Here is a 209,568-nt window from a genome sequence, read left to right on the forward strand (position 1 = left end):
GATCAACAGGCAAGGGGCACAACCCCGATCGGTGAACCAGTGGTGGCATGCAGGCGCCGGAGACCCGAATTCTCACCCCGGCCGGCCGTGCCGGGCGAGGGCTTCGAGCCCGTCACCGAGTTTGAATGATCGGTGACCGTCGCCAGATCGGCGGTCCAGGAACGGATCGCCGCGTCCGAGCGGGTCTGGGTGTCCAGCAGTGGCCCGATCTGGTCGAGCAACTGCTTCGTCGGTTCGGCGTTGGCCTGCGCTTCCTGCACCAGCAGCGACGCGGAGTCGATGAACCGCTGCAGATCCGGTCCGGCGCCGTTGAAGGCCAGGAACGCCTCGTCGATGACCTGCCGCAGCCGGGTGTCCGCGACGCTCGACAGCAACCGGTCGGCCTGGTCGAGCAGCGCGCCGACGTCTTGCGGCAGCTTGGTGCGCTCCACCGGGATCACGCTGCCGTCGCGCAGGTTTCCGCCCGTGCGGTTCTCGGCGGGCACCAGGTCCACGTACTGCTCGCCGACCGCGGAGACGCTGCGCACCCACGCGTCGACGTCGGCGGGGATCTTGTAGTCGCTGGCGATGGACAGTCGCGCGTCGACGCCTACGGGTGTGAGCCGGACCTCTTTCACCACACCGACGTTCGTGCCGCGGTAGGCGACGTTCGCCGTCGGGTAGAGACCGCCCGTCGCGGCGAGCTGCACCGTGACCTCGTAGCGCCCGATGCCGAACATCGCGGGCAGCTTCACGTATGTCCCGCCCATGATCACCAGGCCGATCACCGTCAGCACGGAGAAGATGATCAGCTGGGTACGGACGAACCGGGTGAGCTTCACTGTCCCGGACCCCCTTGTGGCGCGGAGTTGCCCGGCAAGGGCACGGTCAGCCCGGGAATGGCGGGCAGGCCGGGTATCGGCGGCAGACCAGGAATGGTCGGAGCGGGCTGGCTCTCCGCGGGCGGCGGCGCCTGCAGCGGCCCGGTGGCCGGGTCGCCGTTCTGCGCGGCCGTGCCGGGCGCGAAGCTGCCGAGGGCGCCTTCCACCCCGCCGAACCGCCCGCCCAGCGGCGTTCCGGTCAGGAAGTTCGAATCCAGGCGGCGTCCGGTGATGTCCACGGTCATGAACAGGTTGAGGTAATCGCCCTTGATCGCGTGGTCCAGATTCTTCATCGGGAAGGGGAAGGTGGCCAGGATCTTCAGCGCCTCGGTCAGGTTGCCGCCCGTATCCGACAGCGACTTCAGCGCAGGCACGAGGCTGCGCAGATTGGCCTTCAGGTCGTTGCCGCTGGCGTCGACGATGCGCCGGACTACGTCGCTCAGCTCGCCCAGCGCGCTGAGCGCCCTGGTGATGTTCGCCCTGCGGTCGGCCAGCACGGTCAACGCGGGATGGATCTGCTCGATGGCCGCCGCCACCACGTCACGCTGTTCGGCGAGCTGGCCACCGAGCCGGTCCAGTCCGCTCATGGCGGCGATGATGTCGCCGGTCTGGCGATCCAGGTTCGTGGTCAGCGCGTCGAGCTGCGGCAGCAGGTCCCGGATGGCCTCCTCCCGCCCGGTGAGCGCGGAATTGAGTTCCCGGGTGATGGTTTCCAGCTGTGCGACGCCACCGCCGTTGAGCACCACCGACAGCGAGGACAACACCTGCTCGGTGGTCGGGAACGTTCCGGCCCGCGCCAGCGGGATGACGTCGCCCGCCCGCAACCGCCCTTCCGGCGGCTGATCGACCGGGGCGGAGAGCTCGAGATGGTTGGATCCCAGCAGACTCGTCTGACCGATCTTCGCGACCGCGTTGGCGGGCAGGTCCACGTCCGGGTTGAGCGTCACGGTGACCAGCGCGTGCCAGTCCTCCACCTCGATCTTCGAGACGGTGCCGACCGTCACGTCGTGCACCCGGACCGGCGAGTTCCTGGTCAGTGTGGTCACGTTCGGCATCTGAATGCGCACCTGGTAGGAGCCGGGTGCGGTGCCCTCGGTACCGGGCATAGGCAGCGAGTTCAGGCCGTCCCACTCACAGCCGCAGACGCCGAGCGCCACCGCCAGCCCCACCGCGACGGCGGCGGTGCGGCGCATTCGCCGCGTCGGCATCATCGCACTCCTCCTGTCAGCCCCGGGATCGCCAGCCCGGCGATGCCGTCCGGCACGCGCACCGGAGCGGGCTGCGGCTGCGCCGGGGTCTGGCTCTCGACCCGCCCGGCCAGGCTGGGATCGCTGTACACCAGTTGGTCGGGGAAGGCGGTGACGCCGCTGGCCGGGTTCGTCATGATCGGCACGTAGTTCATGCTCAGGCTGTTGATCACGGGCGCCAGGTACTGCGCGCAGAGGTCGGCGCTGCGATCGGAGTCGTTGGTCTCCAGCGCGCGGACCGAACCACAGAGGAAGCCGAGCGGATCGGCGGGGTTGTTCAACGCGATCGCGCCGGTCAGGGTGCCTTGGGCCGGCTTGTAGATCTGGTAGAAGTTCACCAGCGCGGTCGGGCCGGAGTGCAGGACCCGTTCCAGTTCCGGCCGCTTGTCGACCAGTACCTGGGTGGCGTCGGCCAGCCGCTGCACACCCTCGGTGAGTTCGGCGCCGCTGCCGTCGATGAAACGGCGCACGTCGACTATCGCCGCGTCCAGATTGTCCAGCCCGGCGCCGAGATCGGCCGAGACGCCGGCCAGCACCGAGGACACCGACGCCAGCCGCCCGCCGAACTGCACGATCTGCTCGTTGCTCGCCGACAGCACCTCGACGAACTTCTGCAGGTTGCGCACGGTGCCGAACAGGTCGGTGCGACCGTCGGAGAGCGTGCTCAGCGTGGCCGACAGTTCTCGTAGGGTGTCGCGGAACCGCTGTCCGTTGCCGTCGAGGTTCTCGGCGGCGGTGTCGACGAACCGGCCGAACGAACCCTGCTCGTCGTCACCGACCGGGCCCAAAGCGGTGGCGAGCTTGGACAACTCGGCCTTGATGTCGTCCCACTCGACCGGCACCGCGGTGTGCTCGATCGGGATAACGCCGCCGTCGGTCAGCTTCGGGCCGCCGGTGTAGGCGGGCGCGAGCTGGATGAAGCGCGCCGACACCAGCGAAGGCGAGATGATCACCGCTTTGGGGTCGGCGGGGACATCGACACCGCGATCGAGGGTCATGGTCACCTTCACCCGATCGGCGCCGGGTTCGATCGAGTCGATCCGGCCCACCTGGACGCCGAGCACCCGCACGTCGTCACCGGCGTACAGGCCGGAGGTGGACGGGAAGTAGGCGGTGACCTTGGTGGTCCCGATCCGGGTTATGCCGTTCCACGCGACGGCGACCACCAGCGCGGCGACCACGACCCCGGCCACCACCAGCGCCCATCGGGGCAGTTTCCGTACGACGCTCAGCATGCGCATCCCCCCGGACGCGACTCCCCTGTCGTCGGGGCCGGTCGGTCGTCGGCTCGCGACGGGTGAAGGATGGACGGGTTGTGCCCACTCATCGCGGCGGCTCCTGTATCGCGGGTTCGATCGACGGGGGCGGCGTGAGGTAGCTCTGCAGATCGTGCGGCAGGTGCTGCGGCCACACCAGCGCGTCCACCAGAGGTTGCAGCGTCTTGCTCGCGGCGTTGATCACGTACGCCTGGAAGTACGGGCCGCTGCCGACCTGCTCGCCGAGCGCCGCCGCGAACGGGCCGAGCCCGACCAGTGCGTCGGCGAGGTTCTGCTTGTTGCGCTGCAACAGCGCCAGCACCGAGTTCAGCTTGTCCAGAGCGGGCTCGAGCTGCGCCTCGTTGTCGGCGACCAAGCCGGACAGCTGCTGGGCGAGCCCGTTGACGTACACGATCAGCTGTCCCAGCGCGGTACGCCGCCGGTCCAGCTCGCCGAGCAGCTCGTTGCCGTCCAGCAGCAGCGCGTTGATCTGGTTGCCGCGGTCGGCGAGGATCTTGGTCACGTTCTGCGCCCGGCGCAACAGATCCGACAGCGCCTGGTCGCGCGCGTTGATGCTGCGCGACAGCGCGGTGACACCGTCGAGCGCCGAGCGCAGCGGCGCCGGCGTGTCGGCGAACGTCGCCGAGAGCGCGTCGAGCGTCTGGTCGACCCGCTCCATGTCCAGGCCGTGCACCGTGCCGGCCAAGTCGCTCAACGCCTCGTTGAGCGAATACGGCGAGGTGGTGCGGTCGAGCGGGATGGTGTCGTCGGCGCGCAGCGCGCCGGGGCCGGACGGCGTCACCTCCAGCGACTTGCGTCCGAGCACCGTGTTGGTCTTGATCGCCGCGGAGGTCTTCTCCCCCAGCACGATCGATTCCGCGAGGGTGAACCGGACGAGCACTTTCGCGCCGTCCAGGCTGACGTCCTCGACCCGCCCGGACCGCACGCCCGCGACCTGGACCGCGTCGCCGGGCAGCAGTCCGCCCGCGTCGGCGAAGTAGGCGGTGAACGTGGCGCCGGAACGGATGAACGGCAGCCGGTCGAATTGCAGTGCCGACAGCGCCACCGCCACCGCAAGCACGATGCCGACGATGCCGATGGTGATGGCGGGTGATCGCTGCTCGTTCATCGGTTGTCCGCACACCTTCCGGTCGTCTGCGCCCCGGGCATGTTGATCTTCATCGTCTGTCCGTTCGGGCCGTCCACCAGGAAGTTCGTCGAGCAGACGTAGAGCTGGAGGAACGAACCGTAGGAGCCGATGCGAATCAGCTGCCGATAGGTCTCGGGCAGCCGCTGCAGCACCCACTCGACGGTGTCGGACCCGGCGTCGAGGTTGGTCGCGAGGCGTCCGGTCTGCTCGATGGTGCCCTGCAGGTCGGGACGGGCCTGGGCGAGCAAGTCGGTGAGATCGCCGGTGGCCCCGGCGATCCGCGGGATGGCGTCGCCGATCTGGTCCTTGTCGGCCGCCAAGCCGCTGATCAGGCGCTGCAACTCGGCGATCGTGGTGGCGAACTGGTCACCGCGCTGATCGATGGTCTGCAGGACGGTGTTCAGGTTGTCGATCACGCTGCCGATCAGCGCGTCCCGGTCGGCCAGCGTCTCGGCGAACGAGCCGCCGCTGTTGAGCAAGGACACCAGCGTGCCGCCTTGGCCCTGGAAGATCTGGAGCAAGGCGTTGGTCAGGTCGTTGACCTGGCCGGGATCCAGGCCGCGCAGCAGCGGACGGAACCCGCCGAGCAGCATGTCGAGATCGAGTGCCGGCGCGGTCTGTTCCTTGGTGATGGTCCCGCCGGGCTGTAGCACGCGGTTCGAGCCCGGCCCCTCCGCCAGCTCGAGATATCGGTCGCCGACCAGGTTCTCGTATTTGATCGCCGCGCGGGTGCTGGTGAGCAGCCGGTACTCGCGGTCGACGTCGAACTCGACGTGCGCCAGATAGTCCTTGCCGACCCGCACGGAAGTGACCGAGCCGACCGGCACGCCCGCGATGCGCACCTTCGCGCCGGGCAGCATGCCCGATGAGCTGGTGAACACGGCGTGGTAGCCGTTCTCCCGCGCGAAGCGCATCTGGCTGAAGACGATCGCCAAGCCGGCGAAGATCAGCGTCATCACCAGCGTGAAAATGGCCAGCTTGACGGTCGTCGCGGTGTTCCTCACGGGCGCGGCACCCCCGGTAGTCCGGCGAACAGGAGCTGGAAGATCTTCGGTGGGTTGACCGTCAGCGTCGTCGACGGTGTGTACACGAGTCCCTCCGAGGTATCGGTGACGACGTAGTCGGCGTGGCTGCCCGGCTCGCGGTCCAGCAGGCCGGCGCACTGCGGACCGCCGGTCGCGTTGACCTTGGGCAGATCCTCCGGATAGGTGTAGGGCTTCGCGCCGTACATGAAGCCGGTGTTGAGCGCGACGCCCTCCTGCAGACCGCCGAAGACCGCCTCACCCAGCGGAAGCGCCTTGCCGAGGCCGCCGATCAGGCAGTACAGCGCGGGCGCGTACTCCTCCAGCAGTCCGGTGGTCGGGCGCAGCAGGTCCAGCGCCGTGCCGAGTTGGTTCTCGTTCTCGCGCAGCACCGAACCGGTGGTGTCGGCCAGCCCGATGAGATTCACCAGGACGTTGTCCAGGCTGTCCTGCTCCTGGGTCAGGGTGTTGCCGGTGACCCGGAAGTTGTCCACCGTGCGCAGCAGGTCGTTCACCGTGTCGGCGTACAGGTCGGTGACCTCGCCGGTCTTCGCCAGATCCTGTTGCAGCGTGGGCAGATACGGGTTGATGTCGCGCAGGTAGGCATCGCTGCGCTCGAGCAGTTCGCCCAGCTTCTCGCCGCGTCCCTGCAGGGCGGTGCCCAGTGCGGACAGCGTGGCGTTCAGCTTCTCCGGCTCGATCTGGGCGAGCACGTCGGACAGGTGCTGGAACAGCGTGTTGAACTCGACGGTCACCCGCTGCGCCGTGACGACCGCGCCCGGTTGCAGCGATTTCGTCGACGGCTGCGGCGGCACGACGAAGTTGACGTACTTCGCGCCGAACACCGTGGTGGACCTGATGTCGACGTCCGCGTTGGACGGCACCAGCTTCAGCAGTTCCGGATCGAGGGCCAGCTTCAACCTGGCGCCTTCGGCGGTGTGGTCGACGGACGCGACGCGCCCGATCTCGACCCCGCGGACCTTCACCTTGGCGTCCGGGTCCAGCACCAGGCCGCTGCGCGGCGCGTCCACCGTCACGGTGGCCGTGGACGTGAATCCGCCGACGAACATGATCATCGCGACCGTCACGACGGCGACCAGCGCGAGCACCATCGCGGCCCCGGCCAGTTTCAGGCCGAGCCCGCCGCGCAGCGCCCGCAGAAGGCGGCTGTCTGTTTGCTTCGATTCCGCCATGTCGCTTATCCGGAGAGATGGAAGTTGCCGGAGGTGCCGTAGATGGCCAGCGAGATCAGCAGCGTCACCGTGACCACCGCGACCAGCGAGGCCCGCACCGCGTTGCCCACCGCGACACCCACGCCGACCGGCCCGCCCGCGGCGTTGTAGCCGTAGTAGGTGTGGATCATCATGACCGCCAAGGCCATGAAGATCGCCTGGGCGAACGACCAGAGGATGTCGCTGGGGATGAGGAACGTGGAGAAGTAGTGGTCGTAGACGCCCGCCGACTGCCCGTAGATCACCACGGTGGCGAACCGGCTGGCCAGGAACGAGGCGATCACCGCGAGCGCGTAGAGCGGGACGATCGCGATCATCCCGGCCAGCACGCGGGTGCCGACCAGGTAGGGCACCGGCCGGATCGCCATCGACTCCAGCGCGTCGATCTCCTCGGCGACCCGCATCGCGCCCAACTGCGCGGTGGCGCCTGCCCCGATGGTGGCGGCCAGGCCGATGCCGGAGATCACCGGCGCCGCGATGCGGACGTTGATGAACGCGGCGAAGAAGCCGGTCAGCGCCTCGACGCCGATATTGCCCAGTGAACTGTAGCCCTGCACGGCGATGGTGCCGCCCGCGAAGAGGGTGAGGAACCCGACGATCACCACCGTGCCGCCGATCACCGCCAGCGCGCCGCTACCCATGCTGATTTCGGCGATCAACCGGATGGTCTCGGTGCGATAGTGCAGCAGCGCCCGCGGAATCGAACCGATCGCCTGGGCATAGAACACGGCGTGCTTGCCCACCGAATCGAGCGAGTCCGACATCCGGCGCATCCGCCGGATGGTGCGGGGAAAGCGGGATTCGATTACGAAGGCCATCGCGTCACCGCACCGTGAACTTGATGCCGACGGCGGTGACCACCACGTTCACGACGAACAGGGCCATAAAAGCGAAGACTACGGTCTGATTCACCGCATCACCGACACTCTTGGGTCCACCTCTGACATTCAGGCCCAGATAGCAGGCGACCAGTCCGGCGATCAGCCCGAACAACCCGGCTTTCACCTCCGAAATGATCAGCTCGGGCAGATGGGTGAGCAGCGTGATGCCATTGACGAACGCACCGGGGTTCACGTCCTGCAAATACACCGAGAACAGGAATCCGCCGACGATGCCGATCGTGCACACCAGGCTGTTGAGCATCAACGCGACGAACATCGAGGCGAGCACGCGGGGCACCACCAAGCGGTGGACCGGATTGATGCCGAGCACCCGCATCGCGTCGATTTCCTCGCGGATCGTGCGAGCGCCGAGATCGGCGCAGATCGCGGTAGCGCCCGCCCCCGCGACGATCAGCACGGTGACGATCGGCCCGACCTGGGTGACCGAACCGAACGCGGCGCCGGCCCCACTGAGATCGGCCGCGCCGATCTCCCGCAACAGAATGTTCAGCGTGAAGCTCACCAGAACGGTGAACGGAATGGCCACCAGCAATGTGGGCACGATCGATACCCGCGCGATGAACCAGGACTGGTCGATGAACTCCCGCCATTGAAAGGGTCTGCGCACGCTCGAACGTGCGACATCGGCGGTGAGTTCGAAGAAGCCACCGACAGCCCGCAACGGCACGGCAAGGACCTCGTTCATCCGCGATCCTCCTTGCTCAACCGGCGTATACAGCAACACGGCGCGAATCTTCACCGTGGCCGCACCGCCGGTACGATTAGAACATGTTCACCGTGTTGCCGGAAGCACTTTTCACACTTTTGAAGTGCAGTTTCTCGAAAAATCGGCGTATTTATTTGAAACCGGTGTCAGAGGGAAATGATCCCACCTTTGTGAGGTAGGACATAACCCGTCCCTATGTCTACCAAGCACCGATCCCCCGATCAACAGCTGGACACTTGATCAGTAGCACACCGGCGGCAAGCCGCCGCCGCTCACCCCAGGTCGATCAGCGAAGATGCCGAGAAGGTCCGCCCCTCCGGACGATCGGCGAAGTAGCCGCCCAGCGTGTCGGCGAGGTCCTGAGCCGACCACTGCCCCGCGTCCGCGTCGAATCGGCGCTCGACGACCGGCGCCGCCATGAGCGCCACCATTCCCCCGTAGACGATGAACAACTGCCCGTTGACCGCATCCGCCGCAGGCGAGGCCAAGTAGGCGACCAGTCGTGCCACGTGCTCAGGCGACAGCGGATCGGGCTTCCCTTCCGGGGCCGGACTGAACACCGCCTCGGTCATCGCGGTGCGCGCACGCGGCGCGATGGCGTTGGCGCGCACGCCGTAGCGCGACAGTGCCCGTGCGGCCGAGAGGGTCAGCGCGGTGATGCCCGCCTTCGCGGCGCCGTAGTTCGCCTGCCCCTCCGGGCCGAGCAATCCCGCTTCCGACGAGGTGTTGATCAGCCGGCCGTAGACCGGCGCGCCCGCCTGCTTCGACTTGCCGCGCCAGTAGGCGGCGGCATTGCGCGACAACAGGAAATGCCCGCGCAGGTGCACCGCGAGCACCGCGTCGAAGTCCTCGTCGGACATGTTGAACAGCATCCGGTCGCGTGTGATGCCCGCGTTGTTGACCACGATGTCGACCGACCCGAAGGATTCCTGCGCGGTGCGGATCAGCGCGTCGGCGGTCGCGCGCTCGGCGATGCTGCCCGCGACGAACTCCGCCTTGGCGCCGAGCGCCCGGATCTCACCGAGCGTGTCGGCGACCGCGTCGGACTCCGAGAGGTCGTTGACCACCACCGACGCGCCGGCCCCGGCGAGCGCGAGCGCTTCGGCCCGCCCAAGTCCAGCTCCGCCGCCGGTCACGATCGCTACTCGGCCCGCAAGGCTCAGATCATTGCTCACGCGGCCGACTCTAGAACGTGTTCCAACTTACGGCAAGGGTCGGTCACTGTAGCCGCAGCGCGGCCTTGGGGCACTGCGCGACGGCATCCTCGACATCGGCGAGCCGATCGTCGGGCACGTCGGCGTTCGCGATGTGCAGCACGTCCTCGTCATCGAGTTCGAACACGTCGGGGGCGATTCCGACACAGATTCCGTTAGCTTCGCACTGGTCCGGATCGACACTGATCTTCATGGCAACTCCTTTACCACCACGTTGGCGGAAGCGTAACAAGCCGATCCGCTCCACCGCGGCGTCATCGGGGGATTCACTATCAATACTGGAACATGTTTCAGTCCATATGCAATGATCGGGGGAACCCGATCCAACGAAGGCTCGGCCCTGCCCACCCACGCCGACTCCGCAAGCTCGGTCGGCCGACCATCCCCAAGAGGTATTGCGATGCGCATTGCGTACACGCCCCGACAGGAGCAGCTGCGCGCTGAGCTGCGCGACTACTTCGCGCGGCTCATCACCCCTGAACGAAGGGCGGCCCTGAGCGCGCAGACCGGCGAGTACGGGCAGGGCAACGTCTACCGGGAGGTGGTCCAGCAGATGGGCCACGACGGCTGGCTGGCGCTGGGCTGGCCCAAGGAGTACGGCGGCCAGGACCGGCCCACCATGGACCAGCTGATCTTCACCGACGAGGCCGCGATCGCGGGCGCGCCGGTGCCGTTCCTGACCATCAACTCGGTCGCGCCCACGATCATGCACTACGGCAGCGAGGAGCAGAAGAAATTCTTCCTGCCCAAGATCGCGGCCGGTGAATTGCACTTCTCCATCGGGTACTCCGAACCGGGCGCGGGCACCGACCTGGCCAGCCTGCGCACCACCGCGGTCCGCGACGGCGACGACTACGTGATCAACGGCCAGAAGATGTGGACCAGCCTGATCGCCTACGCCGATTACGTCTGGCTGGCCGTGCGCACCGACCCGACGGCCAAGAAGCACAAGGGCATCAGCATGCTCATCGTGCCGACCACCGCCGAAGGCTTCTCGTGGACGCCCGTGCACACCATGGCGGGACCGGACACCAGCGCCACCTACTACCAGGACGTCCGGGTGCCCGCGAGCGCCCTGGTCGGTCAGGAGAACGGCGGCTGGGCACTCATCACCAACCAGCTCAACCACGAGCGGGTCGCGCTCACCTCGGCCGCGCCGCTGGCGCTGGCGCTGCGTCAGACCGTCGAGTGGGCGAGCGACACCAAGGCAGCCGACGGATCCCGCGTGATCGACCGGGAGTGGGTGCAGCTCAACTTGGCCAAGGTGCACGCCAAGGTCGAATACCTCAAGCTGCTGAACTGGGAGATCGCCAGCCGGGCCGACGCGGGCGGCGATGCGGCTCCGCGGCCGTGGGACGCCTCGGCCTGCAAGGTGTACGGCACCGAGTTGGCCACCGAGGCCTACCGGTTGCTCATGGAGGTGCTGGGTCCGCATGCGTACCTGCGCCAGGACTCCCCCGGCGCGCAACTGCGCGGGCGATTGGAACGGATGCACCGCGCCGCGCTCATCCTGACCTTCGGCGGCGGCACCAACGAGGTGCAGCGCGACATCATCGCCATGACCGCCCTCAAGCAGCCTGCCGCGGCGCGCTGATCGAAAGCAGGTACCCCACCATGGATTTCACTCCCACCGAAGCCCAACTGGATCTCGCCCGGCTGACCGGCGAGGTGTGCGGCAAACTGGTCACCGCCGACCGGCTGCGCGAACTCGACGGCAACCGTGGCGGCGGAGCGGAAGCGGACGCCGAGCGATTCGACCAGCCGCTGTGGCATTCGCTGGCCGAGACCGGTGTGCTCGCGGCGGCCCTGCCCGAATCGGTCGGCGGCAGCGATCTCGGCTCGCTCGAGCAGACCGCCATCCTGCGTGAGCTGGGCAAGCACCTCGCGGCCGTGCCGTATCTGTGGTCGATCGTGCTCGGCGCGGGCGCGCTGGCGCGATTCGGCGATACGGCGCAACAGGATCTGGCCACCCGGGCGGGCGCGGGCGGCGTCGTCCTCACGGTGGCGCTGGCCGAGGAGCGCAACTGGGAACCGGCCGCCCCGACCACGACCGCGGTAGAGACCGATGACGGCTGGCGGCTGACCGGCGCCAAGACCACGGTGCCCTTCGCCAACCGGGCCGAGCGAATCCTGGTGCCCGCCACGGTGTCCGGGACCGCCGCGGTATTCCTGGTCGATCCGTCGGCGGCGACGGTGACGGCGCAGCAGGTCGTCGACCGCAGCCCGGAGTTCGTGGTCGAACTCACCGACACGCCCGCCGAACTGGTCGGCACTGTATCCGGAGGCCCGGAGATCCTGGATTGGATCCTCGTGCGCGCCTGGCTCGGCCTGAGCGCCCTGCAGCTGGGCACCTTGGAACGCGCGCTCGAACTGGTCGCCGATTACGCCAGGGAGCGTGAGCAATTCGGCAAGGCGGTCGGCAGCTTCCAGGCCGTCGCGCAACGGCTCGCCGACGCCTATATCGACGTCCAAGGCCTGCGCCTGGCGGTGACCCAGGCGGCGTGGCTGCTGTCGGAGGACCTGCCCGCCGCCGAGGCGGTGCACACCGCGAAGTTCTGGGCCGCCGACGCCGGCCACCGCGTCGCGCACACCGTCGTCCACGTGCACGGCGGCGTCGGCATCGACCGCGACCACATCGTGCACAACTACTTCACCGCCGCCAAACACAACGAGTTCGCCCTCGGCGCGGGCACCGACCACCTGCGCGCGTTGGGCGCGCTGCTGGCCGGTAGCCCGGCCTGAGCGATTCCCAACCGGTCGGGCCCGCCACACTTCGCAGACCGACGGTTGTGGAGCGGATCAGCGGTTTCGCAGCGTATGTAATACGTAATAGGATTACTACGAACACACGTTGAGAGGACGCTGCGATGCTGCTGAACAGCAAGGGGCAAGTAACGATCCCCGCCCACCTTCGCGCCAAGCACAACCTTCGCGAGGGTGACGACGTGGAGATCGTCGAAATCGACGGCGCCTTACGAATCGTACGCACCGAAGGCGCCTCTACCCGAGGTCAACGTCTCGTCAACCGAATGCGTGGCACCGCGGGCAGCAGGGACGTCGAAGGCATGACCACCGACCAGATCATGGACTTGCTCCGTGGCGAGTAGCCCGACGCCTATACGTGGATCCGCCGTTCTGATCGACTCCTGCGTTCTGCTCGACGTCATGACCAATGACAAACGCTGGGCAGAGTGGTCGGCGGAACGGATAACCGACGCACTCGATTCCGGTCGAGCTGTCATCAACCCGATCATCTACGCCGAAGTCTCGGTTGGGTACGACACCGTCGAAGAACTCGATTATCTACTGCCTTCCGCTGAGTTCGAACGGGAAGCATTGCCGTTTCGAGCAGGCTTCCTCGCGGGCAAGGCGTACCAGCGCTATCGCCGAAACAGAGGTGAGAAGCGCTCACCAATGCCCGACTTCTACATCGGAGCGCACGCAGCGGCAGCGGGGTACCGCCTGCTGACGCGCGACGTCGCGCGGTACCGCGGCTACTTCCCAACCGTCGAACTGATTGCGCCCACTCCCTGAACCTCCGCTGCGGAGCCTGAGAGCTTTCAGTCCGGCGTCGACGTCAAGTAGCGCTGGAGAGTGGGCGCCACCTCGGCGATGATCTGCTCGCGAGTCAGGGCGACGACCGGGGGCAGGCACAGCACATAGCGGCACAGGGCCAGGCCGAGCATCTGGGTGACGATCAGGCCGCCCCTGCGCGCAGCGTCGGCTGGATCGCCGAAACGCAGGACGGCGGGCAATACCTGCTCGACGAAGATGGCGCGGACGCGGCCGGCGACCGCCTCGTCGGTAATGGACGACCGCAGCAAGGTCAGCAGCACCTCCTTGTTCGGCTGCTCTTCCCAGATCTCGAAGAAGCGGCGCACCAGCAGTTCGCCGAGGCTGTCCGGATCGGCGGAGCCGAGGTCCGGCAGCTCGAGCCGGACGTCGACCGCGGCCGCGAAAAGGCCGTCTTTACTGCCGAAGTACCGCATGACCATGGACGGGTCGATGTCGGCGTCGGCGGCGATGGCGCGGATGGTCGCCTTGCGGAAACCTTCGGCGGCGAACCGCGCACGGGCCGCCTCCAGAATCGCGGCGCGCGTGGCGTCGGAGCGGCGAACGGACGCCTGATCATGCCCTCCAGTCATGCCAACAAGTGTATGCCAACAACTGTTGACTTTGTAGACCGACCCCGGCTACGGTTATGCCAACAAACGTTGGCCCACAATCGTTGACCTGAGGAGTTCCGATGAATGCCACCCCGGACCCGCTGCCCGCCGAAACCTCCGTCGTGATCGTGGGCGCGGGCCCCGCCGGGTTGACCGCCGCCATCACGCTGGCCGACGCGGGCGTGGATTTCGTTCTGCTGGACCGGCTGAGCGAAGGCGCGAACACCTCACGCGCCGCGGTCGTGCACGCCAGGACGCTCGAGGTGCTCGAGCAGCTCGGCATCGCCGAGGAATTGGTCGCGACGGGTGACGTCGTGGCGCGCTTCACGGTTCACGACGGCGGCCGCACTCTGGCCACCATCGACTTCGACGGCCTGCCGACGCGGTATCCATACACCTTGATGACCCCGCAGGACACCACTGAAGCAGTACTGCTGAAGCGGCTGCGGAAGGCGGGCGGGGACGTGCGGCGGCCGTACCGGGTCAGCCGGGTCGTCCAGGAAGGCGAGGGCGTCACGGTCGATTACACCGGCGCCGCGGGCGCGCCAGGCAGCATCCGCGCCGACTACGTCATCGGTACCGACGGCATGCACAGCATCGTCCGCGAGCAGGCGGGCATCGGGTTCACCGGCGCGACGTACCCGGAATCCTTCGTACTCGCCGATGTGCGGATGGACTGGCCGATCGCGCGCGAGGAGGTGGCCCTGCACCTTTCACCGGAGGGCGTCACCGTGGTCGCGCCGCTGCCCGACGAGGACGAGCCGAACCGCTACCGCGTGGTCGCCACACTGGAAACGGCTCCCGAGCACTCGACCGTGGCGGACATCCAGTCCATCCTGGACGCCCGCGGCCCCGGCGGCGGTGTGCGGGTTCGCGAGGTGCTGTGGAGCTCGCGCTTCCGCGTGCACCACCGGGTCGCCGATCGCTACCGCAGCGGACGCATCCTGCTCGCCGGGGACGCGGCCCATGTGCACAGCCCGGCAGGCGGCCAGGGCATGAACACCGGCATCCAGGACGCCGCCGCACTCGGCCCCCTGCTGGCCCGTGTGCTCGCGGGCGAACCCGACACCCTGCTGGACGACTACGAAACCACCCGCCGCCCCGTCGCACTCGGCGTCGTCTCCTTCACCGACCGCATGACCAGAATGGCGACTCTGCGCCCACTCCCAGCCCGCACCTTGCGCAACCTCGCCCTCACCACCCTGACCCGCATCCCCGCCTTCCGCCAGCGCCTCGCCTACCAACTGGCCGAACTCGCCAACCGCTGACCACGGCAGACCGATCGCCGTTGCTGATGTTCATGGCGATGCCGAGTCTCGTGGCCGGTCACCGGCTGATAAATCGTGGCCGGCGACGACGGCGATGTCCTACTTCGCGCTCGCCTGGGCGTGCTCGTCGGCGGGGCGCGCCTGGGTTTGTTCTTTGGCCCAGCGGTAGTCGGGCTTGCCAGCCGGAGAGCGCTTGATCTCGTCGACGAACCAGAGGCTTCGCGGGAGTTTGTAGGGGGCGATCTCCTGGGTGAGCATGGGCCGGAGTTCTTCCAGGGTGGGGCGGGTCTCGCCGCGGCACTGCACGACCGCCACCACTCGCTGGCCCCAGCGCTCGTCCTCGATGCCGACCACGAGCGCGTCGAAGATCTCCGGGTGCGTCTTGAGCGCCCCCTCGACCTCCTCGGGGTAGATCTTCTCGCCGCCGCTGTTGATGCAGACCGAGCCGCGGCCGAGCATGGTGACCGTGCCGTCCTCCTCGACGCGAGCGAAGTCGCCGGGGATGGCGTAGCGAACGCCGTTGAACTCCTTGAATGTCGCCGCGGTCTTCGCCTCGTCCTTGTAGTAGCCGAGCGGGATGTGTCCGCGCCGGGCCAGGATGCCGACCGCACCGGACCCGGGCCGCACCGGATTGCCGTCCTCGTCGAGTACGTCGGTGGAGGCGTCGATCTTCACGCGCGGGCCTCCGGTGTGCGTTGCGCCCTTGGCCACGATGGAGATACCGCCGAAGCCGGTTTCCGAGGAGCCGATCGAATCGGAGATCATCCGGTTGGGCAGCAGTTCGAGGAACTGGTCCTTCAGCGTGGGCGAGAACAGCGCCGCGCTGCTGGCCATCACGTACAGACTGGACAGGTCGTAGGGCTGGCCGGTTTCCGGGTTGCCCTCGATCAGCGCGTCGAGCATCGGCCGCGCCATCGCGTCACCGGTGATGAAGATCAGATTGATCTTGTGCTTGTCGACGGCCTGCCACACGCCGTGCCCGGAGAACTCGGGAATCATGACGGCCTTGCCGCCGCCGAACAGACTGTGGAACGTGGCCCACTGCGCGCCGCCGTGGATCATCGGCGGAATCGGGAACCGCACCATCGGCGGGCTGCCCGCGCCGACCTTGGCCAATTCCCACTCGTCCTGCACGTACTCGCCGGTGATGAAGTTGATGCCCGCGCCGAGCACGCGCCACACGTCCTCCTGCCGCCACATCACGCCTTTGGGCATGCCGGTGGTGCCACCGGTGTAGACCATGTACAGGTCGTCCGGGGAGCGTTCGCCGAAGTCGCGCTCGCCCGAGGACTGCGCGAGCACCGTCTCGTATTCCGCCGAATCCGCTGCGGTGGGAATCGTGCCGGTCGTATCGTCGTCGACGACGACGACGGTGCGCAGCCGCAGAGTCTTCGGACGAACGCCGGCGACCCTGTCGCTGTAGCGGCGCTCGTGGATCAGCGCGACCATGTCCGAGTTGTCGAAGATGTACTGCAACTCGTTCTCGACATATCGGAAGTTCACGTTGATCATCACGGCCCGCGCCTTGAAGATCGCGACCATGGCCTCGACGGCCTCGATCGTGTTGCGTGAGTAGATGCCCACCTTGTCACCCGGCTGGACTCCCTGTTCTTGCAGGTAGTGAGCAAGCTTATTCGCTCGCTCCTCCAACTGGGCGTAGGTGACCTCGCGGCCGTCGTCGGCCAGCGCGACGCGGTCGGGCATCAGGTCGACGGCATGTTCGACAAGGTCCGCTATGTTGTAGCTCACAACCTTAAAAATAGAACGTGTTACTGTTTCTGACAAGGCTCGAAGTCAGGAGAATCAGCGATGCCGCACTGCCTCGTCGAGAAGCGCGACCATGTCCTCATCGTCACCATGAACCGGCCCGAGGCGCGCAACGCGCTGTCGGGGGAGATGATGGCGATCATGAAGGACGCCTGGAACCAGGTGGACGACGATCCGGACATCCGGGTGGCCATCCTGACCGGGGCGGGCGGGGCGTTCTGCGCGGGCGCCGATCTCAAGGGCATGACTTCCGAGCACCCCGGCGACACCATCGACGGCGGCGGCTGGAATCCGGCCAAGCTGGAGGCGCTGCTCAAGGGCCGCAGGCTGACCAAGCCGCTGATCGCGGCGGTCGAGGGACCGGCCATCGCGGGCGGCACCGAGATCCTGCAAGGCACCGACATCCGAGTGGCCGGTGAGAGCGCGAAATTCGGCGTGTCGGAGGCGCGCTGGGGCCTGTTCCCGCTGGGCGGGTCGGCGGTTCGGCTGGTCCGTCAGATCCCCTACACCGTCGCTGCCGAGATCCTGCTCACCGGCAGGCACGTCACCGCGGCCGAAGCCAAGGAGATCGGCCTGATCGGGCACGTGGTGCCGGACGGCACCGCGCTGGACAAGGCGCTGGAGATCGCGGGGCAGATCGCCGCCAACGGCCCCCTGGCCGTGCGGGCCATCCTGCGCACCATCCGGGAGACGGAGGCCATGCCGGAGGAGGACGCCTTCCAGATCGATGCCGAGCTCGGCATGACGGTTTTCCGGTCGGCCGATGCCAAGGAGGGCCCGAGGGCATTCGCGGAAAAGCGCAAGCCCTCTTTCACCGGAAACTGAGCCTCTGTGTCTGTTGGTCCGAGCCGAAAGCACAACGCCCTCGGTGTGCGCGCACCAACCAGTGCGCGCGCACCGAGGGCGACCCCTCGCCGGGCTCAGTTCGCGCCCGGGTAGTCCATCCAGAAGGGCTCCCACTGGTGGCCGTCCGGGTCGATGAAGGTGCGACCGTGCATGCCGACCTGCGCCTCCTGCGCCCGTTTGTCCTCGTTCACCTCTTCGGTCGCGCCCGCCGCCAGCGCGGCGTCGGTCAGGCTGTCGACCTCTTCGGCGCTGCCGAGCGCGAGCGCGTACGCGGCGTTGATCGCCGCCGTGGTGTCGGCCACCGGCCGCTTGCTGAAGGTGGTGAAGAAGTCCTTGGTGAGCAGCATCAGGCAGATGTTGTCGTCGACCACGATGCAGGCGGCGTTGTCGTCGGTGAACTCCTGGTTGACCTTCCAGCCCAGCCCCTCGTAGAAGGTCTTCGACCGGTTCAGATCGGCCACCGGGAGATTGATGAAGATCATCTTGCTGCTCATGGGCTCTTCCTCTCGAGCAATCCGTGCGTGTCACTGGTAATGACGGGACTACGACGGCGAACTCATCGCCGGAACATCCGTGACGCATTCCACAGCTCGGAAGGGTTTAGCGGCGCGACCCTCTCGCTTCGAGACCCTGTTTTGTGTCGGTGGCCTGTGGCAGGGTGACAGCCATGAACGACTCGTCCGGCTCCCCGACCGGCCTCGCTCCCGATCTGCACGCCGCGTTCGAGACCCACCGCAGGGAACTGTGCGCGTATGCCTACCGCATGCTCGGCTCCTCCTTCGAAGCGGAGGACGCGGTGCAGGAGACCTTGACCCGGGCATGGAAATCCTATGCCTCGTTCGAGGGCCGCGCCAGCCTCCGATCCTGGCTGTACAAGATCACCACGAACGTCTGCCTCGACATGCTCGACGGCCCGCAGCGCCGGGCCAGGCCGATGGATCTGTCCGGTCCGTCGCGGCCGGATTCGCCACTGCCCGCGCCCCAGCCGGACTACGTCTGGATCGAGCCCATCCCGAACGCGCTCGCCTTCGGCGCCGACCCGGCCGAGCATGCCAGCGCCAAGGACACGCTTCGCTTGGCTTTCGTGGCCGCCTGTCAGCATCTGCCCGCCACCCAGCGGGCGATCCTGATCATGCGCGAGGTCCTGCGGTTCTCCGCCAACGAGACCGCCGAGGTGCTCACCATGTCGCCCGCGTCGGTCAACAGCGCGCTGCAACGAGCCCGCGCCACCATGTCCAAGGTGCAGCCCGCGGCCACCGACACCTACGACGAGACCGACGCGGACCAGCGCAAACTGATCGACGATTTCGTCAAGGCGTTCGAGGCCTACGACATGGACACGCTCACCACCCTGCTGAAAACGGATGTGGCGCTGTCCATGCCGCCGATCGAACTGTGGATCTCCGGACCGGAGAACGTGGCCGCGTTCATGCTCGGCCACGGAAGCGCTTGCCGCGATTCGCGGATGGTCCGCCTGGAGGGCGCCAACGGCCTGCCCGCCTTCGGCCACTACAAGCCGGGCGACGAACCGGGCGTATGGGTGCCGTGGTCGATCACCGTGCTGGAACTCGACGGCGACACCATCGCCGGGCTGAACTTCTTCCTGGACACCGAGAAGTTGTTTCCCCTGTTCGGCCTCGCGCCGGAACTGCGCGAAGCTATCTGACCCTCACTCCTCGGCGTCGCCGTGCGGCCGGACCGAAGCCCCGGGACCGGCCGCGTGACAGGCTACGACGCCGGGATATAGCGGTCGCGCAGTTTGCGCTTGTAGAGCTTGCCGTTCGGGTCGCGCGGCAGTTCGGGGAGATAGTCGATCGATTTGGGCATCTTGTATTTCGCCAATTGCGTGGCGGCGAAGGCGAGTAGTTCCTCGGTGAGCGCGTCGTCGCCGGCTGCCCCGTCTGCGGGCTGCACGACCGCCTTCACCTCCTGCCCCCAATCCGGATGCGGGATGCCGAAAACCGCCACGTCGGCGACCTTCGGGTGGGTGATCAGGACGTTCTCGACTTCCGCCGGGTAGATGTTCACGCCGCCGGACAGGATCAGGTCCGAGCGCCGGTCGTGCAGGTAGAGATAGCCGTCCTCGTCGAGGTGCCCGATGTCGCCGACGGTGAACAGGTCGCCGACGCGCGAGTCCTCGGTCTTGGCCTTGTCGTGGTGGTACTCGAAACTCGACGCGCCCATGCGCATGTACACCAGGCCGGTCTCGCCGACCGGCACCTCGGAGCCGTCCTCCTCGCTCAGCACCTTGATCACCGACCACGGCCACGCCTTGCCGACCGAGCCCGGCTTGCGCAGCCAGTCGGTGCCGTTGATCACCGTGCCGCCGCCCTCGGTGGCCGCGTAGTACTCGGTGACCGTCGGTCCCCACCACTCGAGCATCCGCCGCTTGGTCTCCTGTGGGCAGGGCGCGGCCCCGTGCACCATGCTGCGTAGCGAGGACACGTCGTACTTGGCGCGTACCTCCTCCGGCAACGCGAGCAAGCGGTGGAACTGGGTGGGCACCATATGGCTGTGCGTCACCCGGTGCTTGTCGATCAGGCGCAACATGTCCTCGGCGTCCCAGCGGTCCATCAGAACGAGCTTGTGTCCCAGCTGGATCGAGATGGTGGCGAAGTTCAGCACCGCCGTGTGGTACAGCGGCGAACCGCAGATGTGCACGTGGTCGTCGTACGGCGCGAGCTCGAAGAGGCCGAAGAACGCGGTGGTGTGCGGCGGGACGACATCGGGATCGGCGCCGGTGAGCGGCCGCCGAACACCCTTGGGCCGTCCCGTGGTTCCGGACGTGTAGAGCATCGGCGCGCCGGTGCTGCGGTCGGACGGGCGTCCGGTGTCCGCGGCGCCGAGCCAGGCCACCGACTTGAAGCCCTCGATCTCGCCGACCGCGAACCGCGCCGGCGCGGGCAGCCCCGCCTCGTCGGCGGCGGCCTTGGCGGTCGCGGCGAAACGATCACTGGCGAGGAACGCCTTCGCTTCGCTGTCGGCCAGGATGTAGGCGACCTCCGGACCGGTGAGATGCCAGTTCACCGCGACGATGTACAACCCGGCCTGGTAAGCCGCGAAATAGGCCGCGATCGCCTCCACGCAGTTGTGCACCATGCTCACCAGCACGTCGCCGGTTTTCAGGCCGAGCCCCCGTAGGCCGGTGGCGTAACGATTGGCGAGCGTTGCCAATTCGCGATACGTCACCTCCCGGCCCCACGGATCGACCATCGCGATCCGATCGGGTTCGGCTTCGGCGATGTTCCACAGACCGAGAATTTTCACTGACTCCTGCATGGGGGAATGGTGAGGAGGCGGAGCCGACGGGGCGGGTGAGGCAGTCACCCCATTGAATTTAGAACGTGTTCTACTGTTCGACAAGGGGTGCCAGCCGATGCAATTGCGCGACATCGGGAACCGACACCAGCATCATGGTGACGCCCGCGGCCTCCCACACCCGCAGTTGCTTGCGGACATGCTCCTCGTCGCCGATGATCGCGGTGTCCAGAATCAGTTCGTCCGGGACCACGGCGGCGGCCTCCGCCTTCTTGCCCGACTGGAACAGTCGGCCGATCTCATCGACTTCGCGGTCATAACCCATGCGCCGATACACCTGGGCGTGGAAATTCAGCTCCGGCGCACCCATGCCGCCGATGTAGAGCGCCATGATCCAGCGCATTCGCTCCAGCTCGCTCGCCGGATCGTCGGTGATCACCACCTGGCAACTCGCGGCGATCTCGAAGTCGTCCCTGCTACGCCGCGCACCCGCCCGCGCGAAGCCTTCGTCGAGCCATTCGTCGTACATCCCGGCCAACCGGGGCGCGTAGTAGATGGCCAGCCAGCCATCGGCGATCTCGGCGGTGAGCGCCACGTTCTTCGGCCCCTCCGCACCCAGCCAGATCGGCAAATCCGCACGTAACGGATGCACGATCGGCTTGAGCGGTTTGCCGAGCCCGATGGAGCCCGGCCCGGTGTAGGGCAATGGATAGTGCGGGCCGTCGCTGGTCACCGGGGCTTTGCGCGCCAACACCTGCCGCACGATGTCCACATACTCCCGGGTGCGCCGCAGCGGCTTGGCGAAAGGCTGGCCATACCAGCCCTCCACCACCTGCGGGCCCGACACGCCCAGGCCGAGAATGGCACGGCCTCCGCTGAGATGATCGAGGGTGAGCGCGTGCATGGCGGTCGCGGCGGGTGTGCGCGCCGACATCTGCACCACCGACGTGCCCAGGCGGACCCGCCGCGTGGACGAACCCCACCAGGTGAGCGGACCGAAGGCGTCCGACCCCCAGGATTCGGCGGCGAACACGGCGTCGAACCCGGCCTCCTCGGCCGCCGCCACCAGTTCCCCCGCATTCGCGGGCGGCTGGGCCATCCAGTACCCGAGTTGCAATCCGAACTTCACGCCCGACCCCTTTCCGATCAACTGCTTGCCACCAGAGTTAGAACCTGTTCTACTCGATATCGTGACTCAGGGGAATACTGCATCCACGGCAATCGCTGGTGGTAGCGGCACAGCGGTGAACACGGCCGCCGTGCCCGAAGTACTCAGCGCGCCCCTACGGATGCGTTTCGATTACACCCGCTCCGTCGGACCCACCATCGGGAAATTTCTGACCAAGTTGCGCGACCACCGGATCGTCGGCGGGCGCGGCTCGGACGGCCGGGTGATCGTGCCGCCGCCGGAATACGACCCGATCACCGCCGAACCGCTGACCGAATTCGTCGACGTCGCCGACACCGGCACCGTCGAATCGTGGACCTGGGTGCGCGAGCCGCTGCCCGGACAGCCGTTCGACCGCCCGTTCGCCTGGGCACTGATCCGGTTGGACGGCGCGGACACCACGCTGCTGCACGCGGTCGACGTGGCCGCGCCCGAGGACATCAGCCAAGGCCTGCGGGTGACCGCCCGGTGGGCCGAGCAGACCGAGGGCAGCATCCGCGACATCCTCTGCTTCGAACCCGGCGAGAAGGCGGGCGCGCCGGTGGAGTCCGCCTCGGCCGACCCGGTCACCATGATCACCACGCCGGTCGATGTGTCCTACAAGCACACCGCGTCGCCGCAGGAGTCGGTCTATCTGCGCGGGCTCGCCGAAGGCAAACTGATCGGGGCGCGCACCGACGCCGCGGGCAAGGTGTACTTCCCGCCGCGCGGCGCGAATCCGACCGACGGCAGGCCGACCGACGACTTCATCGAACTGTCCGATCGCGGAACGGTGACCACCTTCTGCATCGTCAACGTGCCTTTCCTCGGGCAGCGGATCAAGCCGCCGTACGTCGCGGCCTACGTGCTGCTGGACGGTGCGGACATTCCGGTGCTGCACCTGGTGCTCGGCTGCGACGCGAGCGAGGTGCGCATGGGCATGCGGGTGGAGGCGGTGTGGAAGCCGCGCGAGGAGTGGGGCTACGGCCTGGAGAACGTCGACCACTTCCGTCCCACCGGCGAGCCGGATGCCGACTACGAGACCTATAAGCACCACCTCTGAGAGAGGCGCACGTTGACTGACAACGCCACCGACATCGCGGTCGTGGGCTTCGCCCACGCGCCGCACGTGCCGGAGACCTTCGGCACCACCAACGGTGTCGAGATGCTGGTGCCCTGCTTCCAGCAGCTCTACGACCGGCTCGGCATCACCAAGTCCGATATCGACTTCTGGTGCTCGGGCTCCTCCGATTACCTCGCCGGACGCGCGTTCTCGTTCATCTCGGCGATCGACGCCATCGGCGCGGTGCCGCCGATCAACGAATCGCACGTGGAGATGGACGCCGCCTGGGCGTTGTACGAGGCGTGGGTGAAATTGCGCTCGGGACAGGCGAAGACGGCGCTGGTGTACGGCTTCGGCAAGTCCTCCGCGGGCACACTGCGTCAGGTGCTCACCATGCAGCTCGATCCGTATCTGGTCGCACCGCTGTGGCCGGACGCGTGGTCCATCGCGGGCTTGCAGGCGCGTGCCGGTCTCGACGCGGGCCGCTGGACCGAACGGGACATGGCGGCCGTGGCAGCCGGCGGCTCCGAAGACGTCGACAGCCTGCTCGATCAGCCCTACGTCGCCGATCCGTTGCGCGCGCACGATATCGCGCCGATCACCGACGGCGCGGCCGCGATCGTGCTCGCCGTGGGCGACCGCGCCCGTGACCTGTGCGAACGTCCCGCCTGGATCACCGGCATGGCACATCGCGTCGACACTCCCGTGCTGGGGGCGCGCGATCTGTCCGTCTCCCCGTCGACTTCGGCTGCGGCCCATGCGGTTACCGGCGGTGACGTGACCGATTTCGACATCGCCGAGTTGCACGCGCCGTTCAGCCATCAGCAGTTGATCCTGGCCGAAGCGATCGGACTGAAGAACGGCACGAAGGTGAATCCGTCCGGCGGCGCGCTCGCGGCCAACCCGATGTTCGCCGCGGGCCTCGAGCGCATCGGCTTCGCCGCCGAGGCGGTCATCGCCGGCGCGGCGAATCGTGCGCTGGCTCATGCGACCAGCGGCCCCGCGCTCCAGCAGAACCTTGTGACCGTTTTGGAGACCCGATGACCTCGCCAGCCGCGGTGCTCGGCACCGGACAAACCCATCACGTGACGAAACGGACCGATGTGTCCATGGCGGGCATGTGCCGCGAGGCCATCGATCGTGCCCTCGCCGATGCCGGTCTCACCATCGCCGACATCGACGCCGTCGTGGTCGGCAAGGCGCCCGACCTGTTCGAGGGCGTCATGATGCCCGAGTTGTTCATGGCGGACGCGCTGGGCGCGACGGGCAAGCCGCTGCTGCGGGTGCACACCGCCGGTTCGGTCGGCGGTTCCACCGGCATCGTCGCCACCAACCTGGTGCAGGCGGGCGTGCACAAACGCGTGCTCGCGGTGGCATGGGAGAAGCAGTCGGAATCCAACGCCATGTGGGCGCTGTCGATCCCGGTGCCGTTCACCATGCCGGTCGGCGCGGGCGCGGGCGGCTACTTCGCGCCGCATGTGCGCTCCTACATCCGGCGCTCCAACGCACCGAGCCACATCGGCGCCATGGTGGCGGTGAAGGATCGCCGCAACGGCGCCAAGAACCCGCTCTCGCATCTGAAACAGCCCGATATCACGCTGGATTCGGTGCTCGCCTCGCAGATGCTGTGGGATCCGATCCGCTTCGACGAGACCTGCCCCTCCTCCGACGGCGCGTGCGCGATCGTGCTCGGTGACGCGGACGCCGCCGCCGAAGTGTCGGCGACCGGCCGGAAAGTCGCCTGGGTGCACGGCACCGCGATGCGCACCGAGCCGACCACCTACGCCGGACGCGACCAGGTGAATCCGCAGGCCGGCCGGGACGCGGCCGCCGCGCTGTGGGAGGCGGCGGGCATCACCAACCCGCTCGAGGAGATCGACGTGGCCGAAATCTACGTCCCGTTCTCCTGGTTCGAGCCGATGTGGTTGGAGAATCTCGGCTTCGTGCCGCCGGGAGACGGATGGAAGCTCACCGACAAAGGCGAGACCGAGATCGGCGGCACCCTTCCGATCAACCCGTCCGGCGGCGTGCTGTCCTCCAACCCGATCGGGGCGTCCGGGCTCATCCGCTTCGCCGAGGCCGCCAAGCAGATCATGGGACGGGCCGGGGACTATCAGGTCGAGGGTGCGCGCAAAGCGATGGGCCACGCGTACGGCGGTGGTTCACAGTACTTCTCGATGTGGGTCGTCGGATCGGAGCCGCGGTGAGCCCGCTGAAATTCACCGTCGGCATCGCGCTGAGTCCGCTGGACCAGCTGACGGAGCTGGCGAAAACGGCCGAAGAGTGCGGGTTCTCGTCCATCGCGCTGCCTGACTCGCTGTTCTACATGAAGTCGGCCTCGGCGAAGTACCCTTACACGGCCGACGGCAGCAGGTTCTGGGGACCGGACACACCGTGGGTCGACCCGCTCATCGGCGCGACCGCGATGGCGGCGGTCACCAGCCGCATCCGCTTCTACACGAACGTGCTGAAACTCGGCTCACGCAACCCGCTGCTGCTGGCTCGGCAGGTCGGCTCGGTGGCCAATCTGTCCGGCAACCGCTTCGGCTTCGGCGTCGGAATCGGATGGGCGCCGGAGGAATTCGAGTGGTGCGGGGTGCCGTTCGCACGCCGCGGCGCCCGGGTGGACGAGATGATCGAGGTCATCAAACTGGTGCTCGCCGGTGGGATGGTCGAGTACCACGGCGAGTTCTTCGACTTCGATCCGCTGCAGATCAGCCCGGCGCCTAGCGAGCCGGTGCCGTTCTACATCGGTGGGCACACCGACGCGGCGCTGCGGCGAGCCGCCCGGGTGGGCGACGGATGGACTTCGGCCATGATGACCTACGACGAGCTGCGACGCACCATCGGCAAGCTCGACGAGCTGCGCGCGGAGTTCGGCCGGGCCGACGAGCCGTTCGAGATCCAAGCGGTGTGCGTCGACCGTTTCGGCCGGTCCGGCTATCAGGACCTCGCCGACGCCGGCGTCACCGACGCGATAGTGGTGCCCTGGCTTGCCGACGGCATCGGTTTCGACGGCGAAGTCGCCGCCAAGCAGGACTCGCTGCGCAAGTTCGCCCAGCAGTACGTGGCCGATCCCATCGCAGCACGGTAGACCCAGTCGCCAGCCGAAGGAAGACCATATGAGCACCACCACCGAGCATCCGGCGCGGGCAGCGGGCCTGGCATCGCAGGCCGCCGTGCGAGCACGCGACAAGCAGGCCTGGGTCGCGCTGTTCGCCGAGGACGGCATCGTGGAAGATCCCATCGGTCCGTCGGGCTTCGATCCGGAGGGCAAGGGCCACCGCGGCACGGAGGCCATCGCCGCGTTCTGGGACAAGGCGATCGCGAAGACCGAGCTGATCGAGTTCCTGTTCGGCGACTCGTTCGCCTGCGGCGATGAGGTCGCCTTCACCGGCACGATCCGCAGCACCATCGGTGGTCACCGGATCGACGCCGACGGTGTCTTCACCTACCGGGTGAACGCGCACGGCAAGATCGCCGCGCTACGCGCGTTCTGGGAGGTCGATCGCGCCATGAAGACCGCCCGGCCGGTCGACTGACACTGCGAGCACAAAAATGGCCCTCGCACCGCGGTGCGAGGGCCATTTCCGTCTCTCAATGCGCGATCGGGCAGGTCTTGTAGTCGACCGGGAGCTGCTTGATCCCGTTGAGCCAGCCCGACCGCAGCCGCTTGGGGTCGGCGACCTTGGTGATGTCGGGCAGGTGATCGGCGATGGCGTTGAAGATCAGGTCGATCTCCAGCCGGGCCAGGTTCGCCCCGATGCAGAAGTGCGCGCCGGTGCCGCCGAAGGCCAGATGCGGGTTGTCCTTGCGCATGATGTCGAACTTTTCCGGCTGCTCGAAGACGTCCTCATCGAAGTTGGCCGAGCGGTACAGCATGACCACCCGCTGGCCCTTCTTGATCTGCACGCCGCCCAGCTCGGTGTCCTCCAGCGCGGTCCGCTGGAACGAGGTGACCGGAGTGGCCCACCGGATGATCTCGTCGGCGGCCGTGGCAGGGCGTTCGGCTTTGAACAGCTCCCACTGGTCCGGATTCTCCAGGAATGCCATCATGCCGTGCGAGATGGCGTTGCGGGTGGTCTCGTTGCCCGCGACGGCGAGCATGATCACGAAGAAGCCGAACTCCTCTTCGGAGAGCTTGTCACCATCGACGTCGGCCTCGATCAGCGTGGTCACGATGTCGTCGGCCGGGCACTGCTTGCGCGAGGCCGCCATCTGGTAGGCGTAACCCAGGATTTCGGCCGACGCCGCGACCGGATCGGCAGTGCTCTCCGGGTCGTCGTAGCCGGTCATGTCGTTGGACCAGGTGAAGACCTTCATCCGGTCTTCCTGCGGAACGCCGATCAGCTCGGCGATGGCTTGCAGCGGCAGTTCGCACGCGATCTGGGTGACGAAGTCCCCGGAGCCCGCTTCGGCCGCCGCCTTCACGATCGCTTCCGCGCGGGCCGACAGCTCGGCACGCAGACCGTTGATGGCGCGCGGCGTGAAACCGCGCGAGATGATCTTGCGCAGCTTGGTGTGCTCGGGCGCGTCCATGTTCAGCAGGACGATCCGCTGCAGTTCGATCTGCTCGCGCGCGATGTCGTCGTTGAACCGCGGGATGGCGGTGTTCTCGTAGCTGGAGAACACATCGCTGCGCCGCGAGACCTCTTTGACGTCGGCGTGCTTGCTGACCACCCAGAAACCGTCGTCGTGGAAGCCGCTGACGTCGGGCGATTGCGGATTCCACCAGATCGGCGCGGTCCGGCGCAGTTCGGCGAACTCTTCGACCGGAACACGCTCGGCGTAGATGTCCGGGTCCGTGACGTCGAACCCGTCCGGGAGATTCGGCCGGGCATTCCGAGTGTCTACCACCAGATGTCTCCTTCGACAAACTGAAACACGTTCTATAATCATTGAAGCACAGGCGGGAGAATGAGGAAAGAAACCGGACAGATCCGCCCTCGGCAAGTGCTATGAACGCGTTTCAGTTTTCTGTCCCTGAGGAAAGGTTGGACATGGGCACACCCGTGATCGTCGAGGCCGCACGGACCCCGATCGGCAAGCGCGGCGGCTGGCTGTCAGGGCTGCACGCGGCCGAACTGCTCGGCGCGGCCCAACGCGGGCTGCTCGAGCGCGCGCACCTGGACCCCGCGCAGGTCGAACAGGTCATCGGCGGCTGCGTCACCCAAGCGGGCGAGCAGTCCAACAACGTCACCCGGGTCGCCTGGCTGCACGCCGGGCTGCCGTGGCAGGTCGGCGCCACCACGATCGACACCCAGTGTGGATCGGCCCAGCAGGCCAACCACCTGATCGCCGGCCTGATCTCAGCCAGCGCGATCGACATCGGCATGGCCTGCGGCGTGGAGGCGATGAGCCGGGTTCCGTTGGGCGCCAACGTCGGCGAGAACGCCGGGCCGCGCAGGCCCGCGTCCTGGAACATCGACCTGCCCAACCAGTTCGAGGCGGCGGAACGGATCGCCAAGCGGCGTGGCATCACTCGCGCGGACGTGGACGCATTCGGCGCGCGATCGCAGCGCCTGGCGGCACAGGCATGGACCGAAGGCCGGTTCGATCGCGAGGTGCTCACCGTCACCGCGCCCGCCGTGGACAAAGAAGGCAACCTCACCGGCGAAAAGCTGGATGTGACACGGGATCAGGGCCTGCGCGAGACCACCGCCGAAGGCTTGGCGAAGTTGAAGCCGGTCCTGGAAGGCGGGGTGCACACCGCCGGAACGTCCTCACAGATCTCCGACGGCGCCGCCGCGGTACTGCTGATGGACGAAGCGGCCGCGCGGCGAGCAGGTCTGCGCCCGCGGGCACGGATCCTCACCCAGGCCGTGGTCGGCGCCGAGCCCGAGTTCCACCTCGACGGCCCGGTGCAGGCGTGCACCAGGCTGCTGGAGCGGTCCGGCATGAATATCGGTGACATCGATCTTTTCGAGATCAACGAAGCATTCGCGTCGGTCGCACTTTCCTGGGCTTCTGTACATCAGCCGGACATGGATCGGGTTAATGTCAACGGCGGCGCCATCGCCCTCGGGCATCCGGTGGGCTCCACCGGATCCCGCCTCATCACAACGGCTTTGCACGAGCTGGAACGCTCCGATCGCGAAACCGCAATGGTTCTCATGTGTGCCGGTGGCGCACTCGCGACAGGAACGATCCTTGAACGTTTGTGACTTCAACCATTTCCAGCGGGTTGGTTGAACGTTCATCCCCTAGGGGCGCAAACGTGTCGTACGCCACACAAACTCGAGTACCGCCGAGTCCATGAGACATCAGCTATCTTGCGGCTATCAAGACCCCTTGCGACGAGACCGCAGCGACGGGCCAGAACCGGTTCGTACCGCGGGTTCTCGAGAGGCCTTGGCGTGACCCGCAAACGCGACCGTCCCAGTACCTTCGCCGCCTTCCGACCTAGAAGCTTCAAGGAAATCCGGAATCAGGCGTAGGTTTTCAGTTACTGAGCCGCTAATATCAATGATACGTATCCGAGATAACGACTGTTAGTACAGCGAAGGGAATTGGGCGGCTCACAATGGCTGATTTCGCGGCGCGGCTGAACAAGCTGTTCGAAACCGTGCATCCCCCGGGGCGTAAGCCGCACACCAACGCGGAGGTTGCGGCGGCGCTGACGGCCTCCGGACATCCGATCTCGAAACCGTACCTGTCGCAGTTGCGGTCGGGACAACGGACGAACCCGTCCGATGAGACGGTGGCCGCCCTGGCGAAGTTCTTCAAGGTCAAGCCGGACTACTTCTTCAACGACATCTATGCTGCCAAGATCGATCACGATCTGGAGCTGCTGTCCCAGCTGCAGGGCTATGGACTGCGACGGCTGTCGAGTAGGGCGTTCGACTTGTCCGAAGAATCACAGAACCTGCTGACGTCCATGGCGGAGAAGTTGCGGGCGAGCGAAGGCTTGCCCGAAATTCCTCCGGATGGCACCGAATAGGTTCTTCTGCACGGCAGCACAGTGCGACCCAGCGGGTCGCACTGTGCTGTGTTATGCGCGCGTAAGCGGGCACAGCACACCACCGGCGCGTGTGCGTGCCCCGACAATTCGGGGCACGCACACGCGCCGGTAAGTGCTGTGGTCCGAATCACACGCTCGTATAACCCGTTTCGGCGCGGTTCGTCGGCGCTCGTTCGTGTCGTAGGACATTCCGATCCAACCGGTCTGTCCGAATAGTCCGATCAGTCACGCTTATTCGCGTCAGGATGATCGCATTCGCGCGAAGTCGATCAATTTCGAGCGGGCATGGACGCGGTCCTCCTATAGGCTCGCGCGATGGCCTGGACCCAGCCGCGAGGGCTAATGCCTTCTGGCGGAGCAATCCACCGGGCGTCCACCACGAACGCCCCCACCGGATCGCGCGCCCACCGCGCCACGCGCTCGGCCCGGTCCGTCACCGAGGCAGGTGGCTGTGCGAGTTCCGCCAGCACGAGGCCACCGCCGGACTGCAGATACAGGGCATCGATGATCTGCGCCACCTGGTCGGAAGCCGCGAGCTGCGTGGAGAATCCGCGCTGTTGGTATGTGACCACCTCGGGGAAACGGCCCACCATGGTCCGGTGCAACGGGCGGATCCTGCGCAGCAGCACCCGCGCGCGGACCCACACTTCGACTACGATCCACACCGCGCCGAGCGCGATGAGCAGACTCGCGATACCCCAGAGCGGCCATGCCCAGGCCGGATCCCCTGGCGCGACCCGGGGCGCATGCTGAAAATCACGCCGAATCCGGCTTGCGGCCAGCACCGCGACCAACGCGGTTCCCGCGGTGTAGAGCGCGATGCCGCGACCGAGCGCAGTCCAGTCGAGATTGCGCAGACCGGTGCCGACGACGAACAGGCATCCCGTGGTCACGACCACCCACCCGAGGGTGAACGACCAGGCCAGCGTGACCCCGACCGCGAGCAGGCCGACGCCGTGGATCACCAGGGCGAGCTGTCGCAGATTCCGCCGCGACACCACCGGCCAAGCCGCCGAGGCGATCACTGAAGTGGCCGTCGCGAACGTGACCCAGCCTGCGGTGACGACTCCGTCGGAGAGTCGGCCCGCGTGCACGCCGCCGGGCACGAGATTGTCCAAGGCGAGCCCGATCTCGGGTACCGCCACGGTGGCGGCGAGCGCGACGGCGGCGACCGCGACGACGATGGCCACCCTGGCCGTGGTCGCGGGCTTGACCAGGACACGTCCCACCCGCGCGCCGGCGGCCATCCAGACCAGCAGAGCCGTCCCCCACAGGATCATCCGAGCGCCTCGTCGAATCGCAGAACCGAGACGCCCGCGCCCCGGCTGTTGAACACGCGCAGCCGGGTCATCAGCATGGCGGCGAAAGTCTCTGCCTCCCACTCCGCGAGCTCGTCGGCGCCATCGTCGACGATCTGCTGATGCGCACGGCTGCTGAGCATGTAGGCGATCAGCTCGTCGCTCGCCTCCAAGGTCACCTCGAGCGCGGGCGTGCCTTCGTGATCGAAGACGATGTGACCCAGTTCGTGCGCGAGAGTGTGCTCGCGGCTCGGCAGCGTCTCCGCCAGCACGATCACGTCACGGTCGGGATAGCGGCGGCGCTGTCCGCAGATCCCGGGTCCCAGTCGCGCACTAACGATTTCGATCCCGCGGCGTCGCTCGCCCGCGATCGCGTGGACGACTTCGTCCAATGTGGTCGCGTCGAAGTCGGCCGCCACCGCGCACACCGCGTCGACGGCGGCGGCGACCCGGCGATAGGACCGCAAGCCAGTAGGTGCGCGGCTGTCGCTCATCGGCTGACCCCTCACGGCCTCGGGAAGAATTGGGCGCGAGCCGCGTCGATCCTGGCCTGGGCGGCCGCGGCGCTCCGGAAACTGAGCACGCCGGATCCCACGCCCGCGAGGCCGAGCGCGATCAGTCCGCCGATCACCGGCAACAGCTCCGGCGCGGGAAGGGTGTCGGCGGAGCCGGTCGAGCGGACCGAGGGTTCGGCAACGGGTCGCTGCGCCAAAGGCGGTGCGAGCGGCACGGATCGGGGCGCGGGGGCCGCTGGCGGTGAATTGCTCGGCGCCACTACGGGAATGGGCGAGGTCTGCGGCAACACGGGAACAGGTACCGGAGGAACCGTCACCGGTGGGAACGCGGGGGTGGGCGGAACGGTCGTTTGCGGGAGCGGAATCAACAACAGCAGCAAGGGGCTCGCGGAACCGGCAGCCGCCGAACCGACTGCGGCGGAACCCGTCCCAGCTGAACCCGTCCCAGCTGAACCCGTCGCGGCTGAACCCACAGTCGCAGAGCCGACCGCCGCGGAGCCGACCGCCGCGGAACCAGTGCCCAGCACGGCGGAGCCGGTGCCGGTCACGGCGGAGCCCGTCGCCAGTGCGGCCGAACCGGTGCCCAGGACGGCCGAACCGGTACCGAGCACTGCCGATCCGGTGCCCACGGCGGCCGAGCCGACAGCCGCTGAGCCGGTGCCCAACAGGACGCCGAGACCGGCTGAGCCGGAACCGAGGACGAGCGCGAGATCGGCGGCCTCGGAACCGAGCATCACACCGAGACCGCCCGAACCGGAGCCGAGCGCCACATCCGACCCAGGGGACCCTGCGGCCGCCGAACCCTCCCGGGCCGAACCGGTTCCGGCAGCAGGATGCGCCGGTACCACACCGACCTCCGACCGCTGCCCGGGCACGGCCAGCGGATACCAGGTATCGCCACTGTCGTAGGGCGGCGCAGCCGGGTCCGCGACGCACGATGGGCAGGAAGGTCGCGCGTCCGCGAAGGCGCCGCTGCCGAGCAGTGCGCAGCCCGCGACGGCGCCGGCTACCGCCAGCACACGGAATGCGCGACCTACCGCCATGCGCCGAGCCTTCCCCTCATCAGTCGAAGCGCAGTTCTGTGCCCGGTCGCCACTCTCACACGGGACTTTTCGAACGGATGGGTGCCCATAGTAAACCCCAGCTCGCGAACGCGCTCCCGGAAGGGGCGGGGCCGGTCAGGCCCCGTAGACCGGCTCCGGTGGAGTCGCTTTGGCGATCAGATCGGCTACGACGGCTCCGAGCTCGGCCGGATCCCAGCGGGCGCCGCGATCGACGGCGACGCCGTGCCGCCAGCCGTCGGCCAGCGCCACCTTGCCGCCTTCGACCTCGAACACCCGTCCCGTCACCGCCGCCGACTGCGCGCTGCCCAGCCACACGACCAGCGGAGACACGTTCTCCGGAGCCATGGCGTCGAAGCCGTTCTCGGGCTTGGCCATCATGTCCGCGAACACTGTCTCGGTCATCCTGGTGCGCGCGGAGGGGGCGATCGCGTTCACCGTCACGCCGTAGCGGGCGAACTCGGCGGCGGCGGTCAGCGTCAGGCTCGCGATGCCCGCCTTGGCCGCGCCGTAATTGCTCTGGCCGACGCTGCCCTGTAGACCCGCGCCGGAGCTGGTGTTGATGATCCGGCCGTCGACCGAACGGCCCGCCTTGGCCTCCGCGCGCCAGTATTCGATCGCGTGCCGCATCGTGGCGAAGTGGCCTTTCAAGTGGACGCGCACCACCGCGTCCCACTCGTCCTCGCTCAGGTTGACCAGCATCCGGTCGCGCACGAAACCGGCGTTGTTGACCAGCACATCGAGCTTGCCGAAGGCGTCGACGGCCTGGTGGATCAGCCTGCGCGCGCCCGCCCAGTCCGCGACGTCGTCGCCGTTGGCTACGGCTTCGCCGCCCAGCGCCTCGATCTCCGCGACCACCTGCTCGGCAGGTGTTTCCGCGGTGGCCGCGCCGTCCAGCGTCGAACCGATGTCGTTGACCACCACGCGCGCGCCGGCGGCGGCGAAGGCGAGGGCGTGCGCCCGGCCTATGCCACGGCCCGCGCCGGTGACGATGACGACGCGCCCGGCGCAGATCTGCTCGGTATCCATACTGTGTCCCTTTCCGATGTGAGCGGGCCCTCCATGGTCACGCTCCGCTGCCGCCTCCGGGCTTGATCGCTCATGCCCGGTGTCCCTTCCGATACGCGCGGGGCTCTGCGCACTACGCTCCGCCGCGCCCCACCGCTCATGCCCGTGTTCTTCTTCGTCTCCGGCGTGTTCAGGACTGCTGGTCGGCAGTGGAGGCGGCGAGGAAGGCGGGCAGCTCGCCGCCGCCGTGCACCAGCAGGGTCGCGCCGCTGACGTAGGCGGCCAGCGGCGAAGCCAGGAAGACGGCGCAGCGGCCGACGTCGTCGGGACGGGCCATGCGGCCCAGCGGGATGGTGCGGCCCACCGCGTCGACCCCGTCCTGATCGCCGTAGTGCAGCCGGCTCAGCTCGGTGTCGACCGGCCCGACCACCAGCGAGTTCACCCGCACTCGCGGCGCCCACTCGACGGCGAGCGAACCGGTGAGGCTGTCCATGCCCGCCTTGGCCGCGCCGTAAGCGGCGGTGCCCGGCGACGGGCGATGCCCGCTGACGCTGGAGACGTTCACGATCGAGCCGCCCTCGTCCTGCTTCTGCATCACCGCGTTGGCGGCTTGGGCCATCAGCAGCGGGGCGAGCAGGTTCAGCTCGACGATTTTGGTGTGGAAGTTCTTGCTCGCGTCGGCGGCGAGGGCGAAAGGAGCGCCCCCCGCGTTGTTGACGAGATGGTCCAAGTGGCCGTGGCGCTCGGTGATCGTCTCGACCAGCGCGCGCACCGCCTCCGGATCCCGCACATCGCAGGGCAGGTAGTCGATCGCGCGGCCGTCGACTTCGACGGGCGCGTCGGCAGGCCGTCGCGCGCACGCGACGACGGTGGCGCCCGCGGCGAGAAACGCCTTGCTCACGCCCGCGCCGACACCGCGTACACCGCCGGTCACCAGAACGACGCGTCCGGCCAGATCGATTTCGAGTGCCACCGTGCTAACCTACCAAGCAACTGCTTGCTTTGCCAATGCGCTGGTACACATGATGGGACTTGCCATGGGGATCAACCGCCACTCCGAATCGACCGGCATCAGCGTGATCACGGTCGACTATCCGCCGGTCAACGCCATCCCTACCGACGGTTGGTTCGCCATCGCCGACGAAGTGCGCGCCGCGGGGCGTGATCCGGACACCAAAGTGGTGGTGCTGCGCGCGGAGAACCGCGGATTCAACGCGGGCGTCGACATCAAGGAGATCCAGAGCAAGCCCGGCCACCAAGCGCTGATCGACGCCAACCACGGCTGCTTCGAGGCCTTCTCGGCGGTCTACGAGTGCCAGGTGCCGGTGATCGCCGTGGTCCAGGGCTTCTGCCTGGGCGGCGGTATCGGGCTGGTGGGCAACGCGGATGTCGTCATCGCCTCCGACGACGCCACCTTCGGGCTGCCCGAGGTCGACCGCGGCGCGCTCGGCGCGGCGACCCACCTCGCCCGGCTGGTGCCCCAGCACCTGATGCGCGCGCTGTTCTACACCGCTAGCACCATCACCGCGCAGCAGTTGCACCATTACGGCTCGGTCTACCAGGTGGTGCCGCGCGCCGAACTCGACGCCGCGGCCCTGGAGCTGGCCAAGAACATCGCGGCCAAGGACGGCCGGGTCATCCGGGCGGCCAAGCGGGCGCTGAACGGCATCGACCTCCAGGACGTGCACCGCAGCTACCGGTACGAGCAGGGATTCACCTTCGAACTCAACCTCGCCGGCGTCGCCGACGAGATCCGCGCCCGATTCGACGACGATCTCGCGGCGCGCAAAAGCGAGCAGTGAGACGCGGCGTGCACGACGGGCCCGGAGGCGGCAGCATGCGTGACCACGGAGAGCCCCGAGAGCGCCGCCAACAGGAGAGGAAATCACCCATGCGAGACAAGCGGATGTCGCTCGACGAGGTCGTCGGCGAGCTGCGCAGCGGGATGACCATCGGCATCGGCGGTTGGGGGTCGCGACGCAAGCCCATGGCCCTGGTGCGAGCCATCCTGCGTTCGGATATCACCGACCTCACCGTGGTCGGCTATGGCGGGCCGGACCTCGGGCTGCTGTGTTCCGCGGGCAAGGTACGCAAGGCCTACTACGGCTTCGTGTCGCTGGATTCGCCGCCGTTCTACGACCCGTGGTTCGCCGAAGCGCGTACTTCGGGCACACTGGTCGCCCGCGAGATGGACGAAGGCATGCTCAAATGCGGGCTGGAGGCGGCCGCTGCGCGCCTGCCGTTCCTGCCGATCCGCGCCGGGCTCGGCTCCGACGTGCCGAACTTCTGGGACGGCGAGCTGAAGACGGTCGAATCGCCCTACCCCGTCGACGGTACGCCGGAGACTTTGATCGCCATGCCGGCACTGGACCTCGATGTGGCGCTGGTGCACCTGAACCTCGGCGACGCACACGGCAATGCCGCCTACACCGGCGTCGATCCGTACTTCGATGACCTGTTCTGCCTGGCGGCCCGGCGGCGCTACGTTTCGGTCGAGCGCGTCGTGGAGACCGACGAGCTGGTGAAAACCGTTCCGCTGCAATCCTTGCTGCTCAACCGCATGATGGTCGACGGTGTGGTCGAGGCTCCCGGCGGCGCGCACTTCACCCTGGCCGGAGACGACTACGGCCGGGACGAGAAGTTCCAGAAGCACTACGTCGAATCCGCGAAGACGCCCGAGGCGTGGCAGCGGTTCGTCGACACCTACCTGTCCGGCTCCGAGGAGCAGTACCAGGCCGCCGTTCGCCGATTCGCCGAGGAGGCGTCATGACCAGCACCGAGACCGTCACCCGCGCCGAGATCTGCGCGGTCGCGTGCGCGGAGATCTTCAGCGGCGCCGGGGAGATCATGGCCAGCCCCATGTCGCCGATGTCGATTATCGGCGCACGCCTGGCCAAGCTCACAACCGAACCGGACCTGCTGCTGTCCGACGGTGAGGCGCTGCTGCTCGCCGAGACTCCCCCGCTGGGCGGCAAAGCACCGATCGAAGGGTGGATTCCGTTCCGGAAGGTTTTCGATGTGGTGGCGTCGGGCCGCAGGCACGTGGTGATGGGCGCCAACCAGATCGACCGCTTCGGCAACCAGAACCTCTCGGCGTTCGGCTCGCTGCGGCAGCCGACCCGTCAGATGTTCGGTTCGCGTGGCGCTCCGGGCAATACGATCAACCACGCCACCAGTTACTGGGTCGCGCGGCACACGAAGCGTGTGTTCACCGACAAGGTCGACATCGTCTGCGGTGTGGGATACGACAAGGTCGACCCGGCCGACCCGGCCTACCGCTTCCATCACCTGCACCGCGTGGTGACCAACCTGGGCGTCTTCGATTTCGAAGGTCCTGGGCACACCATGCGCGCCCGCAGTCTGCACCCCGGCGTCACCGCCGACGAGGTCGCGGAGAACACCTCGTTCGAGATCGCCGGTCTCGCCGAGGCGGGCGAGACACGTCAGCCGACCGCCGAGGAGCTGCGGCTGATCCGAGAGGTGCTCGATCCCAGGAAGGTTCGCGAAACCGAGGTGCCGTCATGAGCTCACGCCTGAGCACCGCGCTGACCGATCTGGTCGGCGTCGAGCACCCGATCGTGCAGACCGGCATGGGCTGGGTCGCGGGCCCGAGCCTGGTGTCGGCCACGGCCGAGGCGGGCGGCCTCGGCATTCTCGCTTCGGCGACCATGACTTTCGCGGAGCTGGAAGCGGCCATCGCGAAGACCAAAGCGCACACCGCGAAACCGTTCGGGGTGAACATCCGCGCCGACGCCGCGGACGCCCCTGAGCGCATCGACCTGCTGATCCGGGAGAAAGTGGCGGTCGCGTCGTTCGCGCTCGCCCCCAAGCAGGACCTGATCGCGAAGCTGAAAGACGCGGGCGTGGTGGTCATCCCGTCCATCGGCGCGGCCAAGCACGCGGTAAAAGTCGCGTCCTGGGGCGCGGACGCGGTGATCGTGCAGGGCGGCGAGGGCGGCGGGCACACCGGCCCGGTGGCCACCACCCTGCTGCTGCCCTCGGTGCTGGACGCGGTGGACATTCCGGTGGTCGCGGCGGGCGGATTCTTCGACGGGCGCGGCCTTGCCGCCGCCCTCGCCTACGGCGCCTCCGGTGTCGCGATGGGGACACGGTTCCTGCTCACCCAGGAGAGCACCGTTCCCGACGCCGTCAAGCGGGAGTACCTGCAACGACAGCTCCAGGACACGGTGGTGTCGCTCAAGGTCGACGGCATGCCGCACCGCGTGCTGAACACCGAACTGGTGCAGCGGCTGGAACATTCGGGGCGCTGGCGCGGGCTCACCGCCGCCGTCGGGAACGCTGCCCGGTTCAAGAGTATGACCGGCATGAAGTGGTCCACCATGATCCGCGACGGCCTGGCCATGCGGAAGACCAAAGACCTCAGCTGGTCCCAGGTCGTGATGGCCGCGAACACGCCGATGCTGCTGCGCGCCGGATTGGTCGAGGGCAACACCGACGCGGGTGTGCTCGCCGCGGGGCAGGTCACGGGCATCATCGATGACTTGCCCACGTGCAAGGAGCTGATCGAGCGGATCGTCACCGAGGCGGTGGCGCGGATCGAGACGATCTCGGCGCTCGCAGGCGACCCGCACCCGGCGGCGGCCGGGTCCGACTGAGGAGCGGCGGCCGGTCCAGACCGCGGCCGCCGTTATCGATATGGAACGGACCACTGCATCGGGACGACCGTGCCCAGGAGTCAGGGGCTCGCGACCGGAGCCTCGACTGGCGGGACCCAACTCAGTCGGTGGCGTCGGTTCGTCCGCGGCCGTCGATAACGGCATGTCGCCACCTGGCTTGGAGGTTCGCATGCAGCGGCCTACGCTGGACTGACAACGACATACCGGGTTCGCCTGGTATCCGTCGCCGTCGTGCGCCGGTTCGTCCCGCTCGGGTCGAGACAGGTGAATCACCGGACTCGATCACTGTCCCCTCCACTCGAGCGGAGGCCGCGATGCCCGCGACGAACGAAATCTCCGTGCGTAGTTCCGCTTTCGACAATGGCGACCCGATCCCGGTGGTCTACACCTGCAATGGCAGAAACGAGCCGCCGCCGCTGACCTGGACAGCTCCCCCACAAGCCGCCGACCTGGCGCTGATCGTGGACGACCCGGACGCCCCCAGCGGCCTGTTCACCCACTGGGTGGTCAGCAATATCCCGCCGACCACCACGTCTACCGACGAGGGGCAGACCCCGGCGGGCGGGCTGGTCAGCCTGAACAGCGCGAACCGTGCCGAATACTTCGGACCGTGCCCACCCGCCGGTACCGGCGTCCACCACTACCGATTCATCGTGTACGCACTCTCTCGCCCCGTACAGGTGGCCGCGGACACCCCACCGGACGAGGCGCGATCCGCGATAGTCGACGCGAGCCTCGGCGACGGACAGCTGATCGGCACCTATACGACCGACCAGTGAAGTCCTGAAGCGGTCGCCGCGCTGGACTACTGATCGGATTGTTCGACGCGGTAGGTCGTCCCGGTAACTGTGTCGCGGTGTCGTGGCTCGACAGCGGGAAGAGTCCGTGCGCCGATATCCTTGGGGCCGCCGACCGAACAGCCGCTGCAGACCATGGAGAGCCGCGATGACAGAGACGACCTCCAGCGCCGCGCAGGCGAGGATCTTCCAGGCGCAACGTCAGGACAAGCCATGGGGCCACGAGTCGATATTCGCCGTCGTCGATGGCAAATACGTCGGGAAGGTCTTGCATGTGCGCAGCGGGCACGCGTTGAGCCTGCAGAAGCACCTGCAGAAAGAGGAGACGATCTTCGTGCTCTCCGGCAAGGCGCGGGTCGATTACGGCCGCACCGAGACCGAGCTCACCAGCGAGTAACTCGGCCCGGACGACGTCATCCACATCCCGGCCGGGGCAGTGCACCGGGTGACCGCGATAACCGACGTGGTCATGCTCGAAGCGTCTACAGCCGACCACGGCTGGCGCGAGGACATCGTCAGGTTCGACGACAGGTACGGCCGTCAGGGCCGAACGGAGCCCTGACGCGACCTCGAGCCCGCCGAACCCGGACCGGCAGTGCCGAGCAGTTACTCTTCGGTGCCCTTCGGGCGCTACCAGCCGGGGTTCGCGCGAAGTTCAATGCACGACTGATCGCCGGCGCCAACGCGCCGCCCAAAAGGTTCGCCGGCGGCGGACATGGGCGATCGCGACTGACAGGTCGCATCCGATTACGCGAGACGGCCAGAATTCAGGTGGTTGCCTCGTCGGCCAGGCGTTGCAGGTAGGTGGCGAATTGACGGCGGTCGCGGGGGCTCCAAGTGGCGGTGAGTCGGTCGAAGCAGCGGCGTTGCCAGTCGTGGGAGGCGGTGAGGAGGTCGTTGCCGTCGTCGGTGAGGCTCAGGACTACGCGGCGGCGGTCGTGGGCGGAATCGGTGCGGGTCAGGTAGCCGGATGTGACGGCGTCGCGGACCATGCGGCTGGCTCCGGAATGGTCGAGGCCGAGTTGGGTGGCGACGGTGGTGACGGTGGCTTCCTCGGCGGTGCGCAGCGCGGCCGCCACGGCTTCGACGACTTGGACGTGTTGAGCCTGGCGCATGTCGTGGTCCGGTTCCGCCGGTACGCCGGTCAGCGCTTGATTGATCCAGCGGCGGGACCAGAAACGGACCAGTCGAAAGAGCGCGGGTCCGCCGTCGATCTCGGGAACGTCGGCGCTGGAGCGGTTCACGGCCGCCAACCTACCAGCACTCGGGTGCGGACATGGCTCGACATTACGTGCGATGTGCACCTATATTTGTGTGCGTATCGCACGCAAATGAACGGAGGGCACCATGTCCATCGTCCTGAATCACACGATCGTCCCCGCGGCCGACAAACAGGTGGCCGCGAGTTTCTTCGCCGAGTTACTGGGGCTGGAGGTGGCGGCTCCGGCGGGGCCGTTCGCGCCGGTGCGGGTCAACGAAGACCTGACCTTCGACTTCGATCAACGCGGGCAGGTCGAGCCCGGCCACTACGCGTTCTTGGTCGATGAGGAAACCTTCGACGCGGTGTTGGAACGCCTATCGGAATGGGCGGGCGTCGACTACGGGTCCGGCCCGGAGTACGGATGGGACCGGCAGATCAATCACCTCGGCGGAGGTCGAGGAGTCTATGTGCGCGATCCCAATGGGCACAGCTATGAACTGTTCACCGCGGTGCCGTGAGCTGAGCCCCGAGCCAACTCTCGACAGAAGCCGATCGCCCCGGAGCCGTATGGGTTCCGGGGGATCGTTGATCAACCACATTCACGCGTGGCACGCTCAGGCTTCTGTTCGCCTGAACTCCCCAGCGTGCAAGTCCACCGTGAACGCCTCCCACCCACCGGTGGTGAAGACGAGCGCGGAACCGGTCGGGTTCTTGGAGCCCCGCACGCCGACGTGGTCTCCGACCAGGAAAGCGACTTCGACGCAATCGGAATGGGTGCCGCTGCAGCTGCTTTTGAACCACTGAACCCCCCAACGAATCAGCACCGAACTGGTTGCAACCATTGGGACGGGGCCAGTAGCGTCGATCTCAGCTTGCAGGGGGCGGAGAAGCCGGTCCGGCCCTCGTCGATGCGGTACGGCACCGGCGGTGAGGAACCGATGACGAGCTGGGGGAAGGTTCTGCGCGGTGCCGCGCTCGCGGTCGGTGCAGTGGTCGTGCTGGCTGGGTGCGGGGACTCCACCGATGGTTCCACAACCACGACGTCAAACGAGGGGACGTCAGCACCCGTCGCTCCGAAGTCGACCGACGCGGACGCTGCGCTGTGGGACCCATGCGACCTTCCGGAATCCGCCGTCTCCGGGACCGGCCTCGACGCGGCCGCCAAGACGAAGGATGTCGCAGGCGTCGATTTCACCGGGTGGAAGGTGTGCAGCTGGCGAGCGACAGCGCGTTGGTACAGCCTTGGTGTCCTTTCCGGAACCCCAACAATGGACGACATCCGGAAACGCTCCGACTTCGAGGCCTTCTCGCCGCTGACGGTGGGCACGCTCCATGCCGTCCAGTTCTTGGATGTCGGCGATGCGCAACGTCTCAATTGCACGGTAGCAGTGGAGGTTCCGCGCGGGACGGTCATGTTCTACGTGACGACTCGCTATTCGGTGGGCAAGCAAGGAGATCCGTGCGTGCAGGCACGTGACCACGCACAAGATCTGGTCGAGTACCTGCCGGGAAGTTGAGGAGGAGCTGTGAACTTCGGCGTGAATCCAGCCGAGTGGCGGGGACTGCTCAACTCAGCCAACGCGGGTGAACTCACTTTGCACCCGGAGATCGGCAAGGGTCTGGACAAGGTCTGCGACGACTACCTCCACAAGCTCGACGGAATCTTGGAGTCGGCCGCATACGTGCGGCGCGTATCCGGATTCGGCACACTTCCGTCAGGTCAGGCACTCGAAGAAAAATTCAGCCTGAAGGCGACCGGAACAGCTCAATCCTTGGACGCCCTCCTCATGCAACACATCGACGCGGTGAAGATCGCGAAAGAAGTTGTCGCCAAAGCCATCGCGAACTTCGTTGAGCTGGACCAGTCCAGAGCTGACCAGTTCACCGGTTTGGACGCCATCCCATGACCTACGAGGAGTACCGCGATCGGATCATCGCCGCGCAGGAGCAGTGGAATCGGGAGCGCGACACGATCTACGACTTCACCAGCCGGTTGGGTTCGTCGTTTGAGGGGGAATACGAGCCGCCGCGGATTCCGGGGCCGGACAACTACGACAGTATGACGTTGGCGCAGATGGTCGATGCCGTGAACGCGATGCGGCCGGGGACGGTGCGGGAGGCGTCCGAGGCGTGGCTGAACATCGGGATGAATCTGACCGGTGCGATTCAGGCGTTCAACGAGCAGTTCGGCCGCACCGTGACCGGCGAGGGCACCAATCCGGGGTGGACGGGGCAATCCGGCAAGGCAGCCGCTGACGCGGTCACGAACTACCGGAACCAGTCGGAGACTCTGGCCGATGCCGCTGCCCTGGTGAGTTTCAAGCTGTCCGAGATGCATACCGGTCTCGAGCAGACGCAGGCGTTGATGCCGCAGGCCACCGAACGCCCAGAACTGACGGGTAAGACATTGCCCCAGGACGGCGTCATGAAGGCGGGCGATTACACCGAGGAGGAAGCCACGCAGGAGGCGCGGCGGATCCTGCGCACGGTGTACGGGCAAGTGGCCACTCAGACCGACCATGGCGTGCCCGTCCTTCCGACAGCTCCGCAGATCGTGGCGGATCCCGAGCCGCAGCCGGGTACGTCATCATCAGCTACATCGAATTCCGCTGGAGTACAGGCAACCTCCGCTTCCGACAGTTCCGAAGCGCAACCGGAGTCCACCGAACAGTCCGACGGCGACCAGCAGCAATCGGCCGAGACCGGCCCGGCCGCCACCACTCCGCACGCGGTCACCCCGGCGGGTGTGGACCAGCCGACGAGCGTGCAGCACACCACCTCGAACCCACCGTCGACCACATCGAACAACACCAATACACCGACTCCGGCCCTCAACACCGCGACCCCGACGGCCCCAGGCAGACCCGGCACGACTCGCCCGAACACTCCCCCGCGTCCCACCACCCCCAGCGCTCCCGGCACGCCGAATACCACCGGCACTCCTGCACCGGGCCGCAATGTCCCGGCCGGTCCGCAGCAGCCGAGTGTGGTTCCGGCCGCCACGGCAACGGGCCACCCGGCGGCTCGAGCCGGCGCGGCAGGCACGTCCGGCATCGCACCGGGTATGGCGGCTCGCGGCAAGGACGACGAGCGGGAGACCTCGGGAGTCAAGGACTACCTGATCAATCAGCACAACGGCGAGGAACTCACCGGTCTGGACTCCTTGCCGAAATCGGTTCCTCCGGTCATCGGTGGAGACAACCCGAATGGCTGACTGGCGATTCACCGGGCAGGAATTCGAGATCCTCTGGGCCGCCTACGGTCGAGACCGCCTGCCCTACCCGCTGCGATTCCGACCGGAAGAGATGGATTTCGCCGACCTGAAGCGTCAACGCGAGGCGGCGGTCGACGCGCTACTCGGCCGATACGCAGTCGACCTGGAACGGGCACTCGACGTATTACTGGAACCGGAGGTCCGCGTCGAGTCCAAAGGGATGGGTGGCCCGGACATGTCGATCGTCTTCCGTTTCCACGGGGCCGTGCGTGGGAGCATCGGCGCCACTCTGGTCCAGCTTCCCGGTACAGCGCCGGACACCGGCGGCGACGTGATCGTGAGTTATTGCGCCGCGCGACGAGTCGCCGCCAAAGCGGTTGCCGCGCTGCCCAAGATGCCGGCGGGCACGCACCCACCGATCGAGGTGCGCCGGGAAGAAGTGAGCGCCGACCGGGAGCGGCCGGTCCGCAAGCCGTATGAGATCGGCATCGTCGCGCAGTTGGACCGGATCTTCAAACGCGAACGCCTCGGCCTCGGTGAGGTCACCGTAGTCGCGGGCTCCGCCGTCGATGCCCGCCCGGGTTTCGGACGCGGGTTCTGGTGGATGGACTACGCCGACGGCCGCTACTACGTCAAGACCGGCGATCCCATCATCGCCAAGCCCCTCGAACCCGCCGCCATGGCAGCCGAGATCAACCGTCTCGCCGTGCTGACCCAGCGCTACTACCGAGAAGACCGCGAACACGACGAATATCTCCGGTCGCAGCAATAAGAACTTTCCGAACAAATCGGGTGTGCGTCACGGCGGAATGTCGACCTTGTCACGACGGCGATCAGGGCGCGGCGAGCCCGAGAAACCCCGCTCGCGCCGGTGCTAACTTCGCGCTGCTCCACCAACGAAACCGATCACCAGGGAGGTTTGGTAGTGGCGAAGTCATCCGTTCGAATCGCCGTGACGGTAGCGGCGGTCGCCACGGGCGCGTTGACCGTGGGACTCGTCGCGCAACCCGCCGCGAGCGAGACGAGTGGCGGCGGGCCGGTCGCGTATCTGGCACAGGATGAAACGCAGGGACCGCCCTCCGACGCGAGTAACGCCGACGAAGGCGAAGGCAAGGGAAAAGGAAAGGGGAAGGGAAAAGGTAAAGGCAAGGGAAAAGGTAAAGGCGAAGGCGGCGAGGGTAAGCCCGCCGCCCGCAGCGACGAAGAACCCGACTCCTCCGGGAACTCCGCGAGCCGCAACCCCATCAACGACGGTTCGTCATAGAGACAGTCGGACCACGAGGTGCAGTCCGACTGGACCCCGGCCCCGGCTGCGGCGTTGTAGAGACGATGCGTGCCGAGCGGCACGTTCGGCGACTAGATCTCGCCGAACGTGCCGCTCGTCGCAGATCAGCGGGGCAGGCGCTCGATGATGGTCGCGTTGGCCGTGCCGCCGCCCTCGCAGATGGTGAGCAGGCCGTAGCGGCCCTCGATCCGCTCGAGCTCGTTGAGCAGCGTCGCGAAAAGCTTTGCGCCGGTGGCTCCCAGGGGGTGCCCGAGGGCGATCGCGCCGCCGTTGACATTGACCTTCTCCGGGTCGGCGCCGGTCTCCTTCAACCAGGCCAGCACCACCGGCGCGAACGCCTCGTTGATCTCGATCACGTCGATGTCGTCGATAGTCAGACCGGTCTTCTCCAGCGCCCACTTGGTCGCCGGAATGGGTGCGGTGAGCATGAAGATCGGGTCAGCTCCGCGCGCGCTCACATGATGGATGCGCGCTCGCGGCGTCAGGCCGTACTCCTCGACCGCCCACTCCGAAGCGAGCAGGGTGGCGCTGGCGCCGTCGGAGATCTGGCTGGCCACGGCGGCGGTCAGCGGGCTGCCCTCGGCCAGCGGCGGCAGCGAAGCCATCTTCTCCAGGCTGGTCTCGCGCGGCCCCTGGTCGATCCAGAAGTCGCCGACCGGCACGATCTCGTTGTCGAAGCGGCCGTTCTTGATCGCGTCGCGGGCCCGGTCGTGGCTGCGCAGCGCCCAGCGCTCCATTTCTTCCCGGCTGATGCCCCACTTCTCGGCGATCAGCTGTGCCGCGCGGAACTGCGTCACCTCGCCGGTGCCGTAGCGGTGGTCCCAGCCTTGGGCTCCGACGAAGGGCGAGTCGAAGCCGTACTCCTTGCCCGCGAGCATGGCGGCGGAGATGGGGATAGCGCTCATGTTCTGCACGCCGCCCGCGACGATCACCTCGGCGGTGCCGCTCATGATGGCCTGCGCGCCGAAATTGATGGCCTGCTGGCTGGATCCACATTGCCGGTCCACCGTGACGCCGGGAACCTCTTCGGGATACCCGGCGGTCAGCCACATGGTGCGACCGATGTTGCCCGCCTGCGGACCGACGTTGTCGACGCAACCGACGATGACATCGTCCACGGCGCCCGGATCGATCGGACTGCGGTCCAAGAGACCGCGCAAGGCGGCCGCGCCCAGATCGGCCGGATGCACGCCCGCCAGCGCGCCGCCGCGCTTGCCGACCGGGGTGCGTACCGCATCGACCACATAGGCGTCCCGCAGCGGGGCATACGGACGGCGAGGCGCGGAAGGTGCTGACATGTAAGGACTCCTACGTGATGCGCCCGGGGACGGTGAGCCCGTCGAGCACGATGGTCAGGTACTGCTTTGCGAGGTTCTCGACGGTGATGGGCCCACCCGGCCGGTACCACCGCACCGCGACCCAGACCGTGTCACGCAGGAACCGGTAGGCCAGTTCGACGTCGAGCTCCGGCCGGAAGCTGCCGTCCTGGACGCCGTTGGTCAGCACCCGGTGCCACAGCTCGCGGAATTCGCGGTTGTAGTCGGCGATGTAGGTGAACCGTTCCGAGGCGCGCAGCCGCTTCGCCTCGGCTTGGTAGATCGCCACCGCCGCGTGCGACCGGTCGAACGACTCGTAGGACGCGAGCACCAGAGCTTCCAAGGTGTCTCGCGAACTCAGGCCGGAGGCGACGATCTCGCGGTAGCGGCCGAACAGGTCGTCCAAGAAGCCGCGCAGGATCTCGTCCACCATCGACTCTTTGGAATCGAAATGGTGATAGAGGCTCCCCGATAGGATTCCGGCCGCGTCGGCGATGTCACGCACTGTGGTGGCGCGTAATCCCCGCTCGGCGAACAGTTCGGCCGCCATGGCGAGCAACTCGCTGCGCCGTGCTGATTTCGAGGCGTCTGGTGCGGTCACACGGCCCATGATACAACCAAGCATTTGCTTGGGTCGAGTCCTCCTGCTCAACGCTCCGAATAGCGCAGCGGCGAGGAAACCGAGAGGTCGGCGAGCAGGCGATCGCAGATGACCACGGGCGAGACGCCAGCCCGCGCCATCCGCGCGACGAGCGCGAGACGACGTTCGCAGCTATCCCACTCCACGGTGAGCTGACCGCGGTCCGGACCGGCGTCCACCGTGGCCATCACCCGCGGCGGGCCGCCCCGCACCGGTTCCTCGCTCAGCTTGAGCACCATGCCGCGCTGCCAGGCGTGGTAGGTGTCCATGTCGGCGCCGATCACCAGCTTGTCGGTGGCGGCACACAGGCCCTGTGCGATCTCGTCGGCGAACGTCACCCGGTCGAAGCGGAATTCCCGGCATTTGGCGATCACCGCGAGCAGGTCGGCGCGCACCTCGCACAGCAGAGCCATCTGACGCTGCCTGCGCCGCTGCTGTTCGGTCTCGGCGCCCTCGGCGCTGAGGCCGATGCGCCGGGCACGCTCGTGGTCACGCGCCAGATCGGCGCGCAGCGCGCCGCGCGGGTCGCGGGCGACCTCCCCCTCATCGACGGCGTGCTGCTCGAGAATGCGCGCGGCGGCCGTCGCGACCGCACGTTCGGAGGTGTGCTCGATGAGCTCGGCACCCAGGGTGAGCGCAGATAGCACGAGGCTGTCCAATCGTCGCCTCGCCAGCACGACGTCGCGCACCAAGTCGAGTTCCAGTTGTTCGCGGGCAGGTGGGCGATCCAGGCCCATAGCCATCGCCCCCTTGGAGAGCGCGGATCCGATCGCATCCAGCATGGCACATCTGCGCGCCCTCCTGCTCGCCCTTTTCCAGCTGATCAGCCGCCCATTTTGTGCGGGACGACCAATGCGAGAAGGCGATCGCAATACGGCGCGCGAGGTCTCCCCCGACGTGCCGGACAAGCGGGTGCTCGACGGTCGCCGGGTGTGCTCGTCCGCCCGCGACGGAGCGGACGAGCTCGGGAGGGGCCTGGCTCAGGCGCGTTGACTACTGATCGAGACCACCTCGCCGGTCAGGTAGGTGGTGTAGTCACTGGCCAGCATGGCGATCGTCGCGGCGACCTCCCACGGCTCGGCCGCGCGGCCGAACGCTTCCCGCTCCGACAGCCGGTCCAGCAGCTCGGTCGAGCTGACCTTGTCCAGGAAAGCGTGCCTGGCGATGCTCGGGGCCACCGCGTTGATCCGGACGCCGAGATCGGCGGCCTCGATCGCACTACACCTGGTCAACGCCATCACGCCCGCCTTGGCCGCGGCGTAGTGCGCCTGGCCGTGCTGCGCGCGCCAGCCCAGCACGCTGGCGTTGTTCACGATCACGCCGCCGTGGCCCGCGTCGCGGAAGTAGCCGAGCGCGGCGCGGGTGCAGCGGAAGGTGCCGTTGAGGGTGATGTCGAGAACTCGCTCCCACTGCTCGTCGGTCATGTCGACCACCGGCGTCTCGCCACCGAGCCCCGCGTTGTTGACCATGATGTCGATCCGGCCGATGGCCTCGACGGCGCCGCGCACCAGCGCGTTCACCTGTTCGGTGCTCTGTACGTCGCAGGCGATCGAGGCGACCCTGCGGTCCGGGAACTCGGCGGCCAGCTCGGTGGCGGTCTCCGCCAGACGCCGCTCGTGCCAGTCGGAGACCACCACGTCCGCACCCTCGGCCAGCAGTCTGCGCGCGGTGGCCGAGCCGATGCCGGTGCCCGCAGCCGCGGTGATCACCGCGGTGCGGCCGGTCAGCAGACCGTGCCCGGGAGCGGGCGTGGGGGCGACCGACAGCGGGCCCGTCACGGACGGGCCTCGCGCGGCAGGCCGAGCACCCGCTCGGCGATGATGTTGCGCTGCACTTCGTTCGAACCTCCGTAGATGGTGTCGGCGCGGGTGAACAGATACAGCCGCTGCCATTCGTCGAGATCGTCCTCGCCCGCCACCAGGCCGCGCGCACCGAGCACGGCCATGGCCAACTCACCCAGGCCGCGATGCCAATTGGCCCAGAGCAGTTTCGCGACCGAGGCCTGGCCCGCGCCGTCGTCGACGCCCGCGCCCTCCATGGTGCGCATGGCGTGTGCGCGCAGCACCCGCAACCCGACCCAGGCCCGGTCGATGCGGTCGGCGATCAGCGGGTCGTCGGCCGCGCCGGTGCGGCGGGCCAAGGCCTCGATGTCGGCCAGCTCCCGGGCGAACCGGATCTGCTGACCCAAGGTGGAGATGCCGCGCTCGAAGGTGAGCGTGCCCATGGCGATGCGCCACCCGTCGCCCGGCTCGCCGACCACCAGGTCGGCGGCGGTGCGGGCGTTGTCGAAGAAGACTTCGTTGAACTCCGAGGTACCGGTCAACTGGATGATCGGGCGTACGTCGACGCCGGACTGCTTCATCGGAACCAGCAGGTAGGACAGGCCCTTGTGCCTGGTGGAACCGCGTTCGGTGCGGGCAACGACGAAGCACCAGTCCGCGACGTGGGCCAGCGAGGTCCAGATCTTCTGCCCGTTGATAGACCACTCGTCGCCGTCCAGGTGCGCGGCGGTGCTGATCGCGGCCAGGTCCGAGCCCGCGCCAGGTTCGGAATAGCCCTGGCACCACAGTTCACCGACCGTGCGGATGCCGGGCAGGAACCGGTCCTTCTGCGCCTCGGTGCCGAAGGCGAGCAGCGTCGGGCCGAGCAGTTCCTCGCCGACGTGCGAAACCCGCGCGGGCGCGTTCGCCTTGGCGTATTCCTCGTGGAAGATCACCTGCTGGCGCACCGTGGCCGCGCGGCCGCCGTACTCCTTCGGCCAGCCCAGGCAGGTCCATCCGGCCGCGGCCAAGTGCCGATCCCAGGCCAGGCGTTCGTCGAACGCCTCGTGTTCACGGCCGGGACCGCCGAGGCCGCGCAGTTCGCGGAATTCGCCGCCGAGGTTCTCCTCCAGCCAATCGCGCACTTCGGCGGCGAATCGCTCGTCCTGCGCAGCGGAAAACCGCCCGTCCGGCGCGGCGGTGTCGGATTCTGAGGTCTGGATCGCACCCACGCCGGTAGGATAACCTACCAAGCACTTGCTTTGTAGAGTCCACGCATAAGTGACTCGCGGACGGTGAGGACAACCGTGACAACCCCTGCACAGACGACACCGATGGCACTGCACCACGCCGCCCGGACCTTCGGCGACGCTCCCGCGATCGCCGACGGCACGGTCCGGCTGGACTGGACGCAGTTGCTCACGGCGGTCCAGGAAGTGGCGCGGGCGCTCATCGCGCGCGGCGTGCGGGCGGGCGACCGCGTGGCCATGTGGGCGCCCAACACCCACCACTGGGTGGTCGCCGCGTTGGCCGCGCACTACGCCGGTGCGGCACTGGTGCCGCTGAACACCCGCTACGTGGCCGAGGAGGCCGCCGACGTGCTCGGGCGCGTGCACGCGAAGGCGCTGTTCATCGCGGGGCCTTTCCTGGGTCGCGAGCGGCTCGCCGAGTTGCGGACCGCGGCCCCCGATCTGGCAATCGACACGGTGGTGGTGATCCCGGTCGAGCCGGGCACGGAGAACACCGATATCGCCGCGCTCGACTGGTCGGAACTCGCGACGGTGGCCGCCCAGGTCACGGTGGCGGAAGCAGAGGAACGCGCCGAGTCGGTCCGCCCGGAGGACCTTTCCGACATCCTGTTCACCTCCGGTACCACCGGCCGCAGCAAGGGCACCCTGGTCGCTCACCGGCAGGCGCTGTCGGTGGTGCGCGCCTGGGCCGAGTGCGCCACCTTGCGCGGGGACGACCGGTACCTGGTGGTGAACCCGTTCTTCCACAACTTCGGTTATAAAGCCGGCATCCTCGCCTGCCTGGTCACCGGCGCCACGATCATCCCGCAGGCCACTTTCGACGTGCCGGAGACGATGCGGCTGATCGGCGCCGAGCAGGTCACCGTGCTGCCCGGTCCGCCGACCATCTACCAGACGATCCTGGATTTCCCGCGGCGCGCCGAATTCGATCTGAGCTCGCTGCGGGTGGCCGTCACCGGCGCGGCGACGGTACCGGTGGTGCTGATCGAGCGGATGCGCTCGGTGTTGGCGTTCGACGTCGTCATCACCGCCTACGGCCTGTCCGAGAGCGCGGGATTCGGCACCATGTGCCGCGTCGACGACGACGCCGCGACCATCGCCAACACCTGCGGCAGGCCGATCGCGGATTTCGAACTGCGCATCGGCGCGGCGGGTGAGGTGCTGCTGCGCGGACCGAACGTGATGCTCGGTTACCTGGACGACCCGGACAGCACCGCGGAGACGATCGACGCCGACGGCTGGCTGCACACCGGCGACATCGGCACGGTCGACGACCGCGGGTACCTGAAGATCACCGACCGGCTCAAGGACATGTACATCTGCGGCGGCTTCAACGTCTACCCCGCCGAGGTCGAACAGGCGCTGGCCCGGCTGGACGGCGTGGCCGAGTCCGCGGTGATCGGCGTGCCCGATACCAGGATGGGTGAGGTGGGCAAGGCATACGTGGTGCGCAAACCCGGCTCGGCACTCACCGAAGAACAGGTGCTCGCCCACGCCGGCACCGTGCTGGCCAATTTCAAGGTGCCGCGGTTCATCGAATTCCGCGACCAGCTGCCCTACAGCGCCGCCGGGAAAGTGCTCAAGCGCCAACTACGTGAGGAGAAGTCGTAATGTCGGAACCGGCAACCCCGGACCAGGGTCCGGCGATCCCGGACGAAGGTTCGGTCGTCACCTACGAGCGGCGCGGTCGCGTCGCGATCGTCACGCTGAACCGGCCGGACTACCGCAACGCGCAGAACTCCGTGATGACCTACGCGCTCGACGCCGCCTTCGAGCGCGCCGTGGAGGATGCCGAGGTCGGCGTGATCGTGCTGGCGGGCAACGGAAAGCACTTCAGCGCCGGGCACGATATCGGCACGCCCGGCCGCGACCACCACGTGCGATACCAGAACAAGGCGGCGCTGTGGTGGGACCACGTGGACCGGGCCGGAGGCGATCAGCGCTTCGCCCGCGAGCTCGAGGTCTACCTCGGTATGTGCAGGCGCTGGCGGGAGATCCCCAAACCGACCATCGCCATGGTGCAGGGCGCGTGCATCGCGGGCGGGCTCATGCTGGCCTGGGTGTGCGATCTGATCATCGCCTCCGATGACGCGTTCTTCTCCGATCCCGTGGTCCGGATGGGCATTCCGGGCGTGGAGTACTTCGCGCACCCGTGGGTGATGGGGCCGCGCGCGGCCAAGGAGTTCCTGTTCACCGGCGACCGGTTCGGCGCGGCGCAGGCCAAGGAATGGGGCATGGTCAACCGGGTCGTTCCGCGCGCCGAACTGGAGACCGAGACCTTGGCGCTGGCCGAGAAGATAGCCGCGATGCCGCAATTCGGTCTCGCGCTGACGAAGAAGGCGGTCAACCAGGCCGAGGACCTGATGGGCATGCGGTCGGGCATGGACTCGGTCTTCGGCCTGCACCACTTCGCGCACGCGCACAACGCCGAAGTCGGCGCCGACTCACTCGGCGGCATGAACGCCAAGTCGATGAAGGCTTCCGCGAGCACCGCAGAACAGAACGGAACGGCGTAGTGGATCTGGATCTCGACCAGGCGAGTCAGGAATTCCAGCGGGAGGTCCGCGATTTCCTGGCCGCCGGCAAACCCTCGAAACCACTGCCTTCCATGGACACGAAGGCGGGCTTCGAGGCGCACCGCTCCTGGGAGCGAACCCTCGCCGACGCGCGGCTCTCTGTGGTCGCCTGGCCGGAGGAGTTCGGCGGGCGCGACGCCACACTGCTGGACTGGGTGCTGTTCGAGCAGGAGTACTACGCGGCGGGCGCGCCGGGGCGGGTCAGCCAGAACGGCATATTCCTGCTGGCGCCGACGCTCTTCGAACACGGCACGCCGGAACAGTTGGAGCGGATCATGCCGCGGATGGCGCGCGGCGACGACATCTGGGCACAGGCGTGGTCGGAGCCGGAAGCGGGCAGCGACCTCGCCGGTATCCGCTCGACGGCGCGGCGCACGCCCGGCGGCTGGTTGCTGAACGGCCAGAAGACGTGGAGTTCGCGCGCCGCCTTCGCGGACTGGGCGTTCGGACTGTTTCGCAGCGACCCCGAGGCCGAGCGGCACAAGGGCCTCACCTACGTCATGTTCCCGCTGACCGCCGATGGCGTGTCGGTGCGCCCGATCCCGCAACTGGACGGCGAACCCGGCTTCGCGGAGATCTTCCTCGACGACGTGTTCGTGCCCGACCGTGACGTGATCGGCGCACCCGGTGAGGGCTGGCGGGTGGCGATGAGCACCTCCAGCAACGAACGCGGCCTCTCGCTGCGCAGTCCCGGCCGGTTCAGCGCCACCGCGCAGCGGCTGATCGATCTGTGGCGCGAGGCCGGCGCGCAGGACAACACCGCGCAGCGCGACGCGGTGGTGGACGCCTGGATCGGCAGCGAGGCCTACCGGCTGCACACGTTCGGCACGGTCACCCGGCTGAACGAGGGCGGCAAGCTGGGCGCGGAATCCTCGATCACCAAGGTGTTCTGGTCCGAGCTGGACATCGCCATGCACGAGACCGCGCTCGAGGTGCTCGGCGCGGCGGCGGAGCGTTCCGGGCCGTGGACCGACGGTTACCTCTTCGCGCTGTCCGGCCCGATCTACGCGGGCACCAACGAGATTCAGCGCAACATCATCGCCGAGCGGCTGCTCGGATTACCGAGAGGAAACAGCCGATGAGATTCGCGCTCAGCCCCGAACAACTCGATTTCGGCGTCAGCCTGCGCAAACTGCTGGAAGCGGGCCGCGCGCCCGCCGCGGTGCGCGCGTGGGCCTCGGGGGACAACGGACCCGGTCGTGCGGTGATCCGGCAGCTGGCCGAGGCCGGGGTGCTCGGCTTGGCCGTCGCCGAGCGGCACGGCGGCATCGGCGCCGAACCGATCGATCTGGTCGTGGCGTTCCAGGAGATCGGCCGGGCGGCCGTGCCGGGACCCCTCGTGGAGACGGCCGCCGCGATCCCGGCCCTGCTGCAAGCGCTTCCGGACCAGAGCCTGGCCGCGCGATGGCTGCCCGGCTTCGCGGAAGGGGCGTCGCTGGGCACCGTCGCCTTCACCTCATCCGGTCACAGCAACGTCGCGCTGGACGCCGACACCGCCGGAGTGGTCCTGCTGGCCGCGGACGACCAACTCGCCACCGGACATCGCGCGGGATCGGTGCGCTCGGTCGATCCCGCGCGCCGACTGTTCACCGTCGCCGCGGACGAGACCGTCGCCGAGGGCGAGCAGGTCCGCGCGGCCGTGGCCGCGGGCTTCGACGCCGGCGCGCTGGCCTGTGCGGCGCAGTTGCTCGGCGCCGGAAAGGCCCTGCTGCACGCGTCGACCGAATACGCCAAGCAGCGCAGGCAGTTCGGCAAGCCGATCGGGGAGTTCCAGGCCGTGAAGCAGAAACTCGCCGACGTGCTGATCGCGTTGGACCTGGCCGAACCGCTGCTCTACCGAGCAGCGCTGACCACGACCGAACCCACTCGCGGGCGGGATGTCTCGGCCGCGGTGATCGCCTGCGGTGAGGCGGCCTATCGCGCCGCCCGCGCCGCCCTCCAGGTGCACGGCGCGATCGGCTACACCGCCGAGTACGACCTCTCGCTGTGGTTGACCAAGGTGACCGCCCTGCGTTCGGCTTGGGGCACGGCCGATCTGCACCGTGCCCGGATCGCCCAGGCGTTGCGCGAGGAGACCGACCGGGATCGCGCCGCGCGAGGCATCGCATGAGCGGCGGATCCCGCGGCCCGCGTACCGGCGCGAGACCGGTGAACCCGAAGGAGGGCGCGGCATGAGCACCGCCGAGCATCAGGAATTCCTCGCCTCGGTCCGGGCGCTGCTGACCAAGCACGCCGGGTCCACCGCGGTGCGCGCGGCGATGGACACCGAACTCGGCTACGACCCGGCTCTGTGGCGGCTGCTGTGCGAGCAGATCGGTGTCGCCGCGCTGGCGATTCCCGAGCAGTACGGCGGCTTCGATGCGAGCCTGGTCGAATCCCTGCTGGTGGTGGGCGAATTGGGCCGCACGCTTGCCGGGGTGCCCATGCTCGGGTCGGCCGTTCTCGGCGGGCAGGCCGTGCTGGCGTCGGGCGACGCCGTGGCATGCGCGCGGCTGCTGCCCGAGGTCGCGGCGGGTACGCGCACGATCGCGGTCTGCTGGGCGGGCGAGCGCGGCTGGGACGAGCCGGGCGTGCACGAGACGGACGGCGCCCTCACCGGGACCGCGCACTACGTGCTCGACGGGATGCCGGCGGACACCCTCGTGGTCGTCACCTCGACCGGCCTCTTCGAGGTCGAGCCCACCGCCCCGGGCGTCACCCGGCGCCACGCGCCCACGATGGACCCCACCCGCAAACTGGCCGAGATCTCCTTCGCGGGCGCGCCCGCGCGGCGGCTCGGCTCGGGCGATCCGGCCGTGGCCGTCGCCCGGCTGCGCGACATCGCCTGGGCCGCACTGGCCGCTGAACAGGTCGGCGCCGCGGACCGCTGCCTCGAGATGACGGTGGACTACGCCAAGTCTCGCGTGCAGTTCGGCCGGGCGATCGGCAGCTTCCAGGCCCTCAAGCACCGCATGGCGGACATGTACGTGCTGCTGGAGTCGGCCAGGTCCGCCTCCCTGGCGGCCACCGCGGCGGTGGCGGCGAACAGTCCGGCGGCAGCCGAAGACGTTTGGGCCGCCCGCGTGCACTGCTCGGAGGCGCTCACCGCCATCGCGGGCGAGACCATCCAGTTGCACGGTGGCATCGCGATCACCTGGGAACACGACGCGCACCTGTTCTTCAAGCGCGCCCACGGGGACGCACAGTTGTTCGGCACGCCGCACCGGCCGGTGACGCAGCCGGCTCGAGCCGAGGGCAGCGGCGCATCGATCGGGCCGACGGTGCGCCTGTCCTGACAGGCTGTCGGCGCTGGGCGCTATGAACTAAGATGTGATACGCGCCACAGTCGCCTATCGGGGGGCGCGTGTTTACAAGTGGCACCGCGGGTCGGGATCGGTGCCGTCGCGAGTCGGGGATACCGGCTCGTCTTCCAACGAGTCGTCGGGGCCCACCAGCCGGGAGGATGCCATGACGCGAACAGTGAATTCCGATCTCGAGGCATTACGGTCCACCATGGACGGGCCGGTCTACGGCCCAGCGGACGCCGGATACGACCGAGCCCGCGCCGTCTGGAACGCGGACATCGACCGGCATCCCGCGGTGATAGCCCAATGCCTGTCCTCCCGTGACGTCGCCGCGGCGTTGGCCTTCGGCAGGGACCGGATGCTGGAGGTATCCGTGCGCGGCGGCGGGCATGCCTACAGCGGGACCGCGGTCGGTGACGGCGGCCTGATGATCAACCTCAGCGCACTGAAGGGCGTCGTGGTGGACCCGGAGGCCGAGCGGGCCCGGGTCGGCGGCGGCGCGACGATGGCGGACATGGACGCCGCGACCCAGGCGCACGGGCTGGCGGTGACCGGCGGGGTGATCAGCGACACCGGAGTCGGCGGCCTCACCCTCGGCGGCGGCATGGGCTGGCTGACCCGCATGGCCGGGCTGGCGGCCGACAACGTCGTCTCGGCGCAGGTGGTCCTCGCCGACGGCCAGGTGGTGCGGGCGTCCGAGAGCGAGAATCCCGACCTGTTCTGGGCCTTGCGCGGTGGTGGCGGCAATTTCGGAGTGGTCACCGAATTCGAGTACCGCCTGCATCACGTCGGGCCGGAGGTACACCTCGGCCTGTTCTTCTGGGACATGCCGGACGGCACCGACGCATTGCGCCTCATCCGCGAGTTCATCCCCACGTTGCCGCGCCGGTCGGGGGCGCTTTTGGCGCTGGAGATGTCGGCGCCGCCGGCGCCTTTCGTTCCGGAGCGGTACCACGGCCGACCGGGTCATGCCTTGATCGTCGTCGGCTTCGGCACAGCAGAGGAGCACGTCGCCGCGGTGGCGCCGATCCGGGAGGCACTGCCGCCGCTGTTCGAACTCATGACCCCGATCCCGTATGCCGCTTTGCAGCAGATGCTCGACGTCGCGGCGCCGTGGGGTGCCCACGGCTACGAAAAGGCGCTCGACCTCGATGATTTCTCCAACGAGGTCATAGCGGTCCTCACCGAGAACGCCCCCAAGAAGACCGCCCCGCTGTCGTTCATGCCGATCTTTCCGCTCGGCGGCGCGTTCAGCTCGGTCGGTGCGGACGACACGGCGTTCGGCGGCGCGCGCACCCCGCATTATGGGTGCAATATCACCGCGATCGCTCCCGACACCGAGACGCTCGCCGTCGACCGGGAATGGGTGCGCACGACATGGGAGGCGTTGAGCCCCTTGGCTTCCAATCGCGGCGGGTATGTGAACTTCATGGCGGCCGGGAACCGCGACCGAGTTCGCGAATCCTACGGAGACGCCAAATACGCGAAGCTGGCCCGCATCAAGGCCCACTACGACCCAGGCAACGTCTTCCACCGAAACGCCAACATCACCCCGGGCTGACCCCGCGAGCGGGCTGCCGTATCCACCGGTGACTCGCCGCCCGTCGACTGCCGTGCCCACGGTCGGCCATCAAGACCTCGTCCAGACGGCTCGAGAAGCCGCCGGAGCGTTCCCGCGCGAGCCGCTTCGAGATCGAGTCCGTGGCCGACCTCACCACCGATAGATAGTTAGCCTATGTAATAATATTCCTGTGCAGCCGGCTTCGGTGAATACAGCGGATGACATCGTCGTCGACCTTCTCGTCACCGCGGGCAGGCTCACTCGGCTGGCCGGGGTGGTCAGCGGCGACGAGCTGCCGCGGGCCGTGTTGCGGGCACTGGCGGTGCTCGACGAACACGGCGCGCTGCGGGTCAGCGAATTCGCCAGGATCGACCGATGTTCACAGCCGGCGGCAACGGCGCTGATCGGCAAGCTGGTCGCGGAAGGCTTCGCGACCCGGCGTAAGGACCCGGAGGACTTCCGGGCCGTCATCGTCGAACTCGCCCCGGCCGGGCGGACCCGGCTGGCCGAGTTCCGCCGAGCATTCGCCACCGCGATCGGCGGACACCTTCCCGGCTTCGACGACGAACGCCTGATGCGGCTGGACACCGAATTGCACGACCTGCTGGAGGCCCTGAAACAGGCTGCGCGACAGCACGATCCGATCTCGAGGGAACATCGATGAGTACTGTGGCTCCCACCCGCGCCCCGGTCGCGGACAACACCAAGCAACCGAAGGCCGTCTGGGCGGTCGCGTTCGCGAGCGTGATCGCGTTCATGGGCATCGGCCTGGTCGATCCCATTCTCAAACCGATCGGCGAGCAGCTGCGCGCTTCCCCTTCCCAGGTGTCGTTGCTGTTCACCAGCTACATGCTGGTGACGGGTTTGGCCATGCTGGTCACCGGTGTGGTGTCCAGCCGCTTCGGCGCCAAGAAGACACTGCTGGCCGGATTGACGATCATCATCGTGTTCGCGGCGCTGGCCGGCCTGTCGGACACGGTGGCGCAGATCGTCGGGTTCCGCGCGGGCTGGGGCCTGGGCAACGCGCTGTTCATCGCCACCGCGCTGGCCACCATCGTCGGTGCGGCGAGCGGCGGCGTGGCACGCGCGATCATCCTGTACGAGGCGGCGCTGGGCATCGGCATCGCCACCGGTCCGCTGGTCGGCGGCATGCTCGGCGGGATCAGCTGGCGCGGGCCGTTCTTCGGCGTCTCGGCGCTGATGGCCGTCGCGCTGATCAGCATCGTCGTGCTGCTGCCGGAAGGACCCAGACCCACGCACCGCACCTCGATCGCCGCGCCGTTCCGCGCGCTACGCCACCGCGGGCTGCTGGTCGTGAGCGTCACCGCCCTGCTGTACAACTTCGGCTTCTTCACCGTGCTCGCCTACACCCCCTTCCCCCTGGACATGGGCACCTACGCGATCGGGTTCATCTTCTGCGGCTGGGGTGTGCTGCTGGCGATCGCGTCGGTGTTCCTGGCTCCCCGGTTGCAGCGCCGATTCGGTTCGCTGCCGATGATGGGTCTCGCACTGGGATTGTTCGCGGCGGATCTGGCGGTGATGGCGGTCTTCGCCGAGCACAAGCCGGTGCTGATCGCCGGAACGGTGCTCGCGGGCCTTTTCCTCGGCGTGAACAACACGCTGATCACCGAGGCCGTGATGATCTCGGCGCCGGTGGAGCGTTCCACCGCGTCGGCGGCTTACAGCTTCGTCCGCTTCGCGGGCGGCGCGTCGGCTCCCTATCTCGCGGGCAAGCTGGGCGAGCACAGCGTCGCGCTGCCGTTCTGGGTCGGCGCGGCGTGCACGGCGGCGGCGGTGGCCGTGCTCCTGGCCGGACGGGCGGCTCTCGCCCATATCGACGACCACGACCCCGCACCGCACAGCGTCGAGGAAGCGCGGGCCATCACCGTCGGCGACTGAGCCGAAGCCTGGTCGAAGGCCCTGGCGCGGGCCGCTGCGAGGAGTACGGTCGACAGATATGACCGAAGCGAACCGGGGCCGCGTCAGGGTCGAGACCAGCCAGAAGCGTGTGCGCGTCTATCTGGGCGGGCACTTGGTGGCCGACAGCGTGCGGCCGGTGCTGGTGTGGGAGAACCCGCACTATCCGACCTATTATCTCCCGGTCACGGATCTGCGCGCGAAGCTCGAGCCGAGCGAAGCCACCGCGCACTCTCCCAGCCGCGGTGACGCGACCGTCTACGACGTCATGGTCGACGGCACGACGGCCGGCGGGGCGGCGCTGCGGTACCACGACTCACCGCTCACCGCGTTGCGGGACCTCGTCCGGCTGGAGTGGGGCGCGATGGACGAGTGGTTCGAGGAAGACGAACCGATCTACGTCCATCCGCGCGACCCGTACTCGCGCGTGGACATCCTGGCCAGCTCCCGGCACGTGCGGGTGGAGATCGACGGCGTCACCGTCGCCGACTCACGCGCGCCGCGCATCCTTTTCGAAACCGGATTGCCCGCCCGGTATTACCTGCCGATGACCGACGTCCGCATGGAGTTGCTGTACCCGTCGGCCACCCACACCAGCTGCCCGTACAAGGGCACCGCCGACTACTGGACCGTCCGCGTCGAAGGCAAGGAATATCCCGATTACGTGTGGGGCTATCGCACGCCGCTCCCGGAGAGCCAGAAAGTCGCCGGGCTGGTCTGCTTCTACAACGAGAAGGTCGACATCTACGTGGACGGTGAACTCCAGCAGCGGCCCCGCTCGCCGTTCAGCTGAGCTCAGCGATACCCGGCGAGCCCGTCCCCCCCGTTCGGCGGCATCGCCGTCACGGTGGCCATCCAAAGCTTGCTCCCCTCGCGGTGGCCGCCGCTCTATCCGATTCCGAGCGCGGCTGATCGACGCCGGACATCGGGTTCCGGCCGCGATCAGACCGCGACCAGGGGCGTGCTGTCGGACGCTCGGCGGTACTGGCCCGGCGCGAGGCCGTATTCGCGTTTGAAGGCCTTCGCGAAGGCGAATTCCGAGGCGTAGCCGACCCGGCGGGCCACGGCGCCGAGGCTGCTGTCGGTGTCGCGGAGCAGACGGGCTGCGGTCAGCATGCGCCAGCGAGTGACATAGGCCAGGGGCGGTTCACCGACCGTCGCGGTGAAGCGGCGAGCGAGGGTCGCGCGGGAGACACCGGCGACGTCGCTGAGGTCGGAAACGGTCCATGCCCGCGCGGGCTCCTCGTGCACGGCCCGCAGCACCGTCGCGACCGCGGGGTCGGCGAAAGCCCCTGCCCAGCCGGAGGATTGCACGTCGGCCTGCTCATCGAACCAGGCGCGCAGGATGAACAGCAGCAACGTCTCCAGTATCGCGGGCACGGCCGCGTCGCTGCCCGGGCGCGGCTCGGCGATCTCGGCGGCCAGCAGATCGACGGCGCCGCGCAGCGCGGGATGCCGTCCGGGACGCGCGGGCAGGTGGATGAATTCGGGCAACTCGTCGAGGATCGGGTGGCTGCGGCTGCGTCCGAGTTCGTAGGCGCCGCACAGCAGCGCGGCCCGGACGCCCGGCCCCACGACCTCCCGGGGCTCGCCGGGTTGCGCCATCTCGGTGACCGCGCTGTCCAGGCTGTCGACCAGATCGTGGTCGGCGCCGCGCGGCATGAACAACACGTCCCCTACGCCGAGCGCCATGGGTTCGCCCTCCGGCGGCACCGCCCAGCACGAGCCCTGCAGGACGACGTGGAAACCCGCGCCGGGCACCACGGGATACCTACGACCCCACGGAGCATGCCGGATGAACAGACCGGAGGTGGGGCTGCCGGTGCGGATGGCCGCGATGGTTTCGCTGAGGATGTCCACCAGTTCACCGTAGCACTCTAACGATGAGCGTTTTGGACAAACGGTCGAGCTTCTTCGGCATTGTTCCGCTCAAATATGGGCAATAGATTTCTTCGCATGACAACGAAAGAAGCCTCCCCCGCCATCGCCGTCTACGGTGCCACCGGCCACACCGGTCGCTACCTGCTCGCCGAACTGCGCCGCCGCGGACTCACCCCGATCCTGGTCGGCCGCGACGCCGACCGCATCCGGGCCGCCGCCACCGCCGCACAACTGCCGGACGCCGACGTACGAGTGGCGGACCTGAGCGACCACGCGGCCCTCGTCACCGCGTTCACCGACGCGAACGTGGTGATCAGCAGCCTGCCCGCCTACGTGGAGCACGGCGCGGCGGTACTCGCCGCGGCGATCGAGGCGGACGCGCACTACACCGACATGTCCGGCGAGCAACTGTTCCTGAAGCGGGTCTTCGACGAGTTCGGGCCGCGCGCCGCGGCGGCGGGCGTCACCCTGGTCGCCGGCGTCACCGACAGCAACGTCCCTGGCGACCTGCTCGCTCATCTCAGCACGCGCCGGGTGACCGGGCCTGCCGAGGTGGTGCTGAGCCACCTGAGCAAGAGCGGTGGCCACGGTTCCAAAGGCAGCGCCAAGACTGTGTTCGCCAGCCTGGACTGGTTCCGCAGCGGTGGCTGGCACTACGCCGACGGTGAGCTGCGTACCGGTACCACGGCACGCCACGACAAGATGACCTTCCCCGGTGACACCGAGCCGACCACCGTCGCGAAATTTCCGCAGCCACCGGTCCTCACCATCCCCCGCCACTCGGATGTCTCCTACGTCGAAGGCGTCCTCGCCACATCGATCCTCGAGATGCTCAGCGAGTTCACCGCCGAGGTCATCGACGCGCTGCCCGACGAGCCCAGCTCGGATCTGCGCTACGACCTCGTCGTCGACACGTCCGGCACGGACGGGCGGCGGGTCCGCGGCGTGCTCAGTGGTGTCGACTCCTACCGCGATTCGGCGCTGATGGCAGCGCAGACCGCCGTCCGGCTGGCCGAGGGCGCCGCAGCACCAGGCGCGCTCGCACCCGCCGAAGTGTTCGATGCCGCCGATTTCCTCGATGCGCTGGCGCCGTTCGGAATCACCTGGCGTATCGAGGAGGGCTGAGCAGCGGCGGACATCGGGCATAGTCGAACGATGACCGACAAGCGACCACCGCTCGCCGTGACGCTCGATCTCGCACCTCACCCCGAGGGTGGCTGGTATCGCCAGACATGGCGCAGCCCGGTCGAATTCACGCCGGAGGGATACCCGGGTCCGCGCGCGGCGGCCACCGCCATCTATTTCCTCCTGCTGCCGGGCGAGCGGTCGGCCCCGCACACGGTGCGCTCCGACGAGCTGTGGTTGTGGCATCGCGGCGGACCGCTGGAGCTGAGCATCGGCGGGGAGGTGGTGATCCTCGGGCCTGATCTGGAGCGCGGGCAGGTGCTCCAGGCCGTGGTGCCGGGTGGTGTCAGCCAGTCGGCACGCCCCGCGGGCGCGGATCACGTGCTGGTCAGCTGCATCGTCGCGCCGGGATTCGATTTCGCGGATTTCCGGCTGGACTGACCGGGTTCAGCGCACCGGAACCGTGGCGAATCGGGCCAGCTCGTGCGGATCGTGCGCGCAGAACATCCGCACCCGGTCGCCGTGTTCGGCGTGTAGCGTGCGCAACCGCTCCAGGTTCTCCACCCGCGCTCGCCCCAGCGTGCCCGCGAGCACCTCGAAGACGCCGAGCCCGATCGGCGCACGGGCCTGCTCCGCCGCCAGCTGGCGGTGGTGGAAATAGGCGTCACCGCAGTGCAGCAACCACCCGTCGCTCTGCCGGATCGCCACCCCGCTGTGCCCTCTGGTGTGCCCGACCAGCGGAATCAGCATGATGTCCTCGAGCACCGGGACGGCGGTGAAGCCGAACCACGTGTCCGCGCCGGTTTCGTGGGCCAGCCAGCGGGGTCCGTGCTCCCACTGGCGCGGCTGGTAGCGCAACTTCTCACCGAGGGTGGGGCGCTGGATCGCCGCGTCGAGTTCGTCGGCGAAGACGTGCACGGTGGCGTCGGGAAAGTCCGACAGCCCGCCGGCGTGGTCGAGATCGAGATGGGTGAGCACGATGTGCCGGACGTCCTCGCGCCGGTAGCCGAGCCCGCGAACCTGGTGCAGCGCGGTGAGTTCCGGACGCAGCCGCGGCCGCAGCAGCCGCGCGGCGCCGAAGCCCAGCCTGCCGCGATCCAGCACGTCGGCCATGCCGAAACCGGTGTCCACCAGCACCAGCCCGGCATCGGACTCGATGAGCAGGCAATGGCCGACCAGCCCGCCGGTCAGCAGCCCGCCGCTGCCCAGCAGCGCGCGCCCGCCGACCGGGCACATGGTCGCGCAGTCCAGATGCCGCACCAGCATCACGGGAACTCCCTCCTGCGGTGCCGGATCGAACCCGATCCGGCACCACGGTTTTCGGTTCCCGTCAACGTAGCCCGAGCACGGCTCGGTCGCGACAGCGCGGTCACCACTTGGGCGAACCGGCCGGCGAACCGGCCGGGGCGGGCCGCCCCGAATACCGCGCTCTAGTCCGGAATCTCGAGCACGCCCTCGTCCACGGCCCAGGCGATGGTGCGCTCGAGGTGGGGACAGGAGTCCGGGCGGCCCGGCCCGTGACCGTTGGCACTCAGTTCGGCGAAGACCGGGCAGCGTTCGGCCGGATTGCCGGTCCACTGCACCGAGGTCTGGTGCGAACTGCTCTTGCGCACCAGCACCTGGCTCTGGCAGGCCTGACACCGCAGCGGAGTCAGGCCGTCGTCCAGGTACCGCTGTTTGTCGACCACCGTCTGGGCGCGCACTTCGGCCCGCCGAGCGGGTTGGTCGGCGAAATCGGGTGCCTTCGCCCAGGTGGCCGCCATCAGACGCTTGCCTCGGCTTCCTCGGACTCGCGCTTGCGCCGCAAGTTCTCGGCCACTTCGGCCTCCCACGCCTCGTTCGCCTTGGTGGTGTCCACCTCGAACTCGAAACGCTGGGTCATCTTCTCGGTGACGTCGGCCAGGTCGACGTAGAACTGGTCGTACCACCGACGCAGCTGGTAGACCGGCCCGTCCTCCTCGCACAGCAGCGGGTTCTCGACCTTGGACTTGTGCTTCCAGATCTCGACGTCCTGCAGGAAGCCGACGCTGATGCCCTCGGTCATCTTCTCCGCCAGCTTGGTCGCCATCTCGCCCTCGACGCCCTTCGGCTTCTCCAGCGTGATGCCCCATTGCAGGACGAAGGAGTCCTGCGTTACCGGGTAATGGCAGTTGATCAGGACGCTTTTGACCTCGTAACCGCTGTAGATGTTGATCAGCGGGTTGATCATGTACGAGGGCCCGAAATACGAGGCCTCGGACTTCAGCAGCGTGTCACCGCCGTACTTGGAGGCCATGCCGATGTCCGGCCTGCCCTTGGTCTCCAGGAACTGGGTGGCGATGTGCCCCTCGAAGACGTTCTTGAAGTACGTCGGGAAGGCGAAATGGATGTAGAAGAAGTGGGCCATGTCGACCACGTTGTCGATGATCTCGCGGCAGTTGGCGCCTTCGATCAGCATCGAGTTCCAGGTCCAGTCGGTCCACCCGCTGTCGAGCTGCTCGGTGGGGTTGCCGTCCGCGTCGGTGTAAGGGCCCTTGATGTGCGGGATCGTGACCTCGGGCGGCGGCTGGCTGCCCTCGTGGTCGTGCCAGACGAAAAGCTGGCCGTTGCGCTCCAGCGTGGTCCACTTCCTGGTGCGCGCCAACGGCGGCACCCGGCGCGCGTACGGGATCGCTGTGCACTTACCGTTGGTGCCCGACCAGCGCCAGTCGTGGAACGGGCAGGCGATGTCGTCGCCCTTGACCTCGCCCATGCTCAGGTCGCCGCCCATGTGCCTGCAGTAGGCGTCGAGCACCCGCAGCTCACCGTTGCTGTCGGCCCAGACGACGAGCTTGGTGCCGAAGACGTTCACCGCGTGCGGCTTGCCGTCCCGGAACGTCTTGGCCAGACCCAGGCAATGCCATCCCCGCGCATAGCGGGTGGGCACGGTGCCGACATCCAGTTCCCGGACCTTCGCGCCGCTCCGCGCCGGATCGACCGCCTCGCGGGTCCCTCCGTGGTTACGCACGCTGCCGCCTCCGGGCCCGTCGCTCGGCGGCGGTGGGGTAACTGCCATCGCGATTCCTCCTCCATCTGTACTAGAACACGTTACAAAACTGACGCTCCGGATGCCAGCGATTCACCTCACTTCCTGCATGAGCGCATGTCCGAGCGGGGGTGAACACCGGTTCTCGACAGAAATAGGAACCTGTTCTAGTCTCAGAGGCAAATGACATTCCCGACATCAACCGACCAGGCAGGAGCAGGTCCCGAGATGACGCAAGAAGTGACCGAACGGGTCGAAGCGCTGTTGCCGGCGTTGCGCGAACGCGCACAGGAGGCCGAGGACCTGCGGCGCATCCCCGACGAAAGCATGAAGGCGTTGCAGGAGACCGGCTTCTTCCGGCTGCTCCAGCCCAAGCAGTGGGGCGGTCACGCCGCCGATCCGGTGGTCTTCTACGACACCGTGCGCAAGATCGCCAGCGCGTGCGGCTCCACCGGCTGGGTGGCTGGCATTGTGGGGGTGCACAACTGGCACCTGGCACTGTTCGCGCAGCAGGCGCAGGAAGATGTCTGGGGCGAGGACACCGAAGTGCGGATCTCCTCGTCCTACGCGCCCATGGGCGCGGGCACGGTCGTCGACGGCGGTTACCTCGTCAACGGCGCGTGGGCCTGGTCCTCCGGCTGCGATCACGCCACCTGGGCGGTGCTCGGCGGCCCGGTGATCAAGGACGGCAAGCCGGTCGATTTCGGCAGCTTCCTCATTCCGCGCGACGACTACCGCATCGATGACGTGTGGAACGTGGTCGGTCTGCGCGGCACGGGTTCCAACACCGTCGTGGTGAAGGACGTCTTCGTGCCTTCGCACCGATTCCTCAGCTTCCGCGCCATGAGCGAGCTGAAATCACCCGGGCTGGAACAGAACACCGATCCGGTCTACAAGATGCCGTGGGGAACCATCCATCCCACCACCATCTCCACTCCGATCGTCGGCATGGCCTACGGCGCCTACCAGGCGCACGTCGAGCACCAGGGCAAGCGGGTGCGCGCGGCTTACGCGGGTGAGAAGGCCAAGGACGACCCGTTCGCCAAGGTGCGCATCGCTGAGGCTGCCAGCGACATCGACGCCGCATGGCGGCAGCTGTCGGGCAACGTGGCCGACGAGTACGCGCTGCTGGCGGCGGGCCAGGAGATTCCGTTCGACCTGCGCGTGCGGGCCCGTCGCGACCAGGTGCGCGCGACCGGCCGCTCCATCGCCGCGATCGACAAGCTGTTCGAGAGCTCCGGGGCCACCGCGCTGTCGAACGGCACTCCGCTGCAACGTTTCTGGCGGGACGCGCACGCGGGCCGGGTGCACGCGGCCAACGATCCCGAGCGCGCGTACCTGATGTACGGCACGCACGAGTTCGGCCTTCCCGTCACCGACGGCATGGTGTAGGAGGACGACGTGACCTCGACCGTGGAACTCACCGCCGAGTCGACCTCCCGTTACGCGCAGGTCCGGCCCGACCTGCGGCTGCACTACCACGAGGCGGGCGTCGGCAATGGACCGACGATCGTCCTGCTGCACGGCGGCGGGCCGGGCGCGTCCTCGTGGTCGAACTTCGCGCGCAATATCCCGGTGCTCGCCGAGCATTTCCACGTGCTCGCGGTGGACCAGCCGGGCTACGGCCGTTCGGACAAGCCGACCGAGCATCCGCAGTACTTCGTGCACAGCGCCTCGGCGCTGAAGGACCTGCTCGACCACCTCGAGATCACCTCGCGGGTGCACCTGCTCGGCAACTCGCTCGGCGGCGGCGCCGCGGTCCGGTTCGCGCTGGACTACCCGGATCGGGCCGGCAAGCTGGTCCTGATGGGTCCGGGCGGGCTGAGCACCAATCTGTTCGCGCCCGACCCGACCGAGGGCGTGAAGCTGCTCTCCAAGTTCAACTACGAGCCGACCAGGGAGAACCTGGAGGCGTTCCTGCGCATCATGGTCTTCGATCAGTCGCTGGTCACCGACGAGCTGATCGATGAGCGGTTCGCCTCGGCGAGCACGCCGGAGGCGCTGGCCGCGACCCGAGCCATGGGTAAGTCGTTCGCGAGCGCGGACTTCGAGAAGGGCATGCTCTGGCGCGACGCCTACAAGCTGCGTCAGCCGGTACTGTTGATCTGGGGTCGCGAGGACCGGGTCAACCCACTCGACGGCGCGCTGGTGGCGACCAAGCTGATCCCGCGCGCGCAGCTGCACGTCTTCGGCGGGTGCGGACACTGGGCACAGCTGGAGAAGTTCCACGAGTTCAACCGGCTGGCCGTTGATTTCCTCGCAGGCGTCAAGGAGAAGTGATGGGCATCCGTTCACTGGGCTATCTGCGTATCGAGGCGACCGACATGGCCGCCTGGCGGGAGTACGGGCTGAAGGTCCTCGGCATGGTCGAGGGCAAGGGCGCTGATCCGGAGGCGCTGTATCTGCGCATGGACGAGTTCCCGGCCCGGCTGGTGATCGTCCCCGGCGAGAAGGACCGGCTGCAGATCTCGGGCTGGGAGACCGCCAACGCCGAAGAGCTGCAGGACATTCGCAACCGGCTGGACGCGGCGGGCGTGCCCTTCAAGGAGGGCACCGCCGCCGAATTGGCCGATCGCCGGGTGTACGAGCTGATCCGGTTCGACGACCCCTCCGGCAACACGCTCGAGGCGTTCCACGGCGTGGCGCTGGAGCATCGACGGGTGGTGAGTCCCTACGGGCACAGGTTCGTCACCGAGGAGCAGGGGCTCGGGCACGTCGTGCTCAGCACCAAGGACGACAAGGCGGCGCTGGAGTTCTACCGCGACGTCCTCGGCTTCCGGCTGCGCGACTCGATGCGGCTGCCACCGCAGATGGTCGGCCGCCCGGCCGACGGCGAGCCCGCCTGGCTGCGGTTCTTCGGCTGCAACCCGCGCCATCACTCGCTGGCGTTCCTGCCCATGCCGACACCGAGCGGCATCGTGCACCTGATGATCGAGGTGGAGAACGCCGACGACGTCGGACTGGCTTTGGACCGTGCGCTGCGCAAGAAGGTCAAGATGTCGGCGACGCTCGGACGGCACGTCAACGACAAGATGCTCTCCTTCTACATGAAGACGCCGGGCGGGTTCGACGTCGAATTCGGTTGTGAGGGACTGGAAGTCGACGACCACGACTGGATCGCGCGGGAATCCACCGCGGTGAGCCTGTGGGGCCACGACTTCACCGTCGGCCAGCGGCAGCAGTGACCGAGAGGGCGAGCGAGACGATGACCGCGGACGGATCCGAGATCGATCCACGGCAGTTCCGTAATGTGCTGGGGCAGTTCTGCACCGGCATCACCGTGATCACCACCTTCGACGGCGAGCAGGCCCCGATCGGCTTCGCCTGCCAATCGTTCGCCGCCCTCTCCCTGGAACCGCCCCTGGTGCTGTTCTGCCCTACCAAGGCGTCCCGGTCCTGGGCGGCGATCGAGAAATCGGGGCGCTTCTGCGTGAACGTCCTCGCCGAACAGCAGCGCGAACTGTGCGCCCGCTTCGGCTCCCGCGAACCCGACAAGTTCGCCGGCGCCGCCTGGCACACCTCGGACCTGGAGCTTCCGGTCCTGGACGACGCCTTGGCCACCATCCAATGCAAGGTCGACACCGTCATCGACGGCGGCGACCACTACATCGTGATCGGCCGGGTCCAGTCCCTATCCGAGACCACCACCACCGGCCGCCCCCTGCTGTTCTACCGCGGCCAATACACCGCCATCGAGCCGGACAAGACCACCCCGGCCCCTTGGCGCGCCGACCTGGAGCACTTCCTCACCACGACGACGTTGGATACCTGGTTGTAGTAGCGACCGACAAGGCGCGCACCGGCTAGCTCGAGCCGAGCCACTGGTGTGGCTGGCCGGTCACCGCTGCAATGCAGTCGAAGTCGTGGTCGCGGTGCAGCAATGTCAGTCCGCGGAGCTCGGCAGTGGCGGCCACGACCAGATCGACCGGGCCCGCGCTGCGATGCAGACCCCGTTTCGTCAGCTCTCCTTGCACCGTCCAGGCTCGGTCGTACGCGCGATCATCGACAGGCTCCCAGCCGAAGATGGCCCGCACGTCATCGACCGCTTGCTCACGGTCCGCCATAGAGCGTGCGCTGAAGAAGAACTCGAGTTCGGTTATCGGGCAGATCGCGATAAGTCCGGCAGCGGCCGCACCCTGCCAGGCGAGCGCTTCGTCGTCCCGCCTGAAGAGGGGAACAAGGGCACTCGTGTCGATGAGGAACTGAGCCGCGCTCACCGACGGTATTTCCGCTTGTCCTCGAGCAGTTCCAGGTCAAACGCACCGTCGGCGGCAGCATCTTGAAGACGGGTGAGAGCCAGCGCCCGACGGCGAGTCTCCAGCACCTCACGAAGCGCGGCGTTCACCGTCTCCTTTTTCGTTCCGGTACCCAGGGCCTTTGAGACATCGGTCACTAGCTGGTCATCCAGGTCGATTACGGTTCGAGCCATGACGCACCTCCGTTGATATCTTAGACTGAATAAATGATATCATCCTAGATGCATCGCGGCCACCACGGTTGCCGACTCGCCAAGCTTCACAGACGACGATGTCGCGGGACAAAAGTGCTCATTCGGTGAGCACTTCAATGGGGATTATGAGGGTAGAACAGCTTCGTACCCCAGGAGAGCACTATGGATCGACTCGATGGCACCGAAGTCCTCTTCTGCGCCGGCACCGCGCAATGGGAGGACTGGCTTGCCGCCAACCACGACCGGGCTGAGGCGGTTTGGTTGAAAATCGCCAAGAAGGGGGCGGCGGACACCACGATCACCATCGCCGAGGCCCTCGACGGCGCGCTGTGCTTCGGCTGGATCGACAGTCACCGCCGCCGCCTCGATGACGGCCACTACCTCCAGCGGTACTCCCCACGCCGGCCGAAGAGCCCGTGGTCGCAGGTCAACGTCGCCAAAGCCGAAGCGCTGATCGCCGCGGGCCGCATGCGCGCTTCGGGCTTCGCGGCCATCGCCGCCGCGCAATCCGACGGCCGCTGGTCGGCCGCCTACGAACGTCAGCGCACGGCCACCTGCCCCGCCGACCTGCGCGACGCGCTCGCCCTGAACCCGCACGCACGCAGCAGGTTCGATCAGCTCGACCGTACCGCGCGGTACGCCTACTTCCTGCGACTGATGAAGACGCGGACCTCCGCCGAACGCACCGACCAACTGCGGCGGATGGTCGCCGAACTGGCGATGTAGCCACCATTCCCGTGGCGCGACACGGGCCGCGAACGGCGCTTCCGTTCGCGGCCCGGCAGCGGTCAGGCGGAGACGGTCGCCTTCTCCCGCTGCAGTTCCAGCGCGATGTCGATGAGTTGGTCTTCCTGGCCGCCGACCAGTTTGCGCTTGCCCGCGCGCACGAGCATTTCCGCGGCCGAGACGCCGTAGCGCTCGGCTTGGCGTTCGGCGTGCTTGAGGAAGCTGGAGTAGACGCCCGCGTAGCCCATCATGAGGGCTTGGCGGTCGAGCAGGCATTCCTGGGGCATCGCGGGGCGCACGACGTCTTCGGCGGCGTCGGCGATGGCGAAGAAGTCGATGCCGGTTCTGATGCCCAGCTTGTCGCACACCCCGACCAGGGCCTCGACGGGAGTGTTGCCCGCGCCCGCGCCGAAACGCCGTGCGCTGCCGTCGATCTGCGTGGCGCCGGCGCGGATGGCGTAGACGGAGTTGGCGACGGCCAGGTCGAGATTCTCGTGACCGTGGAAGCCGACCTGCGCGTCGTCGCCGAGCTCGGCGACCAGCGCCGCGACCCGGTCGGTAACCTGCTCCAGCACAAGCGCTCCGGCGGAATCCACGATGTAGACACACTGGCATCCCGCATCCGCCATGATCCGAGCCTGCTTGGCGAGCACCTCCGGCGGCTGGGTATGCGACATCATCAGGAACCCGACCGTCTCGAGCCCGAGTTCGCGTGCCAAGCCGAAGTGCTGGATCGACACGTCGGCCTCGGTGCAGTGGGTGGCGATGCGGCAGATGGACGCGCCGTTGTCCTGCGAGATCTTGATGTCTTCCTTGACCCCGACACCGGGCAGCATCAACACGGCGATCTTCGCCCGCTTCGCCGTCTCGGCGGCGATGGTGACCAATTGCTGTTCCGGCGTCTTGGAGAAGCCGTAGTTGAACGACGAGCCGCCGAGGCCGTCGCCGTGGGTCACCTCGATCACCGGGACGCCGGCGCCATCCAACGCGGCGACGATGTCACGGACCTCGGTGGCGGTGAACTGGTGGCGCTTGTGATGCGATCCGTCGCGCAGCGAGGTGTCGGTGACGCGGATGTCGAGTTCTGCTGAGTAGGCCATGTCGTGAGCTCCTTACACCCGGGCCGCTGTGATCTGTTCGGCGATGACCTCGCCCACCTGCGTCGCGGCGGCGGTCATGATGTCGAGGTTGCCCGCGTACGGGGGCAGGAAGTCGCCCGCGCCCTCCACCTCGACGAACACCGACACCTTGGCCATACCGCCGGAAACCACCGACGGCTCGTCGAACTGCGGCTCGTTCAGCAACCGGTAGCCGGGGACGTACTGCTGGATGTCGGCGACCATCCGATTGATCGAGTCGGCGATCGCGTCGGTGTCGGCGTCCTCGGGGATGGCGCAGAAGATGGTGTCGCGCATGATCATCGGCGGCTCGGCCGGGTTCAGGATGATGATGGCCTTGCCGCGCCGCGCACCGCCGATGGTCTCGACGCCGCGGCTGGTGGTCTTGGTGAACTCGTCGATGTTCGCCCGTGTGCCCGGCCCCGCGGAGACCGACGACACCGACGCGACGATCTCCGCGTAAGGCACCGGGACGACCCGCGACACCGCCGCGACGATCGGAATCGTCGCCTGGCCGCCACAGGTGATCATATTGACGTTCGGCGCGTCGAGATTCGCCCTCAGGTTCACCGGCGGCACGACGGCCGGGCCGACGGCGGCGGGAGTGAGGTCGACGGCGCGGATGCCCGCTTCGGCATAGCGCCCGGCCGCGGCGCGGTGCACGTACGCCGAGGTCGCCTCGAAGATCAGGTCGGGCAGTTCCGATCGGCCGAGCAGCCAGTCCACACCCTCGTGCGAGGTTTCCAGCCCGAGCCCGCGCGCCCGCTTCAGGCCCTCGCTGTCCGGGTCGATCCCGATCATCCAGCGCGGCTGGATCTTCTCCGAGCGCAGCAGTTTGTAGAGCAGGTCGGTGCTGATGTTGCCGGACCCGACGATCGCGGCGGTGACGGTCCCGTTCACGGACACGACAGCCTCCCTAGGTGAATTGCAGACGGACAGAACCGAGTCCGGCGAACTCGGCGTGGAACGCATCGCCCGGACGGGCGTCGATGGCGCGGGTGCACGAGCCGGGCAGCACGATGTCCCCGGCCTTCAAACGGACGCCGAAGCTCGCGACCTTGCGCGCCAGCCAGGCCACCGCGATCACCGGGTCGCCCAGCACGGCGTCGCTGCGGCCTTCGGCGACCACCTCGCCGTTGCGGGTGAGCACCGCGTCGATCGCCTTGACGTCGATGTCCTGCGGCGCGACGCGCTGGGCGCCGAGCACGAAACCGGCGGAGGACGCGTTGTCGGAGATGGTGTCGGCCAAGCCGATGTTCCAGTCCTTGATCCGCGAGTCGATCAGCTCGATCGCGGGTGCGAAGGCGACCGTGGCGTCGAGCACATCCGCTTCGGTGCATTCCGCGCCGGGCAGGTCCGCGCCGAGCACGAAACCGACCTCCACCTCCACGCGAGGGAACAGGTAGCGGCCCGCTTCGACCGGAACATCCTCGAAGACCTCCATTTCCGCGAGCAGGTGCCCGTAGTCCGGTTCGTCCACACCCATCATCTGCTGCATGGCCTTCGAGGACAGGCCCACCTTGTGGCCGACCACCCGCGCGCCCGCGTCGAGCCTGCGCCGGATGTTGATCAGCTGGATCTCGTAGGCGTCGACCACGTCGATGTCGGGACAGCGGGCGATCAGCGGATCGATCGCCACCCGCTCGCGCTCCGCGCGCTCGAGTTCGTCGGCCAGTTCGGTTCGTACCGCGTCGGACAGCACGCTAATTCCCTTCCACAGTTGCTTGTTCGAGCGCCGAGACCTGCTCACCCGCGGCGGACCGGCCTGCCCTGCGGCCGGAGAAGACGCAGTCCGACAGCGAAAGACCGCTGACGTAGGACTTGGAGCAGACGCCGATCGCGGTGCGCCCGGCCGCGAAGAGGCCGGGAATGTCGCGGCCCTCGATGGTCTTGGCCGCGCCGGTGCGCTCGTCCACGACGACGCCGCCGAGGGTGAGCATGGGGCACGGGTTGGTCAGGCTCGGTTTGATGCCCACATCCAACAGCCAGAACGGGCCGGTGCGGACCGGATTGGTGAACTCGGCGGGCTTGCCGACCGGATCGGGGTCTCCGGTCTCGATCGCGGTGTTGTGCGCCTCGACCGTCGCGCGCAATCCGGCTGGGTCGATGCCCGCCTTGACGGCGGCTTCCTCCAAGGTGGCGCCGCGGATCGCGGTGCGCCGCATCGTCTCGAACTGGCCGCGCTGGAACCATGCGCCCTGCTCGCCGATCTGGCCGATCGCGGTGCGCATCAGCGGGTCGTCGGCCAGCAGCCAGCCCTTGCCGTCGTGCTCGGTGATCAGCGCGTTGCCCACCGCGGCGCCGTAGCGCGTCTCGTCGATGACCCGGCGACCCGCGGCGTCCACCAGCAGCGCACCGGTGAATGCGCTGGGCGGGAGCAGGAACCGCCACGCGGAGACGTTGTCCATGCGGTCCAAGGCCGCGCCGACCTGCTGGGCCATCAGGATGCCGCTGCCGTCGTCGGCGGTGGTGCCGAGGGCGAGACCACCGTGGAAGGCGGGAGCGTACTGCTGAATCATGTCGCGATTGGCGATGAACCCGCCCGCGGCGAGCACCACCGCGCGCCGCGCGAGGACCCGGATCGTGCTGCCGTACCGGCGCTCCAGCCGGGCCAGCCGCTGTTCCAGCGACCGCCGCAGCGGCGGGTAGTAGATGCCTGGTTTGGCCGCGATCTGCGCCATCCGGGTGTACCGGTCCCGGACCCGGCCGGGCGCGTCGCGCAGCGTGTGGCATTCGACGCCGATCACCGCGCCCGCATCGTCGGTGAGCAATCGGGTCACCCGGGTGAGGGTTTCCACGCGCACACCCGCTCGGGCCGCCGCCGCCGCGAGCGGGCCGGTGAGCTTCTTCCCCGACGTGCCCCTACCCTTCACACGATGCCCGCGCTGAGCGGCGGGGATGTCGCGGAACGCGCCGGAGATCTCGCTGCCCGAGTAATACAAGTAGTAGCGGTCGTTGGGGTAGGAGGTCTTGTACGGGCACAGCGAGGCTTCGAACGGGACGCCGTGCGCCTTCAGCCACTCGATCAGCTCCGGACTCTCGTCGACGAACCGGCGCAGCGTCTCAGGGGTGACCGCGTCGCCGACCTCACGCTCGAGATAGGCGTACATCGCCTCCGGGGTGTCTTCCACCCCCGCCTCCCGCTGCACGGAGGTGCCGCCGCCCGCGTAGATGATGCCGCCGGACAGCGCCGACGTCCCGCCCCCGGCGAAGCGTTCGAGCACGAGCACCTGCGCGCCCGCCTCGGTCGCTTCCAGCGCGGCCGCCGCACCCGCGGCGCCGTATCCGACCACGACAACGTCGGTGGCCAGGTCCCATTCGAGGCCCATGTACTCCACTCCGGTCTGAAACTGAAACAAGTTTCCTCGACAAATGGAACGTCGAGCAAGTCTTCTGCCACACAACATAGACCAATGGCGCGTCCATTCTATAACGTGTTCTACATGACTGATCGGGAATACGACGTGGTGGTGGTCGGCAGCGGCGCCGCCGGCATGACCGCCGCACTCACCGCGGCCCATCATGGGCTGAGCGTGGTGGTCATCGAAAAGGCCGCGCACTACGGCGGGTCGACCGCGCGCTCCGGCGGTGGTGTGTGGATCCCGGGCAACAAGGCGCTGCGCGCGTCCGGTCGGCCCGACGACCGCGAGGACGCGCGGACCTACTTGCACAGCATCATCGGCGACGTCGTGCCCGCCGAACGGATCGACACCTACATCGATCGCGGTGCGGAAGCGTTCGACTTCGTGCTCGACCACACGCCGCTGAAGATGCGCTGGGTGCCGGGTTACTCCGACTACTACCCGGAGGCGCCGGGTGGACTCGCCGCGGGACGCTCGTGCGAACCCAGGCCCTTCGACGCCAAGATCCTCGGTGCGGAACGCTTCAACCTGGAGCCCGCCTACAGCAAGGCTCCGCTGAACGTCGTGGTCACCCAAGCCGACTTCAAGCAGCTCAACCTCATCCGGCGGCATCCGCGCGGCATGCTGCGCGCCATGCGGGTCGGCGCGCGCACCACCTGGGCCCGGCTGACCGGCAAGCACCTGCTCGGGATGGGACAGGCACTGGCCGCCGCGCTGCGCAAGGGCCTGCTGGACGCGAACGTGCCGCTGCTGCTGAACACCCCGCTGACCGGGCTCATCGTCGAGGACGACCGCGTGGCGGGCGTCGAGGCCGAACACGAGGGTGAGACCGTGCGCTTCACCGCCAGGTACGGCGTGGTGCTGGCCAGCGGCGGATTCGAGCACAATGCCGAGATGCGCCACGCCTACCAGCGCGAACCCATCACCACCGAATGGACCACCGGCGCGCCCGCCAACACCGGCGACGGCATCCGCGCCGGTCTCGAACTCGGCGCGGACATCGACATCATGGCCGACGCGTGGTGGGGGCCGACGATCTTCAAAGGCGGCAAGCCCTGGTTCTGCCTGGCCGAGCGCAATCTGCCGGGCTGCATCATCGTGAACGCCGACGGTGAGCGTTTCGGGAATGAGTCCGCTCCTTACGTCGAGGCCGTGCACACCATGTACGGCGGCGAGTACGGCCAGGGCGACGGCCCCGGCGAGAACGTGCCCGCGTGGCTGGTGTTCGACCAGCGCTACCGCAACCGCTACATCTTCGCGGGACTACAGCCCGGTCAGCGGTTTCCGTCCCGCTGGATGGAAAACGACCTCATCGTGCAGGCGCAGACGCTGACCGAGCTGGCCGCGAAGATCGGGGTGCCCGAGCAGAAGCTCGCCGCCACCGTCGAACGGTTCAACGGCTTCGCGGCCACCGGAGTGGACGAGGATTTCCACCGCGGTGACAGCGCCTACGACAAGTACTACGGCGATCCGACGGTCAAGCCGAACCCGTGCCTTGCGGCGCTGGTGGAGGGCCCGTTCTACGCGGCCGAGATCGTGCCCGGCGACCTCGGCACGAAAGGCGGTCTGGTCACCGACACCGCTGGGCGGGTGCTGCGCGAGGACCGGACCGTCATCGAGGGCCTGTACGCCTCCGGCAACGTCAGCGCCCCGGTGATGGGTCACACCTACGCCGGACCAGGCGCCACCATCGGCCCCGCCATCACCTTCGGCTACCTCGCGGTGCTCGACATCGCCAAGCGCAAGAAGGAGCAGCCCGCCGCCGCCACGGCGGGAGCCTGACGACGAGATCGCGGTGTGGGTCGCGGCCGCAGACCAGCCCGACCCGGACCGCGCCGTCCGATGCGGTGGCCACGCGAACGATCCCGCCGACCGGACGACGCACTGGCGAGCCGCGGTCCCACCGCGCAGGATCGTCGGAAGGGCGCCATCGTCTCCGGCGCGGCCTGGCTCGCCGGATCGATCCACATCCATGCACAAGGAGAACTGATGCCCATCGACCCGAAGATCGCGCTCGGCGCGCAGCTGCCCAGCCGGGAGTTCGCCTGGACCCCCTCGGACGTGCAGCTCTACCAGCTCGGCCTCGGCGCGGGCACGCGCTGGACCGACCCCGCCGAGCTGCGCTACCTCGATGACCGGGAACCGCAGGTGCTGCCGACCTTCGCCACCGTGGCGGCGACGGTGCACGAGACCGAGCCGCCCGAAGTGAAGTTCCCCGGCATCGACATCGACTTGGCGAAGGTTGTGCACGGCCATCAGGAGGTCGAGGTGCACCGCCCGATCCCGGCGGCGGGAAAAGCGACCAAAGCCAGTCGGATCGCCGAAGTCTGGGACAAGGGCTCGGCAGCGGTCATCGTCCAGGAGCACACGGTCACCGGCTCCGACGGCGCCCTGCTGTGGACCGAACGCTCATCGATCTTCGCCAAGGGTGAGGGCGGCTTCGGCGGCGAGCGTGGCCCCAGCAACAAGTCCTCCTTGCCCGACCGCGCCCCGGATTTCGAGGTCACCACACCGACGTTGCCGCAGCAGGCGCTGCTCTACCGGATGTCCGGCGACCGCAACCCGCTGCACTCCGACCCCGAATTCGCCCGCGCTGCGGGATTTCCCGCGCCCATCCTGCACGGGCTTTGCACCTACGGCATCGTGTGCAAGACCGCGACCGACACCGTGCTCGGCTCGGACGCGAGCCGCGTCACCGGTTTCCGCGCCCGGTTCTCCGGCGTCCTCTACCCGGGTGAAACGATCCGCACTCGGATCTGGCGGCAGGACGACCAACTGACCATCGCCGCGACCGTGGTCGAACGCGACGATGCCCCGGTGCTGGGCGACGTCACCCTGCGATTCCGCGCCTGAGGTTCGTTTCGTGCCGCGCGACGGCACGCTGCGCCTGGGCGGGGCGTCAGATTCCACTGGACGCCGGAAGTTCTCGGTCGTCACGGCCGCGTCGTGCGGCTACGCCCTGGATCACCAGGGCGTAGAGCACGACGACCAGCACCGGCGCGGCCAGCGGCGCCCAGGCCAGGCGCAGCGGGACGAGGGCGGCGCACACCGCCACCGCCGCGAAACCGACCGCTCCGGCCACCGAGGGGATCGTTGTCGGCACCACCCCGTGCGGGGCGGTCACCGTCGCGGCGTTGAGCAGATAGGTCGTGGCCACCAAACCCGTTGCGGCGGAGGCGAGCACACCGGCGTCGGCGATCGCCAGCACGCCGAGCGCGAGCAGCACCGCACAGACCGCGAGCGGCCGAAACCACCAGCCGAGCGCGACCAGGATCGAGGCGGGAATGCCGATCCACGGCTCCAGCAGTGCCACCGACGCCACCAGCAACACCCCGGACAGAACAGCGAGGAATCTGGTCATCGGCGCACCCGAACGGTCCGGCGGTGCTCCGGGAGCGCCCGCATGATCTGGTCCAGGCGGGCGTCCTGCGGCCATGCCACGATGTCGACGCCGACGGTGCCCATGTCCCGGTACATCGCCGCGCGCTCGAGCTGCCACATCTTGGCCAGGATCGGGTCGAGGTGCTCGTGGAACGGCGTGCCGCGCAGCACGTCCACCACGACCACCACGTGCCCGCGCTTGCGCAGGTCGATCAACGCGAGCGCGAACTGGGTATCCAGCAGCGTGGAGAAGGCCACCACGATCGCGCCGAGCGGTACGGCGGCGTGCGGTGCGAGGGTGCCGGTGGTCGGAATGTGCTCGTCGCCGACGTCCAGCACGGTGTCCACGATGCGGTAGAACTGGCGGCGCCCGATATCCGGCCGCAGCCAGCGCGGTTCCCGGCCGAGGCAGACCACCGCGGTGCGATCGCCCGCCTGCAAGGTCGACTGCACCACCTGCGCCGCGCCGCGCACCGACAACTCCAGCGAGTCGGTGGCCGGTCCCGGCGCCTGCTGGGAGGTGTCCACCAGCACCACGACGTCCGCGGAACGGTTGGTCAGCCGCTCGGTGACATACAGCCGCCCGCGCCGCGCGCTCACCGGCCAGTTCACGATGCGCAGCTGGTCACCGGGCGCGTAGGCACGGATGTCCGCGTATTCGACGCCGGGACCGTGCCTGCGGGTCAGGTGGGTACCGAGCCGCTCGGGCAGTTCGGTGCGCGGCAAGCGCATCCGCTGCGGATCGGTGATCGGGTACACGAACAGCTGGCCCGCGGGCAGCACCGCGGTGGCGACCGCGAGCCCGGCCGGGCTCAGCGCCGACACCCGCACCGATACCGGGTAGCGCCCCCACCTGCTCGCCGAGAGGGCCAGCCGCAGCCCGGCGGGCGCGACTCCGGAGTCACTGGCCTCCTCGACCTGGACTTCCAGCCCTGTAGCGCCTTCCGGTTTCAGGCGCAGCAGCGCATGTCCCTTCTCGACGAAGGCGGCGACGGTGAGCACCACTTCCTCGGTCTCGAAACAGCGCAGCGTGCCGCCGCCGTCGACCTGGATCCTGGTCGAGGACTGCTGCCACGGCGCGGTGGCCAGCACGCCGAGCAATGGGGCGGCGAACACCAGCAGCTGCCATCGGCCGAGGACCACCGCGAGCACCAGTGCCGCCGCCGCACATGCCGCGAGCATGAAGACCAGCGGCGCGGGTCGCCACCGCAATTCGATGTCGACCGCGGAGCTGGCGTCGCGGTGCCTCATGTCACGGTGGCGCGCGGGACGGGCAGACGGCGCAGCAATTCGGTGATCACGTCTTCGCCACGGATGCGGCGCACCCACATCTCCGGCCGCAGCGTGATCCGGTGCGCCATGGCCGGGACCGCCAGCGCCTTGACGTCCTCTGGGATCACGTAGTCGCGGCCGAGCAGCAGCGCCCGCGCCCGGGACATCTGCACCAGGTCCAGTTCCGCGCGCGGGCTCGCGCCGACCTCCACCTGCGGATGTCCTCTGGTCGCGGAGGCCAGGGCGACCACGTAGCTGACCACGTCGGGATGCACGGTCACGTATTCGACGGATTGCCGCATCTCCAGCAGCCCGTTGGTGTCCACGACCTGGTTGACCTGCGGCTGCTGTGCGCCGCGCTCGAGCCTGCGCCGGATCATCTGCGTCTCGTCCTGCTCGGACAGATACCCCAGCCGCAGCTGGATGGCGAACCGGTCGAGCTGGGCCTCCGGTAGGGGGTAGGTGCCCTCGTACTCGATCGGGTTGTCGGTGGCGAGCACGACGAACGGCTGCGGCAGCATGAACGTCTCGCCGTCGATGCTGACCTGCCCCTCCGCCATCGCCTCCAGCAGCGCGGCCTGCGTCTTCGGCGGGGTGCGGTTCACCTCGTCGGCCAGCAGCAGGTTGGTGAACACCGGACCGCGGCGGAAGGTGAACCGGCCGGAGGACATGTCGTAGATCGTCGAGCCGAGCAGATCCGCGGGCAGCAGGTCGGGGGTGAACTGCACGCGGTTGAACTGCAACCCGAGCGCGGCCGCGAACGATCTCGCGATGAGCGTCTTACCGAGGCCGGGTAAGTCCTCGATCAGCACGTGCCCACCGGACAGCACGGCGATCATGATCAACTGCAACTCGTCCTGCTTGCCGACCACGACCCGGGACAGCTCCCGGAGCACGGCCTCGCTGCGCTGGATGGTCACGTCCATCGGCATGGTCATCTGTGTACCCGCACTTGCCTCAACCCATTTCACATTCTCTGCAGGCGGCTCAGGATCTCGTCCAGCGCCGCACGTCCCGGTGCCCTGCTGGTCTGATCACGAAGGGCCGAATTTGCCGGGTCCACCCAGCGCCACAGTTCGGGCCCGAATTGATGGATGCCCGCCGCTTCGACCGCCCTGCGGTTCTTCGCGACCCGTTGGCCGCTGGACAGTTCGAACTCTTTCGCCAGCAACGGACGCAAGTGCCGGTCCCAATCGGCACGAGTTCCGTCCGCGCGGTCCGCGAGCATCTCCGCCCTGGCGTGCCAGCGTTGCAGCATCTCAGCGGGACCGTTCTCCATGTCCTCGATCGAGTCCTCGGCCCCGGCCCCGGAGCGCTCGCGCAGCGACCAGACCAGCCAGCCCAGTGCCACCGCCACCGGGATCCCGGTAACGATCAGCAGCAACCCGCGGGCGCGCTCGACTGCGACCAGCTCGATCAGCGCGACGACGATCACACAGGCGACCACCACCCCCATTCGATTCACGCCGCGTCCTTCCCCGGCCGACCGTTCACGCGGGAACCTCCCCTTGCAGATCGGCGAGCACGATGCGCAGCAGTTGCTCGGCCCGCATGCGCTGCCATTCGAGCATGGCGTGCGGGCTGAACCTCGCCTCCTCGAACAAGGCGACCAGCTCGCGGGCGGACGCGTCGTGCAGCGCGCCGCGTTCGAACGCTCGGGCCAGCACCTCCATCGGAGTGTCCGAGATCAGCGGGGCGGCGGCGCGATCGGAGGCGAGGCCGCGCTCCATCGCGACGTAGCAGGCGATGATCGCGGTGCGCGGGTCCTGACCGGGGGCGTTCATCGCGGCCAAGCCCATCTCGGCCGCGCGGGCCAACGAGTCGGCCACGGTGGGCGCCGCCGGAACCGACTGCGCCGGGGCGGGCACCGGCCTGCGCCGCGCGGACACCGCGACGACGACCAAACCGCTCATCGCCACCGTCAGCAAGCCCGCCGCCGCGATCGCGGCCAGCACCAGCGCCGTGCCGGTCAGCTCCGCCGGCGTCGGGTCGTATTCGGCGGGCGGCGGGGCTCCCTGCTCCGGCGGAGTGCCCGTGGTGGTGGCGGGCGCGGCCGGGCGCGCGGGCTCGCTCGGTGTGCTCGCGCCGATGAAGTAGATCGCCGACGCGGCCGCGAGCAGCACCGCCAGCAGCGCGAGCGCTCCGAGCACAGCCAGTCCGACCCGCCCGAGACGCCACTGTGCGCGCTCGTCCTCGCGTTCCGGCTCGGGCATGGCCAGCGGCAACCGGTGCTGGCTCGCGATCACCCCCGCCAGCAAGATCACTATCGACACGGTGAGCAGCACCGGCATGAGCGCGACCGACAAGGCGGAGGGAGCGTGCCTGCGCGGCTCGGCCTCGGTAATTCCTGGGATGTATCCGTGCAAGGCGATGGCGGCAAAAGACAGCAGCGTGATCAGCACGATCACGCGCGATATCGGCGCTCGCGCCCTGCTCACTGCGTACCACCAATTCTGAGTACTGCACAAAACAGCCACATAGTTACATGCCGGGCGGTCGGCTCGGGATGGAATGGAATACTTCGGAGTTCCTCCTCTTAAACCGCGACTGTGCACCGAAGGCGACAGGTCGCTCGTGGCGGCTGCGACTACCGGGCGATAGCGGGCAATGACTGGGACAATTCACAAAGTCGGCTCGTCAAACGTGATATATCCGGCACTTCCCGGACGTCGCGCACCAGCTCGCCGAGCGCCGCGGACGCGACGACGGTGAGTTCACGGTCGGTGTCGTAGAGAACATCGACCAGGTTCACGAAACGCATCGTCCAGTCGGGCGGAACTTCGCGCAGCGGTGGTACATCCCGTATTTCCCAGCGCAGAAATCGTTGGGCCAGTTCTACATAATCCGCAGCGGAGGTTGGGACTCCGCACAATGCGGCGAAGTCGACGACGAGCAGGTCGTCACCTTCGGCGATAGCGTGCAAACTTGCGGCGGCGAGGGGAATTTCGAGGCGCGGATCGTTGTCCTGTTGCGCCGCATCGCGTTTCCGAGCGTCGACGGTCGCATCCGGTGGCGTCTTCCGAGCCGCGCGCGGCCCCGGGGCCACGACGTACCGTCCCGCCGCGAATCCGGTACGGCAACCACGGGAAGCCAGGGCGCGATAATCGGTCCCGCCGTCGACGGCCACCACGTCCATGTTCGCGAGAATCAGCTCGATCGTCGGAACGAACCGGTCGTGGAACAGCGGATTCGGCAGCAGCGCGGCCGGCGGATAGTTCGAGGTCACCACCAGTGCGACGCGGCGGGCGAACAGCGCGCCGAGCAGTCGGGCGATCAGCATCGCGTCGCCGATGTCGTGCACATGGAATTCGTCGAAGCAGATCAGCAGGGCGTCACCGAGCAGGTCGTCCACCGCGGCGTCGATCGAGCCGTACCGGTGTGCGGCGGCGTGCAAGCGGGCGAAGAACTGGTGGAAGTGGAAGCGACGTTTGCGTTCGGAGGCCACCTCGGCGAAGAACCGGTTCATGAGCATCGTCTTGCCCCGGCCCGGCCCACCGTAGAGGTAGACGCCCCGATGACGCCGGACCGGCCTACCGCGCCGATCGACCAACTCCCGCAACCGCTGCGCCGCCCGCACCTGGTCGGCGTCCCAACCACTCACATCGGGTTCCATGCCATCTCCTTGTCCTCTACATTTGTAGAGGACGGGGCCGCGCGGCGGCCAGGAAGGGTGATCATGTCCACAGGCGACCGGCGCGTGCTCCTCGTCGACACGGCCATCGAACTGATCGCGACACGGGGACTGCGGGCGCTCACGCACCGGGCGCTGGACTCGGAACTGGGATTGCCCGCCGGATCGGCCTCCTACTACTTCCGCACCAAACGCGCCCTCGTCGAGGCCATCGTGGACCGGATCACCACCCGTTCCCGCGAGGATTTCGCCGCCGCCGAGTTCACGCCGACCGGCGCGCCGAATGCTCGATCGATCGCGGAGGCCATCGCCGCCTGGCTCGACCGGCTACTGGCCGAGCGGCGCGCACACCTGATCGCTCGCCACGCGCTACTGGTCGACCTGCTCGATGATCACGACCTGCGTCCCCGGCTCGTACACAGCCTCTTCTCCCCCGACCGCGCCCGGGACCTCTTCCGCGCCATGGGCGCACCCGACCCGGACAGCAGAGCCGACGACTTCGTCGCGGTCGTGGAAGGGGCCGTCTTCGACCGTTTCGCGGGCAATCGCAGCTCCCTGCGGCCGGACACGCCGGAGAGCGTGCGGCAGCTCGCCCGCCTGCTCGTTTCTCACCTGAGCGCGTGACCGCTGCGCTCAGTTCGGCCAACCCCGCTGGCTGTAGGTCTCGCCGGTGCGGTAGCCGCGGATGCCCGCGGCCGGATACGGGATGAGCGTGGCCGGAAGGTCTGTGAGGGGGAACCAGCGGAGCTCGTAGGACTTGTCGGGCTCGCGATTGACCGGCTCACCCGACCAGCGGCGAGTCTCGAAGAACAATCCGATCCGAGCTTCCCGCCCGGAACCGACGACGTGCGCGGTATGGACGTGCCGCAGAGCCGCCGGGTCGATCACCACGCCGACCTCCTCGCACGCCTCGCGAACCGCCGCGGCGAGCGCCGACTCCCCCGACTCCAGCTTTCCGGCCGGCAGATGCCACAAGCCGTCGAACTCGTCCGCGCTGCGCCGCCTGCTCAGCAGCAACTCCTCGCCGCGCAGCAACAGCACGTGCACATCAACCAGATGCCGATCCGCCACCGCCCTCAACCTACGCTCCCGGAACGTTCACCCGAAACGCTTCGCACACGCCGCACGTTCTCCGCACCGGCCGTGGCGGGTGCGAATCGAGCGGCGGCGTGTGCGAGGACGGTTCAGTCGGCGGTGAGGACCAGGCCGGAAGTGGGAACGCCGGTGCCCGCGGTGACCAGGATGTTGGTCAGGTCGGGTACCGGATTGACCGAGTTGCCGCGGATTTGGCGCACGGCTTCGGCGATGCCGTTCATGCCGTGGATGTACGCCTCACCGAGTTGTCCGCCGTGGGTGTTGAGCGGCAGCCGTCCACCGACCTCGATGGCGCCGTCGGCGATGAAGTCCTTCGCCTCGCCCCGGCCGCAGAACCCGAGTTCCTCCAACTGCATGAGGACGAACGGGGTGAAGTGGTCGTAGAGGACGGCGGCCTGCATGTCCTGCGGACGTAATCCGCTCTGTGCCCACAACTGGTCGCCGACCAGGCCCATCTCCGGAAGGCCGGTCATGGCGTCGCGGTAGTAGCTGGTCATCACGTACTGGTCCGCGCCGGAACCCTGCGCGGCGGCCGCGATGACGGCCGGGCGCTGCGGCAGGTCGCGGGCGCGCTCGACGCTCGTCACCACGATCGCCACGCCACCGTCGGACTCCTGGCAGCAGTCCAGCAGGTGCAGCGGCTCGGCGATCCACCGGGAATTCTGGTGGTCGGCCAGGGTGATCGGCTTGCCGTAGAAGAAGGCGGCCGGGTTCACCGCGGCGTGCTTGCGGTCGGCGACGGCCACTCGGCCGAAGTCCTCGCTGGTGGCGCCGTAGACGTGCATGTAGCGCCGGGCGACCATCGCCACCTGCGCGGCCGGTGTGCCCAGCCCCTGCGGATAGGACCACCCCGCGTCGATGCCCGAGGAGGTGGGCGCGGTGGCCAGCGCCGTGGAGAACTGCCCGAACCGCGACACCGACCGCTCGTTGAACGCGCGATAGGCCACGACGACGTCGGCGATGCCGGTGGCCACCGCCATCGCGGCCTGCTGGATGGTGGCGCACGCCGCGCCGCCGCCGTAGCCGATGTGGCTGAAGAACTTCAAGCGTGGAATGCCGACCGCCCTGGCGACGGCGGCCTGGGTGTTGGTGTCCATGGTGAACGTGGTCAGCCCGTCCACGTCCGCGGGCGTCAGGCCGGCGTCCGCCAGCGCGGCGGTGACCGCCTCGGCGGCCAGCCGTAGTTCGCTGCGTCCGGAGTCCTTCGAGAAATCGGTGGCGCCGATGCCAACGACGGCCGCGCGGCCGGAAATACCCTGCTCAGTCATCGGCCCGCCACAACGCGATGACGGCCGTGGCCGTGATGTGGTCGCCGAGGCTGTCCTTGCCGACCACGTCGATGTGGATGTCCTCGCCCTCCAGCGCGGTCACCGTGCCGGTCAGCGTCAGCGTGTCCCCGGCGTACAAAGGCACGCCCAAGCGCAGCGCGATCGACTTGACGACAGCGCGCGGACCCGCCCAGTCCGTGACGAAGCGCTGCACCAAGCCGGTGTCGGTGAGGATGTTGACGAAGATGTCCTTGGAGCCGCGGGCGACGGCCTTGTCCCGGTCGTGGTGCACGTCCTGGAAATCCCGGGTGGCCAGGGCGGTGCTGATCACGAACGTGGGGTCGGCATCGATCACCAGCTCGGGCAACACCGTGCCCACCCGCACGGACCCCGGTTCGACGGCGGCGGTCACAGTGCCTCCTTCCTCGCATGAGCGGAGCCCTGCGTGGTCACGCTGCGCTGCCTCCTCCGGGCTCGACCGCTCACGCCGGGTCCTTTCTGCGCATGAGCGGAGCCCTGCGTGGTCACGCTGCGCTGCCTCCTCCGGGCTCGACCGCTCACGCCGGGTCCTTTCTGCGCATGAGCGGAGCCCTGCGTGGTCACGCTGCGCTGCCTCCTCCGGGCTCGACCGCTCACGCGCGCACCACCCAGAGCGGCAGGGTTGCCTCGTCGTCGAGCTTCTCGAAGCCCACCTCGACCGGCAGGCCGATCTCCACCGCGGCGGGCTCGATGCCGCGCAATTCACCGAGCATGCGAACGCCCTCCTCCAACTCGACCAGCGCCACCACGAACGGCAACTGCCGCCCCGGCACCTTCGGCGCGTGGTGTACGACGTAACTGAACACCGTGCCGCGCCCGGAGGCGACGACGTAATCGGTGGGTTTCGACTTGTCCTGCCAGATGGCCGGGATGGGGGGATGCCGCAGCGATCCGTCCGGGAGTCGCTGGATGCGCAGCTCCCCGGCGTTGGCTCCCTCCCAGAAGAATTCGGTGTCCCAGGAGACCAGCGGCTTCACCCGCTCGCCCGCGGCGGGCACCTGCGCCGCGGTGCCCGGGGCGAATTTCAACAACCGGAACAGCATCTCGGCGACCACCTCTTCACCGACCCGCCAGGTGGTCTGAAAGGTGACGAACCACCCTTCACCCAGCGCGGTCCGCTTCGGGCCGCGGATGTCCGACAGCGTGCTGGTGACCGAAACCTGCTCACCGACACTGAGATAGCGGTGATAGGTCTGCCTGCAATCGGTGGCCACCACCGAGGTGTAGCCCGCGGCGTCGAGTAGTTCGGTGGCCGCGCCCATCGGATCGTCGGCGGGCCGCGAACCGTTGAGCCCGAACATGGTCCACACCTGCGCCATGGCGGGCGGCGCGACGATGCCGGGATGTCCCACGGCGCGCGCCGCCTGCTCGTCGACGTAGATCGGATTGGCGTCACCCAGCGCCTCGACCCAGTTGTTGATCATCGGCTGGTTCACCGGATCACGCCCGAAACGGGGCGCGCACTCACCCGCCGCCCGAATCGCTTCGGCTGCGGCGACGATCGCCTCCGGAGTAGTGGTTTCCGGCACGCGCGGCTCCTTCACTCGTTATCGGGGTACTCGCGGCAACCGCAGTCCGGACGAGGCGACCAGCTCCCGCATAACCTCGTTGACGCCGCCGCCGAAGGTGACCACGAGGTTCTGCTTCGTCCTGCGGTCCAGCCAGGTCAGCAGTTCGCCGGTGGCAGGGTCGGCCGGGTCGCCGTAGCGGCCGACGATCTCTTCGGCGAGCCTGCCCGCCTCCTGCAGCGATTCGGTGGAGTACACCTTGGTGGCCGACGCGTCGGCGATCACCTGGGACTGATCGCCGTCGACGGTCCCGGCCACCTGCCAGTTCAGCAGTTCGTTCAGCCGGACCATGGCGTGGATGCGGCCCAGCGCGCGCCGCACGTCGAGTTCGGCGAGCACGCCGCGCGGTTGCGCCCAGTCGCGCACCCGGTCGTAGAGCTGCTCGATCTTGCCGGACGGACCCAGGCTCACCCGCTCGTGGTTGAGCTGAGTCGTGATCAGCTTCCAGCCTCGGTTCTCCTCGCCGACCAGCATGCTCGCCGGGACGCGCACGTTGTCGAAATAGGTCGCGTTGGTGTGGTGGGCGCCGTCGCAGGTGATGATCGGCGTCCAGGAGTAGCCGGGATCGGTGGTATCCACGATCAGGATCGTGATGCCGCGGTGGCGCGACTCGGCCGAGCCGGTGCGGCAGGCCAGCCACACGTAATCGGCTTCGTGCGCGCCCGTGGTGAAGATCTTCTGCCCGTTGACGACCCAGTCCCCCGACTCGTCGCGCACCGCGGACGTGCGCAGCGCGGCCAGGTCGGTGCCCGCCTCCGGTTCGGAGTAGCCGATCGCGAAATGGATCTCTCCGGAGAGGATTCCGGGCAGGAACCGCTGCTTCTGCTCCTCGGTGCCGAATTGCTGCAAGGTGGGGCCGACGGTCAGCAGCGTCACCAACGGAAGCGGGACGTCGGCGCGGACCGCCTCGTTGAAGAAGATCTGCTGCTCGACCGGCCCGAAACCCTGCCCGCCGTATTCCTTCGGCCAACCGACGCCGAGCAGGCCGTCGCGGCCCATCCGGCGCACGACGGCGCGGTAGGCGTCGCCGTGCCGGTTCACCGCCATCGCGGCCTCCTCCTCGGGAGTCACGAGATCGGCGAAATAGGCGCGCAGTTCGTCGCGCAGCCGGCGTTGCTCGGTGGTCAGGTCGATGAACATCTGGCCCCCAGACGATCGAGCCGCAGCGACGCGCCGCCGAGCCAGCGGGCGAGGTCCTTGGCTTGTGAGTAGTAGCGGTGCATCGGGTGGGTCACGTCCACGCCGAGACCGCCGTGCAGGTGATGGCACTTCTGCATGGCCGCGGGCAGTTCCGCGGTGACGGTGTAGGCCAGGATCTCCAGGTCGTCGTCGGTGCGGTCGCGATGCTCCTGGCTCGAATCATCCTGAGCAAGTGCCCAGTTCGCCGAGACCGCGGCGACGTGCAGGGTTCGCGAGACGACGTAGAGGTCGGCGATCTGCTGGGCCACGGCCTGGAACTGGGCCAGCGGCCTGCCGAACTGGTGACGGGTCCGCAGGTGCTCGGCGGTGAGGGTGATCGCACCCTTGAGCAACCCATCGGCTACCGAGCCGATCGAGGCGAGCGCCAGCCGGTGCAGATCGGCCAGGCCGGTGCTCCAGTGCTGTTCGGCGGGTATCTCCACCTGGTCGAGGCGCACGGTGCATTCGGGGATGCCACCGGAGACCGGCGTGGGCGTCAGGGTGAGCCCTTCGGCCTGCGCGTCGACCAGGGCGATGCCGGAACTGGTCGGCACGAGCAGCCAGCTCGCCTCCTCGGCGTAGGGCACGGCCACTTTGTGCCCGCTGATACGCACGGTGTTCCCGCTGGTGACAGCGATGGTCTCCGGCTTGACGGTGAAAGGCGCAGCGGGTTCGCTCAGCGCTGCCGTGAGCACGGTTCCCTTGGCGACCTCGGGCAGCACTCGCGCTATCGCGCTCTCCGGCGCACTCGCCACCATCGGCAGCACGCCGAACCCGAGTGTCGCGAGAGCGGGAACCGCGACCGCGTCGGTCGCCAGCTCGGTCAGTAACGCCGATACTTCGAGTAGCCCCATGCCGTCGCCGCCGTGCCGCTCGGGTACCGCGACGACGAGCAGTCCGGAGTCGACCAATCTCGGCCACAGCTCCATATCGCGAGCGGGTTCTCGCTCCAGCAAGCTCACGACGACCTCGGCGACCGCGTCCTGGCCCTCGTCCCTGGTGAAATCCACGTTTTCTCCCGGTTGTCGGCGACTAGCTGTTCGCGTCACGAGGCAGCCCGAGAATTCGCTCACCGGCCACGGTGAGCAAAATCTGTTCGGTTCCACCAGCGATCGATAGACAGCGCGTGAGCAGGAATTCCTTCACCACTTCGGTATCCTGCGCGCCGGAAGGCCCTGTCGTCTCGACAGCGAATTCCGCGACCGCTTGGCGGTGGCGCACCCCGACCAATTTGCGAACACTACTCTGTGCGCCCGGGTCTCCCCCGGCAAGCAACTTCACTGCCGCGCGTTGTTCCAGCAGAAGTCCGGCGACGGCCTCGGCGACGAATCCGCCGAGCCGGTCGTTCACCAATTCTGTGCCCGGTCCCGTGGCGGGCGATTTCGCGATCAGCTCTTCGAGCACCGGACCGATGCCGTTGCCACCCATCGCGACCCGCTCGGTCGCCAGGGTCGAGCGGGCGATCTGCCATCCATTGTTCAATGCGCCGACCACACAATCGTCCGGCACGAACACGTCGTCGAGGAAAACCTCGCTGAAACGCGCCTCACCGGTGATCTGCACCAGTGGGCGGACTTCGAGTCCGGCGGCGTGCATGTCGACCAAGAAATAGGTGATGCCCCTATGCCTGGGCGCATCCGGATCGGTGCGCGCCAGGCAAATCGCCCAATTCGCCTTGTCGCCCAGTGACGTCCACACCTTCTGTCCGCGCAGCACCCAGCCGCCGTCCACCTTTTTCGCGCTGGTCCGCAGCGCGGCGAGGTCGGAGCCCGCCTCGGGTTCACTGAACAGCTGGCACCACACCACCTCGCCGCGCAAGGTCGGCCACGCGAAGCGTTCGATCTGTTCCGGCGTTCCGTGTCCCAACAGCGTGGGAATCGCCCAGCCGCCGATGGCCAGGTCCGGCGCCGTGAGCCCGGCGCGGCGCAGTTCCTCGGAGATCACCAGACCGGTCATCGGGTCCGCGGCGCGCCCGTACGGCCGCGGCCAATGCGGCATGACCAGACCCGCCTCGACCAGTGCGTCGCGCTGCCGCTGTGCGGGCAGAGCCGCGATCCGCGCGACCTCGGCGGCCAGTTCGCGCGCGCCCCTTCCCGCCACGGCCGAGCCCGCGCCGGGGACGGCGCCTTCGGCGAAGACCCGGTCGGCCCCGGTGGTGCGCCGCGAACCCTGACGGGTCAGCTCGGTGACCCGGGCCCGCCAGCGCGCCGAGCCGCCGAGCAGTTGACGCAGCGCGGTCGCCCTGCGCAGATACAGGTGCGCGTCGTGCTCCCAGGTGAAGCCGATGCCGCCGAGCACCTGGATGCAGTCCTTGGCGGTCTCGACCGCGGCGTCCAAGGCGATCGCGGCCGCGATGGCGGCGGCGATCGGCAGTTCCGCGCCTCCGTCGTCCACGGCGGCCGCGGTGTCGGCGGCTACGGCGCGGATGAGTTCGGTGCGGCAGAGCATCCAGGCGCAGATGTGCTTGACCGCCTGGAACGAGCCGATCTTACGGCCGAACTGCTCGCGCACCTTGGCGTAGTCGACCGCGGTCTCCAGGCACCAGCCCGCGAGCCCGGCCAGTTCGGCGGCGACCAGCGCGACGAGCAGATCCCCGGCGTCGTGCGGCGGGGTGAACACCTGTTCGGCGGGCACCCGCAGGTCGGCGCAGTGCACCCGCGCCAGCGGAGTGCTCGGGTCCAGCGGCGTGAGCGCCTCCACCCGCAGGCCGTCGGCGTCGGGTGGCACCAGGCACCAGCGCTGCCCGTGCGGGTGGTCGACCGGCAGCAGGACGGCAGTGCCGGGCGCGGCGCCGAGGACGGAATCCCAGGTACCCGTGAGCAACACGCCGTCGCTTGCGGCGGGTACGCTCACCGTCGATCCGACGACGAAGTCGAGCGCGACACCGCACGGCATGTCCTCGGCGAGCCGGCCCGCCGTGATCAGATTGGCCAGAGCCGTTGCCAGCACGGGGCCGCCGACCAGGTCGTGCGCCGCCTGCTCCATCAGCACGGCGAGATCGGCAACCGATCCGCCCGCGCCGCCCGCCTCCTCGGCCACCGCGACCCGGAAGATCCCGATCTCGGCCAGCGCGGGCCAGTAGCCGCGCCAGAAGTCGGCCGCGCCGGTCCGCATTGTTGCAATCGGACGGGCCGAAGCGGCCCACCCGCGCATCGACTCCTGAACGGCTTTATGCTCGTCAGTGGTGGCGATGGTCACACTCCATACCGCCTTTCCGGCGTGACTCCCACACCTAGAACATGTTCTAATATCCTAGCCGGGCGGAAGTCAAGAGACCATCACCGCCGCGGTGCGACCGCGCACACAGCCGACGAAACGACGTTTCCGGAAAGGACTTTCATCAATGGCCAGTCCGTCCCGATCGCAGCCAGCCGACCCGAGCGCGGCGCGGCCCGCCGCTACGGTCACCACGCTCTCCGAGGACGAACTGAGTTCGGCGGCGCAGCGCGAGCGGCGCAAGCGGATCCTGGACGCGACCTTGGCGCTGGCGTCCAAGGGCGGTTACGACGCGGTGCAGATGCGCGCGGTCGCCGAACGCGCCGATGTCGCGGTCGGCACGCTGTACCGCTACTTCCCGTCGAAGGTGCACCTGCTGGTCTCGGCGCTGTCGCGGGAATTCGAGCAGATCGAGGGCAAACGCAAGCCGCTTGCCGGGCAGTCCCCGCAGGAGCGCATGCACCTGCTGCTCACCCAGATCACCCGGATGATGCAGCGCGACCCGCTGCTGACCGAGGCCATGACCCGGGCGTTCATGTTCGCCGACGCCTCCGCCGCCGCCGAGGTCGACCGCGTCGGCAAGGTGATGGACCGCGTCTTCGCGCGAGCCATGAACGATGGGGAGCCCACCGAACGCCAACTGGCCATCGCGCGCGTGATCAGCGATGTGTGGCTGTCGAATCTCGTCGCCTGGCTGACCCGGCGCGCCTCGGCCACCGACGTCACCGAACGCCTGGAACTGACCGTCGACCTCCTGCTCGGCGAACGCAACCAGTAAGCTCGATCGGGATCCCCCAGCGCACGGCGGGCAATTCAGCGCACGGCGAGCAATTCGACGCCCGGCCACCATGCCGGGTTCGAACGGCCGCTGTACTGCGACGAAGCTCACCCGCTCGGATCCCGTCGCCGTTAGCTGGGCAGATCCACCGGACACCGGTTCAGCACCTGCGTTATCGTGCGCACGCGGACCGGCGCGCTGCTGTGCGGCAAATTCAACACAGTATTGTTTTGCCCGCCCCCTGAAAAAACTCCTCCGATCACTAGGTTGGATGCGTGAGCGCACAGGATCTGCCACTGGAACTTCGCCGTGCACTGTCGACGGTCGCGCGCGTGCCACGGCTGCTGGTCGCATCGGATTACGACGGGACACTCGCGCCCATCGTGTCCGATCCGGCCAAAGCCTTCCCCCATCGGGAATCGGTGAGCGCGTTACGAGCCCTCGCCGGCCTGACCGGGACCACTGCCGCCGTGATCTCCGGCCGCGCGCTGCGAGATCTCGCGGCGCTGTCGCGGTTGCCGGTCGAAGTGCAATTGATCGGCAGCCACGGCTCGGAATTCGACGTCGGCTTCGTACACGCGATCGACAACGACGCCAAGCACCTGCTCAGAGAGGTGCAGACGGCGCTGAACCAGATCGCCGCGGACAACCCGGGCGTCACCGTCGAGATCAAGCCTGCCAGTGTGGCGTTGCACGTGCGCAACGCCAGCCCGGAGATCGGTCATCGGGCGCTGTCGCAGGTCCGGCTCGGTCCGGCGTGCTGGTTCGGCGTGCAGGTCACCGAGGGCAAGGCCGTCATCGAACTGGCCGTGGTGCAGACCGACAAGGGCACCGCACTGGACACCGTCCGGCATCAGGCGGGGGCCTCGGCCGCGGTGTTCTTCGGTGACGACGTCACCGACGAGAAGGCGTTCCGGGTGCTCGCGGGCCCGGACGTCGGCATCAAGGTCGGCGACGGCGAGAGCCTGGCCAAGTTCCGGGTGGACAGCACCGAGGCCGTGGCCTGGGCGCTGGCCTACCTGCTGGAGGAGCGCCGGACCTGGCTGGCGGGCGCGAGCGCGCCGCGTATCGAGCGGCTGACCATGCTGGCCAGCCCGCGCTCGGTCGCGCTGCTCACCCCGGACGCCACGGTGACCTGGTTCTGCCACCCGGAGCCGGACTCCGCCGCGGTGTTCGCGCACCTGCTCGGCGGCCCGCAGGGCGGTCACTTCACCATCGAGCCCGAGCGGCCGGGGCTGCCGCTCTCGCAGCGCTACGTCGACGGCACGATGACCGTCGAAACGCGCTGGGCCAGTCTGCAAGTCACCGACTACCTGCCGCACGACGTCGCGCCCACGCGTACCGACCTCACCCGGGTGATCACCGGCGACGCGAAGGCCGTGGTCACCTTCGCTCCCCGGCCGGAGTTCGGCCAGGTGCCGGTGAACCTCGAAGCGCAGGAGGGCGGGCTGCGCGTGTACGGCACCAACGATCCGATCGTGCTGCGCTCCCCCGGCGTGCGATGGGAGATCGTCTCCGACGGGACCCACGAGTCGGCACGTGCCGTGGTCGACCCCTCCAAAGGCCCGGTCGTGCTCGAATTGCGCTGTGGCACCTTCGACCTCGAACCCGCCGAGACCAGCGAGGCCCAGCGGCGCCGGGAGGCCGAGCGGTACTGGTCGGAGTGGGCCTCGACGCTCACGCTGCCGCCGCTGAAGCCCGACCTGATGAAGCGCTCCGCGCTGACCCTGCGCGGCCTCGTGCACGCGCCCTCCGGTTCGATCCTCGCGGCCGCCACCACCTCGCTGCCCGAGGACATCGGCGGCGTGCGCAACTGGGACTACCGCTATTGCTGGCTGCGCGACGCCGCGTTGACCGCCCAGGCGCTGGTCTCGCTCGGCTCCCTCACCGAGGCCGAGGATTACCTCGGCTGGGTGCACCGGGTACTGGAGACGTTGCCCGGCCCCGAGCGCCTGCACCCGCTGTACACGCTGTACGGCGAGACGCTGCCGCCGGAGGCCTCGATCGACCAGTTGCCCGGCTACGCGGGCTCGCGTCCGGTCCGCGTCGGCAACGCGGCCAACATGCAGGTGCAGTTGGACGTCTTCGGCCCGATCGTGGATCTCATCGCCACCCTGGCGCACGCCAGGGAGCTGCGGGGCGTCACCGATCCCGCGCACGTGCTGCCCGATGCCGACTGGGAGCTGGTGTGCGCCATGGTCTCGGCGGTCCAGCGGCGCTGGCAGGAGCCCGACCACGGCATCTGGGAGATCCGCGGCAACCCCCGCCACCACGTGTACTCGAAGGTGATGGGCTGGCTGACCGTCGATCGTGCGCTGACCCTGGCGCAGAAGTTCGATCGCGAGGCCGATCCGGCCTGGCCGGTGCTGCGCGACACCATCGCCGACGAGGTGAAGGCGAAGGGCTGGAACGACGACGTGCAGTCCTACACCGCGGCCTACGACGGCACCGACCTCGACGCGGCCACGCTGCACATCGGGCTGAGCGGCCTGATCGACCCCTCCGACCCGCGCTTCGCGGCGACCGTCGTGGCGACCGAGGCCGAGCTGCGCAGCGGCTCGACCGTGTACCGCTATCACCACGACGACGGCTTGCCCGGCGGCGAGGGCGGATTCCACCTGTGCGCGGCCTGGCTGGTCGAGGCGTACCTGCTGATCGGGAAGCGCTCGGACGCCGAGGCGCTGTTCGCCCAGCTGGTCGACGTCGCGGGGCCGACGGGGCTGCTGAGCGAAGAGTACGACCCGGTCGCCGAACGTTCGCTCGGTAACCATCCCCAGGCCTACAGCCATCTCGGCCTGTTGCGCTGCGCGCAGCTGCTCGGACAGCCGGTGGAGGCCGCGCTGGTCTGAAGTCTCGAGCTCACCGAGGGCCCGCGAACGAGGAATCGTCCACGGGCCCTTGGTTTTCGCGTTCCACGTGGGCGTTACCTCCTACCGCCGGACCGGATTTGCTAGAGTTAAACGGGAACGATTTCCATTTTGATCTGCCGGACTGCCAGGAGTACCCCACGTGAAGACCAGATTCGCCATGAAGTGTGTAGGCATCGCCGTGGGGTTGGCCTCCGTAGCGACAATCGCCGCGTGTGGCGACTCCACCGACTCCGACCAGCCGGTCGTCGTCACCTCCACCGACGTATGGGGTGACATCGCCGCCGCCATCGCGGGTCCCGACGCCACCGTGCGGTCGCTGATCACCGATCCGAACGCCGATCCGCACTCACACGAGACCTCCGCTGTCGAGTCGGCCGAACTGAGCGACGCCGATCTGGTGGTCTACAACGGCGGGGGCTACGACGAATTCGCCGAGAAGGCGGTGGCGGGCACGAACAAGCGCACGGTGGACGCGTACTCCCTGCGCGTGGACCAGAGCGACGAGAACGAGCACATCTGGTACGACGTGCGCACCGTGGGTGTGGTCGCCGACCGCATCGCCGCCCAGCTCGGCGAACTGGACCCGGACAAGGCCGCGGCCTACACCGAGCGTGCGACGACGTTCAAGGGCCGCCTCGCCGCGGTCACCGCCATCACCGGCAAACTCGCCGCCGAGCATCCGAAAACGCCGGTGCTGCAGACCGAACCCCTCGCGCACTACCTCTTGGCCGCCGCCGCGGCGGACGATCTGACGCCGCACGAGTTCCAGGAAGCCATCGAGCAGGAGACCGACCCGGCGCCCGCGGCCGTCGTGGCGACCCAGGACCTGCTCACCGGCAAGCGCGTCCGCGCATTGATCTACAACGTGCAGACCGAGGACAAGATCACCAAAGACCTGCGGAACACCGCGCAGAACGCGGGCATCGCCGTCGTCGAGGTGACCGAGACCCTGCCCGAGGGTGAGGATTACATTCAGTGGCAGACGAAGAACGCGCAGGCCTTGGCCGCCGCGTTGGCCTGAGCGGATGACCGAGCCAGCGGCGCTGACCGAGCACACCGACCGGGCGCAACGACGGCGGTCGGGCATCGGCGACGACTCGGCCGCGGTGCGGCTGGAGTCGGCGCGGTTGTCGTTCGGCGACCGAACCTTGTGGGACGGACTGGATCTCACTGTCGCCCGCGGGGAGTTCGTCGCGGTTCTCGGCCCGAACGGGTCGGGTAAGACCTCCCTGCTGAAGGTTTTGCTGGGGCAACTCGGTTTGAGTTCCGGCACTGCCCGGATCGCGGGCTCGCCCGCGCGCGCGGGCAATCCCGACATCGGCTATGTGCCGCAACAGAAGACGATCGACGCCGGAGTGCAGTTGCGCGGCGTCGATCTCGTCGGGCTCGGCGTCGACGGGCATCGCTGGGGGCTCGGACTACGCTACCGAGCCGAGCGCAAGCGCAAGGTGGCCGCTGCCATCGCCGACGTCGGTGCGGAACATTTCGCCTACGCGCCATTGGAATCCATGTCCGGCGGCGAGCAGCAGCGCCTGCGGGTGGCGCAGGCGCTGGTCGGCGATCCGAAGGTGCTGTTGTGCGACGAGCCGTTGCTCAGCCTGGATCTGGCCAACCAGCGGCTGGTCGCCGAACTGATCGATCGCCGCAGGCGCACCCACGACACCGCGGTGCTCTTCGTGACGCACGAGATCAATCCGATTCTGCCCCTGGTGGATCGCGTGCTGTACCTGGTCGACGGCCGGTTCCGGATCGGGACGCCGGAGGAGGTGATGACCTCCGCGGTGCTGTCACAGCTGTACCGCACCGAGGTGGACGTCCTGCGGGTACGCGGGCGTCTGGTGGTCGTCGGCACCGGCGACACCATGGACGCGCTCGGCACGGCGGGCGGCCACTGCCACGGACCGGCGGGCGACGAATTCGCACACGGCGTCGCCACGCCGGAGGTAACCGCGGCAACGGGCGATGCGCCGGTGAACAGTACATCCTCCGCCGGCCCGGCAACGACCGCTTCCGCTTCGAGCGAGTCGTCGGACACCAACGGCGCTGCCCCGGCCCGACGACCTTCCGTGGAGCCGGCCGCCACCGTGGACGGCGACGGAGGCGGCCCGGCCCGGCCGGCCGCTGACCCGGATCAGAGCGGAGTGCGTTCGTGACCGACAAGCTCTCCGGCGTTCTCGACAAGATGCTGGATTTCGGTACCACGGCGAACCTGCTTTCCTACGGGTTCGTCCAGCAGGCGCTGCTCGCCGCGGCCCTGCTCGGATTGCTGTCGGGGGTGATCGGTCCGCTGATCATCAGCAGGCAGATGTCGTTCGCGGTGCACGGCACCAGCGAGCTGTCCCTGACCGGCGCCGCCGCGGCGCTGCTGGCCGGTATCGGGGTCGGTGTCGGCGCCATCGCGGGGTCGGTGGTCGCCGCGGTGTTGTTCGGGCTGCTCGGCACCCGGGCACGCGAACGCGATTCGGTGATCGCGGTGGTGCTCTCGTTCGGGCTGGGGCTCTCGGTGCTGTTCCTGTGGCTCGGCCCCGATCGCGCGGGCTCGAAGTTCTCGCTGCTCACCGGACAGGTGGTCAGCGTCGGCAACAACGGCATCGGCCTGCTCGCGGTCTGCACCGCCGGAGTGATCGCGGTGCTCGCGTTCGTCTACCGGCCGCTGCTGTTCGCCAGCTCCGATCCGGAGGTGGCGGTGGCGCGCGGGGTTCCGGTGCGGGCGCTGTCCATCGTGTTCGCCGTGCTGCTGGGCATCACGGCGGCCTTCGGGGTACAGATCGTCGGCGCGCTGCTCGTTCTCGCCCTGCTGATCACCCCGGCCGCCGCGGCGGCGCAGCTCACCGCGAACCCGGTCCGGGCGACGGTGCTCGCGGTGGTGTTCGCGGAAGTGGCCGCGGTGGGCGGCATCCTGCTGTCGCTGGCGCCGGGTGTCCCCGTCTCGACCTTCGTCACCACGATCTCGTTCCTGACCTACCTCGCCTGCCGCCTGCTCGGCGCCCGCAACCGCCGCCTCGCCCCCGCCCGCTGAAGACCGCTCACCAGACCCGGTGGGCGCTGGCCGCTGCGGACCTCGACTCGCGTCGATAGCAGGCCGCACGGGTAGGCAGATGCGTACAGGAAGGCCGCGCTCCTGGATATCCCGCGCAGTTCAGCGTGGCAGCGCCACGCCGGCATCACTTTGATGGCGGCCGCCTTCAGTCACTTGCCAGGGTTTTCGTATGCTCGACGCATCACGCCCCCGAACGAATGGTGACCAACGATGATCGACTTCGCGATTCCCGCCGAACTCGCCGCCGAACGCGATCGAGTACGCCGATTCGTCATCGACAAGATCGTCCCCTACGAGCGCGACCCGCGCCTGACCGCGCACGGCCCGACCGACGAGCTGCGCCAGGAACTCGTCGAACTCGCGCGCGCCGAGAAGCTGCTCACCGTGCAGGCGCCCGAAGGGCTCGGCGGGCGCGGACTGACCCACGTCGAGCAGGCGGTGATCTACGAAGCGGCGGGCTGGTCCACGCTCGGCCCGGTCGCGATGAACTGCGCGGCGCCCGACGAGGGCAACATGTTCCTGCTGTCCAAGGTGGCCGACCCCGACCAGGTGCGGCGTCATCTGGCCCCGGTGGTCGCGGGCCACCAGCGCTCGGTCTTCGCCATGACCGAGCCCGACGGCGCCGGCTCCGACCCCGCCCAGCTGACCACCGAAGCGACCTTCGACGGCGAGAACTTCACCGTCAACGGGCGCAAATGGCTGATCACCGGCGCCAACGGCGCGAAGACCTGGATCATCATGGCGCGTTTGGCCGCCAACCCGCACTTGCCCGAGGGGCCCACGCTGTTCCTCACCGACGGCGATCAGCCCGGCATCGTCATCGAACGCACGATGAACACGATGGACCGCAACTACGTCGCCGGGCACGGTGTTGTCCGCTTCGACAACCTGGTCCTGCCCAGGGAGGCGCTGCTCGGCGAGGCGGGCCAGGCGCTGCGCTACGCCCAGCTCCGGCTCGCACCGGCCCGCTTGACCCATTGCATGCGCTGGCTCGGCGCCGCCGAACGCGCCCAGAGCATCGCGGTCGAGCACGCGCGCACCCGCACCGCGTTCGGCAAGCCGATCGGCGAACACGAGGGCGTGTCGTTCATGCTGGCCGATAACGAGATCGCGCTGCACCAGTGCAGGCTGACCATCTGGCACGCCTGCTGGCTGATGGACAACGGGGCGAAGGCGCGGCACGAGAGCTCGATCGCCAAGTCGTTCGTCTCCGAGGAACTGTTCAAGGTCGCCGACCGGTGTGTACAGGTGCTCGGCGGCATCGGCATCAGCGACGAGACGGTGGTCGAGATGATCTTCCGGGACATGCGCGCGTTCCGGCTCTACGACGGGCCGACCGAGGTGCACAAGTACGCCATCGGGCGAAAGGTCCTGCGCGGATAGCGGAGGACTTTCGGCCCCACGTCAGGTCCGCGTCCGTCGGCTAACATCCTGAGGCATGAGTTCGGAACTGCACGTCGATGTCTCCCGGGGCGTCGCCGTGCTCACGCTCAATCGGCCCGCGCAGCAGAACGCGTTCACTCCCACGATGGCCGCCGAATTGGGCGCCGCATTGCAACGCTGCGATGCGGAAGACGCCATCCGTGCCGTGATCGTCACCGGCACCCCGCCCGCGTTCTGCGCGGGCGCGGACCTATCCAATCGAGTCGGGGAGGTCAGCGCCACGATCGCCCCGCCTCCGTGGCGAGTGCGCAAACCGGTGATCGCGGCCGTGAACGGCCACGCGGTGGGCATCGGCTTGGCGCTGGCCCTGCAATGCGACCTGCGATACCTGGCGCGCGACGCGGTGTACGGGCTGAACCAGGTCCGCCGCGGCGTCGTGGCCGACGGCTACGCGCACTGGACGCTACCCAGGCTCGTCGGCATGGCCAACGCCGCCGACATCATGCTGACCGGGCGCACGTTCGATGGTGACGAAGCCAAAGCGATGGGCTTGGCCAACAGCTCGCTGCCCGCGAGCGAGGTGTTACCGACCGCCCTCGCCGTTGCGCACGACATCGCGAACGGCTCGGCCCCGCTACCGGTGGCGCTATCCAAGCGGCTGCTCTGGGAGGGGCTCGGAATGAGCCCCACGGTGGTCGGTCAACTGGAGACCGAACTCAACCAGCATGCGACCAAGAGCATCGACGGCGGCGAGGCCATGGCAGCCTTCCGGGATCGCAGACAGCCCAGCTGGTCCGGCAGCGTCAGCACGGAATGGCCCGCCTGGGATGCAGCGGACCGCGAGCGGCCCAGCCTGGATTAGGGACTCGGCCCGGCGCGGAGCTTCGGCGCAGTCGCGCCGCACTCGCCCGCTGTGCGACTGTCTCGACCGCGGTGGACGGCCTCCGTCCGGCTGCGCGGCTCAGGCGTTGCCGCCGAGGAGAATGAGCAGGAACAGCACCGCGAAGATGATCATCAGAACGGTGCCGACGATGCCGAGGATGTAGCCGACCATCACCTGGGCGCGACCACCGAGCGCACCGCCGGATTCCTCGATCTGGTCGAGCGCGCGCCGCCCCAGTGCCCACGCCACCGGCCCCAGCACGCCGCAGCAGAAGACGCTCACCGCGCCGAGAAACAAGACCGCCGTCGCGTTCGGATGCTCGACCGGCGAACCGATGGGCTGATTGGGTATCACCACCAGCCGAATTCTACTGGGCTCGTCCGCCTCTCCGGGTCTTTAGGCCATACGAGTCGGGTATCGCCGGATTCCCTTGCAGGTCTTGGGTTCGGCGCCCGATCCGGTTCTAGGACTACGCGGTGAGTTACCCGCGTTCCTGCGAAACAAGTTGTCGCGCAAGGGAACAGGGCATGGGGTCCCCGAGAGCGGCTCGCACCTGGCCATCGCCGCCGTCGGCAGGCAGCACACGCTTCCGCGGTCGACGGCAGGCAGGCCGGACGAGCGGCGCAACGTCCTCAGGCGCGGCGTTGCCGGGCGACTTCGGAGAGCACCACTCCGGCGGCGACCGACGCGTTCAGCGATTCCACCGGGCCCGCCATCGGAATCGACAAGATCGAGTCACACGACTCCCGGACCAGGCGGGAAAGGCCCTTGCCCTCCGAGCCGACCACGATCACGATCGGCTCGCGGCCGTCGAAGTCGTCCAAGGTGGTGTCGCCACCCGCGTCCAAGCCGACGATCTGAACTCCCTGAGCCGCCCAATCCTTCAGTGTGCGCGTGAGATTCGTCGCGCGGGCGACCGGGAGCCGAGCGGCGGCGCCCGCGCTGGTACGCCAGGCGACCGCGGTGACGCTCGCGCTGCGCCGCTGCGGAATCAGGACGCCGTGCCCACCGAAGGCCGCCACGGAACGCACCACCGCACCGAGGTTGCGCGGATCGGAGATATTGTCCAGCGCGACCAGCAGCGCGGGCTCCGCGGAACCACGTGCCCGGTCGAGCAGGTCGTCCGGGTGGGCGTAGCGGTACGGCGGCACCTGAAGAGCGACGCCCTGGTGCAATCCATTGGAACTCATTCGATCCAGGTCGGTGCGCGGCACCTCCAGGATCGAGATGCCCGTATCGGCGGCCAACCGCACGCTCTCGGTCAACCGGTCGTCGTTCTCGGTGCCCACCGCGACGTACAGCGCCGTCGCGGGCACACCCGCACGCAGGCACTCGACCACCGGATTGCGCCCGAGCACCAACTCCGGACCGTCATCGCTCTTGCGTCCCGCGGGCCTGGCCCCGCCGCGCGCGGACGAACGAGCCTGCGCGCTCTTGGCTTTCACCGCCGCTCGCTTGGCGGCGGGATGCTTGGTGCGCATCTCGGCGGGCGGCGTCGCGCCACGCCCCTCCAGCCCGCGCCTGCGCTTGCCGCCGGAGCCGACCACGGCGCCCTTCTTGCTACCGCTCTTGCGAACCGCACCTCGGCGCTGCGAATTGCCTGCCATCATTTGGCCTTTCCGGATTGCGGTGCGCCGAGGGCCCATTCGGGACCGCTGGCGGTGTCGGTGACGTCGATGCCCGCGGACTGGAGCCGATCGCGCACGGCGTCGGCGGTCGACCAGTCCTTGGTGGCCCGGGCCTCCTGACGGCGGTCGAGTTCCGCGCGCACCAGCACGTCCAGCGCGTCGAGCGCGGCGGAGGAATCGCTCGGGGCGTACCAGTGCGGGTCGAGCGGGTCGACACCGAGGACGCCGAGCATGGCGCGCACCTGGCTCGCCAGATCGCGCGCGAAGTCGATCGCGCCGACTTCCAACGCCTTGTTGCCCTCGTGCACGGCGCGGTGGATCTCCGCCAGGGCCTTGGGCACCGCGAGGTCGTCGTCGAGGGCGGCGGCGAACGCGTCGGTCCACTTGCCGACCGGAATCTCGCCGGCCCGGTCCACCACCCGGTTCACGAACGCCTCGATGCGCTGATAGGACTGCGCCGCGTCGTGCAGCGCCTTGTCGGAGTACTCCAGCATCGAGCGGTAGTGCGCGCTGCCGAGGTAGAACCGCAGCTCGACGGCACGCACCTGCTTAAGGACGTTCGGCACGGAGAGCACGTTGCCCAGTGATTTGGACATCTTCTCCCCGCCCATGGTCACCCAGCCGTTGTGTAGCCAGTACCTGGCGAATCCGTCGCCCGCGCCCTTCGACTGGGCGATCTCGTTCTCGTGGTGTGGGAACACCAGGTCCATGCCACCGCAGTGGATGTCGAATTCCGGGCCGAGATAGAACCCGGCCATCGCGGAGCACTCCAGGTGCCAGCCGGGGCGGCCGGGGCCCCACGGCGACGGCCAGTTGGGCTCGCCCGGCTTGGCCGCCTTCCACAGGGTGAAGTCGCGGGGGTCGCGTTTGCCCTCGCCCGCGCTCTCACCTTGGTGCACGTCATCGAGCCGGTGGCCCGACAGCTTGCCGTAGTCGGGAAAGCTGACCACGTCGAAGTAGACATTCCCCGCGGAGGCGTAGGCGTGACCGCGGTCGATCAGCCGCCGCATCATCTCGACCATCTGGGTGATGTGGCCGGTGGCACGGGGCTCCGCGGACGGTGGCAGCACGCCGAGCCGTTCGTAGGCGCGGTCGAAGGCGCGCTCGTGCGTGGCGGCCCACTCCCACCACGGCCTGCCCGCCTCGGCGGCCTTGGTCAGGATCTTGTCCTCGATATCGGTGACATTGCGGATGAACCAGACGTCGAAGTCGTGCGCCAGCAACCAGCGTCGCAGCACATCGAACGCGACTCCGCTGCGCACATGGCCGATGTGCGGTTCACCCTGCACGGTGGCGCCACAGAGGTACACCGACGCACGGCCGGGGACCAAGGGCGCGAAATCGCGCACGGTCCGCGTGTCGGTGTCAAAGAGGCGCAGCGTCACGGCAGTCGATCCTAGCTGGTGTATACGGTCGTTCACGGACCGGCTCGGGTCCGCCGGAGCAGGATCAACGACAGGCTTGCAGCAGGGCCGTCGCCACAGCGGCGACGCCCTCGCCGCGGCCGGTCAGACCGAGGCCGTCGGTGGTGGTGCCGGACACCGAAACAGGGGCATCGAGCAGCTCGCCGAGCACCTTTTGCGCTTCGGCGCGCCGGGGCCCGATCTTGGGACGATTGCCGATCACCTGCACCGCGGCGTTGACCACTTCGAAGCCCGCTTCGCCCAGCAGCCTGCGCACTTCCTTCAGCATGGCCGCGCCGGAGACACCCGCCCATTCCGGGCGTCCGGTGCCGAACACCGCGCCGACATCGCCGAGGCCCGCCGCGGACAGCAGCGCGTCGCACAGCGCGTGTGCGGCGACGTCACCGTCCGAATGACCCGCGCAGCCGTCGTCACCGTCGAACAGCAGACCGGCCATCCAGCAGGGCCGGCCCGCTTCGATCGGATGGACGTCGCTGCCGATGCCGACGCGCATGGTCACGGCGTCACCGCCCGTCCGACGCTCGCACCGTCGAGCACCGCGTCGGCGAGCCGGAGGTCGAGCGGAGTGGTGATCTTGAAGGCCAGCGGGTCGCCGGCAATCGTGTGGACTCCGACACCGAGCCGCTCCACCAGCCCCGCGTCATCGGTGGCCTGGATGCCCTCGGTCGCGTAGGCCGAACGCAGCAGATCGGCCGCGAAACCCTGCGGCGTCTGGATGGCGCGCAACCGGGCGCGGTCGGGAGTGCCGGTGACCGCACCGGCCGCGTCGACGGACTTGATGGTGTCGGCTACCGGAAGCCCGGGAACCACGGCAGGACGGCCCGCACGCAACTCCGCCGCGACGCGAGCGATGAGCTCGGGCGGCGTGAGGGCGCGGGCGGCGTCGTGCACCAAGAAGTAGGCGGCGTCGGGCGCGGCGGCGAGACCCGCTCGCACCGAGTCGATGCGTTCGGCGCCGCCGACGACCACCTGCACCGAATCCGAGGGCGGCAGCAGGGCAACGGCGCTGTCGACGAGCTCGGTGGGAACCATCACGATGATCCGGTCGACCACGCCGGAGGCGATCAAGCCTTCGACGGCGAGCCGGACCATGGGTGTGCCGCCGACCGCGACGAACGCCTTGGGTTTCGATTCACCCAGACGCACGCCACGGCCGGCGGCAGGCACCAGAGCAACGACGGGTCCGTCGGTGGAACGGACACCGTTGTCAGGTGTGTTCACGGTCAGGAAGCCGCTGCGAGGACCTCATCGAGCAGGGTCTCAGCCTTGCCGTCATCGGTGCCTTCGGCCAGCGCGAGCTCACCGACCAGGATCTGCCGAGCCTTGGCCAGCATGCGCTTCTCACCCGCGGAGAGGCCGCGGTCCTGCTCCCGGCGCCACAGATCGCGAACGACCTCGGCCACCTTGTTCACATCGCCGGAGGCGAGCTTCTCCAGGTTGGCCTTGTAGCGGCGGGACCAGTTGGTCGGCTCCTCCGTATGCGGCGCACGAAGCACCTGGAAGACCCGATCGAGACCCTCCTGACCCACGACGTCACGCACGCCGACGTATTCGGCGTTCTCCGCGGGAACCCGAACAGTGAGATCGCCTTGGGCGACCTTCAGGACCAGATACTCTTTTTGCTCACCCTTGATGGTGCGAGTCTCGATTGCTTCGATCAGCGCCGCTCCGTGGTGGGGGTAAACGACGGTGTCTCCGACCTTAAAAATCATGTGTCCCGTGCCCCTTTCGATGTTCACAGTTTAACATGCGACTCGATAACGGCGCGATCAACTGTGCAGGTCAGGGCCACAACGAGGCAACCGCAGGGCTTGACAGATGCCAGGCGGTGTGCATTACGTTGTGCCGGAACGAGTTATCTCCCGGCTCTACCGGCGTCGCCCGCCCGTGGTGGCCCGGCACCTTCGTGGCAATCTCCCGAACCTCGACCGAACTGTTATCGAAGCGCCGAGTGTCGGGGACCGCTCCCCTGCCCTGCCGCACGCCGCCGCGCTCCAGGATGTCCCGCGCACGCCACCGGAGGCGGAGTTCGGCCAGCCGCCGGAGGCTGAGTCGGCCAGCCGCCGGAGGCTGAGTCGGCCAGCCGCCGGAGGCTGAGTCGACCAGCCACCGGAGGTGGAGTTGACACAGCCCCCGCGCCCGCGCCGCCGAGGGAACTACTACGCTGCCTAGTTACTACGCTCCCGCGCGGAGCAGAGCCCGGTCGACATGGAGGGACAACCCGTGACTGCCCTGAAAGCTGTGACCGCCCCGAAGGGGGCGCGACGTCGCATGGTGACGGTTGCCGCACTCGCCGCCGGAGCGGCGATCGCGCTGTCCGGCTGCGGCGCGGGCCAGATCTCGCAGACCGCCGACCAGGTCGCCGCCGTGAACGGCAATTACGCCGACGTCGGCCGCATCGCGCTGCGCAACGTGCACATCGTGTACCCGGCCGAGGGCACCGGTTACAACAACGCGAAGGGCGGCAAGGCGCTCATCGCGCTGTCGGTCATCAACAACAGCGAGTCCGTTCGCGACGAGCTGACCAGCATCACCACCGACCTCGGCACCGTCAAGATCACCTCGGCCGCCGGCAAGTCCGTCGTCGAGATCGCCCCCCAGCAGACCGTCGTCGCAGCCGATCACCCGGTCAAGCGCGAGGCCGCGCCGACCACCACCGCAGCGCCGACCACCACCGCCGGAGCACCCACCACCACTGCGCGCCCCGCCGCGCCGACCACCACCGCGCCGACCACCACCGCCGATTCGCACGGTTCGGACGAGCACGGCTCCCAGCCCGCCGCCGACCCCGAGGCCGAGCCGATCATGATCGAGATCACCGGCCTGACCAGGGACATCACTCCCGGCCTGACCTACAACGTCTCGTTCAACTTCAAGCAGAACGGCACCGTCCAGGTCCAGGTCCCCGTCGACGCGGGGCTGCACACCGAGCGCCACCAGTCCGACAAGTCCGGCCCGGCCGAAGCCGGACACGGCGGCGGTCACTGAGTCCCGGCGCAGTCGCTGGAAGACGAACACTGTCAGCGGCGGTGCGTATGGTGCCGGTGTGGCCAAGACCAAGCCGACCTTCCGCTGCTCCGCCTGCTCCCATGAAGTCGCCAAGTGGGTCGGCAAGTGCCCTGAGTGCGGCGCATGGGGCACCGTCGACGAAGTAGTCGTCGGGGCGGGCGCGGTCGGTTCACCGGGACGCAAGGCGATGTTGCCGAGCACCGCGGCCGCGCCTATCTCCCAGATCGACTCGAAGGTCACCAGAGCCAGGCCGACGGGCGTCACCGAGCTGGACCGAGTGCTCGGCGGCGGGGTCGTGCCCGGCTCCGTGGTGCTGCTGTCCGGCGAGCCGGGGGTGGGCAAGTCGACGCTGCTGCTCGAGGTGGCGCATCGCTGGGCGGCCCAGCGTGACGAGAAGGCGCTGTACGTCACCGCGGAGGAGTCGGCGGGGCAGGTCCGGTTGCGGGCCGATCGCACCGGCGCGGTGCACGACCGGGTCTATCTGGCGTCCGAATCGGATCTGTCGATCGTGCTCGGACACGTCGAGCAGGTGCGTCCGACCTTGTTGGTGGTCGACTCGGTCCAGACCATGCTCGCCCCGCAGGTGGACGGCGTGATCGGCGGTGTCACCCAAGTACGCGAGGTGACCGCCGCGCTGACCTCGCTGGCCAAGGCCAGCGGGATCGCGGTGCTGCTGGTCGGGCACGTCACCAAGGACGGCAGCGTGGCGGGCCCGCGCACGCTCGAGCACTTGGTCGACGTCGTCCTGCACTTCGAAGGCGACAAGAACTCCACGCTGCGCATGGTGCGCGGCATCAAAAACCGCTTCGGCAGCGCCGACGAGGTGGGTTGCTTCGAGCTGCACGAGGACGGCATCGCCTGTGTCGACGACCCGTCCGGCCTGTTCCTGCACCACCGGACGGATTCGGTGCCCGGCACGGCGGTGACCGTCGCGATGGACGGCAAGCGCCCGCTGGTCGGCGAGGTGCAGGGCCTGACCGTGAAGACCGAGATACCGCAGCCGCGGCGCGCGGTGAGCGGACTGGACTACAACCGGGTCGCCATGGTGCTTGCGGTCCTGCAGAGCCGTGGCCGGGTATTCCTCGGCAAGAGCGACGTCTACGCCGCGACGGTCGGCGGTATGCGGCTGGTCGAGCCGTCGGCCGACCTGGCCATCGCGCTCGCCATCGCCAGCGCGGAGTCCGACGTCGCGATTCCGCCGGGCTGGGTGATCCTGGGCGAGGTCGGACTCGCGGGCGAGGTCCGCAAGGTGACCGGCCTCAACCGCCGACTCGCCGAAGCCGAACGCCTGGGCTTCACCACCGCCTTGGTGCCTCCCGGACTCACCCCGGTGAAAAGCACCATGAGGATCCACGAGGTCACCGACCTCCGCTCCGCCATCCGCATAGCCGGTCTACGCAAACTCCGCGCCGCCCCGGAAGAGGCCGCCATCTGATTCGACCGGCTGCCGGGCACGTCACCATCATGAGCCATTCAGAACACCCAGCGTCGTAGCCGCTGGAAACCGAGACGACTCAGGCGATGTTGAACGGCTCGGCCGCACTGCGTACCGACCCCAGTTGCGCAACGACGTTGTAGGCCCCCGGCGGGACCTGGACACGCTCGCCCGCGCAATTGGGCTGGGAAGTAGAGCCCGACCAGGTCACCGTGAACGCCGCCTGCTCACCGCGATTCATCGTGCGGACGTCGGGCTGGCCGTCGGGGTAGCAGTCGGTGCTCGACCACAGGCGCCGCTGGCCGTCGAGCGTGTGCACCGAAACCTGTTGCAGACCCGAGCCCATGTCGCGGGTGCACGCCACCGACGAGATGTTGGTGATGACGATGCCGAACACCGGCTGCTCACCGGTCTTGTAGGTGGGCTGCTCGACGGTCACCTTGATCGCCAGCGACTGGTCCGGGCAAGGGCCCGCCGCTGCGGCGCTGGTGCTCGCCGCGGAGGACTTCGCCGCGCCGGAATCCCCCGACGGCTTGGCCGCCGCGTCGGCGGGCTTGGCCACGACCGAGCTGGACCCGGCGGACTTGGTGTCACCGGGCGAGTCACCGCCGCGCGCGACCGCGAGCACGACCCAGATCACCAGCGCCAGCGCGACCACCAGAACTCCGATGGCGAACGCGCGGCGACGCCAATAGATCTCCGGTGGCAGCGGTCCATTCGGTTCCAGCACGCCTCAACGGTAAGGGCAGAATCGGGCGCATCGTCTCAGGGGCACGGCGTGTCGGCCACCCGCCCCCAGCAGCGACGAGTACATTCCGCCGGCACGCTGGGCGAATCGCGGGCGCGCCGCCGGTCAGACCTCCTCGCCGATGTTGCCCACGACGCGGTGCAACTGCACTTTGCCCTCGGCCAGCTTGTAGGTGACGGAGGCGATGGCGCACTCACCGGTCGCCACCGCCTGGGAGATGATCATCGACCGCTGCATGAGCAGGCGGCTGGTCTCCACGACGTGCCTGGCCTCGATCTCGTCGACGGTGGACAGGCCTTCGCGTCGTCCGATCAGAATGGACGGCGTGACCCGCTCGACCACGCTGCGGATGAACCCGCCCGGCACCTCGCCGCCGTCCAGCGCGTCGATGGTGGCCTTCACGGCTCCGCAACTGTCGTGCCCGAGCACTACGATGAGCGGCACGTTGAGCACCTGCACCCCGTATTCGATCGAACCGAGGACCGAGCTGTCGACCACATGGCCCGCGGTGCGCACCACGAACATGTCGCCGAGGCCCTGGTCGAAGATCAATTCGGCGGCGACCCTGGAGTCGCCGCAACCGAACAAGATCGCTTGCGGATGCTGGCCGCTGACGAGCTTGGCCCGGTGCGCGGCACCCTGGCTAGGATGCAGCAGCGCACCGCTGACGAAACGCTCGTTGCCTTCACGCAAGGACTTCCAGGCACTGATCGGGTTGGAATCCGGCATACCGACCATTGTGCACAACACTTGCGTTACCAGCGAGTTCGATTGGTTACAGGTGGGCAAATACCGCCTGGCGGCAGTAGGACAGGGATAGTGAGGGCAGTGCGGAAGGGCGTGCCGAAGGGCATCGACGCGGACACGTTGCTGGACTGGTACGGGGAGACCGCGCGTGATCTGCCGTGGCGGCGGCCCGGCGTCACCGCGTGGCAGATCCTGATGAGCGAGATCATGCTGCAGCAGACCCCGGTCGTGCGGGTCGAACCGATCTGGCGGGAGTGGGTGGCGCGCTGGCCGGTCCCCTCGGCGATGGCCGCCTCCGCACAGGCCGAGGTGCTGCGCGCCTGGGGCAAGCTGGGCTATCCGCGTCGAGCGCTGCGGCTGCACGAGTGCGCCACGGTACTGGCGGCCGAGCACGGTGACGAAGTGCCCGCCGACGTGGACGTGCTGCTCGGTCTGCCGGGGATCGGCGCTTACACCGCGCGCGCCGTCGCCTGTTTCGCCTATGGTCAACGGGTTCCGGTGGTGGACACCAACGTCCGCCGTGTGGTTGCCAGGGCGGTGCACGGCCGCGCGGAAGCGGGCAACCCGTCCTCCCGGGACCTGCCGGAAACCGAAGCGCTGCTGCCGCTCCAGGTCGACCGCGCCGCCGTGTTCTCCGCGGCCCTGATGGAACTGGGCGCGACCGTGTGCACCGCCCGCACCCCCGATTGCTCGCGCTGCCCGCTGCTGAGCTGCGCGTGGGTCACCGCTGGCAGACCGGTGAGCGAGGTGGTCCGCCGCACCCAGAAATACGAGGGCACCGACCGCCAAGCACGCGGTCGCCTGCTGGACGTCCTGCGCCACGCCACCGGACCGGTGGAGCGGATGCGTCTGGACCTGGCCTGGACTCGCGACCCGGGCCAGCGCGACCGCGCGCTGGACTCGTTGCTGGTGGACGGCCTGATCGAACAGACGCCCGACGGCTTGTTCGCCTTGGCGGGCGAGGGCGGCACCCCCGTGGCGAACAGCTGAGCTGGAACCGCCCGCGAGCGGTTCGGCCGCAGCCCCGCGGCCGAACTACTCGTCGCCGGTCGCTTCGCCCCTAGCCGCCGAGCACGCGCCGCAGGAACCGCTCGACCTCGGCCCGGTAGAACTCCGGTTGGTCGTCGTGCACGAGGTGTCCCGCGCCGAGGACCAGGACGTAGTCGGCGCCTGGATGCGCGGCGACCATCTGCCGCATCTGTCCCGGCGGAGTGATGCTGTGCTCGCCTTCCAGCAGCAAGGCGGGCACTCGCACCGCATGCCATTGCGGCCAGAAGTCGCGCGTACCCCACTCCTCGGAGATGTCGCGGAAGGTCGCGACCGAACCGTGCAGCCGGTATCCCCGCGGCCCGCGCTGGAACGAGTTCAGGAAGTACCGCCCGGCGACCGGGCCGAAGAAGGCCAGCACGGCCTCGTCGTCGGGAAACGGCTGCGGCCACGCCTCGATCATCGCCGCCCATCCGGCGGCGGTGCGTCCGGTGAAATCCGGCGCGATGTCCTCGATCACCAGCGCCCGGACCCGGTCCGGGTGCGTCGCGGCGAACACCCAGCCGTGCAGCGCGCCCATCGAATGTCCGATCACCACCATCGGCTCGGTGATCGCGGCGGTGCCCGCGGCGAGGTCGGCGACGAATGCCTCGGTCGTCAGTTCCGCAGGCGCCGCCCTGCCGTGCCCGGCGGCGTCGAAGGTGTAGACGTGACCGTATTCGCGCAGCCAGCCCAGGTGATCGCGCCAAGTGCGGGCGCTGCCCATCAGTCCGTGCAGCAGCAGGATCGGCGCGCCTGCTCCGCCTTCGTCGTGCAACATCGGTTCGACAATACGAGGCACCGAGCATCTGCTGGGCGTCAGCCGCTAGCTTGGACGCATGGCTGTTGTGAAGATCAACGCGATCGAGGTTCCCGAGGGCGCCGGCCCCGAGCTGGAGAAGAGGTTCGCCCACCGTGCGCACGCGGTCGAGGGCTCACCCGGCTTCCTCGGCTTCCAGCTGCTGCGCCCGGTCGCCGGTGAGAAGCGGTACTTCGTTGTGACCCAGTGGGATTCGGAAGAGTCCTTCGCGGCCTGGCGGGACGGGCCCGCCCGCGAGGCGCACGCGGGCGAGCGCCAGAAGCCGGTCTCGACGGGCGCGTCCCTGCTCGAGTTCGAGGTCGTGCTGGACGTGGACGCGAATCCGGCGGACTGAGCCGAATACTCGGTGCCGGGCAGGTCCGCCTGCCCGGCGACTCGCCCGGCACCGTGGTACGCCCGTGCCGGACACTGTTGACGCCGAGGTCGGTGAGATGTCACAGTTCGAAGGACAAACGCGAGGGTGATGCGGTAATTCCGGTGAGATTCCGGAGCGGTCGCGCCACTGTGTTCCATGCACCGAGTCCGGTGCCGGAAAGCCAGACACCGGCACCGTCGCGCCCACCACCCGACGGGACGCGTATCCCAAGGAGGACTCGAATGGCCATCGCGCATTCACCCAGCCGGGCAACCGACTCCCTGGCCACCGTGCTCGTCACGGTCGGTGTCGTTCTTCTCGCACTGCTCACGCTCTACCTGGTCGGATTCGACCAGGGCCTCATCTCGCGCAGCGGGATGTATTTGCACGAGCTGATGCACGACGGACGCCACCTGCTGGGGCTTCCGTGCCACTGATCGGTTCGCTCCGAACACTGCTGCTTCGTGGCCTGCTGGCCGGCCTCATCGCCGGACTGCTGGCCGCGACAGTCGGTTACTTCGTCGGCGAACCAAAACTCGACGCCGCCATCGCCATCGAGGAAGCGGGTTCCGCCGCCGGGCACACACACGGCGAGCATGCCGAATCCCCGGGCGGGCATTCCCACGGTGACGAGGAAGAACCGCTGGTGAGCCGCGGCGGCCAGAAGTTCGGCCAATTCCTCGCGCTCGGACTGGCCGGGGTCGCGCTCGGCGCCGTCTTCGCCTCTGTCGCACATTTCGCGCGGCGCTACACCACGCTGTCCGGGCCGCGGCTCACGTTGCTGCTCGGTCTGGCGGGATGGGCCGCGATCGTCGCGGTCCCGTTCTTCAAGTACCCGGCGAACCCGCCCGCGGTGGGCGATCCGGACACCGTCGACGAGCGCACCCTGTTGTGGCTGGCGGCGGTGCTGCTGGGGATCGTGGCGGTCGGCACGGCGGTGGCGGTGTTCACCGCGCTGCGCGCCCAACTTCCCACGTTCCGGCTGATCGGCGGCGTCGCGGCGTTCGTGCTGGTGACCGCGCTCGGCTATGTCCTGCTTCCCGGTGTGAACGAGGTGGGCGCGGACTTCCCGGCCACCCTGCTGTGGCAGTTCCGGGTGGCGTCACTGGCCGAGACGGCGACGCTGTGGGCCTGCTTGGCCTTGGGCTTCGCGGCCCTCACCGAGTTCGCTACGCGCACCGATACCGCCGTAGGGGCAGCCGTCGCTACCGCGGAGTGATTCGCGTCCGGAAACGCTGAGGCAGTGTCGGCCCCATGACCGGCACCGCCTTTTCCGTCTGGCCCGCATCGTCGCGTGACCACCCCGCTGCGCCACCGCGCCCCGTTCGCGTCGCGTTCGCCGCCTTGGCGGTCGCCTTGGCGGCGGGCATCGCCGAAGCCGTCGTGCGGGCCGCGCTCGCTTTCCCCGAAACCGACCGGACGACCATTGCCGCCGGACTGGCGGTGCGCACGGCGATCTACCTTCTGGTGCTGGTCGTGGCGGTGCGCATGACCCGCGGCGACCGCTGGGCCCGCCTGCTGATCGCCGTCGGCATCGGCGTATTCGGCCTGTTGTCACTGATCGTCGAACCGCTTGCCGCGGCCATGTCCGCCAACGAACTGCGCGACCTCTTCCGGGACGCGTCACCGGCGTCCGTGCCGCTCGCGAGTCTCCGCAGCGTCCACGTCATCGCGGTGCTGATCGCCGTACCCGCCCTCTACACCCGCCCGGCCCGCCGCTACTTCCGCAAGCGCTGACTCCCCTCACGCGTTCGTGCCCCGCTCCTCCGACCGAAGGCGCGGGGCACGAAGCGGTGGTGCGAGAACTAGTCGAGAGCGGCGTCGAGGGTGATGTGGTCGACCCCGGCCAGTGCCTTGCTGATCGGGCACCCCGCCTTTGCGGCCTCGGCGGCGGCTTGGAAGGCGTCGGCGTCGATGCCGGAGACGCGACCGCGGACGGTCAACTTGATCCCGGTGATCCGGAAGCCGCCCGCCGGGTCGGGGCCGAGCGTCACGTCGGCCGTGACGTCCAAGCTTTCCGGGGTGCCACCGGCATTGCCGATCTGCGCCGAGAGCGCCATCGCGTAGCAGGAGGAGTGCGCGGCCGCGATCAGCTCCTCCGGGCTGGTGGTGCCGTCGGCCTCCTCCGCGGAACGCTTGGGGAACGACACGTCGTACTTTCCGACCCCCGAACTGGCCAGTTCGACCTGTCCCGAACCCTCCTGCAGGGTGCCGGTCCAGGCAGTACGCGCGGTACGTGTGGGCATCACGGTCCTTTCGCCGATGATCGTTTGACGATTCAGCACGAACCTACCCCGGCCGCCTCGCCCCGGCCTACCGGTTCGCCGATCACTCGCGCGTCGGCGCATCGCTCGCACACGCCGGTAAACCCCGGGCGCACCAAGCGAATCCGTGCCGTCACGCCGGATTGGTGAGCCTGGCCAGCACGATGCCGCCGAGGATCAACGCGAGCGCCAGCACGCGGCCCGCACCGAGCGGATCCTTGTGGACGAGGACACCGAGGGTGATCGCCCCGAGGGCGCCGATCCCGGTGAACACCGCGTAGGCGGTGCCGACCGGCAACGTCTGCATGGCCCGGGACAGCAGGTACACGGCGGCGGCCCCCAGAACGAAGCAGATCAGGGTCTGCACCGGTTTGGTGAAGTTCTCGGTCGGTTTGATGCTTTGCGACCAAGCGATCTCCACCAGACCGGCGACGGCGAGGACTACCCAGTTCATCTCAGTACTCCCCGGCCAGATCCCGAACGGTCGCCAACGCTCGGGCGTAGGACTCGTCGTGCTCGGCACGCCGATTCGCAAGCACCGGATCTTGGCGGGAATTGGCGAGTTCCGCGTGTACGAACACGGTGTCGGAGACGGCGAAATGACCTGCGAAGAAGTCTCGCAGGAAGCGCTCCTGGTAGTCGTAGGCCGCTTTGGGAGCGCCCGGCGAGTACGCGCCACCACGGGCGCTCGTCACGATGAACCTTCGGTGCTCCAGCGACATTCGCGGAAAGGTGACCTGGTCCAGCCATGCTTTGAGCGAGGCCGGGATCGAGTAGTTGTACATCGGGGTTCCGATCAGGATCACGTCCGCCGAGAGCAACTCCGCCAGCAGCGGCTCGACGATCTCCCACGCGGCGGCCTGCTGCGGGGTACGAACCAACTCACCGATCCGACGCGCGTCCGTGCTCGGCAAGGCGAGCACCGCGTCACACAGCTGCGTCCACGCCTCCCCGATGAACGGCACCGGCTCGGCCGCGAGGTCGCGGTAGCGGTAGTCGCTGTCCGGATGGCGTACGCGCCACGCCTCGGCGAAGGCGGCGCTCAACTCCCGGCTGATCGAGTGCCGCCGGGCGCTGGCGTCGAGGTGCAACAGAGTGCTCATGGTCAACCTCCGAGTAAGTGGACACGCTGTCCGAATCATCCGAAATCGACGATAGAATATAAGTGGACATGTTGTCCACTTATTGCCCAGTCCGCTACAGTCGGGGCATGGAACCCCGATCCGACCTGCTCGCCGCCACCGGGCCGGACCCGTCGGCGGCCCCGCCCGAACGCGCGGACGCGGCACGCAACCGCGCCAAAGTGCTCGCCGCCGCCGCGGAACTCTTCGCCACGCGGGACCCACGGGCGGTGACGATGGACGACATCGCGAAGGCCGCGGGCGTCGGCAGGGGCACCCTGTACCGGCGCTATCCGGATACCACGTCGGTCGCGGTAGCCCTGCTCGACGAGCATGAGCGGGCACTGCAAGAGCGACTGCTCTCCGGCCCGCCGCCGCTCGGGCCCGGAGCTCCTCCCGCGCGAAGGCTGGCCGCGTTCTACGCGGCGATGGTCGAATTGCTCGACGCGCACGCGCATCTCGTGCTGGGCGCGGAAATCGGCGGAGCGCGCTTCGCGACCGGCGCCTACGGATTCTGGTATGCCCATGTGCGAGCGCTGTTGACGGCAGCGGGGATTCGGGAGCCGGCCGCGATGGTCGACGCACTCCTCGCGCCGCTGGCCGCCGAGGTCTATCAGCAACAACGCTCGCGCGGCCTGACCTGCGAACAGATCACTGACGCCCTTCGCGTAATCGCCGAAACCGTTCTCGCTGACGGCCGAGCGTCGTGACCGATCCGCGAAACGACATCGTTGACGGACAATGCCCACCAACCGTGTCGATTCCCTGCCGTGGCTCACGCCAGGCCGCGTTCGCGCATCAGCCAGATCACCGCGCCCCGGACAGAACAAGGTAACCGGCCGGCACGGCCAGACCTGCCGGACGGACGTCGGCGCACAGCCGTCGAGCGCACCGCAGACGCCGAATCGGCGCAATTCTCCCGAAATACGTTCTCAGGCAGACGTGAATCCGGGCCGGGCCGCATAGGCTACGTGGGTGCGGGTGGCAGGGATTACGGATCGCAGCTCGGTCGGCTTGGACTGGGGAGTCGCGCTCGTCGTGGCCGCGGTTCAGTTGGTCGGAGGCACCTTCGCGAACACGCGGCAGACGGGAGTGCACTCCCTCGACGTCCTCGGGTATCTCCTGCTGCTGGCCGGGCCGGTAGCGCTGATCTGGCGGCGTGCGCAGCCGGGGCCCGTGCTGATCATGGTGCTCGCCGTGTGCGTGGCGTATTTCTTCCGGGACTACGGGTACGGGCCGATCTTCGTCTCGCTGGTCATCGCCTTCCTCACCGCCGCGAGCGCCGGATCCCGCTGGTGGACTTACCCGCTCGTCCTGCTGGGCTGTCTCGCGCTGGTCTGGCCGCTGCCCACCCTGCTGGAGCGGCCTGCCGACCCGTGGCAGGTATTCGCGCTGATGGCGTGGCTTTCGGCGTTGCTGCTGGTGGCCGAGGCGATCCGGCAGCGCAAGGCCGCGCTCCTCGCGCGCGGGCAACACGCCGAGGCCGCCCGCCGAGACGAGGAAGCGCAGCGTGAGCGGCGAGCCGGCGAGGAGCGCCTCGCCATGGCGCGGGAGCTGCACGACGTGCTCGCGCACAGCTTGTCGATGATCGACATGCAGTCGTCGGTGGCGCTGGAACTGCTGGACAAGCGCCCGGAGCAGGCCGAGACGGCGCTCACCGCGATCAAGAATGCCAGCCGCGACGCTCTCGCCGAAGTGCACGCGCTGCAGCACACAATCCGCGCCGGAACCGCGGAGCCCGACGGGCAACACCTCGCGGCCGAGGCGAGCGCGGAGGACACCGGCCGCCGCCGGACCCGCCGATCCCCCCGCACCAATCGCAGTTCGGCTCCGGCCCAGCCTGCTTCGACCGACAACGACCTCCCCGAGGAGGCCGCGGCCACCGTCCAGCCGCCACCCGCCCCGCGCGCTCCGGCGCCGAGCATCGGCGACCTGGACGACCTGTTGCAGCGGCCCCGCGCCACCGGGTTGACGGTGGAGACCCGCGTACTCGGCACCCCGCAACAGCTGCCCAGCGTCATCGACGGGGCGGCGGCCCGGATCATCCAGGAGTCGCTGACCAACGTGCTCCGGCACGCACCGGGCGCCGACGCCACGGTGACCGTGCGCTACACCCCGGACTCGGTCGACATCACTGTCGACAACACCCGCCCCACCGGTGCCACATCGCGCTCCGGCGCCAGCGGCGGCAACGGGATCATCGGCATGCGGGACCGCACTCATGCACTCGGCGGCGCACTCACCGCGGGTCCGCGCCCCAGCGGCGGGTTCCGGGTCGCGGCCCGGCTGCCCACACGGGCTCCCGAATCCGCGGCGAACGAGACCGGGGCTGCCCTCCCGGGGGCACCGGCGCAGAACACCGCGTCAGCGGGAACGCGCGGGCGCGACGCAACGACCGCGGGCGCGTCGACGGAGAGGACCGCGTCAGGGGGGAGACCGTCGCATAACTCCGCGGCATCGGGTACGCCGCAGCAGAGCACCGCGGCGGCGGACGTCTCGGCGGCAGGCGCCGAGGCAGCGCCCACCACGGCCGCCGAGAATCGGGGCACCACAGCCCCGGCGCGTCCGACGCCGGGCGTCTCACGGGCACGGTCCGCCGACGCGGCCGAACTGCCCGGCACACCGGCCGTTCACCCGCGCCACTGACCGGGCGACGCGACCAGGCCCACAGGAGGGCCGCGAGCGGGACGTGATAATCCCGGTCGCCGAGGGCCTCACAGCTGCCGAAATCGGAAACGCCCCTACATGAGCCCGCGATCGCCCGCACCATGTCAGCTGTATCCTCGCGAAACTGAATGCGCAGGACGGCGCCCAACTGGTGGCCTACGAATCCGGACTCGAGAGCCCCGGTAGGCAGGAAGAACTACGCCCCGTCACCCACTCGATCTCCACAAAGGCCGCCCGACACCGCCGCGCCCGATATACGAGATACAGCAATTTTTCAGCGAACATTCCCGATGCGGCGCGAACGAGTGTTAGCAATTATTTGGTTAACATTCCGCAGGGCGCTCGAGACCCCGCAGGATACGTTTTCCGGCGCATAGCGAGTGACGACGCACGACCAACGCCCCCAATACGTCCCTATCGGCGCAGTTTTTCCGCATGAATATTTTCACTCGACCCGAAGCTGTGAGTTTCCTGGCGACCGCCATGGAGGCGAGTGACGGTCCGGATTTCAGCTCGGAATACGAAGAGCCCGTGCCCACCAGGTGGACACGGGCTCTTCGGTTGCGATTTACTCGCCTGCGGCGGCCTCGGTGGGGCCTTCTGTCGCGCCGGTCAGCACGACTTCCGGCTTCTCTTCGGTCTGAGCCTTGGTCAGCTTCGCCTTGCCGGTGAAGGTGAACTTGGCGTCCTCGCCGGAGCCTTCGCCGTCCCAGCCCTCGACATCGACCGAGATGGTCTGGCCCGGGCCGATCTCGCCGAAGAGGATCTTCTCCGACAGCTGGTCCTCGATCTCGCGCTGGATGGTGCGGCGCAGCGGCCGGGCACCGAGCACGGGGTCGAAGCCACGCTTGGCCAGCAGGTTCTTGGCGTTCTCGGTGAGCTCGATCGCCATGTCCTTGTTCTTCAGCTGCTTGGCGACGCGGTTGATCATCAGATCCACCATCTGGACGATCTGGTCGGTGGTGAGCTGGTGGAAGACGATCACGTCGTCGATGCGGTTGAGGAACTCCGGCCGGAAGTGCTTCTTCAGCTCGTCGTTGACCTTGAGCTTCATCCGCTCGTAGTTCGAGCCCTCGGCATTGCTCTGCGTGAAGCCCAGGCCGACGGCCTTCGAGATGTCCGAGGTACCGAGGTTCGAGGTGAAGATCAGCACCGTGTTCTTGAAGTCCACGGTCCGGCCCTGGCCGTCGGTGAGACGGCCGTCCTCCAAGACCTGCAACAGGGTGTTGTAGATCTCTTGGTGGGCCTTCTCGATCTCGTCGAACAGCACGACCGAGAACGGCTTGCGGCGCACCTTCTCGGTGAGCTGGCCGCCCTCCTCGTAGCCCACGTAGCCCGGAGGGGCACCGAACAGCCGCGAGGCGGTGAAACGGTCGTGGAACTCGCCCATGTCGATCTGGATGAGCGCGTCGTCGTCGCCGAACAGGAAGTTCGCCAGCGCCTTGGACAGCTCGGTCTTACCGACACCGGACGGACCGGCGAAGATGAACGAGCCGGACGGACGCTTCGGATCCTTCAGGCCGGCGCGGGTGCGGCGGATGGCCTTGGAGACGGCCTTGACCGCGTCCTCCTGGCCGATGATCCGCTTGTGCAGCTCATCCTCCATGCGGAGCAGACGGGTGGTCTCCTCCTCGGTGAGCTTGAACACCGGGATACCGGTCCAGTTCGCCAGCACCTCGGCGATCTGCTCGTCGTCGACCTCGGCCACGACGTCCAGGTCACCCGAGCGCCACTGCTTCTCCCGCTCGGCCCGCTTGGCGACGAGCTGCTTCTCCTTGTCGCGCAGCCGCGCGGCCTTCTCGAAGTCCTGCGCGTCGATCGCGGACTCCTTCTCCCGGCGCGCCTCGGCGATCTTGTCGTCGAACTCGCGCAGGTCCGGCGGAGCGGTCATGCGACGGATGCGCATCCGGGCGCCCGCCTCGTCGATCAGGTCGATCGCCTTGTCCGGCAGGAACCGGTCGTTGATGTAGCGGTCGGCCAAGGTCGCCGCAGCCACCAAGGCGCCGTCGGTGATGGAGACACGGTGGTGCGCCTCGTAGCGGTCGCGCAGACCCTTGAGGATGTTGATGGTGTGTTCGACGGTCGGCTCGCCCACCTGCACCGGCTGGAACCGGCGCTCGAGGGCGGCGTCCTTCTCGATGTACTTGCGGTACTCGTCGAGGGTGGTCGCGCCGATGGTCTGCAGCTCGCCGCGGGCCAGCTTCGGCTTCAGGATCGAGGCCGCGTCGATGGCGCCCTCGGCGGCGCCCGCACCGACCAGCGTGTGCAGCTCGTCGATGAACAGGATGATGTCGCCGCGGGTGTTGATCTCCTTGAGCACCTTCTTCAGACGCTCTTCGAAGTCACCGCGGTAACGGCTGCCTGCGACCAGGGAGCCCAGGTCCAGGGTGTAGAGCTGCTTGTCCTTCAGCGTCTCCGGGACCTCGCCGTTGACGATGGCCTGTGCCAGGCCCTCGACGACGGCGGTCTTGCCGACGCCGGGCTCGCCGATCAGCACCGGATTGTTCTTGGTACGGCGGCTGAGCACCTGCATGACGCGCTCGATCTCCTTCGAGCGGCCGATGACCGGGTCCAGCTTGCCCTCGAGCGCCGCCTGGGTCAGGTTGCGACCGAACTGGTCGAGCACCAGCGAGGTGGACGGGGTGCCCGCCTCGCCACGCGAACCGGATTCCACCGGTTCCTTGCCCTGGTACCCGGACAGCAGCTGGATGACCTGCTGGCGCACACGGTTGAGATCGGCGCCCAGCTTCACCAGCACCTGCGCCGCCACGCCTTCGCCCTCACGGATGAGGCCGAGCAGGATGTGCTCGGTGCCGATGTAGTTGTGCCCGAGCTGCAGCGCCTCGCGAAGACTCAGCTCCAGCACCTTCTTGGCGCGCGGGGTGAACGGGATGTGCCCGGACGGGGCCTGCTGGCCCTGGCCGATGATCTCCTCCACCTGGCTGCGCACGCCTTCCAGCGAAATGCCGAGCGACTCCAGCGACTTGGCCGCGACGCCCTCACCCTCGTGAATCAGCCCCAGCAGGATGTGCTCGGTGCCGATGTAGTTGTGGTTGAGCATCCGGGCCTCTTCCTGGGCCAGGACGACGACACGCCTCGCGCGGTCGGTGAACCTCTCGAACATCGCTCCCTCACTCTCCTGCTCCGACATTCTGGCAACAGACGCCGCAGTGTGCTGTGTACAACAACCGTGGGCGTCAGCCTGCCATGAAGCCCGGGGGTTGCGGCCCCCGCCTCCACTCTAGTTGGCGGGAGATGCCGCCGCCGCCAGTCCACCCTATTGCCGACCGGCAGCAGCACGGTCATTCACTCATAACGTGGGCGGCGCGGGATTCGTTTCCGGCCGGGTTTTGCCCTCAGCGAACAGAACACTCGCCGACCAGAACTCCACCGCACACGTACGACCTGGGCTGCCTACCCGGTGTATGGGTCGACCTAACCGCAGGGCACGGGGCGTTGATGTGCGGGATCGAGCGCGTTGAGCACGTAGGTCGCGGCCCTTCGACTGCCCGCTATGCCCGTATGCCCAGAGTAGTCCGTCGCGCAGCCGTCCTGAACCACGATATTCGTCACTCGCGGCCCGGCTACCAGCCCCGAGGTGTACGGCACCACCAACTCGTCCAGCACGGTCGCGATGTTCGTGTAGGTCACGTCCGGGTGGTACACACCGTCGGCGTTGAGCGCGCGCACGAACTCCGAGCCTTGCAGCACCTGGCGGCAGGCCATGCAGGGCGACCCGGCCACGGCGTCGAAGAACGGGCCGAGACCCAGCCGCGTGCCGAATTCGTTCAGGTCCGCCATGCCTGCGGCGTTCGAGCCGAGCCAGGGCGGGGCCAGCCCGACCATCTTGTCGACCTTCGCCGCGCCCGCGAGCCGCTTGACGAAGTAGTTGCCGATGAAATTGCCCTGGGAATGGCCGATGAGGTCGACCTCCGCGGCGCCGGTCGCGGCGCGTACCCGGTCCACGAAAGCGGCGAGCTGCGCCGCGCTCCGCTCGATCGGAAGCATGCCTCCGACGGCCGACGCGGGCCACGGCAGGTCGTAGGCGCCGAAGGTGGACGCGTACACGCAATAGCCCTCGTTGGCCAGCAGCGGCGCGAACACGCCCCAATTCGTCTGTGCGCCACCACCCGTACCGTGCACGAGAACCACCGGATTCGGATGCGCGGAACCGGGCCGGCAGGACCAGTCGTTGGTGCCGGGCAGCGAACCGCCCGGATTCGCCAGCTCCGCGGGGATGCCCGCGAAGAAGTTGTAGTCGACCGGATAGCGCTCTTGCGCGTGTGCCGCGCCCGCGGTGGCGCACACCGCGGCGAGCAGAGCGATGAACAACGAAAAGCCTGGGACACGCCGCACGATAGCCTCCCGGTCCGGTCTCGTCTTCCGGGAAGCTACCGCACGCAGTGGCCCAGACGGGGCACATTCCGGCGGGTCGTTGCGGAAACTAGCTCTGACCGAAGGCAGGCGCGCCGGACCGGTCCGGCACCGCGTACTGCCCCGCGGCCGGGTGGCCCTGCGTTCCCGCCGCGGCGGTGGTCTTACCCTGCTGGACGCCCGCGACGAACAGCGCGCCGCACAGCGCCAGGAAGGCCAGCGTGTGGAAGACGCCGCGCACGATGTTCCAACGCACCCAGACGGATTCGAAATCGGCGCGCACCGCGGCGAGGTCGGCGATCGAGCTCGGGTCTCCAGCGGCGGCCAGCTGGTCGTTGAGCGGGACGTTCAGGCCGGAGGTCACCGCGAAGGCGATGACGTTCAGCACCAGCGCGAGCCCGATCCAGACCAGCGTGGCCCGGTGCTCGCGCCCCAGATGCAGCGCGGCGGCCAGGATGGTGAACCCGACCGTGCCCAGGAAGCCGATCATGAACCACGGATTGATGATCACCACGTTGATCTTCTGCATCACATCGATCATCGCGCGGTCGTCGGTCCGGGCCAGCGCGGGCATCACCGAATTGGCGTACGCGTAGAAAAGGCCCGCGATCAGGCCCGTCGCCAGCGTGGCGAGCACCAATGCGGCGAGACGTGTGGCGGTCATGAACTTCCTCCTGCTCGGAAAACCCGGCCGGAGTCGTCGTGGTTCCGGCTGTGTCTCCAAGTCAAGCCGTTGCCGCCGGGACTCTCCATGGTCGAGAAGCTCGACCACTTGAGCGAGCGTCTACGGTGGAGGTCTCACAGGTCCCGATCGGAAATGAGCCCACTCTGCATGGCCAGTCCAGCCAGCCGCACCCGCTTCTGGTTCTGCGGCAGATCCTCCACCCCGAACTTGGCGAACAAGGCGCGCAGATGGGTCTTGATGGCGTCGACGCTGAGGAACAGCTCTTCGGCGATCTGCTGATTGGATGCGGGAGTGGCGAAGCCCGCGCCGTGCTTGTACGGGCGGCACAGCGCGATCAGGACCGAGCGCTGCGTTTCGGTGAGCGACCGCGCGGTGGGCATCGAGCCGGTGGAGGTGCGGGTGATGTCGTCGGACACGCCGCCGAAGTCGTGAAAGGACACCCGCGAGGTACCGACCCGGATGACGTCGCCCGCCATCAGCCTGCGGCGGCCGACGAGCCGGTCCCCGTTGACGAACGTGCCGTTGCGGGAGAGGCCGTCGTCCACGATGGTCCAGTGCGCACCCAGGTACTCGACCGCCGCGTGCAGCCGGGAGACCTCCGCATCCCAACTCAGGGCGAGATCGGCATGCGGGGAGCGGCCGATGGTGACGCGACCGCGATCGGGCGTGAGCGTGAGCTCCTGCTGCCGACCTGCGTCATCGGTGAACCGCAAGAATGATCCGACGAATCCTGTCACTGCGCCGATACCTCACCTCTCCATACCGCCAGTGACCGTCGCACGGTTCCATGGTGCCCCGTTCGGGTACCACGAGCAAGATCGATCCACCCCGCCGCGACGGGCACCGCGTGATCAGGTTTCGTTGCTATATCGAAGCCCTATCACAAACAAGACCGCCGCCCCGGCGTCGCACGATTCGCCGGGACGGCGGCCGAAAAAGAACTATCCCTTCGCGGCCTTGTTGTACGCGTCGGTGATGTCGGCGGAGATGCGGCCCCGCGCGGACACCTTGTGTCCATTCCGACGCGCCCACTCCCGAATTGCGGCGCTTTGTTCCCGGTCGATGGAGACCCGGCTCTTAGGAGCGCCCGCAGCGGCCGCGGCGGCCTTGACCCGGCGCCGGCCGCTGACCCGGCGCGCATTCGAAACCCACTCTTCCAAACCGTCGCGCAGCTTCGCCGCATTTGCCGACGACAGGTCGATCTCGTACGACACACCGTCGATCGCAAACTCGATGGTCTCGTCCGCGATGGACTCACCGTCGACATCGTCGATCAGGCTAACGGTGACCTTCTTTGCCATGAGATGAACGTCCTCTCGAAATCGTGCGACCCGCATACTAGGCCGATTACCCGAGGCAAGAATACCTCGAATTCCGGAAATTCCAAGACGGAGTCGCTGCTTTGCAATCCAGTTGGTCACCTGGTGACCGGACGCACAATTGGGAACAGTATCGTTTCTCGGATTCCCAATCCCGTGAGCGCCATCAACAACCGATCGATTCCCATACCCGTTCCGGTCGTCGGCGGCATGCCGTGCTCCATCGCGGCGAGGAAGTCCTCGTCCAGCACCATAGCCTCGTCGTCACCCTGCGCGGCCAGCCGAGCCTGATCGAGGAAGCGCTCGCGCTGGATCACCGGGTCCACCAACTCCGAATAGCCCGTGGCCAACTCGAAGCCGCGCACATACAGATCCCACTTCTCCGTGACGCCTGCCGTACTGCGATGCTGCCTGGTCAACGGGGATGTCTCCACCGGGAAGTCCCGCACGAAAGTCGGCGCGTACAGCTTGTCGCCATACTGGTGTTCCCAGAGTTCCTCGACGAGTTTCCCGTGGCCGTAGCCCTTGCCCTCCGGAATTTCCAGACCGACCCGATCCGCGAGTGCGCGCAATTCGGCGACCGACGTTTCCGGGGTGACCCGCACACCCAGCGCGTCCGACAGCGAGGGGTACATCTCGACGGTGGCCCACTCACCGCGAAGATCGTATTCGGTGCCGTCGGCCAGGGTCACCACCTGCGTGCCGAACGCCTCCTGGGCCACCTCCTGCACCAATTCCCGGGTCATCACCGCCGAGTCGTCATAGGTGCCGTATGCCTGGTATGTCTCGAGCATCGCGAACTCGGGGGAATGCGTGGAGTCCGCGCCCTCGTTGCGGAAGTTCCGGTTGATCTCGAAGACCCGCTCCAAGCCGCCGACCACGCAGCGCTTCAGGAACAGCTCCGGCGCGATGCGCAGGTAGAGGTCCATATCGAGGGCATTGGAACGGGTGACGAACGGCCGGGCCGCCGCGCCGCCGTGCAGCGTCTGCAGCATCGGCGTCTCCACCTCGAGGAATCCCCTGCGCTCGAGCGCGTTGCGCAGCGCGCGCACCACCGCGATCCGGGTACGGGCCATTTCCCTGGCCTCGGGACGCACGATCAGGTCGACATAGCGCTGCCGGACCCGCGACTCCTCGTTCATCTCCTTGTGCGCCACCGGCAGCGGCCGCAGGGCCTTCGCCGCCATGGACCAGGAATCGGCCAGCACGCTCAGTTCGCCGGTCCGCGACGAGATGACCTCACCGTGCACGAAAACGAAGTCACCGAGGTCGACATCGGTCTTCCAGGCGCCGAGGGCGTCCGCGCCGACACCGTTCAGGCTGATCATCGCCTGCAACTTGGTGCCGTCGCCCTCCTGCAGTGTGGCGAAACACAACTTGCCCGTATTACGCAGGAATATGACGCGGCCCGCGACGCCCACCTCTTGTCCGGTGGCCGTGTCCGCGGCGAGGTCCGGATATGCGGCCCGAATTTCCGCGAGGGTGTGCGTGCGCGGCACGACGACGGGATAGGCTTCGCCGCCGGCCGCGAGTAGCCGCTCCCGCTTCTCCCGCCGAATCCGTATCTGCTCCGGGGCATCGTCGGCGTCGAGCGACACGGCGGGCCGCGAATCCGATGACGATGCGCTGGAGGATGCAGAGTTCGGGGTGCTCACATCGAACAACCCTAGCGTGCACCGGAAATCGTTTTGCGCGCCGCCCGGCCTCTGACTCGGAGTAACGAAACGGTATCGAAGCCTCATCCCATCCAGGACCGGCGCAGCGGCGCTCCAGAGACGCGAAATAGCCGGTGCGCATCAGGCGATGTCCGAAAACACCTGCGCGCCCGGCTATTTCAGGATGGAAGTGTTCGCGGGGATTTACAGCGACGCCAGCGCGTCGAGCTCCCGTGCGAAGTGCGGCGCCCCTACCGCGACGTTCAACAGTCCCGCCGCCTTCAATGCCTGGTATCCGCCCACCAGGTCGGTGGCCCGGTGCAGCCCGAGTTGCTGCAGCGCGGCGGCGGCCAGGCTGGAGGTATAGCCCTCGGAGCAGACGACGATCCATTCCACGTCGTGATCGGCGGCCAGCGCCAAGCGGGCGGAACTGGTGGGGTCCAGCCGCCATTCCAGTACGTTGCGCTCGATCACCAGAGCGCCGGGCAGGGTACCCTCGCGTCCGCGCTGGGCCTGGGGCCGGATATCCACCAGAATGGCGCCGCGATCGATGGCTTCCGGCAATTCGAAGGCGTAGATCCGGTCGAGCTGGGCCCGTGCGTTCTCCAGCATCTGATCGATGGTCAAACGGGTCATCACATATCACCTTCGGGCTGGTCGGTGAGGACGGTTCGGGTGCGCCGCAGGGTGCCGTGACCGGTCACCTCGTAATACGACATGGCGGTGAGAGGCGGGGAGTAGGCGTGCACGCTCAGCGTCGGGTCGAGTGGACCCGCGGATTCGACGGCGGCGGGCGCGCGCATCACGTCGTGCACCCAGCCGATCGGGAACGAGGCCTGGTCACCGGCGGCGAGCGTGCGGCAACGCAGTTCCGTTCCGTTCCATCGGTATTCGGAGAGCGCCCCGCTGAGCACGGTGAGCGCGCCGAGCGAACCGGCGTGGTCGTGCAGCTCCGTCGACTTACCCGGCGTCCAGCTGATCAACCAGACGTCGACCTCGTCGTCGGCGAGCAACCGAGCCGCCCAGCGCTCGTCTTCCGGCCACGTCCCACCCCCGGGAAGCAGGTGGTCGTAGCGTCCGGCGAGCACGTCCTCGGCGCCTTCGTCGGTCAACCGGAGCAAATCGGCCGGACGTAGCCGAGTGGGCAGCGCGGGCGCCACCGAGCGCTCGACCGGCGGAGTAGCCGAGAAAGCGGTACGCGCGGAGGAAGCGGAGGAAAGGGAAAGAACGGAAGAACGCATGAGCGAATCTCCAGGAGGAAGGTATCGGTCGAGGGCGGGTAATCAGCCTCGATCGGTCGAGGCAAGTCAGCCTCGACAACACTCCTGGGTGCTCACGACAAATGTCACGAGAGGGAGTTTAACAGCATGCGACACGGTGACGGCAACCATCCGGCCTGCGACGAATACAACACCGCGCAAATCAGACACTTCCCTTGCGCCGCTGGTTGCGTTCGTATACGAGCCGCAGACCGGTCAGCGTGAGGTGCGGATCGTGGTCCTCGATGGTTTCCGATTCCGGGACGATCAGCGGTGCGCTCGCGCCGGTGGCGACCACCGCGACATCGTCACCCGCGAACGCGTCGAACTCGTCCCGAATCCGATCGATCAGGCCGTCCACCAGCCCGGCGAAACCGAATACCGCGCCGGACTGCATGCATTCCATGCTGTTCTTTCCCAGCACCGAGCGTGGCCTGGTCAGCTCCGCCCGCCGCAGCGCGCTGCGTTCCACCAGCGCCTCGGTGGAGATCTCCACACCGGGCGCGATGATCCCGCCCAGGAACTCGCCCTTCTTCGACACCAGATCGACACAGATCGCCGTGCCGAAATCGACGACGATCGCGGGTGCGGAATACCGCTGATAGGCGGCCAGGCAATTGACGATGCGGTCCGCCCCGACTTCTTTCGGATTGTCCACCAGCAACGGAATCCCGGTGCGCACACCGGGTTCCACCAACACGTGCGGAACATGACCCCAGTACTGGCCGAGCATGCCGCGCAGTTCGCGCAGCACCGGCGGCACCGTCGAAAGCGCGGAGACGCCGATCACCTCATCCAGTTGCGCGCCGACCAACCCGCGCACCTGCATGGCGAATTCGTCGGCGGTCAGCAACGGATTGGTGTGCATCCGCCAGTGCCGCACGAGTTTCGAATGCGCTCCGGAACCGGAGAACAAACCGAGTTCGATACTGGTGTTGCGAACATCGATGGTCAGCAACATGTCCGGATCGCCGGCCCTCAGACGAACGACAGGGAGCGCGGCGAGGTGAGGCCCGAGCCCTCCGGCGCGTGAGCCGGGTCGGAGCCGAGCTCGACCGGGCGGTTGCGCTCGTCGACGAACACGACCTTGGGGTCGTATTCCGCGATTTCCTGCTCGTTCAGCTGGCCGTAGGCGATCAGGATGACGAGGTCGCCCGGGTGCACCAGGTGCGCCGCGGCGCCGTTGATCCCGATCACCCCGGAACCCCGCTCGCCGGCGATGACATAGGTCTCCAGGCGGGCGCCGTTGTCGATGTCCACGATGCAGACCTGCTCGCCTTCCAGCAGGTCGGCGGCGTCGAGCAGGTCCTGATCCACCGTGACCGAACCGACATAGTGCAGGTCGGCGTGCGTCACGGTGGCACGGTGGATCTTCGACTTCATCATGGTGCGCAGCATTGCGTCGCCCTTTCTAGTTGGCGGGAGGGAGCAGGGCGGGATCGGACACCGCCGTGACGGGCTGGGAGGAGTCCGCGACGGACCGCGACTCGGAGACGGTGGGATGACCGTCGATCGGAGCGCCGAGCGTGACGGCGATGTTGTCGATGAGCCGGGTCGCGCTGACAATGGCGGCGACCAGCAATCTGGCGTTGCCGGACGCCGGGGCGGGCCCCAGAGTGGCCGAGCGCAGCTCCAGATAGTCGACGTCCACGCCGGTCGCGGCGTCGAGAACCTGGCGGGCGGCCGCGAGTACCGCCTCGCCACCGCGTCCGCCCGCGTGCTTGCCCGCCGACAGAGCCGCGGACAGGGCGAGCGCCGACTCGCGCTGCACCGGGTCGAGGTAGCGGTTGCGCGAGGACAGCGCCAAGCCGTCGGGCTCACGCACGGTGACCACCGGCGTGATCCGGACGTCGAAATTCAGGTCGCGAACCATCTGCCGGATCAACGTGAGCTGCTGGTAGTCCTTCTCGCCGAAGAACGCCTCGGTCGGCCGCGTGATCTGCAGCAGTTTGGCGACCACGGTGAGCATGCCCGCGAAATGCGTCGGGCGGCTGGCGCCCTCCAGTTCCGCCCCGAGCGGACCGGGATGCACCGTGGTGCGCGGACCGTCCGGATACATGTCGGACACGCTCGGCGCGAACACCAGCTCCACGCCCTCCGCGCGCAGCAGTTCGACGTCGGCGTCCAGCGTTCGGGGGTACTTGTCCAAGTCTTCGTTCGCCCCGAACTGCAGGGGATTGACGAAAATCGACACGATGACGACCTGGTTGGTCCGCTTGGCCAGCCGCACGATCTCCAGATGACCCTCGTGCAGCGCGCCCATGGTCGGAACCAGCGCGACGGTGCGGCCGACACCGCGCAGGGCAGTGGACACCGCGCCGAGTACCGCGGGATCGTGGTGCACGGTCAGCGTGCCGGGCCGATACGCGCCGCGCAATTTCGGGTCGAACATCAGCGTCCTTCCAGCAGCTCGATGACGGCGGGAGCCGTGCCGGCCCGCTCCGCGGTGCGCAGCGACAGCGCGCGATAAGCCTCGGCCAGCCGGGTATCGACGGACTCGAGCGCGCGCAGGTGCACGGCCACCGCGTCCGCGTCACCGCGGGCCACCGGACCGGTCAGCGCGGACTGACCGCGGCGCAGGGCGTTGTCCAGCGCGGCCGAGGCCAGCGGGGCGAGCAGACGCTCGGCCAGACCGTTGGGCTGGTCGTCGACCAGTTGCTGGCCGATCAGGCCTGGGCCATCCAAGGCGGCGCGCAGGGCGGTCACCGCGTCGACGATCACCGTGACCAGGTGATTGCTGCCGTGCGCGAGCGCGGCGTGGTACAGCGCCCGGTTCTGCTCCGGGACGCGGACCGGCTCGCCGCCCATCTCGATCACCAGCGACTGCGCGATGGCGTAGCCGACCTCGTCGGCGGCGGTGATGCCGAAGCACGCGTTGCCGAGACGGGTCACGTCTTCGTCGTGGCCGGTGAAGGTCATGGCGGGGTGAATGGCCAGCGGAAGGGCGCCGACCTCGGCGAGGGGGGCCAGCACGCCGACGCCGTTGGCGCCGGAGGTGTGGGCCACGATGGTGCCGGGCCGGACGACTCCCGCACCGGCCAGGCCACGGGCCAGGCCCGCCAGTTCGGTGTCGGGCACGGCGAGCAGCAGCAGTTCGCTGCGGGCGGCCACCTGTTCGATCGGCAGGATCTCCGAGTCGGGCAGCCGGGTGCGGGCACGGCGCACCGAGGCATCGGAGATCGCACAGACGCCGAACACCACGTGTCCGGCCCGCTCCAGTGCGGCGCCCAATGCCGAACCCACGCGTCCCGCCGAGACGATTCCCACCGTCAGGCGTGCAGGGGCGGGGTCGTAGCCCGAAGTAGCGTTATCGGAATTCACGCTTCTCGAGGTCAACGTTGTCCTCTCGATGTCGTTCCAGTCCCGCCATGCGGGTACCGGACGGTACGCCAAGAGAATATCGGCAGGTGGCTCGCCGCCGCCACGGGGTGCCCACGTGATCTATGACGCAGTGCGGGCCGGGCCCGGCCCCGGGTCATCGACCTTCGCGCTCCTCGGACTGCAGGTTGGCCATGATCTCCGCTACCGACAGACGTCGCGATGGCGACTCGTCGTCGCTCTCGGCCCGGCGCCGCCTGCGCGCGCTGGGCGTGCCCACGGTGGGCGCGGAGGCCGGCCGTGTGACCGGTTCCGGGTCCGGCTGGGGCCGCACGGCGGGCTGGGTCGGGGGCTCGTCGACCTGCTCGTCCACGGTCTCGGTGAACGCGTCGGCCCAGCCGCGCGGCCGGGCGTAGCGCGCCCGCTCCGTGTCGGCCTGGTCGGCGGGGTCGTCGTCCGCGGAGACGACCGCGGTCTCAGCGGTGACCGGATCGTCGAAGGGGCTGGCGAAGACCGGCGGCTCGGGGTGATCGGGCTCGAAGATCGGCGTCATACTGCTGCGGGGTTGCTGGTCGGCGAACACCGACCACATCCCGGCATTCGCCGAGCTATTGTTCCCCGATTCGGCGCTGGAACTGGTCAGCTCCTGAATCCGGGTCGCGTCGGCCCGCAACGCCGGGCGGTCCATCGGCAGATCGCCGTCGAACAGTCGTTGCAGGCTCTGCCGCAGCACGGTGAGTTCCGCCCGCAAGGCCGCCATCTCGGCCGCGTCGGCGCCCACTTCCTGGCGCACCCGCGCCTCCACGCCGAGTTCGTACTCGCGCCGCGCGGTGACCTCACGCTCCAGCTGTAACTCGTAGACGGTCTGCAGATCGCGGACCTTCGCCTTGTCGATGGTCGCCTCTTTGCGGTACTTCGTCGCAGTAAGAGCGCCGATTGCGGCCGCCCACAGCGCCACAACCAGACCTACCCGTACGAACTCCACGCTGTTACTGAAGATCAGGAAAACGCTGGCAACCAGACCGAGCAGGATCAAGACGCCGACGAATAATTTTCCCGCGTCGTCCCGCCGTCGACGGGAAGTGCTGCTACGGGAGGGTGAAACCATGCCAGCCAGGGTAGCCAATAGGTGGTGCCGCGCCCAGATTCCGGTTTTGTGATTCCGTTCGTTCCACTAGCTATGTAGTTGCCGCATCGTCTGGGGGGTCCTCCGGAGCTCGGCAGCAGTACTCCAGCCAGAGGGCCGCAGCAACCAAAGCGAATCCCGCCAGCATCCCGACGATCGCGCCGGGGCTGTCGGCCGCCGCCGCGCGCAGAGTGCCGCGCTGCGGGAAGACCCAGCACAAGAAGCCGAGCCAGATGCCCGCCGCGATCGAACCGACCTGCACCGACGCCTTGGCCAACGCGACAGCGCGGGCCGCGGTGATCGGATGCAACTGGTGGCGCCCGTCGCCGATCTCGTGGTCGTTCACCCTGGCCCGGATGACAAAAGCTAGCACCGCCTCGATGGCGGCCACCGGGTACAGCGAAGCGCCCGCGAAAAGCGAGATCGGCGGGAAATTGTCATAGGCCACGCGGGTGGCGATCCACGCGACTATCGCGGCGATCAGCACGTTCGCCACGAGGTCGAGGACGCGAGTCGGCTTGAGTTTCACGACGGCGTGCCCGTCAGCGAGAATTCGGTGCGGCGCACGCCCGCGCGCTCGGCCGGATCGAGCCGGGCCAGCAGATCCGCCACTGCGCGCGGCGAGCCGTCGACCTCCAGCACCGCGTCCGGCGCCACGTCCAGCCACGGCACGAGCACGAAGGCGCGCCGGTGCGCCTGGGGGTGCGGCAGGAGCAGATCCGGGTCGGCGCTGCGGCACGCCACCGGCTCCCCGTCGCGCAGTTCGGCGCACCACACCACGTCCACATCGAGTGTGCGTGCGCCCCAGCGCACCTCGCGCACCCGTCCCGCGGCCTGCTCCAGTTCCTGGCCGCGACGCAGCCAGTCCGCGCAGCCGAAAGCTGGATCTTCCACCAGCACAGCGGCGTTGAGATAGTCCTCTTGCGCGACGCCACCCCAGGGCGCGGTGGCGTACACGGCGGAGACGGCAAGTACTCGATGCCCGAACCCGTCCAGGACACTACGCAAATGCGCGAGCCGGTCACCCAGATTCGACCCTATGGATAGGACGGCACGGGTCATCGGCGTGCCTCCGCGGCGCCCGGCCCGCACTGGAAAAGGGCCGCGCGGCAGTTCCGCTCGCTCATTCGGCGGGCTCCCCCCGGTGCCGCGAGGTGATCACCCGGACGTCGGCGAACGTGTGCGGGATCGGCGCGGACGGCTTGTGCAGCACTACCTCGACCGCGGTGATCCGCGGATCGGTCATCACGTCGTCGGCGATCTCCGAGGCCACGGTCTCGATGAGATTGCGCGGCGGGCCCTGAACTATCCGCACCGCGCGCTCGGCGAGCGCGCCGTAGTCCACGGTCGCCACCAAGTCGTCGGACGCCGCCGCCACGCCGAAATCCACCCACACGGTCAGGTCGACCGAGAACTCCTGACCGTCGCGACGCTCATGATCGAACACTCCGTGATGCCCGTAGGCACGCAGGCCGCGCAATTCGATCCGGTCCGCGCCGCGCCGGATCGCCGAATCGCGCGGCGGCGCATGTTCTTCGGCGTGGACCGGGGACCGGCTCATCGGTGAGCTCCTTGCGCACTGGATCGGATGGTGTCGTGCTGCGCGGCGCGCTGCCGTGCGGCATTCTGCCACGCGTCGGTGACCGCGATGGCGTCCAGCGACGCGCGCACGTCATGCACGCGCACTCCCCACGCGCCGTGGAGCGCGGCCAGCGCGGACACGGTCGCGGTGGCCGTCTCGCGGCCGTCCGGTGGACGTGGCCCCGTCTCGTCGGCGAGCAGCGAACCCAGGAAACGCTTGCGTGAGGCGCCGATCAGGATCGGCAACCCGTGCGCGACGAGTTCGGGCAGAGCGCCCAGCAGGGTCCAATTGTGCTCGGCGTTCTTCGCGAAGCCCAGGCCGGGATCGAGGACCAGCCGGGAGGGGTCGACGCCCGCGGCGACAGCCGAGTCCACCTGCGCGGTCAGCTCTGCGAGTACCTCGGCGACCACGTCGTCGTAGTGGTCGGCCGGTCCGGTGTGCCGGTAGTCCGCGCCCGCCCGCCAGTGCATGAGAATCCACGGGACCTGCGCGGAGGCGACCACGCGCACCATATCGGGGTCGGCGCGGCCACCGGAGACGTCGTTGACCACCGATACCCCGGCTTCGATCGCCGCGGCGGCCACGGCGGCGCGCATGGTGTCCACGCTGGTCGGCACCCCTGCCGCGACCAGTCCGCGGATGACCGGCGTCACCCGCGCGGCCTCGGTCGCCGCGTCGATGCGCACCGCGCCCGGCCTGGTCGACTCACCGCCGACATCGATGATGTCCGCGCCGGCGGCGTGTAGTCGCACGCCGTGCGCGACGGCCAGCTCGGGGTCGAGATATCGCCCGCCGTCGGAGAACGAATCGCTGGTGACGTTGACCACGCCCATCACCACGCAGGAGCGCCCCTCGCGTGCGCCGACGTTCTCGAGTCCGCTCGCCGGGGTCGATCGCCCGTCCGGGCGTGCGGCGGCCTCGGTGGCGGTGTCTTCCCCGGTCGCCGCGCGCCCCGCGCCCTTCAGCTCGGACACCGCGGCCCGCTCACTTCCGCAGGATCAGATCGAGCGCCTCGGCACGCGAGGCGGCGTTGGATTGCAGCAGTCCACGCACGGCGGAGGTGGTGGTGCTCGCGCCCGGCTTGCGGATACCGCGCATGGCCATGCACAAGTGCTCGGCCTCGACCACCACGATGGCGCCGCGCGGGTCCAGCTTGCGCATCACCGCGTCGGCGATCTGGCTGGTCAGTCGCTCCTGCACCTGTGGGCGCTTGGCGTACAGATCCACCAGCCGGGCGAGCTTGGACAGACCGGTGACCCGGCCGTGCGGGCCCGGGATGTAACCGACGTGGGCGACGCCGTGGAACGACACGAGGTGATGCTCGCAGGTGGAGTACATCGGGATGTCCCGAACCAGCACGAGTTCCTGATGGCCCTCGTCGAAGGTGGTGTTGAGCACCGAATCCGGTTCCACGTAGAGCCCGGCGAACGTCTCCCGGTAGGCGCGGGCGACGCGGGCGGGCGTCTCCCGCAGGCCGGGCCGATCCGGGTCTTCGCCGACGGCGAGCAGCAACTCCCGAACCGCCGCTTCGGCCCGCGCCTGATCGAACGATCTGCCGGTTTCCAGGGCGACGAGGCCGGGGTCGGTGATGCCGATGTCGACACCGTCGTACTCAGCGTCATCCGCTTCGGCGAGGGTGTAACCACCGCCATGCTCGTTGGCCGACAATCGAGGACACCTCCAAACTCCCGGGGCACCGGCAATTTCTCGGCACCCCCACGATGGTCGAGCCTAATCGTCACTCGTCAGTGACGACCGTTCGGTCCATCCCAATCGCCGTTGTCGCCCTCGCCGTTCGGGTTGGTCCGGCGCGGCTCGTCATAGCCGCCGTTGTCGCCGTACCCGTCCCGGTCGTAGCCGCCTTCCGGCGTGCCCTGCGGACCCCACTGCTGGTAGCCGGGCCGCGACTGCTGCTGGTCACCCCAGCCGGGCTGACCCTGCTGCTGCGGCTCGTCCCGCGGCGGCCAGCCGGGGGCCGACCATCCCGCCGGAGCGCCGTAGTCCGGCCGCGAACCGTGCGTGCCCTGGCGTGGATACGCCGGAGCGGGCGCCTGCGGCAGTGGGTAGCCGGGCGCGGCCGGGCGCGCGTACTGCGGCGCGCCGTAACCGCTCTCGTGCGGCGGGTAGCCGTTGGAGGTCTGCGGCTCGCGCTGCGCGGAGGCGGCCACCGGCTGCGCCACCGGTTCCGGCGGCCACGATTCGCCGCGCTCGGCGGCCAGCTCGCCCGGCGTCTTCACCGGAGGCTTGTCCGAGGGGACGCGGTCGCCGAAATCGTTGAACGCGGTGATCCGCGGGCGCTTCTCCACCGAGGCGAGGATCTGCTCGAGATCCTTGCGGTGCAAGGTCTCCCGTTCCAGCAGCGCGGTGGCCAGGTCGTCGAGCACGTCGCGGTACTCGTTCAGGATGGCCCACGCCTCGGTGTGCGCGGCCTCGATCAGGTTGCGCACCTCCTCGTCGATCGCGCCGGCCACCTCGTGCGAGTAGTCCGAACCCATGCCCATCGAGCGTCCGAGGAACGGGTCGCCCTGCTCCTGCCCGTAGCGGACCGCGCCCAACCGGGCGCTCATGCCGTACTCGGTGACCATCGCGCGCGCGATCTTGGTCGCCTGATCGATATCGGAGGACGCGCCGGTGGTCGGCTCGTGGAACACCAGCTCCTCGGCCGCACGGCCACCCATAGCCATGACCAGGCGGGCGATCATCTCCGAGCGGGTCATCAAACCCTTGTCGTCCTCGGGCACCGTCATGGCGTGGCCGCCGGTGCGGCCGCGCGCCAGGATGGTGACCTTGTACACCGGCTCGATGTCGGGCATCGCCCAGGCGGCCAGCGTGTGACCGCCCTCGTGATAGGCGGTGATCTTCTTCTCGTGCTCGCTGATGATCCTGCTCTTGCGGCGCGGGCCGCCGATGACGCGATCGACCGATTCCTCCAGCGATTCCCCGGTGATCATCGCGCCGTTCTCGCGGGCGGTGAGCAGGGCGGCCTCGTTGATCACGTTGGCCAGGTCGGCGCCGGACATGCCGACGGTGCGCTTGGCCAGGCCGTCCAGGTCGGCGTCCGGCGAGATCGGCTTGCCCTGGGAGTGCACCCGCAGGATCGCGCGGCGACCGGCGAGGTCCGGATTGCCGACCGGGATCTGACGGTCGAAGCGGCCCGGACGCAGCAGCGCCGGGTCGAGGATGTCGGGACGGTTGGTCGCGGCGATCAGGATGATGCCGGTGCGGTCGCCGAAGCCGTCCATCTCGACCAGCAGCTGGTTGAGGGTCTGTTCGCGTTCGTCGTGACCGCCGCCGAGGCCCGCGCCGCGCTGGCGGCCGACCGCGTCGATCTCGTCGACGAAGATGATGCAGGGGCTGTTCTGCTTGGCCTGCTCGAACAGGTCGCGCACGCGGGAGGCGCCGACACCGACGAACATCTCCACGAAGTCCGAACCGGAGATGGTGAAGAACGGCACACCGGCCTCACCCGCGACGGCACGAGCCAGCAACGTCTTACCGGTGCCGGGCGGGCCGTAGAGCAGGACGCCCTTGGGGATCTTGGCGCCGAGAGCCTGGTAGCGCACCGGATTCTGCAGGAAGTCCTTGATCTCGTAGAGCTCCTCGACCGCTTCGTCGGCTCCGGCCACGTCGGCGAACGTGGTCTTGGGCATGTCCTTGGACAGCTGCTTGGCCTTCGATTTGCCGAAGCCCATCATGCCGCCGCGGCCACCGCCCTGCATGCGGGCCATCACGAAGATGAACAGGCCGAGCAGGATGACCATGGGCAGCACGAACAGCAGGATCTGGGTGAACCAGCTCTCCTGCTTGACCACGGTGTTGTAGGGCGCGCCGGAATTCTTCACGGCGTCGAAGATCTGAGCGGAGGTCTCGCTGCCGCCCGGATACTTCGCGATGATCTTGTTCTGCCCGCTGGTGGCGTCGTTGCCGTCTTTCAGTTCGATGCGCAGCTGCTGCTCGCGATCATCGATCTGCACGTTCTCGACGTTGCTCTTGTTCTCGAGCTGGCTGAGGGCAACCGAGGTATCGACGCTCTTCCAGCCCCGCGTGTCGTTGCCGAAGTAGCTGAACGCATAGATCACGAGCAAAATGCCCGAGACTATGGCCAGGGTGCGAAACACTGTCTTGCGGTTCATAGAGCGTCGGCCGGGGCGGCCAGTCCTTTCCGGTGTCTCCGGTTCTTGCCTAGCGATGCGTCTGGCGCGTCCGGTTCCGCGGGGGTTCGGATGCGGACATGCCACGTTACCGCGTACGGTCTACTCGATACATCGCGCAGTTCGGCTGCAGGTGCAGTTAATGAGGTAAACGGCCGGGGATCGACGGTGGTTCCCGATGTCCCCGGCCCGGCTTCCTCCAAGTGGCAACAATCATGGCATGTTCGGCCTATCGTGAGCGACGACACAACATGGCGGCGCGAGCGACGGGCACGTAAGCGGTAGCTCGCAAACCACGAAGAGCCCCGGAGCGCCGCAGACCAGACACGAGCGCAGGGGGTATGGACATAGTCGAGTTACGCACACCTACAGCGATACTGCGCCACGGCCGCGGCAGGTTGATCGTCCTGCGGCCCGGGTCCGACGGCGAGCGCGTACTGGATGTTCCGGTCTCGGACCTGCTCAAGGTCCGGCTGAACCGGCGCGCGGACGACGCCGTCGTCATCGAGATCTATCTGCGTTACCCCACGCCCGTGCTCACCGGCGTGCCCGCGGACCGCACCCCGCTGCCGGTCCTGATCGCCGAGCACGACGTACCGGCGGCGACCGAGATCATCGACCGGATCAACGCGCACATCCTGGCCACCCAGCGCATCGATATCGCGGCGCCGGATCTGCAGCCACCCGCCCCCACCTGGGGCCGCGGCGGTCCCACTCGCGCGGACGTCGATCGGGCGACGCGCAGGATGTCCCCGCGCCGCGAGGCGAAGCAGGCGATAGCGGCTCTGCATCGTTACGTGACGCCGGAAGAGTACGTTCTGGAAACCGCGATCGCGGTCGCGCATCCGCCCGCGGGGACCGGCTCCGGCCTGCTCGCCGCGACGACGGCGCGACTGCTGTTCATCTCGATCGGCGACGACCGGTACGCGCACGAACTCCCGATTCCCGTGGTCTTGTGGGCGCGCACCACGGATACGCCCACCGCCGGGCGCGGCGAGATCGGTCCCGGGCGCGGCGCGACAGGCATCGAGGTGCACGACGGCAGCCGGACGCTGCACTTCTCCGGCGACGACCACGCCGACACCGAACGGGTCACCTGCGCGGTCAACTTCGCGGTGCGCCGGGAATCCGCCGACGGCGCCGCGGGCTTCGCCGACCCTGGTGTGGCCCAGCTGTATTCGGAGTGGGAACTGCTGGTCGAGCGGCACTCCCTCGGCATGGTGGACGACGCGCAGTTCCAGCGCTACGGCCGCGGCATCCTGCGCTCACTCCCCGACGGGAACTGAGTTCAGCGCGACCCGCCGCCACGGGCTGGTCGGGCGCAGCCACAGCCGCAGCAACTCCTTGCGGCGGTCGACGCCGCCGTTCTTCAGTTCCGCCAAGTCCTCGCAGGCCTGCCAGTAGGTCCAGCCGGTGAGGTAGGCGTCGCCGAACTGACGCCAGTTGCGGTACTTGCTCTGGGCCAGCGGCAGGGCGCGCGCCAGATAGCTCCAAGCCACCTCGGCATCGAGGTACCCGGCGGTGTAGGCCATCCTGGCCACCGCGACCACCCTGGCCAGATCCCAGGCATGGATGTCACTGGGCAGCGGCCGGGCCAGATGGTCGGTGAATCCGATCTTGATCGCCTGCGACCAGATGTCGTAGTCACGAACCAGCGCCTCGGGGTTGTCCATCCCGCGGAACGCGCCGACCTGCCGAAGGAACGCCCGATGCCGGTCGGCCCGCTCACCGAAACGGTCGCGCTCACTGGCGTTGATGGACGCCGTCACCAGCGGGTGCACCAGCGCGTAGAGCGGGGCGTGCATGCCACCCAGCAACTGCTCCATCGATGCTTGCGCCTCGGTACCGTCGGTGATGCCCCACGCTCCGGTGAGGGTGTCTATGGCCAGCTCACGTCGGTCACCGAGGGGATGCGCGCGCTCGGGGCCGAGCAGCAGCGCGTCATGGAAGGCGTCCCAGCGCGCCGAGTAGAAGGCGCCGAGGGCCAGCGCTCGCAGTTCGTCGTCGGAGATCGCGGCGCCGGACCAATGGTCTTGCTCCCGTTCGTCCAGCTCCGCGTACGGAAACGTGGTCAAGGTGGGTACACCGCGCGAGGACATGCCCCGATTGTTCCCCATCGGTCCCGGCGAACGCGCCGTATTCATCGATGGCGGCGAATGTTCGATGACTTCTTACCCTGACGCAGGTCGTGATCTGGGGCTAGTGTGCTCGCATGTGTAGAAACATCACCGTCCTGCGTGGTCTGGAACCTGCCGCAACCGAGCAGGAGATCTATGCCGCCGCACTGCAGTACGTGCGCAAGGTCGGTGGCGTGTCCGGCCTGAGCTCGACCACCAAATCGGCCGTCGACAAGGCCGTCGCGGCCATCGCCGAGGCGACCACCACCTTGCTCGCCGAGTTACCCGACCGCAGGGTGGCGCCGCCCACCGAGCCACCGCTGCGCCGCATCGCCGCCCGCGAAGCCGTGGCGGGCGAGTAGCCGGGCATTCAGGGCAGGGCGTCCACGCCGTAGACAGCGACGCACACCAGCGCGATCTCCAGCGGCAAGCCACGCTCTTCGATCGGATATCCCAGGAGTTGTTCGATCCGCTGCACCCGGTAGCGGACCGTGTTCTTGTGCACACCCAGCACTTTTGCCGTCGCCTCCGGGCTGCGGTGACTGCGCAGATAGGCGTGCAGCGTCTCGCGCAATCGCGCGGCGTTCGCATCCCGACCCGCCAGCGCGCCCAGTTCGCGCTCGACCAATCCGCGCATGGCCGCTTCGTCCGCGCCGGCGAGATAAGCGATCTCCACCGCTCGATACCCGGTGACCCGTCGGCCGCCGACGGGTGCGCGCTCGGCGACCTGCCGCGCGGCCACCGCCTCGTGATGACTCCGGCGGAAGCCCGCGATCCCCCCGGCCGGCACACCGAACGCGACCCGCACCGGGGCTTGGACGTGCGCCGCTGCCAGCCGCTCCACTTGTCCCGGCGCCGCGATCTCGGCGCCGCGTTCCGCCTCGTCCCAACCCGACCACGCCCACATCGCGCTGGCGCCGGAGGCAACGGTGAGCACGCGCGCGCTGCCGAGCGCCGCGGCCAGCCGCGCCGCGACCCGATCCAGCAGTCCGGTCGCCTCCGCCTCCGCACCGGTGGGTTCTCCGGTCGGCTCGTCGGTCCACAGCACGAAGGCCAGATGTTGCTGGGAGAGCCGGTAGCCCAGCCGCATCGATGCCTGCTCGATGTCGACGTCGTCCCCGTCCAGCAGGGCGCGCACGGTCTCGGCGCGTCGGTTGAGCGCCGCGCGCAGGACCTGCTCGCGCTCCTCCATGTAGGTGTCGGTGAGCAATTCGACCGAGGTGTTCATCCACTTGGTGGCCCGCTCGAACAGCCGCAGCAGCACCACGCGCTCGAGTGCGGGCGTCGCCTGCCGCTGCTCGACGACCTCGGTCATGTAGTCCAGCACCGCCTCCATGCCCACGTGATAGACCCGCAGCAGCAACCGCAGCTCGAATCCGCGCCTGGCCACGCTGCGTGCGAAGGCGTGCGCCTCCTCCGGCAGCGAGAATTCGAAGGTGTCGCTGGTCAGGCGACTGAGCACGATCCTCGCGTGCGCGCGGGTGCTGGCCGCGAGGTCACGGCGCATATCGCGATCGGCGAGTTCGGGGATGCGCGCGATGATCACGTCGTCGAGCCGGCCGACGATCTGCTCGAGGGTGTCCGCGCGCATCGTCTCGTAGACGTACTCGGCGAGCCAGTCGCGCACTTCGTCGGGAGCGGGGCTCGGCCGGGCGGCGCCCGGAGATGGCCGAACGTTCATCGCCACCTCCTTCGGCTCGGCGGATGCCCGTCACTGATTGTTCCGAGGGAACAAATTCGCCCGTCCTACTTGACCGAATGGGCCAAGAAAGTCTGTTCGGATTGTGTCACGATCATAGTTCAGTGGCCTGCCTCACAGCAGTCAGCAGACCGCGGTTCAACACGACGTCAGTGGGAGAACAGCAGTGACCAACACCGAACCAGCGCCCGCGAACGAGAAAGCGCGGGCAGACAAAACGACCGCGCGGATGGACGGCCCCGCCGTCATCGAGGTGCGCAATCCCGGCACCGGTCAGGTCGTCGGCACGGTGCCGGACGAGACCGCCGACGCGGTCGCCGCCAAGGTTCGTGAACTGCGGCTGTACCAGCCGGAGTGGGAGGCGATCGGTCCCGAAGGTCGCAAAGTCTGGCTGCTGAAGTTCCAGGACTGGTTGATCGACAATACCGACCGGCTGGCCACCGTGCTGCAGTCGGAAACCGCCAAACCTCGGGTGGACGCCCTGATCGACCCGGGGTTCGCGACCGATCTGATCGGCTACTACGCGCGCCGCGCGGCCAAGTTCCTGGCCGACGACCACCCGTCGCCGCACAGTCCGCTGGCTCGGGTCAAGCGACTGACCACGGTGTACCGGCCCTATCCGGTGGTCGGCGTCATCACGCCGTGGAACTTCCCGCTGGCCATGCCCGTGATGGACGTGTTCCCCGCGCTCGCCGCCGGGGCGGCCGTCATCCTCAAGCCGTCCGAGGTGACTCCGCTGTCCGCGCTCGAACTGGCGAAGGGCTGGGCCGAGATCGGCGCGCCGCCGGTCTTCTCCGTGGTCACCGGCGCGGGCGCGACCGGAGCGGCCGTGGTCGGCAACGCCGACTACATCCAGTTCACCGGCTCCACGGCCACCGGCCGCAAGATCGCCGCCGCGTGTGTGGAGCGGATGGTGCCCTACAGCCTCGAACTGGGTGGCAAGGACCCGGCCATCGTCCTGGCCGACGCCGACCTCGACCGGGCCGCGCACGGCATCGCCTTCGGCGGCATGTTCAACTCCGGCCAGGTCTGCATCTCGGTGGAGCGGGTATATGTCGAGGCGCCCGTGTACGACGAGTTCGTCGCCAAGTTGACCGCCAACGTCAAGGCGCTGCGCCAAGGGCTGGACGGGCGCGACTCGAAGTACGACGTCGGGGCGCTGGCCAACGAGAACCAAGTGGCCATCGTGCAGCGCCACGTCGAGGAAGCCGTCGCGGCCGGCGCCAAGGTGCTCACCGGCGGCAAGCGGGCCGGGTTCGGCACCGCCTTCGAGCCGACCGTCCTCGTCGACGTCGACCACACCATGTCCTGCGTCACCGAGGAGACCTTCGGCCCGACGTTGCCGGTGATGAAGGTGGCCGACGAGTCCGAGACGGTTCGACTGGCCAACGACTCCATCTACGGCCTGTCGGCCTCGGTGTGGACCGGCGACAAGGAGCGCGGGGAGCGGATCGCCCGGCAACTGAACGCGGGCGCGGTCAACATCAACGACGTCTTCGCCAACCTGTTCAGTTACGCGTTGCCGATGGGCGGCTGGGGCCTCTCCGGTGTCGGCGCCCGCTGGGGCGGAGCCAACGGTGTGCGCAAGTACTGCCGTCAGCAGGCGATCACCACGCCGATTCTGCCGACCCAGCAGAAGGAACTGTTCTGGTACCCGTATTCGATGCCGAAGCTGCTGTTCGCACTCGGCGCCATGCGCGCGGCGGGCGCGCGCGGCCTGCGTCGTCTCGACGTTCCGGCCCTGCTGAAGCTCAGAGGAGGCGACAAGTGACCGAAGCGAAGCAGATTCGCGGCAAGGTCGTCGTCATCACCGGTGGCGCCCGCGGCATCGGGCTCGCAACCGCGACCGCGCTGCAAGCCCTCGGCGCGCGGATCGCGATCGGCGACATCGACGAAACCACGGTCAAGGAGTCGGGGACGGCGCGTGATTTCGAGCTCTACGGCAGGCTCGACGTGACCGACCAGGATTCGTTCGACGGCTTCCTCGACGAGGTGGAACGCACCCTCGGCCCGATCGATGTGCTGATCAACAACGCGGGCATCATGCCGACCGGCAAGCTGGTCGACGAGCCGGACCCGCTGACCCGGCGCATCTTGGACATCAACGTCTACGGCGTGATCCTGGGGTGCAAACTGGCATTGCGCCGGATGCTGCCGCGCGGCAGCGGCCACATCATCAACATCGCCTCGCTGGCCGGCGAGACCCACATCCCCGGGCTGGCCACCTACAACGCCAGCAAACACGCGGTGCTCGGGTTCACCGACACGCTGCGGGAGGAGTACCGCGGCACCGGCGTGCGCTTCTCCTCGGTGCTGCCCACGTTGACCAACACCGAGCTGGGCTCCGGTGTCACCGCGCCCAAGCTGCTGCGCCCCGCCGAGCCGGAGGAGATCGCCGACGCCGTCGCCGAGCTGATCGTCAGGCCGAAGTCGAAGGTGCGGGTGACCGCGGTGGCCGGCTTCATCTCACAGTTCGTCGGCTTGCTGCCGGAAAAGCTCGGCGACGGTATCGGTCGGGCGCTCGGGTCCGGGCGGGCTTTCCTCGACGACGTCGACGCCGAGAAGCGCAAAGCGTACGAGGAGCGCGCCCGCGGGGTGTGAACTCGGCGCCGAGCCAGGGCGCCGCGGCCGGGATTCCTTTCGGCCGCGGCGCGCTTCGCCGTGCGGCCGCTCCGGCTACGTGACGAACAACTTGTGAGGAAAATCACGCGAGCTGTCGCTTACACCGCGTAGCCGGTCAGCGGCAAATTTTCAGCCCGCAGGCGGCAATCGCGGCGGCGTCCACTATCCGCTACCCGCACTCCCGACCGGCCCTCATCCATGCTGGTCAACCGCCCAATTGCGGGGATGCGGCCGGAAACGCTCGATGCATGCCGGAAATTCGCCAACCGCCTAGTGCGGAGCACCACCGGAAGCAATATGCTGTCTCTAACAAACCTGCCGACTGTTTCGGCGCCAGTATCCGAACTTTTCGGCCTGATAAGGCTGGAAATTCCGGACCGATTCTGATAGCAAGGGGCTATGGACCCGCACTTGCGCGATCTGCGGTATTTCGTCGCCGTCGCTGAGGAACTTCACTTCACCAACGCCGCTCAGCGGCTGCACATCGCTCAACCCACCCTGTCGCGTCAGATCCGTCAGCTGGAACGCCAGCTCGACGTGGTCCTGTTCGACCGCAACCAGCGCAGTGTCGCGCTGACCGTCGCGGGCAAGGAGCTGCTCGAAGGCGCCCGCAAGATCCTGGAGCTGTGGGAGGTCACCAACGTCTCGCTGCAGGAGGCGGGCGAGGTGCTGCGCGTCGGCATCCAGTCCGCTCTCGGCCGCGGCCTGCTCAGCGACCTGGAGAGCGCGAGCGGACACCGCCTCGCGCTGCACGCGGCCTCGTGGACCGATCCCTCCAGCGGGCTCGCCGGCCGTCAGGCCGACCTCGCGCTCGTCTGGTTGCCGCTGCCCGACCAGAGCCGCTACCGGTGGCAGGTGCTGCGCACCGAGCCGCGTTGGGTGCTGCTCCCGGAGAACCACCCGCTGGCCGTCTCGGAGACCATCGAGTTCACCGATCTGCTCGACGAGCCCTTCGTCGCCCTGCCCACCGAGGCAGGTGCGGTGCGCGACTTCTGGCTCGGCAACGACGGACGCGGCGGCCGTCCGCCGAAGATCGGCGCGGAGGCCGCGACCGCCGAGGACAAGCTGGAAGCCGTGAGTCTCGGCCTGGGCGTGTGCCTGCTCGCCGAGAACAACGTGCCGATGTACCGCTGGCCCGGCCTGACCGCGCGCCCCGTGGCGGGACTCGCGCCGTGCGAGCTCGCCGTGGCATGGCGGGCCGACGACAACCGGCCGACCATCCTCGAGTTCGCCGGGCGGGCCGTGGAGGGCGGGTTCGCCGCGCAGCAGTCGCCGGTCAGCGTCTGAATCGGCCCGGCGGGGCCGCGGGCGCGGTGCGCCGCCACGGGTGGCGTGCCTCCAACTGCGCGGACAGTCGCAGCAGAGTGGATTCGCTGCCCGGCGGTCCCGCGAGCTGGGCGGCCACCGGTGTGCCCGACCGAGGGTGCATGCCCATAGGGACGGAGGCAGCGGGCCAGCCCACCAGATTCCACATCGGGGTGAAGGGTGCGAACCGCGCGCCGGCGAGCAGAGTGGCCGGTCGATTGCGGAAGTGCCAGGCCCGCGCCGTGGGTGGCGGGGCGGCGAGCGTGGGAGTGATCACCACGTCGTAACGCTCGAAGAACTCCAGTAGCCGCGCCTCGACCCGGTCGATCTGGGCGGGGCGCGCGAGCCGCAGTCGATGCACTGTCCGGCCGAGGGCCAGTCGACGGCGGGCTCTACGCGATAGCCGGTCGGGCTCGGGTAGTTCGGGGGCATCGCGTGCGCCGAGGGCCAGCCAGCGTAGGGATGCCGCGAACAGAGCGTTCCCATACGGTAGCGCGGTCGGTTCGACCAGATGGCCCGCCGCCGCGGCCACCGAAGCCGCTCTGCGGGCCGCCGCCGTCCAGTGCCGGTCGACACGCATCAGGCCAGAGGGTGGATCCACGGCCAGACCGATGCGTAGTCGGGCGGGTGGATCCACGTCGGCTAGGTCGGGCCGCGCCGCCAGCACCGACAGCGCCAGCGCGGCGTCGTCAACACTCGTCGCGAGCACACCGCTTTCGACCAAGCCGGACCAGGCGCCCGCACCGGGGACCGTGTACTGCCCCGGCTTGATCCCGAAGATTCCGCAGCATGCGGCGGCGACCCGCACCGACCCCAAGCCGTCGCAGCCGTGCGCCACCGGAACCAGCCCGGCCGCGATCGCGGCGGCGGCCGCACTTCCCGCGTTGCGTGTGGGGTTCCATGGATTGCGGACGACGCGCTCGCCGTCCGCGCTGGTCACCCACCGGCCCAGTTCGGGCGCCGCGACGAGCCCCAGGACCACCGCGCCCGCGGCGCGCAGCCTGGCCACCACCGGATGATCCGCGGCGGCTGCCGTACCCCATGGCACCGGCTCGCCCGCGATCGCGACGCCGTGTTCGACCGCGACCGGAACACCGGCCAGCGGCAGCACGTCGAGGTCGTCGCGCTCCATCAGGCCGACCGACTCGGCCATAGCCTGCTCGGCGCGAAGGACGCTGAACGCGTCGACATCCCGCTCCGCGGCCGAGATCCGCGTCCCGGCGTCCGCGGCCACCTGGCCGGGGTGCAACAGTCCGTCTCGCACGCACGCCGCGATGGTGGCTGCCGGGCCGCGTTCGAGGCCGTACTCGGGTTCTGCGATGCGCTCCGGTCGCCCGTCGGCAGCGGCCCCGAGTAATCGCGCGAACGCCGTTTCGGTGGTCTTCGCATTCGGAATGGTTGTTTGCGGTGCGGCGTTTCTCGCCGACATCGAGCCGTTCGCCACTACCGCGGCCTCGTCAGACATGTGCTGGTCATCCCCCGTCGCGTCGTTGTCGAAATCGGGTGATCCACTGTCGAGCCGCAAGTTATCATTTCGGATACGGCGCGGGGGATGATGGTGTTGGGTGTGGCGGGAAATTTTCGGCGCATCCGACCAACCACCGTTGCGGATTCCGCGGCGTCCGCCGAGCCACTAGGTCCGAGCATGAGTGCGAACTCTGAGAGAAGTTCCGAGCGCGACACAGGTGTTTCCACCCGTGCGAGGAGTGGCGACCTGTCGCGTGCCGAATCCGACGCGGTATCGGCATTCTCCGCGGCCTGGGAATCCACCCGGCGCCCACCGCCGATCGCCGAATACCTGCCCGACGCCGCCACCTTGCGCCGCGCCGCATTGCTGGAGCTGATCCGCGTCGACTTGCGTCATCGCTGGCTGCGCCGTTCCCGCGCGGGCACGGCGCCGGAACCCGCCGCGCGCCTGCGCTTGGCCGATTACTGCGCAGAATTTCCCGAACTCACATCCGATGATTTTCCTGCCGGTCTGGTGTACGAGGAGTTCGTCATCCGCCGCCAGAGCGGGGAGCGGGTCGATCCGCGCGAATGCCTGCGCGAATATCCGCGACAGGCCGAGGAACTGCGCGAGTTGTTGAACGCCGACGAGATCGACCAGAGCACCCACCGCGCGACCCCGGACGATTCCACCCGGACCGTCGTGGCGCGCCCCCAGGGCCTCCTCGCCGACACCGCGTTGAACCGAACCGCCGAGTCCGATCGTGATTCGGAGATGACCAGAACGACCGCAGCGGATCCGACCGGAACGGCCACCGCCGTGCCTACGACGATCGGCACCGGACCGGGCAGATACAACGCGCTCGACCGCATCGAGGTCGGGCAACGGATCGATGATTTCGATCTGCTGACCGGTTTGGGCAGTGGCGCGTTCGCCCGTGTCTTCCTCGCGCGCCAGCGCTCGCTGCAACGGCTGGTGGCGGTCAAGATCTCCGCCGACCACGGCACCGAGCCGCAGACCCTGGCCCAGCTCGACCACGACTACATCGTGCGAGTGTTCGACCAGCGCCTACTCGACGACGCCGAGGGCGCCGCGCGCCGGCTGCGGCTGCTCTACATGCAGTTCCTTCCCGGTGGCACGCTGCTCGGCCTGCTGCGCCGGGTGCGTGCCACCCCACCCGCCGAGCGCAGCGGCCGGCTCCTGCTCGACGCCGTGGACGCGGCGATGGAGGAGAAGGGCGAGATTCGGCCGACCGACTCCAGCGTGCGCGCCGAGATCACGACACTGAGCTGGCCGGAGACGGTGGCCTGGCTGGGCCGCAGGCTGGCCGAGGCGCTGGAATACGCGTCCTCGCACGGAGTGCTGCACCGCGATGTCAAACCGGCCAACGTCCTGCTCACCGCCGAGGGCGTGCCGAAACTGGCCGACTTCAACATCAGCTTCAGCCGCAACGTGGAGGGCACCAGTCCAGTGGCCTACTTCGGCGGCTCGCTGGCCTACATGTCGCCGGAACAACTGGAGGCCTGTCATCCCGGTTTCGGCCGTAGCGCCGCCGACCTGGACACTCGCGCCGACATCTATTCGCTCGGGGTGGTGCTGTGGGAGCTGCTCACCGGCGCCAAGCCGTTCGACGACAGCACGGCGGGCGTGGGCGGCCAAGGCGACGACACCACCTTGGAAGCCATGCTGGAGCGGCGCAGCGCCGGTGTGGACACGGCCGCGCTGGAGGCGGTCCCGCCCGACTGCCCCGCCGCGTTGCGCCGTGTGCTGCTGACCTGCCTGGCGCCGGAGCGGGCCGACCGCTGGTCCAGCGGCACCATTCTGGCCAGGCAGCTGGAGATGTGCCTCGACGAGCGCGCACGCGAACTGGTCGATCCCGCGCCGAACAGCTGGCGGCGGCGGCTGCGCCCGTACATAGTGCCGGTCGCGCTGGTGGCGGTGGCACTGCCGAATGTGCTCGCCTCGCTGTACAACATCCAGCACAACGAAAACCTGATCATCAGCCGCATGACCGAGGATGCCCAGCGGACCTTCCTCGTCATCACCGGCACCGTGAACGCGATCTTCTTCCCGGCTGGTATCGCGCTGGTGCTGTACATGGCCAGATACGTGCTCACGGTGCCCCGCGGTCTGCGCAAAGGACGACGATACGACCCGGAGACCCTACAGCGCGCCAGAAAGGACGCGCTACTGATGGGCGATCGTGCCGTGGCCGTGGCATTCTCGCTGTGGGTACTGGCCGGGTTGATCTTCCCGCTCGCATTACAGGTCTCGACCGGAGACATTTCGACACCAGCCATGGTGCACTTCTTCTCTTCCCTGGTGGTGTGCGGTGCGATCGCGGTCGCCTATCCCTTCTTCCTGCTGACCTTCTACATGGTCCGGTGCATCTATCCGCTGTTCCTCCGGCACGGCGACATCAGCCCCGAGGACGCGGTGTGGTTGCGTGGCCTGGACCGGCGCTGCAACCGCTACCTCGCGGTGGCCGCCTCGGTGCCGCTGCTCGCGGTGGCCGGAGTCACTTTCCTGCCCCCGCCCGACATCCCGTCGGTGATCTTCGCGGTCCGGCTGCTGTGTGTGGGCGGCATAATCGCGTTCGTGGGCACCTACTTGCTGTTCCGTGCGCTGGAAGCGGATCTGCATGCGCTGGAGCGGGTCGTCGATCCCGAATCCGCCGCGATGGGAGCCCCCGCGGGCCAGCCTGTACGAGTGTCGACGGCCACAGTGGAGACCAGCACGTGACCTCCTCGCGCACCGATGCCGTCGCCCGGTTCGCCACCGACTGGCAGCGCAGCCTCCACAACGATCGGTTGCCGCCCCGAATCTCCGACTATGTGCCCGACGGCGCGCGGGTGCGCTTGGCCGTACTCGTCGACCTGATCCGGGTGGATCTATGGCGGCGCTGGGAGCGCGAAGGGCTCGGTAAACGGATCGCGGAATACCGATCGGAATTCCCCGAGGTGGAAGACAGCCCCGAGCTGGTCGATCTGGTGTGCGAGGAATTCCGCGCACGCCGGGAACGCGGACCGCTGCCGCCGGAGGACTTCCTCGCCGAGTATCCGGACCTCGCCGACTCGATCCGCGAACGTCTCGCCGTCCTCGCCGCCGACGCCGACCTCAGCGCGGCCGAGTCTCGTGCAGCCGCCGCGGCGCTGGCCGACCTCGCGCCCGGTCTGCGGATAGATGACTTCGACCTGCTCACCGACTTGGGCGCGGGCCTGCTCGGCCGCGTCTTCCTGGCCAGGCAACGTTCGATGCAGCGGCTGGTCGCCGTCCGGTTCTCGGCGGGACGCGCGGGCGCGCCGCACACGATGGCCCAGCTCGACCACTCCCATATCGTGCGCGTCTTCGACCAGCGGGTGCTCAGCGCCGACGCCGCGCGCACCCTGACCGTCGCGGGTCCGCTCGCGAACGGCGGCCGCACCACCACGGCCGCTGAACCGAACGCGACCATCGCGGTGCGTGACCTCGACGCCACGGTTTCCGAGCCGTTCGATCCCGACGCCACGGTCGCGGTCATGCCGGCCCGCCCGACCGCGAGCCACACCGGCGACGATCCGGCAGTCGCCGAGCCCGGTGCTCCGGGCATGGGACGAGCCGACGTAGCCGTCGGCCGACGATCCACCGCGGACGACGCGACGGTCGCCGCCGGAACGAGCGCCGCCGCGGGTAGCAGCAGTGACGACACCACCGTCAGTGCGCCTCGCACGCGTCCTGCGCGCCGCGACGGCACGCCGATCCCCGAGCACGAGGCCGGGCAATCCGCCGGATCGGCCGACGGCACCGTGGTCCTCGCCTATCCGGACGCGACGCAGGCCGAATCGACCGACCCGGACGCCACGCTCCCGGCCCCGCCGGACCAGGCCGACGCCGCGCCCGGCCCACAACTGGCCCCGGACTCCCGCTTGCCCGCACTCCCACGCCTGGTCTACATGCAGTACCTCCCCGGCGGCACCGCGGTCGGGCTGCTCGAGCAACGCCGTCTCGGCCCGGTGACCGACGGCGGCACCCTGCTGCTGCGGGCGGTGGACACCGCCATGGAGGACAAAGGCGAGATCCGTCCGGCGGATTCGAGCGTGCGCACCGAGATCGCGCGGCTCACCTGGCCGGAAACCGTGGCGTGGGTGGGCAGGCGGCTGGCCGACGCGCTGGATTACGCCGAGCACCACGGCGTGCTGCACCACGACATCAAACCGGCGAACGTCCTGTTCACCGCGGAGGGCATCCCGAAGCTCGCGGATTTCGCTCTCGGCGAGGCGGCGCCGCGCACACCCGCTCCGCACCATCCCGGCGCGACCGACGCACTGGTCTATCGCTCCCCGGAGCAGCTGGCCCATTATCTCGATCCCGATGCGCCCGCCCCGGGTAACGGCAGCGACATCTACTCCCTCGGCGTGCTGCTGTGGGAAATGCTGACGGGGGCAACCCCGTTCGACGATCCGCCGCCCACCGACGACGTCCCTGAGACTTACGCGCGGATGCTCGCGGTGCGCCGTGGCGGCGTCTCGGCGGCGGCCCTGTCACTCCTGCCCGAAGACACTCCGGCCACGCTGCGCCGCGTGCTGCTGGACTGCTTACACGCGGAGCCCCAGCGGCGCTGGCGCAGCGGCGCGGAGCTCGCGGGACAACTCGACCTGTGCCTCGACACCCGCGCGCGCGACCTGGTCGATCCCCCGCCCGACAGCCTCGCCCACCGAGCCCGCGGCTGGCTGCTCCCGGTAGCGGCGCTGTGCGCCGGCGTGCCGAACGTGCTGGCCAGCTTCTACAACATCCAGCTGAACCAGACTCTGATCATCGACCGGATGTCGGTCGCCGACCAGGAGAAGTTCGCGGCGGTCGTATTGATCAACAATCTCATCGCGTTTCCGGTCGCCGCGCTGCTTTTGCTGTTCATCACCCGGCGGCCGCTCGCCATCGCCTACCGGCTCGGCCACGGCCGGGGATACTCCGCGCGCATGCTCGCGAAAGCGCGTCGCGACACCCTGCTGATGGGCGATTGGGCAGTGTGGATCCCCTTCGGTTTCTGGCTGATCGCCGGCATCATCTGGCCGCTGGGAGTGGCCTTCTCCGGTGTAAGCCTGCCGAGCGGGACCTTCTTGCATTTCTTCGCGGCGCAGGTGGTGTGCGCGGCGATAGCCCTGGCCTATCCGTTCTTTCCGATCATGGTCTACTCGGTGCGCTCGATCTATCCACAACTGCTCCTGCGCGGTGGCATCGGCCCTGACGACGAACGCCAGCTGCGCGCGCTGGCAAAGCGCGGCAATTTCTACCTCGGTGTGGCGGCGTCGGTTCCCCTGCTGGGAGTGGCGACCGCGACCTTCGTCGACCCCGCCGACCTGCAGCTGGTGATCGTTCCGGTGCGCGTGCTCAGCGTGGGTGGCATCCTGGCATTCGTGCTGACCTATCGGCTGTTCCGGCTCCTCGAAGCAGATCTGCTCGCTTTGGCCAGGGCGATTCCGCAGCGGGCGCGATGACCACACCGCGGCCGCTGGGGCGGCTGGTGAGCCTGTCGCACGTCCACGATCCGGTCACCACTCCGCTGTATCCGGACGATCCGGAATTCCGCACCGACATCGTGGCCACGATCGCGAACGACGGCTATCACCTGCGCTACATCCAGCAAGGCGAACACACCGGAACACATTGGGGCGCACCGATCCATTTCCGTGCCGACGGGCTGGCCGCGGACGAACTCGAACTGGACGATCTGCTGCTGCCCGCGGTGAAGATCGATGTGCGGCAGCGCTGCGCGGACGATCGCGACTACACGATCACGGTCGGCGATGTGAAGCAATGGGAGGCCGAGCACGGCCGGATTCCGGACGGCGCCGCGGTGGTCGCCTGGACCGGCTGGGACGCCAAGTGGGGTACGCCCGAGTTCATCGGCACGGGCGAATCAGCCGGTCGGCAACCGGGTTTCGCGGTGGAGACGGTGGAATGGCTGTTGCGCACCGGCAGGCTCGGCCGCCGCGGCGCGCTCGGCATCGACACGTTCGGCCCCGACGTGGGAACCGACGAGACGTACGCGGTGTCCAAACTGCTCTACGGCGAGCACCGGATCAGCTTGGAATGCTTGGCGAACCTGACCGCGCTGCCCGCGACCGGGGCGTGGGTGCTGGTGGGCGGACCGATATACCGCGGTGGTTCCGGCTCTCCCGCAACCATTTTCGGTATCCTGGGCGGCTGACGCCTCAGCCGCCGTATACCTTCGGGTCCAGGGTGCCGATGTAGGGCAGGTCGCGGTAACGCTCCGCGTAGTCGAGGCCGTAGCCCACGACGAATTCGTTCGGGATGTCGAAGCCGACGTGCGCGACTTCCACGGGTGTGCGTAGCGCGTCGGGCTTGCGTAGGAGGGTGACCACCTCGAGCGAGGCCGGGTTTCGGGTGGACAGGTTCCGCTTGAGCCACGACAGCGTCAGCCCGGAGTCGATGATGTCCTCGACGATCAGGACGTTGCGGCCGGCGATGTCCTTGTCCAAGTCCTTCATGATGCGCACGACGCCGGAGGAGGAGGTCGACGACCCGTAGGACGAGACGGCCATGAACTCCATCTGGGTCGGGATCGGCAGGGCCTTGGCCAGGTCGGTCATGAAGAAGATCGCGCCCTTGAGCACGCCCACCAGCAGCAGGTCCCCCTCGGGAGCGCCGGGGGGATACCGTTTGGCGATGAGTTCGGCCAGCTCCTGGGTCTTGGCGGCGATCTGTTCCTCGGTGATCAGCACCGACGCGATGTCGTCCCCGTACACGTCAGCTGGTGTCCCTTCCGTGGTGGTGAGCCCGTTGGGCCGGTTCGGTCTGCTTCATCGGTCCGATGTCTTCCGCGCCCAGCCGCAGTGTCAGCCTGCCATGTTCGCGCCCGGCGACCAACCTGCTACCCGGCCTTCCTCCGCCGACCGCGACGCCGCCCTGCCCACGCCACGCTGTCACCAGGTCGTCGACCGCCTGTAAGTGCTTCGTGGTCAGGGCTTTCGCCCCGTTGGCCAGCAACCATGACCGAATGGCCCGTTTGCGCAGGGCCGCGGGCGCAGTGGCGAGGGTCTCGATCACCAGCGTCTGCCCATCACTGGCGGTGTGCCGCAGTTCGGCGGCGAGCGCGTCCAGCACCGCGCCGTCCTCCCGCAACTGCTCGGCCGTCCGCGCGAGCGCCGGGGCGACCCCGCCGCCGAGAATTCGCTCCAACAGCGGCAACGCCTCGGTGCGCAGCCGGACCCTGGTGAACTCCGGCGAGAGGTTGTGCGGGTCCTCGTGCGGCGTCACGCCCAGGTCGGCGCACACTCGCCGGGTGATCTCCCGGCGCACTCCGAGCAGCGGCCGCCCCCAAGGCTCGCTACAGGGCGCCATCCCTTGGATCGAGCGCCCACCCGAGCCGCGCGCGAGCCCGAGCAGCACGGTTTCGGCCTGGTCGTCGAGCGTGTGCCCGAGCAGCACCGGCAGGCCCCCGCGCGCGGATTCCAGCGCCGCGTAGCGGGCTTGGCGCGCGGCGGCTTCCACCCCACCCTCGGTGCCGACCTGGACCGCGAGCACACGCGCGGACCGGCAGCCCAGAGCGAGCGCCTGAGCCGCCGCCTCGGCGGCGACGGCCCCGGAACCGGGTTGCAGCCGGTGATCGACCACCAGCGCGTCGACCGCATGCGTCTCGACCACCGCGGCCGCCGTGAGGGCAAGCGAATCCGCGCCGCCGGACAGCGCCACCGAGACTGCTTGCTCCTCGGTGTCGCGCGGCCCGAATCCGGTCAGCCAGTCCCGGACGGCTCTGCGGACGGCGAGCACGGCGGCGGTCTCCGGGAGGCGCCGAACGGTGCCGGGCTCAGGCGGACGCCCGACGCCGGATGACCCGGCCTCCGGCCCGGAACGCCCGTGTGTCCCTCTCGGCGCACGCCCCATGGGCGCAGCCTACCGACCGGACTCGCGCACCGCCGCACCGCCGGGCCCGAAGGCGGCGCGCTCGCTCAGGCCAGCACGCGCTCGATCCAGCGCTGCGGATGCTCGATCTCGTCGGGGCGGGGCAGCGTGTCGGCATCGGTCCACACGGTGTTGAACCGCGTCATCCCGACGGTACCGACCACCTCGTCCACGAACTTCTTGCCGCGCACATACTGCGCGACCTTCGCGTCCACCCCGAGCAGGGCGCGCAGGATGCGTTGCACCGGGTTGGTCGGACGCCTGCGCCGCTGGTCGAACGCGGTGCGGATCTGCTCGACCGACGGGACGACGGCGGGGCCGACCGCGTACATGACGTGATCGGCGTGGCCCTCCAGCAGAGTGCCGAGCATGAGCAGGCGATCCAGCGCCTCACGCTGCGGCGGCGCCTGGGTGGCGCGCAGCAGACCGATCACGCCGCGTGCGGCCGGGTCGTCGGAGGCGGTGCCGCGACGGCGGTCACGCACCTCGTCGACCAGACGCGACAGCATATCGCCGAGCGGCTCGTCACCGACCTCGCCGAGCACCTCGACGTTGGCGCGCATGTAGTCGCCGAGCCAGGGCGCGGAGGAGAACTGCACGCGGTGGGTCACCTCGTGCAGGCAGACCCAGAGCCGGAAATCGCTCGGTGACACCCCGAGCGCGCGCTCGACCGCGACAATGTTCGGCGCGACCAGCAGCAGGGTGCCGTCCGATCCCGTGAACGGGTCGTATTGGCCGAGGATGGCGGTGGACAGGAAGGCGAGCATCGCCCCCGCCTGCACACCGGCGGGTTTGCCCGCCAGCAGCTTGCGTTCGGCCCGCGTTTCACCGGTTCCGGTGAGCTGGGCCATCGAGTCGGCGGCGGCGGAAATCCATCCCGGCCGGTCGACGATCCTGGCCGCGGGCACCGGCCGGTCGTCCAGCAACCCGGTGACCTCACGCACGGGCCCCTCGGCTCGCACCGAGGCATCGGCGAGTTCGGTGACCACCTGCCGGGCCGAGTAGCGCGAGGTACGCGGACCCGCGGGTACCAGCGCGGAGCCGGTTCTCGCGGCCAAGGGCCAATCGACCACGCCGGACAGACCCGAACGGGCCTTGCCTCGGCCGACCGCGCCCGCGGAGCCGGACTCGGCTGTGTCGGAACCTTGCTGGGTCATACTCAACCACCCGTCACGAGCATCCACAGTTTCGCAGCGTGCCTGCGATCGCGTCCAACGCGGGCCTGCTCACCTCCGGCGGTCGATCGTTCGACATCAAAGCGAAGGTCAGCACCCGCCCATCGGCGTCCAGCACATACCCGACCAACGCGCTGGACACCGACAGAGTTCCGGTCTTGGCCCGCACCCAGCCCGCGGCCTGCCGGTCCCGGGTGACGTAGCGGCTGGTCAGCGAGCCCGTGGCGCCCGCAACCGGCAGGTGGTCGAGCATCGGCGCCAAGGTGGCCGCGATCCGGTCGTTCTCCGGCTTGGCCTTGGTACCGGCCGGTTGCACCGCCGTGGCGCCGGTGGGCTTGGCCGCGGTCGCCACGACCCGGTCGAGCAACCGCGCGGGAATCCGGTCGTCGACCGAAAGCCCACTACTGTCGTGCATATCCAGGCCGGACAGATCGAAACCGGCCTTGCTCAGCGCCGCGCGCACCGCGGCGACGCCACCGTCGAAGGAAGCCGGGCCACCGGTGGCCGCGGCGATCTCCCGCCCGATCGCCTCGGCGAGCACGTTGTCGGAATAGACCATCGTGTCGCGCAGCCGGTCGCGCAGCGGCGCCGACTGCACAGAAGCGACCTCGGTCGCGCCTACGGGGGCGACGCCCGCCCGCACTCGCGCCGGGTCGAGCCCCAGATCGGCGGCGAGTCGCCGTCCGGCGTCCAGGGCGGGCGTCGGGGTGCGGGGCGAGTACTCCACAAGGGGCTGCAAGCGGCCGCCGTCGATCATCACCGGCTCGATAGGGGCGATGGAGCCCTCGGGGATGTCGATCGGGTCCCAGCCCTTCGCCATGGTCGGGCCGGTGTAAGCGGAGGTGTCGACGATGATCGTGTCCACCGGGCGGCCCGCGGACTTGATCTGGGCGACCAGGTCGGACAGACGCGGTCCGTTCGGGTAGTAGCCCTTGCCGTCCGGTTGCGCGGTGAGCGTCGGATCGCCGCCGCCGACCAGCACCAGTTCGTTCGGCGCGGAACCGGCGACCACCTTCGTGGTCACCCGATGCTCGGCGGGCAGCGTGAGCAAGGCGGCCGCGGTGGTGAGGATCTTCGCGGTGGACGACGGGATCATCGGGCGGTTCGCATCGCCGCTCCACAGCACCATCGCGCTGTCGGCGTCGGTCACCTGGCCCGCGAACGCGCCGAGGTCCGGGTTGCCGATGACCGGCGCGAGCGCGGCCGCGACGCCCGCCGGACTCGGTGCGGAACCGGTGGGCCGGGCCGCGCCGACCTGTGGCGACGGTTCGACCGGAGCGGGCGGGGCGGCGATGGTCAACCCGCCGTGCCGGAACTCGTCGGTCCACGGCCGCACCGCGAGCAGTGCCACGACGGCGACGGCGAGCAGCACGACCAGCGTGGCCGAGATCCAGATCCATCTGTTGCGACGCCGCCGGGCGGCCAGCCCACCGATGTTCTCGTTGCCACCAAACACGTCGCCGCCGCTCTCCTGACCGATTCCCGCAGCAGCCGCCTGCCGCACCCATATCCCCGGGGACCACACTATCCTCGTTGCGCAACCGTTCCCCTGAACAACCTGGCGAGTCGGCGCACTCCGCAGCGGCCGAGTCGGCAGTCGCCGAAAAGAAGCCGAGTCGCCGGGCTCGGCACCGATGCACGAAGGAGATGGCGTGGAGTTCGACGTCACCATCGAGATTCCCAAGGGTTCTCGGAACAAGTACGAGGTCGATCACGAGACCGGCCGAGTCCGGCTCGACCGGTTCCTGTACACGTCCATGGTCTATCCCGCCGACTACGGCTACATCGAGAACACCCTCGGTGAAGACGGTGACCCGCTGGACGCGCTGGTCCTGCTGCCCGACTCGGTGTTCCCCGGCGTGATCGTGGAGGCCCGTCCGGTCGCGATGTACAAGATGACCGACGAGGCCGGCGGCGACGACAAGGTTCTGTGCGTACCGGCGGGCGACCCGCGCTGGGACCACATCCAGGATCTGAAGGACGTCCCGGAGTTCGAGCTGGCCGCGATCAAGCACTTCTTCGAGCGCTACAAGGACCTGGAGCCCGGCAAGTACGTCAAGGGCTCGGAGTGGGTCGGGCGCGCCGAGGCCGAGGCCGAGGTCGAGGCGTCCATCCAGCGCCTGAAGGACCAGGGCGGACACTGAAAGCCGCTACGGCACAAGCGAAGCGGGGAGTCCGGTAGGCCCGGACTCCCCGCTTCGCTCTGCGGGCCGCATCGAAGGCCCGAGAGGGTGAAAAGGGACACCCGGATACCGGATGCCCCTTCTCGGTGACAGGTGGCTCAGTAGGAGATGTAAAGGTCCCAGCCGTCGTAGGTCTCGATGCACTCCCAGTAGTAGCCGCCGGTGCTCGGCGAGATACCGTCCGCCCGGCAGGCTTCGAAGGTCGCGTAGGTACCGATGTAGGTGCCGTTGTAGGCGACGTCCTGGTAAACCGGCGCGGCCGAGGCCGAAGCGGCCGTCGACACCCCGGCGACGGCAGCGGTGGCCAGCAGACCAGCGGCGAGGAAGGACTTGATACGCATTTCTTGTGCTCCTGAATGCGAGGCGAAATCTTTGACGTCCCAAACGATATGGACGTTCGGCGCCGCACACAGCCACCCCTAGGGTGAGGGCAGGGCAACCCTGAGGCGAATCACCTTGCCCACCCTTCCTCCCCACCCTTGGTGCACGGCGCGCCCGACCCGCCGTCGGGCGCCGTGGGCATCACCGACCGCGGAACTCGGGCGGGCGCTTCTCGAAGACGGCCTTGATCGCCTCGGTGAGGTCCTCCGAGGGCAGGAACGCGGCATTCCACGCGGAGACGTAGCGCAGGCCCGCTGCGACCTCGTCCTTACGCCGCTGATCCAGCACGTCTTTGACACCCTGCACCACCAGCGGCGGGTTCGCGGCGATCTCGCGCGCGGTGGCGTGCGCGGCGTCCAACACCGACTCCTGGTCCGGGAAGACGTCGTTGACCAGGCCGATCTTCTCCGCGCGCGCGGCGTCGATGTCCTTGGCGGTGTAGGCGAGCTCACGCAGGTGTCCCTCGCCGATGATGCCGGGCAGCCGGTGCAGCGAGCCGATGTCCGCGACGATCGCGACCTTGGCCTCTCGCAGGCTGAATTTGGCGTCCGCGCTGGCATAGCGGATGTCGACCGCCGCGATCAGGTCCAGCCCGCCGCCGATGCACCAGCCGGACACGGCGGCGATCACCGGCTTGCGGCAGTCCGCCACCGCCGTGACCGAGGCCTGCATCTTGCGCAGTTCGGTCAGGAAGTCGGTGCGCGGCGCGGCCAGCGCCCGTTCGGCCAGCAGCGGACCGAACGTGCCGCTCATCGCGGGCAGGTCGAGGCCGTAAGAGAAATGCTTTCCCGAGCCGGTCAGCACGATCGCGCGCACCTCGGAATCGGCGTCGAGCGCTTGGAAGACCTCCGGCAACTCGCGCCAGAAGTCGGGGCCCATCGCATTGCCCTTGCCGGGGCCGGTCAGCGTCACCTGCGCGACGTGATCCTTGGTTTCGACGGTGAAAGCCTGCCAATCTGTCATTTGTACAGCGTATCGAGACTCGTCGCGGCCGGTATTCCGACCCGGGAAACGTCCCGGCGTGCGCGACTCGCAAAGGAAGTCGCGCGAGTGTAAAGGCTGTGCGAATTCGCAGTGATCTACTGGTTCCCGGTTCGGAGAAAAGCGGATCATGAGCAGGTCAGCAAACCTCATTCATCGGGTTCGGAGGACACTGTGCTGATGCATCGCGGAATCGGCCTCGACCGATTCAACCAAATGCCCCGCGGTCGCGCGGTTCACGCGCTGTATGAATGCTGTTGCAACGTGACGTGGGCGGCGACACTCGCCGACGCTCGCCCGTACCGGGACCGCGAGGCACTGCTGAGCAAGGCCGATGCCGAACTGCTCGCGTTGTCCCCGCGGGATGTCGACCGCGCCTTCGAAGCGGTTGCGCACGAAGCGGTCTCCTCGCGCGACGTGACCGAACTCGCGCGGATCACCGGCGAACGCATCGCCGGAATGCTCGGTCCCAGCGAGGGATACCCGGAATACTGAGCGGGCGGCGCGACTCGCCCGGCGTACGGTCCGCAATCGCTCTACCCTGGTGAGATGCGCAGGTCGTCATTGCCCCCGGTCGCCTGCCGGGTCGCGGACACCCTCATCTCACGGGGCCATCACGGTCTCATCGTCGCCCAGCCGGAACCGACGCACACCGCCGCGGATGCCGCGCGCGCACTCGGCGTCGATGTCGGGGCGATCACAAAATCACTGGTATTCCTGCTCGACGACGACCCGGTGCTGCTACTGGTTTCGGGCGCGCACCAGGTCGACTTGGCGAAGACCGGTGCGCGCCTGGAAGGGACACTGACCCGCGCCCCCGCCGATATGGTGCGCGAAGTGACCGGTCAGCCCATCGGCGGCGTCGCGCCGGTCGGCCACCCGACCAACCTTCCCACCTGGGTGGACAACGCGCTGGCCGCCCATCGAGAGATATGGGCCGCGGGCGGGCACCCGAACACCATTTTCCGCACGTCGTTCCCACAGTTGCTGCGGATCACCGCGGGTCTTCCGATCGACGTGGACTGACTCGGGCCCGGGCCGCGGAAATCATGCCGAAGGCCACACACCCCGCGCGGTTCGGGCGTCCGGGCGTAGTTTCGTCATGTGACCGACGCACCACGGCCGGAGACGGGACTACAGATTCCCGATGATCTGAGCGGCATCACCGCGGAGCAGTATCGCGCGTCCATGCGCCACTATCCGGCGGGCGTCACCGTCGTGACGCTGAACTCGCCGCAGGGGCCGGTCGGCTTCACCGCGACCTCCTTCGCCTCGCTGTCGCTGGATCCGCCGCTGGTCTCGTTCAACATCGCGCACACCTCCTCCAGCCTGTCCGCCATGCTGGACGCCGAGTCCGTCGTCATCCATTTCCTCGGCGAACACCAGCAGCACCTGGCCCACCGGTTCTCCCGCGCCGCCGAGGAGCGCTTCACCGACCGCGCACTGTGGACCACGTTGGACACCGGCGAACCGGTTCTGCACGGCACCCCCATCTGGCTGCGCGCCACCGTGCACCAGTTGATCCCCATCGGCGACCACACCTTCGTCGTCGGCTTGGTCACCCGCGTCCACGACAACACCGACGAAAAGCCCGCCGCCTCGCCACTGCTGTACTACAACGGCCGCTACTACCGCCCCACCGCCCTGGGCGACTGACCGTAGATTCCGACTACGCCACCCGGCCTCACGCCCCGTCCAAGGTGGCGAAGTCGACGTCCACGGGGAAAGGGCCGGTCAGCCGGAGCACGTACTCGGACACTGGTGAGACGACTTCGACCACCAGCAGTACGTCCGCCGTCGTCAACTTGCGATCGCCATTGATACACCGGTGCAACGCCACGTCCGGGCGGCGAAAAGAGAAACCAGGGCTTCCCGGGCGGCTGCGCACGTAATGCATTTCGAAGTCGGTCACTACTCCGGTGCACGGCTCGTCCGGGGCGGCCTGCTCCAACGCGTTGGCCAGTCGCCGCGCCACATTGTTGTGCTCGAAGGTCCCACTGCGGCAGATGATCACATGGCCGTCGACCACCTCGATCTGCCGCTGGATGTCTTCGGGAAGCGCCGCGTAGCCCTCCTCTGTGATGAGGAGGGCCCCCGGATCGGTGGCCCAGACGGGCAGCGTGCTCATAAGTTCGCCTCAGCTCGGATTCGAATACGGCGATAGTATCCGGCGGCGCTGCCCTGATCGGGCGTACGCGGACTCAGCCGACCAAGCAGGGGGCAGCGCCGGCGGGAGCCGTGGAGGTGAAGGGGCGGGTTTCGGGGGTGGGATTCCACAGGCCGTTGGTGACGGTGTAGTCCCAGCTGGGGCCGGTGCGCACCAGGGTGTCCACGGCCTCGACGAGACGGTCGGCGTCGGCGGAGGTGGTGCCGAGGCCGATGCTGGCGCGCAGGGCGCCGGCCAGCCCGAGGCGGGTGAGCAGCGGATGGGCGCAGAAACGTCCGTCACGCACGCCGATGCCGTGCTCGGCGGAGAGATAGGCGGCCACGTGGCCGGGGGCGAAGTCGGCGAGTGTGAAGGCGACGATGCCGACGGAGTCGGGACTGTCGGTCCAGATGCGCAACAGCTGGACGCCGGGGATCGCGGCCAAGCCGTCGCGGAGGCGGTCGGCGAGCCGATGCTCGTGCGCGGCAAGGGTTTCGGCGTCGATGGCACCGAGCGTGTCACAGGCGGCGGCCAGCGCGGCGGCGCCGAGCACGTTCGGCGAACCGGCTTCGTGCCGCTGCGGAGCAGGCGCCCACTCGGCCCCGTCGGTACGCACCTCGCGCACCGCCCCACCACCGGCCAGGTACGGCTGGGCCGCGTCGAGCCAATCCCGCTTGCCCACCAGCACACCCGCACCGAACGGCGCGTACAGCTTGTGTCCGGAGAACGCCAGATAGTCGATGCCGGTGTCGCGCAGGCTGATCCGCCGATGTGGCGCCAACTGCGCCGCGTCCACCAGGATGCGGGCGCCGCACTGGTGGGCGATGGTGGCCAGACGCTCCAGCGGAAGCACCTCACCGGTCACGTTCGAGGCGCCGGTCACCGCGAGCAAAGCCGCGGGCCTGCTGCACAGTTCGGCGACCAGCTTGCCGATCGTCTCCTCGACCGTGCCCGCCGCCTGCACGACGCGCCTTCCATTCCTGGTCCACGGCAGGAGGTTGGCGTGGTGCTCGATGTCGAGCACCACCGTGTCGCCGGGGACACAGGACGCGAGCAGGTTGAGCGAGTCCGTGGTGTTGCGGGTGAAGACGACCACCTGGTCGTCGGCGGTGTCGAGGAACCGACAGACCGACCCGCGAGCGGCCTCGTAGCACTCGGTGGAGATCCGGGAGGCGTAGCCCGCACCGCGGTGCACGCTCGCGTAGAACGGAAGCAGCTGCTGCACACGCTCGCTGACCTGCGTCAAAGCGGGCGCACTCGCCGCGTAGTCGAAGTTGGCGTAGGTCGCCGTTCCGCCTTGCACCAACGGCACGCGCAGTTGGTCACCGGAGACCTGGGCGAGTGCGGCACAGGCGTTGTCGAGGGCAGTAGTCATCACGTGAATCCCGTCGGCTAAGGGACCCGCGATCAGATGAGTCGTCGAGTCCGCGCTTGCCGCGCCCGGTCGGGCGGCGGCCGGGTCGTCACCCGGAGCACCCCACCGCGGAGGAGGGTTGCCGGCCAGCAAGCCGGGGCTTTGCACTGGCACTCATGACCTGACCCGAGAGTGGCAGAAGCGCCCCGGCACTGTCAACCACATCCGACCCGAGTCCCCCACGAGCACCGCGTGGACCTAACCACCATGTGGGAGCCATTACAAGCACCCCCACGAAGACACGCGAGCCGCGCCTGCCTCGCGAAATCGTGGACCCCTCGGCGACAGACGACTGCCACCGCGCCCGGTGCCGCGATCCGCGACTCGACGTTCGGCACCGCCGTGCGGGAGGCAACCGACCGCTTCGATGAGCGGAATCACACCCTCGGTTCAGCGATCTCGTGGCGAATGCACGAGACTGACCCGCCGACCAGCTGTTGCCCTGCGGAAAGCCGTAAATAGCGGGCTCACCTGCAACAACACCCGCAGCACCGGCCGCTCCCGCGCGCCGTCCGGTGAACAACAAACGACGACAACCCCGGGTACCGTGGACAACTGGCCAGCATGGCGTTTGCCCTTTGGTAACCCAGCTATGACACAACAACAGGAAAGTGTGAGGCAGGTCGATGGGAGGTGCACAGAGCACCATGCTCGAGACAGAGGTCGACGCGCCGGCGCGTCCGTTGTCGCGCGGCGATCACGCGCCGGCGGCCAGGACGCTGGTCGACATCCTCACCGCGACGGCGCTCGCGCACCCCGATGCCCCCGCCATCGATGACGGCCGAGTCGTGCTGTCCTACCTGGAGCTGGTCGTCGAGATCGAGAAGACCATGGCTCGCCTCGCCACGGCGGGCGTGCGGCCGGGCGACCGGGTCGGCGTGCGCATGCCCTCGGGCACCCGCGAGCTCTACGTCACCATTCTCGCCATCCTGTACTCCGGCGCCGCCTACGTGCCGGTCGACGCCGACGACCCGGACGAGCGCGCCCAACTGGTCTTCGGGGAGGCGCAGGTCACCGCGATCGTGACCGCGCAAGGCATCGAGACCACCGCCGCGGGCATCCGCGCGGCGGAGCGACAGCGCGAGGAGACCTGGTCGACGCTGCCCGGCCCCGGCGACGACGCCTGGATCATCTTCACCTCCGGTTCCACCGGAACCCCGAAAGGCGTGGCGGTCACTCATCGCAACGCCGCCGCCTTCGTCGACGCCGAAGCGGACCTGTTCCTCCGCGACGCTCCGATCGGTCCCGGTGACCGGGTACTCGCGGGTCTGTCGGTCGCGTTCGACGCCTCCTGCGAGGAGATGTGGCTGGCCTGGCGCAACGGCGCCTGCCTGGTGCCCGCCCCACGCGATCTGGTGCGCACCGGAGCCGATCTCGGTCCCTGGCTGGTGCGGCGGGAGATCAGCGTGGTCTCGACCGTACCGACCCTGGCGGCGACCTGGCCGGTCGAGGCGCTGGAGGCGGTGCGCCTGCTCATCTTCGGCGGCGAGGCCGTGCCACCGGAACTCGCCGAACGCCTTGCGGGCAACGGTGATTCGGCTCGCGAGGTATGGAACACCTACGGCCCCACGGAAGCGACGGTCGTCGCGTGCGCCGCGCGCTTGGACGGCCGGTGGCCGATCCGGATCGGACTGCCGCTCAACGGCTGGGATCTGGTCGTGGTGGATCCAGCGGGCAATCCGGTGGCCGAGGGCGAATCCGGTGAATTGGTGATCGGCGGAGTCGGTCTCGCGCGCTACCTCGACCCGGTCAAGGACGCCGAGAAGTACGCCCCGCTGAACTCCGTCGGCTGGGAGCGCGCCTACCGCAGCGGCGATCTGGTCCGCAACGACAGCGCTGGGCTGATCTTCCTCGGCCGCGCCGATGATCAGATCAAGCTGGGCGGTCGGCGCATCGAACTCGGCGAGATAGACAACGCTCTCCAGCACCTCCCGGGCGTCACGGGCGCCGCGGCGGCCATCCGAACCACGAAGGCGGGCAACAAGCTCCTGGTCGGCTATGTGACCGGGCCGGGGGCGGACTTCGATGCCAAGGCCGCGCGAGCCGCCCTCGCCGGACAACTCCCGGCGCCGCTGGTGCCCAGGCTCGCGGTGGTCGACGAGCTGCCCACCCGCACCTCCGGCAAGGTCGACCGGGACGCGCTGCCCTGGCCGCTGCCCAATGCCGCCGAGGACGACGACGACAACGACCTGACCGGCACCGCCCAGTGGGTTGCGGGGCTGTGGGATTCCATCCTCGGCGCGGAGGTCGGCGATCTCGACGCGGACTTCTTCGATCTGGGCGGCGGCTCGCTCGCGGCGGCGCAACTGGTCACCGCGCTGCGCGAACGGTATCCGCAGATCACGGTCGCCGATGTCTACGACCATCCCCGCCTCGGCGCGCTCGCCGACCTGCTGGAGCAGACCACGCCCGCGGTGGCGGTCGCCGAGCGGACGGTGCGACCGACGCCACCGATGGCGCAAGCGGCGCAGGTGCTCGCCACCATCCCCCTCACCACCCTCACCGGGCTGCAGTGGCTCACCTGGCTGGCGATCGTCGGCAACATCGCGGCCTGGTCCGGCTCGCTGCCCTGGCTGCCCCAGCTGTCCTGGTGGTGGACGCTGGTCGCGTTCGCGCTGTTCATCTCCCCACCCGGCCGCATGGCCATCTGCGTGGCAGGCGCGCGCCTGCTGCTGCGTGGCATCCGCCCCGGCCGTTATCCGCGCGGCGGATCGGTGCACCTGCGCTTGTGGGCGGCCGTCCGCCTCTCCGCGGCCAGCGGCGCCGAGAACCTCTCCGGTGCGCCGTGGATGGTGCCGTTCGCTCGCGCGCTGGGTGCGAAGATCGGCAAGGGCGTCGACCTGCACAGTCTCCCGCCGGTGACCGGCATGCTCGAACTCGGCGACGGTTGCAGCGTGGAACCGGAGGTCGACCTGTCCGGTTACTGGATCGACGGCGACGTGGTGCATCTCGGTCCGATCGCCATCGGCCCCGGCGCGGTGGTCGGCTCGCGCTCGATCTTGTTGCCGGGCACGAAGATCGGCAGGAACGCCGAGGTGGCGCCCGGCTCCGCGGTATCGGGCAAGGTGAAGGCCGACCAGGAGTGGGCCGGTTCGCCTGCGGTGAAGGTCGGCAAGGCCCAGCACCGCTGGCCGTCGCACCGGCCCGACCGAGCCCGGCACTGGGTCGGCGTCTTCGGCATCACCTCGATGGCCTTGGCCGCCATGCCGATTCTCGGTATCGGCGCGGGTGGCGTGTTCATCGCGTGGTTCGTTCGCGACACCCGCACGCTCGCCGACGGCGTCGCGCGGGCGTTCACCGTCCTGCCCCTCGCGACCCTGCTCAGCCTGGGCGTGTACGCCGCGGCGACCATCGTCGCGGTCCGGCTGCTGAGCATCGGTCTCACCGAGGGCTACCACCCGGTGCGCAGCCGCGTCGGCTGGCAGGCCTGGGCCACCGAGCGGCTGCTGGATTCCGCGCGCACCTTCCTGTTCCCGCTGTACGCCGGCCTGCTCACGCCGCTGTGGCTGCGCTCGCTCGGGGCGAAGGTGGGCAAGAGCGTCGAGGCGTCCACGGTACTGCTGCTGCCCAAGTTCACCACCGTCGCCGACGGGGCGTTCCTGGCGGACGACACCATGATCGCCGGGTACGAACTCGGCGGCGGCTGGCTGCGCATCGGTGAGGCGAAGGTCGGCAAGCGCGCTTTCCTCGGCAACTCCGGGATGACCGCGCCCGGCCGCCGGGTGCCGAAGAACGGCCTGGTCGCGGTGCTGTCGGCGGCGCCGTCCAAGGCGAAGGCCGGCTCGTCCTGGCTGGGCAGCCCGCCGGTGCGGCTGCGCCGCGCCGCGGAGAGCGCCGACACCGCGCGGACCTTCGACCCGCCGTTACGCCTGCGCGTCGCCAGGGGCCTCGTCGAAACCTGCCGCTTGTTCCCTGTCCTGGTGACCTTCGCGATCGGCCTCGGCGTGCTGTTCACCCTGGCCTGGCTCGCGCGAACTTTCGGCCACCTCACCGCCGGACTGCTCAGCGGGCTGGTGCTGCTGGCGGCGGGCGCCGTCGCCGGAGCGAGCGCGGTGGCCGCCAAATGGTTGCTGGTGGGACGAATCCGCAGCGAGGAGCATCCGCTGTGGAGCTCGTTCGTCTGGCGTAACGAGGTCTCCGACACGTTCGTGGAAACGGTTGCCGCACCGTGGTTCGCGCGCGCGGCGACCGGGACGCCCGTCCTGAACCTCTGGCTTCGCGGCCTCGGCGCCCGCATCGGCCGCGGGGTATGGTGCGAGTCCTACTGGCTACCGGAGGCGGATCTGGTGACTCTCGGCGACGGCGCGACCGTGGAACGCGGCTGTGTGGTGCAGACCCACCTGTTCCACGACCGGATCATGGCCATGGACACCGTCACCCTCGGTGCGGGCGCCACCCTCGGACCGCACTGCGTGGCGTTGCCCGCCTCCGCGATCGGCGACGGCGCGACCGTCGGCCCGGCCTCTCTGGTCATGCGCGGTGACGCGGTGCCCGCCTCGACGCGCTGGTGGGGCAACCCGATCGCGCCCTGGTTCACGGGCGACCCCGGGGCGAGCTGATGGCGGGCAAGTTCTACGAAGCCCCCATCGACGAGTACCTACCGCAGAACGGCAACCGGGGGTATCGGGTGTCCCGATACGAACTCGATCTGGCCTACCGGGTGGCCGCCAACCGGCTCACCGCGCGCGCCGCGATCACCGCGGTGACCACCGAGGCGCGGCCCCGGTTCGCCCTCGATCTCGCTCAGGGGCTGAGCGTCTCGAAGGTGTTCGTCAACGGGGTCAAGGCCGCGAAATTCGCCCACCAGCACGGCAAACTGGTGGTCACGCCGCAACAGCGGATCCCCGCGGGCGGCGTGCTCGCGCTGGTGGTGCAGTACGGCGGCACCCCGAGACCGGTGCGCGGGCCGTGGGGCGAAGTCGGCTGGGAGGAGCTCACCGAAGGCGCGCTCGTGGCCAGCCAGCCCAACGGCGCCGCGTCCTGGTTCCCGTGCGACGACCACCCGAGTTCCAAAGCGACCTACCGGATCTCGATCACCACCGATTCGCCGTACTACGCGGTGGCGAACGGGACTTTGCTGCGCAAGCAGACCAAGTCCAGTCAGACCACGTGGGTGTACGAGCAGCCCGAACCGATGTCGAGCTACTTGGCCACCGTCCAGATCGGTCACTATCGCAAGCACCGCATCGGCTCCTCGCACTCCCCGGTACCGATGCAGGCCGTCCTCCCGCCGCGACTGCGCACCGCTTTCGACTACGATTTCGCGCGTCAGCCGATGATGCTGGAAGTCTTCAGCGAGAAATTCGGCCCGTACCCGTTCGAGGACTACACCGTGGTCGTCACCGACGACGAGCTGGAGATTCCGATCGAGGCGCAGGGCATCTCGATCTTCGGAGCCAACCACTGCGACGGCCGCCGCGGCGCCGAACGGCTGGTCGCGCACGAACTGGCCCACCAGTGGTTCGGCAACAGCCTGACCATCCGGCAGTGGCGTGACATCTGGCTGCACGAGGGCTTCGCCTGTTACGCGGAATGGATCTGGTCGGAGGCCGCGGGCGGGCCAACCGCCGATCAGCTGGCCCGCGCGGCACGGCACAATCTTTCCCGCGAGCCGCAGGACATCGTCATCGGCGATCCGGGACCGCAGCGCATGTTCGACGATCGCGTCTACAAACGGGGCGCGCTCACCCTGCACGCCCTGCGCTTGGAACTGGGCGACTCGACGTTCTTCGACTTACTGCGCGAGTGGACCATTCGCTACCGCCACTCGTCGGTGACCACCGAGGAATTCACCGATCTGGCGGGGCACTACAGCCTGGTGCCGCTGCGTCCCCTGTGGGAAAGCTGGTTGCTCGCCGAGCGGCTGCCGCAGTTACCGCCCTATGGCGGCGCGTCGACGGCCTGATCAGAACACGAGATAACGTGTGGCGAGTTCTTCGACGAGCGGATCGTCCTCCGAGACGTTGGCCAGCGCGTCCAGATCGGTTTCCACGGCGATCTGGCGGGGGTCGTCGTGCTCGGTGTCCCGCGGATCTTCGACGAGCTGGCGCAGCAACTTCTGCCGCACCCGGGTCTTCAGCGAATCGTTCATACCTCGGGGTGCCCGCATACCGGCTTGTTACACCGGTGTGAACAGGGTTCCCCACGGCGTATTGCGCACCACGGTGTAGATCGCGAGCAATGCGAAGAAGGTCCACATGGTGGTCTTGCTGATCGAGGGCAGCCGCATCTTCTGGCCACGCCAAGCCCGGACGGTCCAGTCCGTCACCCACACAGCGAACGCGAGAATCAGCGGAATCGCGAGCAAGTTGCTGTGCAGGGCGTCGAGGACCTGCCCGTCGGTGAGATTGTGCACGGCGCGCATCCCCCCGCAACCCGGGCAGTACCAGCCGGTCAGCGCGTATACCGGGCAGGTGCCGTAGGAGCCTTCGACGTGGGGATCACGCAGGTGCAGCAGCACGCCGACACCCACTCCGACGCCCGCCACGAGCAGGGGAACAGCCGCCCCGCGCCACCCGGTCCTCGGCTCGGTTCCCGGGTCCGCCGCGGGGCCGGAGGAAGTATGCGCGATGTCCACGAACTCAACCGTAACCGGGCGGTGAGCGGGGACGCCACAGCAGCGCGGCGCTACTTCGACTGCGCGAACCGCAGCACGTTGCCGGACGGGTCGGCCAACTCGAACCCCGGCCCGCCCGGCCCGAAACGCTCGGTTCATCGCGGGCGATGTTTTGGGTAGGAATGATCTTTAGCCCGACCGAATCCGGGGTACACCCTGGTACAAGCCAGGACATCCCGTCATACAGCGCTAGCACTAGCAAGCACTCTGCTTGCACTGTACGGTGACGGTGGACACAAAGGAGTGCTCGATGCTGGTGAAGTCGATGAGGACGCTGGCGGACGCGTACGACGGTGCGCTGACCGCCGACTACCGTGCCGGACTGCGGTCCCGCACCTTCCGGACGGCGTCGTTGAACGCCCCCACCGCCCGCCACGCGGTTATCCCGGTCACCACCAAGGACGGCGCTCGCCTGCGCGTACACGCCTACGGTCCGGCCGAGGGCGATGTCATCGTCCTCATCCACGGCTGGAGTTGCAGCATCGAGTACTGGAACCCGCAGATCAACGCGTTCGCCGACCGGTACCGCGTGGTCTGCTACGACCAGCGCGGCCACGGCGCCAGTGAGCTCGGCAAGGCCGCCCCCAGCAAAGAATCGCTGGCCGACGATCTGTCGGCCATTCTGGACGCCACCCTCCGGCCAGGGCAGCGCGCCGTGCTGGTCGGCCACAGCATGGGCGGAATAACCATTCAGGCCTGGGCCGCTCGCCATCCGGAACAGGTCCGTAAGCAGGCCGCCGCCGCCGTCCTGTTGAACAGCTCCTCGGGCAACATCCGCTACGACACCGACTTGCTTCCGCTGCTGAACAAGCCGCTCACCCTGGCGGATCGGCCGATCACCGTGCTCGGGGCCACCGTGCGGATGCCGATGATCGTCGCGGAGACTCTGCTCACCGCGCCGGTCCCGTTGCCGGGGGGTTGGCCGGCCAGCGCGCTGCTCAAGGCGCGCGTGATGACCCCGCACGCGACCGCGGATCAGGTGGAATTCGCGCTGGGCATCGTGCGGTCGTGCCGACCGCTCACCCGCGGCAGGCACGCCGCCGCGCTCGCCGACATGGATCTCGCCGAAGCCGCCGCGTCCCTCACCGTGCCCACCACGGTGATCGCCGGCGCGCACGACCGCTTGCTGCCCGAACGCATGTCGCGCCGCATCGCCGACGCGCTCGCCGAGACCGGCCACCTGGCCGCGTACCACGTGTGGCCCACCGGCCACCTGGGCAATATCGAAGCCGCCGACCGCTTCAACGCGGAATTGGCGGCCATCGCCGAGCGCGCCCACCTGCGCTCCGCAGTCGCCGGCTGACCCCGGAGACCGTTCTCCTGGGCCGGTCAACGGCGCCCGGTCCAGGACAACGGTCCGCAACGCCGCCGCCACCGGGAGATTCCAGCGCTTTCAGTTCGAATAACACTCCATCAACCCGCCTGCCGTTAACATGCAGCCAGTCCCTGTCGACACAGCAGACAGACAGTTCGGTTCCGGCGAAGGGAGCATCGGTGAAAGTCCGGCACGGCCTAGCAGTCCTGGCTCTGGCCATCGGCGCAGTCGCGGTGACCACCCCGGCGGCCTCCGCCCTCCCCCGTGGCGTCCCAGCGGCACGAACGCTCTGCGGCGGCGGCGGTGCCGGTATCGGCATGATCACGGCCCACTACGACCCCGACCGCAACTCCTCCGGTACTCCCACGCTCTGGATCCGTCCGGAGTTCGTCTTCACGCCCGACCGGCCCGGCGGCGCCTGCGGCGTAGAGGTCACGGTGTCGTGGCAGAACTCCGACACCGGCGTGCTGGGCACCCTTCCCACGTTCTGGGTCGCCGACGACACACCGACCAAAGAGAATGTCGCCGGTGCGTGGGTGCCGCTCGGCCTCCCCTCCGGCCTCGGCCGGGTGGAAGTACTGATCGCGACCAACTTGCCACACGTTCCGGGAAAGGGAGTGTTCGTCGTCACGTAGCAGGGACGGCAGCCGTAGCTCGACGCTTTCGCCCGATGGGCATGTGCCGGACGGCGTACGAGCGGAGAGCGGAAACCGGTGCGGGAATGAAAGCGCGGCGCCAGCCGTAGAACGACATATGAAACTCGACGACGAGGCTCGCGCACTCATCGGGCCCGGTGCCGACGCCACGCTGGTCACGATCAATCCGGACGGCAGCCCACAGGTATCGGTCGTCTGGGTGGCATTGCAGTCGACACCGGACGGCGACGAGCTCGTCACCGCCCACTTGGGCGTCTACCAGAAAATCCGCAACGTCCGCCGTGACCCGCGCGTCGCGGTGACCATCCTCTCCCCGGAACGGGGCGAGGTGATGCGCCCGTATCTGTCGATCATCGGCACCGCGCGCGTCGTGGAGGGCGGCGCACCGGAGTTGCTGAAAGAACTCGCCAAGACCTTGGCCAGTCCGAACGTCACATTTCCGCCCGCGGACGCCCCGCCCGGTTACCTCACCCGTATTCGGATCGAGAAAGTTGGCGGCATCGGTCCCTGGGCTTCCTGAGCTGCGTTCCCGCCGAATCGCTCCGGCCGAGTCCGACCTCAGCCGGAGCGGCGACGCGCCTTCAGTCTACGAACCCATTGCGCGATAGCCGCCACCGCCGAGAACATCGCCGTCGCGCCTGCCAACAGCGCGTCACCGGTGAGCTTCGCGGTCGAGAACTCGACCTTTCGCAGCCCTGGTAGCGGGTATTGCCCGTTGCCCGAAGCCCATCGGATCACGAAGCCGGCCTGCGTCCCGAGGTCGGTGGGAGGGCCGGACCCGATCATGGAGCGCAGTTCCGGCCCCTTTCCGTTGAGATAGACCAGGGTGAAAGCGACGAAAAGCGCCACCGCCACCGCGGAACCCGTCGTCAAACGAGCCAGCGTTTCGGTGCGGGCCCAGAGATTCGCCAACGCGGCGAGCACGGTGAGGAAGATCGCGATGGTGGCGAGAATCGCCCACTTGCCACTGAGATTGGAGTGGGCGGGCGGCTTCTGCGACCAAAGACCCACGAGCGTAGTGCTGATATGGGTTTGGCCGAAGGCATTGCTCCAGATCGTGCCGTCGGGTCCGCCTGTGGTCAGCCACGGCTTGAACAACAGGGTGAAGGTGATGAGGCAGCCCACCGCGGCCAACAGATAACCCGAGTTGTCTCGGAGCAGAGTGACGAGCGGTCGGACCCGCGCCCGCAGTTTCTCCGCGTCGACCCGCCGCTTTCGGCCGCCACCCGTCGCGCGAAGCGGTGAGCCTGCCTGCCGGTTCTGATTCTTGCGTGCCCCCCACGGAGTCGGCTGCACCATATCCGTCATTCCCTGCTCAGTGAATCGATACATGATGAACCGTCAGATATCGGCTCGTTGGATTCTGAAGGTTTACCGATCGTTGCCGGTTCCTGATGGCCCTTCATGTCGGGGGCTTGCGCGCTGTCGCCGCTCACCTCGTCGGGGGCTACGCCGAGAGCCGTTTTCGATGGTTGAGCTATCGACAGTGGATCTGCGATGTCCTCCAAGGACCGGCCTTCGGCGTTCACTCCGAAGAACCAGGCGACCACGCCACCGAAGATCATGAATCCGGCGCCGATGAGGTAACCGACCGTGAGCGGAAACCGGTCGGGACTCGGGTTCTCGGCGCCGCCCACCAGGTGGCCGAAGAGGAACGGGGCGATGACCCCACCCACGCCCTGCGAGATGGCGAAGAAGAACGAGATGGCTTGACCACGCAGTTCCAGCGGGAAGATCTCGCTGACCGTGAGATAAGCGGAGGACGCCCCCGCCGAAGCGAAGAAGAAGATGACACACCAGAAGATGGTCTGCGTGGTTGCGTCGAGAATACCCGCGTTGAACGCCCAAGCGGAGATGAAGAGCAGAAAACCGGACCCCACATAGGTCGCGCAGATCATCTTTCTGCGGCCGATGCTGTCGAAGAGCGGGCCGAGCACCAGAGGGCCGATAAGATTGCCGACCGCGAAGGGGAAGAAATAATAACCCGTGTGGTGGGCCGGCACATTGTAGAAGTTGATCAGCACCAATCCGACGGTAAAGAAGATCGCGTTGTACAGAAACGCCTGTGTGGCCATCATCGTGAAGCCGAGGAAGGAACGGGAAGGATATTTTCCGAAGAAGATCCGACCCATCTGCACATAGGAGAGCCGACCCGCGTCCACGACGTCCAAGGCTTTGCTCTCGTCGACCGGAGGAAGTTCGATTCCTCGACTCCGAACCTGCGCTTCGATCTCGTCGACGGTCCGCTCGGCTTCCTCGGCCCGTCCATGAGTGAGCAGCCAGCGCGGGCTCTCCGGGATGTGCCTGCGCAGGAAGATGATGATCAGCCCGAGGACGGGCCCGATGAAGAAACCGATGCGCCATCCCCAGCCGGTCGGGATGAAACGTTCGTTGAACAGGACCAGGCTGGCCGCCGCTCCCAGAGCCGCGCCGCCCCAATAGGTGCCGTTGATCGCGATGTCGACCCGGCCGCGATACTTGGACGGCATGATCTCGTCGATCGCCGAATTGATCGCCGTGTATTCTCCACCGATTCCCATACCCGCGATGAACCGGAAGAAGTACAGCGACCACGCATTCCACGAGAACCCGGCCAATCCACTGCCGAGGAGATAGATGGCCAAGGTCAGGATGAACAGTTTCTTGCGGCCGAGCCGGTCGGTGAGGCGGCCGAACACGAGTGCGCCGACGACTTGACCGGCCAGGTACCACGACGCCATCGCGCCGACCTGACCGGAGGTCAGATGCAGCGCATCCGCGTCCTGTAGCGGTCCGCCCATGCTGCTGACGATCTGGATTTCGATCCCGTCCAGAATCCAGGAGACGCCCAGACCGACGACGATGAGCCAGTGAAACCTGGTCCACGGAAGCCGGTCCATACGGGCGGGAACCAGACTTCGAACTACCTTGGTTTGCGTTTCTAACATTTGATGATCACCTCGACTCGAGAATTAGCCAGTCCGTCCATGCCCCTGCGTGAGGGTGGCGGGATCAGTCGATATTCACCGCCTCTTCTCGACATCGGCGAGATCTCGGCTCGGACGGGCCTGGCAGCACGCGAAGCCGATGGGTGCGACTCGTCTTGCACGAGCTCATGCCCCGGGCCGGCCTGGCCCGTGCAGGGCGCACAAACTCCCCCCTTCGGCGTCCGGAGCGCGGCGCCGGGCGACGGTGGGCATCCGGGCGCGGAGGCATTGCGCGTGTGCGTCTCCCCATCTGGACTGACGTCCCTCCTCACCGCCCTGAGCGGAACATGGTTACGCCCGGGTTACGCGAATATTGGTTCGCTATGAATTGTGCCACTATTCGACGGCTCATTAAACACATGTGGCCGTTCCCATTTCGGCGAAGTGGCGTTCCAGCAGGTGACGGCTCGGTGACACGGCCGCGCGGATCTACTTGTGCCCCACAAGGAGCCCCCGATCTCGCGGCGGCGCGGTATCCCAGCGCGGGATCAGCGCGTCGTGCTCTGCGAAGGGGGTAGCGCGTGGATTGCGAGAACGGCGGTATCGTCCTCCACTCCGGATCCGAAGGAGTGCAGCAGTTCTCGGATGGCTGCGACGCCACCGGAAGCCGTGACAGGCGCGAGGCCCTGAGCGAAATCGACGAGGGCTTGGTCGCCGTAGCGACCACCGTGGGCCTCCGTACGAGCTTCGGTGAGTCCGTCGGTATAGAGGAGCAAGGTGTCTCCGGCTTCCAGGCGTGCGCTCCTGGTGACGATCTGAGCGTGCGGGATCGCCCCGATGAGCTGACCACCGCGGGTATGCAATTCCTCCACGGCGCCGTGGGAATGCAAGAGCAGGGCCGGCGGGTGCCCGCCACTGGCCAAGGTGATCTCGCAACCCCCGCCATCGGGAGTGGGTTCGATCAGTCCGAAGATGATCGTGCAGAACCGAGGGTTGTGTCCGTGGTAGCGCTCGGTGAGCGCGGTGTTGAGCGTGTCCAGTACTTCGGCCGGATCGCGGGTGTAGGCGGTGGCCGTGCGCAGGGTGTATCGGGCCAGGGATGTGAGGGCAGCGGCGGGAGCGCCTTTGCCGCAGACATCGCCCAGGAACATTCCCCAGATGTCCGTGGAGATGGGGAACAGATCGTAGAAGTCGCCGCCGACCTCGTCGGCCGAGGCGATGTGGTAGTACGCGGCGACCTCGAGACCGGGGACCTGCGGCAGTTCAGGTGGTAGCAGTGTGGTCTGCAAAGTGGCGTTCAGACGCTGGAGGCGCTCGCGCTCCTGCTCGGCCTCGCGCCGTGCCCGCAGCAGTTCGGTCTCGTACGCGCGGCGCTCGCGGGCATCGAAGACGGTGGTACGAATCAGCAGCGGCTGTCCGTGGCTGCCGGTCTTGACGATGGAGGTCACCAGCACGGGTAGTCGTCGCCCATCGGCGGCCTTCATCTCCAGGGCGATGCCGCGGACTTCGCCTTGCATCCGAAGCAGGGGAGCGAAATGCGTCTCGTGGTAGAGGCGACCTCCCGCGGTGAGCAGGTCGGAGAACTGTTTACGGCCGACCAGTTCCTCGCGCCGATAGCCCAGCCAGCCGAGCAGTGTGGCATTCACTTTGGCGAGGCGGCCGTCCAGCGTGGTGGACAGGTATCCGCAGGGCGCGTGTTCGTACAGGTCCTCGACGCTGTCCTCGAGCAACGCGGCGAACGCCGCGTCGTCATCGTGTCCGGCTTCGAGGTCTCCGCGATTCCTGCCACAGTCTCGGCCGCCCGCCGCGCTGGTCATCCGGTCTCGCGGGCGAAGGCGGCGATGGCGGCGGCGGTCTCCGCCGGTGAACTGAGCTGAGGGCAGTGGCCGGTCGCCGTCAGGGTGACCAGTCGGCTGCCTGCGATTTGTTCGTGCACGAAGGAGCCGACCTCGAGCGGGGCGATGGCGTCGTCGGAGCACTGCAGAACCAAGGTGGGTACGGTCACCGCGGAGAGGTCGGCCCGATTGTCCGACAGGAACGTCACACGGGCGAAGACGCGCGCGATCTCCGGATCGGTGCGGCAGAAACTGTTGGTGAGTTCCTCGGCCAATTCCGGACGTTCCGGGTTGCCCATGATGACGGGCGCCATCGCACCCGACCAGCCCAGATAGTTCGAATCGAGCGCCTCCAGGAGTTCCTCGATGTCGTCGGCGCTGAAACCACCCCGGTACCCGGTGGCCGGATCGTCGATAAAGCACGGCGAGGGAGCCAGCAATACGAGTCCGGCGAACGCCGCGGGCTCGCGTGCGGCGGCGAGCACGCCCATCGTCGCACTCACCGAATGCCCGACGAAGACCACCGGCCCCAGCGCCAGGTCGCGAATAACCGCGAGCACATCCTCGACGTAGCCGTCCATACTGGAGTATCGCCGCGCGCTCCACGCCGACAGATCCGAGCGGCCCGCGCCGACATGATCGAACACCACGACGGTGAAATCACGCTCCAGGGTCGGTACGACCAGCCGCCACATGTTCTGGTCGCACCCGAAGCCATGAGCGAGTACGACCACCGGCGCGCCGGTCTTGCCGCTCACAGTCACATGATTCCTGGCCAATACCTCCATATACACACCCTCGCAGAAAATTTGTCCGGATGCTCACCCATCGGCCGGTTCTGCCTGTCCCGGACGGTAGGGCGACTCGGAGTGCGCGGCCCGGTACGGGGCTGGTCACCGCATCCGCGTCGATTCAAGGGTGCGGGCGGCGTGCGGCAGGATTGCACTCACCATGACCGACAACGAGGTTTCCTCACCTACCAGCCGACGGTGGCACATCGGGCGGCTGGCGCTGTTCGCCGTGGTCCTGTTCGGCATGTTCTATCTCGTCGCCGTCGCACGGGTGATCGACCTCGCCGAGGTGCGCGGCATGATCGCGGCGACGGGGCCGGCGGCGCCGTTGGTCTACGTGGCGGCATCGGCTGTACTCGGCGCGATCTTCGTCCCGGGCCCGTTGCTGGCCGGTGCGAGCGGCCTGCTGTTCGGGCCGCTGACCGGGACGTTCGTGACGCTGGGCGCGGCGGTGGGCACCGCGACCATCACCAACCTCCTCGGACGGCGGGCGGGCCGCGATAGTGCGCGCGAGTTGCTCGGCAGCGAGCGCGCCGATCGCATCGACGCACGGATCGAACGGCGTGGCCTGTGGGCCGTCGTCGGCCAGCGCTTCGTCCCCGGCATCTCGGATGCGCTGGCGTCATACGTTTTCGGCACGTTCGGAGTCCCGTTGTGGCAGATGATCGTCGGCTCGTTCATCGGATCCGCACCACGCGCATTCGTCTATACCGCGCTCGGCGCGTCGATAGGTGAGCTTTCGGCGCCTCTCGCCTACACCGCGATCGCCGTGTGGTGCGTCACCGCCATCATCGGAGCCTTTGCCGCGCATCGCGGATACCGGAACTGGCGTGGCCATGGTGCACGCCCAGAGCTCGAAGCGGCGCCGGATCGTGGCCCGGAATCCGGCGAATGAATTGGCTTTGCGTCACCCCACGATTGTGTATCCACATTTCGCGAATCTTCAACATGACTAGGATGCGGGAGTGCTGTCCGAGGAGGAATTGCTCCAGGTATTTCAGGCGTTGTCGAACCCGTCGCGACGCCAGATCTTGGTCTGGTTGAAAGATCCGATGAGCTTTCCCGGCCAAGAGCCGGAGGATGTCGAGATCGGTGTGTGCGTCAGCGACATCCAGCGACGTATCGGTTTGAGCCCGTCGACCACCTCGCAGTATCTGACCCTGCTGCGCCAGGCGGGTCTCGTGACCGCCACACGTCGTGGCAAGTGGACCTACTACCGCCGGGACGAGGACCGGATCGCCCTCCTGCTGCGCACCCTCGGCGAAGTGTTCTAGGCAACGGCTCGACCTGTGATTGAAGATCCCACGATCCGGGTAGGCCCGGATCGAACACTTGTTCTGTCCAACGGGAGGAGCGGTGATGGTGCAGCCGAAGCCGGAGAAGGATCCGGACCAGTGGACCACCGGCGACGAGCCGATGACCGGCCCGCAGGAGTCCTATCTGCATACCCTGGCCCAGGAGGCGGGCGAGGAGGTGCCGAAGGGGCTGACCAAGGCGGAGGCATCGCAGCTGATCGATGAACTCCAGCAGCGCACCGGCCGCGGCGCCTGACCGGCCCCGGCTGGGCAGCTCGCTGACAGACCCTTTGCGGACCCATCAACCGGAGCTCTTCGAACCCACAGAATGGTCATTCATGGGCGCCGACGGCAGCGGCTGGGTCGATTTCGGTCAGCGAGGTGTAGGCGACGATGTTGGATCGGTAGCTTCGGGTCTCGTGGTCGAACTCACCGCCGCAGGTGACCAACTGCAATGCGCTGTGGCCATGCGATCCATACACTTCTTGGGCCGGGAACTCCGTCTTCGGGTACGTCTCGACCTTGGTGACGGCGAAACGTGCTGTCCGTCCGTCACTCGAACTCACCTCGACCTCAGCGCCTGCTTCCAAAGATCGAAGCCGGTGGAACACAGCCGGACCGTCGAAGGAATCGGCGTGACCCAGGATCACCGCCGAACCCGGCTGGCCGGGTGATGGCCCAAACTTGCACCACCCTGGCTTCTGGAAATCGACGGGTACCTCGACGGTTCGTCGGGATTGTTGTCCTAGCGTGCGCCAACACCGCGAAGGACGTCGCGGTCCCCAATCCAACCGGGGGCTGCGCGGCCGACGCGACTCCGCCCCAAATCGCCAGTGTGGCGACGGTCCCCGCAGCCGTTACCACCAATAGCCAACGACGTACCGGACCGGACCTCCACGCACATAATGCATCAGTGATGCACGAAACAACCCCTCACATCGAACATCCCGGCTGACTGAATAAACCCCTGAAATACCGTGGTGACAACAATCACATACCACTCCTTCGCGGCCTGCTCGCGCCGTATGCGCGGAAACGCGCTCGCGCGGTACTGAGGGGGCGGGAACGCAGCAATGCGTTCCCGCTATCCGAAGATCTCCGGGACGGCACGTTCGACCCAGATTCCTGAACCGAGGCAACAGATCGATGGGCCACCCGAATACCGAACAACCGGGTGCTGCCGACTCAGTTCGTGTGCGGGTGGTTCTTGTGCGGGCGCCTGATGGAGTCGCCACCTTTTGTCTCGTGCAACCGGCCGAACCGGCTGGCGAGCAGATGCGCCATGCTCTCGGCCGCGCCCCGGCAGGCGTCATCGATCGTCGCGGCGTTGTGGGTCACCGCGACCGGCTGCTGACCGGTTGGACGAGCCTGCAGCACGCATCGCTTGTCGTCCGGTCCGCCTTTGCCCGCGTTCTGGTCACTGAGGTGGGCTTCCACGCTTATGATCTGGTCGCTGAAGCGCTCGAGCGTCGAGGCGATCTCCTCCTCGACGTGCCGGATCAGCTTTTCGCCGCTGTCGATGTTGCTGTCGGTGTTGACCTGAATCTGCATGTGCGCATCCATTCCGGTAGGTGGCAACTGTTACTCGGACGGAACCGGATGATGTTCGTCATCGACTCCGCCGCCGAAGCTCGCATCGTCTATACCCCGTTATTCACCGTAATCCCCGATGATCATCGGACTGAGCGGTCTGGGTGCCCCACTGTTGACAAATGACCTGACTCCTGTGCTTTCAAGGAGGTCCGACCGACCCGCGTCGGCTGCGCGCGCGGACCGGACTCCTCCGCAGGGTCGTGCATCAACGCTCGTGTCGTGGATACGGCAGCCGACGTGCCGTTTCTCGTGCAGCGCGACGCATGCCCTCAGCGACGTGCGGTAGGAGTCGACCCGCACCGCTCACCCCCGACAGCGACGCCCTCGACCCGCTCGTGTTGTGAAACGATCATCGACTACCTGCGCGGCCGCCGAGATCCGCATCGGCGCCGACCGCCGCGCCGAGATACTTCTCACCGACAAGCGTCCACCGATCGAGCAACTCGTCCTTGTCAAGCCCCTCATCACGCGGCAAACTATACCGCCACCACCAGAGCTACCAAGCAGTTACGGCTCATGTGTAGGATGACGCGATTCTTACCGGCACCTGGTTTCGATCGTGAATCCGGGCAGCAGTCGGTCGTGTATCGCGACATCAGTTGGTGGAGTGGGGTTTTTGTGCGCGCGAATTTCGCCACTGTTGTTGCGGCAGGGCCTCGCGCGAACCTCGCGCCGACCATCGAGCAGGGAACCGTACGATGGACCACACATCGCCCACGCTGTGCTCGGCAGGGTATTCCGCACCCACGTCGGCATATTCGTAAGGGTCAGCGTCGTCGACAACGAAGACCCTCATAACCGGATTCGGTGACCCGGCACCTGTGAATGTTCGTGGTCACCGCGTCGTTGTCCGGTTTCGATGCATAGCCCGAACTGGTGATGGTTGGCAGCTAATTCGTTGCATTTCACCCGAGGTGCAAACTCGCCGTGGTCGTTCCACAGGGGCACCCGCACAGTGGACACGTCACCCCAGCTCAAACGGGGCGCCTGCACGTTGATACCGGAGCAGCGCCACGCGCCCTCGTCCACATGGAACGAAAGCTCCGCGAGTCCGTAGCCCCGCAGCATGAGGTCCCGTGCCCTGTCCTCGAGATAGTCCAAACCTCGTGCTTCCCACGCAGCAGGATTTGTGTCCGATCCGGCCCCGGCACTTCGCCACGCGTGGCGAAGTGGACATAGAAATCGAGGTCAGGCATCGACCTCCCTCTCTTGTCATACTGCCCGGCCGCAGACGCCCATCACCGGCTCCTACAGACCCGCCCACGCCTGAACCAACCCACCGGTGACCTTCCCAGCAGGACAGGCCGATCCGACACACCAACTCAGGTGATGTCTGTTTTCGTGGCCATCGGGGCCATACGCCCGGTGCCTGGAGCCGTGATCAACCGGCACCAGAATTTCGCCCGCACACGGCAGCACCCGAAGTAGACGACGGTGCCTGTCGAATCCGGGTGGCAAGGTCACGCCTGATGTCCAGCTTTCCAATAGCTAACGGCGGCAGACGAAAACGGACAAGACCGGACGAAAACGGACTGGGAATGCATTGCCAAAGTACCTCAACTGGAGGACTACCGGTATTAGCGGCCCAACAACGATCAGACCTCTGCTGCTGCGTGAGAGCCCTTTTCACGTTTTCTGAATAGAAGGTAAGAAAATGGCACCTGTCATCACCTCGCTGAATCCGTCTTTCGGCCCTCCAGCGGGTCTCAATTCTGTAATCATCAACGGCTCCGGATTCGCCAATGTCGGCCCATTGACTGTCCGGTTCGGCACGAAGGCAACGACATTCGCCATCAACTCCGATACCCAGATCACGGCCATCGCCCCGCCCGGAACCGGCACGGTGGACGTCACCGTACAGGCACTGCTGGACGGCACGAGCAACCCGATGCCCTACACCTATGGTGGCGGGCTTCCTACTTTGACCAGTATCAATCCGGCTTCGGGATCCGCAGCAGGTGGTACGACGGTCGTGCTGACCGGGACGAACTTCACCGGCGCGACCGCAGTGAGTTTCGGTGGGACACCGGCAACCTCGTTCACGGTCAACTCGCCGACACAGATCACGGCCGTGGCACCTGCCCATGCAGCGGGGACAGTGGCGGTCACCGTCACCACCCCCGGCGGCACCACCAACGGGGTCCCGTTCACCTATGTCGCGGTGCCCACCCTCATCGGCATCACTCCGAACTCGGGGCCGCCCAGCGGTGGGACAGTGGTCGTGCTCACCGGGACAGGCTTGACCGGAGCCACCGCAGTGAGTTTCGGGGGAACACCGGCGACCTTGTTCGCCGTCAACTCCGACAACCAGATCACCGTCCTCACCCCAGCCCATGCAGCCGGAACAGTGGCGGTCACCGTCACCACCCCCGGCGGCACCACCAACGGCGTCCCGTTCACCTACGGTTCGGGTCTGGCGCCGGTCAATTTGGGGACAGCCTCGTCGTTCGCGGTGCTGGGTGCCACGACAGTGACCAACACCGGAGCCACGGCCATCACCGGTGACCTGGGTGTCAGCCCGGGCACCGCAGTGACCGGATTTCCCCCGGGAACGGTGACCGGCGGAGCGATCCATGCCGGGGACGCGGTCGCGGCGCAGGCACGCACCGATCTGCAGGCTGCCTACACCGACGCGGCGGGCCGCACGCCCACCGCTTTCGTGGTCGCCGATCTGGCGGGACAAACCCTGACCTCCGGGGTTTACAAGGCAGTTGGCGGGATCGGCCTCAACGGCACCGTCACCCTCGACGGGCAAGGCAATCCGAACGCGGTGTTCATCTTCCAGGCCGGGACGACACTGATCAGCGGGGCGAACAGCACCGTGAACCTCATCAACGGTGCCACCGCAGACAACGTGTTCTGGCAAGTCGGTAGCTCGGCCACACTGGGCGCCAACACCAACTTCGCCGGCAACATCCTGACCTTCACCTCGGACACGGTGACAACCGGCGCCACCGTGAACGGGAGCGTCTTGGCCCTCAACGGCGCGGTCACCCTGGACACCAACACCATCACGGCAGCCTGAGCCCCGACCCATCGAAAGGATCCCCGACTCCTGTCCGCGCGCCGACGGCGCGCGGACAGGCGCGTAGGCCCTTTGGCGTCACCGCCCGCGGCGAGCCGGTTGTCTACGGTTGTGCCTGTCGTGTTCGGCTGAGGGCTTCGAGCAAATCGGGGTCGGTGACGGCGAGATCTGTCAAGATCAAATGATGGTCGGTACGGGTGGGGACGACAAGGCTCTCGACAGTAGCGAATTCGCGGGTGGAGTACACCTGATCGGGTGAGCCGTCCCACCCGGGAACGGTTTTGGTGCCGGGTGGCAGGGCGGCGCTGAGGCCCATGTCGTCGAAGTGGTCCTTGTACACCACTTCGGGGCGTGCGGTGTTGATGTCGCCGCCGATCACTGTGGGGCCTTTGATCATTGATCGCAGTGTCTCGGCGATCTGTGTGGCGTGCTGTGCGCCTCCGCTGGTTTCGTAGTCGTGTCCGAGGACGCCCAATGGTATGGGGAACGCATTGACGACGGTGATGCCGGAGACTGTCGCGCCTTGGACGTACCGCGGCAGCGGATCGACCGGCTCGCCGAACAGGGTCAGGGGCAGGTCCGGATCCGGATCCGGGATCCGCCGGGCCCATGTTTGCTCGAACGGTAATTTGCTCATGATCGCCATGGACAAGTCTTGGTCGGCGGACATGTGCGATCTGGAGATGACGGTTTCGTGGATGTGCGGGTAACCGAGCGATTTGGCCAGCTCGCGTAGATCCGATCTGGCCCGGCCCACCGACATCTCGTTGAAGGCCCGACTGACCTGCCCCTCCTGGAAGAGCAGGACATCGGGTGGAGGGTGCACACTGTTGAGCACCTTGGCGAAGTAGTCGACGTCGCGCGGGTTGTAGTCCCACATGCCGTGGGACTTGATGGTTTGCAGCCCGGCAACATTCCAGGTCCCGGTACGCAGAGGCCGCCGAGGATTGGTGGCGCTGCTGCTGCCGAAGCCCCGTGCGGCGGCCAGTTCGGGCAGATCCCGCCCCTGGATCGATTCGACCTCGGGCGTAGCTGGGTCGTCCACGGCACGTTTCAACCCCGTGGCGAGCGACTCGTCGGTGGCGATATCTGTTCGCACCACAGACCGCAAACCGTCCGCACCGCTGGAGGGCAGACGCGCCGCTGATGTCGCGGCGTTCGGTATGTGGTCGTTCCTCAGCATGTCGCGCAAGGCTTGCCACGCCCTGCTGATCTTGCTCACACCACAACCTGGTCGATCATGTCACCTATTCGGTAAGGCGGAGTGGTGTGTCACTGTGGCTCATGGCGTTTCGTTGGAGGGTGCGGTAGACCGCGGACCGGGCGATATCGAGCGATTCGGCCGTGTGATGTCGCGGGTTGGAGTTCATATCGCGGCAGGAGAGCTTGGTGTATGGGGTGCGTGGTGGCGACGTACGCCACCCGGCCCGATGACGGCCGTGGCATCGGAGTATACCCCGGATCCACACTCTGGGAAGCGTTTCCACCCTGACCGTCGGGAACTGACACGAAGTGGGGCGTTACCGGCGGGGCTCATCCCTGCAGACGCGGCAAGCACTTCCACACCTTCACCATTTCAACGTCGGTCGAATCGTGGATCTGGCACAAATCTCGTGACTCGGTAGGCCGTGTTACCCAGTCGCTCAGCAGGATTCGTTTCCGGAGTAGGTCTGGTTTCGCCCGTCCGAACATCTGGCGTTCGATCATCTTTGATGCGGTTGACGTGCCCTTCGACCGGACCGCCGCTCCAGGGCAGTGACAAACCGGCGGTGACTGCATCAGGGGAAACAAGACCCTGAGCGGTTCAAGATCAGAGCACCGGCGACGCGATCGATCATCCAGCGCCGTTGGCAATCCAGGTCGGGTCAATTACGCAAACCGTGCCAGATCCGTATTCTCAGCCGGACGCGACAGGAACTTCCCTGCGTTGGTGACTGGTTAGCCTGAGTGGATGCTTGACGTGGCAAGTTCATCCCCTCGGCCGACGGTGATCGTCGGTTCGTCGACTGATCGGATCATGCCGCGTTGACCAGTTGCGACCTTTGCCTGTACCGGTCGGTGACGCCGGGGCTGCCCGGGCCTCGTGCGGGTTTCGAGCAGCAGATGCTGGCGGGAATCGAGCGGCTCGAAGACAGCGACGGCTCGGACCATCGGATGCTGCGGCGCACGCTGCGCGCTACGGCCGCCGTCAGCCTCTCGGAGGTCGAATGGATACGCCGGATGCGGTCTACCGGATCCGTCCTGCAACCCCGGATCAGTGTCGTCGACGGTTTTGTCGCGGGCTACATCGCCCAATGGCGTGATCCCCACAGCGCACGCCTGGGTCCTGCGATCACCGATCTCGAGGTCGGCGCAGGCCTGAGCTTGCCCGATCTGCGGAACGGATGGGAGGACGACGCGCACGCGGTGGCCGACGCACAAACCGAATGGAAAGTTCCGCGTTCGGTTGCGCCGTCGGCCAGAGAAACGGTCGTGTCGGTCGACACCGCCTTCTGGGCACACGCCCTCGCTGATGTTCGCAGTTTCAACGAAACGCTGGCACGTGTTCGGAGTACCGATCGCGCGGCATGGCGGTGGGCCGGGTCTCCGGAGCGCTGGCGATCTGGTCATGGCGGATCGAACCGGACGCGAGAGGACCATTCGCCGTCGCCGCGCACGAAGTCGGGCTGTCGGCACTCGCGGCCGGGAGCCGCATGCGACCGCCCAGCTTCGGATCGCACGTGCCGGACCTGGGACAAGCAGCGTTCGTCCTCGCGCATCTGTGCAGGGAGGTTCGCGATCCGCCCACCGAATCCGCTCTGGTCGGCGAACTGATCACCAGTATCGCTGCGATTATCAAGGCTCATCGCAAACGCGGGGAAATAGTGCGAGCCTCGGGCATCTACGCCACCGCGGTGGGTCCGCTCAAGTGGGTACAACACGACATCCGCCCCACTCTCCCGACGATCTCGGTGATCGGCTGTCGACTCCGACGCGCATCAGCGTCCGAGCCGAGTTAGCCCCGCACCGGGGGTGCCGCAGGATTCGTCATCTAGACCTGGGTATGGATGCTTGGACCGGGCCGAACGACGTGGTGACGCCGGGGCTGCGGACGTCGACGCCTTGCGCCGTCGAGCCGGCAGGCGAGGTGGGCTGGACACGGTTATCTCGGGCATGTCCATGACGCGCCGGGCGTGATTGTGGTCGTCGGGTTCGGGGGTCCATCGTCGCCGTCCGTACCTTCCGGCTGTTCGAGTGCGCAGGAGGCGGGTGTGCGGGTGCGGCAGGTGTCGGCACCAGGTGGTGAGCCGGAGTCCTGGACGGTGCTGGATTACGGTTCGCGGTCATCGAGCCGGTTGAGGAGTTTCTGGCGCCTTTGACCGCGATCGGACGGTCACCGGGGCACTGCTCCATCTCGGTTGTCACGCATCTCACTCAACGTGGTTGCGGCTTCGGGGTAGGCCCGGTCGCGTGCGGCCTCCGCTGCCGCGATCCGCGCCGCGGCAACGGTCTCGACCTGTTCGAGGCGAGCACGGGCTTGCCGTGCCAGCGCGTCAGCTTCCTCGGCAGCAGCCGGGGCTCGCTCCTCGCGGGCGACGGCTTGTTCGAGCCGTCGTGTGAGTGTGCGGTTTGGGGTAGAGGATCCAGGCGGCGTCGGTGTCCTGGGTGACGGCGTCGATCGGGGCGCGTTCGCCGAAGAACGGGGTGATGTCGTTGCGGATGAACGCGCGGTACTTGCGGCGGCCGTCCTCCTGCACGCCGGTCATCCGTCGACGCACCGGTGCAGCCAGGCGGTGAGGTGAATCACATCGGAGCCGGAGTCGCGGGTGGCTTCGAGGACCTTCAGCGCTTCCTCGATGCCGACCTTGTCTATGAGTGCGGCCCACCCTGAGCCTCGGCGAACTCGTCGAAGGTTTCCGAGAACTGACGGCGCTTGCCGCCGGTGTCGCGGTTGTAGAAGTAGACCTGCCAGGCGACGCTACCGTCGCTACGGGGACGCGGGGGAGTGGAGGCCTCGGTAAACCTTCCGGTTGTTGGAAGATATGTCGCCTCGAGATGCGTTGATGACACCGATTCCGTTCCCGGGTACCGGAACCGCCGTTTACCTAGCGTTCACTTTGAGCCGCCTGGGGGAATCGAACCCCCGACCTTTTCATTACGAGTGAAGCGCTCTACCGACTGAGCTAAGGCGGCGTGCCTTGCGGCCAAGCGAGTCTATCGTCTTGCGGCCCGATCGCGAAAACGCGTGGTCACGGTCACTGTGCGCGGGCGGCGATGAGGGCGGCGGCCATGGCGGCGAGGGCGAAACGGGGTTTGACGTTCTGGTCGAGGGCTTCGCGGCAAGCGAGGACGGCCTCGATGGACTTCAGCAGGCCCTCGGGGCGCACCCGCTCGGCCAGATCGTGGATCTCGTCGGACAGGTCCGGGTGGGTGAGCGCGACGCCGGATCCGAGCCGGGTGGCGCCGAATCGGACGGCCAGTGCGTCCCGGTAGACGCCCGCCACATCGATCAGGGCGCGATCGAGCGCGTCACGGCCGGTGCGGGTCGCTCGCGACTTCTGCCGCCGCTCCAAGTCCTTGAGCACGCCCGCGGAGCCCCGGGTGGCACTCGCCGCGCCCTTGCCGGTGCCGCCGGCGCCCATCGCGGTCGCCAATTCCTCGCGCTCGCGTTCGTCGCGGGTCGCGCTCATCTGCTTGGCCTCGTCGTCGGCCGCGCGCACCAACTCGTCGGCGGCGGCGTAGGCCGCGCCGGGCTTGCCGACTGCGGTGACCAAAGCCAGGGCACGCTTGCGGCGGGCTCGCGCCTCCTCGTCGGTGGCCAGCCTGCGGGCGCGGCCGACGTGCCCGCCGCTGATGGCGGCGGCCCAATGCGCGGTCTTCTCGTCGAGATCGTCGCGTTCCCGCAGCACCCGCGCGATGGCGGGCACCGACGGCGTCACCAGGTGCACATGACGGCAGCGGGAACGCAGCGTGATGGAGATGTCCTCCGGATCCACCGAGGGCGCGCAGAGCAGGAACACCGTCCGGTCCGGCGGCTCCTCGACGACCTTGAGCAGCACATTGCCCGCAGCCTCGGTCAATCGGTCGGCATCCTCGATGACCACCACCTGCCAGCGCCCCGTGCTCGGCCTGCGCGAGGCGACCTGCACGATCTCGCGCATCTCCTTGGTGCTGATGCTCAGCCCCTCCGGCACGACCCGGCGAACGTCGCCATGCGTGCCCGCCATGGTCGTGGTGCAGGCGTGACACCTGCCGCACCCGGGTGTCCCCGGGTCGGTGCACTGCAACGCCGCCGCGAAGCAGAGCGCAGCGACGGATCTGCCGGACCCCGGCGGGCCGGTGAACAACCACGAATGCGTCATAGCGCCCTCGACCACGCCCCCGCGCGCCGCGACGGCGGCAGCCGTCAACTCGGACTCGACCGCCTCCTGGCCGACCAACCGATCGAAGACTCCCGCCACGCCGTCCACCCTATCCGCCCCGACCGACAGTTCACCGCGATCCTGGCAGGCCCCGGCCACACCGAGCAGCGCAGAAAGCGCGCTCGTACGGCGGTGCGGGTGACATTCGGCAGACTCCTGACTAGGAGACGCGCTGTGATGTGCTGTTCGCCCCGTCCAACGCCTCACGGATGATGTCGGCGTGCCCGGAGTGGTGCGCGATCTCCCGCAGGATGTGCAACACCGTGTAGCGCACCGACTGCCAGGTTCGCTCCGGCGCCCACGGCGCCGTCGGATAGGGGATCGAGGTGTCGAGGCTGTCCACCGAGCGAATCAGTTGGGCCGTCGCCGCGGCGACCTCGTCCCAGGTGGCCAGCAGTCCGGCCACGGTCTCCTCGGGCGCCATGACGTACTCGCCGCCGAACTTCGAGACGTCCAGTTCCGCGTTCTCATCGCGCTGCACGATCACCGTGGTCCAGTGGCTTTCGCAGCTGACCAAGTGGTGCAGCAGGCCGCCGAGGGTCAGTTCGCTCACCGTGGTTCGCCGCCGCGCCTGCTCGTCATCGATGCCACGCAGGGTGATGCGGAAGAGCGCACGCTGGTCGGCGAGCATTGCGATCAGATCTTCGCGCTCCGGTTCGATACTCATGGCGCTCAGGCTACGGCCGATGCGACGAACCGAGAATTCACGACTTCCCGACGCCGGTCTTCTTGGTCGCCGCCTTCGACGCCGCGCTCTTCTTGGCCACCGTCTTCGTGGTGGTCGCCTTCTTGGCTGCCGTCTTCGTAGCAGTCGCCTTCTTGGCCGCTGTCTTCTTCGCGGGCGCCTTCTTCGCGGCGGTCTTCTTGGCCGTCTTCTTCACCGGTCCGCGCGCCCGCCGGTCGGCGAGCAATTCCATGGCCCGTTCGGGAGTGATCGATTCGATCTCGTCGCCCTTGCGCAGCGTCGCGTTGGTCTCACCGTCGGTGACGTACGGGCCGAAGCGGCCGTCCTTGATCACCATCGGCTTGCCGCTGGCCGAGTCGGTGCCGAGCTCACGCAGCGGGGCCGCGCTCGAGGCTTGGCGTCCACGGCGCTTGGGCTCCGCGTAGATCTTCAGCGCCTCCTCCAGCGTCACAGTGAAGATCTGGTCCTCGGTGTTGAGCGAACGCGAGTCGGTGCCCTTCTTCAGGTACGGCCCGTAACGTCCGTTCTGCGCGGTGATCTCCTCACCGTTGGCCGGGTCGGTGCCGACCACCCGCGGCAGCGACAGCAGCTGGAGCGCTTCATCGAGCGTGATGGTGGCCAAGTCCATGGACTTGAACAGCGAGCCGGTGCGCGGCTTGGGCGCCGCGGCCTTCTTCGCGGTCTTCTTGGCCGGTTCCTGTCCCTCCTCGACCTGCGGTTCGGGCAGGATCTCTGTGACGTACGGCCCGAAACGCCCTTCTTTGGCGACGATCTCGTGCCCCGACTCGGGATCGATGCCCAGCGACCGGCCTTCCTGCGGCGTCGCGAACAGCTTCTCGGCGACCTCCGGCGTCAGCTCGTCGGGCGGGAGATCGTCCGGCAGATTGGCGCGCTGCGATATCGAATTGCCCTCGGGGTCATCGGGATCGGCGACCATCCGCTCCAGGTACGGGCCGTACTTGCCGACCCGGACGACGACATCGCGTCCGGCGGAATCGCTGAACAGCTTGATGGAGTTGATCTCTCGCGCGTCGATGTCGTCGAGCCGCTCCCCCACCATCTTCTTCAGACCGCCGGATCGCGCGACCGAGCCTTCCACGCCGTGATCGCCGCCGAAGTAGAAGCTGGACAACCAGTTTCCGCGCTGCTCCCGTCCTCCCGCGATGGCGTCGAGGTCGTCCTCCATGGCGGCGGTGAAGTCGAAATCGACCAGCCTGCCGAAATGTTCCTCCAGAAGCCCGATCACGGCGAACGCGACCCAGGACGGCACCAGCGCGCTGCCGCGTTTGTAGACGTAGCCGCGGTCGAGGATCGTCTTGATGATCGACGAATACGTCGACGGACGGCCGATGCCGAGCTCTTCGAGCGTCTTGATCAGCGACGCCTCGGTGTAGCGCGCGGGCGGATTCGTGCTGTGTCCATCGGGGTTCAGCTCGACCGCGGTGACCGCCTGGCCTTGCTCGAGCGCAGGCAGCCGGGACTCGGCGTCGTCGGACTGACCGCCCGCCTCCTCGTCGACGCTCTCCACATAGGCCTTCAGGAAGCCGGGGAAGGTGATGGTGCGGCCCGAAGCGGAGAACACGCACTCCTCGCCGGTGCCCGCGACGCCGGTGATGCGCAGCGTCAGCGTGGTGCCCCTGGCGTCGGCCATCTGGGAGGCGACGGTGCGCTGCCAGATGAGCTCGTAGAGGCGGAACTCGTCGTTGTCCAACCGCGCGTGCAGTTGACCCGGCGTGGCGAAAGTGTCGCCTGCCGGACGGATGGCCTCGTGTGCCTCCTGCGCGTTCTTCACCTTGCGGTTGTATTGCCGCGCGGTCGGGTGCACGTTCTCCGAGCCGTAGAGCTGAGTCGCCTGCGCGCGCGCCGCGGCGATGGCCGACTCCGACAGCGTCGTCGAGTCGGTACGCATGTAGGTGATGTAGCCGTTCTCGTACAGTCGCTGCGCGACCCGCATGGTCCGCTCGGAGGTGAAGCGGAGCTTGCGACCGGCCTCCTGCTGCAGCGTCGAGGTCATGAACGGCGGATACGGCTTGCGGGTGTAGGGCTTGGCCTCCGCCGAGGAGACCACCAGGTCGGCGCCGTCCAGCGCCTCGGCCAGCCGCCGCGCGTAGCCCTCGTCCAGCACGACGACGCCGTTGCTCGCTTTGAGCTGCCCGTCCGATCCGAAATCACGCCCGGTGGCAACCCGAGCGCCGTCGACGGCGACCAGCCGCGCGCCGAACGTCCTCGGGTTGGCGGCGTCGCTCGCTTCGCCGTTACCGGCGTCCAGCTTGGCGGCGATGTCCCAGTACTCGGCCGAGCGGAACGACATCCGTTCGCGCTCGCGCTGCACGATCACCCGGGTGGCCACCGACTGCACTCGGCCCGCCGACAGCCGCGGCATGACCTTCTTCCACAGCACCGGGCTGACCTCGTAGCCGTAGAGCCGGTCCAGGATGCGGCGGGTCTCCTGCGCGTCGACCAGATCGTTGTCGAGGTCGCGGGTGTCCGAGGCGGCGGCCTGGATCGCGGGTTCGGTGATCTCGTGGAACACCATCCGCCGGACCGGCACCTTGGGCTTGAGCGTTTCCAGCAGGTGCCAGGCGATCGCCTCGCCCTCGCGGTCGGGGTCGGTGGCCAGATAGAGCTCGTCGGCGTCCTTCAACAGACTCTTGAGCTCGGTGACCTTGGCCTTCTTGTCCGGGCTGACGACGTAGATGGGTTCGAAGTCGTTGTCCACATCCACGCCGAGACGCGCCCAGGACTGGCCTTTGTACTTGGCCGGTACGTCGGCCGCGCCTCGCGGCAGATCCCGGATATGCCCGACCGACGCCTCGACCGTGTAGTTACGACCGAGGTACGGCGCGATCTTGCGGGCCTTGGTCGGGGACTCGACGATCACGAGACGACGCAGGGGACGGCCCTGGTCGGCTGCACCGCGGTCTCGTGTTGCCACCGGCGAATACACCTTTCCTTATCGACCCGCGCTGCGTTGTTTCCGCTGTGCGCGGCTGGGGTAAGCGGCTGCGACGGCTGTACATCGCCACCAGACACGTTTATACCGTGACGCCGCGTGTGGTCGAGTTGCTTGCGACTCGAACCACTGAGCGTACGCGCGTCAGTTCGAATCAGTATGCCTTGTCTGTTCGCCGCACTCTCGCCGCGTCGTGCTCGGCGGGCTGTTCCGCCAGTTCGCGCGGGCAGTGCTCACCCCAGATATAGCTCGTCCCCCACCCCGTTACCGGTGGTGAGGGACGAGCTGTGAATCTCGCGCCGCTCAGCTGAGCGCACGCACTCCGGTGGCCTGCGGGCCCTTGGTGCCCTGGCCGACCTCGAACTCGACCTTCTGGTTCTCCTCGAGGGTGCGGAAGCCCGAACCCTGGATCTCGGAGTAGTGGACGAAGACGTCAGCGGAGCCGTCCTCCGGCGCGATGAAGCCGAACCCCTTCTCCGCGTTGAACCACTTCACAGTTCCCTGTGCCATTCTGTTCCTTCTCTTTTCTTACCGGAACGGCGGACAACTGGGTTCGTCCACCGGGTCCGTTGTGACCGCTGTACTGTTGGTTCCCCCTGCAGGAAAGCACCAAGCACACCGTTCGCAACATCGATCCTGCTGACGGTTTGGACTTTGGATCCGTCCCTCGAACACAGAAGCTTGCGACCAGGAACCAGTGAACCATGTCTTCGGGCAATTCAACAGTCGAGTTACCGACAATTTGCAAAAAAGTTGATCTTGCGAATGTGCAGGTGAGGGAGACAATGGCGGAATCCGGACTTGGGGTTCGTTTGCCTGCTGATAACCGAGTCGACATACAGCAAAGGAGCTGTGACCCAGGTCGCTATTGGGTATCGAAATGGCAGGTGGACGTTCCCGGACGCACACGTTTCACACTTCCGGAGCGTGTTGCGGGGTTCTCATCGTGAATCCGGCGGACTCGGCGCCGCGTGCGCGGCTGCGAACCGGACTCGGCTACGGGGCATCGTTGCTGAATCGTGTCCTAGCCGGGGTCCCGGATGACGACCCCCGGCTGACCCATGTGGTCGAGCTGCCCGCCCGGGCCGCCGATCACGCCGGTTGGCCCGCTTGGGCATCGCCGGATGTGATTGCGGCATTACGCGACACGGGCGTCGACGCGCCGTGGCGCCATCAGGCGGAGACGGCGGATGCGGCGTTTCGAGGCCTGCATGTGGTCGTGAGCACCGGGACAGCCTCCGGCAAATCGCTCGGCTACCAGCTCCCGGTACTGACGGCGCTGCAAGCGAATTCGAAGGCCACCGCGCTGTATCTGTCGCCGACCAAGGCGCTCGGCGCCGATCAGCTGCGCGCCGTCGGCGCCCTGACTCACGAAGGCCCGTTGCGCGACATCCATCCGGCCACCTACGACGGCGACACGCCTGCCGAGATCCGGCAGTGGGTCCGCGCGAACGCGCGATGGATTTTCACCAACCCGGACATGCTCCACCTGGGCATATTGCGCTCACACCAGCGCTGGGCACGCGTGCTGCGCAGGCTGCGTTACGTGGTGGTCGACGAATGCCACGCCTATCGGGGTGTTTTCGGCTCACACGTCGCGCTGGTGCTGCGCAGGCTGCGGCGGATCGCCGCGCGGTACGGCGCCGATCCCGTGTTCGTGCTCTGCTCGGCGACCTCGGCCGAACCGGCGGCGGCCGCCGAGCGTCTGATCGGCGCGCCGGTCATCGCGGTCACCCGGGACGGATCGCCGCGGGGGCCGCGGACCGTCGCCCTCTGGGAACCGCCTCTGCTCACCGCGGTGACCGGCGAGAACGGCGCACCGGTGCGCAGGGCGGCCACCGCGGAAGCAGCGCGGATCATGGCCGATCTGGTGGCCGAAGGCGCGCGCACCTTGACCTTCGTCCGCTCGCGCCGGGCCGCCGAGCTGACCGCCATGGACGCCAAAAGACTGTTGACCGAGGTCGATCCGGACTTGGCCGCGCGCGTGGCGTCCTACCGGGCGGGATATCTCGCGGAAGATCGGCGCGACTTGGAAGCGGCCCTGTCGGACGGATCGCTGCTGGGCGCGGCGACGACCAACGCGTTGGAGCTCGGCGTCGACATCGCGGGACTGGATGCCGTGGTCATCTCCGGTTTCCCCGGAACGGTCGCGTCGTTCTGGCAGCAGGCCGGGCGGGCCGGTCGACGCACACAGGGGTCGCTGGTCCTGCTCGTGGCGCGGGACGACCCGTTGGACACCTACCTGGTCCATCACCCCGACGCATTGCTGGACAAGCCGGTCGAGGCCACCATCACAGATCCGCGCAACCCCTACGTACTGGGTCCGCAACTCCTGTGCGCCGCGCTGGAACTGCCGCTCACCGACGTGGAGGTGGACGAACTCGGCGCGCGCCAAGTGCTGGCGGAGCTGGCCGCGAAGGGGCTGATCAGACGGCGCGGCACCGATGACCGCGCGCGCTGGTACGTGACCGCCGAGACGCAGCCGCACGACGCGGTGGACGTCCGGGGCGGGATCGGCGCTCCGGTGGCCATCGTGGACGGCGAGACCGGCAGGCTGCTGGGTACCGCCGACGCGGCGCGGGCACGGGCGACGCTGCACCAAGGCGCCGTTCACCTGCATCAGGGCGAGACCTACGTGGTCGACGAGCTGGATCTCGACGACGGCGTGGCCTTCGTGCACGCCGCCGAGCCGGGGTGGACCACCAACGCACGTCAGGTGACAACGATCGCCGTCGACGTGGTGACCGAGCACCGCGCTCACGGTCACGTGACGGTGAGCCTGGCCGGGGTGCGGGTCACCAGCCAGGTGATCGGTTATCTGCGCACGCTGCTCACCGGGGAAGTGCTCGACCTGGTCGAACTCGACCTCCCGCCGCAGACACTGCCCACCAGGGCGGTCATGTACACGGTGACACCGGAGTTGTTGGCGCTGGCCGGGATCGAACCGCAGGACGTTCCCGGAGCGCTGCACGCGGCCGAACACGCGGCGATCGGACTGTTGCCCCTGGTGGCGACCTGCGACCGCTGGGATATCGGCGGCGTGTCCACCGCCGAGCATCCGGACACCGGGCTGCCGACCGTCTTCGTCTACGACGGCCAAGCCGGCGGAGCCGGTTTCGCCGAACGCGGGTTCGCCCGGCTACGACAGTGGCTTTCGGCGACCTTGGCGGCCATCGAGTCGTGCGGCTGCGCGGCAGGCTGTCCGTCCTGCGTGCAATCGCCCAAGTGCGGCAATGGGAACCACCCGCTGCACAAGGCCGCAGCGGGACGCCTGCTCACGGCCGTACTCGCCGAACTGTCCGCTGGTGAAGACGCTGCGCATCATTCGTGACGGGCCCGAGCCGGACATGTGACCAATTGTCGACCTTGCCAGCGAGCACGCTGGGAAGGTTGGGACATCTCCCAGTGGAATGACACCGCTTCACCTCTGCCGAATAAAAAGGAATACATTCATGTTAACTAGATCATTGCCACCGCCTCCATTGCGGACATGCGCATTCATTCGTTTTCCATATCCGGACTCGCGCGGGGAATTGCACCGAGGCCTTTTTTAACCGGCCAGTAGAATTACCGTTTCCCGCTACCGGAAGCGACGCGCGGGCGACTGTGTATCGAACTCTCTCACTCTTCGACTGGTCCGGCCCGCGCGCTCGCTCGAACGTCGCGACCCCCATACAGACCTATAGGTACATTCCTTTCGACAGTCACCATGGCGTCCCAATCCGCTACGTCGCACTCGCGGATTCGCGTGCCCATCCGGCGTGCCACCGCTGTCGCCTCGCCGCATGCGACGTCGACGCCTCCGACCAAAGCGCCTGCCGCGGCCAGCGCCGCCATATCCGCTGCTGCCTGCGCCCGATGCCGCGCCACCACCACGGCACCGACCTGGGCGATCAAGAGCGTCACCCCGATCAGCGCCACGAGCGCCAGGCACGCGAACACCGTGGCCAACCCCTCGTCAGCGGACATGCGGCGCCCGGCCCCAGAGGACGTGCGCTGTCTCCGCTCGAGCCGGGCGCTGCCCGCGACCTGCTCAGGTCCGGTTCCTCGGGCCATTCACGTCACCCCCGCTGTCATCCCGGACTCGTCTTCCCTGGTCGGGGCGTGTGCCGACACACTTCTTCCACTCCGAACAGCCACCCTCGGATCGGACTGCCCAGGGCGCATGGCGTGGTCGGCCACGTCGACGTGCAGCCTCCGCGCTCCACTCGCTCCTTCCGGCAGTACCGCGCCGACGAACCCGCCCCGACGTGATGGGCCGACGGACGTGAGGGAACGGACTGCCAGGACCACCTTCACTTCGCGAGCCCCGGTTCGAGGTTTGCGACCGCTTCGGCACGGAGCGTGAGCAGAGGCAGAAGCGGAGTTCGGGCGGATACCACGGCTATGGCACGAGCGCCGTCGGTGCGCAGGGCGATGTCGGCCGATGGTGGGGCGATGCGCTCCGCCGCCGGGAGGGCGTTCGCATGATCGCCGCGCGCCGCGAGGCGGGCCGCCTCACGGGCGGCGTCGACACAGCGGACCTGTGTCGACGCCGCCAGCAAAGCACCGAGACACAGCACGAGGGTCGCGACGACCGCCGTCAGTGCAATCGCGGCCTCGATCGTCACCGCTCCCCGGTCGTCGCGCAGTCTCGGCGAGGCGCGACGCTGTCGTGCCGCGGCGACAGCTACACCGATGTGTTGAGCGCCCGGTCGATGATCTTCGTCAACGCGTTGACGATGCTGTCGCCTGTCACCACGCCGTAGAGCACGGCGCCGAAGGCCGCCGCCGCGATCGTGCCGATCGCGTACTCCGCCGTACTCATGCCGTCCTCCGCGACGACTGCCCGTAGCACCCGCGTCCGCAGGCCCATATATACAGCCCTTGGTATCCGGCCCACGGATCTCCTGACCCCCTCGATACGCACCCGATTCCTCCTTTCCGACCCGTGCGGCCCGTCCGCACGAGCACGCTTCTTCCGGGGCAGTGCGCGGCGCGAGTGCCACGTACCGCCGTCTCGAATCCCCCGCGCCGCCGATCAGGACGCCCGGATCAGGCGAACGCGCACCTCGCGCATCACCCGCAGGCACCGACGCCGTGCCCGGCGAAGCCACGGTGCGCCGCGTGGCTACAGAAGCCCGCCGTCGAGCACTCGGCCTGCCAAGCCGATGACCACCGGCACTATGCCCAGACAGACGAAGGCCGGGAGGAAGCACAGACCCAGAGGGCCGGCGATCAGGACGCCTGCGCGCTCCGCCTTCGCGGCCGCCGTGTCCTCGGCAGCCGACCTGCGCTGTTCGGCCAACTCCGTGACCGCGGCGGACAGTGACGATCCGGACCGCGCCGAACGGCGAGCCATCCGGGCCAGTGACTCGATCTCCTCGGCACCGGGTCGCCCGCGCGCATCCCGTGCGACCTGTTCCCAGGCCGTGGCGGCGTCGGCGCCCAGCGCGAGCAGGTCCGCCGCCCGGCGCAGTGCCGCCCCGAGCGGCTCCGGCGCCTCCGACGCCACAGTCCGCGCCGCCCCGGCCATGGGAAGCCCGGCGCGCAGGCAGGCGGCCAGCAGCTCCAGGACCGACGCCACAGCCAATGGATCGGTCTCCTGGTTCGTTCGGCGCGACGACTCGGCCGGTCCCTGGTGTGCTCGGCGGAGAGTACACCACCGTCGGTTCACGGCCACCCGTCCCGGCATGAGAGTCAGCGCAGCCGCCACCAGCAGCAACGGCAGTGCGGTCCCGGTTGTGATCACCATCAGCGGCCTTCCTCTCCAATGCTGTTGCAGAAGGTCCCTTCGCAGGACGTTCTGTCGGGCCGTGCGCGGCGGTGCCACCCGTGGATGCGGCGAGAACCACCCCTCGAACCGAAGCGCATGGTTGCCGTAGCCCAATCGGCCGACCCGGACCGGCAAGGGAAAACGCCTTCATATCAGCGCCTTTCGGGTGATCACATCGGTCCACAGCAGGCCCGTGCAGGCCAGGCCCGCGCCGAGCGGCAGCAGCACCGTCCCCACGGACGAGGCGAACAGGACGTCCAGCGGCGACGCACCCATCATCTGGCCGAGTGCGATGCCGAGAAACGGCAGGCAGGCCAGCACCGCCGCGGTGGCGCGTGGGCCGGCCAGCGCAGCCGTGGTACGGCCGTGAAAGCGAATGCGCCCCATGAGATCCGCGCGAGCGGCCGACAGCAACTCGGCCAGTGCCAGACCATGCTGCTCGGCCATCCACCAGGCGCCCGCGACGCGGGAAAGTTCGGCGGCGACAGAGGAAACCGGTCGGCGCAAGCCCTCCGCCGCCGAGCCACCGAGCCGGCTGCGCGCGGCCGCGACGGCGAACGTGCGCGCCGACTCGCCCTGCACCTCCCGTGCGGCGGCCTCTGCGGCGGCGCTCGGATGCGCCCCCACGCGCAATTCGGCGATCACGGCTTCCAAGGCTTCGAGCAAGTGCCCACGCTCGACGTTCCTGCGCCGGTCTCGCGCCGCCCGGCGGGCTCGCAACCCCACCGTTCCGGCGACCATGCCGGCCGCGACGGAAGGACCTGGCCCGAGGAGGACGAACGCGACCACGACGCCTGCGATCGCACCGGCGCGAAACCAGAGTCGCCGTTGCGGCATTCGATACGCGACGTGCGCGGTGAACAGCTGCCCGAACCGGCGCCGGGACCGTGGCGCCGGAATCACGACCAGCGCCAGCGCGAGGCACACCACCGCCCCGCTCATCGGTCGAGCCGCTCGGCGAGCAGGTTGGACAAGTCCGCGGCGGCCGGGGCCGAACCCGTCTCGTGCCAGGCGGGCGTGATCCGCACCCGTCCCTCTCCGGTGCGGTGCACGAAACCGATCTCGCGCAGGCCACGCGAGCCGTCGGATCGGCGGTGCACGTGCAGGACGACCTGCACCGCGGCGGAGAGTTGGCTGTGCAAGGCCGCTCGGTCCATGCCCCCCAGGGCGGCGAGGGCTTCCAGACGGGCGGGGACCTCGTGCGACGAGTTGGCGTGTACGGTCCCCGCTCCTCCGTCGTGACCGGTGTTCAACGCGGTCAGCAGGTCGACCACCTCGGCTCCCCTGACCTCGCCGACCACGATCCGGTCCGGCCGCATGCGCAAGGCTTGGCGGACCAGATCGCGCACGGTGACCTCGCCGACACCCTCCACGTTCGCGGTCCTGGCGACCAGGCGGACCACATGTGGGTGCGGCGGCGCCAGCTCCGCCGCGTCCTCGACGCAGATGATCCGCTCGGACGGGTCCACGGTGGCGAGTAACCCGGACAACAGCGTCGTCTTCCCGGCTCCGGTGCCGCCGACCACCAGGAACGCCAGCCTGGCCCGAATGATGCGCTCCAGGAGAAGTTTCGCGCCGGAGGGTATCGAGCCCGCCGCGGCGAGCGCGGCGAGCCCCTGGGTGGCCGGACGCAGCACGCGCAGCGACAGGCAGGTGCCGCCGTGCGCGACCGGCGCGAGGACCGCGTGCAAACGAACGCCGAACGAATGTCCGAGCGCCGCACCGGGTCCGGTCAGCCGGCCGTCCACCCACGGTTGCGCGTCGTCGAGTCGTCGCCCCGCCGACAGCGCCAGGCGCTGTGCCAGCCGCCGGACCGCCGCCTCGTCGGAGAAGGTGATGGAGGTCTTCTCCAAACCGTGGCCTCGATCGATCCACACCGCGTCCGGGGCCGTCACCAACACGTCCGCGACGTGGGGATCGTGCAGCAGCGGTTCGAGGACACCCGCGCCGGTCAACTCGGTCTGCAACAACCGCAGGGCACGCAGCAGGTCTGTGTCACCGAGCACCCCGCCTGCCTCGGCGCGGATCGCGGCGGCGACCTGCGCCGGATCCGGATCGCCGGTCTCGGTGGCCAGTCGCTCCCGCACCCGATCCAGCAGCTCGCTGGTCAGTATCGCGCTCATCGCCGCCTCCTCACCGCCGGTGCCCGGGTGGAGCGCTGAGCACGCCGAGCACGGCATCGGCGGCATCGCGCAGGGGCCCGCGCCTGCGGACCGAGACCCCGCCGCGCTCCAGACGGTGCGCCAGACCGGTCTGGGCGCGGACGGCGGCGAGCAGCGGGAGGTCGAGCACCTCGGCGACCTCGGCTCCACGGAGGCCACCGGGCGCAGGTCCCCGAACGATCAACCCCTGGTTCGGGTTTCGCCGCGCGATGTGCGCGGACACCGCTTCGGCGGCGGCGACCGCCCGCAGGCGCGCCGGGACGACCAGCACTACGAGATCCGCCGAGTCGAGCATCTGGTCGGCATGCGGCCCGCGCTCACCGGAAATGTCGCAAACTACGAAATCGCCTGCGGCACGGCCCGCTTCGATAACCGCGCGGATTCCGGCCGAGCCGAGCTCGCGTGGCAATCGTCCCGCACCGCAGCGCCCGCAGGACAACACGGCCAACCCGGGCGCGGCGATGGGCAGGGCGCCGTGCAGCGCGGCCGCCGACACGCGCCCGTCCTCGACCACCAGGTCGGGCCAGCGCAAACCCGCTGTGTTCTCGATACCGAGCAGCAGGTCGAGGCCACCGGCGAAGGGTGCGCCATCGATCAGCAAGGTTTCGCGCCGGAATCCCTCCGCGGCGGCGCGCAGCCCGACCGCGACGGCGAGGGTGGATGCCCCGGCCCCGCCGCCCGCCCCCGCGACGGCGACAACCACGCCGTCGCCCGCACGCTGCTCGCCGTACTCAGCAAACATCTCGATAAGCCCCACGGCAGCACCGGGCAGGGCGATAGCCCGCTGCGCGCCGACCGAGGCGGCGGCCTGCCAGTCGAGCAAACCTGGCTCACCATCGGTTACCAACACCACGCCGGTCCGGCGCAGGTAGCCGGCGGCTGCCGCCTCCCGCGCAGAGGCGGTATCCAGGATCACCAGCGGAGCGCCCGTCCAGGCGTGCCTGCCGACGGGTTGTGTCCGCTCGTCGAGAGCCCGTTCGGCGGCCGCCGCGATACGCCGGACTTCGTCACGGAGGCGGTCGTCATCGATGAGCACGAGGGCGGGCGGTGGCGCGCTCGGCTCCGATGCTTCGAGGTTCATGCAGGTCAGCGTCGCTGAATGCGGGTAGGGAGAGAAGGCGCAGTATGCCGAATGTGGATAACCCGCGGGCTGTGGACAACTATCCGCCTGCGCGGCCTACCGAAGCGTCCCCGAAATAGAGGACGGCCCCAGCCGGGGGGGGAGGAGGCTGGGGCCGTCGGGGTTCAGCCCCGGGGGGTCGGGCTGAACGCGCCTGGACCATGTCCAGGTGCCAGCAATACTACACCCAAGCCCCGCCCACAACGCAAGTCCGCCGTTGGACATCTTTGCGGCCGTCACAGCCCCGGCGTCTGCGGGGCAAACTTCATCGATGCGCCGACGGCAGCGGCCCCGCCGCCCGGAACACCGCGTGCCCAATGGACGCGGCCGAAGTCCTTCCGCCGCCCACATCGGCCCGAACGAAGGCAAGGCAGCCACTCGACAGGCGTGACGGGGTCCGTGCACAACATGCCGAGGCCGCTTCGAGACAAGGCCGCCGTGAAGCCGACGTCGACAGTCCGCACCGCGCCGAAACAGCCGGTCGAACTCCGCCGCAGCCCGAGCCGAAGGCGCGCCCCCTATCCTGGTCAGGTGGACAACTCAGCCACGGGCGGCCGCGTCGCCGCCTTCTTCGATCTGGACAAGACCGTGATCGCGAAGTCGAGCACGTTCGTGTTCAGCAAGCCCTTCTACGCGCAGGGGCTTTTGAACCGCCGCGCCGTCCTGGAGAGCAGCTACGCCCATTTCCTGTTCCTGCTGTCGGGCGCCGACCACGACCAGATGGAACGGATGCGCGCCCACCTGACCAGCATGTGTGCCGGCTGGGACGTCGAACAGGTCAAATCCATCGTGGCCGAGACACTGCACGAGCTGGTCGATCCGCTGATCTACGCGGAGGCGGCCGACTTGATCGCCGACCACAAGATCCGGGGTCACGACGTGGTGATCGTGTCGGCCTCCGGCGAGGAGATCGTCGGCCCGATCGCCGAGGCGCTCGGAGCCTCGCACACCGCGGCCACCCGGATGGTCGTGGCGGACGGCAAGTACACCGGCGCGGTCGAGTTCTACTGCTACGGCGAGGGCAAAGTCGCCGCCGTCGAAAAACTCGCCGCCAGTGAGGGTTACGACCTGTCGCGCTGCTACGCCTACTCCGACTCGATCACTGATCTGCCGCTGCTGGGCGCGGTGGGTCACCCCACCGCGGTCAACCCGGATCGCAATCTGCGCCGCGAAGCCACCGCGCGCGGCTGGCCGATCCTGACCTTCTCCAATCCGGTGTCGTTGTGGTCGCGCTTCCAGGCGCCGTCCTCGACGACGCTCGCGGCCACGGCCGCGGTCGGCCTGAGCGCGCTGGTGGCCGGGGCGATCAGCTACCGGATGCTCCGTCGGCGACGCTGAGATCGGGCGCCCCGAACGGGGCGTGAACACCGGTCGCCGGATGCTTGCCGAGGGATTCGCCGACTTAGCGGAACCGGCAAGAGACCAGGCATTTAACCACGAAACGCCGAGAAACACGCCGATTATGCAATGTTCTATCATCCCTTGATGTGAGTGCAGTCACAGTGTAGAAAGGTAACTACGGAGGGACGGAAGGCCAAGGCAGCACCGGAAGAGAAGGTACTGTCTCCCGACCATCCTTCCCAGCACGGACACCAGGCACCCACGCGGAGCGCGCCGCGACAAGGGCAGAAGCGTTGTGGGCCTGCGAGATTCGGATAGTCGACGGCGAGGGCCTCGCACAGGTTGCGGGGATGAACCGGCGATGTCCGGATTGTCGCCGAGGCCGCAGAACACAACCCACCACAGCACGCTTGGTAACCGGGTAGTCCGTGCTAGCGGGCGGTGAGGTCGACAGACAACGCCGCCCGCTTTGACGTGTACGGGGGGTTATTTCACCGCCGAGTCGGCGATCGACGTGGCCTCGCGCGCACCGTCCTCGAAAGCCCCGCAGCAGAAGATCACCCAGCCGCCAACGGCCTCCGGATCCCCGGTCCCGAACCCGGCGGCCGCGTCCAGGTACGCCTGCCGCCTGCGCAACCAGAACACCTCCGGCACGCCGAGGCTGTGCGGATCCAGCCCACTGGACACCGCGACCAGCCGAGAGGCCGCCCGCGCGACCACGCCGTCGGCCGTTCCGAACGGACGCAGTGCCAGTAGCTCACCGTGTACTACGGCGGCCAGCACGGGCGCGGGCGCTCGCGAACCGACCACCGTCTGCGCCAGCAGGTCCAGCCGCTGCGCCACGCCCGCGTCGCCGCGGGGTCTGCCCAGCGACTCTTCCTGCTCGACCAGATCGGCCGCGGCGAGCAGGTGTAGCCGCGCCAACGCTTGCAGTGGAGCGCGCTGCCAGGTGCTCACCAGATTCCGCAGCGCGTCTCCGTCCAATGCCTGGCCCACGCGCAGCGAACCGGCCAGAATCGGGTCCTCGACGCGTCCGTCGACGGGGATGTCCGTGCCGCCGCCGTCGATGGCCGCCGAGGACCGGGCCGCACGCACCGCGGCCTCGGCCGCCGTGGTCGGCCACCCACGCCGGTTCGCTTTGTGCCGGTGCACCTCGGCGAGCGCGTCGCGGGCGCGGTCGGCCGCGTCCCGGACACCGGGAAGATCGACGAGGGGCTGGAGCGGATCGGTCACGGCATACGAGGCTACTTGCGCCCGCGGGGAACGGTCCGCGCGCCTGTCTCGCCTAGCCGGCCAGCAGATCGCGGCCCGGGATCGCGTCGAGCAGTTTGCGCGTGTATTCCTGCTGGGGATCGTCGAACACCTCGTCGGTCGTCGCCGCTTCGACCACCTTGCCGCGTTGCACGACCAGCACGTCGTCGGCGATCTGCCGGACAACGGCCAGGTCATGGGTGATGAACAGGTACGCCAGCCCAAGCTCGGCCTGCAGTTCGTCGAGCAGCCGGAGGATCTGGGCCTGCACCAGCACGTCGAGCGCGGACACCGCCTCGTCGCACACCACCACCTCGGGCCGGAGTGCGAGGGCACGCGCGACCGCCACGCGCTGACGCTGTCCTCCGGACAGTTCGCTGGGATAGCGCCGCATGACGCCGACGGGCAGCGCGACCTTGTCCAGCAGTTCCCGTACGGTCGCCTCCCGCTCCTCGGGCGTCCCGATGCGGTGGGTTCGCAACGGCTCCTCGATGGTGCGGTAGATCGTGTACATCGGGTCGAGCGAACCGTACGGATCCTGGAAGATCGGTTGCACCCGACGCCGGAACGCGAACGCGTCCTTGCGGTTCAGAGTGGCCACGTCCTTGCCGTCGAACCTGACCGCGCCGGAGGTGGGCGCGAGCAGACCGAGCACCATCTGCGCCACCGTCGTCTTGCCCGAGCCCGACTCTCCGACGATCGCGGTGGTCGATCCGCGCCGCAGCCGGAACGACACATCGTCCACGGCGACGAACTCGGTCGATTTCCACGGCGCGCGCTCGCGGATGCGAAAGGTCTTCTTCAGGTGTTCGGCTACCAGCACCTCGTCCGTGATCACCGTGTCGTCCGCGGCCACCTGCTCGGCCCGCACGTGGATCTCGGCTCGGCGCCGCACTGCCGACCGCCGCTGTGCGGCCAGCGAGGGCGCTGAACTCACCAGCCGCTTGGTGTACAGGTGCTGGGGATCACGCAGAATCCGCAAGGCGGGGCCGGACTCCACGACGCGGCCGCGATACATCACCACCAGATGTTCGGCGCGCTCGGCCGCGAGGCCCAGATCGTGGGTGATCAGCAGGACCGCGGTGCCCAGTTCGGCGGTGAGCCGTTCGAGATGGTCGAGGATCTGCCGCTGCACGGTCACGTCGAGCGCCGAGGTCGGCTCGTCGGCGATGAGCAGCTTGGGCCGGCAGGACAAGCCGATGGCGATCAGCGCGCGCTGGCGCATGCCGCCGGAGAACTCGTGCGGATATTGGTTCACTCGGCGTTCGGCGTCGGGCATCCCCGCCTCCTCGAGCAACTCCACCGCGCGTTTCCTGGCGGCTTTGCCCTTCGCGACGCCATTGGCCTCCAGCGTCTCGCGGATCTGAAATCCGATCTTCCATACCGGATTCAGGTTCGACATGGGGTCCTGCGGGACCAACCCGATGCCGCTGCCGCGCACCGCGCCGATCTCTCGCTTCGAGGCAGCCGTGAGGTCCTTACCGTCGAACTCGATCGAGCCGGAGGTGATCCGGCCCGTGCCGGGCAGCAAGTCGATGATCGCGTGCGCGGTAGTCGACTTCCCCGAACCCGATTCCCCCACGATGGCCACGGTCTGCCCCGGATAGACCGACAGGCTGACGTCCCGCAAGGCGGGCACCGGTCTGCCGTCGGCGGTGAAACTCACGTTGAGATCGGTGATCTCCAGCAGCGGCCGCGCCGACTCACTCATCGCTTCCTCGCCTTCGGGTCGAGGGCGTCCCGCACGGCGTCGCCCAGCATGATGAAGCTCAGCACGGTCAGCGCCAGCGCCGTCGCCGGATAGAACAGGATCGCCGAGGTGCGGATCTCCTTCTGCCCGGTGGCGATGTCCGCGCCCCAGGACACCACCGTGCGCGGCAGCCCGACGCCGAGATACGACAGCGTCGCCTCGGTGACGATGAACACGCCCAGCCACAGCGTGGTCACCACGATCAGCGGTCCCGCCGAGTTCGGCAGCACATGGCGCAGCAGCGTCTGTATTCGCGAGACCCCCAATGCTTTCGCCGCCGTGACGTAGTCGCTGTTCTTCGCTTGTATCACGGCGCTGCGGGCGATCCGCGCCGCCTGCGGCCAGGTGAACGAGGCGAGGATGACGATCACGGTCCAGATCGTGCGGGCCTCCAGCAGCTGCATGATCACGATGGCGGCCAGCATCAACGGGATCGCGAAGAAGATCTCGGCCAGCCGGGAGACGATCGAGTCCAGCGGCCCGCCGTAGAAGCCCGCCAGCGCGCCGAGCGTGCCACCGACCAGCACGAACAGCAGCGTCGCGCCGACCCCCGTGAGCACGGATGCCCTGGCACCGTACACGGTCCTGGCGTAGATGTCGCAGCCTTGCTTGTCGAAACCGAACGGATGGCCGGAGCTGCGCGGGTCCATGCTGAAGTCGCCGTTGCAGTAACGCGGGTCCTGATCGGTGAACGATCCCGGCCAGATCACCACGATCAACACGAACACGATCAGGACGGTGGCGACGAGGAAGATCGGGTTACGCCGCAGCTGCCGCCACGCATCGCGCCAGATACTGGTCGGTGGACCGGCGTCCAGCACGGCGTCGGTGGCGAGTACCTCTACCTCGTCGGGCGGTGCGACGAAGTGTTCCTGGCCGCGGCGCTGGGGGCCGTCGCTCTTGGTCACCTCAGGCATAGCGGATCCTCGGGTCGAGTGCGGCGTAGAGCAGGTCGACGATCAGGTTGGTGATCAGGAAGATGACGATCAGCACCGTGACGAAGGAGACCACGGTCGGCGGCTCTCCCCTGATGATGGCCTGATACAGCGTGCCGCCCACGCCGGGAATGTTGAAGATGCCCTCGGTGACGATCGCGCCGCCCATGAGGGCGCCCAGATCGGCGCCGATGAACGTGATCACCGGGATCATCGAATTGCGCAGGATGTGCACGGTCACGACACGCGGCCTGGCCAGGCCCTTGGCGGTCGCGGTGCGCACGTAGTCGGCGGACATGTTCTCCGCCACCGAATTCCGGGTCAATCGCAGGACATAGGCGAACGAGAGCGACCCGAGCACGAAGGCCGGCACCAGCAGTTCGCCGACCGTCGCCTTTCCCGAGACGGTCACCGGAGCGATCCCCCACTTCACCCCGAGCAGATACTGCGCGAGGAAGCCCACCACGAAGACCGGAACCGCGATGATGATCAGGCTGACCACGAGCATTGTCGAATCGAACAGCTTGCCCTTGCGCAGCCCGGCGACGAGCCCGAACAGGACGCCGAAGACCGACTCGATCAGAACCGCCATGATCGCCAACTTGATGGTGATGGGAAAGGCGCGGGCCAGCTCGTCCCGCACCGGCCTGCCGGAGAAGGCGGTGCCGAAGTCCAACGTGAGGATGCCCTTCAGGTAGAGCAGGTACTGCACGATGAACGGCTCGTCGAGGTGGTAGCGCGCACGCAGTTGCGCCTCGACGGCGGGCGTCATCGGTTTGTCGCCGGCCAGCGCGTGGATCGGGTCGCCGGGAACGAGGAATACCAGGGCATAGATGAGCAGCGTCGCCCCGAGGAAGACGGGGATCATCTGAAGCAGACGCCGCAGGACATACCAGGCCATTACGCCTCCGGGGTCGGTGCCGCCGCGCACCGGGCCGGGCGCGGCGGCGAGCGGCTACTTCTCGATGTTCTCGAAGTCGAACAGACCGTTCCAGGCGAGTTCGGCCTTCCGCACTCGATCGGAGCGGCCCGCGGCGGCGACGTAGTCGAACACCGGGATGTCGGCCATGTCCCTGATCAGCAGGGCCTGTGCCTGAGCGATGATCTTGTAGGACTCTTCCTGGGCCGGGGCGGCCTGGGCGGCATCCAGCAGGCGGTCGAACTCGGGATTGTTGTAGTCGACGTTGTTGGTGTCGGAGTAGCTGTAGTACTGCGAGGTGAGGAACTGCAGCATGGTCGGGTAGTCACCCTGCCAGCCGTAGCGGAAGGCCTTGCCGATGCTGCGCGCGTTCACCTCGTCGCGGATGTTCTTGAACGTCGGATACGGCGTGCCGACGGCGTCGATGCCGAGGGTGTTCTTCACGCTGTTCGCCACCGCCTCCACCCAGGCCTGGTGGCCGCCGTCGGAGTTGTAGGCGATCTCGTAGCGGCCCGACCACGGCGAGATCGCGTCGGCCTGCGCCCACAGTTTCTGGGCCTCGTCCGGGTTGTACTTCAGCACTTCCGAGCCGGGGAGGTCGGGCTGGAAACCGGGCAGCGTGCTCGCGGTGAAGTCACGCGCCGGAATCCGGGTGCCGTGGAAGATGTTCTGCGCGATCTGTTCCCGGTTGATCGCCTTCGAGATCGCGCGCCGCCGCAGCAGCCCTTCCTGGCCGGAGAAGTGCGCGACGTTGGACTGGATGCCGATGTGCTGGTTCTGCGCGGTCGGCTTGGTGATCGCGCGGTCGCCGAGATCCTGTTGGTAGGAGGTGAGCGCACTGTCGGGCACGGTGTCGAGCGCGTCGAGGTTGCCCGCCTGCAGGTCCGCGTAGGCGGTGTCGAAGGACTGGTACATCACGAACCGCAGCGCTTTGTTCTTGGCCGCTCGGCCGCCGGGGTAGTCCGGGTTGGCCACCAGGTCGATCTTGACGTTGTGCTCCCACGCCCCGGGCCGGGCGAATTTGTAGGGGCCGTTGCCGATCGGGTTCTCCCCGAATGCCTTGATGTCCTTGAACGCGACCTCCGGCAACGGGTAGAACGGCGCGTATCCGAGCGCGGTCTCGAAGTCGATCGAGGGGGCTTTCAGCTCGATGGTGAACGTGCGGTCGTCTATCACCTTCAGGCCCGACATCGTCTGTGCGGTCGGCTTTTCCGCGGAGACCTCGTCGAAACCGACGATGGGACCGAACACATAGCTCTGCAACTGCGCGTTCGCGCCGAGCGCGCCGTAGTTCCACGCGTCGACGAACGACTTCGCCGTCACCGGGCTGCCGTCGGTGAATTTCCAGTTCGGCTTGATGGTGACCCGGTAGTTCTTTCGATCCGTGGTCTGGATCGACTCCGCCATCTCGTCGTGCGCCTTGCCGTTGGCGTCGTAGTACTTCAACCCAGCGAACAGCCGGTCGACCACGCGCCCGCCCATGTTCTCGTTGGTGTTGGTGGGCACCAATGGATTCTGCGGCTCGCCTCCGTTGACGGTGACGATGTCGGCATCTGCGTCGTCGCCTGAGGAACACGCGGACAGTCCCAAGCTCGTGGCCAGCACGACTGCCGCGGTCAGCGCCATCGCTCTGTGGAATTTCAACGCGTCCTCCCGGTGCGAGAAGGGGGGAGCCGGGCGGCACCCGCGCGAGGTCCATCAGCGCATGCCGACACGATCCCCCTGTGTGGTTGGCAGAGTAACCACCGCCGCGGGCACTGTCATCTGATTGATCCGAGTTCGTCGCACTTGTTACCGATCCGGCAACATCGCCGAAACACCCCAAGTTTCGTGCGGAAATACTCCTGCTGCCGGAACATTGCCTCCGTCGAGGGCGGAACAGGAACACCGCGTGCGGGCCGTCCCCGGCGGGCACGGGCATCGGCGTGCTGGCGGAGACACCCTCGGCACAAGCGCACGCGGCGTAGGTCACAGTTGATTACTGTCGAACTCGGCTGCGAAGAATCGAGCGCTCAGGCTACGTGGAAAGAAGAGACGAGATGACTGAAACCAGCGCCGACCACAGGGACTCGTATCCGCCCACCGCGGAGTTCGCGGCGGCGGCCAACGCCGATGCCGGGTTCTACGAGCGGGCGGCGGCCGATCGTGAAGCGTTCTGGGCCGAGCAGGCGGGGCGGCTGCACTGGCACGAACCGTTCAGCCAGGTGCTGGATTGGAGTGACGCGCCGGTGGCGAAGTGGTTCGTCGGCGGCAAGCTCAACGTCGCCTACAACTGCGTGGACCGCCACGTCCTCGACGGCCACGGCGACCAGGTCGCCATCCACTGGGAAGGCGAACCCGGCGACTCCCGCGCCATCACCTACCGCGAACTGCTCGACGACGTCTGCCGGGCCGCGAACGCACTGACCGACCTCGGCCTCGTCGCCGGAGACCGCGTCGCGATCTACATGCCGATGGTCCCCGAAGCCATCATCGCCATGCTCGCCTGCGCCCGCCTCGGCCTCACCCACTCGGTCGTCTTCGC

203 protein-coding genes, 1 tRNA gene, 2 pseudogenes and 2 riboswitches are annotated in these 209,568 nt (G+C 68.2%); of the genes and pseudogenes, 86 read left to right on the plus strand and 120 right to left on the minus strand.

Translation table 11 applies throughout. The features are described 5' to 3' along the window. Window positions 1-128: 128 nt before the first annotated feature. The 10 genes and pseudogenes from GVY39_RS14230 to GVY39_RS14275 all read right to left on the minus strand — a co-directional run. Window positions 129-821: pseudogene (locus tag GVY39_RS14230) on the minus strand (MCE family protein); the annotation flags it as partial. Beyond that, entirely contained in the window at window positions 818-2,068 is a 1,251-nt protein-coding gene (locus GVY39_RS14235) for an MCE family protein (RefSeq protein WP_321210010.1), read from the minus strand. The gene GVY39_RS14235 and the pseudogene GVY39_RS14230, both read right to left, overlap by 4 nt. Further along, window positions 2,068-3,348 carry an MCE family protein gene (locus GVY39_RS14240; protein WP_159924791.1) on the minus strand — a complete coding sequence of 427 codons (1,281 nt, stop codon included), beginning with the start codon at window positions 3,346-3,348 and terminating at the stop codon, window positions 2,068-2,070. Before GVY39_RS14240 ends, GVY39_RS14235 begins: the two co-directional genes overlap by 1 nt. 82 nt (window positions 3,349-3,430) lie before the next feature. Further along, on the minus strand, window positions 3,431-4,492 hold the full coding sequence (locus GVY39_RS14245) for an MCE family protein (RefSeq protein ID WP_159924789.1): 1,062 nt from the start codon (window positions 4,490-4,492) through the stop codon (window positions 3,431-3,433). Then, complete coding sequence (locus tag GVY39_RS14250) at window positions 4,489-5,517, minus strand: MCE family protein (protein ID WP_159924787.1); 1,029 nt, start codon at window positions 5,515-5,517, stop codon at window positions 4,489-4,491. Before GVY39_RS14250 ends, GVY39_RS14245 begins: the two co-directional genes overlap by 4 nt. Then, window positions 5,514-6,728 (minus strand): MCE family protein, encoded by a 1,215-nt coding sequence (locus tag GVY39_RS14255; RefSeq protein ID WP_159924785.1) that lies wholly within the window; start codon window positions 6,726-6,728, stop codon window positions 5,514-5,516. The genes GVY39_RS14250 and GVY39_RS14255 overlap by 4 nt, the downstream gene beginning before the upstream one ends. Before the next feature lie 5 nt (window positions 6,729-6,733). Continuing rightward, window positions 6,734-7,585 carry an ABC transporter permease gene (locus GVY39_RS14260; protein WP_159924783.1) on the minus strand — a complete coding sequence of 284 codons (852 nt, stop codon included), beginning with the start codon at window positions 7,583-7,585 and terminating at the stop codon, window positions 6,734-6,736. A 4-nt stretch (window positions 7,586-7,589) separates the two neighbouring features. Further along, the gene (locus GVY39_RS14265; RefSeq protein WP_159924781.1) at window positions 7,590-8,354 is read right to left on the minus strand and encodes an ABC transporter permease; all 765 of its coding nucleotides are present in this window, start codon (window positions 8,352-8,354) and stop codon (window positions 7,590-7,592) included. Between the two features lie 293 nt (window positions 8,355-8,647). Then, complete coding sequence (locus tag GVY39_RS14270; protein WP_159924779.1) at window positions 8,648-9,550, minus strand: 3-oxoacyl-ACP reductase; 903 nt, start codon at window positions 9,548-9,550, stop codon at window positions 8,648-8,650. Window positions 9,551-9,593: 43 nt separating this feature from the next. Next, window positions 9,594-9,782: a ferredoxin gene (locus GVY39_RS14275; protein WP_043686375.1), complete on the minus strand. Its 189-nt coding sequence runs from the start codon at window positions 9,780-9,782 to the stop codon at window positions 9,594-9,596. 207 nt (window positions 9,783-9,989) lie between these two features. Between GVY39_RS14275 and GVY39_RS14280 the strand changes: the two genes are divergently transcribed. The 4 genes from GVY39_RS14280 (at window position 9,990) to GVY39_RS14295 (ending at window position 13,123) form a co-directional block, all read left to right on the plus strand. Continuing rightward, entirely contained in the window at window positions 9,990-11,183 is a 1,194-nt protein-coding gene (locus tag GVY39_RS14280) for an acyl-CoA dehydrogenase family protein (protein WP_159924777.1), read from the plus strand. Between the two features lie 20 nt (window positions 11,184-11,203). Further along, on the plus strand, window positions 11,204-12,331 hold the full coding sequence (locus tag GVY39_RS14285; RefSeq protein ID WP_159924775.1) for an acyl-CoA dehydrogenase family protein: 1,128 nt from the start codon (window positions 11,204-11,206) through the stop codon (window positions 12,329-12,331). Between the two features lie 125 nt (window positions 12,332-12,456). After that, window positions 12,457-12,696: an AbrB/MazE/SpoVT family DNA-binding domain-containing protein gene (locus GVY39_RS14290; RefSeq protein WP_159924773.1), complete on the plus strand. Its 240-nt coding sequence runs from the start codon at window positions 12,457-12,459 to the stop codon at window positions 12,694-12,696. Further along, entirely contained in the window at window positions 12,686-13,123 is a 438-nt protein-coding gene (locus tag GVY39_RS14295) for a type II toxin-antitoxin system VapC family toxin (RefSeq protein WP_255466161.1), read from the plus strand. The genes GVY39_RS14290 and GVY39_RS14295 overlap by 11 nt, the downstream gene beginning before the upstream one ends. Before the next feature lie 26 nt (window positions 13,124-13,149). Here the strand turns inward: GVY39_RS14295 and GVY39_RS14300 are convergent, their stop codons facing one another. Further along, window positions 13,150-13,734 carry a TetR/AcrR family transcriptional regulator gene (locus tag GVY39_RS14300; protein ID WP_159924769.1) on the minus strand — a complete coding sequence of 195 codons (585 nt, stop codon included), beginning with the start codon at window positions 13,732-13,734 and terminating at the stop codon, window positions 13,150-13,152. A gap of 101 nt (window positions 13,735-13,835) precedes the next feature. Between GVY39_RS14300 and GVY39_RS14305 the strand changes: the two genes are divergently transcribed. After that, entirely contained in the window at window positions 13,836-15,023 is a 1,188-nt protein-coding gene (locus GVY39_RS14305; RefSeq protein ID WP_159924767.1) for an FAD-dependent monooxygenase, read from the plus strand. A 99-nt stretch (window positions 15,024-15,122) separates the two neighbouring features. On the opposite strand, the gene GVY39_RS14310 is transcribed toward GVY39_RS14305, so the two are convergent. Further along, on the minus strand, window positions 15,123-16,772 hold the full coding sequence (locus GVY39_RS14310) for an acyl-CoA synthetase (protein WP_159924853.1): 1,650 nt from the start codon (window positions 16,770-16,772) through the stop codon (window positions 15,123-15,125). Between the two features lie 60 nt (window positions 16,773-16,832). Between GVY39_RS14310 and GVY39_RS14315 the strand changes: the two genes are divergently transcribed. Further along, complete coding sequence (locus GVY39_RS14315) at window positions 16,833-17,615, plus strand: crotonase/enoyl-CoA hydratase family protein (RefSeq protein ID WP_159924765.1); 783 nt, start codon at window positions 16,833-16,835, stop codon at window positions 17,613-17,615. A gap of 95 nt (window positions 17,616-17,710) precedes the next feature. Here GVY39_RS14315 and GVY39_RS14320 read toward each other — a convergent pair whose 3' ends face one another. Next, window positions 17,711-18,130 carry a VOC family protein gene (locus GVY39_RS14320; protein WP_159924763.1) on the minus strand — a complete coding sequence of 140 codons (420 nt, stop codon included), beginning with the start codon at window positions 18,128-18,130 and terminating at the stop codon, window positions 17,711-17,713. Between the two features lie 173 nt (window positions 18,131-18,303). Here GVY39_RS14320 and GVY39_RS14325 point away from each other — a divergent pair, with 173 nt between their 5' ends. After that, complete coding sequence (locus GVY39_RS14325; RefSeq protein WP_159924761.1) at window positions 18,304-19,302, plus strand: sigma-70 family RNA polymerase sigma factor; 999 nt, start codon at window positions 18,304-18,306, stop codon at window positions 19,300-19,302. Window positions 19,303-19,364: 62 nt separating this feature from the next. Here GVY39_RS14325 and GVY39_RS14330 read toward each other — a convergent pair whose 3' ends face one another. Next, window positions 19,365-20,915 carry an acyl-CoA synthetase gene (locus GVY39_RS14330; protein WP_159924759.1) on the minus strand — a complete coding sequence of 517 codons (1,551 nt, stop codon included), beginning with the start codon at window positions 20,913-20,915 and terminating at the stop codon, window positions 19,365-19,367. Window positions 20,916-20,985: 70 nt separating this feature from the next. Beyond that, on the minus strand, window positions 20,986-22,023 hold the full coding sequence (locus GVY39_RS14335) for an LLM class F420-dependent oxidoreductase (protein ID WP_159924757.1): 1,038 nt from the start codon (window positions 22,021-22,023) through the stop codon (window positions 20,986-20,988). Between the two features lie 160 nt (window positions 22,024-22,183). On the opposite strand from GVY39_RS14335, the gene GVY39_RS14340 reads away from it, so the two are divergent. Genes GVY39_RS14340 through GVY39_RS14360 form a run of 5 tightly spaced genes read left to right on the plus strand, consistent with a single transcriptional unit; the run spans window position 22,184 to window position 26,646 of the window. Further along, window positions 22,184-23,104 carry a Zn-ribbon domain-containing OB-fold protein gene (locus GVY39_RS14340; RefSeq protein ID WP_159924851.1) on the plus strand — a complete coding sequence of 307 codons (921 nt, stop codon included), beginning with the start codon at window positions 22,184-22,186 and terminating at the stop codon, window positions 23,102-23,104. Between the two features lie 12 nt (window positions 23,105-23,116). Beyond that, on the plus strand, window positions 23,117-24,148 hold the full coding sequence (locus tag GVY39_RS14345) for a thiolase domain-containing protein (RefSeq protein ID WP_159924755.1): 1,032 nt from the start codon (window positions 23,117-23,119) through the stop codon (window positions 24,146-24,148). Beyond that, window positions 24,145-25,311: a thiolase domain-containing protein gene (locus tag GVY39_RS14350; protein ID WP_159924753.1), complete on the plus strand. Its 1,167-nt coding sequence runs from the start codon at window positions 24,145-24,147 to the stop codon at window positions 25,309-25,311. Before GVY39_RS14345 ends, GVY39_RS14350 begins: the two co-directional genes overlap by 4 nt. 5 nt (window positions 25,312-25,316) lie before the next feature. Continuing rightward, window positions 25,317-26,198: a TIGR03619 family F420-dependent LLM class oxidoreductase gene (locus GVY39_RS14355; protein WP_159924849.1), complete on the plus strand. Its 882-nt coding sequence runs from the start codon at window positions 25,317-25,319 to the stop codon at window positions 26,196-26,198. 28 nt (window positions 26,199-26,226) lie between these two features. Beyond that, window positions 26,227-26,646: a nuclear transport factor 2 family protein gene (locus GVY39_RS14360; protein ID WP_159924751.1), complete on the plus strand. Its 420-nt coding sequence runs from the start codon at window positions 26,227-26,229 to the stop codon at window positions 26,644-26,646. Window positions 26,647-26,701: 55 nt separating this feature from the next. Here GVY39_RS14360 and GVY39_RS14365 read toward each other — a convergent pair whose 3' ends face one another. Beyond that, a complete protein-coding gene (locus tag GVY39_RS14365; protein ID WP_159924847.1) occupies window positions 26,702-28,003 on the minus strand; it encodes a cytochrome P450 in 1,302 nt (433 codons plus the stop codon). A 101-nt stretch (window positions 28,004-28,104) separates the two neighbouring features. Here GVY39_RS14365 and GVY39_RS14370 point away from each other — a divergent pair, with 101 nt between their 5' ends. Together GVY39_RS14370 and GVY39_RS14375 are read left to right on the plus strand one after the other, a co-directional pair. Next, entirely contained in the window at window positions 28,105-29,268 is a 1,164-nt protein-coding gene (locus tag GVY39_RS14370; RefSeq protein ID WP_159924749.1) for a steroid 3-ketoacyl-CoA thiolase, read from the plus strand. Between the two features lie 359 nt (window positions 29,269-29,627). After that, on the plus strand, window positions 29,628-30,044 hold the full coding sequence (locus GVY39_RS14375; RefSeq protein WP_011207048.1) for a helix-turn-helix domain-containing protein: 417 nt from the start codon (window positions 29,628-29,630) through the stop codon (window positions 30,042-30,044). Window positions 30,045-30,334: 290 nt separating this feature from the next. Here the strand turns inward: GVY39_RS14375 and GVY39_RS14380 are convergent, their stop codons facing one another. From GVY39_RS14380 to GVY39_RS14400, 5 genes are all read right to left on the minus strand, one after another. Then, entirely contained in the window at window positions 30,335-31,345 is a 1,011-nt protein-coding gene (locus tag GVY39_RS14380; RefSeq protein WP_159924747.1) for a hypothetical protein, read from the minus strand. Then, entirely contained in the window at window positions 31,342-31,857 is a 516-nt protein-coding gene (locus tag GVY39_RS14385; protein WP_159924745.1) for an ImmA/IrrE family metallo-endopeptidase, read from the minus strand. Before GVY39_RS14385 ends, GVY39_RS14380 begins: the two co-directional genes overlap by 4 nt. An 11-nt stretch (window positions 31,858-31,868) precedes the next feature. After that, the gene (locus tag GVY39_RS14390; RefSeq protein ID WP_159924743.1) at window positions 31,869-32,921 is read right to left on the minus strand and encodes a hypothetical protein; all 1,053 of its coding nucleotides are present in this window, start codon (window positions 32,919-32,921) and stop codon (window positions 31,869-31,871) included. Between the two features lie 135 nt (window positions 32,922-33,056). Further along, window positions 33,057-33,968 carry an SDR family oxidoreductase gene (locus GVY39_RS14395; RefSeq protein ID WP_159924741.1) on the minus strand — a complete coding sequence of 304 codons (912 nt, stop codon included), beginning with the start codon at window positions 33,966-33,968 and terminating at the stop codon, window positions 33,057-33,059. A 169-nt stretch (window positions 33,969-34,137) separates the two neighbouring features. Further along, on the minus strand, window positions 34,138-34,920 hold the full coding sequence (locus tag GVY39_RS14400) for an SDR family oxidoreductase (protein ID WP_159924739.1): 783 nt from the start codon (window positions 34,918-34,920) through the stop codon (window positions 34,138-34,140). A 64-nt stretch (window positions 34,921-34,984) separates the two neighbouring features. Here GVY39_RS14400 and GVY39_RS14405 point away from each other — a divergent pair, with 64 nt between their 5' ends. From GVY39_RS14405 to GVY39_RS14430, 6 genes are all read left to right on the plus strand, one after another. Then, a complete protein-coding gene (locus tag GVY39_RS14405; protein WP_159924845.1) occupies window positions 34,985-35,749 on the plus strand; it encodes an enoyl-CoA hydratase family protein in 765 nt (254 codons plus the stop codon). An 89-nt stretch (window positions 35,750-35,838) separates the two neighbouring features. Further along, window positions 35,839-36,717 carry a CoA transferase subunit A gene (locus GVY39_RS14410; protein ID WP_159924737.1) on the plus strand — a complete coding sequence of 293 codons (879 nt, stop codon included), beginning with the start codon at window positions 35,839-35,841 and terminating at the stop codon, window positions 36,715-36,717. Further along, complete coding sequence (locus GVY39_RS14415) at window positions 36,714-37,472, plus strand: CoA-transferase subunit beta (protein ID WP_159924735.1); 759 nt, start codon at window positions 36,714-36,716, stop codon at window positions 37,470-37,472. The genes GVY39_RS14410 and GVY39_RS14415 overlap by 4 nt, the downstream gene beginning before the upstream one ends. Beyond that, window positions 37,469-38,563 (plus strand): nitronate monooxygenase family protein, encoded by a 1,095-nt coding sequence (locus tag GVY39_RS14420; RefSeq protein ID WP_159924733.1) that lies wholly within the window; start codon window positions 37,469-37,471, stop codon window positions 38,561-38,563. Before GVY39_RS14415 ends, GVY39_RS14420 begins: the two co-directional genes overlap by 4 nt. A gap of 335 nt (window positions 38,564-38,898) precedes the next feature. Continuing rightward, window positions 38,899-39,363: a YbhB/YbcL family Raf kinase inhibitor-like protein gene (locus tag GVY39_RS14425; RefSeq protein ID WP_159924731.1), complete on the plus strand. Its 465-nt coding sequence runs from the start codon at window positions 38,899-38,901 to the stop codon at window positions 39,361-39,363. Window positions 39,364-39,529: 166 nt separating this feature from the next. Beyond that, on the plus strand, window positions 39,530-39,778 hold the full coding sequence (locus tag GVY39_RS14430) for a hypothetical protein (protein WP_159924729.1): 249 nt from the start codon (window positions 39,530-39,532) through the stop codon (window positions 39,776-39,778). 370 nt (window positions 39,779-40,148) lie between these two features. Here the strand turns inward: GVY39_RS14430 and GVY39_RS14435 are convergent, their stop codons facing one another. Beyond that, entirely contained in the window at window positions 40,149-40,625 is a 477-nt protein-coding gene (locus GVY39_RS14435; protein WP_201295223.1) for a MarR family winged helix-turn-helix transcriptional regulator, read from the minus strand. A gap of 103 nt (window positions 40,626-40,728) precedes the next feature. Here GVY39_RS14435 and GVY39_RS14440 point away from each other — a divergent pair, with 103 nt between their 5' ends. Continuing rightward, window positions 40,729-41,100 (plus strand): VOC family protein, encoded by a 372-nt coding sequence (locus GVY39_RS14440; RefSeq protein WP_159924727.1) that lies wholly within the window; start codon window positions 40,729-40,731, stop codon window positions 41,098-41,100. A gap of 96 nt (window positions 41,101-41,196) precedes the next feature. Here GVY39_RS14440 and GVY39_RS14445 read toward each other — a convergent pair whose 3' ends face one another. Further along, complete coding sequence (locus tag GVY39_RS14445; protein ID WP_159924725.1) at window positions 41,197-41,424, minus strand: DUF397 domain-containing protein; 228 nt, start codon at window positions 41,422-41,424, stop codon at window positions 41,197-41,199. Between GVY39_RS14445 and GVY39_RS14450 the strand changes: the two genes are divergently transcribed. The 5 genes from GVY39_RS14450 to GVY39_RS14470 all read left to right on the plus strand — a co-directional run bounded on the left by GVY39_RS14450 (window position 41,314) and on the right by GVY39_RS14470 (window position 45,060). Next, on the plus strand, window positions 41,314-42,099 hold the full coding sequence (locus GVY39_RS14450; protein ID WP_236565462.1) for a DUF3558 domain-containing protein: 786 nt from the start codon (window positions 41,314-41,316) through the stop codon (window positions 42,097-42,099). The two genes, GVY39_RS14445 and GVY39_RS14450, sit on opposite strands and share 111 nt — an antisense overlap. Window positions 42,100-42,108: 9 nt before the next feature. After that, window positions 42,109-42,489, plus strand: coding sequence for a hypothetical protein (locus tag GVY39_RS14455; protein ID WP_159924721.1), 381 nt, complete (start codon window positions 42,109-42,111; stop codon window positions 42,487-42,489). After that, window positions 42,486-43,796 (plus strand): hypothetical protein, encoded by a 1,311-nt coding sequence (locus tag GVY39_RS14460; protein ID WP_159924719.1) that lies wholly within the window; start codon window positions 42,486-42,488, stop codon window positions 43,794-43,796. Before GVY39_RS14455 ends, GVY39_RS14460 begins: the two co-directional genes overlap by 4 nt. Then, window positions 43,789-44,568: an ESX secretion-associated protein EspG gene (locus tag GVY39_RS14465; protein WP_159924717.1), complete on the plus strand. Its 780-nt coding sequence runs from the start codon at window positions 43,789-43,791 to the stop codon at window positions 44,566-44,568. The genes GVY39_RS14460 and GVY39_RS14465 overlap by 8 nt, the downstream gene beginning before the upstream one ends. A 153-nt stretch (window positions 44,569-44,721) precedes the next feature. Beyond that, the gene (locus GVY39_RS14470; RefSeq protein WP_159924715.1) at window positions 44,722-45,060 is read left to right on the plus strand and encodes a hypothetical protein; all 339 of its coding nucleotides are present in this window, start codon (window positions 44,722-44,724) and stop codon (window positions 45,058-45,060) included. A 125-nt stretch (window positions 45,061-45,185) separates the two neighbouring features. On the opposite strand, the gene GVY39_RS14475 is transcribed toward GVY39_RS14470, so the two are convergent. Genes GVY39_RS14475 through GVY39_RS14485 form a run of 3 tightly spaced genes read right to left on the minus strand, consistent with a single transcriptional unit; the run spans window position 45,186 to window position 47,819 of the window. Beyond that, complete coding sequence (locus tag GVY39_RS14475) at window positions 45,186-46,340, minus strand: acetyl-CoA C-acetyltransferase (protein ID WP_159924841.1); 1,155 nt, start codon at window positions 46,338-46,340, stop codon at window positions 45,186-45,188. A 49-nt stretch (window positions 46,341-46,389) separates the two neighbouring features. Continuing rightward, the gene (locus tag GVY39_RS14480; RefSeq protein ID WP_159924713.1) at window positions 46,390-47,007 is read right to left on the minus strand and encodes a TetR/AcrR family transcriptional regulator; all 618 of its coding nucleotides are present in this window, start codon (window positions 47,005-47,007) and stop codon (window positions 46,390-46,392) included. 38 nt (window positions 47,008-47,045) lie between these two features. Further along, window positions 47,046-47,819, minus strand: coding sequence for a hypothetical protein (locus GVY39_RS14485; protein WP_236565461.1), 774 nt, complete (start codon window positions 47,817-47,819; stop codon window positions 47,046-47,048). Between GVY39_RS14485 and GVY39_RS14490 the strand changes: the two genes are divergently transcribed. Then, entirely contained in the window at window positions 47,818-48,030 is a 213-nt protein-coding gene (locus GVY39_RS14490; protein ID WP_159924711.1) for a hypothetical protein, read from the plus strand. The genes GVY39_RS14485 and GVY39_RS14490 overlap by 2 nt on opposite strands. Here the strand turns inward: GVY39_RS14490 and GVY39_RS14495 are convergent. After that, complete coding sequence (locus GVY39_RS14495) at window positions 48,018-48,815, minus strand: SDR family oxidoreductase (protein WP_159924709.1); 798 nt, start codon at window positions 48,813-48,815, stop codon at window positions 48,018-48,020. The genes GVY39_RS14490 and GVY39_RS14495 overlap by 13 nt on opposite strands. After that, window positions 48,812-50,029 carry an acyl-CoA dehydrogenase family protein gene (locus tag GVY39_RS14500; protein WP_159924707.1) on the minus strand — a complete coding sequence of 406 codons (1,218 nt, stop codon included), beginning with the start codon at window positions 50,027-50,029 and terminating at the stop codon, window positions 48,812-48,814. The genes GVY39_RS14495 and GVY39_RS14500 overlap by 4 nt, the downstream gene beginning before the upstream one ends. A 75-nt stretch (window positions 50,030-50,104) precedes the next feature. Here GVY39_RS14500 and GVY39_RS14505 point away from each other — a divergent pair, with 75 nt between their 5' ends. The 9 genes from GVY39_RS14505 (at window position 50,105) to GVY39_RS14545 (ending at window position 60,178) form a co-directional block, all read left to right on the plus strand. Next, window positions 50,105-51,658, plus strand: a complete 1,554-nt coding sequence (locus tag GVY39_RS14505) for a FadD3 family acyl-CoA ligase (protein WP_304654136.1) — start codon at window positions 50,105-50,107, stop codon at window positions 51,656-51,658. Then, window positions 51,658-52,563, plus strand: coding sequence for an enoyl-CoA hydratase (locus GVY39_RS14510; RefSeq protein WP_159924705.1), 906 nt, complete (start codon window positions 51,658-51,660; stop codon window positions 52,561-52,563). Before GVY39_RS14505 ends, GVY39_RS14510 begins: the two co-directional genes overlap by 1 nt. Next, window positions 52,563-53,705, plus strand: a complete 1,143-nt coding sequence (locus tag GVY39_RS14515; protein ID WP_159924703.1) for an acyl-CoA dehydrogenase family protein — start codon at window positions 52,563-52,565, stop codon at window positions 53,703-53,705. Before GVY39_RS14510 ends, GVY39_RS14515 begins: the two co-directional genes overlap by 1 nt. Then, window positions 53,702-54,733 (plus strand): acyl-CoA dehydrogenase family protein, encoded by a 1,032-nt coding sequence (locus GVY39_RS14520; protein WP_159924701.1) that lies wholly within the window; start codon window positions 53,702-53,704, stop codon window positions 54,731-54,733. The genes GVY39_RS14515 and GVY39_RS14520 overlap by 4 nt, the downstream gene beginning before the upstream one ends. 61 nt (window positions 54,734-54,794) lie before the next feature. Continuing rightward, on the plus strand, window positions 54,795-55,898 hold the full coding sequence (locus GVY39_RS14525; RefSeq protein WP_159924699.1) for an acyl-CoA dehydrogenase family protein: 1,104 nt from the start codon (window positions 54,795-54,797) through the stop codon (window positions 55,896-55,898). 172 nt (window positions 55,899-56,070) lie between these two features. Continuing rightward, entirely contained in the window at window positions 56,071-57,468 is a 1,398-nt protein-coding gene (locus GVY39_RS14530) for an FAD-binding oxidoreductase (protein WP_159924697.1), read from the plus strand. Between the two features lie 205 nt (window positions 57,469-57,673). After that, window positions 57,674-58,132, plus strand: coding sequence for a MarR family winged helix-turn-helix transcriptional regulator (locus tag GVY39_RS14535; RefSeq protein ID WP_236565460.1), 459 nt, complete (start codon window positions 57,674-57,676; stop codon window positions 58,130-58,132). After that, window positions 58,129-59,367, plus strand: coding sequence for an MFS transporter (locus tag GVY39_RS14540; protein WP_159924693.1), 1,239 nt, complete (start codon window positions 58,129-58,131; stop codon window positions 59,365-59,367). Before GVY39_RS14535 ends, GVY39_RS14540 begins: the two co-directional genes overlap by 4 nt. A 58-nt stretch (window positions 59,368-59,425) precedes the next feature. Continuing rightward, on the plus strand, window positions 59,426-60,178 hold the full coding sequence (locus tag GVY39_RS14545; protein WP_159924692.1) for a DUF427 domain-containing protein: 753 nt from the start codon (window positions 59,426-59,428) through the stop codon (window positions 60,176-60,178). Between the two features lie 149 nt (window positions 60,179-60,327). On the opposite strand, the gene GVY39_RS14550 is transcribed toward GVY39_RS14545, so the two are convergent. Next, window positions 60,328-61,245 (minus strand): AraC family transcriptional regulator, encoded by a 918-nt coding sequence (locus GVY39_RS14550; RefSeq protein WP_159924690.1) that lies wholly within the window; start codon window positions 61,243-61,245, stop codon window positions 60,328-60,330. Between the two features lie 96 nt (window positions 61,246-61,341). Here GVY39_RS14550 and GVY39_RS14555 point away from each other — a divergent pair, with 96 nt between their 5' ends. Then, on the plus strand, window positions 61,342-62,391 hold the full coding sequence (locus GVY39_RS14555; RefSeq protein ID WP_159924688.1) for a saccharopine dehydrogenase NADP-binding domain-containing protein: 1,050 nt from the start codon (window positions 61,342-61,344) through the stop codon (window positions 62,389-62,391). Between the two features lie 30 nt (window positions 62,392-62,421). Further along, window positions 62,422-62,832 (plus strand): cupin domain-containing protein, encoded by a 411-nt coding sequence (locus tag GVY39_RS14560; RefSeq protein ID WP_159924686.1) that lies wholly within the window; start codon window positions 62,422-62,424, stop codon window positions 62,830-62,832. 6 nt (window positions 62,833-62,838) lie between these two features. On the opposite strand, the gene GVY39_RS14565 is transcribed toward GVY39_RS14560, so the two are convergent. From GVY39_RS14565 to GVY39_RS14575, 3 genes are all read right to left on the minus strand, one after another. Continuing rightward, window positions 62,839-63,657, minus strand: coding sequence for an MBL fold metallo-hydrolase (locus GVY39_RS14565; RefSeq protein ID WP_159989308.1), 819 nt, complete (start codon window positions 63,655-63,657; stop codon window positions 62,839-62,841). Between the two features lie 164 nt (window positions 63,658-63,821). Then, window positions 63,822-64,154 carry a hypothetical protein gene (locus GVY39_RS14570; RefSeq protein WP_159924683.1) on the minus strand — a complete coding sequence of 111 codons (333 nt, stop codon included), beginning with the start codon at window positions 64,152-64,154 and terminating at the stop codon, window positions 63,822-63,824. Next, the gene (locus tag GVY39_RS14575; protein WP_236565459.1) at window positions 64,154-65,425 is read right to left on the minus strand and encodes a Rieske 2Fe-2S domain-containing protein; all 1,272 of its coding nucleotides are present in this window, start codon (window positions 65,423-65,425) and stop codon (window positions 64,154-64,156) included. The genes GVY39_RS14570 and GVY39_RS14575 overlap by 1 nt, the downstream gene beginning before the upstream one ends. 198 nt (window positions 65,426-65,623) lie before the next feature. On the opposite strand from GVY39_RS14575, the gene hsaA reads away from it, so the two are divergent. Genes hsaA through hsaB form a run of 4 tightly spaced genes read left to right on the plus strand, consistent with a single transcriptional unit; the run spans window position 65,624 to window position 69,173 of the window. Further along, complete coding sequence (hsaA, locus tag GVY39_RS14580) at window positions 65,624-66,787, plus strand: 3-hydroxy-9,10-secoandrosta-1,3,5(10)-triene-9,17-dione monooxygenase oxygenase subunit (protein WP_159924681.1); 1,164 nt, start codon at window positions 65,624-65,626, stop codon at window positions 66,785-66,787. A gap of 9 nt (window positions 66,788-66,796) precedes the next feature. Further along, entirely contained in the window at window positions 66,797-67,675 is an 879-nt protein-coding gene (hsaD, locus tag GVY39_RS14585) for a 4,5:9,10-diseco-3-hydroxy-5,9,17-trioxoandrosta-1(10),2-diene-4-oate hydrolase (protein ID WP_159924679.1), read from the plus strand. Further along, window positions 67,675-68,580: an iron-dependent extradiol dioxygenase HsaC gene (gene hsaC, locus GVY39_RS14590; RefSeq protein ID WP_043718694.1), complete on the plus strand. Its 906-nt coding sequence runs from the start codon at window positions 67,675-67,677 to the stop codon at window positions 68,578-68,580. The genes hsaD and hsaC overlap by 1 nt, the downstream gene beginning before the upstream one ends. 20 nt (window positions 68,581-68,600) lie before the next feature. Further along, window positions 68,601-69,173, plus strand: coding sequence for a 3-hydroxy-9,10-secoandrosta-1,3,5(10)-triene-9,17-dione monooxygenase reductase subunit (gene hsaB, locus GVY39_RS14595; protein ID WP_159924677.1), 573 nt, complete (start codon window positions 68,601-68,603; stop codon window positions 69,171-69,173). A gap of 25 nt (window positions 69,174-69,198) precedes the next feature. On the opposite strand, the gene GVY39_RS14600 is transcribed toward hsaB, so the two are convergent. Together GVY39_RS14600 and GVY39_RS14605 are read right to left on the minus strand one after the other, a co-directional pair. Next, a complete protein-coding gene (locus GVY39_RS14600; RefSeq protein WP_159924675.1) occupies window positions 69,199-69,612 on the minus strand; it encodes a PIN domain nuclease in 414 nt (137 codons plus the stop codon). Continuing rightward, a complete protein-coding gene (locus tag GVY39_RS14605; protein ID WP_159924674.1) occupies window positions 69,609-69,824 on the minus strand; it encodes a type II toxin-antitoxin system VapB family antitoxin in 216 nt (71 codons plus the stop codon). Before GVY39_RS14605 ends, GVY39_RS14600 begins: the two co-directional genes overlap by 4 nt. A 183-nt stretch (window positions 69,825-70,007) precedes the next feature. Between GVY39_RS14605 and GVY39_RS14610 the strand changes: the two genes are divergently transcribed. Next, entirely contained in the window at window positions 70,008-70,571 is a 564-nt protein-coding gene (locus GVY39_RS14610) for a YdeI family protein (protein ID WP_159924672.1), read from the plus strand. A 62-nt stretch (window positions 70,572-70,633) separates the two neighbouring features. On the opposite strand, the gene dmpG is transcribed toward GVY39_RS14610, so the two are convergent. The 4 genes from dmpG to GVY39_RS14630 are packed head-to-tail and all read right to left on the minus strand — an operon-like array spanning window position 70,634 to window position 75,018. Beyond that, window positions 70,634-71,671, minus strand: coding sequence for a 4-hydroxy-2-oxovalerate aldolase (gene dmpG, locus GVY39_RS14615; protein ID WP_159924670.1), 1,038 nt, complete (start codon window positions 71,669-71,671; stop codon window positions 70,634-70,636). A gap of 12 nt (window positions 71,672-71,683) precedes the next feature. Next, window positions 71,684-72,589 carry an acetaldehyde dehydrogenase (acetylating) gene (locus GVY39_RS14620; RefSeq protein WP_159924833.1) on the minus strand — a complete coding sequence of 302 codons (906 nt, stop codon included), beginning with the start codon at window positions 72,587-72,589 and terminating at the stop codon, window positions 71,684-71,686. Between the two features lie 16 nt (window positions 72,590-72,605). Continuing rightward, the gene (locus GVY39_RS14625; RefSeq protein WP_159924668.1) at window positions 72,606-73,391 is read right to left on the minus strand and encodes a 2-keto-4-pentenoate hydratase; all 786 of its coding nucleotides are present in this window, start codon (window positions 73,389-73,391) and stop codon (window positions 72,606-72,608) included. Window position 73,392: 1 nt separating this feature from the next. After that, entirely contained in the window at window positions 73,393-75,018 is a 1,626-nt protein-coding gene (locus GVY39_RS14630) for an FAD-binding protein (protein WP_159924831.1), read from the minus strand. A 114-nt stretch (window positions 75,019-75,132) separates the two neighbouring features. Between GVY39_RS14630 and kstD the strand changes: the two genes are divergently transcribed. After that, window positions 75,133-76,833 carry a 3-oxosteroid 1-dehydrogenase gene (gene kstD / locus GVY39_RS14635; RefSeq protein WP_159924666.1) on the plus strand — a complete coding sequence of 567 codons (1,701 nt, stop codon included), beginning with the start codon at window positions 75,133-75,135 and terminating at the stop codon, window positions 76,831-76,833. A gap of 207 nt (window positions 76,834-77,040) precedes the next feature. Further along, window positions 77,041-77,904 (plus strand): MaoC/PaaZ C-terminal domain-containing protein, encoded by an 864-nt coding sequence (locus tag GVY39_RS14640; RefSeq protein ID WP_159924657.1) that lies wholly within the window; start codon window positions 77,041-77,043, stop codon window positions 77,902-77,904. A 46-nt stretch (window positions 77,905-77,950) separates the two neighbouring features. On the opposite strand, the gene GVY39_RS14645 is transcribed toward GVY39_RS14640, so the two are convergent. The 6 genes from GVY39_RS14645 to zapE form a co-directional block, all read right to left on the minus strand. After that, entirely contained in the window at window positions 77,951-78,412 is a 462-nt protein-coding gene (locus GVY39_RS14645) for a hypothetical protein (protein WP_159924655.1), read from the minus strand. Beyond that, window positions 78,409-79,683 (minus strand): DUF58 domain-containing protein, encoded by a 1,275-nt coding sequence (locus GVY39_RS14650; protein WP_159924653.1) that lies wholly within the window; start codon window positions 79,681-79,683, stop codon window positions 78,409-78,411. Before GVY39_RS14650 ends, GVY39_RS14645 begins: the two co-directional genes overlap by 4 nt. Next, window positions 79,680-80,642 carry a MoxR family ATPase gene (locus tag GVY39_RS14655; protein WP_159924651.1) on the minus strand — a complete coding sequence of 321 codons (963 nt, stop codon included), beginning with the start codon at window positions 80,640-80,642 and terminating at the stop codon, window positions 79,680-79,682. Before GVY39_RS14655 ends, GVY39_RS14650 begins: the two co-directional genes overlap by 4 nt. A gap of 29 nt (window positions 80,643-80,671) precedes the next feature. Beyond that, window positions 80,672-81,160, minus strand: a complete 489-nt coding sequence (locus GVY39_RS14660) for a hypothetical protein (protein WP_159924829.1) — start codon at window positions 81,158-81,160, stop codon at window positions 80,672-80,674. A 34-nt stretch (window positions 81,161-81,194) separates the two neighbouring features. Then, window positions 81,195-82,142 (minus strand): DUF4129 domain-containing protein, encoded by a 948-nt coding sequence (locus tag GVY39_RS14665; RefSeq protein ID WP_195070255.1) that lies wholly within the window; start codon window positions 82,140-82,142, stop codon window positions 81,195-81,197. Window positions 82,143-82,291: 149 nt separating this feature from the next. Next, window positions 82,292-83,317, minus strand: coding sequence for a cell division protein ZapE (gene zapE, locus GVY39_RS14670; RefSeq protein ID WP_159924649.1), 1,026 nt, complete (start codon window positions 83,315-83,317; stop codon window positions 82,292-82,294). Between the two features lie 63 nt (window positions 83,318-83,380). Here zapE and GVY39_RS14675 point away from each other — a divergent pair, with 63 nt between their 5' ends. Next, a complete protein-coding gene (locus tag GVY39_RS14675; protein WP_159924647.1) occupies window positions 83,381-83,959 on the plus strand; it encodes a TetR/AcrR family transcriptional regulator in 579 nt (192 codons plus the stop codon). A 9-nt stretch (window positions 83,960-83,968) separates the two neighbouring features. On the opposite strand, the gene GVY39_RS14680 is transcribed toward GVY39_RS14675, so the two are convergent. From GVY39_RS14680 to GVY39_RS14710, 7 genes are all read right to left on the minus strand, one after another. Further along, window positions 83,969-84,406 carry an NUDIX domain-containing protein gene (locus tag GVY39_RS14680; protein WP_159924645.1) on the minus strand — a complete coding sequence of 146 codons (438 nt, stop codon included), beginning with the start codon at window positions 84,404-84,406 and terminating at the stop codon, window positions 83,969-83,971. A gap of 113 nt (window positions 84,407-84,519) precedes the next feature. Continuing rightward, window positions 84,520-85,698: a lipid-transfer protein gene (locus GVY39_RS14685; protein WP_159924643.1), complete on the minus strand. Its 1,179-nt coding sequence runs from the start codon at window positions 85,696-85,698 to the stop codon at window positions 84,520-84,522. Next, window positions 85,691-86,110, minus strand: coding sequence for a MaoC family dehydratase (locus tag GVY39_RS14690; RefSeq protein WP_159924641.1), 420 nt, complete (start codon window positions 86,108-86,110; stop codon window positions 85,691-85,693). Before GVY39_RS14690 ends, GVY39_RS14685 begins: the two co-directional genes overlap by 8 nt. A gap of 220 nt (window positions 86,111-86,330) precedes the next feature. Beyond that, entirely contained in the window at window positions 86,331-87,266 is a 936-nt protein-coding gene (locus tag GVY39_RS14695) for a bifunctional MaoC family dehydratase N-terminal/OB-fold nucleic acid binding domain-containing protein (RefSeq protein WP_159924639.1), read from the minus strand. Between the two features lie 18 nt (window positions 87,267-87,284). Next, entirely contained in the window at window positions 87,285-88,445 is a 1,161-nt protein-coding gene (locus GVY39_RS14700; RefSeq protein WP_159924637.1) for an acyl-CoA dehydrogenase family protein, read from the minus strand. Beyond that, the gene (locus GVY39_RS14705; protein ID WP_159924635.1) at window positions 88,430-89,494 is read right to left on the minus strand and encodes an acyl-CoA dehydrogenase family protein; all 1,065 of its coding nucleotides are present in this window, start codon (window positions 89,492-89,494) and stop codon (window positions 88,430-88,432) included. The genes GVY39_RS14700 and GVY39_RS14705 overlap by 16 nt, the downstream gene beginning before the upstream one ends. Before the next feature lie 22 nt (window positions 89,495-89,516). Beyond that, window positions 89,517-91,682, minus strand: coding sequence for an acyl-CoA dehydrogenase (locus GVY39_RS14710; RefSeq protein WP_159924633.1), 2,166 nt, complete (start codon window positions 91,680-91,682; stop codon window positions 89,517-89,519). Between the two features lie 145 nt (window positions 91,683-91,827). On the opposite strand from GVY39_RS14710, the gene kstR reads away from it, so the two are divergent. The 7 genes and pseudogenes from kstR to GVY39_RS14745 all read left to right on the plus strand — a co-directional run bounded on the left by kstR (window position 91,828) and on the right by GVY39_RS14745 (window position 100,633). Continuing rightward, window positions 91,828-92,478 (plus strand): cholesterol catabolism transcriptional regulator KstR, encoded by a 651-nt coding sequence (gene kstR / locus GVY39_RS14715; RefSeq protein WP_043686038.1) that lies wholly within the window; start codon window positions 91,828-91,830, stop codon window positions 92,476-92,478. A gap of 275 nt (window positions 92,479-92,753) precedes the next feature. After that, on the plus strand, window positions 92,754-95,327 hold the full coding sequence (otsB, locus tag GVY39_RS14720) for a trehalose-phosphatase (protein ID WP_159924631.1): 2,574 nt from the start codon (window positions 92,754-92,756) through the stop codon (window positions 95,325-95,327). Window positions 95,328-95,487: 160 nt separating this feature from the next. After that, complete coding sequence (locus tag GVY39_RS14725) at window positions 95,488-96,369, plus strand: metal ABC transporter solute-binding protein, Zn/Mn family (RefSeq protein ID WP_370523791.1); 882 nt, start codon at window positions 95,488-95,490, stop codon at window positions 96,367-96,369. Window positions 96,370-96,373: 4 nt separating this feature from the next. After that, window positions 96,374-97,237: pseudogene (locus GVY39_RS14730) on the plus strand (metal ABC transporter ATP-binding protein); the annotation flags it as partial. A gap of 260 nt (window positions 97,238-97,497) precedes the next feature. Beyond that, a complete protein-coding gene (locus GVY39_RS14735; protein WP_159924621.1) occupies window positions 97,498-98,367 on the plus strand; it encodes a metal ABC transporter permease in 870 nt (289 codons plus the stop codon). Window positions 98,368-98,598: 231 nt separating this feature from the next. Further along, window positions 98,599-99,771, plus strand: coding sequence for an acyl-CoA dehydrogenase family protein (locus tag GVY39_RS14740; RefSeq protein ID WP_159924619.1), 1,173 nt, complete (start codon window positions 98,599-98,601; stop codon window positions 99,769-99,771). A gap of 55 nt (window positions 99,772-99,826) precedes the next feature. Further along, on the plus strand, window positions 99,827-100,633 hold the full coding sequence (locus tag GVY39_RS14745; RefSeq protein ID WP_159924617.1) for an enoyl-CoA hydratase/isomerase family protein: 807 nt from the start codon (window positions 99,827-99,829) through the stop codon (window positions 100,631-100,633). A 99-nt stretch (window positions 100,634-100,732) separates the two neighbouring features. Here the strand turns inward: GVY39_RS14745 and GVY39_RS14750 are convergent, their stop codons facing one another. From GVY39_RS14750 to carD, 6 genes are all read right to left on the minus strand, one after another. Continuing rightward, complete coding sequence (locus GVY39_RS14750) at window positions 100,733-101,011, minus strand: DUF4190 domain-containing protein (protein ID WP_159924615.1); 279 nt, start codon at window positions 101,009-101,011, stop codon at window positions 100,733-100,735. A 275-nt stretch (window positions 101,012-101,286) separates the two neighbouring features. Continuing rightward, window positions 101,287-102,261 carry a 23S rRNA (guanosine(2251)-2'-O)-methyltransferase RlmB gene (gene rlmB, locus GVY39_RS14755; protein WP_159924823.1) on the minus strand — a complete coding sequence of 325 codons (975 nt, stop codon included), beginning with the start codon at window positions 102,259-102,261 and terminating at the stop codon, window positions 101,287-101,289. Then, the gene (gene cysS, locus GVY39_RS14760; protein ID WP_159924613.1) at window positions 102,261-103,667 is read right to left on the minus strand and encodes a cysteine--tRNA ligase; all 1,407 of its coding nucleotides are present in this window, start codon (window positions 103,665-103,667) and stop codon (window positions 102,261-102,263) included. Before cysS ends, rlmB begins: the two co-directional genes overlap by 1 nt. Window positions 103,668-103,731: 64 nt before the next feature. Continuing rightward, complete coding sequence (ispF, locus tag GVY39_RS14765) at window positions 103,732-104,199, minus strand: 2-C-methyl-D-erythritol 2,4-cyclodiphosphate synthase (RefSeq protein WP_159924821.1); 468 nt, start codon at window positions 104,197-104,199, stop codon at window positions 103,732-103,734. A 2-nt stretch (window positions 104,200-104,201) separates the two neighbouring features. Then, window positions 104,202-104,927, minus strand: coding sequence for a 2-C-methyl-D-erythritol 4-phosphate cytidylyltransferase (gene ispD / locus GVY39_RS14770; protein ID WP_159924611.1), 726 nt, complete (start codon window positions 104,925-104,927; stop codon window positions 104,202-104,204). A 2-nt stretch (window positions 104,928-104,929) separates the two neighbouring features. Continuing rightward, window positions 104,930-105,418 (minus strand): RNA polymerase-binding transcription factor CarD, encoded by a 489-nt coding sequence (carD, locus tag GVY39_RS14775; protein WP_011206964.1) that lies wholly within the window; start codon window positions 105,416-105,418, stop codon window positions 104,930-104,932. A gap of 511 nt (window positions 105,419-105,929) precedes the next feature. On the opposite strand from carD, the gene GVY39_RS14780 reads away from it, so the two are divergent. Beyond that, window positions 105,930-106,694, plus strand: coding sequence for a hypothetical protein (locus GVY39_RS14780; protein ID WP_370523792.1), 765 nt, complete (start codon window positions 105,930-105,932; stop codon window positions 106,692-106,694). Window positions 106,695-106,752: 58 nt separating this feature from the next. Then, on the plus strand, window positions 106,753-108,150 hold the full coding sequence (radA, locus tag GVY39_RS14785; protein ID WP_159924609.1) for a DNA repair protein RadA: 1,398 nt from the start codon (window positions 106,753-106,755) through the stop codon (window positions 108,148-108,150). 79 nt (window positions 108,151-108,229) lie between these two features. Here the strand turns inward: radA and GVY39_RS14790 are convergent, their stop codons facing one another. Together GVY39_RS14790 and GVY39_RS14795 are read right to left on the minus strand one after the other, a co-directional pair. Continuing rightward, entirely contained in the window at window positions 108,230-108,880 is a 651-nt protein-coding gene (locus tag GVY39_RS14790) for a hypothetical protein (RefSeq protein ID WP_159924607.1), read from the minus strand. Window positions 108,881-109,003: 123 nt separating this feature from the next. After that, window positions 109,004-109,627 (minus strand): carbonic anhydrase, encoded by a 624-nt coding sequence (locus tag GVY39_RS14795; RefSeq protein ID WP_159924605.1) that lies wholly within the window; start codon window positions 109,625-109,627, stop codon window positions 109,004-109,006. Between the two features lie 90 nt (window positions 109,628-109,717). On the opposite strand from GVY39_RS14795, the gene GVY39_RS14800 reads away from it, so the two are divergent. Continuing rightward, window positions 109,718-110,635, plus strand: a complete 918-nt coding sequence (locus tag GVY39_RS14800; protein ID WP_370523793.1) for an A/G-specific adenine glycosylase — start codon at window positions 109,718-109,720, stop codon at window positions 110,633-110,635. Window positions 110,636-110,705: 70 nt separating this feature from the next. Here GVY39_RS14800 and GVY39_RS14805 read toward each other — a convergent pair whose 3' ends face one another. Next, on the minus strand, window positions 110,706-111,452 hold the full coding sequence (locus tag GVY39_RS14805; protein WP_159924603.1) for an alpha/beta fold hydrolase: 747 nt from the start codon (window positions 111,450-111,452) through the stop codon (window positions 110,706-110,708). A 58-nt stretch (window positions 111,453-111,510) separates the two neighbouring features. Between GVY39_RS14805 and mhuD the strand changes: the two genes are divergently transcribed. From mhuD to GVY39_RS14825, 4 genes are all read left to right on the plus strand, one after another. Next, window positions 111,511-111,825: a mycobilin-forming heme oxygenase MhuD gene (gene mhuD / locus GVY39_RS14810; RefSeq protein ID WP_159924601.1), complete on the plus strand. Its 315-nt coding sequence runs from the start codon at window positions 111,511-111,513 to the stop codon at window positions 111,823-111,825. Window positions 111,826-111,905: 80 nt separating this feature from the next. Then, window positions 111,906-112,058, plus strand: a riboswitch (cobalamin riboswitch). 30 nt (window positions 112,059-112,088) lie between these two features. Then, a complete protein-coding gene (locus GVY39_RS14815) occupies window positions 112,089-112,283 on the plus strand; it encodes a CbtB-domain containing protein (RefSeq protein ID WP_159924599.1) in 195 nt (64 codons plus the stop codon). Continuing rightward, a complete protein-coding gene (locus GVY39_RS14820) occupies window positions 112,274-113,065 on the plus strand; it encodes a CbtA family protein (RefSeq protein ID WP_159924597.1) in 792 nt (263 codons plus the stop codon). Before GVY39_RS14815 ends, GVY39_RS14820 begins: the two co-directional genes overlap by 10 nt. A gap of 35 nt (window positions 113,066-113,100) precedes the next feature. Further along, window positions 113,101-113,583 (plus strand): hypothetical protein, encoded by a 483-nt coding sequence (locus GVY39_RS14825; RefSeq protein WP_159924595.1) that lies wholly within the window; start codon window positions 113,101-113,103, stop codon window positions 113,581-113,583. A gap of 68 nt (window positions 113,584-113,651) precedes the next feature. Here GVY39_RS14825 and GVY39_RS14830 read toward each other — a convergent pair whose 3' ends face one another. The 3 genes from GVY39_RS14830 to GVY39_RS14840 all read right to left on the minus strand — a co-directional run bounded on the left by GVY39_RS14830 (window position 113,652) and on the right by GVY39_RS14840 (window position 115,213). Beyond that, on the minus strand, window positions 113,652-114,092 hold the full coding sequence (locus tag GVY39_RS14830; protein WP_159924593.1) for an OsmC family peroxiredoxin: 441 nt from the start codon (window positions 114,090-114,092) through the stop codon (window positions 113,652-113,654). A 151-nt stretch (window positions 114,093-114,243) separates the two neighbouring features. Beyond that, window positions 114,244-114,564, minus strand: a complete 321-nt coding sequence (locus GVY39_RS14835) for a multidrug efflux SMR transporter (protein WP_159924591.1) — start codon at window positions 114,562-114,564, stop codon at window positions 114,244-114,246. Between the two features lies 1 nt (window position 114,565). Next, on the minus strand, window positions 114,566-115,213 hold the full coding sequence (locus GVY39_RS14840) for an FMN-dependent NADH-azoreductase (RefSeq protein WP_159924589.1): 648 nt from the start codon (window positions 115,211-115,213) through the stop codon (window positions 114,566-114,568). Between the two features lie 107 nt (window positions 115,214-115,320). On the opposite strand from GVY39_RS14840, the gene GVY39_RS14845 reads away from it, so the two are divergent. Both GVY39_RS14845 and GVY39_RS14850 read left to right on the plus strand, forming a co-directional pair. Next, entirely contained in the window at window positions 115,321-115,941 is a 621-nt protein-coding gene (locus GVY39_RS14845) for a TetR/AcrR family transcriptional regulator (RefSeq protein WP_159924587.1), read from the plus strand. Window positions 115,942-116,206: 265 nt separating this feature from the next. Continuing rightward, on the plus strand, window positions 116,207-117,877 hold the full coding sequence (locus GVY39_RS14850; RefSeq protein ID WP_236565458.1) for a sensor histidine kinase: 1,671 nt from the start codon (window positions 116,207-116,209) through the stop codon (window positions 117,875-117,877). 589 nt (window positions 117,878-118,466) lie between these two features. On the opposite strand, the gene GVY39_RS14855 is transcribed toward GVY39_RS14850, so the two are convergent. The 19 genes from GVY39_RS14855 to ftsH all read right to left on the minus strand — a co-directional run bounded on the left by GVY39_RS14855 (window position 118,467) and on the right by ftsH (window position 137,349). After that, window positions 118,467-121,022: an ATP-dependent Clp protease ATP-binding subunit gene (locus tag GVY39_RS14855; RefSeq protein WP_159924585.1), complete on the minus strand. Its 2,556-nt coding sequence runs from the start codon at window positions 121,020-121,022 to the stop codon at window positions 118,467-118,469. Window positions 121,023-121,333: 311 nt separating this feature from the next. Next, the gene (locus GVY39_RS14860) at window positions 121,334-122,254 is read right to left on the minus strand and encodes an alpha/beta fold hydrolase (protein ID WP_159924583.1); all 921 of its coding nucleotides are present in this window, start codon (window positions 122,252-122,254) and stop codon (window positions 121,334-121,336) included. Window positions 122,255-122,342: 88 nt separating this feature from the next. Further along, window positions 122,343-122,936: a DUF1772 domain-containing protein gene (locus GVY39_RS14865; RefSeq protein ID WP_159924581.1), complete on the minus strand. Its 594-nt coding sequence runs from the start codon at window positions 122,934-122,936 to the stop codon at window positions 122,343-122,345. Between the two features lie 134 nt (window positions 122,937-123,070). Further along, window positions 123,071-123,694, minus strand: a complete 624-nt coding sequence (locus GVY39_RS14870) for an FHA domain-containing protein (RefSeq protein WP_159924579.1) — start codon at window positions 123,692-123,694, stop codon at window positions 123,071-123,073. Window positions 123,695-123,898: 204 nt separating this feature from the next. Beyond that, a complete protein-coding gene (locus GVY39_RS14875; RefSeq protein WP_159924577.1) occupies window positions 123,899-124,258 on the minus strand; it encodes an Lsr2 family protein in 360 nt (119 codons plus the stop codon). Between the two features lie 116 nt (window positions 124,259-124,374). Beyond that, window positions 124,375-125,874 carry a lysine--tRNA ligase gene (lysS, locus tag GVY39_RS14880; protein WP_159924813.1) on the minus strand — a complete coding sequence of 500 codons (1,500 nt, stop codon included), beginning with the start codon at window positions 125,872-125,874 and terminating at the stop codon, window positions 124,375-124,377. Window positions 125,875-126,135: 261 nt separating this feature from the next. Then, a complete protein-coding gene (locus GVY39_RS14885; protein ID WP_159924811.1) occupies window positions 126,136-126,558 on the minus strand; it encodes a rhodanese-like domain-containing protein in 423 nt (140 codons plus the stop codon). Window positions 126,559-126,566: 8 nt separating this feature from the next. Further along, complete coding sequence (locus tag GVY39_RS14890) at window positions 126,567-127,172, minus strand: cysteine dioxygenase family protein (protein ID WP_159924575.1); 606 nt, start codon at window positions 127,170-127,172, stop codon at window positions 126,567-126,569. A 181-nt stretch (window positions 127,173-127,353) separates the two neighbouring features. After that, window positions 127,354-128,151 carry a type III pantothenate kinase gene (locus GVY39_RS14895; RefSeq protein ID WP_159924573.1) on the minus strand — a complete coding sequence of 266 codons (798 nt, stop codon included), beginning with the start codon at window positions 128,149-128,151 and terminating at the stop codon, window positions 127,354-127,356. A 17-nt stretch (window positions 128,152-128,168) separates the two neighbouring features. Continuing rightward, window positions 128,169-128,588: an aspartate 1-decarboxylase gene (gene panD / locus GVY39_RS14900; protein ID WP_040773236.1), complete on the minus strand. Its 420-nt coding sequence runs from the start codon at window positions 128,586-128,588 to the stop codon at window positions 128,169-128,171. Between the two features lie 13 nt (window positions 128,589-128,601). After that, window positions 128,602-129,582 (minus strand): pantoate--beta-alanine ligase, encoded by a 981-nt coding sequence (gene panC / locus GVY39_RS14905; protein ID WP_159924571.1) that lies wholly within the window; start codon window positions 129,580-129,582, stop codon window positions 128,602-128,604. After that, window positions 129,582-130,511 (minus strand): Rossmann-like and DUF2520 domain-containing protein, encoded by a 930-nt coding sequence (locus GVY39_RS14910; RefSeq protein WP_159924569.1) that lies wholly within the window; start codon window positions 130,509-130,511, stop codon window positions 129,582-129,584. The genes panC and GVY39_RS14910 overlap by 1 nt, the downstream gene beginning before the upstream one ends. Before the next feature lie 154 nt (window positions 130,512-130,665). After that, entirely contained in the window at window positions 130,666-131,616 is a 951-nt protein-coding gene (locus GVY39_RS14915) for a DUF6779 domain-containing protein (RefSeq protein WP_159924567.1), read from the minus strand. 70 nt (window positions 131,617-131,686) lie between these two features. Further along, entirely contained in the window at window positions 131,687-132,163 is a 477-nt protein-coding gene (locus tag GVY39_RS14920; protein WP_159924565.1) for a DUF3180 domain-containing protein, read from the minus strand. Beyond that, window positions 132,160-132,696 carry a 2-amino-4-hydroxy-6-hydroxymethyldihydropteridine diphosphokinase gene (folK, locus tag GVY39_RS14925; RefSeq protein ID WP_159924563.1) on the minus strand — a complete coding sequence of 179 codons (537 nt, stop codon included), beginning with the start codon at window positions 132,694-132,696 and terminating at the stop codon, window positions 132,160-132,162. The genes GVY39_RS14920 and folK overlap by 4 nt, the downstream gene beginning before the upstream one ends. Before the next feature lie 61 nt (window positions 132,697-132,757). Further along, window positions 132,758-133,195, minus strand: coding sequence for a dihydroneopterin aldolase (gene folB / locus GVY39_RS14930; RefSeq protein WP_159924561.1), 438 nt, complete (start codon window positions 133,193-133,195; stop codon window positions 132,758-132,760). Next, window positions 133,192-134,049 (minus strand): dihydropteroate synthase, encoded by an 858-nt coding sequence (gene folP / locus GVY39_RS14935; protein WP_159924809.1) that lies wholly within the window; start codon window positions 134,047-134,049, stop codon window positions 133,192-133,194. Before folP ends, folB begins: the two co-directional genes overlap by 4 nt. A gap of 151 nt (window positions 134,050-134,200) precedes the next feature. Beyond that, the gene (gene folE / locus GVY39_RS14940) at window positions 134,201-134,812 is read right to left on the minus strand and encodes a GTP cyclohydrolase I FolE (protein ID WP_195140825.1); all 612 of its coding nucleotides are present in this window, start codon (window positions 134,810-134,812) and stop codon (window positions 134,201-134,203) included. Window positions 134,813-134,961: 149 nt separating this feature from the next. Next, a complete protein-coding gene (gene ftsH, locus GVY39_RS14945) occupies window positions 134,962-137,349 on the minus strand; it encodes an ATP-dependent zinc metalloprotease FtsH (RefSeq protein ID WP_159924557.1) in 2,388 nt (795 codons plus the stop codon). Between the two features lie 359 nt (window positions 137,350-137,708). Here ftsH and GVY39_RS14950 point away from each other — a divergent pair, with 359 nt between their 5' ends. Then, window positions 137,709-138,653, plus strand: a complete 945-nt coding sequence (locus tag GVY39_RS14950) for a hypothetical protein (RefSeq protein WP_159924555.1) — start codon at window positions 137,709-137,711, stop codon at window positions 138,651-138,653. Here GVY39_RS14950 and GVY39_RS14955 read toward each other — a convergent pair. Next, window positions 138,633-139,466 carry a DUF1266 domain-containing protein gene (locus GVY39_RS14955; RefSeq protein ID WP_159924553.1) on the minus strand — a complete coding sequence of 278 codons (834 nt, stop codon included), beginning with the start codon at window positions 139,464-139,466 and terminating at the stop codon, window positions 138,633-138,635. The genes GVY39_RS14950 and GVY39_RS14955 overlap by 21 nt on opposite strands. A 113-nt stretch (window positions 139,467-139,579) precedes the next feature. Between GVY39_RS14955 and GVY39_RS14960 the strand changes: the two genes are divergently transcribed. Beyond that, a complete protein-coding gene (locus tag GVY39_RS14960; protein WP_043685870.1) occupies window positions 139,580-139,846 on the plus strand; it encodes a DUF2277 domain-containing protein in 267 nt (88 codons plus the stop codon). 8 nt (window positions 139,847-139,854) lie between these two features. On the opposite strand, the gene GVY39_RS14965 is transcribed toward GVY39_RS14960, so the two are convergent. Further along, window positions 139,855-141,165, minus strand: coding sequence for a CdaR family transcriptional regulator (locus GVY39_RS14965; protein ID WP_159924551.1), 1,311 nt, complete (start codon window positions 141,163-141,165; stop codon window positions 139,855-139,857). A 184-nt stretch (window positions 141,166-141,349) separates the two neighbouring features. Here GVY39_RS14965 and GVY39_RS14970 point away from each other — a divergent pair, with 184 nt between their 5' ends. The 3 genes from GVY39_RS14970 to GVY39_RS14980 all read left to right on the plus strand — a co-directional run bounded on the left by GVY39_RS14970 (window position 141,350) and on the right by GVY39_RS14980 (window position 145,092). Next, complete coding sequence (locus tag GVY39_RS14970) at window positions 141,350-142,954, plus strand: aldehyde dehydrogenase family protein (protein ID WP_159924549.1); 1,605 nt, start codon at window positions 141,350-141,352, stop codon at window positions 142,952-142,954. Next, the gene (locus tag GVY39_RS14975; RefSeq protein WP_159924547.1) at window positions 142,951-143,784 is read left to right on the plus strand and encodes an SDR family oxidoreductase; all 834 of its coding nucleotides are present in this window, start codon (window positions 142,951-142,953) and stop codon (window positions 143,782-143,784) included. The genes GVY39_RS14970 and GVY39_RS14975 overlap by 4 nt, the downstream gene beginning before the upstream one ends. 420 nt (window positions 143,785-144,204) lie before the next feature. Beyond that, window positions 144,205-145,092: a LysR family transcriptional regulator gene (locus GVY39_RS14980; protein WP_159924545.1), complete on the plus strand. Its 888-nt coding sequence runs from the start codon at window positions 144,205-144,207 to the stop codon at window positions 145,090-145,092. Here GVY39_RS14980 and GVY39_RS14985 read toward each other — a convergent pair. Further along, window positions 145,082-146,575, minus strand: coding sequence for an amidase (locus GVY39_RS14985; RefSeq protein ID WP_159924543.1), 1,494 nt, complete (start codon window positions 146,573-146,575; stop codon window positions 145,082-145,084). The two genes, GVY39_RS14980 and GVY39_RS14985, sit on opposite strands and share 11 nt — an antisense overlap. 180 nt (window positions 146,576-146,755) lie before the next feature. Here GVY39_RS14985 and GVY39_RS14990 point away from each other — a divergent pair, with 180 nt between their 5' ends. The 3 genes from GVY39_RS14990 to GVY39_RS15000 are packed head-to-tail and all read left to right on the plus strand — an operon-like array spanning window position 146,756 to window position 152,744. Beyond that, window positions 146,756-149,299, plus strand: a complete 2,544-nt coding sequence (locus tag GVY39_RS14990; RefSeq protein WP_159924541.1) for a serine/threonine-protein kinase — start codon at window positions 146,756-146,758, stop codon at window positions 149,297-149,299. Beyond that, complete coding sequence (locus GVY39_RS14995) at window positions 149,296-152,031, plus strand: protein kinase (RefSeq protein WP_159924539.1); 2,736 nt, start codon at window positions 149,296-149,298, stop codon at window positions 152,029-152,031. The genes GVY39_RS14990 and GVY39_RS14995 overlap by 4 nt, the downstream gene beginning before the upstream one ends. Continuing rightward, on the plus strand, window positions 152,028-152,744 hold the full coding sequence (locus GVY39_RS15000) for a cyclase family protein (RefSeq protein WP_159924537.1): 717 nt from the start codon (window positions 152,028-152,030) through the stop codon (window positions 152,742-152,744). Before GVY39_RS14995 ends, GVY39_RS15000 begins: the two co-directional genes overlap by 4 nt. Before the next feature lie 4 nt (window positions 152,745-152,748). Here GVY39_RS15000 and hpt read toward each other — a convergent pair whose 3' ends face one another. The 4 genes from hpt to dacB all read right to left on the minus strand — a co-directional run bounded on the left by hpt (window position 152,749) and on the right by dacB (window position 157,069). Beyond that, a complete protein-coding gene (gene hpt, locus GVY39_RS15005) occupies window positions 152,749-153,303 on the minus strand; it encodes a hypoxanthine phosphoribosyltransferase (RefSeq protein ID WP_159924535.1) in 555 nt (184 codons plus the stop codon). A 1-nt stretch (window position 153,304) separates the two neighbouring features. Continuing rightward, window positions 153,305-154,441 carry a tRNA lysidine(34) synthetase TilS gene (gene tilS, locus GVY39_RS15010; protein WP_159924533.1) on the minus strand — a complete coding sequence of 379 codons (1,137 nt, stop codon included), beginning with the start codon at window positions 154,439-154,441 and terminating at the stop codon, window positions 153,305-153,307. A gap of 65 nt (window positions 154,442-154,506) precedes the next feature. Next, on the minus strand, window positions 154,507-155,616 hold the full coding sequence (locus GVY39_RS15015; protein WP_159924531.1) for a zinc-dependent metalloprotease: 1,110 nt from the start codon (window positions 155,614-155,616) through the stop codon (window positions 154,507-154,509). 13 nt (window positions 155,617-155,629) lie between these two features. Beyond that, window positions 155,630-157,069 (minus strand): D-alanyl-D-alanine carboxypeptidase/D-alanyl-D-alanine-endopeptidase, encoded by a 1,440-nt coding sequence (dacB, locus tag GVY39_RS15020; protein ID WP_159924807.1) that lies wholly within the window; start codon window positions 157,067-157,069, stop codon window positions 155,630-155,632. A gap of 217 nt (window positions 157,070-157,286) precedes the next feature. Between dacB and GVY39_RS15025 the strand changes: the two genes are divergently transcribed. Then, window positions 157,287-157,778, plus strand: a complete 492-nt coding sequence (locus GVY39_RS15025) for an inorganic diphosphatase (protein ID WP_014348688.1) — start codon at window positions 157,287-157,289, stop codon at window positions 157,776-157,778. A gap of 137 nt (window positions 157,779-157,915) precedes the next feature. Here the strand turns inward: GVY39_RS15025 and GVY39_RS15030 are convergent, their stop codons facing one another. After that, window positions 157,916-158,158: a hypothetical protein gene (locus tag GVY39_RS15030; protein WP_159924529.1), complete on the minus strand. Its 243-nt coding sequence runs from the start codon at window positions 158,156-158,158 to the stop codon at window positions 157,916-157,918. Between the two features lie 181 nt (window positions 158,159-158,339). After that, window positions 158,340-159,161 carry a crotonase/enoyl-CoA hydratase family protein gene (locus GVY39_RS15035; protein WP_159924527.1) on the minus strand — a complete coding sequence of 274 codons (822 nt, stop codon included), beginning with the start codon at window positions 159,159-159,161 and terminating at the stop codon, window positions 158,340-158,342. A gap of 234 nt (window positions 159,162-159,395) precedes the next feature. Between GVY39_RS15035 and GVY39_RS15040 the strand changes: the two genes are divergently transcribed. The 3 genes from GVY39_RS15040 to GVY39_RS15050 all read left to right on the plus strand — a co-directional run bounded on the left by GVY39_RS15040 (window position 159,396) and on the right by GVY39_RS15050 (window position 160,835). Then, entirely contained in the window at window positions 159,396-159,674 is a 279-nt protein-coding gene (locus tag GVY39_RS15040; protein WP_283779889.1) for a 2-oxo-4-hydroxy-4-carboxy-5-ureidoimidazoline decarboxylase, read from the plus strand. A gap of 54 nt (window positions 159,675-159,728) precedes the next feature. Next, complete coding sequence (locus GVY39_RS15045) at window positions 159,729-160,205, plus strand: YbaK/EbsC family protein (RefSeq protein ID WP_159924523.1); 477 nt, start codon at window positions 159,729-159,731, stop codon at window positions 160,203-160,205. A gap of 78 nt (window positions 160,206-160,283) precedes the next feature. Continuing rightward, window positions 160,284-160,835: a flavin reductase family protein gene (locus GVY39_RS15050; RefSeq protein ID WP_321210174.1), complete on the plus strand. Its 552-nt coding sequence runs from the start codon at window positions 160,284-160,286 to the stop codon at window positions 160,833-160,835. A 28-nt stretch (window positions 160,836-160,863) separates the two neighbouring features. On the opposite strand, the gene GVY39_RS15055 is transcribed toward GVY39_RS15050, so the two are convergent. Beyond that, window positions 160,864-161,307, minus strand: a complete 444-nt coding sequence (locus tag GVY39_RS15055) for a Uma2 family endonuclease (protein ID WP_159924521.1) — start codon at window positions 161,305-161,307, stop codon at window positions 160,864-160,866. A gap of 73 nt (window positions 161,308-161,380) precedes the next feature. After that, the gene (locus GVY39_RS15060; RefSeq protein ID WP_159924519.1) at window positions 161,381-162,700 is read right to left on the minus strand and encodes an aminotransferase class V-fold PLP-dependent enzyme; all 1,320 of its coding nucleotides are present in this window, start codon (window positions 162,698-162,700) and stop codon (window positions 161,381-161,383) included. 47 nt (window positions 162,701-162,747) lie between these two features. Continuing rightward, a riboswitch (SAM riboswitch) is annotated at window positions 162,748-162,861 on the minus strand. A gap of 525 nt (window positions 162,862-163,386) precedes the next feature. Between GVY39_RS15060 and GVY39_RS15065 the strand changes: the two genes are divergently transcribed. Then, window positions 163,387-167,298: a Pls/PosA family non-ribosomal peptide synthetase gene (locus GVY39_RS15065; protein WP_159924517.1), complete on the plus strand. Its 3,912-nt coding sequence runs from the start codon at window positions 163,387-163,389 to the stop codon at window positions 167,296-167,298. After that, window positions 167,298-168,644 (plus strand): M1 family metallopeptidase, encoded by a 1,347-nt coding sequence (locus GVY39_RS15070; RefSeq protein WP_159924515.1) that lies wholly within the window; start codon window positions 167,298-167,300, stop codon window positions 168,642-168,644. Before GVY39_RS15065 ends, GVY39_RS15070 begins: the two co-directional genes overlap by 1 nt. Here GVY39_RS15070 and GVY39_RS15075 read toward each other — a convergent pair whose 3' ends face one another. Together GVY39_RS15075 and GVY39_RS15080 are read right to left on the minus strand one after the other, a co-directional pair. Next, window positions 168,645-168,830, minus strand: a complete 186-nt coding sequence (locus GVY39_RS15075; RefSeq protein ID WP_159924803.1) for a hypothetical protein — start codon at window positions 168,828-168,830, stop codon at window positions 168,645-168,647. It abuts the gene before it with no gap. Window positions 168,831-168,857: 27 nt separating this feature from the next. Next, on the minus strand, window positions 168,858-169,316 hold the full coding sequence (locus tag GVY39_RS15080) for a DUF2752 domain-containing protein (RefSeq protein ID WP_223520195.1): 459 nt from the start codon (window positions 169,314-169,316) through the stop codon (window positions 168,858-168,860). A gap of 289 nt (window positions 169,317-169,605) precedes the next feature. Here GVY39_RS15080 and GVY39_RS15085 point away from each other — a divergent pair, with 289 nt between their 5' ends. The 3 genes from GVY39_RS15085 (at window position 169,606) to GVY39_RS15095 (ending at window position 171,846) form a co-directional block, all read left to right on the plus strand. Then, window positions 169,606-170,658 carry an alpha/beta fold hydrolase gene (locus GVY39_RS15085; protein ID WP_159924513.1) on the plus strand — a complete coding sequence of 351 codons (1,053 nt, stop codon included), beginning with the start codon at window positions 169,606-169,608 and terminating at the stop codon, window positions 170,656-170,658. Window positions 170,659-170,849: 191 nt separating this feature from the next. Beyond that, complete coding sequence (locus GVY39_RS15090; protein ID WP_159924511.1) at window positions 170,850-171,305, plus strand: hypothetical protein; 456 nt, start codon at window positions 170,850-170,852, stop codon at window positions 171,303-171,305. A gap of 118 nt (window positions 171,306-171,423) precedes the next feature. Further along, window positions 171,424-171,846, plus strand: a complete 423-nt coding sequence (locus tag GVY39_RS15095) for a PPOX class F420-dependent oxidoreductase (RefSeq protein ID WP_159924509.1) — start codon at window positions 171,424-171,426, stop codon at window positions 171,844-171,846. A 38-nt stretch (window positions 171,847-171,884) separates the two neighbouring features. Here the strand turns inward: GVY39_RS15095 and GVY39_RS15100 are convergent, their stop codons facing one another. From GVY39_RS15100 to GVY39_RS15115, 4 genes are all read right to left on the minus strand, one after another. Further along, a complete protein-coding gene (locus tag GVY39_RS15100) occupies window positions 171,885-172,460 on the minus strand; it encodes a hypothetical protein (RefSeq protein WP_159924507.1) in 576 nt (191 codons plus the stop codon). Window positions 172,461-172,630: 170 nt separating this feature from the next. Further along, window positions 172,631-174,253 carry an MFS transporter gene (locus GVY39_RS15105; RefSeq protein ID WP_236565456.1) on the minus strand — a complete coding sequence of 541 codons (1,623 nt, stop codon included), beginning with the start codon at window positions 174,251-174,253 and terminating at the stop codon, window positions 172,631-172,633. 527 nt (window positions 174,254-174,780) lie between these two features. Beyond that, window positions 174,781-176,049: a PP2C family protein-serine/threonine phosphatase gene (locus GVY39_RS15110; RefSeq protein ID WP_159924505.1), complete on the minus strand. Its 1,269-nt coding sequence runs from the start codon at window positions 176,047-176,049 to the stop codon at window positions 174,781-174,783. Further along, on the minus strand, window positions 176,046-176,855 hold the full coding sequence (locus tag GVY39_RS15115) for an alpha/beta fold hydrolase (RefSeq protein ID WP_159924503.1): 810 nt from the start codon (window positions 176,853-176,855) through the stop codon (window positions 176,046-176,048). The genes GVY39_RS15110 and GVY39_RS15115 overlap by 4 nt, the downstream gene beginning before the upstream one ends. A gap of 163 nt (window positions 176,856-177,018) precedes the next feature. Between GVY39_RS15115 and GVY39_RS15120 the strand changes: the two genes are divergently transcribed. The 3 genes from GVY39_RS15120 (at window position 177,019) to GVY39_RS15130 (ending at window position 178,409) form a co-directional block, all read left to right on the plus strand. Then, a complete protein-coding gene (locus GVY39_RS15120; RefSeq protein WP_159924501.1) occupies window positions 177,019-177,753 on the plus strand; it encodes a TVP38/TMEM64 family protein in 735 nt (244 codons plus the stop codon). 70 nt (window positions 177,754-177,823) lie between these two features. Next, entirely contained in the window at window positions 177,824-178,132 is a 309-nt protein-coding gene (locus GVY39_RS15125; protein ID WP_159924499.1) for a helix-turn-helix transcriptional regulator, read from the plus strand. Between the two features lie 85 nt (window positions 178,133-178,217). Continuing rightward, window positions 178,218-178,409: a DUF3072 domain-containing protein gene (locus tag GVY39_RS15130; RefSeq protein ID WP_159924497.1), complete on the plus strand. Its 192-nt coding sequence runs from the start codon at window positions 178,218-178,220 to the stop codon at window positions 178,407-178,409. 76 nt (window positions 178,410-178,485) lie between these two features. On the opposite strand, the gene GVY39_RS34370 is transcribed toward GVY39_RS15130, so the two are convergent. Together GVY39_RS34370 and GVY39_RS15140 are read right to left on the minus strand one after the other, a co-directional pair. After that, window positions 178,486-178,944: a sortase domain-bontaining protein gene (locus GVY39_RS34370; protein ID WP_201295222.1), complete on the minus strand. Its 459-nt coding sequence runs from the start codon at window positions 178,942-178,944 to the stop codon at window positions 178,486-178,488. A gap of 394 nt (window positions 178,945-179,338) precedes the next feature. Further along, complete coding sequence (locus GVY39_RS15140; RefSeq protein ID WP_159924495.1) at window positions 179,339-179,704, minus strand: HPF/RaiA family ribosome-associated protein; 366 nt, start codon at window positions 179,702-179,704, stop codon at window positions 179,339-179,341. A gap of 1,696 nt (window positions 179,705-181,400) precedes the next feature. On the opposite strand from GVY39_RS15140, the gene GVY39_RS15145 reads away from it, so the two are divergent. Then, a complete protein-coding gene (locus GVY39_RS15145; RefSeq protein WP_159924493.1) occupies window positions 181,401-182,771 on the plus strand; it encodes an ice-binding family protein in 1,371 nt (456 codons plus the stop codon). Window positions 182,772-182,874: 103 nt separating this feature from the next. On the opposite strand, the gene GVY39_RS15150 is transcribed toward GVY39_RS15145, so the two are convergent. The 7 genes from GVY39_RS15150 to GVY39_RS15180 form a co-directional block, all read right to left on the minus strand. Beyond that, window positions 182,875-183,993 (minus strand): endonuclease/exonuclease/phosphatase family protein, encoded by a 1,119-nt coding sequence (locus GVY39_RS15150; protein WP_159924491.1) that lies wholly within the window; start codon window positions 183,991-183,993, stop codon window positions 182,875-182,877. A 2,311-nt stretch (window positions 183,994-186,304) separates the two neighbouring features. Next, entirely contained in the window at window positions 186,305-186,517 is a 213-nt protein-coding gene (locus tag GVY39_RS15155; protein ID WP_159924489.1) for a hypothetical protein, read from the minus strand. Window positions 186,518-186,871: 354 nt separating this feature from the next. After that, a tRNA-Thr gene (locus GVY39_RS15160) sits at window positions 186,872-186,944 on the minus strand. A gap of 62 nt (window positions 186,945-187,006) precedes the next feature. Continuing rightward, window positions 187,007-188,212, minus strand: a complete 1,206-nt coding sequence (locus GVY39_RS15165) for a DNA polymerase III subunit delta' (RefSeq protein ID WP_159924486.1) — start codon at window positions 188,210-188,212, stop codon at window positions 187,007-187,009. 121 nt (window positions 188,213-188,333) lie between these two features. Next, the gene (locus GVY39_RS15170) at window positions 188,334-188,840 is read right to left on the minus strand and encodes a DUF664 domain-containing protein (RefSeq protein ID WP_159924484.1); all 507 of its coding nucleotides are present in this window, start codon (window positions 188,838-188,840) and stop codon (window positions 188,334-188,336) included. 37 nt (window positions 188,841-188,877) lie between these two features. Beyond that, window positions 188,878-191,739, minus strand: coding sequence for a type I DNA topoisomerase (gene topA / locus GVY39_RS15175; RefSeq protein WP_236565465.1), 2,862 nt, complete (start codon window positions 191,737-191,739; stop codon window positions 188,878-188,880). Between the two features lie 375 nt (window positions 191,740-192,114). Further along, window positions 192,115-192,321 carry a cold-shock protein gene (locus GVY39_RS15180; RefSeq protein WP_011206895.1) on the minus strand — a complete coding sequence of 69 codons (207 nt, stop codon included), beginning with the start codon at window positions 192,319-192,321 and terminating at the stop codon, window positions 192,115-192,117. A gap of 436 nt (window positions 192,322-192,757) precedes the next feature. On the opposite strand from GVY39_RS15180, the gene GVY39_RS15185 reads away from it, so the two are divergent. Further along, on the plus strand, window positions 192,758-195,142 hold the full coding sequence (locus tag GVY39_RS15185; protein WP_370523794.1) for a DEAD/DEAH box helicase: 2,385 nt from the start codon (window positions 192,758-192,760) through the stop codon (window positions 195,140-195,142). A gap of 290 nt (window positions 195,143-195,432) precedes the next feature. Here the strand turns inward: GVY39_RS15185 and GVY39_RS15190 are convergent, their stop codons facing one another. From GVY39_RS15190 to ssd, 7 genes are all read right to left on the minus strand, one after another. Further along, on the minus strand, window positions 195,433-195,780 hold the full coding sequence (locus tag GVY39_RS15190) for an Rv3654c family TadE-like protein (RefSeq protein ID WP_159924477.1): 348 nt from the start codon (window positions 195,778-195,780) through the stop codon (window positions 195,433-195,435). A 326-nt stretch (window positions 195,781-196,106) separates the two neighbouring features. Further along, the gene (locus tag GVY39_RS15195; RefSeq protein WP_195070221.1) at window positions 196,107-196,421 is read right to left on the minus strand and encodes a TadE family type IV pilus minor pilin; all 315 of its coding nucleotides are present in this window, start codon (window positions 196,419-196,421) and stop codon (window positions 196,107-196,109) included. Between the two features lie 59 nt (window positions 196,422-196,480). Continuing rightward, on the minus strand, window positions 196,481-196,666 hold the full coding sequence (locus GVY39_RS15200; protein WP_159924475.1) for a DUF4244 domain-containing protein: 186 nt from the start codon (window positions 196,664-196,666) through the stop codon (window positions 196,481-196,483). A gap of 255 nt (window positions 196,667-196,921) precedes the next feature. After that, complete coding sequence (locus GVY39_RS15205; RefSeq protein WP_159924473.1) at window positions 196,922-197,545, minus strand: type II secretion system F family protein; 624 nt, start codon at window positions 197,543-197,545, stop codon at window positions 196,922-196,924. A gap of 168 nt (window positions 197,546-197,713) precedes the next feature. Then, the gene (locus GVY39_RS15210) at window positions 197,714-198,508 is read right to left on the minus strand and encodes a type II secretion system F family protein (RefSeq protein WP_159924471.1); all 795 of its coding nucleotides are present in this window, start codon (window positions 198,506-198,508) and stop codon (window positions 197,714-197,716) included. Beyond that, a complete protein-coding gene (locus tag GVY39_RS15215; RefSeq protein WP_159924469.1) occupies window positions 198,505-199,689 on the minus strand; it encodes a TadA family conjugal transfer-associated ATPase in 1,185 nt (394 codons plus the stop codon). Before GVY39_RS15215 ends, GVY39_RS15210 begins: the two co-directional genes overlap by 4 nt. A gap of 10 nt (window positions 199,690-199,699) precedes the next feature. Beyond that, a complete protein-coding gene (ssd, locus tag GVY39_RS15220) occupies window positions 199,700-200,809 on the minus strand; it encodes a septum site-determining protein Ssd (protein ID WP_159924467.1) in 1,110 nt (369 codons plus the stop codon). Between the two features lie 570 nt (window positions 200,810-201,379). Between ssd and GVY39_RS15225 the strand changes: the two genes are divergently transcribed. After that, complete coding sequence (locus GVY39_RS15225; protein WP_159924465.1) at window positions 201,380-202,186, plus strand: HAD-IB family hydrolase; 807 nt, start codon at window positions 201,380-201,382, stop codon at window positions 202,184-202,186. Between the two features lie 489 nt (window positions 202,187-202,675). On the opposite strand, the gene GVY39_RS15230 is transcribed toward GVY39_RS15225, so the two are convergent. Genes GVY39_RS15230 through GVY39_RS15250 form a run of 5 tightly spaced genes read right to left on the minus strand, consistent with a single transcriptional unit; the run spans window position 202,676 to window position 208,670 of the window. Further along, a complete protein-coding gene (locus GVY39_RS15230) occupies window positions 202,676-203,422 on the minus strand; it encodes an oxidoreductase (protein ID WP_159924462.1) in 747 nt (248 codons plus the stop codon). A 52-nt stretch (window positions 203,423-203,474) separates the two neighbouring features. Beyond that, window positions 203,475-205,151 (minus strand): ABC transporter ATP-binding protein, encoded by a 1,677-nt coding sequence (locus GVY39_RS15235; RefSeq protein WP_159924460.1) that lies wholly within the window; start codon window positions 205,149-205,151, stop codon window positions 203,475-203,477. Continuing rightward, window positions 205,148-206,107, minus strand: coding sequence for an ABC transporter permease (locus GVY39_RS15240; protein ID WP_159924458.1), 960 nt, complete (start codon window positions 206,105-206,107; stop codon window positions 205,148-205,150). The genes GVY39_RS15235 and GVY39_RS15240 overlap by 4 nt, the downstream gene beginning before the upstream one ends. Next, complete coding sequence (locus tag GVY39_RS15245) at window positions 206,100-207,026, minus strand: ABC transporter permease (protein WP_159924456.1); 927 nt, start codon at window positions 207,024-207,026, stop codon at window positions 206,100-206,102. The genes GVY39_RS15240 and GVY39_RS15245 overlap by 8 nt, the downstream gene beginning before the upstream one ends. A gap of 54 nt (window positions 207,027-207,080) precedes the next feature. After that, window positions 207,081-208,670, minus strand: a complete 1,590-nt coding sequence (locus tag GVY39_RS15250; RefSeq protein ID WP_159924793.1) for an ABC transporter substrate-binding protein — start codon at window positions 208,668-208,670, stop codon at window positions 207,081-207,083. A gap of 413 nt (window positions 208,671-209,083) precedes the next feature. Here GVY39_RS15250 and GVY39_RS15255 point away from each other — a divergent pair. After that, window positions 209,084-209,568, plus strand: a 485-nt coding sequence (locus tag GVY39_RS15255; protein WP_159924454.1) for an acetyl-coenzyme A synthetase N-terminal domain-containing protein, incomplete at its 3' end; no start/stop codon positions are given.

The sequence above is a fragment of the Nocardia sp. CY15 genome, assembly GCF_009829295.1.
GTDB classification, from domain to species: domain Bacteria; phylum Actinomycetota; class Actinomycetes; order Mycobacteriales; family Mycobacteriaceae; genus Nocardia; species Nocardia sputi.

Excerpts from the sequence above, each read along its gene's own strand:
- GVY39_RS14235 (WP_321210010.1), bottom strand. The coding sequence starts at position 2,068 with ATGCCGACGCGGCGAATGCGCCGCACCGCCGCCGTCGCGGTGGGGCTG.
- GVY39_RS14240 (WP_159924791.1), bottom strand. The coding sequence starts at position 3,348 with ATGCGCATGCTGAGCGTCGTACGGAAACTGCCCCGATGGGCGCTGGTG.
- GVY39_RS14245 (WP_159924789.1), bottom strand. The coding sequence starts at position 4,492 with ATGAACGAGCAGCGATCACCCGCCATCACCATCGGCATCGTCGGCATC.
- GVY39_RS14255 (WP_159924785.1), bottom strand. The coding sequence starts at position 6,728 with ATGGCGGAATCGAAGCAAACAGACAGCCGCCTTCTGCGGGCGCTGCGC.
- GVY39_RS14260 (WP_159924783.1), bottom strand. The coding sequence starts at position 7,585 with ATGGCCTTCGTAATCGAATCCCGCTTTCCCCGCACCATCCGGCGGATG.
- GVY39_RS14265 (WP_159924781.1), bottom strand. The coding sequence starts at position 8,354 with ATGAACGAGGTCCTTGCCGTGCCGTTGCGGGCTGTCGGTGGCTTCTTC.
- GVY39_RS14275 (WP_043686375.1), bottom strand. The coding sequence starts at position 9,782 with ATGAAGATCAGTGTCGATCCGGACCAGTGCGAAGCTAACGGAATCTGT.
- GVY39_RS14280 (WP_159924777.1), top strand. The coding sequence starts at position 9,990 with ATGCGCATTGCGTACACGCCCCGACAGGAGCAGCTGCGCGCTGAGCTG.
- GVY39_RS14285 (WP_159924775.1), top strand. The coding sequence starts at position 11,204 with ATGGATTTCACTCCCACCGAAGCCCAACTGGATCTCGCCCGGCTGACC.
- GVY39_RS14290 (WP_159924773.1), top strand. The coding sequence starts at position 12,457 with ATGCTGCTGAACAGCAAGGGGCAAGTAACGATCCCCGCCCACCTTCGC.
- GVY39_RS14300 (WP_159924769.1), bottom strand. The coding sequence starts at position 13,734 with ATGACTGGAGGGCATGATCAGGCGTCCGTTCGCCGCTCCGACGCCACG.
- GVY39_RS14305 (WP_159924767.1), top strand. The coding sequence starts at position 13,836 with ATGAATGCCACCCCGGACCCGCTGCCCGCCGAAACCTCCGTCGTGATC.
- GVY39_RS14315 (WP_159924765.1), top strand. The coding sequence starts at position 16,833 with ATGCCGCACTGCCTCGTCGAGAAGCGCGACCATGTCCTCATCGTCACC.
- GVY39_RS14320 (WP_159924763.1), bottom strand. The coding sequence starts at position 18,130 with ATGAGCAGCAAGATGATCTTCATCAATCTCCCGGTGGCCGATCTGAAC.
- GVY39_RS14325 (WP_159924761.1), top strand. The coding sequence starts at position 18,304 with ATGAACGACTCGTCCGGCTCCCCGACCGGCCTCGCTCCCGATCTGCAC.
- GVY39_RS14330 (WP_159924759.1), bottom strand. The coding sequence starts at position 20,915 with ATGCAGGAGTCAGTGAAAATTCTCGGTCTGTGGAACATCGCCGAAGCC.
- GVY39_RS14340 (WP_159924851.1), top strand. The coding sequence starts at position 22,184 with ATGCGTTTCGATTACACCCGCTCCGTCGGACCCACCATCGGGAAATTT.
- GVY39_RS14350 (WP_159924753.1), top strand. The coding sequence starts at position 24,145 with ATGACCTCGCCAGCCGCGGTGCTCGGCACCGGACAAACCCATCACGTG.
- GVY39_RS14360 (WP_159924751.1), top strand. The coding sequence starts at position 26,227 with ATGAGCACCACCACCGAGCATCCGGCGCGGGCAGCGGGCCTGGCATCG.
- GVY39_RS14365 (WP_159924847.1), bottom strand. The coding sequence starts at position 28,003 with ATGATTATAGAACGTGTTTCAGTTTGTCGAAGGAGACATCTGGTGGTA.
- GVY39_RS14370 (WP_159924749.1), top strand. The coding sequence starts at position 28,105 with ATGGGCACACCCGTGATCGTCGAGGCCGCACGGACCCCGATCGGCAAG.
- GVY39_RS14375 (WP_011207048.1), top strand. The coding sequence starts at position 29,628 with ATGGCTGATTTCGCGGCGCGGCTGAACAAGCTGTTCGAAACCGTGCAT.
- GVY39_RS14380 (WP_159924747.1), bottom strand. The coding sequence starts at position 31,345 with ATGATCCTGTGGGGGACGGCTCTGCTGGTCTGGATGGCCGCCGGCGCG.
- GVY39_RS14385 (WP_159924745.1), bottom strand. The coding sequence starts at position 31,857 with ATGAGCGACAGCCGCGCACCTACTGGCTTGCGGTCCTATCGCCGGGTC.
- GVY39_RS14390 (WP_159924743.1), bottom strand. The coding sequence starts at position 32,921 with ATGGCGGTAGGTCGCGCATTCCGTGTGCTGGCGGTAGCCGGCGCCGTC.
- GVY39_RS14395 (WP_159924741.1), bottom strand. The coding sequence starts at position 33,968 with ATGGATACCGAGCAGATCTGCGCCGGGCGCGTCGTCATCGTCACCGGC.
- GVY39_RS14405 (WP_159924845.1), top strand. The coding sequence starts at position 34,985 with ATGGGGATCAACCGCCACTCCGAATCGACCGGCATCAGCGTGATCACG.
- GVY39_RS14410 (WP_159924737.1), top strand. The coding sequence starts at position 35,839 with ATGCGAGACAAGCGGATGTCGCTCGACGAGGTCGTCGGCGAGCTGCGC.
- GVY39_RS14415 (WP_159924735.1), top strand. The coding sequence starts at position 36,714 with ATGACCAGCACCGAGACCGTCACCCGCGCCGAGATCTGCGCGGTCGCG.
- GVY39_RS14420 (WP_159924733.1), top strand. The coding sequence starts at position 37,469 with ATGAGCTCACGCCTGAGCACCGCGCTGACCGATCTGGTCGGCGTCGAG.
- GVY39_RS14425 (WP_159924731.1), top strand. The coding sequence starts at position 38,899 with ATGCCCGCGACGAACGAAATCTCCGTGCGTAGTTCCGCTTTCGACAAT.
- GVY39_RS14430 (WP_159924729.1), top strand. The coding sequence starts at position 39,530 with ATGACAGAGACGACCTCCAGCGCCGCGCAGGCGAGGATCTTCCAGGCG.
- GVY39_RS14440 (WP_159924727.1), top strand. The coding sequence starts at position 40,729 with ATGTCCATCGTCCTGAATCACACGATCGTCCCCGCGGCCGACAAACAG.
- GVY39_RS14445 (WP_159924725.1), bottom strand. The coding sequence starts at position 41,424 with ATGGTTGCAACCAGTTCGGTGCTGATTCGTTGGGGGGTTCAGTGGTTC.
- GVY39_RS14460 (WP_159924719.1), top strand. The coding sequence starts at position 42,486 with ATGACCTACGAGGAGTACCGCGATCGGATCATCGCCGCGCAGGAGCAG.
- GVY39_RS14465 (WP_159924717.1), top strand. The coding sequence starts at position 43,789 with ATGGCTGACTGGCGATTCACCGGGCAGGAATTCGAGATCCTCTGGGCC.
- GVY39_RS14480 (WP_159924713.1), bottom strand. The coding sequence starts at position 47,007 with ATGGGCCGTGTGACCGCACCAGACGCCTCGAAATCAGCACGGCGCAGC.
- GVY39_RS14490 (WP_159924711.1), top strand. The coding sequence starts at position 47,818 with ATGGCACATCTGCGCGCCCTCCTGCTCGCCCTTTTCCAGCTGATCAGC.
- GVY39_RS14485 (WP_236565461.1), bottom strand. The coding sequence starts at position 47,819 with ATGCTGGATGCGATCGGATCCGCGCTCTCCAAGGGGGCGATGGCTATG.
- GVY39_RS14510 (WP_159924705.1), top strand. The coding sequence starts at position 51,658 with ATGTCGGAACCGGCAACCCCGGACCAGGGTCCGGCGATCCCGGACGAA.
- GVY39_RS14520 (WP_159924701.1), top strand. The coding sequence starts at position 53,702 with ATGAGATTCGCGCTCAGCCCCGAACAACTCGATTTCGGCGTCAGCCTG.
- GVY39_RS14525 (WP_159924699.1), top strand. The coding sequence starts at position 54,795 with ATGAGCACCGCCGAGCATCAGGAATTCCTCGCCTCGGTCCGGGCGCTG.
- GVY39_RS14530 (WP_159924697.1), top strand. The coding sequence starts at position 56,071 with ATGACGCGAACAGTGAATTCCGATCTCGAGGCATTACGGTCCACCATG.
- GVY39_RS14540 (WP_159924693.1), top strand. The coding sequence starts at position 58,129 with ATGAGTACTGTGGCTCCCACCCGCGCCCCGGTCGCGGACAACACCAAG.
- GVY39_RS14545 (WP_159924692.1), top strand. The coding sequence starts at position 59,426 with ATGACCGAAGCGAACCGGGGCCGCGTCAGGGTCGAGACCAGCCAGAAG.
- GVY39_RS14555 (WP_159924688.1), top strand. The coding sequence starts at position 61,342 with ATGACAACGAAAGAAGCCTCCCCCGCCATCGCCGTCTACGGTGCCACC.
- GVY39_RS14560 (WP_159924686.1), top strand. The coding sequence starts at position 62,422 with ATGACCGACAAGCGACCACCGCTCGCCGTGACGCTCGATCTCGCACCT.
- GVY39_RS14565 (WP_159989308.1), bottom strand. The coding sequence starts at position 63,657 with ATGCTGGTGCGGCATCTGGACTGCGCGACCATGTGCCCGGTCGGCGGG.
- GVY39_RS14570 (WP_159924683.1), bottom strand. The coding sequence starts at position 64,154 with ATGGCGGCCACCTGGGCGAAGGCACCCGATTTCGCCGACCAACCCGCT.
- GVY39_RS14575 (WP_236565459.1), bottom strand. The coding sequence starts at position 65,425 with ATGGCAGTTACCCCACCGCCGCCGAGCGACGGGCCCGGAGGCGGCAGC.
- hsaA (WP_159924681.1), top strand. The coding sequence starts at position 65,624 with ATGACGCAAGAAGTGACCGAACGGGTCGAAGCGCTGTTGCCGGCGTTG.
- hsaC (WP_043718694.1), top strand. The coding sequence starts at position 67,675 with ATGGGCATCCGTTCACTGGGCTATCTGCGTATCGAGGCGACCGACATG.
- hsaB (WP_159924677.1), top strand. The coding sequence starts at position 68,601 with ATGACCGCGGACGGATCCGAGATCGATCCACGGCAGTTCCGTAATGTG.
- GVY39_RS14605 (WP_159924674.1), bottom strand. The coding sequence starts at position 69,824 with ATGGCTCGAACCGTAATCGACCTGGATGACCAGCTAGTGACCGATGTC.
- GVY39_RS14610 (WP_159924672.1), top strand. The coding sequence starts at position 70,008 with ATGGATCGACTCGATGGCACCGAAGTCCTCTTCTGCGCCGGCACCGCG.
- dmpG (WP_159924670.1), bottom strand. The coding sequence starts at position 71,671 with ATGGCCTACTCAGCAGAACTCGACATCCGCGTCACCGACACCTCGCTG.
- GVY39_RS14630 (WP_159924831.1), bottom strand. The coding sequence starts at position 75,018 with ATGGGCCTCGAATGGGACCTGGCCACCGACGTTGTCGTGGTCGGATAC.
- kstD (WP_159924666.1), top strand. The coding sequence starts at position 75,133 with ATGACTGATCGGGAATACGACGTGGTGGTGGTCGGCAGCGGCGCCGCC.
- GVY39_RS14640 (WP_159924657.1), top strand. The coding sequence starts at position 77,041 with ATGCCCATCGACCCGAAGATCGCGCTCGGCGCGCAGCTGCCCAGCCGG.
- GVY39_RS14645 (WP_159924655.1), bottom strand. The coding sequence starts at position 78,412 with ATGACCAGATTCCTCGCTGTTCTGTCCGGGGTGTTGCTGGTGGCGTCG.
- GVY39_RS14650 (WP_159924653.1), bottom strand. The coding sequence starts at position 79,683 with ATGAGGCACCGCGACGCCAGCTCCGCGGTCGACATCGAATTGCGGTGG.
- GVY39_RS14655 (WP_159924651.1), bottom strand. The coding sequence starts at position 80,642 with ATGACCATGCCGATGGACGTGACCATCCAGCGCAGCGAGGCCGTGCTC.
- GVY39_RS14660 (WP_159924829.1), bottom strand. The coding sequence starts at position 81,160 with ATGGGGGTGGTGGTCGCCTGTGTGATCGTCGTCGCGCTGATCGAGCTG.
- zapE (WP_159924649.1), bottom strand. The coding sequence starts at position 83,317 with ATGGAACCCGATGTGAGTGGTTGGGACGCCGACCAGGTGCGGGCGGCG.
- GVY39_RS14675 (WP_159924647.1), top strand. The coding sequence starts at position 83,381 with ATGTCCACAGGCGACCGGCGCGTGCTCCTCGTCGACACGGCCATCGAA.
- GVY39_RS14685 (WP_159924643.1), bottom strand. The coding sequence starts at position 85,698 with ATGACTGAGCAGGGTATTTCCGGCCGCGCGGCCGTCGTTGGCATCGGC.
- GVY39_RS14700 (WP_159924637.1), bottom strand. The coding sequence starts at position 88,445 with ATGTTCATCGACCTGACCACCGAGCAACGCCGGCTGCGCGACGAACTG.
- kstR (WP_043686038.1), top strand. The coding sequence starts at position 91,828 with ATGGCCAGTCCGTCCCGATCGCAGCCAGCCGACCCGAGCGCGGCGCGG.
- GVY39_RS14740 (WP_159924619.1), top strand. The coding sequence starts at position 98,599 with ATGATCGACTTCGCGATTCCCGCCGAACTCGCCGCCGAACGCGATCGA.
- GVY39_RS14745 (WP_159924617.1), top strand. The coding sequence starts at position 99,827 with ATGAGTTCGGAACTGCACGTCGATGTCTCCCGGGGCGTCGCCGTGCTC.
- rlmB (WP_159924823.1), bottom strand. The coding sequence starts at position 102,261 with ATGGCAGGCAATTCGCAGCGCCGAGGTGCGGTTCGCAAGAGCGGTAGC.
- ispF (WP_159924821.1), bottom strand. The coding sequence starts at position 104,199 with ATGCGCGTCGGCATCGGCAGCGACGTCCATCCGATCGAAGCGGGCCGG.
- carD (WP_011206964.1), bottom strand. The coding sequence starts at position 105,418 with ATGATTTTTAAGGTCGGAGACACCGTCGTTTACCCCCACCACGGAGCG.
- GVY39_RS14795 (WP_159924605.1), bottom strand. The coding sequence starts at position 109,627 with ATGCCGGATTCCAACCCGATCAGTGCCTGGAAGTCCTTGCGTGAAGGC.
- GVY39_RS14805 (WP_159924603.1), bottom strand. The coding sequence starts at position 111,452 with ATGTTGCACGACGAAGGCGGAGCAGGCGCGCCGATCCTGCTGCTGCAC.
- mhuD (WP_159924601.1), top strand. The coding sequence starts at position 111,511 with ATGGCTGTTGTGAAGATCAACGCGATCGAGGTTCCCGAGGGCGCCGGC.
- GVY39_RS14815 (WP_159924599.1), top strand. The coding sequence starts at position 112,089 with ATGGCCATCGCGCATTCACCCAGCCGGGCAACCGACTCCCTGGCCACC.
- GVY39_RS14825 (WP_159924595.1), top strand. The coding sequence starts at position 113,101 with ATGACCGGCACCGCCTTTTCCGTCTGGCCCGCATCGTCGCGTGACCAC.
- GVY39_RS14830 (WP_159924593.1), bottom strand. The coding sequence starts at position 114,092 with ATGCCCACACGTACCGCGCGTACTGCCTGGACCGGCACCCTGCAGGAG.
- GVY39_RS14835 (WP_159924591.1), bottom strand. The coding sequence starts at position 114,564 with ATGAACTGGGTAGTCCTCGCCGTCGCCGGTCTGGTGGAGATCGCTTGG.
- GVY39_RS14840 (WP_159924589.1), bottom strand. The coding sequence starts at position 115,213 with ATGAGCACTCTGTTGCACCTCGACGCCAGCGCCCGGCGGCACTCGATC.
- GVY39_RS14845 (WP_159924587.1), top strand. The coding sequence starts at position 115,321 with ATGGAACCCCGATCCGACCTGCTCGCCGCCACCGGGCCGGACCCGTCG.
- GVY39_RS14855 (WP_159924585.1), bottom strand. The coding sequence starts at position 121,022 with ATGTTCGAGAGGTTCACCGACCGCGCGAGGCGTGTCGTCGTCCTGGCC.
- GVY39_RS14865 (WP_159924581.1), bottom strand. The coding sequence starts at position 122,936 with ATGACCGCCACACGTCTCGCCGCATTGGTGCTCGCCACGCTGGCGACG.
- GVY39_RS14875 (WP_159924577.1), bottom strand. The coding sequence starts at position 124,258 with ATGGCAAAGAAGGTCACCGTTAGCCTGATCGACGATGTCGACGGTGAG.
- GVY39_RS14890 (WP_159924575.1), bottom strand. The coding sequence starts at position 127,172 with ATGCGTTCTTCCGTTCTTTCCCTTTCCTCCGCTTCCTCCGCGCGTACC.
- GVY39_RS14895 (WP_159924573.1), bottom strand. The coding sequence starts at position 128,151 with ATGTTGCTGACCATCGATGTTCGCAACACCAGTATCGAACTCGGTTTG.
- panD (WP_040773236.1), bottom strand. The coding sequence starts at position 128,588 with ATGCTGCGCACCATGATGAAGTCGAAGATCCACCGTGCCACCGTGACG.
- panC (WP_159924571.1), bottom strand. The coding sequence starts at position 129,582 with ATGTTCGACCCGAAATTGCGCGGCGCGTATCGGCCCGGCACGCTGACC.
- GVY39_RS14915 (WP_159924567.1), bottom strand. The coding sequence starts at position 131,616 with ATGGTTTCACCCTCCCGTAGCAGCACTTCCCGTCGACGGCGGGACGAC.
- folK (WP_159924563.1), bottom strand. The coding sequence starts at position 132,696 with ATGACCCGTGCCGTCCTATCCATAGGGTCGAATCTGGGTGACCGGCTC.
- folB (WP_159924561.1), bottom strand. The coding sequence starts at position 133,195 with ATGAGCCGGTCCCCGGTCCACGCCGAAGAACATGCGCCGCCGCGCGAT.
- folP (WP_159924809.1), bottom strand. The coding sequence starts at position 134,049 with ATGGGCGTGGTCAACGTCACCAGCGATTCGTTCTCCGACGGCGGGCGA.
- ftsH (WP_159924557.1), bottom strand. The coding sequence starts at position 137,349 with ATGAACCGCAAGACAGTGTTTCGCACCCTGGCCATAGTCTCGGGCATT.
- GVY39_RS14950 (WP_159924555.1), top strand. The coding sequence starts at position 137,709 with ATGGACATAGTCGAGTTACGCACACCTACAGCGATACTGCGCCACGGC.
- GVY39_RS14955 (WP_159924553.1), bottom strand. The coding sequence starts at position 139,466 with ATGTCCTCGCGCGGTGTACCCACCTTGACCACGTTTCCGTACGCGGAG.
- GVY39_RS14960 (WP_043685870.1), top strand. The coding sequence starts at position 139,580 with ATGTGTAGAAACATCACCGTCCTGCGTGGTCTGGAACCTGCCGCAACC.
- GVY39_RS14965 (WP_159924551.1), bottom strand. The coding sequence starts at position 141,165 with ATGAACGTTCGGCCATCTCCGGGCGCCGCCCGGCCGAGCCCCGCTCCC.
- GVY39_RS14980 (WP_159924545.1), top strand. The coding sequence starts at position 144,205 with ATGGACCCGCACTTGCGCGATCTGCGGTATTTCGTCGCCGTCGCTGAG.
- GVY39_RS14985 (WP_159924543.1), bottom strand. The coding sequence starts at position 146,575 with ATGTCTGACGAGGCCGCGGTAGTGGCGAACGGCTCGATGTCGGCGAGA.
- GVY39_RS14990 (WP_159924541.1), top strand. The coding sequence starts at position 146,756 with ATGAGTGCGAACTCTGAGAGAAGTTCCGAGCGCGACACAGGTGTTTCC.
- GVY39_RS15000 (WP_159924537.1), top strand. The coding sequence starts at position 152,028 with ATGACCACACCGCGGCCGCTGGGGCGGCTGGTGAGCCTGTCGCACGTC.
- tilS (WP_159924533.1), bottom strand. The coding sequence starts at position 154,441 with ATGGGGCGTGCGCCGAGAGGGACACACGGGCGTTCCGGGCCGGAGGCC.
- GVY39_RS15015 (WP_159924531.1), bottom strand. The coding sequence starts at position 155,616 with ATGACCCAGCAAGGTTCCGACACAGCCGAGTCCGGCTCCGCGGGCGCG.
- GVY39_RS15030 (WP_159924529.1), bottom strand. The coding sequence starts at position 158,158 with ATGCGTATCAAGTCCTTCCTCGCCGCTGGTCTGCTGGCCACCGCTGCC.
- GVY39_RS15035 (WP_159924527.1), bottom strand. The coding sequence starts at position 159,161 with ATGACAGATTGGCAGGCTTTCACCGTCGAAACCAAGGATCACGTCGCG.
- GVY39_RS15040 (WP_283779889.1), top strand. The coding sequence starts at position 159,396 with ATGCCCCGCGGTCGCGCGGTTCACGCGCTGTATGAATGCTGTTGCAAC.
- GVY39_RS15045 (WP_159924523.1), top strand. The coding sequence starts at position 159,729 with ATGCGCAGGTCGTCATTGCCCCCGGTCGCCTGCCGGGTCGCGGACACC.
- GVY39_RS15055 (WP_159924521.1), bottom strand. The coding sequence starts at position 161,307 with ATGAGCACGCTGCCCGTCTGGGCCACCGATCCGGGGGCCCTCCTCATC.
- GVY39_RS15060 (WP_159924519.1), bottom strand. The coding sequence starts at position 162,700 with ATGACTACTGCCCTCGACAACGCCTGTGCCGCACTCGCCCAGGTCTCC.
- GVY39_RS15065 (WP_159924517.1), top strand. The coding sequence starts at position 163,387 with ATGCTCGAGACAGAGGTCGACGCGCCGGCGCGTCCGTTGTCGCGCGGC.
- GVY39_RS15070 (WP_159924515.1), top strand. The coding sequence starts at position 167,298 with ATGGCGGGCAAGTTCTACGAAGCCCCCATCGACGAGTACCTACCGCAG.
- GVY39_RS15075 (WP_159924803.1), bottom strand. The coding sequence starts at position 168,830 with ATGAACGATTCGCTGAAGACCCGGGTGCGGCAGAAGTTGCTGCGCCAG.
- GVY39_RS15085 (WP_159924513.1), top strand. The coding sequence starts at position 169,606 with ATGCTGGTGAAGTCGATGAGGACGCTGGCGGACGCGTACGACGGTGCG.
- GVY39_RS15095 (WP_159924509.1), top strand. The coding sequence starts at position 171,424 with ATGAAACTCGACGACGAGGCTCGCGCACTCATCGGGCCCGGTGCCGAC.
- GVY39_RS15105 (WP_236565456.1), bottom strand. The coding sequence starts at position 174,253 with ATGTTAGAAACGCAAACCAAGGTAGTTCGAAGTCTGGTTCCCGCCCGT.
- GVY39_RS15110 (WP_159924505.1), bottom strand. The coding sequence starts at position 176,049 with ATGACCAGCGCGGCGGGCGGCCGAGACTGTGGCAGGAATCGCGGAGAC.
- GVY39_RS15115 (WP_159924503.1), bottom strand. The coding sequence starts at position 176,855 with ATGGAGGTATTGGCCAGGAATCATGTGACTGTGAGCGGCAAGACCGGC.
- GVY39_RS15120 (WP_159924501.1), top strand. The coding sequence starts at position 177,019 with ATGACCGACAACGAGGTTTCCTCACCTACCAGCCGACGGTGGCACATC.
- GVY39_RS15130 (WP_159924497.1), top strand. The coding sequence starts at position 178,218 with ATGGTGCAGCCGAAGCCGGAGAAGGATCCGGACCAGTGGACCACCGGC.
- GVY39_RS15140 (WP_159924495.1), bottom strand. The coding sequence starts at position 179,704 with ATGCAGATTCAGGTCAACACCGACAGCAACATCGACAGCGGCGAAAAG.
- GVY39_RS15145 (WP_159924493.1), top strand. The coding sequence starts at position 181,401 with ATGGCACCTGTCATCACCTCGCTGAATCCGTCTTTCGGCCCTCCAGCG.
- GVY39_RS15155 (WP_159924489.1), bottom strand. The coding sequence starts at position 186,517 with ATGACCGGCGTGCAGGAGGACGGCCGCCGCAAGTACCGCGCGTTCATC.
- GVY39_RS15170 (WP_159924484.1), bottom strand. The coding sequence starts at position 188,840 with ATGAGTATCGAACCGGAGCGCGAAGATCTGATCGCAATGCTCGCCGAC.
- GVY39_RS15180 (WP_011206895.1), bottom strand. The coding sequence starts at position 192,321 with ATGGCACAGGGAACTGTGAAGTGGTTCAACGCGGAGAAGGGGTTCGGC.
- GVY39_RS15190 (WP_159924477.1), bottom strand. The coding sequence starts at position 195,780 with ATGTCCGCTGACGAGGGGTTGGCCACGGTGTTCGCGTGCCTGGCGCTC.
- GVY39_RS15200 (WP_159924475.1), bottom strand. The coding sequence starts at position 196,666 with ATGGGCCTGCGGACGCGGGTGCTACGGGCAGTCGTCGCGGAGGACGGC.
- GVY39_RS15205 (WP_159924473.1), bottom strand. The coding sequence starts at position 197,545 with ATGGTGATCACAACCGGGACCGCACTGCCGTTGCTGCTGGTGGCGGCT.
- GVY39_RS15210 (WP_159924471.1), bottom strand. The coding sequence starts at position 198,508 with ATGAGCGGGGCGGTGGTGTGCCTCGCGCTGGCGCTGGTCGTGATTCCG.
- GVY39_RS15215 (WP_159924469.1), bottom strand. The coding sequence starts at position 199,689 with ATGAGCGCGATACTGACCAGCGAGCTGCTGGATCGGGTGCGGGAGCGA.
- ssd (WP_159924467.1), bottom strand. The coding sequence starts at position 200,809 with ATGAACCTCGAAGCATCGGAGCCGAGCGCGCCACCGCCCGCCCTCGTG.
- GVY39_RS15235 (WP_159924460.1), bottom strand. The coding sequence starts at position 205,151 with ATGAGTGAGTCGGCGCGGCCGCTGCTGGAGATCACCGATCTCAACGTG.
- GVY39_RS15240 (WP_159924458.1), bottom strand. The coding sequence starts at position 206,107 with ATGCCTGAGGTGACCAAGAGCGACGGCCCCCAGCGCCGCGGCCAGGAA.
- GVY39_RS15245 (WP_159924456.1), bottom strand. The coding sequence starts at position 207,026 with ATGGCCTGGTATGTCCTGCGGCGTCTGCTTCAGATGATCCCCGTCTTC.
- GVY39_RS15250 (WP_159924793.1), bottom strand. The coding sequence starts at position 208,670 with ATGGCGCTGACCGCGGCAGTCGTGCTGGCCACGAGCTTGGGACTGTCC.